Consider the following 188963-nt stretch of genomic DNA (forward strand, 5'->3'; position numbering starts at 1 on the left):
GTGTCCACTCTGGGTTGCTTGGAAAGACCGGGAAATTATTGTAAGGTCTTGGAGTGGGACGCGAGCTTTCCCCCGCGCCCCTTTTCTTAGATGATGAATTGAACCCGGATGACCAGCGTCCAGCTAGTCCGGGTTCTTTTCATTTCTAAGGTAATGTTAAGTGGCAGATACCACATCATTTACCTCCAAGTTTGAGACCAAGGCCATTGCTGTGGTCGGGAGGCCTATCATCCCGATACACCGGCTGGCTCGGTGTTTCCTGCTTCGCCCTCAAAACTTGTTCCGGTTCAACACTTTGCCGGGTTTTTCGAATAGGTCCCCACGAATGCAGGGTTGAAACGACAGCGTGAACTGCTTCGCGTGGTTGTTCCCCTGATTTGATCCATCTCAACAATCAGAGAGAATATTTCCCATGGCACTTCATTGGCCGTGGCGCTGGCGCGCCGCGAATGAACATCCGCGTCTTAACACCAAGGCAGCGCAAGGATTTGTAGCGCTGCAATTTGACCGGGAGGCGCGCTGGTCGCAGAGTGGATATACCGGTCTGTCGCGCCAAGGATTCATGCGCAATCCGATTGTCTACCGGTGTGTGCGTCTTCTGGCGGAAGCTGCCGCTGCAACCCCCTGGCTACTCTACGAAGGGAGGACGGAACATACGCAGCATCCATTGCTTGACCTGTTGTCAGACCCACATCGCGGCGCCGATGGAGCAAGCCTGTTCGAAACGCTGTACGGTCATCTTCTGCTTTCCGGTAACGCCTATATCGAGCGGGTCAGCGCCGGGAACGGTGCAAGCGAATTGCATCTGCTGCGCCCGGATCGTGTGCGCGTCATCACTGGCGATAATGGCTGGCCGGTGGCTTTGGGCTATGGCGTTGGTGCCAGCAAGCGAACCATTGCGCTTGATGACGGTCAGGCGCTGCATCTCAAGCTGTTTCATCCGCTTGATGATCATTATGGCTTTGCACCGCTTGAAGCGGCCCTGATGGCGCTCGACATTCACAATGCATCCGGCGTCTGGAACAAGGCGCTGCTCGATAATTCCGCGCGTCCATCAGGCGCGCTGGTTTATGCGCCTGCAGATACGGCACGTTTGACCGAAGCTCAGTTCGACAGGCTGAAGACGGAACTGGAAGAGGGGTATACCGGCGCAGCCAAGGCGGGACGCCCTTTATTGCTCGAAGGCGGGCTCGACTGGAAATCCATGGGCCTGTCGCCGCGCGATATGGACTTCATTGCTGCCAAAAATGCTGCCAGCCGCGATATCGCTTTGGCCTTCGGTATTCCGCCCATGCTGCTCGGCATTCCCGGTGACAACACCTATGCCAATTATGCCGAAGCCAATCGTGCATTCTATCGTCTGGCGGTGATTCCGCTGATCACGCGTACGGCCAAGGCGATCGGGAATTGGCTCGGCCCTGTTTATGGCGAACGGCTACGGTTGGAACCGGATTTCGATCGCATTGATGGGCTGTCCATGGAGCGTGATGCATTGTGGCAGCGTATGTCTGCTGCGCCATTCCTAAGCGATGACGAGAAGAGAGAGGCTGTGGGATACGCCCGCAAGCCTGATTAAATTTTCGGGAGAAAGATCATGACAAACTGGTCCGATGCCGCCTGGATTCTGGCGGCAAAGGCGGCTGGTGCCATCGCAGGTTCCGCCGTCTCACTTGCCTATATGCTGCCGAAGGACAAGAGCGAGGCAGCCATCCGCTTTATCGTTGGTATAGTCTGCGGGCTCGCCTTTGGCGGGCTGGCCGGCGTGAAGATTGCGTCCGAACTTGATATTGGCGGCCAGCTTGGCGATGGCGAATTGATGCTGATGGGCGCCGCCGCTGCCAGTCTGGCGGCGTGGACGGCACTAGGCATTTTTGCCCGTATCACAGCGCGCATGGGTGAATCAAAATCTCCGCTGGATGGCCCAAGCTCTTCAACAAAAAGGGATATCGCCAATGCTGGAAAATGAGCGAATTGAAAAGAAGTTTGCCGGACTGGCAATAGAACGGGTCGAACTGGACGGAAGTTTCTCCGGCTATGCCAGCCTGTTCGGTGAAGTCGATCTTGGCAAGGATGTGATTGCTCCGGGTGCGTTTGCAGCGTCCATTCGCAAGCGCGGCATCTCCGGTATCCGGATGCTTTGGCAGCACGATGCCAACGAGCCTATCGGCATCTGGACGCGTATCAATGAGGACAGCCGCGGCCTTTATGTCGAGGGGCGTCTGACAACAGGTGTTACGCGCGGTCGCGAGGTACTGGAGTTGATGCGGGCAGGGGCAATCGATGGACTTTCCATTGGCTTTCGCACCGTAAAGGCGAGGGCTGACGGCGCTGGCGTCAGGCGTATTCTCGAGGCTGATCTGTGGGAAATCTCTGTCGTGACATTTCCGATGTTGCCTTCCGCGCGGGTGGGGCAGGTCAAGGCATTACATCCGATTGATGCGGTGCTGGCGGTAAGCCTGCGGGCCGCCGCCCGGCGTATCCGCGCTTGAATCATTCTATTCACTTCACACACAAAGGATTTGAAATGACCGAACAATTTTCGACACCAACACCAACACTGGCACCCGAAACCAAGAGCACAGGCACCCAGAACGTCGCCGAGGCATTCGACGACTTCATGCATGCCTTTGAAGAGTTCCGTCACAGCAATGACGAGCGTATCAAACAAATCGAAAAAAGCGCCAGCGCCGATGTTCTGACGCATGATAAGGTCGAGCGTATCAATCACGCGCTTGATGAGCAGAAACGTGTCATCGATCACATGCTGCTGAAGAAAGCACGTCCGGCTCTGGAAACGGGGTTTAGTCCCTTGCTTGCACTGGAGCACAAGAACGCCTTCGAGGGTTATATCAGGCGCGGCGACGAGCAGGGTGTGCGTTCGATTGAAGCCAAGGCTCTATCCATCGGCTCTTCGCCCGATGGCGGCTACCTTGTGCCGCCAGAGCTGGAACGCGATATCGGAACGCGGCTGGCAGTATTGTCGCCCATTCGTGCGCTGGCAACTGTACGGCAGGTATCAGGCTCCGTGCTGAAGAAGCCATTTGCGGTCAAAGGCCCGGCGGTTGGCTGGGTTGGCGAAACCGATGCCCGGCCACAGACCGAAGCCTCAAAACTGGCGGAACTTCAGTTTCCCACCATGGAGCTGTACGCCATGCCGGCCGCCTCGTCATCATTGCTGGATGATGCGGCAGTTGACGTGGAACAGTGGATTTCCGCCGAGGTAGAGACCGCGTTCGCCGAGCAGGAGGGGCAGGCTTTCATCAATGGCAATGGCACCACCCAGCCTAAGGGGTTTCTAACCTATGAAAGCATCGCCGAAGCGAATTGGAGCTGGGGCAAGCTCGGCAATCTTTCGACTGGCATTGCTGGTGGCTTTTCTGCTTTGGGCGCATCGGACATTCTGTTTGACACGGTCTATACGTTGAAGGCCGGGTATCGGCAGAATGCGAGTTGGGTGATGAACCGCAAGACCCAGGCAGCTGTGCGCAAACTCAAGGACAATGACGGGCATTATCTCTGGTCACCGCCTGCCGCTCCGGGCCAACAGGCATCGCTGCTCGGTTTCCGGTTGAGCGAGGCAGAAGGCATGCCCGCCATGACCACAGGCACGGCAGCCATTGCTTTTGGAGATTTTGCCCGTGGTTATCTAGTGGTCGATCGCACGGGTGTTCGGGTCCTGCGCGATCCCTATTCAGCCAAACCCTATGTGCTGTTCTACACAACCAAGCGTGTGGGTGGCGGTGTTCAGGATTTCGATGCGATCAAGCTGCTGAAATTCGCTGCTTAAACCTTAGCGTTGCATGACCGTTGCATGAACATTGTGCGCCCTTCGACAAGCTCAGGATGAGGGACATGGGTGGCTGCAAAGCCAATTGCAAAGGTTGCAGAACTTGGCTCCCTTTCATCACCCATCTCCTTCATGGTGAGCTTGTTGAACCACGAAGGGCGCACGCTGATCATGCAATCTCTGTCACCTCATTAATTCAGGAAATCCCATGACCATAATTGTAGTGAAGCCACCGGCTGTGGAGCCGGTGGCGCTGGCGGATCTGCGCCAGTTTTTGCGATTGAGCGGGACCGGCGAAGATATGTTGCTCTCCGGTCTGCTAAAGGCGGCACGGGAAACGCTGGAAGCCCAGACGGGGCTTGCGTTGATCAAGCAGACCCAGAGGCTTTATGTCGATCAATGGCCAAAAGATGGTCTGGTCAAAATTGACCGCTATCCGGTGCGGTCAATTGTTTGCGTCACGGCTTACGAGCCGGATGGCGTGCCAGTCATTCTCCCTGTCGCTCACATGCATCTGGAAACAGGTACGCGTCCCGCCCGGCTTCGCCTGCACCGCGAGGACGGTGAGTTGGGCGGACTAGAGATTGATTTCGTCGCAGGGTTTGGGGAAACGGGGCTTGATGTTCCGGATGCGCTCAAGCACGCGCTCATGACGCTGATTGCCCATTGGTATGAGTTTCGCGGTGCCGTTGGCCCTGCCGATCATCCTGTATCCCTGACACCGGCATTCGAGCGCGCTGTAAACCTGTGGCGAAGGATATCCCTGTGATGCTGACGCTGTTTATCGATCCGGGTAAACTGGCGCATGAGCTGCAGCTGGAACGTGCCGTTCTTGTCGATGACGATGTGAATGGCACCGTCGAAGAGTGGCGTGAAATCGCGTCCCTCTGGGCCCATATCGAACCGGCGGGGGCTGCAACGGTTCTCTTTGGTGAGCAGAGCCTGACAGAAGTTACCCATCGCATCACCGTGCGGTCACGCGATGATCTGCAAAGCGGTATGCGCTTGCGCAGGGGTAGCCGCATCTTTCAGCTCATCACCATTCACGATCCCGATGAAACCGGCCGCTATCTCGTCTGCCGGGCACGGGAGGAGGGACTATGAAACTCAGCATGCAGATGACGATCACGGATCTCATCCGGACATTGCGCTGGCGCAAAATAGCGCTGTGTGAAGAGGCAGCAGACGCGTCGCGACCCATCCGGGACGAGCCGAAATCCGGCGGCGAGCGAAAGCCAGAGCCGATGACCAGCGCCGGGCTTCAATTGCAAAAAGCACTGCTCAAGTTACTGAAATCCGATATTGCTCTGAATGAATGGGTACATAGACGCGTCTATGACCATGTGCCGGAGCAGGCTGTGTTTCCCTATATCACCTTAGGGACGACGAGCACCTATGACTGGAGCACATTTACCGAACGCGGCAGCGAGCATTTTCTGACGCTGCACATCTGGAATCGTGGCACCGGCAGGAAAACGGTTTTTGAGATCATGGGCAGACTGGACAGCTTGGCCGTATTGCCCGCGTTCAAGCTGGAAGGGCACAGACTTGTCAGTTTCACTCTCGAACAATCGCAGACTTTTTCCGCCGAAAGCCACGGCGGTTATGCGGGTATCATGCGGTACCGCGCGATGACCGAAGAGCTTTAACCCGGATATATCGATTGAAACAAGGCACCCGTTGAGGTGCTTTTTTGCATGAAAGGAAGTTCAAAAATGGGTGCTCAGAGAGGCAAGGATATCTTGCTCAAAGTGCAGGATTCGGGCGGTAAATTCGTCACCTGTGCGGGGCTGCGGTCCAACCGCATCGCCTTCAACACGGAAACTGTTGACGTTACTGACGCGGATGCAGCGGGACGCTGGCGTGAGTTGCTGGGTGGCAGCGGTGTGCAACGCGCTTCGATCAGCGGTTCTGGGCTGTTCAAGGATGCGCAGTCCGATGCGGTGATCCGGCGAACATTCTTCGCGGGCAATATCCTGACATGGCAGATCATCCTCCCGGATTTTGGTGCCTTGCAAGGGCCGTTCCAGATCACGGCGCTCGAATATTCAGGCAAGCACGATTCCGAAGTCACTTTTGACATCGCGCTGGAGTCAGCCGGTCTGATCAGTTTCACGGAGATTGTCTGATGGCGAACCGGCATCGCGGTGAAATCAATGCGACCTTGGATGGACGCGAATGGACGCTGTGTCTGACGCTTGGCGCACTGGCGGAACTGGAAGACGCTTTTGCCGCAAGTGATATGGGCGCTTTGCTCAAGCGCTTTTCAAGTAGTCCGCTTTCCGCACGGGATGCCGCCAAAATCATTGCGGCAGGGCTGAAAGGTGGCGGCAACAGCCTATCGCTGGAAGAGGTCGCGCAGATGCGAGCCGAGGGTGGTGCGACAGGTTTTGCGCGTATCGTCAGTCAATTGCTGGCGGCGACATTCGGTGAATCAAAACCGGAGCAATCCACCGCAAACCCTTGAATGCCGCAGCAGATTCCCCGGCTGCTTTTCCATGGGCGACCATCATGGCAGCAGGATTTGGGCTGCTGCGGCTTTCCACACGCGATTTCTGGGCAATGACACCACGGGAAATCTGTTCGGCATTCGGGCCGCCCCCAAGGGACGGCGGTCCCACGCGTCCCGTTCTTGAGCTGATGATGCAACAATTTCCTGATGGGCCAACTATGAATGAGGAACAGCAATGACCGAGAAAACGACGGTGCAGATTGATGCCGATACGTCAGGTTTCGAAAAGGCCTTGTCGGACTTGCAGGCCCATTCCGATCAGTTCGGTCGTGCTCTATCCGGATCTCTGAAAAGCGCCGCGCTGAGCGGCAAGGATCTGGGGGATGTACTGCGTCAGCTAGGCAAGAGCATGCTGGACATGGCCTTGACGGAGGGTATGAAACCTCTTCAGGGGTTGGGTTCATCCATGTTCTCAGACCTGCTCGGGGCGCTGGGCGGCGCAAAGCCCTTTGCCAAGGGCGGTGTGGTTTCAGGACCAACCTATTTTGGTGCAGGCGGATCGCTGGGACTGATGGGCGAGGCCGGTGCAGAGGCTGTCATGCCATTGACCCGCGGTGCTGATGGCAGGCTGGGCGTTGCCGCACAAGGCGGTGCCTCGCCCATGCAGGTGGTCATGCATGTGAACACACCGGATGCCAATTCCTTCCGCAAATCCGAAGCGCAACTGACCGGCATGCTGGCACGAGCCGTGCGTCGCGGCGCGCGCACTTTGTAGGATCAATGAGATGCAGGCTTTTCATGATATCCGGTTTCCGCTCGGCGTATCCTTTGGCGCGTCGGGTGGTCCGGAATGGAAGAATGAAATCGTGTCGCTGACCTCAGGGCACGAACAGCGCAATGCGCGCTGGGCCGCCTCGCGCCACCACTACGATGCGGGAACAGGCGTGCGGTCGCTGGCCGATCTGGAAACGGTACTCACATTCTTTGAAGCGCGGCGCGGTTCGCTGCATGCGTTCCGGTTTCGTGATCCGTTTGATCATCAGTCCTGCGCGGCGGGAAAGCCGATTGCCGCTACGGATCAGGCGCTGGGGCAAGGCGATGGAAAGCAAGCGATATTCCAGCTGCGAAAACACTATGGCGATCATATCCGCCTGATCACCAAGCCGCAGGTGGGCTCGGTACGGGTTGCGGTCGCAGGCGTCGAGAAGCGGGAACCCACCGACTTTGTTGTCGATGTCTTGACGGGACGGATCGTGTTTCAGCCGGGACGATTACCGCCTGCCGGGTCTGTTGTGACCGCAGGCTTCGCCTTTGATGTTCCCGTTCGTTTCGATGCGGACAGGCTGACCATCAGCATCAAATCCTTTCAGGCGGGTGAAATCCCGACCATTCCCATCATCGAGGTAAAGGCATGAACCGCCTTCCTGCCGCGCTTGAATCACATCTTTCGGCGGATGTGACAACCCATTGTTTTTGCTGGGTCATCCGCCGGGCGGATGGCATTATCCACGGTTTCACCGATCATGATCAGGTGCTTATGATAGATGGCGTTGCCTGCGAGCCGCAAACCGGCCTTACCGCCAGCGAAGCGACAAGTGCTTTGGGATTGGCCGTGGACAGCGCCGAGGTTGAAGGTGCCCTGTCGTCGCTCAGTATCACCGAGAAAGATGTGGAGGCTGGCGCCTTCGACAATGCAAGCGTTGAAACATTTCTGGTCAATTGGACTGCTCCGGATCAGCGCATATTGTTGCGGCGATCAAGGATAGGCACAGTCACCCGGTCGGGCAGTCATTTTGTTGCAGAACTGAAAAGCAGTGCTGTCGATCTGGACAAGGTGAAGGGGCGGCGGATAACGCGGCTCTGCGGTGCGCAGCTTGGGGATGCACGCTGCGGCTATCGGGGCGGTGCGCAGAAAGGAACCATTGTTCGCGTGATATCGGACAGAGCATTGGTTGTCAGCGGGTTGCACGCACATGATGTGAACTGGTTTTGCAACGGCTTGCTCACCTGGCAATCTGGCCGCTCCACGGTGGTGATCGGACATCAACAGTCAGCGGAAGGCATACGGCTCGACCTGCGCGATGGCCCGGTTCCTGATATGCAAACCGGTGACGCATTCTCACTGTTGCCGGGCTGCGACAAGAGCTTTGCCACCTGCAAGGTCAAGTTTGCCAATGCAGCGAATTTCCGCGGCTTCCCGCATCTCCCCGGCAATGACGCCGCCTACAACTATGCTGACGGTACAGGCAATTTTGACGGCGGAGCGCTGGTGTCATGACCATTGCTGATGAAGTGGTCGCCGAGGCACGGCGCTGGATAGGCACGCCTTACCGGCATGGCGGTTCCACATGGCAGGTGGGCTGCGATTGTCTGGGGTTGGTGCGTGGTATCTGGCGCGCGCTCTATTGCTGCGAGCCGGAACGGGTTCCTGTCTATTCCGCCGACTGGGCGGAGGCCGGGCAGGGTGATCCGCTCATTCAGGCGGCCAGCCGGCATATGCGCATCAAGACTAGTGGTGAGATGGCGGAGGGCGACCTTATCATCTTCCGCTGGCGCGATGGGGTGGCAGCCAAGCACCTCGGCATTGTCACCAGCGAGGATTGTTTCATCCATGCCTATGAGAGGCACCGGGTCATGGAATCCACTCTCGTGCCGCAATGGCGCAACCGCGTTGCGGCAGTGTTCGCCTTTCCCGATCACCAATAGGATTCATCCGAATGGCAACGCTTATTCTTCAGGGGATCGGTGCATATATCGGCGGTGCACTGCTTTCGGCGGGCGGCTATCTGATCGACCGTGCCCTTTCCAGCGCCAAACATGTCGAGGGCGCACGATTATCATCAATGCGGCCTATGACCGCCGAGGAAGGCGCCGCGCTGCCAAAAGTCTATGGCTCCGTGCGGCTGGCAGGCACTCTCATCTGGGCGACGCGTTTTGAAGAGGTGAAATCCAGGCATAGAAGCGGCGCCAAGGGCGGGCCGAAGGTGACGAACTATTCCTATGTTGCCAATTTTGCCATTGCCCTTGCGGAAGGGGAAATCAGCTTTGTCAGGCGTATCTGGGCCGATGGAAAGGAAGTGGACCAGAGCGCGATTAATATGCGTATCTACAAGGGCACGGCATCGCAACTGCCCGATCCGCTCATCGAAGCCAAGCAGGGAACGGGCAATGCGCCCGCCTATCGCAACACCGCCTATGTGGTTTTCGAGCGCTTTCCGCTTGAAGTCCATGGCAACCGTATTCCGCAGTTTCAGTTTGAAGTGGTGCGTGCCGTCGGTGCGCTGGCACAGAACCTGAAGGCAGTCGCGCTTATTCCGGGAGCCACAGAGTTCGGTCTGTCACCTTCACTCGTCACCAACGAGCCAACACATGGTGAAACACACGGTCTGAACCGCAATTGCCTGCAGGGTGCGACTGACTGGCAGGCTTCATTGGATGAACTCCAATCGCTTTGTCCGAACCTTGAGCATGTGGCCATTGTTGTGCCGTGGTTCGGCACGGACCTGCGTGCGGCGCGCTGCACCATCCGGCCGGGTGTGATGGACAGGGAAGGCTATGGCGAGAGCGAGGAATGGCGGGCTGGCGATGTCAAACGCGACGAGGCGCATCTGCTTTCGCGCATAGGTGATAGCGCCGCCTATGGCGGTACGCCGTCGGACCGCAGCGTCGTCGAGGCAATCCGTTCCGCCAAGGCGAAGGGGCTGAAGGTCACGCTTTATCCCTTTGTCATGCTTGACATAAAGGCCGACAATAGCCTGCCCGATCCCTATGGCGGGGCAAGGCAGGCGGCCTATCCGTGGCGGGGCCGCATCACCTGTCATCCTGCGCCCTATCATCAGGGTAGCAGCAACGGCACAGCGGCTGCTGCGCGGGAAGTCGCCGCATTTTTGGGTACAGTCGACACCGGCGCGTTCCGGGTGAAGGGCGAGAATGTCGGCTATCACGGCAAGGCTAATGACTGGGGCTACCGGCGGTTCATCCTGCATCTGGCCCATCTTGCTGTTTGCGCCGGTGGTGTCGACGCTTTTTTGCTGGGCTCAGAGCTGTGTGGCTTGACGATCATCAGGGATGAGGCAGACCACTTTCCTTTTGTCTCAGGGCTTTGTGCCTTGGCTGCTGATATACGCACGGTACTTGGCAGCACCTGCACCCTAACCTATGGCGCTGACTGGAGCGAGTATTTCGGCCACCATCCGCAGGACGGGTCCGGGGATGTCTATTTCCATCTTGATCCGCTCTGGGCACATCCGGCCATCGGGGCTGTTGGCATCGACAATTACATGCCGCTCAGCGACTGGCGCGACGAGGATTACAGTATTCCGGGGCCGGATGGTTTTACGGGTCCCTGTGATCTCGGCGCATTGCGGGGCCAGATCGCGGGCGGCGAGGGTTTTGACTGGTACTACGCGTCGGATGTGGATCGAACGTCGCGCCGCCGCACACCCATCACGGATGGTTCCGGCAAGCCGTGGATCTATCGCTATAAGGACATAGCGGGCTGGTGGAAGAACGCTCATTTCAACCGCAAGGCTGGCATCGAGAGCGCCGAGCCAACCGAATGGCGGCCAATGGGAAAACCATTATGGTTCACCGAGATTGGCTGCCCCGCAGTCGATAAAGGGCCAAACCAGCCCAATGTCTTTCCCGATGCCAAGTCGTCAGAGGGTGCATTTCCCTATTTCTCCGATCGCGGGCGCAGCGACCTTGCGCAGAACCGCTTTTTGCGCGCGCATCTTGAATATTGGCGCAGCCATGGCGGAGCAATGCTGGATACAAGCCGTATCTACGTCTGGGCTTGGGATACAAGGCCGTTTCCCGCCTTTCCGCTCAATCGCAGACTCTGGTCTGATGGCGATCACTGGATGACAGGGCATTGGTTGAATGGCAGGCTGTCGGGTGTCGCACTTGATGAACTGATCGGTGCGGTTCTTGCCGATTTCGGCGTCACACAGGTGGATGCTGAAGGGGCGGATGGTTTTGTCAGCGGTTTCATCGTTGAAGAACCGACCAGCGCACGAGCCGTTCTTGAACCACTGCTGGCGGTTTTCGGTGTCAATGCCTTCGAAGAGGGGGCGACGCTGGTTTTCCAGAGCGCATTGCGGATGCATATGCAAACGCCGTTGATTGATGAATTTGGCGAACCGGAGGATGCGGGACCGGTCAGCCGGAAACTGCACGAAATAATGGAGCAGCCTGCGCGGATCGAAATCAGCTATCGCGATCCGATGCTGGACTATCAGGCGGCAATGGCATCGGCGGAGCGGCTGGACGGCAAGGGAACGGAAAACATGGCCCTTCCCGGTATGCTTGATACGGGCCAAGCGAAAGCTCTTGCGGAAAACTGGATGCAGGCCCGCCGGGCGGCGCGGCGTACCGCGAATTTCGAACTGCCATGGAAATATGCGGCGCTCAAAGCGGGTGACCGTATCCGGCTTGATACCACTGCGCCGGTAAAGGACTACATCATTACATCAATCGAAGACGGGGCAACGCGGCGGATCGAGGCGAAGGGGTTGCCCCGGCATGTCAGCTATCCGAACAAGGCGCCATTGCCAGCTCCAACAGAAGCGGGATCATCGGCGGTGTTTGGGCGTCCCAGCTTCCATCTGTGCGATCTGCCGATGTGGCCGGGCGCAGAAAATCCCGTTGATCAGTTGCGTGTTGCTGCCTTTGCCCGGCCATGGACGGGCGCCAGTGTTTACGCTTCCCCGGAGGATACCGGCTTTGAACCACGGACGGTGGTGGCAGACCGTGCAGTAATGGGCAGACTGGTGGACATTCTGCCGGGTGGTGTCAGTGGTCGCTTACTGAACAATGCCAGCCTTGAGGTCGAACTCCACTTTGGCGAATTGCGATCCACCACATTGCCGCAATTGTTCAACGGAGCAAATTCGGCACTGCTCGCAGCGCCGGATGGACACTGGGAAATCCTGCAATTCCTCAATGTACAGGAAGTTCAGCCGGACAGATGGCGATTGGCCGGGCTCTTGCGCGGGCAATGTGGAACAGAGCGGGAGGCTCTTCAGTCAAGAGAAAAAGGTGCGGTGTTCATTCTCCTGGATGGAGCCGTATTACCAGCCGGATTGAAGGCACGCGAAACCGGTTTGGCTTTGCATTGGCGTATTGGCGCGTCGGGTCAGGATTTGTCAGACCGGTATTTTAACACGGTAACGGCAACCGGTGGCATCAGAGCAGTTGAACCGCTCGAACCCGTCCACATCAGGAGCAGGCTGCGCGACAATGGTGACCTGCATGTTTCATGGATTCGCCGTGGTCGGATTGATGCGGATAGCTGGCTGGCGGTGGATATCCCCTTGGGTGAAGACCGCGAAATTTATCGGATTGAAATACGCAACAGCGGCAAATTGATCCGGTCTGTCGAGGTCAGACGGCCGGAGTGGACCTATCCGGCGGCAGAACGTCTGTCTGATTTTGCCAGTCTTTCTGCGCCTGTCGATTTTCGTGTGGCCATGATGTCCGGCACTGTTGGCACAGGCAGATTCGCCCGGACGATTTTAAGTTTATAGATAAAAACCCTTTAGAATCAAACTGTTTCAGAAAGGAATTGATTATGACCAATGAAAAACCCTGGTATTTGTCGAAGACCATCTGGGCCTCGATTGTCACTGTTGTTTTGTCCTGTTCGAGCTTCTTCAATGTCTCGCTCGACCATGACGTCGAAGCTCATCTTGCCGATACGATCATGCAGTTTCTGACCGCGCTCAGCGGAATCGCCGCATTTTTTGGTCGATTGAGTGCAACGACGCTCATTTCACGTAAAGAAATATGATGTTAAAAGACGTGACCTGTGGCACCAATGGTTCGTGCCACGTCCAACTGTTCATGCATCGTTCAGACAGCAATTGATAATAATGACGCCATGATGAAAAACACACGTTTCTCTTTGCCCCTAGCGGCCCTGATTTCAGCATCCGGCGTGTTCCATGCCGGGGCGGTTCCGATTGCGCCTGATGCATCGCAGAACAGTGCATTGCTTCAGCTGGCTGCGGCTGACTGTTCTGCGGTCGGCCAGCAGGTGGCGGAGTCACAGGGTGGAACCCTTGCCCGCGCCACGTCCCAGACGCAGAATGGTCGCGAGGTTTGCGTGATCGTGGTCCTCATTCCCGGCAAGGACGGTGAACGTCCACGCCGTGTCGAGGTTGCGGTGCCCGCAAACTGAACCGGATGTTGCCTGATCCGTTTTTCAGCTTATCCGGCAGGGGAAAGTGCGCATGAGAATACTCATCGTTGAAGATGATCGTGATCTGAATCGTCAGCTTGTCGAAGCGACGACCGAAGCTGGCTATGTGGTCGATCATGCATTTGATGGCGAAGAGGGGCATTTCCTCGGCGATACGGAACCCTATGATGCGGTGATTCTCGATATTGGCCTGCCGCAGATGGACGGGCTGACGGTGCTCGAAAAATGGCGCCGTGACGGTCGCATCATGCCGGTATTACTGCTCACTGCGCGTGACCGCTGGAGCGATAAGGTTGCCGGGATTGATGCCGGTGCCGATGATTATGTGGCCAAGCCTTTTCATATCGAGGAGGTGCTGGCGCGTCTGCGTGCTTTGATTCGCCGCGCGGCGGGCCATGCGTCATCGGAAATAAGCTGTGGGCCGCTGCGGCTCGACACCAAGACGTCAAAAGCCACGGTCAGCGGCACAACGCTGAAGCTGACCTCACACGAATTCCGCCTCCTGTCCTATCTCATGCACCATATGGACGAGGTTGTTTCACGCACGGAACTGGTGGAGCATCTTTATGATCAGGATTTCGACCGCGATTCGAACACGATCGAAGTCTTTGTTGGACGTTTGCGCAAGAAAATGGGCATTGATCTGATCGAAACGATCCGCGGCATGGGCTACCGCATCAAATCGCAGGACAGCAAAGCCTGAGTGGCGGGAGCAGGGCAAACGCGTGAATATACGATTTACCCGTTATCTTCCCAATTTCCGTTCGCTTTCCCTGCGCGTTATCCTCTTTTCGACGCTCTGGACCATTGTTTCCTTCGTTGCCATCGCCACGATCATCTCGGCACTCTATGGCGAAGCACGCCAGCACAGCTTTCAGCAGCTGCTCTCCGCGCATCTGTTCAGTGTTATCGCCTCGGTGAGTGTCAATGACGGTACGCTGGTCGGGCGACCTGATCCGGGCGAAGTGCGCTATTCCAGCCCATTTTCCGGCTGGTATTGGTCTGTTGACCCCGTTGCGGACAACCTGAAGGGATCGCTGCGCTCGATCTCGCTCGGCGGTAAAACCGTCGATTCGCCATCAACCCTGATGGTTCCTTTCGATACATCGTTCCAGCGCTCCTACACGGAACCGGGCCTCAAGGGCGAAGAACTTTCCATTGTCGAGACGGAAGTTGTGCTGGATGCGGAAAACCGCGTCGCACGGTTTCGCGTCATGGGCAATTTGAGCGAACTGGAAGGGGAGATCGCCGATTTCCGCAACACGCTTTACTTCTATCTCGGCTTTTTCGGTGTGGGTGGAACGCTCATCAATGCGGCGGTTATCCTGTTCGGCCTGCGTCCGCTGGATCGTGTGCGTCAGTCGCTTGCCGATATCCGGGAGGGCAAGGTGTCTCGCCTCGACGAGGATCTGCCCATCGAGATCGCACCGCTGGCGCGGGAAATGAATGCACTGATCGAAAACAACCGCCGTATTATGGATCGTTCGCGCACGCAGGTCGGTAATCTTGCTCATTCCCTGAAAACACCACTGTCGGTTCTTGCCAATGAAAGCCGCACGATTGGTGGGGCAAAGGGCAAGATTGTTGCCGAACAAAGTGCCGCCATGCAGGTGCAGATCCAGCACTATCTGCAACGGGCACGAGTGGCGGCACAACGCGACAGCGTGGTTTTCCGCGCGCCTGTGACGCCTATTCTCGCCCGTTTGGTGCGCGTTACCGCCAAGCTCAATCCGGGTATGGACCTGAGTTTTGTCAATGAGATGCCTGACGCCGTCTTTGCCGGCGAACAGGAAGATCTTGAGGAAATTGTCGGCAATCTCCTGGAAAATGCCGGTAAATGGGGGCGCAGTGCAATTCGGCTCACCCTTTCCGTGGCCAATCCGGAGACGATGGAAAACGCCTTTGACATCAGCGTTGAGGACGATGGTCCGGGTCTGGCGCCGGGGCAGATCAAGGACGCCTTGACACGCGGCAAGCGCCTTGATGAAAGCAAACCGGGAACCGGGCTTGGCCTGTCCATTGTCCACGATACGGTGCGCGAATATGGCGGTGCTTTGCGTCTCGAGCGAAGTGAAGCACTTGGCGGTCTGTGTGCACGCATTGTGCTTCCGGTGGCCGGAGACTGAATCGAGCTTGCAACTATGCGTCCAATCAGGTCATAAGTAATTGCTAGCTATTGCCTATATGACAAGGCCCCGTAAAAACGGACCCATGATGAAATCCCAGATTGCTCTTTCGCTTATTACTGTTCTTCTTCTGTCTGCCTGTTCGACCACGTCAGGTCCCAAGGCTGGCGGTGGCACATTCGCCCGCCTGACCGGCAAATCGTCCGAACCCGCCACATCGGATGTACTGGCCGCGCTGGGCAGAGGATTGATCGGCAACGCGTCGCTTGAACCTGCTGACCGTAAACGCGCATTGCAGGCGGAATATCAGGCGCTGGAATATTCCCCTGCGGGCAAGGCAATCGAGTGGAAAAACAGCGCGGGAAGCCGCAGCGGTGAAGTGGTTGCGGCGCAGCCCTATCAGGTCGGTTCGCAGAACTGCCGGCAATACACTCATACGATCCGCATCGATGGAACGCCGCAGACAGCGCGCGGAACAGCCTGCCGCAATGAGGACGGCAGCTGGACACCCCTCAACTAAGTCGTAGCCTGATCATTCAATCGCTTTGCGGCGAATTGCCCTATCTGCGAAATCCATTTGGATTTTGCAGCGCTTGGAGACTATGTCTCAGCTCATGATTTTCTGGATTTCCGCTGCACTCTTGACCGTTGTCGCAACGCTTGTCGTGCTCTTACCGCTCACGCGACGCGTCAAGACAAGCGTCTCGGACGATACATATGATGTCGAAGTGTACCGCGATCAGTTGCGGGAACTGGAGGCGGACGAAAAGCGCGGCCTCATCGATGCGCTAAGCGCCGAACAGGCGCGTGCAGAAATAAGCCGGCGTTTGTTGAAATCCGCCGCTGCAGCGGAAGCTGACAAATCAGTTTTCCGTCCACAAAAGAGCGCGACCCGCGAGTGGGCAACACTCGCAACAGTATTGGCCATTCCGCTGATTTCCTGGAGTATTTATGCCAAGACGGGTTCACCTGATCTGCCCGCGCAGCCTCTGGCTGAACGTCTCGCACGCCCGGCGGATCAGGCAACACCTGCCGAGCTGATCGCCCGCGCAGAAGCACATCTCACGCTCAATCCTGACGATGGTCAGGGCTGGGAAGTGCTGGCACCCATCTATCTGCGCACCGGCCGTCCGGCTGATGCGGTAACCGCCTATCGCAACGCCATACGGTTGAACGGAGACAGTGGTCCCCGGCAGATTGGTCTTGGCGAAGCCTTGTCTGCGGTTGCCGGGGGCACAATGACGCCGGAAGCCGAAGCCAGTTTCAACCGTGCGCTGGCTATCAATCCCGGCGATATGCGCCCGCAATTCTTCATCATCAATGGCTGGATGCAGCAGGGCAAACTCGTGGAATCCCGTGATTTGATCCGCAAATTGCTGGCTGATGCACCGAGTGATGTGCCGTGGCGTGACGAAGCGCAGGCGGCGTTGACACGTCTCGACAAGGAAATCGCCGGCGACGCACCCGATGTCAGCGATATTGACAGAGCGACCGGCCCGGACGCATCGCAGGTGGAAGCCGCCGCGTCCATGAATGTGCAGGACCGGGCGGCGATGATCGAGGGCATGGTGGCCAGTCTTGCCGAAAAGCTCAAGCAGTCGCCCGATGATGTGGAAGGGTGGGAAAAGCTCGTCCGTTCCTACGTAGTTCTTAACCGGCCCAATGATGCGCTGGAAGCTCTGGCCAATGCTCGCAAAGTGTTGAGCGGTGATAAGCTTGCGCGCCTTGACGCTGTCGCAGATGATCTCGGACTGGCGGAGCAACCGGGTGACTCCGTGCCGGAGAAAAAGCGATGACACGCAAGCAGAAACGGCTTTCGGTGATTGGCGGCGCCCTGGTGGTGCTGGCCTGTGCTGCCGGACTGGTGCTGTTTGCGCTTCAACAACGCATTGCGTTCTTTCGTATGCCATCCGACATTGCCGCTGCCGACCTGCAATCGGAATCGCGCTTCCGGCTGGGTGGACTGGTTGAAAAGGGCAGCGTGGTGCGCGGCGAGGGAACAAAGATCACCTTTGCGGTCACTGACCATATCAAAAGCGTTCCCGTAACCTATGATGGAATTCTGCCCGATCTTTTCCGTGAAGATCAGGGTGTGGTCATTGAAGGCAAGTTTGCGCCCGGTGGGGCTTTTACGGCTGATAGCGTTCTTGCCAAGCACGATGAAAACTATATGCCGAAGGAAGTTGCCGACAGTCTGAAGGCCAAGGGTGTGTGGCAAGGGGAGAACAAGCAGCAATGACGGAACTCGGACATTTCGCTTTGGTTCTGGCGCTTGCCCTGTCCATTATACAGGCTGTCGTGCCGGTCTGGGGCGCACGGCGCAATGACGACCGCATGATGGCCGTTGCGGTACCGGCTGCCTTCACCGTCTTTGCGCTGATTGCGCTGGCCTTTGTGGCCTTGACCTCTGCCTATGTCGCTTCGGACTTTTCGCTGCAGAATGTCTGGGAAAACTCCCATTCGCAAAAACCACTGCTTTATAAAATCACCGGTGTCTGGGGCAACCACGAAGGCTCCATGCTGCTGTGGGTACTGATACTCGCATTCTTCAGCGCGCTGGTTGCCTTCTTCGGCAACAATCTGCCGCCGTCCCTTAAAGCCAATGTGCTTGGCGTGCAGGCATGGATCGGCTCCGCCTTCCTGCTCTTCATCGTTGCCACATCCAATCCATTCACCCGCATCACGCCTGCGCCGATTGAAGGACAGGATCTCAACCCGATCCTGCAGGACATTGGCCTCGCGATCCATCCGCCGCTGCTTTATCTCGGCTATGTCGGCTTTTCAGTGTGTTTCTCCTTTGCCGTTGCAGCGCTTATCGATGGGCGTATTGATGCGGCGTGGGCCCGCTGGGTGCGTCCGTGGACGCTGACTGCATGGATGTTCCTGACTGGCGGCATCGCCATGGGCTCCTACTGGGCTTATTACGAACTTGGCTGGGGTGGCTGGTGGTTCTGGGATCCGGTTGAAAATGCCTCTTTCATGCCATGGCTGGCCGGAACGGCACTGCTGCACTCGGCATTGGTGATGGAAAAGCGCTCGGCGCTGAAAATCTGGACAGTACTGCTGGCTATCCTGACCTTCTCCCTGTCGCTGCTCGGCACATTTCTGGTGCGCTCGGGCGTGCTCACCTCGGTCCATACATTCGCGACCGATCCGGGGCGCGGTCTTTTCATTCTCGCCATTCTCGTGTTCTTCATCGGCGGATCGCTGGCGCTGTTTGCCCGCCGCGCGCAGACGCTGGCACCCGGCGGCCTGTTCCAGCCCATCTCGCGTGAAGGCGCGCTGGTGTTCAACAATCTTTTCCTGACGACGGCGGCTGCGACCGTGCTGATCGGCACGCTCTATCCGCTGTTGCTTGAAACGTTGACTGGCGAAAAGATTTCCGTCGGTGCCCCGTTCTTCAATATGACTTTCGGTCCGTTGATGATCCCGCTCTTGGCCGCCGTGCCGTTTGGACCGCTTTTGGCCTGGAAGCGCGGCGATATACTCGGCGTTGCCCAGCGCCTGATGATGGCGTTCTTCGTTGCGCTGCTTGTCGTGGCCGTGGTTCTCTACAAGACATCAGGCACAGCAATTTTCTCCGCGTTCGGCATTGGGCTCGCCTTCTGGCTGATGCTTGGCGCATTGACCGATCTTTCCCTGAAAGCCGGTATCGGCAAGGCTCCGTTCGCCATCATGCTGCGCCGTCTGACCGGGTTGCCGAAATCCGTATTCGGTACGGCATTCGCGCATTTCGGCCTTGGTGTAACCCTGCTTGGTATTGTCTCTGTCTCGACCTTTGCCACGGAAGACGTGACAGTGATGAAGCCGGGCGAAACATTGCGTGTTGCCAGCTATACCCTGCGCTTTGACCGCATTGATCCGGTCAAGGATTCGAATTTCACCGAAGATCAGGGCAAGTTCACCATTCTCGATGGTGCAGCGCGCGAAGTTGATACGCTGATGTCGTCAAAACGTTTCTATCCCGTGCGCAAGATGCAGACGACGGAAGCGGGTATCAAGACGTTCCTGTTCAGCCAGCTTTACGTGTCGCTCGGTGATGCCACCAAGGATGGCGGCATTGTCGTGCGCGTCTGGTGGAAGCCCTATGTGACACTGATCTGGCTCGGTGCGCTGGTCATGATGGCAGGCGGTGCCATGTCGCTGGCAGACCGGCGGTTGCGGGTCGGTGCGCCGGGCAAGGCCAAAGCCGCAAAGACGGGCCGGGCGAAAGGTGCCATGGCATGAGGCGCGTATCTGCAGTCTTTTTTGTGCTGCTAACCGCCCTTTGTCTCGGCGCAACGGCTGCACAGGCGGTTTCGCCCGACGAAGTACTGCCCAATCCGGCACTGGAGACCCGGGCACGCACTATTTCCACCGAACTGCGCTGCATGGTGTGCCAGAACCAGTCGATTGACGATTCCAATGCTGATCTTGCCAAGGATTTGCGCATTCTTGTGCGCGAACGCCTGACGGCGGGCGATAGCGACGAGCAGGTGCTGGATTTCATTGTTGCCCGTTATGGCGAATTCGTTCTTTTAAAGCCGCGGCTGATGCTGAGCACAATCCTGCTCTGGGGATTTCCCATCGCCGCTCTGGTGGCAGGTGCCATCGTGATTGGCGTTTCAATTGTTCGCCGTCGTCGTTCACCTGTCGAAACCACCCCGCTATCGGATAGCGAAAAGAAGCAGTTGAAGAAGCTTCTGGCCGCTTCCAACGACTAGAACTATTTGCCGGATGCCTTGAGTATCGATTCCACATTCTGCGTGTGGACAGGTTCATATGGCGCGTAATAGGTCAGTATATCCGAACGAAAATCTTCCGCAATGAAGGTAAGCAAATCCTCATTTGCCAGCCCCGGCTCGTCGCGCAGACGCATAAGTTTTCTCACATAGCGTCCCGTTGCGGCAATCAGTTCCGGCCCGTAACCACCGGCAATGATCACATTTTCCGCACCATGATTGGGTAGAATTTTTTCGATGTCCCAGGTCGATATGCGCTTCAGATCAAGCAAATGGTTTTCCAGCCGCTCCGGTTCGGCCACATAGGTTATTGGTTCTTCCAGCGTATCACCTGCAAACAGCAGCTTGAGCTGCGGCAGGATCATCACGGTGCCGTCATGGCTGTGAATATCCACATGACGCAATTGCACCTCGATATCGCCAATCTTCAGATCGCGCCGGTCTTTGAAGATACTGTTTGGCATGACAAGCGGCCGGACAGGTGGTGTGCGATTCTCCAATGTATTCTTGTTATCGCTGAGCGCCTTTGCCGTCAGGTCATTGGCGATGATCTCACAATCGGCAAAAACCGCATTCCCTGCTACGTGATCAACGTGCCAATGACTGAGCACGACGCGGATGTGGCGGACGCCAACCTGATCAAGCCTGTCGCGGATCAGCGCGGCATGAGCGTTGGAAATACTGGTGTCGTAAACAAGCGCTTCCTCGCCAGAAACGATGGCATAGGAGCAGACGCCGAGCGCATAGGCCCCATCGTCAAGCCAATTTGGCTCTGTGGAGTAGGCGCGAACGCCGTCCAATCTGCCATCGTAAAATGCGTAGACACCTTCATAGGGCTGGTGAACCCGCATTGTGGAACCGAGCGGCGGCATGGATGCCATATGAACTATCTCCAGTGAACAACGAATCGTAGCGCCAAAGAATTATCTTACAAATTTGTCATGTTGCGGAAATGGCGGCGTAACGTTCTTATCTGTATCACTGTTGGTTATTAAGCGGTCGGATTTCCGATCGGGCGTCCAAGGAGAAAATTTTATGTCTAACAATCGTACGTCCTCCACTTACCGCAAGGGCATTGCTGCCGCGCTGCTCGCCTCGGCGCTCGCCGGGGGACTGCTGGCAACCGGCCCGCTTGCAGCCATTGCGCCAGCGCAGGCTGAAGCGGTGCGTGTTGATGGTGCGCAGCAGCCCGGCTTTGCCGATGTTGTTGAAAAGGTCAGCCCCGCCGTCGTCAGCGTTCGCGTCAAGAGCGCAGTTCAGCAGACATCCGATGATGGTTCGGGCATTCCGGGCTTTGATCAGCTCCCTGACGATCATCCGCTCAAGCGCTTCTTCCGTGATTTCGGTGGCCCGAACGGGCAGGGCGGAATGCAGCAACGCAAGGGCGGTCCGCGCGACCACCAGAATCGACCAGATCGCGTACGTCCGACAGCCCAGGGTTCCGGCTTCTTCATCTCCGAAGATGGCTATCTCGTCACCAATGATCACGTCGTGGAAGACGGCAGCGCTTATACCGTTGTCCTCAATGATGGCACGGAACTTGATGCCAAGCTGATCGGCAAGGACAAGCGAACCGATCTCGCCGTGCTCAAGGTCGATGACAAGCGCAAGTTCACCTATGTGTCCTTCGGCGATGATAACAAGATGCGTGTCGGCCAGTGGGTCGTTGCCGTCGGCAATCCGTTTGGTCTCGGCGGTACAGTGACTGCCGGTATTATTTCGGCCCGTGGCCGCGATATTGGTGCAGGCCCCTATGACGATTTCCTGCAGATCGATGCAGCCGTCAACAAGGGCAATTCCGGTGGTCCTGCTTTTAACCTGAACGGTGAAGTCGTCGGTATTAATACCGCGATTTACTCGCCATCCGGTGGCAGCGTCGGTATCGCTTTCGCCATTCCGTCAACGACAGCCAAACTTGTCGTCGATCAGTTGATCAAAACAGGTACCGTGTCCCGTGGCTGGATCGGCGTGCAGATACAGCCTGTCAGCAAGGAAATCGCTGAATCGCTCGGCCTTTCCGAGGAAAAGGGTGCGCTGGTTGCCGAACCGCAGTCCGATGGACCCGCCGCGAAGGCCGGTATCCAGTCTGGCGACGTCATCACCGCTGTCAATGGCGAGACGGTTTCCGACCCGCGTGATCTGGCCAAGAAGATCGCTGCGATCAATCCGGGCCAGAGTGCCGAGCTGAGCGTCTGGCGCAAGGGCGAGGCCAAGGCCGTCAAGGTATCGATCAATTCGATGCCGGGCGATGAAAAGCAGGCATCCAAGAGCGACAACAACAGCAAAACACAGGATCAGGCTTCAGTATTGGATGATTATGGCTTGACCGTAGTTCCATCCGATGATGGCAAGGGCGTTGTCGTTACCGATGTTGATCGCTCCGGCGATGCGGCCGACAAGGGCATCACAACCGGTGATATCATCGTCTCGGTCAACAATAAGCCTGTTAAGAGCGGCTCTGATATCGATGCGGCTATCGTTGAAGCATCAAAGAGTGGCCGCAAGGCGGTCCTGTTGCAGGTCCAGACCAACGACCAGTCGCGGTTCGTGGCTCTGCCCATCAATCAGGGCTAAGGCCGACACCAACGAAAACGGGCAGCGGATATTTCCTATCTGCTGCCCGCCTGCCATCCGGAGCATCATTCATATGATGCTTACCTCTGTCTCGAAACCGGCTTAGTATAAACGCCATGAAGATTCTCGTTATTGAAGATGACCGCGAAGCGGCCCGTTATCTGGAGAAGGCTTTTGCCGAGGCTGGCCATTCGGCTGATGTCGCCGGTGATGGCGAAACCGGTTACACGCTGGCGGAGCAGGGCAGCTATGACGCCCTGATCGTCGATCGCATGTTGCCGCGCCGTGACGGTCTTTCCGTTGTCGCCGCACTGCGTGCTCAAGGCATTGATACGCCCGCCCTTATCCTTTCTGCGCTGGGTCAGGTGGATGACCGGGTAACCGGCCTGCGCGCTGGCGGCGATGATTATCTCACCAAACCCTATGCTTTCTCCGAACTTCTGGCGCGGGTTGAAGTCCTGCAACGTCGGTCCAGCCCGAAAGAGGCGGAAACTGTCTACCGGGTCGGTGATCTGGAACTTGACCGCCTGTCACACACCGCCAAGCGGGCTGGGCAGGGCATTATCCTGCAACCGCGCGAATTCCGTTTGCTTGAATATCTGATGCGCCATTCCGGTCAGGTCGTTACCCGCACCATGTTGCTTGAGCATGTCTGGGACTATCACTTCGACCCCCAGACCAATGTGATCGATGTGCATGTCTCGCGCCTGCGCGGCAAGATCGAGAAGGGTTTTGAAACGCCCCTGCTGCACACGGTGCGCGGCGCTGGCTATATGCTCAAGGCTGGCGGAATCGATGCATGAGCCGCTTTCTTGCCATGATGAAAATGACAGCCGTCCGGCTGTCGGCGCTCTACCTGCTTCTTTTTACTGTCTGTGCCATTGTTCTGGTTTTCTATATGACCAGCCTTTCGGTCAATCTTCTTACGTCCCAGACGGAAGCCGCCGTTAACGAGGAAATCGAAAGCGTCGGCCAATCCTATCAGCGCGCCGGTATAGCCGGGCTCGTCCGCTCCATCGACCGTCGCAGCCGACAGCCGGGAGCTTATCTTTATCTCGTTACCGATCCCGCTGGCCGGATCGTCGCTGGCAATGTGCAGAGCATCGAGCCGGGTGTGTTGCAGACGGATGGCTGGATAAAGCGTCCGATTGCCTATGAGCGCTACGGCGAGAACAATGACCCGCAGGCGCATACGGCCATTGCGCGGATCATTGTCATGCCCAATGGTATTCGCGTCATGGTTGGCCGCGATCTGGGCGAACCGGAAAAGATACGGCTTGTGGTCCGCCGCTCGCTGGGTGCGGCGCTTGGGATTATGGGTATCGGCGCATTTCTCATCTGGTTTTTTGTTGGCCGCCGCGCTTTGCACCGGATCGATGAGGTTTCCGTCGCCTCGCAGCGTATCATGGGTGGTGATCTTGCCGGACGTCTGCCGGTCAGCGGCTCCGGCGATGAGTTTGATCGCCTCGCTGCCAATCTGAACGGCATGCTGGCCCGCATTCAGGAACTGAACGAGGGCGTGCGCCACGTCTCTGACAATATCGCCCATGATCTGAAAACGCCGCTAACCCGCATGCACAACCGGGCGGAATCTGCGCTTGCCAATGCCAAGACCACCAAAGCCTACCGCGCAGCGCTGGACGGTATGATTGCCGACTCCGATCAGCTTATCCGCACGTTCAATGCCATTTTGATGATCTCGCGGCTTGAATCAGGATACTCATCGGAGACAATGGAACTCCTGCCGCTATCGACAGTGGTACAGGATGTTTACGAGCTGTATGAGCCGACGGCGGAGGAAGAAGGTATCGCCTTCACGCTTGGGGCCGAGGACGCAACGCCAGTGCGGATCAACCGCGAGCTGGTGGGCCAGACCATCTCCAATCTCGTCGATAATGCCATTAAATATGCCGGTGGCGGTGAAAAGCCGGTGGAAGTTTCCCTTGCTGTGGAAAAGCAGGATCACACGGTCCGCGTCATTGTCACGGACAATGGCCCGGGCATCCCGCCTGATCAGGTGGATCGGGCAACGGAGCGTTTTGTCCGTCTTGAGGAAAGCCGTTCGCAACCGGGGTCAGGACTGGGTCTCAGTCTTGCCAAGGCGGTGATGAAATTGCACGGTGGCACTCTGGAATTGCAAGACAATGCTCCGGGGCTGCGCGCTGTGCTCGCTTTCCCGGTGGGGGAGGAGACTAAATGAATGAAGATGCGGCTTTTTTTGCCCGCGATCTGCGCTCGCTGACACCGCTCGACAAGAAAACAGCAGCTGCCTTTCTCGGCGAACTCATCGAGAGTGCTGTCGAGAAAGAATGTCCTGTTACAGCTGATGTGAAGAACAATGCGAAAGCCGCCGGTTTTCTCTCCGCAGTTCTCGATCTCTCGCCTTATCTGCGCAATGTGCTGATCCGCCGTCCGGCTATTCTGGAGCCCCTGTTTGCCATGCCGCTGGCCAAGCGTCTGGAAGCGTTGATGCGGGATGTGGCGGCGAGTTCGGAAAGCGAGAATATTACTGAAACCGGCATCATGGCCGTTCTGCGCCAGTTGAAGCTGGAAGGGCACGTCCTGATCGCCCTTGGTGATCTCTCCGGCGTGTTCAACACGGCGGACACAACCCGCTGGCTGTCGCAACTGGCAGAAGAAAGTGTCCGCGCGGCGGTGCGGTTCCTGCTGCGTGACGCGCATGAATCCGGGAAGCTCAAACTCCCCGACCCAGAACATCCGGAAAAACAATCCGGCTGGATTATCCTTGCCATGGGGAAGTTCGGCGCATTCGAGTTGAACTATTCCTCCGATATCGATCTCATTGTCTTTATTGACGAACACAGCCCCGCCATTCCCGACCCTTACGAATGTGTCGAGACCTTCTCGCGGCTGACCCGCCGTCTGGTGCGTATCCTGCAGGACCGCACGGCGGACGGTTATGTCTTCCGCACCGATTTGCGCCTGCGCCCGGACCCCGGTTCCACTCCGCTGGCGATCCCGGTTGGTGCCGCCCTTAATTACTATGAGGGGCGCGGCCAGAACTGGGAGCGTGCCGCCATGATCAAGGCGCGGCCCGTCGCCGGTGATATTGTAGCGGGAAAACAGGTGCTGGCCGAACTTGCGCCTTACGTCTGGCGCAAATATCTCGATTATGCGGCGATTGCCGACGTGCATTCGATCAAGCGGCAAATCCATGCCCATAAGGGCCACGGCGAAATTGCCGTGCGCGGTCATAACGTCAAACTCGGGCGCGGTGGCATTCGCGAAATTGAGTTCTTCGTGCAGACACAGCAGTTGATCGCTGGTGGACGGTTTCCGCAACTGCGTGGCTCGCGCACGGTTGACATGCTGGCCGCGCTCACCGGCCTTGGCTGGATCAGCGAAGAGGCGCGCGACACACTGGTCGAAAAATACGGTTTTCTGCGTGATGTGGAACACCGCATCCAGATGATCGCCGACGAACAAACCCACATGCTGCCTGAAGATGACGAGAATTTCCTGCGCGTCGCCCATATGATGGGCTATCGCGACGGCGAGGCCTTTGCCACGGATTTCCGGCAATCGCTGAAAACAGTCGAGACGCATTATGCGGCGCTGTTCGAACAGGGGCAGGATTTGGCAGGTGAGGCCGGAAATCTTGTCTTTACCGGCGATGTGGATGATCCCGATACGCTGGAGACCCTCGCAAAATTCGGTTTCGAGCGGCCAAGCGACATTTGCCGCGTGATCCGTACGTGGCATTTCGGCCGCTATCGCGCAACGCAATCGGCGGAATCGCGTGAACGTCTGACTGAGTTGACGCCGGTGCTGCTCAAAGCCTTCGGAGCGACAAGCCGGGCTGACGAAGCGCTGATGCGTTTTGATGAGATGATCAAGGGCCTGCCTGCGGGCATCCAGCTTTTTAGCCTATTGCAGTCCAATCCGCGCCTGCTCGACCTGCTTGTGTTGATCATGGGCGCCGCGCCGCGTCTTGCTGATATCATCACCCGCAAGCCGCATGTTTTCGATGGCATGCTGGATCCGGCGATTTTCGCCGATATTCCCACCCGTGCCTATCTGGCGGAGCGCTTGGAAAACTTTCTCGGACCAGCCAAGGTCTATGAGGATATTCTCGACCGCCTGCGGATTTTTGCAGCGGAGCATCGTTTTCTCATCGGCATCAGGCTTCTGACCGGCGCTATCGATGGTATCAGGGCGGGCAAGGCTTTTTCCGATCTTGCCGATCTGGTCATCGACCGGGCATTGCAGGCGGTGATCGATGAATTCGCCAGCAAGCACGGCGTGGTATCAGGCGGACGTATTGCCATTCTCGGCATGGGCAAGCTTGGCAGCCGCGAACTAACTGCTGGTTCCGACATTGATCTCATTCTCCTTTATGATCACGAGGCGGATGCGGAAGAATCCGATGGCGAAAAGCAGCTGGCACCCTCGCAATATTACATGCGCTTGACCCAGCGCCTGATTGCGGCGCTCTCTGCACCGACGGCGGAAGGCGTACTCTACGAGGTGGATTTCCGTCTGCGCCCATCGGGTAATAAAGGACCGGTGGCGACCCATATCGACTCTTTCCGTAAGTATCAGCGCACGGAAGCTTGGACCTGGGAACATATGGCTTTGACCCGTGCCCGGCCGGTGGCGGGCGACAACGCTTTCTTCAGTGAAATCGATAGCGAGATCAGCGAGATTTTGGCCCTGCCACGCGATCCGGCGAAGATCGCCAAAGATGTGGCTGAAATGCGTGCCTTGCTGGAAACGGAAAAGCCACCACGCGACAGCTGGGACATGAAGCTGGTTCCCGGCGGCATTATCGATCTGGAATTCATTGCCCAGTTCGCGGTGCTGACAGGCAATGTCGACGGGTCAATCATTGCCCATTCCACGGCGGAAGTTTTGACCAAACTGAAGACAGGTTTTGCAGAGCCCGTTGTGACCGATGAGCTGGTAGCCGCTGCCAATCTGTACACGGAGCTGACCCAGATTATCCGCCTTTGCCTCAACAGCGATACAAGGCGCGAGGATTTTCCGCCCGGCCTTGGCGATTTACTCTGCCGCGCCTGCGATCTGCCAGACCTTGCCCGCGTCGAAACCCATCTGGAAGACACGGCAAAATCCGTTCGCAAGACGTTCAATGCGGTGTTGCGGAATGCGCAGAAGAAAAGCTGATTGAGAAATATCTGCTTGAACTGATATAGGTTGTAACCTATATTCGGCCATGAGTTGGACAGTTCTTGAGCATCCCGAGTTTTCGAGAGAACAGAAAGACCTTGATCCAGACGTTGCAGACAAGCTGGATGAAGTGCTTGTTGCGCTTGGGAAAGTAGGCCCGAATCTGGGTCGTCCGCTTGTTGATACGCTTCATGGTTCGAAACACACGAACATGAAAGAAATCCGTTTTGCACTCAAAGGCGCCTGGCGTTTCGCTTTTGCTTTTGACCCGGAACGGCAGGCGGTGATCCTGATCGGCGGCAATAAAGAAGGCATCAGTCAAAAACGGTTCTACAAACTTCTCATCAAGGAGGCGGATAAGCGCTTTGACGAGTGGCTGGAAGCAGAGGAATAGGGCAATGGCAAAATTCAGGAAATCGGAATTTCGACCGGTAATGGAGCGCATCGCCACTCTTTCGGAAGACCGTCAGAAAAAGATTCAGACGGGTGCATCCGCAATCATCGAGGCGATGCACCTCGCAGAAGTCCGCAAAGCGCTCGATGTGACGCAAAATGATCTTGCGCAGGCGACGGGGTTACAGCAGGGAGAAATCTCCCGTATCGAAAACCATACGGAAAATGTGCAACTGAAAACGCTTGAGAAATATGTGCTTGGACTTGGTGGCACATTTAAGATTGTCGCTGATTTCCCCGATGGCACCCATGCGGAAATACCGCTTCGTTCAGGCAAGCCGGTAAAATCGCGCGTAAAAATCGAAACGCACTGAAATCATCCGGCGCTAAACCCGCCATTCCTCCCGAACCGGACCAATGGTCCGGGTGGGAATGCGCACGGAGACGATGGTGCCGACGCCTTCCGTGGAGCGGATTTTCAGCGCACCGCCATGCAGTTCTGTCAGCGAGCGGGAAATAGCGAGGCCAAGGCCCGAACCCGTATGGGTCTTGGTGAACTGGTTTTCCACTTGCTCAAAGGGTTGGCCGATTTTTTTCAGCGCCGATTTCGGGATGCCGCAGCCGGTGTCCTCAATGGTGAAGACCAGCGCGCCTGACACTTTGCGGGCGCGCACCGAGATGCGCCCGCCGGTATCGGTGAACTTCACCGCATTGGACAGAAGGTTGATCAGGATCTGCTTGATGGCGCGCCGGTCGGCATTGAGCGTGACGCAGTCGGCAATCTTCGTCTCCACCTTCACGTTCTTGTTCAATGCCTGCAACGAGACCACGCGCACGGTCTCATTGATCAGCGGGCAAAGATCGATCTCCTCACGGTCCAGTGAGAAATGCCCGGCTTCGATCTTCGACATGTCGAGAATGTCATTGATGACGTTGAGCAGGTAATTGCCGCTGGTGTGGATGTCCTGCACATATTCCTCATAGCGATCCGAGCCGAGCGGCCCGAACGTGCCGGAATGCATGATTTCCGAGAAGCCGATAATGGCGTTGAGCGGCGTGCGCAACTCGTGCGACATGTTGGCGAGAAATTCGGATTTGGCCCGGTTGGCCGCTTCAGCGCGTTCCTTTTCAACTGCATATTTGCTGTTGAGTTCGGTCAGCTCCAGCGTGCGTTCCACTTCCGATTTACGGGCTAGGCTAAGGTCGTGAATGGTCGCCATCAGGCGGCGCTCGCTGTCGACAAGCCGTTCCTCATGCACCTTGAGCTGGGTAATGTCAGTGCCGACGGATACCAGCCCGCCATCCTGGGTGCGGCGTTCATTGACCTGTAGCCAACGACCATCGGCCAGCTGCCGCTCAAAGGTGAGGGCGCCAGCGCGGCCATGCTCATTGGCCATGCGCTTTTCAAAGGCGACGGCGCGGATGCGTGGCTCCAGTTCCTCGCGGCTGATGCCGGGCAGCAGGCATTCATTGGCAAGGCCGGAATATTGATTGAACTTGCTGTTGGACATGACGAGGCGATTATCCGCATCCCAGAGAACGAAGGTCTCGGAAATGCTTTCAATGGCTTCACGGATGCGCTGGTCAGCCTGCGCGGTCTGCTGGGCAAAGCGGTGCTGTTCGCTGACGTCCACGGCAACGCCGACGAGATGCGTGTCACCGACCGTTGCATCGGCAACCTGGGCGCGCACCCGCATCCAGACCCAATGGCCCTCGGCGTGGCGCATGCGGAACACGCGATCGATCTGGGTGATCTCTCCGGCCGCCACCTGTGCTGCCAGACTGTAAAGCTTGTCGTCATCTTCATGAATGATGGAGGAGATATCGCCAAGCGACAGGATCGCGTCATAGGCCTCATAGCCAAGCATTTCGTACATTGACCGCGACCAGTAAACCCGGCCGCGTGCCATGTCCCAATCCCACAATCCGCAGCGCCCGCGTGCCAGCGCCGTATCCACCCGCGCCTGTGTGTGCTGATAGAGCGCATCCGCATCCTGCGCCCGTGCCGACTGGCTGAAATAGGCGTAAAGAACAACCAGCATGATGGCGGCTGTTCCAGCAAACAGCGTGACATTGACCGAGATCATTCGCCGCCATTCAGCAAAGATCGCATCAACCGGATGCATCACGAATACCGAATAGCCACCGCTGCCGGTCCGGCTGAAAGCCGCAAGACCAGTCGTGCCATTCATGCGCACTTCCATCACCCCGGCGCGCTCGCCGAAGAGGAAAAGCGGCTGACCATTGGTAACAAAGCTTTCGAGGTTCTTGTCGCGCCAGCGATCACCACCCTCCGAAGAGGCGACGATCTTTGATTCACCCGATGCAATGGCGATCCACATGCCCTGAGGGATGAGATCATTGGAACGCATCTCGGCAATGATGTTCTGCAACTCACCGCTGTCGAGTTTCTGACCAGCCTTCATGCGGTTGTCGATAATGCTGGCCATGTGGCTTGCGGCCAACGACAGAGTGGCACGGGCCGTGCGTTCCGTATCGTCGCGCCACGACAGCAGCGACATAGCACGGGCACTGGCCAGGATGATGAGGAAAATAATGATCAACGGGGGGATGGCCCGGCGCAGGTAGGGTTCGGCAGCGAGCAGCTTGCCATAGGCAGGGTCAGCAAGAAGTTTGATATGTCCGGAAAGACGGGTGCGCCCCCGCGCAGTCTCCCGCTTTCCGGCATAAGTCTTCCCCGTCGGCGCGCGATACGCGTCCGCATTTGCCATCGAATGGCCCCCTCAATTGCCTTTATAATCAGTGATTTGCTTCGCCACGCCGCACATCCGAAGCACCCATAGTGAATCAAAACTGATTCGCTGTGTCCAGTCCTTTTGTTAAATATTTAGCAATCATTGTGGCAGCCGTGAATCAGTTCGCGAGCCGATTCCGCTAAGTCTTTGAAAAGACTCCAAGACCGGAAAATCGCCTGCGGGGGTAAAATTATGCCCCAGCCGGTGGATAACCGGTTGGGGCAGTGAAATGCGGAAACGGCAGCCGAATCTTTGCGCAAAGGCGGGCCGTGCCAGGCTCGACGTGGCTCCATGTTGGGGGGATGAGAGGGGCTCTCTATCGCATCTTTTCGCGTCAGGTGTCTGTAGCAGCACGGTGCGTGGTTCGCCGATCGACAAGCTTGGGAAGTTCACCATGCGGGAGACGGGTGCTGCAGCGCCAATGACCAATGGTGTAGGATTTTGGCACCGGCTCCCAATCTCCGTCATCCTCGGGCTTGACCCGAGGACCCACGGATGAAGAGTTCAAACAAACCTGAAGGCTTAGTGCCTTTAAACTATGGGTCCTCGGGTCAAGCCCGAGGATGACGGGAGAGGTGGGATTGCGGGGAGCTTTTTACTGCGCCATTGGTCATTGGCGTTGCAGCACCTCACTCCCTCATGGTGAGCCTGTCGAACCACGCGGTATGGCGTTGCGGGCACCTGAAGCGAAGAGAGGCAAAAGGCACCATGCTTACCCTCCCCGAGGTGAGGAAGGTGCGAGCGTTGGGGGTTTCCCTCAAACCTAGGCAAGCGTCCTTTCGACGATATCGCGCACGTCGGCGGACAAGCCTTCGACCACCGCAATGGAAGCCAGCGCTTCCCGCGCATGCTCCCGCCTGATAGCCTCAAACGAACGCCACGAGCGCATAGCCGTCAGCAGCCGCGCCGCAAGCTGCGGGTTCTTCTTGTCAATGATGAGGATCGTTTCGGCAAAAAAGCGATAGCCCTCGCCATCGGCACGGTTAAAACCAGTCTGGTTGCCGCTGGAGAAGGCGCCGATCAGCGCGCGTGTCCGGTTTGGATTATCCAGCGAGAACAGCTTGTGTGCCATCAAAGCGCGCACGCGTGTCAGGGCATCGGCACCCGGCTGGGTGGCCTGCACAATGAACCACTTGTCCATAACGAGCGGGTCATTGCCGAAACGCTCTTCAAACGCCTTGAGTGCCGCCTTGGTCGCCTCGCTGTCACCAAAACGCTGGACGAGGACACCGAGGGCAGCCACGCGGTCTGTCATATTATCAGCATGGGTGAATTGGGCCGCGGCGCGCTTTGGATTGCCTTCAGCCACACTCAGATAATCAAGCAGCACATTGCGCAATGCGCGCCGTCCGGCACTGGCCGCATCGGGCTTGAACGGGCCGCTATGGTCGAGATCATCATAAAGCTGATCGAACTTGTGCGCGTGCGCTTCGGCAACAGCACGCATAAATGCCTCGCGGCTGCCCAGAATCGCATCGGGGTCGATATTGCTGCCAAGTTCCCGCGCAATATCGCTTTCCGACGGCAGGCTCAGGCAAAGAGCCCGGAACGCTTCGTCGAGGGAACTGTTGAACGCGATCTCGCCAAGCAGCTTGATCGATGAGCTTTCGATTGTCGCCGGTTTGCCGCCGCGCACACGCTTTGAATTGCTGGTGAGCTTTGCAGCCAGAAGCTGTGTCAGCGCCTGCCAGCGATTGACTGCATCGCCATCATGGCGGGCGAGAAAGGCGAGATCAGAACGGGTCAGCTCGCTGGTCAAGGTAACAGGAGCAGAGAAGCCACGCAGCAGCGAGGGCACCGGCCGCTCGGTAATGCCGGAGAAGCTTAGCCGCTCCTTGCGCTTGAACAGATGGATGACATCGCCCTTGACCGTGCCGCCCTTGACCGATTTCGGCTTCAGCTCGCGCCCTTTGGCACCCAGCAGGGCAAACTGCACGGGGATGTGCATCGGCTTCTTCGACGACTGTCCCGGTGTGGCTTTCAGCGACTGCTCGATTTCGATTTCGAATGTCTGCGTTGCCTGATCATAATCATAGGTAATGGCGAGGTTCGGCGTACCGGCCTGTTCATACCATAGCGAAAACTGGCTCAGATCCTCGCCGGAGGCATCCTCGAACACCTTGATGAAGTCTTCGATCGTGGCCGCATCGCCGTCATGGCGCTCGAAATAGAGGTCCATACCCTTGCGGAACAATTCGGCACCCAGAATGGTGCGGATCATACGCACCACTTCCGAGCCTTTTTCATAGACAGTGGCCGTGTAGAAATTGTTGATCTCGCGAAACTGACGCGGCCGCACCGGATGGGCGAGCGGACCTGCATCTTCAGGGAACTGGTGCGCCTTGAGGCCCTTGACCTCGGCAATGCGCTTGACAGCACGCGAGCGCATGTCAGCCGAAAACTCATGATCGCGGTAAACGGTCAGCCCTTCCTTGAGACAAAGCTGGAACCAGTCGCGGCAGGTGATGCGATTGCCGGTCCAGTTGTGGAAATATTCATGGGCGATAACGGCTTCAATGCCAGCATAGTCCGTATCGGTTGCGGTCTCGTGGTCAGCCAGAACATATTTGTCGTTAAAGACGTTGAGGCCCTTGTTCTCCATCGCGCCCATGTTGAAGTCGGAAACGGCGACAATGTTGAAGACGTCGAGATCATATTCGCGGCCAAAGACGTCCTCATCCCATTTCATCGAACGCTTGAGCGCATCCATGGCATAGAGCGCACGGGGCTCCTTGCCGTGCTCAACATAGATGCCGAGATCAACATGGCGGCCAGAGGCCGTGGTGAAACTGTCGGTGATGACACCGAGATCACCAGCAACAAGCGCGAAGAGATAGGCGGGTTTGGGATGCGGATCGTGCCAGACGGCAAAATGCCTGCCATCAGCAAGCGCACCATGCTCGCCCGGATTACCATTGGCCAGAAGCAGCGGCGCTTCCTTGATGCCAGCTTCAACCCGCACCGTATAGACGGACAACAGGTCAGGACGATCATAGAAATAGGTGATGCGGCGGAAACCTTCCGCTTCGCACTGGGTGCAGTAAACACCACTGGAACGGTAAAGCCCCGTCAACTGGCGGTTGGTGGTCGGATTGATTTCCGTGGTGATCTGCAATTTGAACGTGCCGCTCTCGGGCAGGGCGCTGATTTCAAGGCGATCAGGCGTCGCCACATAGGCATTGTCGCCCAGCGCCACGCCATCGATGCTGATATCCACAAGCTTCAGTTCGTCACCATCAAGGACAAGTGATGCACCAGCGGAAACGCCCGGCCGGCGTTCAATGTGCAATGTCGACTTGACGATGGTGCGCTCGGGATGAAGCGAGAATTCGAGATGGGTTTCGGGAATAAGAAAATCTGTTGGCTTGTAATCTTCGAGATGAAAGACCTGGCCGGTATCGGTACGCATCGGGGAACTGTCCTTTTTGTGGTGCCGGACCCTAACCGTGTTTTCTCCCATGCACAACAAAAGCCATTAGTTTTTCGGCGTATGCCGTTGCTTTTGTTCACTTCCATATGTGCTCGATACATGCAACGTGATCGTTCTGCCATCTGGTGCCAAACGGCGAAGCAGCCTATACAGATATATCAATTATCGTTTTCTCCGTCGCTCCCTCAAGGAATACCAGTCGTGGCACCTATTGTTCACCAGAAAGATGGTGGACCACCCCTCGTGGATACCGTGCGCAGCACCAATGTCATGCTCGGAATTGGCCTCAAGGTCGCTTCGGTCTGTGTGTTCGTCTGCATGTCCAGCCTGCTCAAAGCTTCGGACGGAATACCGGCGGGACAGCTGGTGTTTTTCCGCTCCTTCTTCGCCATTTTTCCGGTCATCATCTTTATCGCCTGGCAAGGCCAGCTCAACGTGGCGTTCAAGACAAGCGAGCCTTTCAGCCATTTCTGGCGCGGGTTCGTCGGGGTCAGCGCCATGAGCGCAAGCTTTTATGGCCTTACCAAGCTGCCATTGCCCGAAGCGATTGCCATCAGCTATGCCACGCCGTTGCTGACTGTGCTGTCCAGTGCATTGTTTCTGCGCGAGACTGTACGGCTTTATCGCTGGACTGCGGTTTTCATCGGTTTGGCCGGTGTGCTGATTATCCTATGGCCGCGTATGTCGTTCTTCACGGGGGATAGCGAGTTTGGCGGTGATCAGGCTATTGGCGCACTGGCGACGCTGTGCGGGGCAGGACTTGCCGCAATCGCCATGCTTCTGGTGCGACGGCTGGTGCAAACAGAGCGGACACCGACCATCGTTGTCTATTTCTCTATTGCATCCAGCATCATCGCGCTGGTCAGCCTGCCATTCGGCTGGGTCTGGCCGAGCCCGGCGCAGGCAACATTCCTTATCATGGCGGGGATTGCAGGTGGTGTGGCGCAAATCCTTTTGACGGAAAGCTACCGCCATGCGGATATGTCGACCATCGCACCGTTCGAATATACGTCCATGCTGCTTGGCCTTGCTATCGGCTATCTGCTGTTCGGCGATATCCCGTCAAACGAGATGATGACGGGCGCGGTCATTGTGATCAGCGCAGGCATTTTCATCATCTATCGGGAACATCGTCTGGGTCTTGCCCGGGCGAGGGCGCGCAAAGTCTCGACGCCACAGGGCTGATCAATCTTCTTTCGCCGTGCCGAGCGCCGGATTGAGCTTGAGCGTTTCCGGCGTCTGTGGCCGGTCATGCGGGTGATAGACAAAATCCGGACGCTCCGACGGCACCTGCCGCGCCCGCCGCAAACTGCGCCAGAAGGCGTGGGAAGCATAGGCCGCATAACAACCTGCCATGGTCATGAAGAACCCGGAGGGGCCGCTCACATCCATCAGACGTCCGGCAATCTGCGGGCCGATCATGCTGCCAATGCCATAGACGATCAGCAGCCCGCTTGAGACTTTGACGAACTCGCTCGGCTCGGCAAAATCATTGGCATGGGCAACATTCAGAGAATAGATTGGAAACAGTACCGTGCCGAAGGCAAACATCAGTGAATAGATAACCCACGGCGTGACAGGCTGCACGATGATCATCGTCACCGACAGGAACACGCCGATTATCCCGGCGACCACCATTACATAGCGCCGGTCAACAAAGTCGGAAATGCGCCCGATAGGATACTGGAAGATTGCGCCACCGATCATGGCGCTGGCGATCATCGTGGCAATGTCAAAAGTGGAAAGACCGATTTCGCGGCCATAGATCGCCGAAAGAAAATTCCACGCGCCTGCAATGATACCCGCAATCAGCGAGCCGATCATGGCGGCGGGTGATTTGCGGTAAAGGCCGGGCAGATCAAGCGAAACCTGTGTCAGCGGGCGCGGTGACTGGGCATTGGAAAGCCCGGTTGGAATGAGAGCGGCCGCATAGATCAGCGCGCCGATCATGAACAGCGCCTGCGTCGCCGGATTGCCGAAGGGCAGAATATATTGCCCGACCAGAAGCCCGATCATCGAAACAATCATGTAAATCGAAAACACCATGCCACGCGTCGCATTGGTGACACGCTCGTTGAGCCAGCTTTCAATGACCATGTAGCTGCCTGCCAGCGAGAAACCAGCCAGCGCACGGAACAAGGTCCACGCCCATGGATCAATGATGAGCCCATGCATCAGCATCGACATGGAGAGCAGGGTGAGAAGAACAGCGAAAACACGGACATGACCGACGCGCCGCACAAGACGGGGAACGACAATGCAGCCACCGGTGAAGGCGAGGGCATAGCCAGTGCCGAGCCAACCGACCGTGGTCGGTGACCAGCCTTCAATACCCGCGCGCAGGGGCAGAAGAATTCCTGCCAAACCTCCGGCGGTCAGCATCAGGAAGGTGCTGGTCAATAGCGCCGTGATCGGCAAGAGCTGACGAAACATATGGGTACCCTGCGTTTCCATACCGAAAGTACAGGGTTCACCGGGCTCCAGAGCCGGAAATTACGACACCGTCATTCCAGTTTTGCGCCATGGCATATGGATTATTGCGTCAATGTGCGCAACTGCATTTTGACGGCGATGAAATCACGCCACGCAAAGCGCTTTTGCGCTGCGTTGCGCAGCAGATAGGCCGGGTGCAGGGTCGGCATAACGGGAATGTCGATGCCTGCGGCAGTCCTGTGGGTTTTCCAGTTGCCGCGCAGCCGCAAAATACCCTCAGGCGCATGGGTCAAAGCCTTGGCGGCGGGACCACCAAGGGCAACGAGTAGTTTGGGATTGGCAAGCTCGATCTGCCGTTCAAAGAACGGGCGGCAGATCTCGGTTTCCAGCGGCGTCGGTGTCCGGTTGCCCGGCGGGCGCCATGGAATGGTATTGGCGATATAGACGCCGGTGCGATCAAGGCCGATGGCTGCCAGCATACGATCCAGCAACTGCCCGGAACGTCCGATGAACGGCACACCTTCCAGATCCTCCTCGCGTCCGGGTGCCTCGCCAACAAACATGATGGGCGCATTCGGATTGCCGTCGGAAAAAACCAGATTCTTCGCGGTGAATTTAAGATTGCAACCATCGAACGAGGCGAGCTGCTCGCGCAACTGTTCGAGTGTCGTGGCGCTGGAGGCAAGCTGGCGGGCCAGTGCAATCTTGGTGTCGTCGGGTACGGACGTCTTGTTCAGCGCAGGGGCAGCAGCGGCCTGTGGCTCTGGCCTCGATCGTTCTGGTTGAGGTGCTGTTCGCGCCGGGGGTGCCTGAACAGGCGCGCGCACCGGCTCCACCGCCGCAAAGCGATCAACTGGCACGTCCTCAAGCGGTGTGTCGACACCGGCTTCAGCATAAAAGTGCAAGAGTTCACGCAGGTCAGGCAATGGACAATCCTTTAGCCCGGATTTGAGTGGGCTTGTCTTTCAAGTCGCAAATTGCGCGCGGGATTGCAAGGTCAGGTGGAGGGAATGCGCGGCTCCTGCACCAGATAAAATGTCCGCTTGGGGGTAAAGTCGCCAACGGGAAAATCGAAACTGGCATTGGCGTTGGGATCAACTTTGCCATCCCGGAAGATCATCCGATCATAGGGTTCGAAATTATCGTCATAGGTGGCAAAGAGATTGGAATGGATCATCCCTGTCTTGTCGCCAGGCTGATAAAAGGACAGCCCGTCACCATAGTCGCTCGGTTTGCCGAGAATTTCCTGCAATTCGAAGACGAATTCCACCCATGGATGTCCGCTGCCATTGACTGTTCTGACCTGCAAATGGAACAGAATGCCCCCTTCTTCAGTGGTGGGATTGAGCTGCTCCAGCTTTTCGGTTCGAATGACCAAAGTGACCGGCGCGATAGCATTCAGTTCTTCGGTAATGACAATCGGGTCGTCGGCAGAGCCGGTTCCACTGATCGAGCGGATGGTGAAACCGCCAAGCTCGTCGGAAAAATTATACTGCCCGGCAGTCCAGATCTTTTGCTCCTGCGCAGATGAATGGTTGAAAATCATACTGACGGCCAGAAAACCGCCCAATATCCAGATCATCCGAAGCGATCTCATCCCGTCTCCGCTTGTTGGTTATCCCCAGTCCACCAGCAGTTTATTATTCGAGACATTTCAATTGGCACGAGTATGAACGAAATGTGTAAAGTCGCAACTGGGCATGATTGCCGGTTGCAGTTCTCTTTCTGACGGTTGTGCAACTGCGGTAGATCAGCTGATTTTTGCAGAACCCTCAGCAATCACCCCCCCCTCTGTCCTGTCGGACATCTCCCCCGCAAGGGGGAGATCACATTGACATGAACGCTTTCCCACAACAGGAAATATTGCAGATTGTGCAAAGGCAGTAGTGAAGGCTGATCTCCCCCCTTGTGGGGGAGATGTCCGACAGGACAGAGGGGGGTGAAACTTGGCGAGGCAATCACGCGAGGTTCGTGGTTCGACATAACAACCATGAGGGAGAGGGGGTGGGTTGCGGGGATAGTGGTGGATTGCAGGGTACCCAGGTTCTGCACCCTTGGCGATTATCCTTGCATCCCCACTCTCCCTCATGGTGAGCTTGTCGAACCACGGATAATCTGTCGCACCGCACTCAAGAATATTGACGTTTACGTCAAGGTAACTTAAAAAACCAATGTATGGTCGTAGGATGAGGGCAATTGGCCGCATCTTGAATGGATGCTAGCCTCTGTCATACGGCTATTGTTGCGCTACAACTGGGAAAAACACAGGCGAAGTGTTTGCGGGGCAGAGCATTCAGGAGGGTTTCATGAGCGAGACAACCGAACTTCCAGAGCGGGAGAGCATGGAGTTTGATGTCGTGATTGTCGGCGGCGGTCCATCGGGCCTGTCTGCGGCCATCAGGCTCAAGCAGATCAACCCTGAACTTTCGGTCGTTGTGCTTGAAAAGGGCGGTGAGGTCGGTGCCCATATTCTGTCCGGTGCCGTGGTCGATCCTGTTGGTGTCGACAAGCTGCTGCCCGGCTGGCGCGAAGAGGAGGGGCATCCCTTCAAGACGCCAGTGACTGCGGATCATTTCCTCGTTCTTGGACCCGCAGGCTCGGTTCGCCTGCCGAATTTCGCCATGCCGCCGCTGATGAACAATCACGGCAATTTCATCGTGTCGCTCGGCAATGTCTGCCGCTGGCTCGGCACCAAGGCGGAAGAACTGGGCGTCGAGATTTATCCTGGATTTGCCGGTTCCGAAGTTCTCTATGACGACAATGGCGCGGTGATCGGTGTTGCCACCGGCGATATGGGCATTGAAAAAGATGGATCGCATGGCCCGGCCTATACGCGGGGCATGGCGCTTCTTGGCAAATATACGCTCATTGCCGAAGGCGCACGCGGGTCGCTCGCCAAGCAGTTGATCACCAAGTTCAAGCTCGATGAAGGCAAGGAACCGGCCAAATTCGGTATTGGCCTGAAAGAGCTTTGGCAGATTGATCCGGCGAAGCACAAGCTGGGGCTGGTGCAGCATTCATTCGGTTGGCCGCTTGATCTGAAGACAGGTGGCGGCTCGTTCCTCTATCACCTTGAGGACAATACAGTTGCGGTCGGCTTCGTCATGCACCTCAACTATAAGAACCCCTATCTGTCGCCATTCGAGGAATTCCAGCGTTTCAAGACGCATCCGGCCATTCGCGGCACGTTCGAAGGGGGCAAACGGATTGGCTATGGTGCGCGCGCAATTACCGAAGGCGGCTGGCAGTCGGTGCCAAAACTGTCATTCCCCGGTGGCGTGCTGATTGGTTGCTCTGCCGGTTTCGTCAACGTTCCGCGCATCAAGGGTTCGCACAATGCCATGCTCTCGGGCATGCTGGCTGCCGAACATGCCGCGGAAGCACTGGCCGCTGGCCGCACCAATGACGAGCTTATTTCCTACGAGAATGCCTGGCGTTCAAGCGAGATCGGCAAGGATCTGAAGCGCGTGCGCAACGTCAAGCCGATGTGGTCCAAGCTTGGCACCGTCGGCGGCGTGGTGCTTGGCGGCCTCGACATGTGGCTGAACACGATTTTCGGTGGCTGGTCGCCTTTTGGAACGTGGAAACACGGCAAATCTGACGCGGCAGCACTGGAACCGGCAGCCAAGCACAAGCCGATTGCCTATCCGAAACCTGATGGCGTACTGACCTTTGACCGGCTTTCTTCCGTGTTCCTGTCCAACACGAACCACGAGGAGAACGAACCTGTTCACCTGATCGTCAAGGACGCAGCACTGCAAAAGTCATCCGAGCATGATGTCTATGCGGGGCCATCCACGCGCTATTGCCCGGCAGGTGTGTACGAGTGGGTTGAAGAAAGCACCGGTCCGAAATTCGTGATCAATGCGCAGAACTGTGTTCACTGCAAAACCTGCGATATCAAGGACCCGAACCAGAATATCAACTGGGTGCCACCGCAGGGCGGCGAAGGGCCTGTCTATACCAGCATGTGACCGGGCGTTCAGTTCCCGCGTGAAATCAAAACCGCTTGCATCCATTGCAGGCGGTTTTTTCATGGGAGCGGCAAAGCGTAGGTCTGTTTGACCGTCTGGCTTGGCACATCTGTCTTCACGTTCTGAATACCGTTTTTGCGGGTGAGATGCGCAGACTGAAAGCGCCTGTAGTCATCCAGATCGGCCACGACAACGCGCAGCAGCGCATCGCTTTCACCAAGCATAATGTAACACTCCACCACTTGCGGCAGCTGCTTCATTGCTTCGATAAAGTGGTCGATTGTTTCCGCATCCTGTGCGGTCAGCCACACCCGCGCGAACATCGACAGGCCGAGGTTCACMTTTACCGCATTCAGAACAGCGACATAGCGGTCGATCACACCAGCCTCTTCAAGCAGCTTCACCCGCCGCAGACAGGGGGAAGGCGACAAGCCCACCTCTTTGGCAAGCTCAGTGTTTTGTATCCGGCCATCCCGTTGCAATGCGCGGAGAATGCGTCTGTCTATGTCATCAAGCAGCATTGGCATCCTGCATCAAAATATCTATGTTTTTACGCTTATAGTGCTAATATTATAGAATTATATGGCATCTTAGCAATCTAATTGCTGGCCGTCTGGTCTATGATCTCAGTCATGGAAACCGCCACACTCATTTTCTTTGCAGCCACTGTCCTGCCGCTGATCTGTACACCGGGACCCGATATGCTTTTCGTCGCATCACAATCGCTATCTGGGGGAGCAACCGCTGGCTTAAGGGCAACAGCGGGCATTTGCCTCGGCTATGTCGTGCACTCGGTTCTGGTGGCGCTGGGCGTCGCGGCTGTTATTGCAGCTTCGCCTGTGCTTTTCGAAGCATTGCGATGGCTGGGCGTGGCCTATCTCGTCTATCTGGCGGTCCAACTGATCCGGTCTGCGACGACAATCGGAAAGCTCACCCTGTCGCCGAACCCGGGCCGTGCCATCCTGCAACGTGGCTTTCTCACGGCTGTTCTTAATCCCAAGGGCATGATGATTTACTTCGCCATCCTGCCCCAGTTCATGAGCCATACGGGCAGCGTTGCTTTGCAGGCAGGCGTGCTGTCCGCAATCTTCGTTGTACTGTGCGGGATCGTCTATGTAGTCCTGAGCATGGTCATTGGTGCAGCCGGTCGGCGGGGCAATTTTAGTGATGGCAGCCGTAAGATGGTCGAAGGCGGTGCCGGTGGTCTGTTGATCATTGCCGCCGGTTTTATGGCACTGAAGTGATGGGTTGATCCGTCAGCATAACGGTCTGCAGATCATGGCCGTCCTCGTCAGCGCCATCGACGGTAAACCGCAGAAGCAGTGGCAAATGATCTGATCCAACGGGCCGAAGCGTGTCGACACGCATGCCCGATATGCGATCCGAGACAAGAATGTGATCGAGCGGCATGCCGATCCAGCGCGCCGCCTTTGCCAAAGTACCATTGACGAGCCAGCTTGGACGCAAGCCATCCACCGAGCGGGTCTTGCTCGCTTCCGTAATCTGGCGAACGGTCTGGCTCCATGGCACAGCATTGAAATCCCCGGCAACAATCATCGGCCCTTGCAACCGCTCGAAGTAGGGTCGCAACTCCTCGACATTCTCGGCCTGCGTGAATGGCCACGGCCACTCAAGATGCAATGCTGCGATCAATGCACTGCGCCCACCGAAATCGATACGCGCCATGCCTGCGAGGGCGTTGCCAATGCATTGCGGCGTGGTGCCAAGAGCGAAGGGGCGGCGCGAGAGGATGGCAACGCCGCCAATGCGCTTCGTGCTGGGGCAATAGATATTATAGGGATAACGCGCTTCAATTGCTGCAAACTTCGGTCGCCAGCTGTCCGAGACTTCCTGCAACGTAATCACGTCAGGGGCCTGTTGCGCGATCAATCGGATCACGTCAGTCTGTTCGACATTGTCAAAGCGAAGATTCAGCTGCAACAGCTTGTACTCAGGCCGACCAGATGGTTCCGCCACACGGGATGTTCCGGCAGAAGCCGGTGACGGGGTAGGCGCAAGGACAGTCGACAGGGCCATCACCGCAAGCACAATCGCCATCAGGCCTTCGCGCCACAAGCCCATGAATAGCGCCGGTAAGGCCGTAATGATCATCAGCCCGGCAAGATGCATGCGAAAATGCGCAAAAGCATCGAAAGCGGGATGAACGGAACCGAAGAAACCGAGAACCAAAGGCACCGATAGCAGAACCGGCACCAGCACGGCCGCAAGCTTCATCCAGGACGATTTTGTCGTTGTTACCATGGTCACGCATTAAACGTTCAATTGCGACGCAATCAAGATGGATGAGAAAACAACCCTCAACTGCAGGGCGCGTTGAATATTCAACCCTGCATTCGTTGTCGTTCGCCTGAAATTTGCCAAGACTGGGTCATCTCGCATTTGAGAGCGAAGCAGCACGCACCGAGCCAGCCGGTGTATCGGGGAGATGGGCCTCCCTGACCATGGCAATGGCCTTGCTCTCAAACCTGGAGGTGAAATGATGTGGCGTAAACCACTGAGCATCACCCTCGAAGTAAAAAGAACCCGGACCGGCTGGCAGCTGATGATCCGGGTTCGATTTGCTCTCTGAGGAAACGGGGGCGGGCGTAAGCTCGCCTCCACTCCAAGGACAATATAGCAATTTCTGCCGGTATTTCCAAACAACAATTGGTTGAATTGCAGGGCTAAACGGGAAAAAAGCCCCGTCTTTGCTACTGGAAGGCCATTTCGAAGAAGCTGCGCAACTTGCGCGAGTGGAGTTTTTCCGGTGGCATTTCCGCCAGCTTCTCCAGTGCGCGAATGCCGATCTGCAAATGCTGGGCGACCTGACGCTTGTAGAACTCCGTTGCCATACCCGGCAATTTCAATTCGCCGTGGAGGGGCTTGTCGGAAACGCACAGCAGCGTTCCATAGGGCACCCGGAAGCGGAAGCCGTTGGCGGCGATGGTTGCCGACTCCATGTCGAGTGCTATGGCGCGCGATTGCGACAGGCGCTTTACCGGCCCGCGCTGGTCGCGCAGTTCCCAGTTGCGATTGTCGATTGTGGCGACTGTTCCCGTGCGCATGATGCGTTTCAGATCATAGCCCTCAAGACCGGTAATTTCCGCAACGGCCTGTTCCAGCGCCACCTGTACTTCGGCAAGTGCCGGGATCGGCACCCAGACGGGCAGGTCGTCGTCCAGAACGTGATCCTCACGCACATAGGCGTGGGCAAGCACATAGTCGCCGAGCGCCTGCGTGTTGCGAAGTCCAGCGCAATGGCCAAGCATCAGCCATGCATGTGGACGCAGCACGGCAATATGGTCGGTGATGGTCTTGGCATTGGAAGGGCCGACGCCGATATTGACCATCGTGATGCCGGCATTGTCTTTCTTGGCCAGATGATAGGCAGGCATTTGCGGCAGCCGCCCGATTGGTACACCTGATGTCGGTGCATCATGTCCGGCTTCGGTGATCAGATTGCCGGGCTCGATGAACCGCTCGTAACCGCCACCGCCGTCGGCCATCAACTGCCGGGCAAGGGTACAGAACTCGTCAATATAGAACTGGTAGTTGGTGAAAAGGACATAGTTCTGGAAATGCATCGGACGTGTCGCCGTATAATGCGACAGGCGATGCAGGGAATAGTCAACGCGCTGTGCCGTGAAGGGCGACAGCGGCATGATGCCATCAATATCGTCGCTCTCATATTCGCCATTGACGATCCTGTCGTCAGTGGCATTCAAATCCGGCACATCGAAGAGATCGCGCAGTGGGCGCTGAAACGCATCAGCGACGGAGGATTCCACATAGGTGCCTTCAAGGAAGGCGAAGTGGATAGGAATCGGCGTTGTCGATTCCTGTACCGTGACCGGGCCGCCATGATTGCGGATCAGCAGTCTGATCTGTTCTTCGAGGTAGTTTTCGAAAAGATCGGGCCGGGTGATGTTTGCCGAATATTGTCCGGGTGCCGAGACGTGGCCAAAGGCGAGGCGGGAGTCGATCTGCGCATAGCTTGATGTGGAAAGGCGCACTTCCGGGTAGAAGGCGCGAAAATGCGTATTATTTTCCACTTCACCCTTGGCGACCTTGTCAAAGCCATCCCGCAGAAACTGCGTATTTCGCTCGTAAAGGACGATCAACGCCTGCACGGCGGCTTTCGCGTCGGTGAATTCTTCGGGTTCAACATGGGGTGGCATGCTGATGGCGACGGGTTTTTTTGTTCCGATTCGATTGTTCATACTCCCTAATATAGTCAAATCGGATGTCAGTTGGGAGATGGCAAAAAGCGTGAAATTTCAATTCAGTGTCAGCATAGCGCCGAAGGCGGTTGGAAATCGGATTCCAGCTATTGCGATCAATCGTCAGGAACCTATGTTTGACAGCATGGATTCATTCTCAGGGAGACCGATATGACGACCCAGACGAAGCCGATTGAACTCTATTATTGGCCGACGCCGAATGGCTGGAAAATTTCCATCATGCTGGAGGAGCTTGGTGTTCCCTATGACCTCAAGCTGGTCAATATCGGCAGAGGCGAGCAATTCGAACCGTCCTTCCTCAAGATTGCCCCGAACAACCGCATGCCCGCGATTATCGATCCGGAAGGCCCCGGTGGTGAGCCGATTTCGGTTTTCGAGTCCGGTGCTATCCTGCAATATCTTGGCCGGAAGTTCGGCAAATTCTATTCGCAGGACGAGCGCAAGCGCGTTGCTGTCGAGGAATGGCTGTTCTGGCAGGTGGGCGGTCTCGGGCCAATGGCGGGGCAGGCGCACCATTTCCGCCAATATGCGCCGGAAAAAATCGAGTATGGCATCAATCGCTATACCAATGAGGTGAACCGGCTCTATGGTGTGATGAACCGGCGTCTGGAAGGCCGCGACTATCTTGCTGATGAATATTCCATTGCTGATATGGCATCGTTCGGCTGGGTTATCTCCCACGCAAATCAGGGCCAGGATCTCAATGATTTTCCCAATCTGAAACGCTGGTTTGAAACAGTGGGAGCACGCCCCGCCGTTCAGCGTGGCCGGGAGCTTGGCAAGGAAGCGCGCCGTAATCTGGCAGAGGATAAGGAAGCCCAGAAGATATTGTTTGGCCAAAGGGCACTTTAGCAAGCGTTCTGTTTGAGATTGAGTGCGTGGGTTCGTGGGTTCGTGGTTCGACAGGCTCACCATGAGGGAGAGGGGTGATGAAGGGGAGTCACGTTCTGCAAGCTTATGATTTGCAAACTATGCGATCTACGACATTTGTGATCTGCAATATTTGTGATCCACAATCTCTGCGATTATCGTTGCATCCACACTCTCCCTCATGGTGAGCCTGTCGAACCACGAACCCACGAACCATCAGCGCTCACCCCCTCTGTCCTGTCGGACATCTCCCCCACAAGGGGGGAGATCAGCCTTCACTACTGCCTTTGCACAATCTGCAACGGTTCCTGTTGTGGGAAAGCGTTCATGCCAATGTGATCTCCCCCCTTGTGGGGGAGATGCCCGACAGGGCAGAGGGGGGTGAGCGCTGATGGTTCGTGGTTCGACAAGCTCACCATGAGGGAGAGTGAGGATGCAACGCTAATCGCCAACACTGTAGAACTTCAGTCCCTGCAGACCACCATTCTCCCTCATGGTGAGCCCGTCGAACCACGCGCTATGTTCGTGCAACGCACCACGTACCACGGCATGCAGCTGTCTCCATTCCTACAAATGCCGGATTTCCGTCGGGACCTGTCCCCAGTTATCATGCAGACCATCCTGATATTGCAAAGGGGCTGTAGCCAGTTCTTCCGGTGAGAGATCATCAAGAACCGAGAGATTAAGGCCGTAGAAGACGCCGCCCATTATCTCCAGGTCTCCTCGGCCAAAAAGCTTCACACCGCAGGTCTTGCAGAAGAAATGCGTGATGTTTTTGCCGCCGAACTGGTATTCGGTCAGATTGTCGGCGCCTGCGATCATCCGCAGGGCATCGCCGCCAATAAAGGCTTTCCAATAGCGGGTCTTGGCGCATAAAGAGCAATTGCACTTGCTCGTACCAGCATCCAGATCAACATCACATTCGAAACGCACAGTCTTGCAGTGGCAACTGCCGTGATAGGTCCTTTTCATCGAATCTCTCTTTTATTGGCGATCAATGACAGCGATAATCAGTCGATAAACCTTCGGTCTACCATAGCCGCATCAGTGGGCGTGGCCCAGCGGCTCGACATAGGCTTCCAGACGCTCCATGCATTCGGTCCAGCCATTTTGATGGGAGTCGCGGTCTTCAACTGAATCGAACGGCGCCTGATGGAAAACGAGCTTGGTTTGCTCGCCTTGAGCATTCAAAGTGACGCTCACCAATGTTTGCGGCCCGCGCATGCCATCGGCGTCCTCCCAGGCGAAAGTGAAAACGATCCGCTCCGGCTCGACAATCTCATTGTAATGACCGACCATCCAGGCGTCTTCGCCATCGGGCGAGCGAATTGATGAGCGGTAAGCGCCGCCCTCCCGGAAATCCATCTCGCAACTGGGGCAGGTGAAATCCTTCGGCCCCCACCACCGAACGATATGTTCCGGCTGCGACCATACCTTGAACACAAGCCCTACGGGCGCATCGACAATCCGCTCGATTGTCAGTTCGCGGTCCTTATCCTTGGCTGCCAGCGCTGCGACCATGTTTCTCTTCCTCCACCTTCAGAACGCACAGTATATAATAATTAGGTTAAATAACCTGTTGGTTTAATACACTGTCATTTTATGAACGTCAACATTCCACGCATATCCATTTTGCGTCACAAATTTTCCTTGGAAAGCGCCATATCGGGCATCAGTTTCCGCGCAGCAGGGAATGCCTTGCGATTCATTATGTCGGAGATGGAGATGAGGGATGTCAGGTCATATTACGCGCCGCGCTGCGCTTGTTGGGTCCATGCTGGTTGTTCCGGCGCTGTCACTGTCGTTGAGATCAGCGGGGGCAGACACGGCAACTGGTCCATCTCTCGAAGCCGCGTTCAAAGATCTGGAGAAAGCAACCGGTGCGCGCCTTGGGGTCTCGGCGCACGATACAGGCAGCGGTAAGCGCATCGACTATCGCGAGAAAGAACTGTTTGCCATGTGCAGCACGTTCAAGTTTTTCGCAGCAGCGGCCATTCTCGCGCGCGTTGACCAGAAGAAGGAACAGCTCGACCGGATTGTCACCTATAAAAAGTCCGATCTCGTTGACTATTCGCCGGTCACTGAAAAACACGTGGGTGAGGGGATGTCGCTTGCAGCCATTTGTGAGGCGGCGATCACCTATAGCGACAATTCCGCTGGCAATCTGATGCTCGATGCGCTGGGTGGATCAAAAGGGCTGACCGAATATGCGCGGTCCCTCGGTGACACGATCACCAGATTGGACCGGCGCGAGACCGAACTCAACGAAGCCACACCGGGTGATCCACGCGATACGACCACTCCGGCTGCCATGCGTGAGAATCTGGAAAAGACTGTACTAGGCACCGCTCTATCGGAACAGTCGCGCAAACAGCTCGCCGATTGGCTGATCGGCAACAAGGTCGGTGACAAGCGTTTGCGGGCAGGGCTGCCAAAGGACTGGAAGGTCGGCGACAAAACAGGGACAAGCGATAGCGGCATGGCCAATGATGTGGCGGTGATCTGGCCGCCGGATCGCAAGCCAATCGTGCTGACCGTCTATCTCTATGATCCGAAGGGAACGGCTGACAGCCGCAATGCCATCCATCAGAAAGTGGCAAGCCTCGTCGCTGAACACATCTGATTGAGGCAAACAAAAACCCGCGAGACTCGAATGACCTCGCGGGTTTTATATGCAGTCGGAAAACTATTGGCGCGTCATGCTTTCGCTCTTGCAGATCAGGCCACCCAGAACGCAGCCGGACAAGGACAGCGTGTTGCCACTGACGCTGGCCTTGCCTGTATAGGTCTTGCCTTCGTCAAGCTTGTTGACCTGTCCCTTGTAGGACCCGCCTTTGCCGGACATCTCGCCGATTGACTTGCCCTTGTACTCACCAGTCAGAACCGTGCCGCAATACTTATCCGCACCGCAGGATGCGTACTGGATGAGCGTGCCCGTCGACCGTTTCCATGTACCAACGATTGGTTCCTCGGCAAGGGCTGGTCCTGCCATGAGTACGACGCCGGCGCATGCCAACAAAAATTTGCGATTCATATTTTCCTCCCGATAAGGGTTGTGCGGCAAATGGGGTCTCTCCTCGTCCATTTGCATGTCCCTTACGTAAACGTAATTCAAAAGAATTCCGAAAGAAAGCCTCAAACACTGGCAAATGGAGGGTTTTTTGCTCCAGGGCGTGCAGGGATGGGAAAGGTTCGATTGGCTGATCTTCAACAGCTTGCGGAGAAAGAAGCTGTTCTTTGGTTAGCAAAGACTTGAAATCGAAGAATTGCATTTTAAGCAAATTTGACCCAAATGCCCGCAATTGCTGGGGCAATATATTTAATGAATTCCGAAGTTTACGAGTTGTTTTAGTTTTGTTTGGGTCCAGTTAATCATGCCTTTTAACAGCAATTTGAGAGCTGTGTGGCATTCTCAAAAGCATCGAAAGAGCACGCCAAAACAAACAAATCAGGCGGTTCTCAGAAGTCTAACAGGGCTTATCGGTTTAAAAAGGGACACGGTAAAATGGCACGCTTTGATCTTCAGAATATCGATGCCGGACACGTCGGCGGAACAGCGGAAACGGACATTCTCTTTGAGATGGGCATCATGTACGCCACCGGCCGCGACTGCGAAGTTGATCACGTTGCTGCGCATAAATGGTTCAACATTGCTGCAATCAAGGGCAGCGAACGCGCCGCAGAATTGCGGGCCGAACTGGTGAAGACCATGACCAAGGTGGATCTGGCTACGGCAATGCGCGAAGCCCGCGAATGGATGACCTCGCACTAAAACGCAGACTGATAAGCGCCCCCGGCCGAAGCACTCCCAATATTCCCGCGCCGCTCATCCGTAAATTCGGGGGTACCTGTAAACGGTCCCCGGCGATATTCTGCGACCCGTGACAAAACCGCAAGATCGGTCGAGCGCGTCATGCCTCTATGCGCTTAGTTGGTGCTGCCACGGAGAACAGAACGATGAAGGCGGCGCTTCAAAATTATCATGCCCGGCTGCAGCAGGTCTTGGGCTATATAGACCGGCATCTGGATGATAATCTGGATCTGGACGCGCTGGGCAGTGTCGCGGCCTACTCGAAATATCATTTCCACCGGCAGTTCACGGCGACTTTCGGGTTGTCCGTGCATCGTTATATCCAGCTTGCCCGTATGAAACGCGCTTCATACCGGCTTGCCTACAGGGATGCCCAAAGTGTCACTGATATAGCGATGGATGCTGGTTACGATGCCCCGGATGCCTTCGCCCGTGCCTTTCGGCAACGGTTCGGGCAGTCGCCTTCGTCGTTCCGTAAGTCTCCCGACTGGGAGCTGTGGTTTGCGGCCTTCGGGCCCCTCGACAAAGCAAGGAGCAAACGCATGCAGAAGACTTTTACCAATGACGACGTGATAATTCGCGATGTGCTTGCCACACCCGTGGCGATCATGGAGCACCGGGGCGACCCGGCAGCGCTGGGCGCCACCATTCAGCGGTTCATCGCGTGGCGCAGGGCCGCTGGCCTGCACCCCAAGACAAGCCCGACCTTCAATGTCTGGCGTTCCGAGCGGCGCCCCGCGTCGCCTGCCGATTATAGCATGGACCTTTGTGTCGCGACCAATCAGCCCATCGAAGTGAATGGCGAACAGATCAAAGCCGGTGAGATTCCTGGCGGACGCTGTGCGGTGCTATCAGTCGTTGGCAATACCGATAATCTGGAGCCCGCCGCGCTCTACCTCTATCGCGACTGGCTTCCGGCGAGCGGCGAGGAAGCGCGCGACTTCCCGATTTATTGCCAGCGACTGAGCTTCTTCCCGGAGGTAGCGGAGCATGAGGCGGTCGCGGAACTGTTCCTGCCGCTGAAGTAGCGACAGTCCAAATGCCTGAGGCAGGGACGGCGCTAAAGAACCGCCGTCCCCATGGGCTGGAAAGCATCGCGGATAACTTTCGCCATCCCTTCGATCGCCGGACTTGTCATCCGGGGATTGCGCCTTAGCACCACATTCGATGAATCGATCACCGGAAAGCCTTCCGTCTCGGTCAGTTCGCGGCAGCCCGGTGGAATATTGCTGCGCGCCAGCGGCGCAATCGCAAGGCCCGAAACCGCGGCTATTTTCAAACCGCCGCCCGTATCGCAGCTATAGGCCACGCGATAATTGATCTTGTTTCTGTCCAGCGACCCAATGGCGAATTTCTGGCACCAGTCAGATCGTTGATAAATGGCAATGGGAACAGGCGTAATTTCATGCACGCAATGCACTTCCGACGTGACCCAGACAGTTGGATCGACAAACAGCACTTCGCCTATTGTTGGCGGCTCCCAGTTGAAAATCACAGCCAGATCCAACTCATCCGCCTCAAGGGCGGCCATCTGTTTTGCCGAATAGTCGCATTTGACCGTCACCTGTACCTGCGGGTGCTGGCTGGCAAAGGCCGCAAGCGCGCGAGGCAGTACCGTATAGCCATATTCTTCAGGAAGGCCGATCCGCACCGGTCCACCAAGCGGTTTGGCTCTGATTGACGCCATGGTCTCATCCAGCAGACCGACAATGCGGTTGGCATTGACGAGCAATGTCTGGCCCTGAGGTGTCAGAGTGACGCCGCGTGAACCGCGCTCGAAAACACTTTCGCCCAGCACTTCCTCAAGTCGTTTGATCTGGATACTCACCGCCGATTGCGTCCGCCCGATTTTCTCCGCGGCGCGTGTAACATTGCCTGTGGTGGCCACCGCCAGAAATGTGCGGAGCAGATCACTGTCGAGAGGAGGATTTATGGCTACACCCGTGATCAAAATTTCGAATGACAGGCATAATTTCTATTCGTTTGATATATGTCAACGATTGGATCAAGCATTGTGCCTATTCGTCATGCTGGAAATGCACAATGTCCGTTTTCCCTTTATTTTCAAATCTTTGGAAAGTCTGGAAAGCCGCAGACCGGGACGTTCGCCAATTGCAGACTTTACAGCGCAAACCGGGCGAACACCTGCTGCAGGATGCAGGGGTGACGCGTCAGACCGTGGCAGACATCCTGCGCTGCTACCGTTCGAAGCAAATATTGGCATTTCTGGCACGCTTTTGGACCCGATGATTGGTCTGTAAAGCTATGCGTTTTACGCATCACTTTCTTCGACATCTCCACATTATTGACGCAATCAGGACGAGATTGTCGTACTAATTGCAACCTCTCCGCTAGTTTGGCCAGTGGCGAAGGCGAGTGAGCATGTCGGACGAATGGTAAGTCAGTATGCAGGAATTATTGAATCCAAGTCAGGAGGGAGCTTCCAAAAGCGCTATACGGACGAATTGATACTTTCATTGTTCGTAGTAAATATGATTCATATTTGAATTAATTTAAATAACTTAAAGTTTAAATATGAGTGGCGCTTTTTGTATGAAGATTTCGCATAATGTACTATTCGGTTTTTGAGGCGATGTGACCTTGCTATTCGAAGTATAGCAATTTTTCATGATAAAATTTATCATGAAAAATGTGATCATTGTTTTGAGGTAATATGGTTTTATGTGCAATATTTCACAACTCTGTGGGGTTGCGAAGGCTGAAATATCAGTTAAGTAAACGGTTTGTGGAATTTTCTGATTCTTGAAAATTACGGGGAAGTTATGCAGGACGAGCTTGGAGAGTTATTATCAAAGTTGAGCGATGCTCAAAAAGAGTTGATAGTCTTGACTGCAAAGACCAATGCATTTCCTGACAATAATACATTGAGGAAAATAGCAACTTTGGCTCTGAATATCTCCGCCGTTGAGGGGCTTATTGCCGATACACAAAGCCGTGCCAAGCGTGCAAAAATGACCAAGGCCAATGACTGAGACGGCCTGAACTCCAACTGCTTGACGCGTTGGAGTTCAAACACCCATTCAATAATCAGCCTCCAGGAAAATCAGACTCCCGCCGGTCCGGTACGGGTTGCTTCGAACAGGAACCAATGGCGGCGTTCCGATTCATCGATGTAATTCTCGATGATGCTCGTGGTGGCGCTATCGTGATATTCGTCGCAAAGTTCATGCACCTGCCGGAGATAGCCAATAAAGGTTCTTGTGTCGTCGCGCAGTTCCGCCAGCATATCTTCTGGCGTGACGAAATTCGCGTCATTATCAAGCAGGCGTTGCTGCGCGGAGATTTGCCCGATGGAGCGCAGCGTCGTGCCGCCGATCTTGCGGACCCGTTCCGCCAGAACGTCGGTCATATCGAAGATTTGCGCGGCTTGCTCGTCCAGCATCAGGTGATAATCGCGAAAATGCGGTCCGCTCATGTGCCAATGGAAATTCTTTGTTTTCATATAGAGCGCAAAGGTATCGGCAAGCAGCGCATTGACAGCCGCTGCGATATCGCGTGTTGCCTCTGTGCCCAGATCGCTGGGCGTTGCTGTGGGGGCTCGCTTGATCGTCTGCAGTGATTTGTTAGCCATGGTCGATCTCCTCTACGATAAACGGGATACGCTTCCGTCTTGGGCACGCGAACGGTGCTGGTCACGACATATGACTAGCATGGCTATTTGTCATTTCTGCTTCACTTATTGGTCAACTCGGCAGTTTCAAGTTCTTCAAAGCGAACCAGAGCCGTCTTTTCCTTCACCTGCGCCCCTTCTTTGACGATTTCAGCGATTTTACCGTCATGCGGTGCGGTGATGGTATGCTCCATCTTCATGGCTTCCAGAACCAGAAGTATCTGGCCTTTCTTCACCAGATCGCCCGCCGCTGCACGAACGGATTTTACCAGACCAGGCATTGGCGCGATCAATCGGTCGCCCGCGCCGCCTGCTTCATCGGCCCGCTGGAGTGGATCGATGAGCGCGAACGTTGCCACCACACCCCGCGCAATCACGGCAACCCCTTGCGGTATCGCTGCTGTCTTGGCTGTCAGGTTGATACCCTTGCCCGTGATGTGCCAGCTTTCGCCACTGCGCCGGACGCGCAGTTCAACGGCAGTATCTGGTGTCGCAACTTCAAAGCGATCATCGCTGAGAACCGCAACGCCATAGCGGGTTGTCTGACCGGGTGCATCAGATGTGCCGGGTTCACCCAGCGTCACCGGATAGTGGGAGCGCGCGTGGTGGCTATAACCGCGCAGCGCCGTCCAAGGGTCATCAGATGCAATCTTTGTCAGAAGCCCACTGGCATGCAGGACAGCCAGTTCTTTGGCTCCTGCCGGCATTGCCACGGGAACAACGAGGCTATGAAGATCGCGGTCGATAAGACCCGTATCCACGTCGCCAGCCGCAAAGCCTTCGTGCCGCACCAGTGCTGCCAGAAATGCCGCATTGGTGACTGTACCCGCAATCTCCGTCTGCAACAGTGCATCTTCCATGGCGCGCAGCGCTGCCGGACGATCCTTCGCGTGTACGACAATCTTGGCGATCATCGGATCGTAATAGGGCGAGATCGTATCGTCAGGGCGCACACCGGTTTCGATGCGCACAATGCCTTCCGCAACAGTTGCTGGAAAAGTCAGGTGATGCAGGGTGCCGATGGCAGGCAAAAAGCCCTTGGCCGGGTCTTCCGCATAAAGCCGCGCTTCCACCGCATGGCCGTTGAGCGGGATCTGCTTCTGCGTCAGCGGCAAGGGTTCACCCGCCGCAACCCGCAATTGCCATTCGACCAGATCAAGCCCGGTGATCATTTCCGTTACAGGATGTTCCACCTGCAAGCGTGTATTCATTTCCATGAACCAGAAGCCATCAGCCCGCAGCCCTTGGCTGGCATCAACGATAAACTCGATCGTACCAGCACCGGAATAGTTGATAGCCTTGGCCGCTTTCACCGCAGCCGCAGTCATCGCCGCACGCATTTCCACGGTAATATCAGGGGCAGGGGCTTCTTCGATCACCTTCTGGTGGCGGCGCTGCAACGAGCAGTCACGCTCATAGAGATGAACAGCATTGCCGTGATTGTCGCCAAACACCTGCACTTCGATATGGCGTGGCTTGGAGACGTATTTTTCAACAAGCACACGGTCATCACCAAAGGCGCTCTTGGCTTCGCGCCGCGCACTGCCCAGCGCTTCGGCAAAATCCTCGGGGTTGTCGACCTTGCGCATCCCCTTGCCGCCGCCACCGGCGCGGGCCTTGATCAATACGGGATAGCCGATCTCGCGCGCCTTGGAAGCCAGAACAACCAGTTCCTGCGCTTCGCCATGATAGCCGGGAACAACAGGCACCCCGGCCTTTTCCATCAGTCGTTTGGCTGCATCCTTCAGACCCATGGCCCGAATCGAGTCCGCCGAGGGACCGATAAAGACGAGCCCGGCCTTGACCACCGCATCGACAAATCCCGGGTTTTCCGACAGGAACCCATAGCCCGGATGAATGGCTTCCGCGCCCGTGTCGATGGCTGCCTGAATGATACGGTCGGCGCGCAAATAGCTTTCCGATACGGAGGAGCCGCCAATATGGACAGCCTCGTCCGCCATGGCCACATGCAGCGCATTGGCATCGGCATCGGAATAGACGGCAACCGTGCCAACGCCCATCTTCTGCGCGGTACGGATGACCCGGCAGGCAATTTCACCACGATTGGCGATGAGGATTCTGGAGAACATTCTTGTCATGATTTTTCTCCTTACATCCTGAAGACACCGAATTTGGTGTCCTCCACAGGTGCATTCAGGGCTGCGGAAAGCGAAAGGGCGAGCACTTCGCGGGTTTTCGCCGGGTCGATGATCCCATCATCCCAGAGACGGGCTGACGAATAGAGCGGGTGGCCTTCGCGTTCGTATTTTTCAAGGATCGGCGCGCGGAAGGCTGCTTCCTCTTCAGCAGCCCAGTCGCCGCCTTTGCGTTCGATACCATCGCGCTTGACCAGTGCCAGCACCGTTGCCGCCTGTTCACCGCCCATGACGGAAATGCGGGCGTTGGGCCACATCCACAGGAAGCGCGGCGAGAAGGCGCGCCCGCACATGCCGTAATTGCCAGCACCGAAGGAGCCGCCAAGGATCATCGTCACCTTTGGCACGCGCGCGGTGGCGACCGCTGTGACAAGCTTGGCACCGTCCTTGGCGATACCGCCCGCCTCATAGGAGCGTCCAACCATGAAGCCGGTGATGTTCTGCAAAAACACAAGCGGAATGCCGCGCTGGGTACACAGCTCAATGAAATGCGTACCCTTCAAGGCGCTCTCGGAAAACAGCACGCCATTATTCGCGATGATACCAACTGGCATACCGTAGAGATGGGCAAAACCGGTGATCAGGCTGGTGCCGTAATTCTGTTTGAACTCGTCAAATTCGGAACCATCCACCACACGGGCAATCACCTCGCGCACATCATAGGGCTGGCGCAGATCGGTGGGCACAATGCCATAGAGTTCATGTGGATCGTAAAGAGGTGGAATCGACTTGCGAAGGTCGAGGCCTATCTCCTTCTTTCGATTCAGGTTTCCAACGATGCGCCGCGCAATCGCCAGCGCATGGGCATCATCCATGGCATAGTGATCAGCCACGCCGGATTCGCGCGTGTGGACCTCAGCGCCACCAAGATCTTCTGCGGACACATCCTCGCCCGTTGCCGCCTTTACCAGCGGCGGCCCGGCAAGAAAGATCGTTGCCTGACCCTTCACCATGATCGTTTCTTCCGACATGGCAGGCACATAGGCACCACCAGCCGTGCAGGAACCCATGACCACGGCAATCTGCGGAATACCTGCCGCGGACATATTTGCCTGATTGTAGAAGATACGGCCGAAATGCTCGCGATCCGGAAAAACCTCGTCCTGATTTGGCAGGTTCGCCCCGCCGGAATCGACAAGATAAATGCAAGGGAGATTGTTCTGCATTGCGATTTCCTGCGCGCGCAGATGCTTCTTCACCGTCAAAGGATAATAGGTGCCGCCTTTGACCGTGGCGTCATTGACGACGATCATGACTTCCTTGCCGGAAACGCGCCCGATCCCTGCGATCAGTCCGGCGGAAGCAATATTGTCACCATACATGTCCCATGCCGCAAACTGGCCGATTTCCAGAAAGGGCGAGCCGGGATCAAGCAACTGCGCCAGCCGGTCGCGCGGCAGAAGCTTGTTGCGCGACGTATGGCGCTTGCGTGCCTCATCCGTGCCACCCCGGGTCACCAGATCAGCCTTTGCCTTGATATCATCGACAAGCGCACGCATGCGTTGCGCATTGGCGGCAAAGGTCTCCGATGTGGTGGTGATCTGGGACTGAAGTATGGTCATAGGATTCTCGCCATCTTTCTATGCATCTTTTTGGTTCGGCGTTTGCGCTGCCATTGGCCGGGATAATGCCAGCCTTCACGCGCTCTCGCCGAACATTTCGCGGCCAATCAGCATACGGCGGATTTCGCTGGTGCCCGCGCCAATCTCATAAAGCTTGGCATCGCGCAGCAGACGGCCCGTCGGGTAGTCATTGATGTAGCCATTGCCGCCGAGCGCCTGAATGGCCTCCAGCGCACACCATGTGGCTTTTTCCGCCGCATAGAGAATGCAGCCCGCAGCATCTTTGCGTGTTGTCTCGCCGCGGTCGCAGGCAGCCGCCACCGCATAGACATAAGCGCGCGAGGCGTTCATCGTCGTATACATATCGGCAAGCTTGCCCTGCATCAGCTGGAATTCGCCAATCGGCTGGCCGAACTGCTTGCGTTCATGCACGTAAGGCACCACCACGTCGAGACAGGCAGCCATGATGCCGATTGGTCCACCGGCAAGCACCACGCGCTCATAATCAAGCCCGGACATCAGAATGCGCACGCCCTGACCTTCTTCGCCAAGTACGTTCTCATACGGTATCTCGCAATCCTCAAACACCAGCTCGCAAGTGTTCGAGCCGCGCATGCCCAGCTTGTCGAGTTTTTGCGCCGTGCTGAAACCTTTGAACCCTTTTTCGACGAGAAACGCGGTCATGCCGCGCGAGCCCGCCGCAGGGTCTGTCTTGGCATAGACCACAAGCGTGCTGGCATCGGGACCGTTGGTGATCCACATCTTGTTGCCATTCAGCACATAGCGGTCGTTCTTCTTTTCGGCGCGCAGCTTCATCGACACGACATCGGAACCGGCTCCGGGTTCCGACATGGCCAGCGAACCCACATGCTCGCCCGAACAGAGCTTTGGCAGGTATTTTGCCTTCTGCTCGTCCGTACCCCAGCGGTTGATCTGATTGACGCAAAGGTTGGAGTGCGCGCCATAGGAAAGCCCGACAGAGGCGGAAGCGCGGGAAATCTCTTCCACCGCAATGGCGTGGGCGAGATAGCCAAGGCCTGAGCCGCCGAAATCCGGGTTCGCCGTCATGCCGAGCAGACCAAGTGCGCCCATTTCCTGCCAGAGATGTGCAGGGAACTGGTTGGTCCGGTCTGTTTCAGCGGCGAGCGGCGCAATTCTTTCCTGCGCAAACCGATGCACTGTCTCCCGCAGAGCTTCGAGATCTTCTGAAAGTCCAAATCTCAGACCTGACTGATACATTCCAATCTCCCATGTCCTTTGTCGCGAATTATTTGGCGCCAACAAGGCGCAATCCCATAGTGACGTATTTTTCCGCAATCTGCGTGACAGTAAGCCTGTCGTCAGGGCGAAACCAGACATTCACGCCCGTGGTCATCGCAATGATGGCCCGGGTCGTCAGTGGAATGTCATCAATATCAAATTGACCAGATTGGCTGCCCGAGTCGAGAATCAGCCTCAGTTCGTTTTCATAGATCGCGCGCAGCTCCACCAGAACGGCCAGTTTTTCGCCCTGCAGGCTGCGCAGTTCCATATTGGCGATGTGCACATCATCCCGCCGTTCCACGTGATAGCGGATGTGGAAGCGGATAAAGGCAGCAAGGCGATCGAGCGGCGTGGCGAGGCTCTGGCTTTCGTCCCGCCAGGCAGCCAGCAGCCGGTCCATATGGTCGCGCATCACGGCAAAAAGCAGTTCCTGCTTGGTGGGGTGATAACGATAGAGCGCGGCGGGCTGCACACCAACCTTTTCCGCAAGCTGGCGCATGGACATGGCCTCATAACCCATCCTCGCGATAAGCCGTCGTGCAGCGATGTGAATCGCTGCCTGCGTCTTTTCCCCGTCTGAGCCGATTGTCCTCGCCATGGTCAGTTAATAAAACGAACGTTCAATTCATTCAAGCGGTAAATTCAACTGGCAGTATGGTTTCCACAACTGGGGGACGAGCGGTGTTAAACGAAGTGATGAGACACACCCTGTAGCAATCGAAATCAAAAACAGCTAGATTCAATGTATTGCCAGTTTTCGATATGCATTTGATTAAATGATGTTTTTTACAAAATGAGAGTTGAAACTCATGGGTGGTTCAGAATTCAAAAAACGAGTACCTGCGCTGGTCGCCGCAATTGTTCTGCTGGCATGGGGCATGCCGGCGCAGGCCATTTCCATGAAAGAGTGCAGCCTAAAATATAAAGCCGCGCAGGCGGCGGGAAGTGCGTCAAGCTGGAACGATTTTCGCAAGCAGCAATGTGCGAAGGACATATCCGCTACACCCGCGCCGGAGAGCGACGCGGCTGTCAGCGAGACAAAAGCGGATGCTGCTGCGAAAGATGTCCAAGCTGCGGGTGATACGAAATCACTTGTGTTTCCATCAGCTGTTTCAAGCAAATTTTCTACGGAGAAACCGGCCAAGGCGCGCATGCACACATGTCTGGAGCAATATCACATCAACAAGGACAATAATGCGCTGGGTGGCACCAAATGGATTCAAAAGGGCGGCGGCTATTACAAGCTCTGCAATGACAAGTTGAAGGGCAAGACCTGATCTGCAAGACCTCATTGATCGGATCAGGTCTGGTGTTGGAGCGGGAGCCTGTGGGGGCCCATTGAGGGGACTTACTTCCTGAAATCGAACGCTCGAAATCCCGTTGCGGCAATGATGAGCCAGCCGAGAATAAGGAGCGTGCCGCCGACGGGTGCTGCGCCGGGGAAAAGACGGTCGCCGGTAATATCACGCGAGGCGAGGTCGCCGATGAAAAGCATAAGGCCCAGCAGCAGCACAAGGCCGCCAAAATAAGCCGCACGGTTGATCTTGGCGAGGACTGCGAGTGCGAGAAATGCTGGCGCATGGATGAACAGGATAGGCGCGATGGTGCCAAGATGCGGGCTGGCACTGTGGGCAGCGCCCGCATAGGCGGCAATACCCGCTGCGCCGATCAACCCGCCGAGAGCGGCGAATATCCGGTTGATATCGGGGCGGTAAGTGTCGTGCTGCCGGGTTGCGCGCGGAGTGTTGTCACCATCGATTGCCATATTTGTTTCCATCCTGCGTCAGTATCATCCTGACCTTATGTCGATATAGGCCCGCAGCCTATTTCAATGCGGCCAAAGTCTCGGCGAGCTTCTCTTCAAACAGGTCGAGTTCCTCGTCGAGTCCCACACTGACACGAATGCAGCGGTCAAGCATCGGCGCCATGGGCTTGCGGACGAAAATGTCGCGCTCAATAAGGCCATTGAGGATATTGGCGGCATAGGCGCCATCGCGACCGCAATCAATGGTGACAAAATTGGTGGCGGAGGGAATGGCGGCAAGGCCGTTCTGTGCGGCGATGGCTGCGATACGGTCGCGGCCCGCTATGATGCGCGCCACCACCTCACGGAGGTAATTTTGGTCTTCGAGAGCGGCGAGGGCGGCAATCTGCACCATGCGGTTCATGCCGAAATGATTGCGGATTTTATCAAATGCCGTGATCTGGCTTGCAGCGCCGATGGCATAGCCGCAGCGCATACCCGCCAAACCATAAGCTTTGGAGAATGTCCGCATCCGCAGGACATTGGGCCGCGAGATGTCGATAGCGGGCAGGGCCGAGGCCGGAGCGGTTTCGCCATAGGCCTCGTCGAGAATCAGCATGGTGGTTTCGGGCAAGGCGGCGATAAAGGCTTCGATCTCGGGAGCTTCATGCCATGTCCCCATCGGATTATCCGGGTTGGAGAAATAAACCAGCGGCGCTTTTTCCCGGCGCACCGCGTCGAGCAATGCATCGAGATCTTCATGGTCGTTCCGGTAGGGCACAGTAACAAGCCGCCCGCCAAAGCCCGCCACATGGAAATTGAAGGTCGGATAGGCGCCGAGCGATGTGACAACCGGTGTCCCCTCGCGCACATATTGGCGCACCGTCAGCCCCAGCAACGTATCAACCCCTTCGCCCACCACCACATTGCCAGGTGCTATAGCACCGGGTGCAGCAGCAAGATGCGCGGCGAGCGCTGCCTTCAGATCGAAATTCTCAGGATCGCAGTATTTCCAGACATCAGGCGCGGCATCCCGCATGGCTGAGATGACGGATGGTGCCGGTCCAAAGCCATTCTCATTGGCGCCAAGACGCGCGCGAAATGGCCGGTTGCGTTTGCGCTCCAATGTCTCAGGGCCGACAAACGGCACGGTGGAGGGGAGCGATTCAATCAGGGGAGTAAGCTGCGGTTCCATGGCCACAGCGATATCATTTTTTCCGGCGGTGAAAAGCAAAACCTGTCTCTTATTTCTGCGCCAGAGGATTGAGTTTGCGGCTTTGTGAATGAGTCACTGGTTTTATGCCGACCCATAGGGCTGGAAGCAGTGCCGCCATCAATATCCACCACATGGGACGGATTGAATAGGAGAAGGACAGGTTGGCGAAGAGCACCCGCGTCGGCGGAATTTTCGTTGCAAGTGCGAACCACAGATATTCGGCGAGCGCTGTCCCAACTGCTGCCAACACCGCTACAACCAAAAGGGTCCAGACGGAGGAAAGCGGAAAACCCCGCGCATGGGCGAAGCGATAGAGCAGAAGAGCGATAAGAAACCCCGCCATCAGCGTCGCCTGCGTGACATCTGCTTTGGATTGCATGAAGAAGTGCAGGACACCCAGCGCCGCCAGCGGATAGGCGAGGCTGTGCAGCCGGTTCCAGTTTTTACCCATTCGCCGGATCATGCCGTCTGTGGACGTAATACCGAGCGCAGTCAGCCCAAGCAGGGTGGTGAAGCCGATCAGCAGATAGATGCGCAGCCAAATCTCGCTGGCGACCCTTAGCAGGTTCCAGTTCTGGTCAACGATATAAAGCGAGAAATGCAGGGCGGCATAGGCAAGCGCCGTCAGGCCGAGAATGCGGCGGATCAGAATAAGCCTGTTCCAGCGGGTAATGTGGCGCAGCGGCGTGACCGCAAGTGAAATGAGAAAGAAACGGATAGCCCAGTCGCCGGTCTGGTGGATGGCTTCGGTGATTGGCCGTGGCCCCAGAATATTGGTCTTGTAGCCCGTGGTGATGAACACAAGCGGAATAAAAGCGGCAATCAGGGCCGCAATTTTTAGGACCGACAGTTTGCCTGCCCGGTCGTTCCATGGAAATTTCATCACGCCGTTCATTTTCCCTGATTGTTCAGTTCCTTACATCAGCAGAAACGCGCCGTTGACAAAACAACAAGCTGTGAAATTGGGCCGATTTTTCCGGCCTTCTCTCGCCTGACAGGCCTTTGCCCGGCTCTTTTTACGGAACCAAACTCCGTTTTTTGGGGTTTTCCCTGTGCTGGGGCGAAGAAAAGCAACAGAGAGAGGCAGAACAATGAACAAGGTTCTTATACTCACCGCATCGGCATTTTTAGCCACAAGCGGTTTCGCATTGGCGCAGGACAAGGTTTATGTCGAGGTTCCACAGCCTGCCCGCGACTATGTCATAGCTCACCCGTCTGATCCGGTGGTGATCGATGGTGAACTGTCGCAAGGCTATGTGGTGCCGCAGACTGTTACCGTCAGGCCCATTCCCGACAGTCCGGGCTATGGCTATATCTATGTGGATGGCCGCCCCGTGATCGTTTCGCTGGAGAATCGCGAAGTCGTCTATCTCTCCGATAGCCGCGATGGTCCAGTTCCCGATGATGTCATCACCTATGTCGAGCAGAATCCCGTTGATACTGTCGCCATTGATGACATCACGACAGGCGCCATTGTGCCCGATGATGTTGATCTGGCTCCGGTACCTTCCCAGCCGCGCTATGCCTATATCTATGTGGATGGTGGTCCGGCGCTGGTTGATACGCGCACACGCCGGGTCGTCTGGGTTCGCTAAAGCCTATTCCGCCGGACCCGCAAACAGGATGAGATTGCCGTCGGGGTCAAGCACGATGAAGTTTCGCGCACCCCACGGCTCTTTCTTCAAGGTCTGATGAAACGGCACATCGGCAGCTTGGAAATCGAGGAACAGATGTTTGATCTCGTCGGCGGTATCAACCGCAATGGAGGCGGAAAGCAAATGTTCGCGTTTTCGAATATTGCCGACAAAGACGGGTTCACACACCAGCCGCAGGGCGAGTTGCGCCCGGTCACGGATCACCTGCCCATAGAAGGGCGGTTCACCGTGAACAAAATCGACGGTGAAACCGAGTTTTTCAGTGAAGAAATCGCACGAGGTCTTGATATCGGCGACAAAGAGCTGTGCCGAGGTTGAACTGAGGACCGGGCGTGGTGCGGATTGTTTGCTGTGGCTGCTCATGCTTTGGGCTCCTGATTTGAGCGCCTGCCATCCCTCGAATCCCATCTGCCGTGCGACGAGTTCCTGCGCATCGCTGAGCTTGAAACTTGCGTCCAATATCCCGCTATCATCGAGATGCTGGAAGCGGGGCAGGTTTGCCCGGATTTCAGCGGCGACGGGATAATATCGTTCACGGTGCCAACGCAAATATTGCTTGGCCTGTTTCCTGATGTTCTCGAGATTCGGCATAGGCGCAACCATTGTCATGTGAGACAGGTGGGCATTGCCCTTTCGACCCCAGGAACTTCATCCAGAAAGTTCAAATGTCGATGCGCCCTACGCAGCAGTCGAATAATCCTGCAAACCGCGTTCATTTGTCAATATCAGACAGATAATACAGGCCAGCTCACCCGGCGGGGATGAACTGGTAAACGATAGTATGGATGCAAAAGCGATTTACTGACGCTGGATAGCCAGCCAGCGATCAGCACTGGCGCGGCCAAAAACCCGGGCGCGGCGATTATATTCGGCCGTCAATTGCCGCCTGCTTTCTTCGCGGGCGTAGGAGCGCTTGGCAGGGCGATTTTTTCTAAGCCTTGCGGATGCGGCATCCTGATTGGACACGCGGGGGAGGGTCTGCGAACTGGCATCGGGTGCAACGGTGTTAACAACCGGCGTCTCTTGCGCCTGGCTGTCAGCAGCCATCAGTCCCGCAACCATTGCCACGGCAAAAAACAGGCTTCGCATGAATAGTGTCCCTCATCAGTCGTCTGTGTTTTTTCGGGTGCCGAAATTTTTCACGCACTTCTCGTGAAGTTTCAAAACCCGTCAAGGGACAGCGTTGTCCCCGAATTGCCCTTTACCAGCGATAATGGCGGCCGCCATAGAAAATAATGGGCGGATTGTTAAAACGCATGTCGTCAAACTGGGCCCGGCTGGTGGCACGGCGGTCAAGTTCGAGGTCAAGCAGGCAGCGCGCAAAAGCTTCTGACTTCGGCTTGAAGCCATAGGAAGAGCAGGTTCTGCTATCAATGGCGCGGCGCTCTTCCGGCGTTATCGTCTGGCAGCCGGCAACGAAAAGAACAAGCGCAAGGACAAATCCCGTTGCGAATTTCATTATGACCTCCATGTCGCCACTCTACCCAAAACCGGCTGCGACAAATCACTTCAATGAAGTTGAGATTATCACGAAGCCCAAGCTCGTGTTATCCCAATTGGTTGATAAGAAGAACGATTTGAATGTGGAACAAAAGCGCCGTAGCGCTTGGGAAATAAGGTTGGATCAGGCGATGAGCGCCCCGGCAATCATAAAAATAATAATCAGCCCTGCCAGCAAAGGCAGGATGGAAACATTGGCTTGGGTGGGTTCCGGTTTCAATACCAATTTGGCAAAGTCAGCAGCACTGTTGCCGCAATTTCGGTGACCACGAGAAACACGACGAGCGGAAAAAATCCGTCGCTGATCTTTCGGTTGTCATTGGCTGGTGCAACGCTTGTCAAAGTCTGCTCCTGATTTAAACGACCCCGCAAAATGCGAAACCCGGTCATGCTCGTCAGTGCCGAAATTCGGCTAGTCACAAGACTGTAACAGTTTGAAACTTTTTGTCACCCCAAAAAGTGATTTTCATCCTGTGGACAGCATTTTTAGCGTGTCTTTTGCACTGGAAAGCTGGGGAAAACGATGTGCTTTCAGTGGCTTGATTCGTGTGGTGCGCAGGCAAAAAAACCTGCGCACCACTGTTGTTTTTTATTCCGCTGGCACTGCAGCCGGAACAATCGTGCCCGAATTGTGGCTGGTTTCACCATCGAAATGGCTGCCCTGACTCGCATGCTTGAGCGGGCGGTTGCCTGTCATTGCGCGCACCAGCATGTAAAAGACCGGTGTCATGAACAGGCCGAACAGGGTCACGCCGATCATGCCCGAGAACACCGCCACACCCATGGCACTGCGCATTTCCGAACCCGCTCCCGTCGATGTGACGAGCGGAACAACACCCATGATGAAGGCAAGGGATGTCATCAGGATCGGACGCAGGCGCAGGCGGCTGGCTTCGATCACCGCCTTGAAGGGCGTTGATCCCGCGAACTCCAGCTCTCGTGCAAACTCGACAATCAGGATCGCGTTCTTGGCGGAAAGCCCGACGAGTACTATCAGCCCGATCTGCGTGAACACATTATTGTCACCGGCGGTCAGCCAGACACCGAAGAGGGCGGCCAGCAGCCCGAGCGGAACAATCATGATGATCGACAGCGGCAGGGACAGGCTTTCGTACTGTGCCGACAGCACGAGGAACACCAGCAGGATCGACAGCGGGAAGATCAGATAGGCGGAGTTGCCAGCAATGATCTCCTGATAGGTCAGCTCGGTCCATTCATAGCCGATACCCGCAGGGAACGTCTCGGCGGCGATACGCTCTACGGCAGCGCGAGCCTGACCGGACGAAAAGCCGGGGGCAGCATTGCCGTTCACATCGGCTGCAAGGAAGCCGTTGTAACGCATGGCGCGATCTGGTCCGGCACTGGTCTCCACCTTGAGCAGAGCCGAGAGCGGAATCATATCACCCGAACCTGAGCGTACTTTCAGATCGCCAATGTCTTCCGCCTTGGCCCTGAAGTTGGAATCTGCCTGCATACGGACAGAATAGGTACGGCCAAACTTGTTGAAGTCATTGACATAGACGGAGCCGAGATAAATCTGCAGCGTATTGAAGATCTCCGGCAGCGAAACGTTGAGCTGGCGTGCCTTGGCACGGTCCACATCGGCGTAAAGCTGGGGAACATTGATCTGATAGCTGGAGAACAGGCCTATCAGTTCGGGAGCGGTGGCAGCCTTGGCAAGGAATGCCTTGGTTGCATCATCAAGCGCCTGATAGCCAAGACCGTTGCGGTCCTCAATCTGGAACTTGAAGCCACCAATTGCACCCAGACCCTGAACAGGAGGTGGCGGGAACACGGCGCTAAAGGATTCCTTGATGCCGAACAACTGCATGTTAAGCGCCTTGGCAATCGCACCGGCACTCAAATCAGGTGTCTTGCGCTCCTCAAACGGCTTGAGCGAAACGAAGACGATACCGGCATTGGAGCTATTGGTGAAACCGTTGATCGACAGTCCGGGGAACGCGATGGTGCTTTGAACGCCCGGAATCTTCAGGGCGATATCACCGATACGGCGCACGACTGCCTCGGTCCGGTCAAGCGTTGCACCATCCGGCAGCTGGGTGAAGCCAACCAGATACTGCTTGTCCTGCGGCGGCACGAAACCACCGGGTACACTCTTGAACATGAAGGCGGTGGCACCGATCAGCAGGATATAGATGCCCATCATCACTGTTTTGCGCGAGATGACGGCGGTCACGCCCCGGCTGTAGCCATTGGCACCGCGTGTGAACACGGAATTGAAGCCACGGAACAACCAGCCAAGGGTCTTGTCCATAAACCGCGTCAGCGCGTCCTTTGGCTCGTCGTGACCCTTCAGAAGCAGGGCGGCGAGAGCCGGGGAAAGCGTCAGCGAGTTAAAGGCCGAGATAACCGTGGAGATTGCAATCGTCAGCGCAAACTGGCGATAGAACTGACCGGTGAGGCCGCTGATAAAGGCAAGCGGCACGAACACCGCAACCAGCACCAGCGCAATAGCGATAATGGGACCCGACACTTCGCGCATGGCCTGGATGGTTGCCTGTCGCGGCGCGAGGCCGTTTTCGATGTTGCGTTCAACGTTTTCCACCACCACGATCGCGTCATCCACCACGATACCGATGGCAAGCACGAGGCCGAAGAGGCTCAGCGCATTCACCGAGAAGCCAAAAAGGTGCATGACGGCGAATGTGCCGACGATGGAGATTGGAACCGCAATCAGAGGAATGATCGAGGCGCGCCATGTTTGCAGGAACAGGATGACCACGAGAACGACGAGCACGACAGCTTCAAGCAGTGTGTGCACCACGGCCTCGATGGAAGCGCGGACGAACTGCGTCGTATCATAGACAATCTCGTAGCTGACACCCTCAGGCATGGTCAGCTTCATTTCGTCCATAACAGCACGCACCTGATCGGCGATCTGGATCGCGTTCGAGCCCGGTGCCTGGAAGACGGGAATGGCAACGGCCGGCTTGTTGTCGAGCAGCGAGCGCAGCGAATACTGGGCGGCACCAAGTTCGATACGGGCGATATCACGCAAGTGGGTGATAGCGCCGTTAGCAGCCGTCTTGACGATGATCTGACCGAATTCTTCCTCGGTCTGCAAACGTCCCTGTGCATTCACCGATAATTGCAGGTCAACACCATTGGGACTGGGGGAAGCGCCGATAGTGCCTGCCGCCGCCTGCACGTTCTGGGCGCGGATTTCATTGAGGATATCCGTTGCCGAAAGGCCGAGCTCCGCTGTCTTTTGCGGATCGAGCCAGACGCGCATCGAATAGTCACCCGAACCGAACAGCTGCACATCGCCAACACCATTGATGCGGGCGAGCCGGTCCTTGATGTTGATCAGCGCATAGTTGCGCAGATAGGTGATATCGTAGCGATTGTTCGGCGAGATGAGATTGACCACCAGCATCAGATCAGGCGAGCTTTTCACCGTGGTGATGCCGAGGCTGCGCACCTCCTGCGGCAGGCGGGGTTCCGCCTGCGAAACGCGGTTCTGCACCAGCTGCTGCGCCTTGTCAGGATCAGTGCCGATAGCAAAGGTAACGGTCAAAGTCATCTGACCGTCGGTTGTTGCCTGGCTGCCCATATAGAGCATGCCTTCAACGCCGTTGATCTGTTCCTCGATAGGCGTCGCCACCGTTTCGGCAATAACCTTCGGGTTGGCACCCGGATATTGCGCGCGCACCACGATGGATGGCGGCACAACATCGGGATATTCCGAAACCGGCATGGCCGTCAGGGCGATCAGACCGCCGAGGAAAATCACGAAAGAGAGAACGCCCGCGAAGACCGGGCGGTCGATGAAGAAATTGGAAATATTCATATCACTGTCCGCCTGCCCGTTGCGGGGCTTCTATGCGATTACTGTTGTGCCTTGGCCGGATCGGTCGCCGAAGCCTGCAAATTGTGCGCGGCATCACCCATGGCGACCATTTCAGGAACCACGAGCGAACCGGGACGAATGCGCTGCAAACCATTGACGACAATCTTTTCGTCCGGCTGCAGGCCATTGGTCACAATGCGCAGGCCCTCTGCCGGGCCGCCGAGCGAGATCTCGCGGTATTCAACGATGTTCTTGTCGTTGACCACCATGACAAACTTCTTGTTCTGATCGGTACCCACGGCCTTTTCATCGACAAGCAGTTCCTGCTTCTCGTTGGCCGTACCCATGCGCAGCTTGGCAAACTGGCCCGGCATCAACTTGCCGTCCGTATTGTCAAACACCGCACGCACCTTGACCGTGCCGCTGGCGGTATCCACGGTATTGTTGATCAGCTGCAGCTTGCCCTTCACGTCGCGCTGGCCGTAAACGTCCATCACAACAGGGATGCGATCGGAGAAATCGCGGCTGTTGAGACCCTGCGGAAGGTCCGCAAGCGCCTGTGCAACGACGTTTTCATTGGCTTCAAAACTGCCATAGATCGGGCTGATCGAAACAATCGTGGTCAGAAGTGGGGAGGCTGGACCGGCGGCAATCAGATTGCCCGACGTGATCTCGATGCGGCCAACGCGGCCGCTGATGGGCGCACGAATTTCCGTGTAGCCAAGGTTGAGCATGGCAGTCTTGAGACTGGCCTGCGCCGCTTCAAGATCGGCCATTGCACCGCTCTGGACGTTGATGCGCTGGTCGTAATCGCTCTGGGAGACGGTGCGCGAGTCGATCAGGCGTTTGCCGCGTTCCAGTTCATTCTTGGCAAAAGCCAGCCGCGACTCGGCAGCACTGACCGCAGCCTTGGCGCGCGCCACTTCGGCTTCATAGGGGGCGGGGTCGATCTTGACGAGGAGGTCGCCCTCTTTGACCAGTGCGCCTTCCTTGAACGCGACAGACTGGATGGCACCGGCGACACGCGAGCGCAGTTCAACCTGATCAATCGCTTCAAGCCGTCCGGAGAACTCGCTCCATTGGGTGATGAGTTTGGGCTGGACGACAGCAACGGAAACGGGGGTAGCAGCTGGTGCGGCCTGCTTGGCTGTTTCGGCATGGCTTTTGCCAAGATCGAAGAATTGGGTGGAGCCCGCAGCTGCCAGTGCCACAATAAAGCCGCCGACATAGAGTGATCTTCTATAAGTGCTGATTGACATCGTGGTCATCCTGCTTTGAAAGTTGTCTTGCCATTGGGAGTGGCATAGAGATTCGATCATTGACGATCGATACCGATCGGTATAAAACAGATATAAGGCTGCGATACAGCGGCTGTCAATTGATTTTATACCGTCCGGTATATTTCTTCTAGGGAGTCTTGTCCATGGGACGGCCGAGGGAATTTGATGCCGATGAGGCACTCCAGACTGCGCTCGAACTTTTCTGGCGCAAGGGCTATGAGGGCACATCCATCACTGACCTGACGGATGGCATGGGCATTACCAAGCCAAGTCTCTATGGCGCTTTCGGCAACAAGGAAGAATTGTTTCGCATGGCGCTTGAGCGCTATGAGCAGAATTACATGGCCTTCTTCTGGGCTGCATTGGAAAAGCCCGATGCGCGCACCGTGGCGATGGACATTCTGCACGGCTTTGCCGATGCACAAACCTGCGACTGCAATCCCTCCGGCTGTATGGGCATCAATGCGGCCATGGCTTGCAGCGATGCGGCAGCCGCTATCCAGAAAACCATCATTGAAAAACGCCAGATGGGCCAAAAGGCGCTTGCCCGCCGTTTTGCCCGTGCAAAGCGCGAAGGTGATTTGAAAACCGAGTGCGATCCGGAAGATCTGGCCCGTTTTATTATGACCATATCCCAAGGTACTGCGGTACAGGCATCAAGCGGAACCGAGCGTGACGAGCTTTACAGGCTGATTGATATCGCCATGAGCTCCTGGCCAAGCTGATCAGATTGTTAGAGTTGAGGTTGCAGTAACGGCGGGTCGTGGTTCGACATAACAACCATGAGGGACTTGGGTGGATGCAACGATAATCGTCAACATTGCAGACGGCAAAGCTTGCAGAATCTGGCTCCCCACAACCCACCTCTCTCCGTCATCCTCGGGCTTGACCCGAGGACCCATAATAAAATAGTGCCGAGCTCCAAGTTTGTTTGAGCTTCTTAGCCGTGGTCCTCGGGTCAAGCCCGAGGATGACGGAGATGGGTGGGTTGTGGGGAGCCACATTCTGCACCCCTTGTGCTGCAATCTCTGCGGTTATCGTTGCAGCCTCACTCTCCCTCATGGTTGTTATGTCGAACCACGAACCACGAACCACCAGCCAAAACCCTACGACTTCCCAAATATAAAATCTCAAACCAACCGATGACGGAAGAGCCACGAAGACACCGGCAGCGTCACCGCTGAGATGGCAATAAGCGCCAGCATTTCCGGTAAAAGTTGGCCAACTCCCGCACCTTCCAGATAGACCTGATGCGTGATGCTGATGGCATAGCGCAGTGGATTGATCAGCGTGAAATATTGCAAAACATCCGGCATGTTGCCGATGGGTGCTGTCAGGCCCGATAGCAGCATGAACGGCATCAGCAGAACGAACGAGAAAATCATCGCCTGCTGCATGTTTGCGGCAAGGGAGGAGAGAAACAGCCCAATTCCCACCGCTGCAGCCAGAAACAGGATCAGCCCCATGTAGAGGATGAGATAGGAGCCGGAGAAGGGAATCTGGAACCAGAGCTGCGCCACAAGCAGGATCATTGTTGACTGCGTCAACCCCACCATCATTGAGGGCAGGGCCTTGCCCACCATGATTTCTGACGGGCGGAAGGGTGTGACGAGCAGTTGGTCCAGCGTTCCGGCCTCCCGCTCGCGCGCGACGGACATGGCCGTCAGCATCATCGTCATCATCATGGTGATGGTGCCGATCAGCGAGGGGATCATGTTCCAGCGTGTTTCAAGGCTCGGATTGTACCAGGCGCGGGTTGTTACCTTGACACCTGCATTGGCAGCCTGACCGTTTTCCTCCCGCCAGCGGGTGGTGAAATCGCCGACAATCGAACTCACATAGCCCTGTGCGGTGCCGGCAGTATTGGAATTGCGCCCGTCGGCGATCATCTGCAATTTGGCGGGCATGCCGGCCATCAGGTTCTTTTCGAAATCCTGATCAATGACGAGCACCAGAAGCACCCGCTTATTGTTGATAAAACTGGCAATATCGCTTGTCCGTTGCAGGGTGGCGATGCGGCTAAATGTGCCTGAACCGTCAAGTTTGGCGATGAGCGCAATCGAGGCCGCGCTGTGATCATGATCGAGGATCGCATAGGGCACATTGTTAAGATCATAACTTGCCGCATAGCCGAAGATGAGGCACTGCAAGATCGGCGGCAGCACCAGCGTAATACGGCTTTTGGGATCTTTGAGCATCGCCAGCAATTCCTTGCGGATAAGGGCGATGATACGGAAAAGCGATTGGATCATGGCTGCCTCATCCAAGTTTCTTGCGCGTTGCCCGCACGGACGCGGCCATCAGCACCGTTGCCATTACCGCAAGCACGGCGGCATTGGGCAGGATCACCCCCCAGATGTCGCCAGCCAGAAACAGCGTCTGGAGAACGCTGACAAAGTAACGGCCGGGGAAAATATAGGTGATGAACTGGATGACCACCGGCATGCTGCGGATGTCGAACATGAAGCCGGATAGCATCATCGCGGGAAGAAAGGTTGCGACAAGCGTGATCTGGCTAGCGACAAACTGGCTCTTGGTTACAGATGAGATGAGAAGCCCGATACCAAGCGCCACAGTCAGATAAAGCATCGACACGATGATGAGAATCCACAGCGAACCGCGCAATGGAACGTGGAACAGCAACTGACTGCCCAGCACAGACAAGGCCAGACCGAGCATCCCGAGAATGAAATAGGGAACGACCTTGCCGAGCAGGATTTCCACCGGCCGGACGGGCGTCACAAACAGGGCCTCGAATGTGCCGCGCTCCCATTCACGCGCCATGACAAGGGCGGTCAGCAGCGCGCCGATCAGCGTCATGACCAGAACGATCAGGCCCGGCACAAGAAAATAGCTGCTCTCATTGGCCTCGTTGAACCAGAGCCGCGTCTGCATATCTACCGAGGCAGCGCTTGGCACGATCTTGCCCTCGGCGGCTTCGCGCGCCAGCCAGGTGGCGACGGCTCCTTGCGCATAGGCCAGTGAAATGCGCGCCGTATTGGCATCGGTGCCGTTGACGACGACCTGTATTTCGCCGTCACCAAGCGAGACATCGCGGGCAAATTGCGGCGGGATGCGCACAATGCCGCTGACGGTCTTGTCCATCAATAGCCGGTCGGCTTCTGCCATGGTTTTCACCGGATAGGTCTTGAAGTATTCGGAAAGCTCAAAGCCTGATATCGCGCCGCGCGCCTCGGCTGAATTTTCCTCCATGACGAGAGCGACCGGCAGGTTTTTCAGATCGAATGACAGGCCGTAGCCGAACAGGATCAGCAGCATCATCGGCATGATGATGCCGACAATAATACTGCTGGGATCGCGGATCACCTGCCATGATTCCTTGCGCACCAGCGCAAGAATGCGCCGCAGGCTGCCATAATGCTGGGGAGCGGGCGTACTCATGCGGCCTTGCCCTGTGTTTCAGCGGCACGCCGCGATTCCTCGACAATGGCAATGAACGCGTCTTCCATGGTGGGCTCGCGGCCATCCTTCGGCTTGGCATGGCCGCGAATGTCGGCGGGAGTACCCTCCGCCAGATTGCGCCCGGCATCCATGATCATGATCCGGTCGCAATATTCAGCCTCTTCCATGAAATGGGTGGTGACGATAACAGTCACCCCCTGTTCGGAAAGCGCGGTGATACGGCCCCAGAATTCGCGCCGGGCCAGCGGATCGGCACCGCTGGTTGCCTCGTCGAGAAACAGAATGTCAGGTTCATGCAAGAGCGCGGCGGCCATGGCCAGCCGCTGCTTGAAGCCACCGGGAAGCTGGCCGCTCGGCAGGGTTGCCAGCTCGCCCAATTCGAACTGATCCTTTGACCAGTCGATGCGCTCGCGCTTTTTTGCGCCGCGCAGGCCGTAGGCGCTGGCGAAGAAATCAAGATTTTCATCCACCGAGAGATCACCATAAAGCGAGAATTTCTGTGCGACATAGCCAAGATTCTCGCGTGCTTCAGCCCGCGCCGTGCGCAGATCAGCACCTGCAACCCGCAATGTTCCGCTGGTTGCAGGAATAAGCCCGCACAACATACGGAATGTGGTGCTTTTTCCCGCGCCATTTGGGCCAAGCAACCCGTAAATCTCGCCGCGTTTCACCTGAAAGCTCACATGGTTGACGGCGGCAAAATCCCCGAACATGCGCACGAGATCATGCACTTCGACGGAAATCTCATCTTTGCGGGCGGTATCGGCACGTTTCAACTCAAGGCTGCTGGAATGGCCTTCACCGGCGACCGCGCTGAACAAGACCATGAACCCGTCTTCGAAACGCGGCTGTGTCGCGGTGAGCGCCACAGTCTTGTTGTCAATGCTGAGTTTACCCTTCGAGCCCGGCTGCCGGACAATGCGTACCTTGCCCGCCTCAGGCACCGCATCCACCACGCCTTCATGCCGAAAGAGCCGTGCCTGCAATGAGCGGGCGCTCATACCGTCCTGCGGTGTGGCGATGAATACATTGCCCTTGGCATGATCAGTGATCGCATCGGGCTTGCCCTGCGCCAGCACTTTGCCCAGATGCATGACGACCGCATGGTCGCAAAACTCCGCTTCATCGAGATAGGAGGTGCTGACGATGACAGTCAGCCCGTCCTCATGCACCAGTTTGAGAACAATCTCCCAAAGTTCACGCCGCGACAGGGGATCAACACCGACAGTCGGCTCATCCAGCAGCAAAAGCTCCGGCGAGCGGACAAGGGTGCAGGCAAGGCCAAGTTTTTGCTTCATGCCGCCTGAGAGTTTTCCCGCCAGCCGCTCGGTAAAGCGGCCAAGATTGGTCATCTCCATCAACCGGGGATAAATTTCCTTGCGCTGCTCGGGGGAAATACCGTGCAGGTCCGCATAGAGATCAAGGTTTTGCTGGACGCTCAAATCCTCGTAGAGGCCGAATTTCTGCGGCATATAACCGATGCGATTCTGTACCGCCTGCGGATCGGCAGCGACATCAATGCCAAGCACATCAAGCTCGCCGCTTTCCGCAGCCATCAGCCCGGCGATCAACCGCAGGATGGTGGTCTTGCCCGCGCCGTCAGGCCCGACAAGCGCCGTCACTGTACCATGTGCCGCCTCAAAGGAGACGTCATCCAGCGCCTTGACCGTCTCCCCGGTATCGCGGTGGAACGTCTTGTGGAGGGACCGCGCCGTGACGGGGGAGGCTGGCGCGGTGGCAATCATGGTTTGGCGTCCGCTTCGGGCGTGGCTGCATGGGGGGCTTCACCCGGCAAAAGCTCAACCGTTGCGGGCATGCCCAACCGCAGCACATCCTTGGTGTCCTCAACAAAAATGCGAACCTCATAAACAAGACTGGTGCGCAAATCCGTTGTCTCCACGGTTTTCGGCGTGAACTCGGCGACAGGCGAGATAAAGCCCACCCAACCATCAAGCGGCTTGTCCGGGAAACTGTCCGTGGTGATTTTGGCCCGCATGCCCGAGCGCAAATGGCCAAGATTGGTTTCCGACACGTAGGTGCGCACCCATTTTACGCCGCGCGTGGCCAGCGAAAACACCGGCTTGCTGGTGGCAGCCATTTCGCCGGGTTCCATCAGCCGCGAGCGCACCACGCCGTCGAATGGCGCAAGCAATGCCGCATCGACCAGTTGCTGGTGTACAAGCGCAAGCTGTGCTTGGCTGCCGCGCAATTGCGCCTCACTCTGGCTGATTTCCTCAACACGCGGCCCGGCAATGGCAAGATCAAGCGCACTCTTTGCCACATCCACCTTGGCATCGGCGACCGCCGCTGCAGCCTTCGCCGTATCCAGATCCTGCTTGCTTGAGGTGGCATTGGCGGTCAACACCCGGATGCGCTCAAACTGCGCCTTGGCGTTCAGCGCATCGGCCTGTGCTGACTCCAGATTGGCGCGCGACTGGGCGATTTCCTCGGGGCGACTGCCGTTTTTCAACTGGAGCAGGGCGGCTTGCTGGGCTGCAACCGTCGCTTCCGCCTGCTGTACCTGCGGCGCAAGGCGGCTGGTATCGAGCCGGGCCAGCACCTGACCCTTGCGCACCATGTCGCCTTCCTCAACCAGCACTTCAGCGATACGCTCGGCGCCATTGAAAGCCAGCGAGGCCTGCCGCAGGTCGACATTGCCATAAAGCGTCAAGTCATCCTTGTCAGTAGGGCGATGAAAATACCACCAGGCACCGCCGGCAAGGGCTGCGATAATAATAAGTGGAATGAGGATGCGAAGAATTTTGCTCATGCGCCATCATACAATCACACCCTGCGTTAAGTCAAATTTGAATTTCAATTTTAACTTTCAATCGTTACAAATCTGGGCTAGAGTGCTGTTATGATACGCAAAACACCTCGAAAACTTCCCGGACGCCGTGAAGACGGTGCCTCGACCAAGGCGCAGATATTGGAGGCCGCGGGCGCAATCTTTGCCGAAAAAGGCTTTGACCGCGCCACCGGCAAGGAGATCGCCGAGCGGGCAGGAAGCAATTCCGCGGCGGTGAACTATTATTACGGCGGCGTTGAAGGGCTTTATGCCGAAGTGCTGGTGGAGGCCCACCGGCAGCTTCTGACCTATGACCGGCTGGTGGCGCTGGCCGAAGGGCCGGGGGCTTCCGTCGACAAGCTGAAAATCCTCATCGGGCTGGTTGCCGGAGCGGTCACGGCTCCGGGGCCGTCAAGCTGGGTATTGCGGGTGCTGAGCCGCGAGCTTCTGTCGCCCTCATCGGCATTTCCGGTGCTGCTGCATCAGGAAATTCTACCGAAAAAGCAGGTGGTAACCGGGCTGGTGGCCGATATTCTTGGCGTGCCAGTCGATCATCCGGCAGTGGGGCGTTGCCTGCTCAGCGTCATCTCGCCCATTGCCATGCTGCTGGTCGGCAACCGGCAACTGATTGCGCAGGTCCTGCCGGATCTGGCCTCTCCCGCCCCGGAGGCGCAGGCGGCCATCATCGCCCATTTCCAACGCTTTGCATTGGCAGGGCTGGAGGCAACAGCGGCGGAGATTGGAAGGGGGTAGGGTGGGCCGACTATCTTAGTGGGGAAAGTTTGTATGACTTCATGGGAAGCTCAAACATCGAACCGCCCTTCATGGTGGACGCTGTGGTTTCAATGACAGGCCAAAGCGCGATGAGGCGTTCTGCTTGTTTCAACATCGGTGCTTTGTACAGTCCCTGCGACAGGAACATTCCGATTATACGTGATGATTGGAAAGCTGACTTTTCGGCTTTGTTGCGGGTAATTCTGCGATCTGCGGATATGAGCACCCATCCGCCTTGCGCACTCAACGCCTTTATCAATTCAATATCCTTGATATTTGGCTTAAATCTGTCGCGCAATGCGACGATCTCGTATTGTTCTCCCAACAAAATCTGAAGGCCTCTTGCAAGCCGGGGAGGCAGATTGTGATCAAACAAGACCCTCACGCTGCAAGCGAACCCTCAAAGGCAACGGCGTCTCTCACGACCGCAAGAGGCACTTCATATATGTCTGCCACGGCTTTCTCAGAACCCTCAGCTTGAACAGCTTGGGCGAGTGCAATGGTGGGAACGTTGTAAATTGCCGTTGTAGGCTGCCCAAATACCAATTCAGGATCTACAATAATCGACTGTTTACCCTTGAAAGGACGCCATCTGCGCACAGTATCATCACCGATATCAAGGTCCTTAAACGTACGCTCAATGACAACTTTGATGGTGTATTGTTTTTGTTTGAGATCAAGCAAACTGCCGTCATCAGCCTTATTGGCGCTGTCCAGAAATATCGTCTTCCCATCCGTTTGAAAGCGGCGTGTTGAAAATGGATGCTCATCCCGCACGCATTCTTTTGCGTAGTCCAAACAATGGCGGATTGTCTTCAAACCCAGTCCGGCATCGGTGAAAGCTTTCACAAATCTCAATTCGATAAGATCGCGAAACCCAAGTTCGATATGATCTTCGAATTGAGGCAATTGAGGCTTCCACAATGGCTCCATATGGAAGGTCTCGCCATTATGTGAATAATTGTAACCGCCAAGCCATCGCCGAATGTTTCGTACAGGCATGTTTAGCAACCGCGCGGCATCACTTGCGGTGTAAAAGCCTATGCCGACAGGTGGCGTTACATATTGATCCATTGCTTGGATTCTACTCCTTCCAAAGCATTTCCGGCATTATGGCCTCCCCTATGGTGACGTCAATCGGTAAGGCATGCAGTTTGCTTCATTCTTGGCGCAACCTGACGCCCGGACCACCATCCACCATTTCGCCCTCGGCTTCAAATAGAACGCCCGCTTGTTCCAGAGCGGTCCTGATAATCAATAGGGTGGCAGGTTTCAGCTTCTCGCCACGCTCCAGTGGGGCGATGGTATCTGATGACACTTGAGCGAGTGCTGCGAGGTCCCGCACCCCAAGTCCCAGGGCCACACGGGCCATTTTGCACTGGACACGGATCATCTTCGTAACACCCTTGCGGCTTTTGCGAGCGCGATCATTTGAGCCTCACGCCGGGTCCCCCTTTGGCATTTTGCCCCGGGCTGAGAAAGACAATCGATTTCTCTTCAAGCACCGATTGAATGGAGCGCAATGTGGAAGCCTTGGGGTCGGTTACTCCCCGTTCAATATTGTTCAGGCCAGTCGTGGACAGACCGGCCAACTTTGCTAGCTCTGCTTGCGTCAGGCCCACCATTGCCCACGCTCCGCGTATTTGTTCAGGTGTAATCATGACATACTCGGCTTAAGGTCAATGTTTACGAAAATTCATTTGATTAATCTGACACCCGGGCCGCCGCCCGTTGTCTCGCCGTCCTGTTGGAAGATGACGCCTTCTGCTCTGAGGGCATCCGTTACAGCATACAGAGTGTCGGTGCGCACTTTCACTCTGTTGGCTCCGAAGGCTTCCATATTGCGTATTGTATTGGCGCTGACACCCGCCTTCTCGGCGAGAGCAATTTGCTCCATGCCGATGAGTGAACGTGCCGCTCTGATCTGATTTCCGATAATAGGCATTATGGCCTCATAGTAAATGTTTTTGGTATTATACCTAAGTCTATATGTACAATTAATAAATTAAGCTTGTATGGTTCAATATTCTTGGCTGTGATTACTAAAATGCGATTTTGCTCTTTCTTGTGACAATCGTTCTATTTAAGCCTCACGCCTTGGCCTCCACCGGTCAGTGCGCCATCATCAAGAAAAATAACGCCTTCGGCTGTCAACGCGTCTTTGAGATCATCGAGCGTGCGGTCGTAGGGTAAGCGCTTTCCCGCTTCGAAGGTCGCAATGGTCGCCGGTGCCACTTTTGCTATTTTTGCCAGCTTCGCCTGCGACCATCCAATCAAGGCGCGTGCGGCACGGCATTGAGCCGGTGAGATTATCATATTTCATCAACCTTGAGTATTTTATATTGACTAATCCAGTAATCAGAGATTATATAATCCGCATAAGGTTAAAGCAATTATTAGGTCTTTGAACGCGCGCCCATATGTTCGGGCGACCTTGGAAGCCATGCCTAAAATATAAAGAATCGTTCATTTCATTGAGGCTTATTATGAGCAATGAATCAAGCAAAGTCATTGATGCCTGTAATCTTTTGACCGAAGTCAAATACCTTGTCGAAATGCTGTTTATGGCCGCAACCAATATCAACAACGAGCGGCAGCAATCGGCAATCCAATACATCTGCGACATTGCCGATGAACGGATCGCGTCGGTGGAGGCACTGCTGGATGGGGCGGGTTAATATTACCTGTGCCGAAACTGCATGTATCAAGCTTGGCTTAACAGATATCGCAGAGCTGCCAGCGCCGCATCGAGATCAGTCATTGCGCCTTCTTCGACAAGCAATTCAAAGGCTTGCTGATCCATCGCTATCGGCCGGGCAAGATCCTGCGGCTCGACGACCGGATCGGCAATTTTTATGGCATTACGCATGAGATAGATGTGTTTTCGGGCATTGGAATAGGCCGAAATATAGGTCGAAGCGAGATGCGTTAGATCGCCTGCGTACCCGACTTCTTCCAGAACCTCCCTTCGCGCCGCTTCAGCCGGTTCTTCGCCCGGATCAACACAACCTCCGGGAATTTCCATCAGGAATTGCGCCGGACCGGGCCTGTATTCTTTCAGCAAAATGAAGCGACCATCCGGATCAATCGGTAGACACACCGCAACATCCGGTTCCTCGCGGATATAAAAGGTTGCGTTATGGCCTGCGGGCATGAGTTGAGTAACGCGTTTGATTGTCACAAACGGATTTTGATAGGTCTCTTGTTGGCTAATCACTGTGGGGATCGCCATCGTTTCATCCAGCTGGCTAATCATAACATCGGCTCGATCAAAGAATTTTTCATGGATATCTGAAGTCAATGTCGTCTCCCTGAAACAGACTTGGCCTTGCCAGCCCCAACCATCAACAATCGCGATGGCATCGACTTCAAGAAGATATCGTGGGTTCGACAACGTGGCTAGGTCAGACATTTATTTGCCTTCGATGGAAACGCCGACTTCGCCAATCTTGAGCTCGACGCCCCGTTTGTTCTCCTGCTGATAGGTGTAAATGCCAAAGCCGCTGACAACAGCAAGCAGCGCGCCGATAATGAGCTAAAGACCGTTACGGTTCAAAACACTCTCCTGAATTGGGGGAAGACGGGGTGTAACGGAGCAGATAACATAAAAGTTCCCCGTGGAATTGTTCATACTCTGTTCATCAGTGAAGGCGCACCTATTGCAGGTATGAATCGATAGGAGTGACTCATGAAAAATCTTGTTTCGTTGTTTACCGCAGGATTGTTTGCGGTTCTCGTTGGATTGACTTCGGTCGTTTCTTCGAATGCAGCGCCGGTGTCTTCGCAGACCTCGCCAGTGGTTTCGAATGTGGAAAAGGCGCAGTACATTGAAAAGCGCCGCTACGACAATCGCCGCTGGGATCGTCGTAACGACCGCCGCTGGGATCGCCGCGATGATCGCCGTGGCCCTCGTTTTGACAACCGTCGCGGACGTCCCGGTTACTGGAACGGCCATCGCGGCTACCGTGAATATCGCCGCGGCTATCGCCGTCACAGCGATGGTTACTGGTATCCGCTGGCAATCTTCCGTCTCTGAGACAGAGACACATCAGATATGAAAAAGGCGGCTCGCACGAGCCGCCTTTTTCTTTGAATGTGGGAATAGGGGAAGCGTAGTCAGGCTTTGACGGCCCTTTGATCGGGAATTGCATCATTGTCTGAAAGAAACGAAGCATTGGTTTCGCGGGGGTTTTGCAACAGCGTCCAATTAGGCTGTCAAATGCTCAATCAGTATCGATGAGCCCAGTATAATCAGCGCGAAACCTGCGACAGCTTCCGCGGCGCGGCCAAACCGTTCGCCAATCAACCGGCCTATCAGCATACCACCCGATGACATCAGGAAGGTTGCAATACCGATTGCAAGCGCAATCACCAGTATGTTCACATTGAGGAAGGCGAGAGAGACACCCACCGCCATGGCATCAAGACTGGTTCCGACAGCCGTTGCAAGCAACATATAGGCGGAGTTTCCAACGCGCTCTTCCGTTTGCGCTTTCCGAGACATGGCCGCATACAGCATACGAAAGCCGACTGCTCCCAAAAGTCCAAACGCAATCCAATGATCAATAGCCTGGACAAAGCCGCTGGCAGCAACGCCTGCCGCCCAACCAATCACCGGTGTGATTGCTTCGACGATACCGAACACTGCGCCTGTGCGTAGCGATTCGGAAAAGCGCGGGCGCCCCAATGCGGCCCCGCGGCCCACCGAGACCGCAAACGCATCCACAGACATGCTGATTGCCAAGACAATGATCGCAATTGGGGACATGAGATTAGCGCCGGGCGGAGTATTTTATTCGACGAATCCGCACGTCCGCTGCGCACAAGATCGTCATTGCTTCATCAGTAATTTTTCGCAACTGACAACCCGCAAGTAGGGGTCATCAGGAAAAAAGTCAAGCAAAATCAAATAGTTAAATGCATTTAGTAGTCATTTGCAAGTGGGGAACGATGACGCGCATGGCATGTCCGCCTGTGTCGTTTTGTGTAAACGGAAATGGCACCGTTGACGTCAGATGGTTTTCACAAGAAGTCCGGCGGCCAGAGCATGGAACGCCTCGATGGCTTTTGGCAACACGTCCTGCGGATGGTCACTGGCAGCAATCCAGAGTGCCGCATTGAGCGCAATGCCGTTGAGCAGCCGCGCAGCGGCTTCCGCATCAACAGGTTTGAGGATGCCCTGTGCGGTGAGACGCGCCACTATTTGCTTTGTTGCCTGAAGACAGCCGCTCTGGCTCGGCCATTGCGAAGGATCGCCCAACACGGCGGGACCATCAAGCAGAACAATGCGTTGAACCTCCGGATCAAGCGCCATCTCGATATAAGCAGCGCCTTCGTCAAGCAAACCCTGCCAGTCATCACCGGCACGGGCACCGATCTGCTGCGCGCGGGCCGCCATTTCCGAATCGATCTGATCGACAACTGCCGCAAGAAGCCCCCGTTTATCGCCGAAATTGTGATAGAGCGCGCCTCTGGTAAGGCCGGCATCGGCGGTCAGTTCGTCCATCGAGGCGCCCGCGTAACCTTTTTCGGCAAATGCCTTTCGTGCGGCCGCAATCAGCTTGATGCGGTTCTCCTCCATCGTCTCGGCCCGTCGTTTTACCATTCTTTCCTCAATTTCATATACGCTGCGTATATCAACTTGACACGCAATGCCTGCGCGGTCTATTTCACATACGCATCGTATATCAGATGAAGTGGCCGTGTGTGAAGCTCCGTCGCATCGTGCCCATAGTTTTCCACTCAACAGCGAAGAAGCGAGATCAAGAATGACCCAACGTGAAGCAATCTTTCCTGCAAACCGGCATGCCCTTTATGAGGAACATGGCTATTCGGCAGCGATCCGATCCGGTGATCTCCTGTTTGTATCCGGGCAGGTTGGCAGCCGCGCCGATGGTACACCGGAACCTGATTTTGAACGGCAGGTTCAACTGGCGTTCGAAAATCTCAAAGCGACGCTGGACGCGGCGGGCTGCACGCTTGACGACATCGTTGACGTAACGACATTTCACACGGACCCGGAGAACCAGTTTGGAACCATCATGGCCGTCAAGCAGAAGATTTTCAGCACGCGGCCTTATCCGAACTGGACAGCGATTGGCGTGAACTGGCTTGCTGGCTTTGACTTCGAGATCAAGGTTATCGCCCGCATCCCCGCGAACGTCTGATTTGTTGCCGACCCGCTGGCGCGCGCACATATTCAACGAAATCGCCATGGTCCGATTGCAATAGGCCTTGCCGGGAGCAACGCTGTTCAATCAGACAAAATATAAATGAAATCAGGGTGGTGGCGGAGAGGAAGGGATTCGAACCCTCGAGACCGTTTAACGGGTCTACTCCCTTAGCAGGGGAGCGCCTTCGACCACTCGGCCACCTCTCCAAGGACGCTGACTAAAGATGAAACCCTTTGTTGGCAAGGACTTTATGCAGCTTCCTTGAAAAATCTGTGAATGTGAAGTTGACGCCGGAAAACCTGAGCAAACGCTGGTGACGGATCATTTCCGCAAAGTTTGATCTCTCTTCGTTCTCATCGGTAAAAACCAACCCAAACTTTGCGGCCAATGTCGTTAGGGAAGGCGCGGCAAGTTTCAGATATCTTTGCCGCTGGTCTGATTCTCATGCCCGTCCGCTGTTCGTAAGCCGCTCCGCAATGCGCATCCGGTTTATCTGCATGGCTTCGCCGGTCGGGTCCCAATCAGCGCACCATTCCAATGGAAATCCGACAAGCAATTGATCTGTGTTGGCAAACTGCGGCGAGTATCCGCGAGCAAGCATCTCGGCAATCAAGTGGGACTGTCGTTTGGCAAGATAACCAAGCCGTGGATAGAAAAATCGAACGTGACCGGTGCCAAGTGTGTAGTGCAACGGATTGCGTCTATCACTTGGTGTTTCGCCCCTGACTATTGCAGCTCTGACGAGCGCAAACACCCGGGGAAGCTCCCGATACTCTGCGACCAGATGGGGGCCAGTGAGTTCAGCTGGTGGAATGCAATTGATGCGGGTCAAGCGTCGGCCCTTCTTATCGTTAGAATCCTGATACTATCTGGAGGATCAATGCTCAAGCGTCTTTCAGCCGCTGCACACCGGCCAATGCCACGCGCAACGTTGGTTTCGCCGCCAGTTGTGTGACGTCCCGGCCGCCAACATCAAGCAAGTGGGAACTGGCCACATCGATGCGCGGTGCGCTACATTCCCCGCAAGCACGCAGCGCTGCTGCTGGGTCGATGAATATTGAGCGGGGAAACAGATGTCGATTGTACTTGCATCATTGGGCGCCATATTCATCTTCGCGGGGATCGGCGGGGCGTTCATCCGCATCATTATGTTGATCGTAAAAGCCCGGTCATTTCATCCTGAACTGCCCGATAAGCGCGCGCGATTGGCGCATGATCGATCCGTCATCAGGGCAGGGCTCGGAACAGTCTTCGGACTGCTTGGTCTTGCCATTGCCGGTCTGGTTTTGCTCTTGATCGCTTGATGCATATGACGATCTAATTTGACTGCACGCGTGCGTAGGCGAGCATAGCCCGCCCGTCCTGCAGGTCTTTCTCCAGAGTTTGCAGCATCATGCGAAACGCCTGCGCTTCGATATCCGATGCGCGCACAAATCTGATGGCGCCGATTTTACTGACGGAAACTTTGCCGAGGCGATCGGCCCAGTTTGAAGCCGCAGTCGCTCCTTCGTATTTTACAGCAAGATAAAGGCTGAGGTGATTCTTTTGCAGGGCCAGCCCAAGTATGGGCCACGCGATGGGACGGTCGGATGATTTGACGTTGTAGGCAAAGCGGCCATAGCCAATCATCGACATCCGCATACCCGGCATGCCCGCAGGCGTACCGGCGACGAACCATCTGGTCCAATCAGGCACTGCACTGCGTATCATCTCGTCAACGGCATGAAGATCGTTTTCGCGCGGCGGATCAAACTCAAAATATGCGGCAATGCTTGATGCGTTTACCTCGAACAATTTTGCGTTTCCCCATTTGTGACCGGAGCCATCATAGAGATCTTCAATCCATTCCGTTTGATCGCAATTGCTATAAGTGTCGGTTTGCGGTCCATCCAATCAGAATATCATACCGGGTTTATCGCATATGCTTGCTTGAGAACTCCCCATCGCATCAGATTGCACAACCATACCAGCCGGGATTGCTTAGCTTTGCTCCAGAACCACCACGCATGAATCAAGATCATTCGTCGCCAGATGAGCGTAGCGCATGGTCATCTGCAATGTCTGATGTCCGAGCCACATCTGCACACGCCGGATATCAATCCCGCCGCGCACCAGCCGTGAGGCGCAGGTGTGCCGCAAAATATGCGGGACGACCTGATCATCCGCCCCCAATCCCACCTCTGCCTTGGCCTCATTCCAGATGGCGCGGAAACGCACCTGATTATGCATGGAGAAGGGGCCTTTCAGGCGTCCGCGCGCGATCTGCGTCGCCTCATGCGCGCGTCTCGTCAGTGGAACCGTGCGGCTGCGCCCGGATTTGGTCAGCCAGAATGTCGCGCGGCTCCCCTGCAAATCATTCCAGCATAGCCCAATTGCTTCACCCAGCCGGCAACCCGTATCGACAAGAAAGACGCTGAGGCGATAGCTGTCCTCGCATTTGGCCCTGACGGCTGAAAACAGGCGCAATTCCTCTTCCGCTTCCAGAAAGCGAATGCGGCCTTGCCGCTCTTTCTGGCGACGAAATTCCGGCAGGTTGTAAATATCGCCCATCTTGCACGCTTTCCGGAGCAATTTGCTCAAGGCAGCCATCTTTCGATTGATGGTTGCATTGCTATTGCCGCGTTCGCGTAGCGTGCCGATCACAGAGTCCAGCATTTCCTGCGAAAAGACGCTGAAACGCTCGCCGACCAAAATCTCACTGATCTCTCCCAGGAAGGACTTCACATTGCCTTTGTGCGAACCTTCATCCCAGAGGACACTGATATAATGTGCCGTCAGTTCGCCGAGGGAATGGTCCTTGACCAGCCGTTTGGTTGCGTGATCCGTCGATGCGTAGGTGAGATTATATTGAAACCGCAGCGGGAAATTCACATCCGGCTGCCCGTTACCCATGGGTGACACTGTCATAATGATCGCACTCTAAATCTGAAAAATATGCATAAAGAAAATATACAACGAGTTGTAATCGTCTTTCAGAAAAGCGCAATCGGGTGTCTTATACAACTTTAGGCTAATAAAATCCCGTTTGATGAAGCCTTGCACAACCTCATCAACGACCAATGCCCATCGGTATTGTCCAAACATTTCAATATCTCCTCGGCCTGCGACCGGTTCGGATTCCTTTCTCGGTTAAATGTCTGTGCGCGCGATAACGAACGCTGAAAAAATGATGTTTGAATAAGTGTGTGTTGGGAAAATCCAACGCCGGAAAAACCCGGCGTTGGCTGTTCACGTCTCAGTATTTAGAAGTTGCGCTGGAAGCGGATCATACCGCCGAAGGCATCGTCGCCGCCCTTCTTGGCAATGGAGGTCGCCTTACGGTCCCCATCAAACTTGGTGTAGTTGAGTTCAGGTGTGATCTTGAAACCGGGCACCAGCTCATAACCAACGTTCAAGGCTGCCGCATAGGTGCCTTCGGACTCGTAAGCCAACTGGGCGTTAACCTCTGCTTTATCGGACACCTTGGCAGTCAAGCCACCCCAAACGGCCCAATCGCCGTTCCATGCGCCGTAATAGGAGGCGGTACGCTTCTCTTTGGTGTGATCACCATAACCGGACTGGTAACCACCAAGGACAAAGGCAGAGAGAGTGTCGGTGAGCTTCACATCCAAGCGTACTTTTCCAGCGAACTCTTCAACGACGGAGTCGTAACCGACAACGCCGGAGATACCACCCCAACCCTGCTCGAACTTAGCGCCAGCAACAATATGCGGCGTGTAGTCAGTGATCAGGTGATCCTTGTCGCCCTGTTCCAGACCAATCAAGGCCGAGAAGCCATTGCCACCGGCAAAAGTGTAGCTGACCTGGTTGCTCTGGTCGCCGGCATAGGCAATCACGCCGTCGTTGAACACGTTACCGGCAGAGCCGGTCCAGGTATCATAGAGCGAATCTGTAGTACCGATGCGGAAGCCGCCGAGTTCGATATAGGCGTTAGAAATCTCCGCGCCCTTGTTCTCGCCATTCTCGTAGTTGAAGCGTGTTTCGGCATAGGAGCGCAAAGTGCCAAGTTCGGTGTCCGAGCGCGCGTCAAAGCGAACGGTCGCGCGGGATTTCAACTTCCACGTGTTGAGTTTGCCGCCCTTGGAGACGTCATCGCCACCCTTGGCATCGAACCGCACATAGCCGCTGACCTTCAGGCAGGTTGCGCTGCCCGGGATATAATAGAAGCCTTTGCCGTATGCGTCGCAAACGCGAACGTATTCGACAGCTTCTGGCTCAGCGACAACAACTGCGTCTGCAGCGCGGGCGCCGGTTACTGCAACGAGGGCTGCAGCGGAGCCGAGTAGAAGGCTCTTAATGTTCATTTCTGACCTCCAGTCAAAGTTTGACCGGAAGCCTGGTTGATTACAGGAGATCAGCCTTGCAGTTTGGACGTCAGGTCAGGGTTCAATGCCCGACAGTTCCAGAGAACAAATTGACGATGAGGACGCCCGATATAATGAGAGCGAGGCCAATGATGGCCGGTAGATCCAGCGGTTGCTTGAACCAGAACCAGCCGATGGCTGCGATGAGCACGATCCCGGCGCCGGACCAGATTGCATAAACAATGCCAACGGGCATGGTTTTGACCAGGATCGACAGGAAATAAAAGGCTGCCGCATAGCCCGCCAGACAGATGAGAGACGGCCAAAGCTTTGTAAAACCATCAGCTTGTTTGAGCGCAGACGTCGCGGCCACTTCAAAGACTATGGCTACAACAAGATAGAAATAAGTCATGGCAGACCACCTGTCAGAATCAGCATGCAATCGGTTCGATTCGATTCACACGCAGTAAATATGCTGGTGATGGATGCCCGATTCCTCGCCAAAATGCCGTTCTGTTTCCGCCATCGGTATGGTCGATTTTATGAAAATCCGGTTACCTATATTAATGAGAGGTAAAGATTTCGCTGGCCCCGCGGCGATTTCGTGTCATTTGTGCAACAGGGATAAGGCATAGAGCCCCCTCGAGGTGTGGATGCCGACATTCGTGGTTGAAACCCGGGAGATGGCGAGTATGTTCGGTCGCAGAGGAAGGGCGTTCGCCGCATTTCTTCTTGGACTTAGGGGATGGGGACAAGGTTGTCCTTCAGCCAAATTGGAATGCCCAGACCCATTTTTAACTTTGACTGGAGGTCAGAAATGAACATCAAGAGCCTTCTACTCGGCTCCGCTGCAGCCCTCGTTGCAGTAACCGGCGCCCGCGCTGCAGACGCAGTTGTTGTCGCTGAGCCAGAAGCTGTCGAATACGTTCGCGTTTGCGATGCGTACGGCGCAGGCTTCTTCTACATCCCAGGCACCGAGACTTGCTTGAAAATCGGCGGTTACTTGCGTTACGACGCCAAGGGCGGCGACGAAGTTTATGCCGGTGGTGAACGCGGTACTTGGGGTAAGCAGACACGTGCAACTGTTCGTTTCGACGCTCGTTCGGAAACAGAACTCGGCACACTGCAGTCCTTCATCGAAACACGTTTCAACTACACGAACGGTGAAAACAGCGGCGGTCTGATTCCTCAGGCTTACATCCAGCTCGGCGGCTTCCGTATCGGTGTTGCTGACGAAATCTTCGGTTCGTGGACCGATTATGCTGGTGGCAAGATCATCAACGATGACGTGATCAACTATCAGTCCGGCACTTCCAACCAGGTTAGCTACACCTTCACTGGTGGCAATGGTTTCTCAGCAATCGTTGCTGCTGAACAGGGCCAGCGCGAAGACAACAACTACTACAACTACGACTATCGCATTGACGACTACATGCCACACGTTCTGGCTGGTGCGAAGTTCGAACAGGCTTGGGGCAAGGTCTCCGGCGTTGTTGGCTATGACTCAGTTGTAGAAGAATTCGCTGGCAAGCTGCGTTTGGATGTGAAGTTCACAGACACGGTTTCGGCTTTCGTCATGGGTGGCTACCAGTCCAACTGGGATGATCTGCATGACAAGGGTCAGCGCAACTGGTTCGGCACCTGGGAAGGTGACTGGGCAGCTTGGGGCGGCATCGAAGCCAAGGTTTCCGAGAAGGCCGTTGTTAGCGCACAGGTTGCTTACGAATCCGAAGGCACATGGGCAGCAACTGCAAACGTTGCATACGAACTGGTTCCTGGCTTCACGATCACTCCTGAAGTTAGCTACACCAAGTTCGACGGCGACCGTAAGACGTTCGCTGAAGGCCTGAAGGGCAACAAGGACGACGCAATCGGCGGTATGATCCGTTTCCAGCGTAACTTCTAATCCTTCTTAGGATTAAGTTGATCAAGACCCGGCAGCGCAAGCTGCCGGGTTTTTCTTTGCCGCTGATATAGAGCAAGTCCGGCAGCGCATCATTTGATGCCGGGCACCGTTTGGTGCCGGACACCATGTTGATATTCCTGATCACATGGGGCAAGACAGCATCTTGTCTGATTGCCATAAGGGAACATGCCCCACATGCACATTGTCAAAAGCTGGTTTTGGCCCGGTATCATCACCGTTGCATGTCTGACGACACTCGCCGGCTGGTTTCTCGCTGAACCCGTCGACCGGCAATTGACCGAAACGGTCAGCACGGCGCTGGAAGTCGACAATGGCTGGGCCAGTATCGAGGTCGAGGGGCGGGATCTGACCCTCAAAGGCGTGGCGCCGTCCGACGAAGCGCTCGCATCGGCGCTGAAAATTGCCAATGAAACCAATGGCATTCGTGTGGTTGAAAACGCAGCAACGCTTTTGCCACTGATCGATCCTTTCAGCTTCGTGGTGACAAAGTCCGATCAGGGGATTCTCCTGTCTGGAAATGTTCCCTACGGTGATACGCGCGCCAAACTTCTGGCAGCGGCCGAAAGTGCCATGCCCGGCATTGATATCATTGATGAGATGGCGGTCGCGCGCGGTGCGCCGAAGGGATTTATTGAACTTGCCAACTTCGCTTTGCAGCAGGCATCGCAATTGGTGAGCGGGGAGGTTAGTCTTGCCGGAGAGAGCTACAGCATCGATGGAACAGCCGCAAATGCGGCCGATTATGAGTCGATCACCAACGCATTGAAGACACAACTGCCGGGTAATGGTAAGGTCGGTGACGTAAAACTTGCACCTCCCGCCGTCAGCAATGCCGGATGAGAATCACAGGGCAGCCTACTCAACAGGAGCGTGAACAATGATGTATCTCATCACCAAGCTATGGTTTTTTCTGTTGGTGGCTGTTCTGGTCGGCTTTTATGTTGGCTGGTCGACCGCTGGCGAGAAACACAACTGAACGTCGTTGAAATTGGGGTAAAGAGCTATGGTCATCTTTCTTGTTCAATCCCTTTTGCTCATCGCAGCGGCCTTTATCATCGGCGCCATTTTAGGACGCGTTTTCAAACGGTTCTCTCCAAAAACGGATTCCGTGTCTGAAGAGTCAACCCGTGCTGCCGATGTGCGTCTGGCAGCAGCTGTCACCCCCGCCAATGACGATGTAAGCAAACCGGCAGCCGCGATGATACCCCCGGCGGAGCCGGTTCCTGCACTGGCTTCTTCCGCAGGTACGGCGATCAGTGCAGCTGCGAAAACGAAGACCAGAGCCCCCGGGAAAACCACCGCAAAAAACCTGCAGACGCGTCCGGTCAGGACGACTGAAGATGACAAACATCGTCCGGCAATTTTGAAGAATGCGCGGCGGGGCAAGCCGGACCAGTTGCTGGACATTGACGGTATCGGCAATGTCATCCAGTCCGAACTTTATGCACTCGGCGTGTTTCATTTCGACCAGATTGCCGGTTGGGATGCGGATCAGGCCGCATGGGTCAGCCGTGAGATCGGTTTCCCCGGTCGCGCGCATCGCGAAAACTGGATGAAGCAGGCGGCTGATCTGGCAAAGTCCGTACCCGAGGCGGCGATTAAATTGAAAGCTCCGGCAAAAGCCAAAGCGAAGGCGCCTGTCAAAAAGCCAGCGAAAACCTGATTATTCGCGCAGGTCGACGCCAGCCACAAAGGCCGCGATCAGATCAGGGATACGTCCGGTTTCAAGCAGGGGAGCGTGGCCCTGACCTGAAACATTGAACACCTGCAGCGAATTGTGCCGCCGCTGCATTTCCTCGACGGTTTCCTGTGCAAGCAGCTTTGTATTTTCGCCTCGGATAACCAGCAGCGGCAAATCTTTCATCAGATCGAACTGCGCCCACAGATCAGGCAATTTCTGCGTGTAATCAATGTTTTCCATCGTTTTCAGAAGGTTGGGATCATAGTCCGAGCGGATAACCCCATTGTCTTCACGATAGATCGCGCGGGCAAAACGTTGCCAGTCTTCACTGGTCAGAGCGGGGAAGTATTCACCATGCACCTGACGTTGCAAGTCGGCGGCATCGTTCCAGTTTGTGGGCTGACGCGCGCCGTTGAGGTAGCTGCCAATCTGCTGCAAGCCTTCAACTGATATTTCCGGCCCAATATCATTCAGGATGACACCCGCCAGCAATTGCGGGGCAATAGCTGCCAGAATATGGGTAATCAGACCACCTCTGGAGGTTCCCAGAAAGACAGCCTGATTGATTTGCAGATGAGTAAGACCGGCAATGACATCACCGGCTTCGACGCCGATATTATAATGTGACCAGTCTGGATCATAGGCAGAGCGCCCGCGTCCGCGATAGTCAAAGGTTATGACCGGACGTGGCGTTTGCGGATGCTGCGACAGGAAGAGCGCCAGTTCATGAAAATCACGGCTATTGCGGGTCAGTCCGGGCAAGCAGATGACGGGCAAATTACCGGTTTTCACCTCCGGTTGATACAGCCTGCCATAGAGTTGCAGGCCGTCAGGGGCACTAAAATGAATATCACGAACTGAATCGGCCAATCTGCAATCCTGTTGCTGGGAGCTTATCTTAGCGTTGCAGCCGTCCGGCGGTCAGATCGCTCTCGATCTGAGCCTTGCCGTACAGCCGGGATTTGTACACTTCGTAGTTTTCCATCACGCGTTGCACGTAATTGCGTGTCTCGGTGTAAGGAATGCGCTCGATCCAGTCGACCACCTCGTCGACGGATTTGCCGCGCGGATCGCCATAGCGTGAAACCCATTCATTGGCACGGCTGGGTCCGGCATTGTAACCGGCAAACGTCAGGACATAGGAGCCATCGAATTTGGCGATCTGCTCGCCCAGAAAGCGTGCACCCAGCGTTGCGTTATAGGCTGCATCACCGGTCAGCCGGTCTTTCGAATAGGAGATACCCGCGCGCTTGGCCACCTCTTTTGCGGTGCCCGGCAGCAATTGCAACAGGCCGCGCGCACCAGCGCTGGAAACCGCACCGGCATTGAATTCGCTCTCCTGCCGGGCAATCGCATAGGCGAGGGCGGCACCGGAGCCGGAAATATTGGCATTGGTGGGAATGGCGCCGATAGGGTGCGAGAGGGCGCCGACATCGATACCGCGCTGGGCCGCTGTCTTGCCCACACGCAGTGCAACAAAGTGATTGCTCTTGCGCTCTGCCATGACAGCCAGCAGCGCAAGTTCGCCGGGACTATCGAGTTCCTGGCTGAGGCTGGTGTAGAGCATGGCGGCGCGCTGGTCATAGCCCGTATCTTCCAGCCGCTGGATAGCACGCACCGCTTCGCGCTGGGCAAAGCGGGCGCGGTCGGCATCGGAAGGACGCGGATAGGGAAGTTGCAGGCTCGATTGCCCAAGCTTCGCCGCCGCCAACTGGCCGTAGAATGTGGTGCCATAGCGTGCCGCGCGGCTGTAATAGTCTTTGGCATTGCCGCCAGCGCCAGCTTCGGCGGAGCGGCCAAGCCAGTAATAGGCGCGTGAGGCCGACATGGGGCGCGACGAAATTTCCGCAATACGGGCAAAATGGCGCTGGGCCGTTTGCGGGTCTTTCAGCGCACGCAGGGCGTACCAGCCCGCATGAAACTCGGCTTCGGCCGCGACGGAAGGCGTTTCGGCACTGTGCATGGCTGCGATCGTATAGGCGCGTTTGGCATCGCCAATATCGAGGAGTTCACGCGAAAGCACGCGCCGCTCCACCCACCATGCATCCGGATCAATCAGCGATGCCGCATCGCGCGGTGCGGTGGCCAACACATCAGCGGCTTCCTTGAAACGCTCCTGACGGCGCAGATATTGCGCCTTGGCAAAGATATAGGCCGGGTTGGACTGCATGGAGCCATTGATATCGGCGAGCTTCTTGGCTGCATCAGGCGACTTCTGCAAAACGGCTGCAAAAGCGCTGTAAAGCGGCTCGGCATTGGCAAGCTGGGCAACGCGTCCGGCAGATTTCGCCTTGCCCTCATAAAGCATGGTCAGCATGCGCATCAGATGGTCCTCGCGCGGAATAACCTGCGCGAATTCCTTCAGAATCATCGCTTCCTGTGTGTCGTCGAGCTTCTTGGTACGCCAGAAGGGACCGAGAACCTGCCGGGCGCGGGCTGTGTTTCCAGTCGCGACGAAAGCGCGGGCGAGGATGATTGTGCCCTCTGCCGTTTGCGGCGGTGTGCCGCCAAAGGCGCTGATAACGGTGGCTGGAGCCGGATTCTCCTTATAGAGCGCCCGTTCCGAATTATTGCGGAAGGTCGCCATTCCCGGCCAGCCCGGCAGTTCAGCGGCGGCATGGGCAATTTCGGAGCTGGGAATACCCGGTGCATTCGACAGGCCAATGGCCCATGTCAGAATATGCCGGTCCAGCGCATTGACAGGCAGGCCGTTGCGAATGCCCAGCGCCTGCTGCACATCCCCGCTGGAAAGGGCGTCCAGACCGGTTTTAAGGCTGCCGGCAATGGCTGTGGGACTTGATGGCTGGGCGATCCCTGCGGTTGTGACCGGATCTGGCTTTGCCAGAATCTGTGCCGCCGGGCTGCTGCGCGTCTGTGTTGGTGCAAAGGGATTGAGTGCTGGTACGGGCGGTRTTGAATTTTGCGCAAGCGAAGCCGTCGTCACAAGCAGCGATGACGCAAGAAGAACATGACGCAAAACAGAAGTTCTCAGCATTCAGACAACCAGTTTATTCGAAAGGGGTCGCATCGCAGTCCCGGACCCAGAACTGTTGGATCAGATAATAATGGCGGACGTGTGAAGGCACTCTTAACGAAAGGTTATCACGATCCGTTGCTTTTGACGAAACCATCAATTGCTTTGCTGTTTTTCATCAAGGAAATCATCTTGCCCGGCGAAGGTTGCACGACTATGGTGCGCCACCTTATGGTCAGTACCATATCGGTTCTGCCATGAACCTAATCTTGTTTTCTTGGAGTTCACCATGCTGAAAGGCTCAATCACCGCTCTCGTCACGCCATTCGACCAAAACGGTTCGTTTGACGAGAAAGCCTTTCGTGCATTTCTCGGCTGGCAGATTGCTGAAGGCACCAATGGTTTCGTTCCTGTCGGTACGACGGGCGAATCGCCAACACTGTCCCATGCCGAACATAAGCGCGTGGTTGAGGTTTGCGTCGAGGAAGCCAAGGGCAAGGTTCCTGTTATTGCCGGTGCAGGGTCCAACAACACCCGTGAAGCCATTGAACTGGCTCAGCACGCGGAAAAGGCGGGCGCCGATGCCATTCTGGTTGTGACGCCCTATTACAACAAGCCGAACCAGCGTGGTCTCTATGCCCATTACAAGGCAGTGGCCGAATCTGTCTCGCTGCCGATCATCATTTATAATATTCCGGGCCGCTCTGTTATCGACATGACCCCGGAGACGATGGGCCAGCTGGCGCACGACTTCAAGAATATTGCTGGCGTCAAGGATGCGACCGGCAAGATCGAACGCGTCTCAGAGCAGCGCATCACCTGCGGGCTGGATTTCATTCAACTATCCGGTGAAGACGCGACAGCGCTCGGCTTTAACGCCCATGGCGGCGTTGGCTGCATTTCCGTAACCTCGAATATCGCTCCGCGCCTTTGCGCTGAATTCCAGGCAGCGACCCTTCGGGGTGATTATCCGGCTGCACTGGCCATTCAGGATCGCCTGATGCCGTTGCACAAGGCACTCTTTATCGAGCCAAATCCAACCGGCCCGAAATATGCGCTTGCCAAGCTCGGCAAGATGAACAATTCGCTGCGTTCCCCGCTCGTCCCGATTGAAGCGGCAACCGCCGAACGCATTGATCAGGCGATGAAACATGCGGGGCTGATCAACTGATAATTCAGTTGGAAAGTACTATATAAACCTCATGAATAAGCCCAAAGCTGCCAAAAAACCCATAACGGTTAACAAGATCATTGCTGAGAACCGCAGAGCGCGCTTCAATTTCGAGATTCTCGACACGATGGAGGCTGGCATTGTGCTGCAGGGCACCGAGGTGAAATCCCTGCGCAACAACCAGTCGAATATTGCGGAAAGCTATGCCAGCCTTGAGAATGGCGAATTCTGGCTGATCAATTCCTATATCCCCGAATATCTGCAGGCCAACCGCTTCAACCACGCCCCGCGCCGCCACCGCAAGCTGCTGGTCAGCAAGCGCGAAATGGCGCGGCTGGCACAGTCGGTTGATCGTGAAGGCATGACGGTCGTGCCATTGAAGCTCTATTTCAACGATCAGGGCAGGGCCAAGCTTGAACTCGCGGTCGCACGCGGCAAGAAGCTGCACGACAAGCGCGAGACGGAAAAGCAACGCGACTGGAACCGCGAAAAATCCCGCCTGCTACGCGATCGCGGTTGATTATTCTGGTTGTGAGGTACGTTTGATTTGCAGGGCCGTTGTGGTGGCGCTCACCAACGTTGCAGTTGCGGTTCGTGGTTCGACAAGCTCACCATGAGGGAGATGGGTGATGTAACGCTGATCACCGGCGTTGCAGAACTTGGCTCCCTGCAATCCTCACTCTCCCTCATGGTGAGCCTGTCGAACCACGCACCACGAACCGTCGGCGCTCACCCCCTCTGCCCTGTCGGGCATCTCCCCCACAAGGGGGGAGATCAGCTGTCAGTACCGCCTTTGCACAATTTGAAACGTTTTCGATTGTGCAAAGGCGTTCATGTCAATGTGATCTCCCCCCTTGTGGGGGAGATGTCCGACAGGACAGAGGGGGGTGATACATCCACCAACATTGCAGTTGCGGAACAAGCTTCCCCATCACCACACTCGCTTTTGCGTCTGGCTATTGAAAAGGTGGGAAAGACGGGCGATCCAAAAGGGAACGCGGGTGTCTTTATTGGTAGTGTAGTTGGTGCGTTCCCCGGAGATTTTCCTGTTTGAGCCAAGAAAATAACCGGATCACCCGTCTCGATGACTGGTTTTACCCTTCTGAGATAAAACCGCTTCCCCTGCGGTTGGGTTCTCCCCGCAGACGAAATCACCGATCCTTTCCTGACTTCAGAAAGTTTCCGGAGCATTCCCGCCGGAAAGGACACCATCAGAATAAGCCATGTGGGATGGTGTTGGATAAGTTGGTATGATTTATTTTGAAAAGAGGTGGTTGCAGTAACATGGGTCGTGGTTCGACATAACAACCATGAGGGAGACGGAGGGTTGCAAGGTGCTCTATTCTGCACCGGTTGGCGATTAGCATTGCAGCCAACATTCTCCCTCATCCTGAGCCTGTCGAAGGGCGCGACAATGGTTGTGCAATCCACCCATCTCCCTCATGGTGAGCTTGCCCCTTATTCTACACCACCTCATCCAAATACGTCCGCACCGCGGCAAACACGCTCTTGAACATGGGTTCAGTCAATCGCCCTGTGTTGGTGTTGTAGCGCGAGCAGTGATAGCTGGAAAAAATCCTGATATTGCCGATATCCGACTGCCCGCCATGACTGAACGGAAACTTGGCAACCGGTTGCTTTAGCGCACGCACGGTGGATTGGTGCGCGATGGTGCCGAGAGTGACGATGGCACGCAAATTTTGGAATTGCTGGATCGACGGCGTCAAGAACCGGCGGCAATTGTTGATTTCAGCGCCAACAGGCTTGTTCTCGGGCGGAACACAGCGCACAGCATTGACGATCGATGTATTGAGCAGTTCCAGGCCATCATCCGGGCGCGCGGCAAACGTGCCGCGGGAAAAGCCGAACTCGGACAATGTGCCGTAGAGCAAATCGCCGGCATAGTCTCCGGTAAATGGGCGGCCCGTCCGGTTGGCTCCGCGTAAGCCGGGCGCTAATCCGACAATAAGCAGCTGTACGGATTCAATGCCGCCAGCCGGGAGGAACGCTGGAACCGGGGCATTGTGCCAGGTCGGTTCTTTCACACGCCATCCGGCGATGAAATCATGCAGGCGAGGACAGATCGGGCAATCGGGGGAGGGTTCTACGGTCATAGGGCGCTAGAAAGCACAATGCCGCACGGTTTTCCATGCGGCATCTCCACGTCTTTCAGCAAATATCAATAGTCGACTTGTTCTTCTTCGACACGGCGCGGTGCCCGCTCCGACGGCTCGCGGCCGATTTCCGTGCGCAACGATGTCAGGTCGATGAAATGATCAGCCTGACGGCGCAACTCATCCGATATCATCGGCGGCTGGGTCGAAAGGGTCGAGACAACACTGACCTTGCGGCCCTTGCGCTGCAAGGCTTCCACCAGCGAGCGGAAATCGCCATCGCCGGAGAAGATAACAAAATGGTCGACGGTATCGGTCAACTGCATGGCGTCGACAGCAAGTTCGATGTCCATATTGCCCTTGATCTTACGACGGCCGGCAGAATCAGTGAATTCCTTCGCAGGCTTGGTAACGACCTTGTACCCGTTATAGTCGAGCCAATCGATCAAAGGACGAATGGAGGAGTATTCTTGATCTTCAACAAGCGCAGTGTAGTAATACGCGCGAAGCAAATAACCTCTCTTCTGAAAAGCTGTAAGAAGCTTGCGATAATCAATATCAAATCCCAGTACCTTTGAGGCTGCGTAGAGATTTGCACCATCGATAAACAAGACGATCTTTTCACGTGGATCAAACATAATAATGTTCCATTTCAAAAAGGTGAGCTTCAATTTCAAATCAGCTTGGCAGTAATACAGCTCGATCTGATCTTATACGTAAGTAGCATATTTACTACGTCGGGTTCGGCTAAAAGCCAATACCTCGCCGGAAAATTTGTCCGAAATTTGGACAGATGTGCTCAATATATGGTGATCATTTTTTGGTCGCTCAACAGATGTTATGCAATAGCTCGACGGCTTTTGCTTGTTTTTTCTGCGCAACCGCGTTATGTCCGGCTTAATCCGCTAATTCAGTTAAAAATGAAAGGGGCAGTTCATGGCCCGCGTCACTGTTGAAGATTGCGTTGACAAGGTCGAAAACCGGTTCGAACTGGTTTTGCTCGCCAGTCACCGCGCGCGCCTGATTTCGCAGGGTGCAGCGATCACCATCGATCGCGACAATGATAAGAACCCGGTTGTTGCGCTGCGTGAAATCGCCGACGAAACCTTGTCACCGGGCGATCTGAAGGAAGACCTCATCCACTCGCTGCAGAAGCATGTGGAAGTGGACGAACCGGAAGCCGTTGCCGTTGTTGCGCAGGTCACATCAGGTGACAGCGAAGGGGGCGAGATTATCGAAGCGGATGCAGACGACAATGTTTCCTTCGACAGCATGTCGGAAGAAGAATTGCTGGCCGGTATCGAGGGCTTGGTAGCTCCGGAAAAAAGCGACGATTATTAATCAAATGTCGCGCTTGAAGCGCGACCGATTGCCAGTTCAGGCTATCTTGATGCGTCGCAGTCTTTCTGCGGCGCATTATTTTTGCGTCTTGGTAACGCAATTACCATATATCGCTTGATAATTTAGAGTTTTGAGTTTGGAGGCTACCGTCCATGATGCGTCAGTATGAGCTTGTCGAGCGTGTTCAGCGTTACAAGCCTGACGTCAATGAGGCGCTGCTCAACAAAGCCTATGTTTATGCCATGCAGAAGCATGGGCATCAGAAGCGCGCATCGGGCGATCCTTATTTTTCCCATCCGCTCGAAGTTGCCGCAATCCTCACCGACATGCATCTGGATGAGGCGACGATTGCCATCGCATTGCTGCATGACACAATCGAGGACACGTCAGCGACGCGGCAGGAAATCGATACGCTGTTCGGCCCCGATATCGGCAAGCTGGTCGAGGGGCTGACCAAGCTGAAAAAGCTTGATCTTGTCTCCAAGAAAGCGGTTCAGGCGGAAAATCTGCGCAAACTGCTGCTGGCGATTTCCGACGATGTACGCGTGTTGCTCGTCAAGCTTGCTGACCGCCTGCACAATATGCGCACACTGCATCATGTGCCGCCGGACAAGCGCCTGCGCATCTCGGAAGAAACCATGGATATCTATGCGCCGCTTGCGGGCCGCATGGGTATGCAGGACATGCGCGAAGAGCTGGAACAGCTGGCTTTCCGCTATATCAATCCGGAAGCCTTCAATGCGGTGACCAATCGGCTCGCCGAGTTGATGGAGAAAAACCGTAGCACGCTGGCGCAGATCGAGGCCGATCTTTCCAGCCTGTTCGAAAAGCACGGCATCAAGGCCAGTGTCAAAAGCCGCCAGAAGAAGGCATGGTCGGTCTTCCGCAAGATGGAAAGCAAGGGCCTGTCCTTCGAACAGCTCTCGGACATTTTCGGCTTCCGCGTCGTCGTTGATACGGTTGGCGATTGCTACAATGCGCTTGGGATCATCCATACGACGTGGTCGATGGTTCCGGGGCGCTTCAAGGATTACATCTCGACGCCCAAACAGAACGATTATCGGTCAATCCACACGACCATTGTCGGGCCGTCGCGCCAGCGTGTCGAACTGCAGATCCGCACGCGCGAGATGAATGATATTGCCGAATATGGTGTGGCTGCCCATTCGATCTACAAGGATCGTGGCAGTGCCCAGAATCCGCATGTGATTTCGACTGAGACCAATGCCTATGCATGGCTGCGGCAGACCATCGAGGCGCTGGCGGAAGGCGACAATCCGGAAGAATTTCTCGAACATACCAAGCTCGAACTGTTTCAGGATCAGGTTTTTTGTTTCACGCCGAAGGGCCGTCTTATTGCTTTGCCGCGCGGCGCGACGCCAATTGATTTTGCCTATGCGGTGCACACCAACATCGGCGACAGCTGCGTTGGCGCCAAGGTCAATGGCCGCATCATGCCGCTGATGACCGAGCTGCATAATGGCGATGAAGTGGAAATCATCCGTTCCAAGGCGCAGACGCCGCCAGCCGCATGGGAATCCGTCGTCGTTACGGGCAAGGCGCGGGCTGCTATCAGGCGTGCAACGCGCATTGCCGTGCGCAAACAATATTCCGGCCTTGGCACGCAGATTCTTGAACGGGCGTTTGAACGGGCGGGTAAGGTCTATTCGCGCGATGAGTTGAAGAAGGGCCTGCCGCGTCTGGCACGCAAGGAAATCGATGATGTTCTGGCGGCTGTTGGTCGTGGTGAATTGCCATCCTCCGATGTCATGAAGGCGGTTTATCCTGAATATCAGGATTCAAAGCCCAAGCCGACACCAACCGAGCGCGAGGAAGGCTGGGTCAATTTCCGCAATACATCGGGCATGATTTTCAAGATACCCGAAGGCAGCGAAGGCACGACAGGCTGGGAGCCAGGCGGCCCGCACGCCCTGCCGATCCGTGGTGCCAGCCCTGATATGCCCGTGCATTTCTCGCCTGAGGGTGCGGTGCCCGGCGACCGCATTGTCGGTATTCTGCAGCCGGGCTCGGGCATGACGATCTACCCGATCCAGTCGTCCGCGCTCATGGCCTATGATGATCAGCCGGAACGCTGGATCGATGTGCGCTGGGATATTGACGAGAGCAGGCGGGACCGGTTTCCGGCGCGGATCAATATTTCTGCGATCAATGCACCGGGATCACTGGCGGAGATCGCCGAAATCATTGCGGCGAACGAAACCAATATTCATAATCTCTCCATGGTCCGCACGGCGCCTGACTTTACGCAGATGATCGTAGATCTGGAGGTCTGGGATCTGAAACATCTCAATCGGATTCTGTCGAAACTCAAGGAAAGCAAATGCGTCAGTGATGCGCAGCGCGTGAACGGATAGAGGGTACATATGAACACGGATGAAGTTCTTCAGGTATTTCGCGAAGCAGGGGCAGTGCTCGAAGGGCATTTTATCCTGACATCGGGCTTGCGCAGCCCGACATTCCTGCAAAAGGCCCGCGTGTTCATGCATGCTGACAAGACCGAGCGTGTCTGCCGGGCTCTTGCCGACAAGATCAGGGATGCTGGTCTTGGCCAGATCGATTATGTGGTTGGGCCGGCGATTGGCGGCATTATTCCGGCTTACGAGACGTCACGCCACCTCGGCGTTCCCGCCATCTGGGTCGAACGGGAAAATGGGGTGTTCCGGCTGCGCCGCTTCGAGATCGCCAAGGGTGCCCGCGTTGTGATTGTCGAAGATATTGTCTCGACGGGCTTGTCGATCCGCGAGACTGTCACCACCTTGCAGGAACTGGGGGCCGATGTTCTGGCCGCTGCCTGCATCATCGATCGCTCTGCCGGAAAAACAAATGTCGGCGTGCCGTTGATCGCACTGGCGGAATATGAAGTACCGGCCTATCCTGCGGATCAATTACCACCCGAGCTTGCCGCAATTCCGCCCGTTAAGCCCGGTAGTCGTAATATCTGATTAACCATAAGAAGACAGCGCCTGAGACAGTTGCACACTCGCTGGCTCCGGCACCGAGGAACCTGAATACCAATGCTTTTCAAACGGCGTATCAAACCGGGCTTCCGTGAACGGATGCGTATTGCGCTGTGGCCACGCCGCTCCGTTGGCCGCTCCCTGCGCTATTTTGGCAAGCGCGTGCTGCGGCTGCGGGCGACGCCCCACGCCATTGCGGCAGGTCTTGCAGCGGGTATTTTTTCCTCATTCATTCCCATTCTTGGCGTGCATATTGCTGTGGCGCTGGCCATTGCCTGGATCATTGGCGGCAATATAGCCGCCGCTATTCTCGGCACGACGCTCGGCAATCCGCTCTTTCTGCCTGTCATCTGGGGCGCGACGCTGGAAGTTGGGCGTTTTATCCTGAGTGGCGGTCCGAGCGACGAACCTTTCCCGCATCATCTCGGCCATATGCTGCGGCATCTGGATTTCGTTGAGTTGTGGGGACCAATTGTCAAACCCATGCTGATTGGCGCAGTTCCCTTGGGATTGATTGCCGCCCTCATTGTCTATTTCCCGACCCGCTGGATCGTTGCGAGCTTTCAGAATCGCCGCAAGGCCGGGTTTCGCATGGAAAAGGTCGCTGAACCGTCATGATCATCGGGATCGGCAGTGACCTGATCGATATACGGCGCATCGAAAAGACATTGGAACGGCATGGCGAGCGTTTCATCAACCGGGTGTACACATCCGTCGAGCAGGCCAAATCCGAGCGGCGTAAACAGCGTGCGGCATCCTATGCCAAGCGCTTTGCCGCCAAGGAAGCCTGCGCCAAGGCGCTTGGTACAGGTCTTTCTCATGGCGTTTTCTGGCGTGATATGGGTGTTGTGAACCTGCCCAGCGGTGCGCCGACGATGCGTCTCACCAATGGTGCAGCCAAGCGTCTCGATGCGATTCTCCCCGCTGGCCATACGGCAAAAATCCATGTGACCATCACCGATGATTTTCCTCTTGCACAAGCATTCGTGATTATTGAAGCGTTGAAAATCGAACAATAGCCGTATTCAAACGTCATTGAGCTTGACCAAGCGGCATTGCCCCCTGCCAATTCAGCGGTTAAGAGGGGGCACGTTACAAATTTGGAGATATGACGAGCGTGAGCGACAAATCTGTTGTGAAAAAATCTGGTGGTCTTGGTGAGACGATCAGCGTTATCGTGCAGGCTCTGCTGCTCGCTCTGGTTATCCGGACTGTGCTGATTCAGCCGTTCAACATTCCGTCCGGCTCGATGCGCCCGACTTTGCTTGAGGGCGATTATCTCTTCGTCTCGAAATTCTCCTATGGCTTTTCGAAATATTCAATTCCGCTGTCGCCCAACCTGTTTTCGGGCCGCATCTGGGGCAGCGAACCGCTGCGCGGCGATGTGGCCGTTTTCCGCACGCCTGCTGATACGTCGATTGACTACATCAAGCGCGTGATTGGCTTGCCCGGCGATAAGGTGCAGGTGCGTGAGGGCGTTGTTTATATCAATGGCGTTGCGGTACCGCGTGTCAAAGTTGGCCAGATCAACAATCCTGATGTGACTGAAAAGCCTTTTCCGATTGATGTTTATCGCGAAACACTGCCAAACGGCGTCACCTATGATACGCTTGATCTGATCCCGAACGGTCTTGGCGACAATACCCGGGAGTTCACTGTTCCGGCAGGTCAGTTTTTCATGATGGGCGACAACCGGGACAATTCCGCCGATAGCCGTTTTGAGCTGGGAACCGTGCCGCTGGAGAATTTCATCGGTCGTGCCAACATTATTTTCTTCTCCATTGCTGACAAGGCAAGCCCGCTGGAAATCTGGCGCTGGCCGACGGAAATGCGCTTCGACCGGTTGCTGCGCAGCGTGAATGGAACCTCCTTCACCCCAAAGAGCCAATGAGCCGCCTATGAACCTGTCCGCAGACGCCGTTCGCAGGCTGGAGGAGCAGACGAGCCACACATTTCGCGATCTTAGCCGCCTTGAGCGCGCGCTGACCCATGCCAGCGCCCGCCAATCGGTTGGATCGGATTATGAGCGGCTCGAATTTCTGGGTGATCGCGTCCTTGGGCTAGTCATTGCAGAAATGCTGTTTCGCGCCTATCCGACGGCCAGCGAAGGCGAGCTTTCGCTTCGTTTGAACTCGCTCGTCAACGCCGATACATGTGCAGATGTGGCTGATGAAATCGGCCTGCATGAGTTTATCCGCACCGGTTCCGATGTGAAGGGACTGGCTGACAAAAGGCTGAAAAGCCTGCGTGCCGATGTGGTGGAATCGCTGATTGCAACGATTTATCTGGACGGCGGGCTGGAAGCGGCGCAACCTTTCATCCAGCGTTACTGGGATGCCCGTTCGCGCGAGATCAACTCGGCGCAGCGTGATCCCAAGACAGAACTACAGGAATGGGCGCATCAGCAGGATGGTGCCCAGCCTTTATACAGCGTGGTCGAGCGCACCGGGCCTGACCATGACCCACAATTTACGGTAAAGGTAGAGGTGAAGGGCTTTGCGCCTGCCACCGGCATGGGACGCTCCAAGCGTATTGCCGAGCAGGAAGCCGCCGTTGCCTTGCTTTACCGGGAAGGCGTCCGTCAGAAGACGCAGGAAGAGGGACAAAAATGACCGATCAGGAACTAACACCGGAGGCGGCACAGCCAGAAGGCCCGACACGTTCGGGCTTTATTGCTTTGATTGGCGCCCCCAATGCCGGCAAGTCGACGCTGGTCAATCAGCTGGTCGGCAGCAAGGTTTCGATCGTCACCCACAAGGTGCAGACAACGCGGGCGCTGGTGCGCGGCATTGTCATTCACGACCGCACCCAGATGGTGCTGGTCGACACGCCCGGTATCTTCAAACCAAAACGCCGTCTCGACCGCGCCATGGTGACAACCGCCTGGGGTGGTGCCAAGGACGCGGATATTGTTCTGGTGCTGATCGATGTCGAACAGGGCATCGACGAAGAGGCGGAAGCCATTCTTGCCAGCCTGCATGAGAAGAAGCGCAAGGTCATCCTCGTTCTCAACAAGGTCGACCGTATCGAAGCACCGAAACTTCTCGAACTGGCTCAAAAGGCCAATGAGAAGATCAATTTCGACAAGACATTCATGATTTCGGCGCTCAAAGGCTATGGCTGCAAGGATTTGCTGAAATATCTGGCCGACAATCTGCCAGAAGGCCCATGGTATTACCCGGAAGACCAGATTTCCGACATGCCAATGCGCATGCTGGCGGCGGAAATCACCCGCGAGAAGCTTTTCCTGCGTCTGCATAATGAACTGCCCTATTCATCGACCATCGAGACTGAAAGCTGGGAAGAAAAGCCTGATGGCTCCGTTCGCATCCAGCAGGTGATCTATGTCGAGCGTGACAGCCAGAAGAAGATTGTGCTCGGCCATGAAGGTCAGGCGATCAAGTCCATCGGTCAGGCGGCCCGCAAGGAACTGATGGAAATCCTTGAACAGAAGGTTCACCTGTTCCTGTTCGTCAAGGTTCGTGACAATTGGGGCAATGACCCGGAACGTTACCGCGAAATGGGCCTTGAATTCCCGCACAGTTAGCGCGAGTCTCGCCTGATGGAATGGCGAGACGAGGGAATCATACTCGGGACGAGGCGGCACGGGGAAACCAGTGCGATCCTCGAACTGATGACGCGCGAGCATGGCCGCCATATGGGGTTGGTGCGCGGCGGACGTTCGCGCCGTATGCAACCGCTGCTGCAGGCGGGAAACCGTGTGGATGTGATCTGGCGTGCGCGTATCGACGAACATCTCGGCATGATGCAGATCGAACCCGTATCCTTTGCCGCCGCACGGTTGATTGAGCAGCCCGTCGGGCTTTACGCGCTGCAACTGGCTGCCGCTCATTTGAGACTTTTGCCGGAGCGCGATCCGCATCAGGGCCTGTTTGAAACACTCGCCATTATCCTTGAGCATTGCGACGACCCGCTGATCTCGGGGGAACTTCTCCTGCGCTTTGAGGTGATGATGCTGGAGGAGCTGGGCTTTGGCCTTGATCTGAAACGCTGCGCGTCGACGGGAAGCGCCGAAAACCTTGCCTATGTCTCGCCCAAGTCAGGCCGGGCCGTATCGCGCGATGCGGGCGCACCGTGGGCCGACAAGCTTCTGGTGATGCCGCCGTTTATGATCAGCTCAAAGGTGCGGGTCGCATCGCTGACGGAGCTTGTCGATGCGTTTCGCCTGACGAGTTTCTTCTTTACCCGGCACGTCTGGGAGCCAAGGGCGCTCAAAGCGCCGGAGTCGCGTGACGGGTTTCTGACCGCTGTTTCAAGATCGATATCAAAGGCGGCAGGGCAGGGTCCGGCGGCCGAGGAAAGGTCCGTGCTTCCATGAGTTCAGAGACTATCGCATTTCCCGGCGGCATTGGTACGCTGCCCCTTGCCGATCTGGCCAAACGCAGCGGCCTCGACATCCTGCAGGCCATGCTGCGAGGCGAATATCCCGCACCACCCATAGCCAAAACGCTGACCTTTAATCTGCATGAGGTGGAGCTGAACCGGGTCGTCTTCAAAGGCATTCCAGCGCGCGAACACCTCAATCCAATGGGCGGTATTCATGGTGGCTGGATTGCAACCTTGATGGATTCGGCGCTCGCCTGCTGTGTCATGACCACGCTGAAGCCGGGCGAGGCCTATACGACTGTCGAATTCAAGGTGAACCTCGTGCGCCCTGTCTCACCCGATACGGGTCCGGTGTTCTGCGAGGGCAAGCTCGTGCATCGCGGGCGGACGCTGGCAACATCGGAAGCTTTCCTGCGCGACGCAAATGGCAAGCTGCTGGCCCACGGCACCGAAACCTGCGCAATCTTCCCGCTTGAAAGTTTTATGCGCGGCGGTTGAATCAGCCGACGAGATACAATTCAGATTGTTGATTGTCCCGGTACAGTGACTTATTTGAGGCACGTTGTATGGGCCTATGAGAGCGAGTTCGAGAATGACAATTTCCAATGACGACGATCTGATCAAGCTGCAGGAAATTGGAAGAATTGTTGCCGATATCTTGGCGGCGATGGGTGCGGCACTGGAACCGGGAATGACCACAGCCGAGCTTGATGGGCTTGGACGGGAGCTTCTTGATGCAGCCGGGGCACGATCTGCGCCGGAACTCACCTATGGATTTCCGGGAGCCACATGTATCAGCGTCAACGAAGAAATTGCTCATGGTATTCCAGGCTCGCGCCGCATCGCTGCTGGCGATCTTGTGAACATTGACGTATCCGCTGAGAAGAATGGTTTTTTTGCCGACACCGGAGCGTCGTTTGCCGTGCCGCCTGTTTCGCGTGTTGTGGAACGCCTTTGCCGTGACGGCCGTCGTGCTATGTGGACCGGCTTGCGGCAGGTCGGTGCAAACAAGCCAATCGCAGGGATTGGCAATGCAATTGGTACATTTGCCCGCAAGAATGGCTATACACTCGTGCGCAATTTGGCTAGCCACGGTGTCGGCCATTCTCTGCACGAAGAGCCGACTGAAATTTCGACGTGGCCTGATCATTCCGAACGCCGGTTCATGAACGAGGGATTGGTATTTACCGTCGAACCATTTCTGTCATTGGGTGCAGAATTTGCAGAAGGTGGTGAAGACGCATGGACATTGTACAGCGAACCGCGCGCCTTGACTGTCCAGTATGAGCATACGGTGGTTGCAACCCGTAACGGACCTTTGGTTGTCACATTGCCGGTCGGGGCCCACTGACACCACCGCTGAAACGCCCTAACCGGTTAAAGTGGAACCTCTTCTGCGGACAGTCTTTTGTGCAAACCGGCCTTAACCTTTTCATAAGACCGCTGACGCAATACGTGGACGGCATCGCTATCCGGCGATGCGCGGGGAATGGGATCAGTACATTCACAATAGCGACCGAATTCTGACGCGCAGATAAAAGACGCTAAGTGCGAGAAGGGAAATCCCAACCTTAGGCCACAGCTACGATTACATGTGCCTGAATCTTGGCGGCAACCTCGCCGCTGCCATGTCTATCGGCAATCACGGACGCGACGTAGTCGGTTGCAGATTCCAATTTCCCGGCGTCTCTGGCCTGGATTTCGTTGCGAAGAACAGTTCCCTGACAATAGGCAATGGCGGGAAGGCGCGGCGAGGATGCACGGCTTTGTTCGGCTCTCGTGTCGATCACCACGCGGGAGAAACCTGAGTCCTCCAGCTCGCTACGGATCAATGCCGTATCGTGGTAGCCGTGCGGCGTGCGTGCCAGAAAGCGTGGCGGATCGTTCGGAAACATCTTTGCGAGAGCATTCGTCACATCGTCCGCAAATACGTTCTCCTCGATACGATCCCATACGTTGAACAAAAAATGTCCTCCTGGCTTCAAGACCCGCTTTGCTTCCCGGTAACCAGATGAGCGGTCAGGAAAGAACATCGCGCCGAACTGGCAACAAACGAGATCGAAGGTTGCGTTTTCAAACGGTAGCGCCAGAGCATCCGCTTGGCGCCATTTGATCCGGCTGTCGCGAGGTTGTCGCGATGCGGCGTAGTCGATCATCGGCTGGTTGAGGTCGGTTGCGACATAGCTTGCGCCCGGTGATAGTCTTGGCGCTAATGCGCGTGTGACAACCCCGCTGCCCGCAGCGATTTCCAAAACGGCACTTGGCGACAGGGACGCCGCTCTTTGTGCAATATCCGCCGCATACGGCTCGAAAATCAACGGCACCATGTAGCGGTCGTAATTTTCCGGAATTGAACCGGCGAACACCTTGTCAGTTTCCAACATTGCCTATTGCCGGGCCCCGTTCGATCGCTCGCAAGACTAGCACATAATTGGCTGCATGGGGATCATTCGCGAGCGATCCGATATAACAGACTCGCATCAATCCGCCTTTGGTCGCGCGTGTGCGGGTCCGCGCCCTAACCCGCCCATGAAACGGCAATTTGCACAAAATTGCTGCGCACAAGTGTGAATTCCCGTCAAATAATATGAAAACCCGCTGGTTTTTCCCGCATATCCTGTCAAACATTGGCGCGACGCAGACATAAGCGTTGGGGGAATGCGCGGTCCAATGTGGCTGCTGGGAGGTTGGAATGGATGGTTTTCTGGCGGGCCTGAAGGCTGCCGTCGATACAATGGGACCAACGGTCCTGTTGCCGATTGTGATTTTTATCATTGCTGTGGTGCTCGGTGCCAAGGTGGGGCGCGCGTTCCGTGCGGCTGTTACCATCGGCGTGGCATTTATCGGTATCAATCTTGTGCTCGGTCTGATGCTCACATCGATTGGCGATGTGGCCAAGGCGATTGTGACCAATACCGGCATTCAGCGCGACATTGTTGATGTGGGCTGGCCATCAGCTGCCGCCATCGCTTTTGGTTCCTCGGTGGGCCTGTGGGTCATCCCCATCGGCATCGCTGTCAACATCGTGCTGCTTCTGACGCGCCTGACGCGTACGCTTAATGTCGATGTGTGGAATTTCTGGCACTTTGCCTTCATCGGTTCGCTCGCCGTCGCGGCCACAGACAGTCTTGTTTACGGCCTGATTGTTGCGGCGCTGATGGTGGCGTTGTGTCTGCTGTTTGCCGATTGGTCGGCCAAGGCGGTACAGCAATTCTACGGCATCCCCGGCATTTCCGTGCCGCATCTGGCGTCGGCGCAAATCCTGCCGATTGCCATTGTGCTGAACTGGATCATCGACCGCATTCCCGGCATCAACAAGATCGAAATCAACACCGAGACCTTTGAAAAGCGTTTCGGTGTGTTTGGCGAGCCGGTGATTCTTGGCTTGATCATCGGTCTCGTGCTGGGTGTCATCGCCTATTACAACGCCGGGGATTTCGGTGTGGTTCTGAGCAAGGTCCTGCAAACAGGCATGACACTGGCGGCGGTGATGCTGCTGCTGCCGCGCATGGTCAAGATTTTGATGGAGGGACTGCTGCCGGTTTCCGATGCGGCACAGGCTTTCGTCAAGAAACGGACAGGCGACCGCGAGTTGCTGGTGGGTCTCGATTCGGCAATCCTGATTGGCCATCCCGCCGCGATTTCCTCATCGCTGATCCTCGTGCCCATCGCGATCATCCTGTCGATCATCCTGCCGGGTAATCGCGTCATTCTTTTTGCTGATCTAGCGGTTATTCCTTTCATCGTTGCCATGACAGCGCCCTTGTTGAAGGGAAATGTCTTCCGCATGGTCATTGTCGGCACGTTTACGCTGGCTGTCGGCTTCTACGTTGCCAATGCGCTGGCGCCGCTGTTTACCAGCGCTGCCCAATCATCCGGCTTCAAGATGCCTGCCAATGCGGTGCAGATTACCAGTGTGGTTGATGGGTTCCTGTGGGTTTCCTACGCGGTGATTGCTGCAATCCGCAGCCTTGGCGCGGCAGGTCTCGGGCTTATCGCTATCATTATTGCCGGTGCATTCTGGGCTTATCATCGAAATACCGCCGCGTGGGAACGGGCGGCGGGTGCCGATGAAAACGCAGACAAGACAGCCTGAAATACGCATACTGGAGTGAATTGAATGGCGAAAGCCTTGATGAACTATCTCGATCCGGGGGCAATTATCCTTGGGGTCGAGGCCGGAAATGATCGGGAGATTATCCGGATACTTTCCGATCGTTTGCACAGTCTGGGCTATGTCAAACCAAGCTTTGCCGAGGCGGTGCTTGCCCGTGAGGCGGAACTGCCGACAGGCCTGCCGCTGGGTTCAGACAACAATGTGGCCATTCCGCATACGGACCCCGAACATGTGCTGAAACCCGGCCTCGCCATGGCGACATTGTGCAAGCCGGTGGCTTTTTCCAACATGGAAGATCCGGATGAAAAGCTGCAGGTCAGTGTGGTTTTTCTCATGGCGCTCAGTGATAAGGATCAGCAGATCGAAATGCTGCAGGAGATCGCCATGACCATACAGTCTGCCGATACGATCACCGCCTTGATGCAATCCAACACGGTAGAGGATGTAGCCCGGCTGCTGGCTTAGGCTATTCGGGATGAAGAGGGACCAATGACCAAACAAAAGACTGTACTTTTCGCCTGTGGGACCGGTATCGCCACATCAACCGTCGTCGCCCATGCGGTGGCAGATGCATTGAAGGAACGCGGCATCAGTTTCAACGCGCGGCAATGCAAGGTGGCCGAGGTGGCCCGGCAGATCGATGATGTTGATCTTGTTGTCTCTACGGCGCAATTGCCGAAGGACCTTGGCAAACCGGTTATCACGACGCTCGCGTTTTTGACCGGTATCGGCAAGGCCGAGGCGCTCGACAAGATCGAGGCTGTTTTACGCGGTTGATATTTCTATCGCCGGAACTGAAATTTCCGCCGCTTGCTTCGTCAGGCGGCGGTTTCTGTTGATAGCCATAGATACGCGCCAAACGGAACCCATTCTCGCCGCAGTGCTCCAGCAATTGGTCTGAACATACTGATCCGAAAGAGTTCCCATGCGTATTGCGACGACCCTGTTTCTGTCTTTGACCATGACCTGTGCTGCCAATGCGGCCGATCTCATCAGTTTCTGGGATAAGCCGCAGCATGGCGGCAACAGTTTCAACCGGCTGCCACCTGATCGGGCCTATTTTGATGCGCTGAAAGATTATGGCGCAAGCTGGGTGCGGCTGTCCTACGACAAGTGGAAACCGGCCAAGCGCGATTTTCTGATTGGCGATGCCGATCATTATGATGGCATTCCGGCCTCCGATCTCGCCACGCTCAAAGCCACGCTGGATCGGGCTGACAAGGCGGGTCTCAAAGTGGTCATCACGCCGCTGTCGCTTCCGGCCATGCGCTGGGCCCAGAACAACAATGGCAAGTTTGATGACCGGCTTTGGCAGGACAAGGCAAAGTGGCAGGAGGCCGCGCAGTTCTGGCACGACCTTGCCGCTGCGCTGAAGGATCACCCCGGTATTGCCGCCTATAATCTGATCAACGAGCCCGCACCGGAAAAGATGGGCGGCGTTGCCGAACATGCCTCAGCCGCGGATATGCAAGCCTGGTATGCCAAGCAAAAGGGCGGCTCCCGCGATCTGATTGCCTTCTACAACATGGTGATTGCCGAGATCAGGAAGGTCGATCCGGTAACGCCCATCATGGCCGATGCCGGATGGTATGCGGCAGCCGATGCGTTCAGCTATTGGCCAAAACCGCTTGACGACCAGAAGGTCATCTACAGCTTTCACATGTATGAACCCTATGAAGCGACCAGTGCTCCCAATATCAAGCGCAAGAAGCCCTATGCCTATCCCGGCGAAGTTCCCTATGCGGGATCGAAGGTTATGTGGAATGCGCAGAAAGTGACCGAATATCTTGCCAAGCCTGTGGATTGGGCGAAAGCTCATGGCGTGCCGCTGAACCGTATGGTGGCGGGTGAATATGGCTGTATGCGCCAGCTTCCCGGCTGCAAGCCCTATCTGGAGGACGTGCTGACTGCGCTTGACAGCAACAAGCTGCATTGGGCTTTTTACAGTTTTCGCGAGGATAGCTGGGACGGCATGGACTACGAGCTTGGTTCGGAAAAAGTCAATTGGAAGTACTGGGACGCTATCGACGCCAATGAGCCTGATCCGGTGAAGCGCAAGGCAACGCCGGAATTCGAGCCCATCCGCAAGCGTCTCCAGCCCTGAAGACTATTCGGCCGGTTGCAGGGCAGGGCGATCCGCCTGCCGCTCTTCAATCGGCCAATGCACGACAGCGGCTAAAATGCCAAGCACAACGCTCAGCCACCAGACGGGGTTGTAGCTGCCCAAATGGTCGTAGAGATAACCGCCAAGCCAGACGCCGAGGAATGAACCGACCTGATGCGAGAAGAACACGATGCCGCCAAGCATGGCGAGGTAGCGCGTGCCGAACATGATCGCAACAAGGGCATTTGTCGGCGGTACCGTTGAAAGCCACATCAGTCCCATGACAATTGCGAAAACGACCACCGACGCGCCAGTTTGTGGCAGCAGCAGGAATGCTGCAACCAGCACCGAACGGCCAATGTAGAGATAAGCAAGAAATTTTGGCTTGGAATAACGCTGGCTGATGACACCGGAGGCCAGCGATCCGATCACATTGAAAAAGCCGATAAGCGCCAGCGCCAGCACCGCATATTTGGCATCAATACCGATATCATTGAGATAAGCCGGGAAATGCGCGGTGATGAAGGCAAGCTGAAAGCCGCAAACGAAAAAGCCCGTTGTCAGCAACACATAGCTTCTGTGTCCCAGTGCCTCGCGCAAGGCTTCACCCATGGACTGTTTATATTGCGCTTCACTGATCCGGCCACTGGAGGAGTTGCCCCGGAGTGGAATGGCGAGAAGCGGCACGATTGCCATGGCTATACCGAGATAAACCAGTGCATCCGACCAGCCATAATGCTCGATCAATTCAAGGCTGACAGGCGAAAACACGAACATTCCGGCAGAACCCGCTGCTGTGCCGATGCCGAAAACGAAAGTGCGTTTTTCTGCCGAGACATTGCGCGCAAACGCGGACAGGATTGTTCCGAACGACCCGGAGGCAATACCAAGACCGACAAGCAGGCCGCCCCCGATATAGAGCATTCCGGGCGTGGTCGACCATGCCATCAGCACAAGACCAGATGCATAGAGAATCGCCGACATCAGCAAAACGCGCCATGTGCCGTATTTGTCAGCGATGGCGCCAAAGAATGGCTGGCCGATACCCCAGAAGAGGTTTTGCAAGGCAATAGCCATGCTGAAGGTGGTGCGGTCCCAGCCCTTGTCCTGCAGAAGCGGCAACTGGAAAAGGCCCATGGCTGAACGCGGGCCAAAGGTCATGACGGCAATGAGCGAACCGGCGATGATGATCAGCCAGGGAATACCAGATGGCTTCTCGGTGCTCGATTGAATCGCGGCCATGATCTCTCCCCCTTATATGCGCAAGAGGATTACCCTATTTAAGGTCGCAATCAATTGAATAGATGTGAACTGGCACTTCAGCGTATTTGATGAATAGTGCGCTTTCCGCAAGCCTGCCAATGCAGAAATGAAGGATTTACCTTATGCGATTTCTATTACCACTTCTGGCTTTGAGCACTGTCACCTTAGCCGGATGTGCCAATTCGGGCCGTGTCAGTCCTTTGGTTTTTTGCGACAGGCCGTCAGATTTTGATGCGAAAGTTTTTGACAATTGCTCACCGCGTCTGGGCGGCGACAGCCCGGCCAAACGTGACAGGCAAGCCCGCGATTATTATCGCCACCGGGGCGGTTACAACGGCGCATAACCGTGTGAAATCAATCAAGGAAATAGTCCTGAGCCAGAAAGTGTGATCAAGCTTCGAGCTTTATGTGACAGGAAAAATTGCGCGCCGGAATGTTTTCGGCGCGGCCACCGCCAAGGCAATCTTTAGCCGATTGTTGAAAATATGCCTCTTGAAGCCATCGGAATATTGGCCTATGTATTGCCCGACGGCCTTGCCGTTTTTCTTTTGATCAGAAATATGCTCATATTGAGTATAAATGATCGGCAGCAGGCAACCGGAGGAGGTTGCCTTAGGAGGAAATGACGATGACCAGCATTGCTCGCAACCCGAACGGCCGTATCTCAGGCCCATCCGCAGCGGAACGTTTTGGCGTTCTCAAAATGCCTGATCTGTCTTTCACCCCTGATGTGGCTGAAGAAACCGAACACCTCTATCAGCGTGTTGCCCATCATATTCCCCGGATCGAATGGCCCGTTTATGCGCCCTATGTGGCTGCGATCAACCGGGTGAAGAAGCAGCGCAATGCCGTCATTCTTGCGCATAATTACCAGACGCCGGAGATATTCCACTGTGTGGCCGATATTGTTGGCGACTCGCTGCAATTGGCCCGCGAAGCAACGCGCGTCGACGCCGAGATTATCGTCCAGTGTGGTGTGCACTTCATGGCGGAAACGTCAAAGCTGCTCAATCCGCAGAAAACCGTGCTCATTCCAGATATGCGGGCAGGTTGCTCGCTGGCTGAATCCATTACAGGTGCTGATGTGCGCCTGCTGCGGGAAACCTATCCCGGCGTGCCGATTGTCACCTATGTCAACACGTCAGCGGAAGTGAAGGCGGAAAGCGATATCTGCTGCACATCGGCCAATGCGGTTCAGGTGGTCGAGAGCTTTGGCGTCGACCGTGTCCTGTGCATTCCCGATGAGTTCCTGGCCCAGAACGTTGCGGCGCAGACCGACGTCAAAATCCTGACCTGGAAGGGCCATTGCGAAGTTCATGAGCGTTTCACCGCCGATGAGCTTCTCGCCTACCGGGCGGCTGATCCTGATATTCAGATCATTGCGCATCCGGAATGCCCGCCAGAGGTCGTTGCCATTGCCGATTATACCGGCTCGACCAGCGGCATGATCAACTATGTGAAAGACCGGCGTCCGGCAAAGGTACTTCTCGTCACCGAATGCTCGATGGCGTCGAACATCGAGTCCGAAGTGCCTGATGTGAAGTTCATCAAGCCGTGCAACCTGTGCCCGCACATGAAGCGCATCACGTTGCCGAACATCCTTGAGAGCCTGCTCTATATGCGCGAGGAGATTCACGTTGATCCGCTGGTTGGAGAACGCGCCCGCCTTGCCGTGGAGCGCATGGTGAACCTGAAGAATTAGAGCAAATTTTATCTGGCCTTCAACCCAACTGCCCGGCTGGGCAACAGGGGGTAATATCCGATGAGTGCACTATTTTCCGATGCTTCGACGCAGGTTGAACCTGTCATCATAATCGGCGGCGGCTTGGCCGGCCTCTTCTGCGCGCTGAAACTGGCGCCGCGTCCCGTCACTATTCTGGCTGCAGCACCGATAGGCCGGGGGGCTTCATCCGCCTGGGCACAGGCAGGCATTGCCGCTGCTGTCTCCGAAGGTGATACGATCGAAAAACACGTTGCCGATACGGTTGCGGCGGGTGATGGCATTGTTGACGAGAACATTGCCCGGTTGATGGCAACGGAAGCCGCAGCCCGCGTGCATGATCTGCTCGGTTATGGCGTGCCGTTTGATCGTGATCTGCAGGGGAAGCTTCAGGTATCGCGCGAAGCTGCCCATTCCGAAAGCCGAATTGTCCGCGTGCGCGGTGATATGGCGGGTCGTGCCATCATGCAGGCGCTGGTGCACACCGTCGAAAACACTCCGTCTATCCGCGTGATGGAAGGCTATGTGGTTGAAGACATCACCACGGAAAAGGGCGCTGTGACGGGTGTGATTGCCCGTGCCGATGCGGGACGGGGCGAGAAAGTGCAGCTTGCTTCCCACTCTGTGGTTATTGCTACCGGCGGTATCGGCCATCTCTATGCGGTCACCACCAATCCATCCGAGGCGCGCGGCGAGGGCATTGGCATGGCGGCCCGCGCTGGAGCCATGATGGCGGATATGGAATTCGTGCAGTTTCATCCGACGGCACTCGATGTACACAAGGACCCGGCGCCACTGGCAACCGAAGCCCTGCGCGGCCATGGCGCAACGCTGATCAACCGCGACGGTGAGCGCTTCATGCTGAAAATCGACCCCGAAGGTGAGCTTGCGCCGCGCGATGTGGTGGCGCGCGGTATCTATGCCGAGGTGATGGCAGGGCGAGGCGCCTGGCTCGATTGCACAACGGCTGTTGGTGCGACTTTCCCCGATGAATTCCCGACTGTTTATCGCTATTGCCGCGATGCAGGAATTGACCCGGTCACGCAGCCTATTCCCGTCGTTCCCGCAGCACATTACTTCATGGGTGGTATTCTGACCGACGCAGAAGGGCGCACCTCGATTGATGGCCTGTGGGCTTGCGGTGAATGCACATCAACCGGTGCCCATGGTGCAAACCGGCTTGCATCCAATTCGCTGCTGGAAGCGGTGGTGTTCTCCGCCCGTATCGCCGCCAGAATCGGCAAGGATGGCGCGAAACCAGTCGATAATTGGGCTGCTGGTTCCGTCGACCGGGATGATCTGCAATCGGAAGGTGACACTCCGGCCATGGCGGCGCTGCGCAAGACCATGAGTGCCAGTTTCGGTGTTATCCGCAATCGCGAGGACATGGTTGCCGGATTGAAAGCCATTCTGACATTGGAAAAGAACAATCGCGACCCGGCCTTCCGCAATGTGCTTGCCACCGCCAAGCTGGTGGCCGTCAGTGCGTTGCGGCGTGAGGAAAGCCGTGGCGGCCATTTCCGCACCGATTTCCCGAAAAAGCGTGGGGAATGGCAGCATCGCACGTTCCTGAACCTCGATGACGCGCGGGCCTATGTCGGCGATATGATGGAACTTAGCCTTACGGCGTAGCCGGAAAACGAAATAATGAGCATTGTCGGAAGGAAGATGACATGAACGTTTCCCCGCAAACCACTGTCGCGCAGAAGGCTTTTCCGCCTTCATTGCCGGGCTTGCTCGTTGATGATGCCGTGCGTGGCGCTTTGCTTGAAGATTTCGGCCGGGCAGGTGATCTGACCACCAATGCCACGCTGCCGGAAGAGGCGACGGCAAGAGCGGTTCTGTCCAGCCGCGAGGCCGGTACGATCTGCGGAATGGAATTTGCCCGCAAGGCGTTCACATTGGTCAATTCCGAGGTGGTGTTTACCCCTCTGGTCAAGGATGGCGCTCGGGTCAAACCGGGAGACAGGATTGCCATCATCGAAGGCAATGCTCGCGCCATCCTGTCCGCGGAACGGGTGGCGCTCAACTTCCTGATGCATTTGAGCGGTATTTCCACCTATACGGCGCGGTTCGCCGATCTGATCGCCCATACCAATGCCAGGGTCTGCGATACACGCAAGACCATCCCTGGTATGCGCGGCTTCGCCAAATATGCGGTCAAATGCGGCGGTGGTATCAACCACCGGTTCGGTCTCGATGATGCGATCCTGATCAAGGACAATCATATCGCTGTTGCGGGCGGCGTAGCCAAGGCCATTCTGGCGGCGCGCGCCTATGCGGGAATTCTCGTCAAGATCGAGGTTGAAGTGGATGGTCTTGTGCAATTTGATGAGGCACTGTCTGTCAATGCCGATGTGATTCTGCTTGATAATATGGGGCCGGAACTGCTTGAAAAGGCTGTAAAAATCAATGCCGGACGTGCGAAGCTTGAAGCCTCTGGCAATATTTCACTTGATACGATCAAGGCCATTGCTGAAACCGGCGTCGATTACATCTCTACCTCGAAAATCACCATGGCAGCGCCAACGCTGGATATCGGACTGGATATAGAACTGAAATGAAAGTCATCGCCACCATCGCCGAACTGCGAACTGCCCTGAAAGCCGAACGGCTGAAGGGCAAGAGTATCGGTCTTGTGCCGACCATGGGTTATCTGCACATCGGGCATATGACGCTGGTGCGCCATTCGCGCGCCGCTTGCGACGTGACTGCCGTATCGATCTTTGTCAATCCGACGCAGTTCGGGCCCAATGAGGACCTGTCGAGCTACCCCAGAGACATGGCGGGAGACCTCGCCAAGCTGAAGGCTGAGGGTGTCGATTACGTGTTTACGCCAGAGGTGGCAGAAGTTTACCGGGCTGGTGCCAATATGATTGTCGAAAACCCGGTTCTCTCACGCATTCTGATCGGCAAGATACGGCCCGGGCACTTTCGTGGTGTCAGTACGGTGGTTACGAAGCTGTTCAATATCGTGCAGCCTGATCATGCGTTCTTCGGCGAGAAGGACTATCAGCAATTGACGATCATCCGCCGTATGGTTGCTGATCTCGACATGCCGATTGTGATTACCGGGGTGGCAACCGTGCGCGAGGAAGACGGCGTCGCCTGCTCGTCGCGCAATGCCATGCTGACGAAGGAAGATCGCAGGGCAGCGGTGATCCTGCCGCGATCGCTGGAACTTGCCGATGAGATGGTTGTAAGGGGCCAGCGCTCCGTTGCAGCCATTCGCAATGCCGTTCGCTCGCTGCTGGAGAGCGAGAAGCGGGGCGAGGTCGAAGCTGTTGATATTCGCGATGCCCAGACGCTTGATCCAGTATCAGGTAAATTCAGACAGCCCGTGGTCATTCTGCTCACGGTACGCTTTGGCAAGGTGCGGCTGATCGATCAGCGCGTTATCGGATAGAAGTGCGGGGGACGCAATGAGCCAGGAAATCATCATTCGCCGGGTTACTGCCCCTGAGATACGCGCGCGCAAGGGCGGAGAACCCATCGTTGCACTGACATCCTACCATGCCAATACGGCGCGGATTGTTGATAATCACGCAGATATTCTGCTCGTCGGCGATAGTCTCGGCATGGTGCTCTATGCCATGGATTCCACCCTTGGCGTATCGCTCGACATGATGATCATCCATGGCCGGGCGGTGGTGCGCGGGTCCAAACGCGGTATGGTTGTCGTGGACATGCCTTTCGGCAGCTATGAGGAAAGCCCGGCGGTGGCGTTTCGCAATGCGTCGAGAGTGATGCAGGAAACCGGCTGCGGCGCGGTGAAGATCGAAGGCGGCGTGCGCATGGCCGAGACGATCCGGTTTCTTGCCGAGCGTGGCATTCCCGTCATGGCGCATATCGGCCTGACTCCGCAATCCGTCAACACGCTCGGCGGTTTCAAGACGCAAGGGCGCGATACGGCCCTCTGGCCATTGATCAAGGCGGATGCGAAAGCTATCAGCGATGCCGGAGCCTTTTCCGTGGTACTGGAAGGCATTGTCGAGCCGCTTGCGGCAGAAATCTCGCGGGAAATCCCCATTCCAACCATCGGCATTGGCGGATCGCGGGAATGCGACGGCCAGATCCTCGTTTTGGAGGATATGCTGGGCTACAATCCAAAACCGCCCAAATTCGTCAAAGTATATGGAACAGTCGGCGCCGGCATCGACGCCGCAGTGAAAGCCTATGCCGACGATGTTCGCACACGGACATTCCCCGGCGATGAGCATGTTTATATGCTGAAATAGCTTTCAGGCCGCGCGGATCGTTGGGATGTTGCTGACATCCACGTCCCGCTCCACATGCCAAGCATCATAGGCAGCCTGCATGCGAAGCCACACAGCTGCCCCATCACCGAAAGCCTTGCCAAGCCGTGCAGCAACGGCAGGCGAAACGGGTTTACGCTCCCCGATAATGTCATAAAAGTGCTGTCGGGATATACCAATAAGCTTGGCAATCTCCGCCTTGGTTTTCCCCGTCGCCGGAATAATGTCATCAAGAAGCGCACCCGGATGTGACGGACAACGAAGTTGAATTCTCGTAGCTTTAATCATGCTCGTCGACATCTCGGACATGCCCTTAAACACCTCTGTTACTGAGAAGTCTGCCAATAGCGAGAAGGCCAGTCAATTCGACATTCGTCGTATATGCCGAATCTATTTCTTCTTGTTCGTATCGGCGCCCTGCCAGTATTCCATTGTCGCTGATTTGTCGTAACCTTCGCCTGTGAGCCGCACGCTAACACGCCCGGTTTCCGGGTAGACGATCACATCATGCGGGTTCTTTTCGCCGATAATGAGGAAGCGGCAGGATGCATCGCTGTGATTGTAGAAGGAATGCCCGGCCTTCTGGCCTGCCGGGAAGCAGACATAATCGCCGGTTTTTACGAGATAGGTTTTCTCACCAAGCTTGAGCGTCATTTCGCCCGCGAGGATCAGCGCCTGCTCTTCCTCAAGCATATGGTAGTGGTTGAGGGTGGACTCCATGCCCGGCGCCAACTCTTCCATGGCAACGCCCACATGGCTCGCACCACCAAACCCCGATAGATAGCGGGAGCGTGAGCCGTAGCGGGTGTTCTCCGACCAGTTTTCCCAAGGCACGTTTTCTACGGAAAACGGCTCAAAAATGCCTTCCGCGTTCACGGATGTGGGTTTTGGCTTGTCAGTCATTCTATCTCCTATCTCCTATCCCCGTCCGCCGACGCGCAGGCCGGCGACACTACGCTCTTCCAGCACATTGTGCCTGAAACGGTAAAGCGCGGCGGGTCTGCCGCGTGCCTGTGTCTGTTCAGCGCCTGTTGGTTCAACCAGTTCGGTGCCTTCCACCAGACGGCGGAAATTCTGCTTGTGCAGGTGACGGCCGGATATGGCTTCGACGGTTTCCTGCAAGGCGGTGAGTGTGAATGTTGGTGGCATCAGCTCGAAAACCACCGGGCGGTATTTCAGCTTGGCGCGCAGCCGTGAAATCGCTGTCGCCAGAATGCGCCGGTGGTCGAAACTCATCGGCAGGCCGAGATTGCCCGATAGTGCAGGCGGGTCGGCGCGCCCGTCACGCACAGCCTCCCCAACAAGACCTGCCTCGTAGAGCAACTCATAACGCTCCAGCACCCGCTCTTCATCCCAGACAATGCCTTCATCGCCAAAGGCCAGCCTGATACGGCTCATGCGCGCGTGGGAATTGCCCGGTTCTGCCCATCGGCGTAGTGTTGGACGGATCGTGTCATCAATCATGGTCGGCTTGCCACCGCGCCAGTCTTCCCATGGCAGGAACGAATACCAGCTGCGCCAGCGCGCGCCGGATTTGCGCAAGGCATCCCGGTTTTCGTCGGTGATCCGGGTCAGCGCCAGATAGCCGACAGAAACGATATGCAGGTCGCGATCCTCAGCGGTTTTGTGCCTGCCGCGGTCGCCGAATGTGTAGAGCTGTTCGACATAGCCAAGCCGCAAGGGTGTCTGCTCGGCAACCCATTCGCGCAAGCCGGTCTCGAATGTGCGGTGAGCCAGCGGATTGAATGGGCCAAACGGCAATTCATCCCGCTGCGCATCATCGCTGGCCGGTGTCGTCAGGATAAGCGGATCATTGTCGGCGACTGCAGCAATGGCAGCACTCAGATTGATCTCGACAGCATTGGGCGCAGCTGTTGTCATCGCGGCTGGATCACCACAAGCGGTAAGCTAAAAGGCGTGCCTTCAAAAGCTTCTTCGCCCCGGCCAATGGCCTTGATAGCATCGACCATACGCCCCTTGCGGCCAAGAATATCATCGGCAAGTGCAATCAACCGGCTGTTGGGCGTGGCTGATGGCGCATTCCTGCGCAGGGTTTGCGCCAAAAGTGTTTCATCAAGCTCAGGGTTGAGCGCCAGTGCGGTAATATAGGCGCCAGCCGTGGAGCGCGATATGCCGGCATAGCAGTGGACGAGCAGTGGCGTCTGGCGATCCCATTTTTGGCCAAATGCAATGAGGCTATGCACATGATCAATGCCGGGTGGCGTCATGCCATCTGCCGGTTCGACAATATCGTTGAAACCAAGAAACAGATGCCGCCCTTCGGCAATTTCAACCGGTCGCTCAACCGGCGTGCCCATATTGATCAGCGTCACCATATCGCGCGCACCGGAACGCGTCGCCGTTTCGGCGAGGCGGGAAAGGGGAGTGACGATGATATGCGGCATGGCCTTCACCTTCTGCTGGCGCGTTGTGATTCCAATACAGCAAAACGCTGCAAAAAGGCATTCTGCGCATTCTGGGTTGCCATGGCGGTCAAGTCGAGACCCTGCGGGTCGATTCCGCGTGGACGGCCAAAGAAAAGCACAGCTTCCGTCTCGGCAAAACCCGCAAGCCTGGTAGCCTCGAAATAGGCGGCTATGGCATCCGCCCGCTTGATCAGGCTGCGCAGATTTTGCGTGACCGCAGGCGGCAGGGCAAAGCGCAGATGGATGGCCTGCTGCAAACGCAGCTCCACGCTCTTGTAGTCGCCGCCCACCACAGCCTTGAAGGGTGAAATCATGTCACCGATCACATATTCAGGCGCATCATGCAGAAGGGCTGCAAGGTGGTGCTCGACCGTTGCATCCGGGACGATCATCCCGAAAATCTGCTCAACCAGCAGAGAATGCTGCGCCACCGAATAGGCATGATCACCGACGGTCTGGCCATTCCAGCGGGCAACACGCGCAAGCCCTTGTGCAATGTCTTCGATTTCAATGTCGAGCGGCGAGGGATCAAGCAGGTCCAACCTTCGGCCTGACAACATCCGCTGCCATGCCCGCATGTCATTTCTTGATGTTTTAGGTGTCGCCGCTTTGGGCATGGATTCTCCCGGTCTGATTTGTGCGTGGTAGGTGGCTGGTGGTGCATGGTTCCGTGGTTCGTGGTTCGACAAGCTCACCATGAGGGCCCTTCGACAGGCTCAGGATGAGGGGAGCTTTATTCTGCAATCTTTGCGATTATCGTTGCATCCCCACTCTCCCTCATGGTGAGCTTGTCGAACCACGAACCACGCTCATGCAACCCACAGCAACGCACCATAGATTCTGAGCTTAAGCCTCCTGGGTCGTCACCGGAAATGTAAAACGGTGTTCGGGCGGAATGGCAAGCGTCAGCGTTGTGTCTCCTGACAGGATCGGCGTACCGGCATCCGCAGCATCTTTCACCCGGTCAATGCGCACGAGCGCCAGCCCGGCATTGCCAACCACGCTGCCAACTGTTCCGATATCGCGCCCGTTGGCGGTTATTGCAGTGCCTGTTTCGGGCAGATTGGCATTTCCCGATGCGATCAGGACGCGCCGGCGTGCCGTGCCGCGATGCTGCATGCGCGACACCACTTCCTGCCCGATGAAACAGCCCTTCTTGAAGGAAACGCCCGATATCTGGTCCAGATTCACATCATGCGGGAAAGCATCGCCAAGAGCATAGTCGAAGGGTGCTTCCGCCACGCCGTGCGCGATGCGCAGCGCCATCCATTGTGTCTCATCGGCGGTGGGTGCGGCCTCGGTGCCATAGTGGCGGCGGACATTCAGGGCATCGGGAAAGCGGCGGTCATGCACGCTTGAATCATTTTCTGAAGCGCCTGACTCATTTCCCCATGAAACCCGGATAACCGATTCCGGCCGCACGGTAATTTGCACTTTGGCGCGCAATTTATAGAGGGTCAGCCGCTTGGTTAAATCGCTGACAGAGGTTTCCAGCGTGTCGAGTAACAAACCGTCCGCTGTGCGGGCGACAAGAAACTCAAACAGGATTTTCCCCTGAGGACTAAGCAGCGCGCCGGGTTTCAGATCGCCCTTGTCGAGGTCATCGAGATCGGTTGTAATCAGGTTCTGCAGAAATTTTTCTGCATCGTCCCCGGTAACATCAAGAACCACTCTTCCGCTTAAGTTTGCCGATGGCATCGCTTCACCCTTGCCTTTCCTGTCACCGTTACGTAAGCCGCAAGTGAAGGGTTCGCAAGGCAGGAATGGAAAGCACATGGCTCAGACGTTCGATACGATTTTCAGAAGCGGAATGGTTGTCAATCAGGATGGTATGGCCTTGCGCGATATCGGCATCACCAATGGCCGTATTGCTGCCATCGGCAATCTCGGCGGTGCTTCCGCCGGAGAGATCATTGATGCGACGGGCCTGCATATTCTGCCGGGTGTGGTCGACAGTCAGGTGCATTTCCGCGAGCCCGGTCTTGAGCATAAGGAAGATCTGGAAAGCGGCTCGCGCTCGGCGGTTCTTGGCGGCGTCACCGCTGTCTTTGAAATGCCCAATACCAAGCCGCTGACCACATCGGCTGATACACTTGAGGATAAGGTACGGCGCGGCCATCACCGCATGCATTGCGATTTTGCCTTCTGGGTTGGTGGCACGCGCGACAATGCCAAAGATGTGGCCGAACTTGAACGTCTGCCCGGCGCTGCCGGTATCAAGGTGTTCATGGGTTCATCCACCGGCGACCTGCTGGTTGAGGATGATGAAGGCGTTGCCTCGATCCTGCGCAACACGCGCCGCCGCGCTGCCTTCCATTCGGAAGACGAGTTCCGCCTGCGCGAGCGCGAAAGTTTCCGCATTGCCAATGATCCATCATCGCATCCGGTCTGGCGCGATGAAATCGCCGCGCTTCAATGCACGCAGCGGCTTGTCCGCATCGCCCGGGAAACGGGCGCGCGCATCCACGTCCTGCATATTTCCACGGCAGAAGAGATTGATTTTCTGGCTGATCATAGGGATGTGGCAAGCTGTGAAGCCACGCCGCACCACTTGACCATGGATGCCAGCCAGTACGCCACGCTTGGAACGCTGTTGCAGATGAACCCGCCAGTGCGCGATGCCAGACATCGTGATGGCATCTGGAAGGGCATCGGGCAGGGGATCGTCGATGTGCTCGGCTCCGACCACGCGCCGCACACGCTGGAAGAAAAATCAAAGCCTTATCCGGCATCACCCTCGGGGATGACCGGCGTGCAGACACTGGTGCCGATCATGCTTGACCACGTCAATGCCGGGCGCCTGTCTATCGAGCGCTTTGTCGATCTGAGCTCCCATGGCCCCAACCGCCTGTTCGGCATGGCGCGCAAGGGTCGCATCGCCGTTGGCTATGATGCAGACCTGACCATCGTCGACATGAAGCGGCGTGAGACAATCACCAATGCACAGGTTGGCTCAAAGGCGGGCTGGACACCCTATGACGGCAAGACTGTCACCGGCTGGCCTGTTGGTACGATCATTCGCGGCATCAAGGTAATGTGGGACGGCGAAATCGTTACGCCATCGCAAGGTGAGCCAATCCTGTTCGGCGAAGCATTGGGTCAGGGCAGATAAATCTGCGCTTTCATGAAGGTGACCGCCTGACCTGTGATCAGCACGCGGTCGCCTTTCAATTCGCACAACAAATGTCCGCCGCGGCTGGAGCGCTGGAAGGCTGACAGCTTTGTCTTGGCGAGCTTCTCCGCCCAATAGGGCACCAGTGTCGCGTGGGTGGAGCCGGTGACAGGATCTTCGGGAATCCCGGCGAAAGGCGCAAAGTAGCGCGAAACAAAATCATGTTCGTCGCCTTTGGCCGTCACAACAAGTCCTTGCCCTTGCAGTTTCACGATTTCCGCTAGGTCAGGGATAAAGTCGATGACGGCTTGCTCATTGGCCAACTCGACAAACATATTCTCGAAATTGCGAAACGCCTCAATTGGCCCACTACCAAAATTGGCTCTGAGCGGGGCAGGAATATCTGTCACTGTTTCAGGCGGAAAACTTGGAAAATCAAGCTGATAACCGGTATCTTTGGGGTCAACCCGCAGCGTTCCAACGCGCGTTTCGAATACAAGCTGGCCTTTCGTGCCAAGTTCATGAACGAGAACGTGCGATGTTGCCAGCGTGGCATGACCGCAGAACTCCACCTCATGCACAGGCGTGAACCAGCGCAGGTCAAATCCTCCGCCATTGGGCCGCACAAACGCCGTTTCAGCCAGATTGTTCTCGCTGGCAATGTTTTGCATGGTTGCTACAGGCAGCCAGTCCTCCAGCACCAGCACGGCGGCCGGATTGCCGCGGAAAAGCTCTGAGGTAAAGGCATCGACCTGATACATCGTCAGTTCTGGCATGGGGATTCCGTTCTGTGGGCGACCGCACAATCGGCGTTATGCTTTCCGCTGGTTTTATATAGGTAATACTACGAATTGGCACTTTGAATATGCAAAGCTAGGTTACCGGTACGAATGGCGTCAATCGCCATGCCAAGCGTATCCAACTTTTGACTTATCAGGAGATGCACATGCGTGAATTGACAATGGAAGAAACTCGATTTGTATCCGGTGGTGGCAATCTCGATCGGGATTCGGGCTATTCCAAAGGACAATTATCGGGCGGTACGAGGTCCAGCGCCACGGCAAAAGGAGTCGGTAAGGGAGCGGATGGCGGTGCGATAATGGATCACACCTTAGAAGCGGCGAAAAATCCTGGCAATAATCCGGGGTTTTGGAACTCTTGGACCGGCAAGACACTAACTGCAGTGGGAAATGCCTTTAAAACGAACGGAACGCCTGATTTCAGCCAATACAATGCCATGGGCGACTATTCAGGAAGGTCCAGCGAAAACACCAGTCGCGCAACGGGTCTGCGTACAAGCGACCGGTCTTATAATCGTCCGCACTGATATTGGCGAATGATCTGGTAAGGGAGAGCGGCGGCAGTTCTTGCTTTTCATGGAGTCAGTTTATTGGAGTTCGTGTCAGAGCACATACTAATTTTCGTTCTTGCCGGCGTGGAAGAACTGATAAAAGCCTATTTGGTTGTATTGTTCCGGGATACGAAATTCAAAATAGCTTCCTACTTTGTCACTCCAGTAGGGGAGGGATTGCTAAATCTCTCTGAGATTCATCAACACGCACTCAGCTTGGGCGCTTCTACAGTCGTCGCTTTGCTGACAACAATATCTGTTGTTGTCAGTGTCTCGTCGTTACATGTCTTCACGTCCTTGGCTTACGCCAGATCGCGACGGATCTACGTCACGTTAGCCGCGATGACCTCAATCCATGCGTTGTGGAACGTTACCGTAAATAACCTGCCGACATTCGAACTTGCAGGCTACACGTTCGTACCGTGGCTGTTGGCTGTGGCTGCAGGTCTGCTGATCTACCTCTGGTGTCTTCTGGAAGATAAATGGGTCGAAGGAGAACTGAACCCCAAATGATAATGCGCGGATTCCGCGATCGTAGAGTTGCATTGGACATTCCTGCGATCTTTGTCTACTTGCGTTAGCCACTCTACACCGGCAATTTGCCGGACTATCAAAGAGAAAGAATCATAAATGTTGAATCGGCGGAATGCTATGTTTGTTGGAGCGGCCATGGCGTTCGCAGCGAATTGTACAACGCTTTCAGCAATGGCCGCTGGCGAGGCAATACCTGAACCAGTAGGCAGCGTCGACGTGGCCACGCTCATGCAAACGGGGCCACTCGAAGATATGGTCATGGGGAAGGCCGATGCTCCCGTGACCATCATCGAATATGCCTCGATGGGATGTTCACATTGTGCCGATTTTACAGCGCACACTCTGCCGGCGATCAAGGCGAAATACATACATACCGGCAAGGCAAAGTTGATCTTCCGGGAACTCCCGCTGGAGTCACGCTCAACCGGCATCTTCATGCTGGCGCGCTGCGTGACCAAGGAGCGCTATTATCCCTTTATCGAGACGCTGTTTGGTCATCAGGAACAATGGCTTCAGATCGCCGATATAAAGGGCTATCTGCTGCAGACATCAAAATTGGCGGGTCTCACAGAGGAGCAATTCACCGCCTGTCTGGCCAATCAGGACCTTCTGAACAAGGTGAATGCCGGGCGGGAGCGTGGGCTCAAAGAGTTTGGCATCACCGGCACGCCGACATTCTTCATCAATGGCAAAAAATATGTCGGCGCTCTCTCGCTTGCCCAGATGTCGGCAATTATTGAAAATGAGTTGGCGTCACCCCGGTAATACATCGCCGTTACCGACTTGTATCCTTGGGGGTAATGAACAGGTGAGACGTCGGGGCCGGGGATGATCAGGCCCGGTAGATCAAACCGTATAGGTATGATTACCAATTGGCGTCTTGCCGATGGGCAAATAAGTTGAGCGCATTACTTATGGGCACAGCGCCCATCAAATGCGTCAAGGTAGATCATTCATGGTAAAATCAATACCAATTCTGGCGCTGGCCATATCCGTGCTTTCCGCATCGGCTTTGGCAGCGGACAGCACTCCCGCAGTCAAGGAAGAAGTCATATCCGCCTTCGATACGATTACGGTGCAAGCGGATGGTCGTTTCGTCAGTGAATGGGAAACAAAACGCCGCCTGCTTGATGCAAGCGGACGGGACAAGCTGGCGACAAAGACGTTTCGCTTTAATGATCAACTCTCAACTCTCGATGTGATAGAGGCTGAGACGATCAAGGCCGACGGGCGGCACGTACAGGTGCAGCCGGATCAAATTCGATTGCAGGAAGATCCGGCCGCCACAGGCATGCCATTCTTCAGCACAAGCAAGCAGAAATCCATTATTTTCCCCGACATCGAAGTTGGCGACACCATTCATTATCGTGTTCGCAAAACACAAACAGAATCGGATTTTCCTGGAAACTTTGCCTATTCCGATTCTTTCAGTCCCGATGAACGCGTGCTGGCTTACAAACTCGTGCTCAAAGCACCGCAATCCCTCAATTTACGCAGTGACGTGAATGCGATGAAAGAGGTGCGCGAGACCGATGCAAATGGCGACAAGCTGTGGAGCTGGACTTTTGCACAGCCTGATGTTCGTGCGTTTGATGACGGTAAGACGGATGTTTTATCAACAGTCCGCATGTGACAGTCACGACATTTGCAAATTGGGAGGCGATTGCCCACGCTTATCAGGCCCGGGCCAACGACAAGGTTGCGGTAACGCCGGATATTCAAACGCTTGCAGACAATTTGACGAGGGGAGTTTCAGACCAACGGGAGCAAACCCGCATACTCTATGATTGGGTGAGGGGCAATGTTCGTTACGTCGCATTGTATCTGGCTCAGGGCGGGTATGTTCCTCATGTGGCCGGCGATATTCTGCGAAACAGATATGGAGACTGCAAGGATCATGTTGTTCTGCTGGAGGCTCTTCTTAAGGCGAAGGGCATCGATAGTCATGGTGTTTTGATCGCGTCAGGAAAGCTGTACAAACTGACGCCGGAAGCGATCCCTGACTATTTCGACCACATTATCAATTATGTACCGGCGCTTGATCTTTATCTCGATTCAACGGCGCAATATCTGCCATTTGGTGGGCAGGCCTATTGGCTGGCCGGCAAATCTGTCCTGCATGTTGATGCGTCAACCGGAACCAGAACAACGCCAGCAATGACGGCGACGGATAATAAAATGTCGACGTCTTTGACTGTATCCATTGGGTTGGATGGATCAATCAACGGCAAGGTGAACGAAATATCGCATGGTAGTATTGCATTTGACCGTCGTTCCGCTGTCGCGAGTGTGGACCCCCTCCGGCGTTCCGACGCGATAAAGCAATTGCTGGCGCGCAATGGTTTGAACGGAAAGGGTGAGTTTACGGCCGGTGACCCTTCCAGTGATGATATCGGCTATCCAATCGATATCGGTTTCTCTGCAGAACAGACAGGACTTGATCTTGCCAATCCCGAAGCTTTGCCGATCGAGATGCCTATGGCGCTCGGATATTCGATTGCTGACATGACGAGTTTTGCCAATGATCTTGCTGAGCCGCATTATGGCACTGCTTGTGCTGCAAGCGACCTCACGGAGACCTATGACATTACGCTTCCCAAAGAGGTCGCTATCCAGTTTCTTCCAAAAGACCTGTCCGTTGACGATGGCCCTATTCAATATCGCTCCACATACAAGAAAGACGGTCAGAATATCAGGGTCAACCGCCACTACATTATGTCTATCGATAAGGGCTATTGCACTCCTGACGAAGTCGAGCACATGAAAAAGACGGCGATCATCATACGTCAGGATCTGCAGCGAAAAGTGATGCTTGCTCCTTTGAGCAATTGAACTATGGCACTTGCGCGAGATTTCATGGTTGGTGTTCCGATCATGGAGTCTCGCCGTTCACGTCGGTTTCCGCGTGTGCCCGGTTCACTGTCTGAATGGCCAATCAGGATCTTTTGAACAAGGTGAATGCTGGGCGGGAGGCAGGCCTTTTACGGCATAAATATTACGACTAATTGATAATCGACAAACATGAATTGCCTGTTCATTCTAGATGCCTGCGTGTTTTGTGGCCGACATATTTCAGGGTCGCGGCGCATGGATGTTTTTAAATCTGATTTGATCAAGATCATAATTGTGGAGCGAGAAATATGCGGGAATTGACAGCCGAAGAGTTGTACTGAGCGGTGGCTGCAAGGACTTTTGGTGAATGCAGGTTTCCGCAAGACCGCGCCCTGTCGGGGGATTCCGATAATAACGTGCTTTTCATTTGAGCGAGTGTCCAATGTCCAAGAACAAGTTTTGGAACTACGCTGGTCTTCATTTTGCGCTTCTGAGTTGGGGCGCGGCGGGCATCACGTCCAACCTCATGACGATCCCGCCTGCCGGGATCGTCATCTACCGGGCGTTCATAGCAACCATTGCGCTAAGCATTTTCAACCGGATAACAGATGCGGGGCGGGGGACCTCGATCCGTGACAAAATTTACATGGTGTTGACGGGCATGATGATTGGTCTGCACTGGTGGGGTTTTTTCACGGCGATCAAAGTCTCAACAGTGTCGATTGCGCTTGTTTGCATTTCGTCAGCGCCGATCTTCGTGGCGGTCTTGCAGCCGTTCATTGAGAAAGTTCCGATTAAGCCATCGCAAATCGTGCTCGGCGTGGTGTCGGTTATCGGTATAGGTTCGATGTTCAAGTTCGAAAGCCAGTACCAGCTTGGCATCTTGATCGGTTTGGCGGCTGGCGCGATCGATGCCGTTTATTCGGTCATGACGTCGCGGACACGGGAAGGCATTTCGAATACCTATGTTACGCAAATGCATATGCTCGGAGCATTCTTGATCGTTTTCGCCGTCTACCCTATGTCGGGTGGCTCGTTTCAGTGGCTGGTTCTTGAGACGAATGTCGATTATTTCGGTGTCATCTTTCTTGGCCTGGTCTGCTCAGCGGTCGCGATGTCTTTGTATGTCCAAAGCATTCAAGAACTGTCCGCCTTCACCGCCACACTTTCGCTCAACCTCGAGGCCGTCTATGGGATCGCGCTGGCTCTGATGATCTTTGGTGAGCGTGAGTATCTCTCTCCGGGATTTTATGTTGGCGCTTCATTGCTCGTGGGCAGTGTTGTGACGGACGCTGTTTTGCGCGTCAGGTCACAGCAACCGGTCGTTGATGCCGTATGACTCTAGGATCGCAATGCCCTGCGTAAGAAAAAGCTACTCGCCGCGGATACGCGCCCATCACAAGCAATCAATGCGCGTTCCCAGTGACAACCCACCTCAATTCGCAAATGCGATATGCCCAAGCTTTTCCGGATTGCGGACGATGTAGATTGCCTTGATCTTTCCATCCTCGATTTCAAGCGCCGTGGTTTGCAGCAGACCGTCGGCCTCACGCGTGACATAGCCGGGTAGGCCATCGATCAAACCGCGATGCACAATCGGCGGTTGATGATATTCCTCCCGGCGGGAAACACCGGCGAAGAAGCGTGAAACCTTGTCCAGCGTGTAAACGGGGTTGATCGCCGAGGGACGAATGCCGCCGCCATCGGTGTAGAGCGTCACGTCATCGGCAAGCAGCGCCTGCAGGGTTTGCGTGTCGCCGCTGCGTGAGGCGTTGAAAAAGGCTGAAGCAATGTCCTTACCGTGCTCGTCCGAGACTGGAAAGCGTGGCTTTGCCGTCTGCACATGGGTGCGGGCGCGGCTGGCAAGCTGGCGGCAGGTCGCAGGATCGCGGCCAATGGCTTCCGAAACCTGATTGAAATCCTGACCGAAAACATCGTGCAGCAGAAAGGCGGCGCGTTCCAGCGGCGAGAGGCGCTCCAGTGCCATCATCAGGGTGAGGGTGATGTCGCTGTCAGCCTCTTCTTCGCTTGGATCGAAAATGGGTTCCGGCAGCCAGCTCCCCACATAGGTTTCCCTGCGGACACGCGCGGATTTCAGATGATCGAGACAAAGCCGCGATATGGTGCGCACAAGGAAAGCCTCCTCGCTGCGCACCTGCGACCGGTCGGCCTGGTACCAGCGAATGAAACCTTCCTGCACAATATCCTCAGCCTCCGCGACTGACCCGAGCATGCGATAGGCAATGCGGATCAGCCGAGGGCGCAGACGATTAAACGTTTCCGTAGCGTCAGGCTGGGACACGGGATTTGTCTACCGGATGGACAGAGCGGAACCCGACAGAGATCCGGTTCCATGCATTGATGGTCACGATCAGCATGGTAAGCTTGACAATCTCCTCCTCGGTGAACTGCGGCTTGAGAGCCTCAAAGTCACTATCAGGTGCATTGGTCTGGGCGACAAGCGTCAAGGCTTCGGTCCAGCCGAGAGCAGCGCGCTCGCGGTCACTATAAAGCGGCGATTCCCGCCAGGCATCAAGCAGGAACAGGCGCTGGGTGGTCTCGCCGTTTTTGATTGCATCCTTGGAATGCATGTCGATGCAGAAGGCGCAATGGTTGATCTGGGAAGCCCGCATCTTGACGAGTTCAATCAGGCTGTGTTCCAGCCCGCTCTTCACAACTGTTTCTTCCATGGCAAGCATCGGCTTCATAACGGGATAGTTATAAGGGTTCAATCGGGCTTTCATCATCAGTCTCCTTGTTTGGCATTCAGTTGCCTGCACACAAGACGAGATAGGAAAGCCCGATGTGACATCGTCCCTGAAAATTTTTGAATTCTTTTTCAGCCAAGCGGAAAAGCCTGCGGCACGAGGATGCGCCGCGCAATTTTTCGCGCCGTGTCATCGTCTTTGACAAAGGCAAAGGAAACGCCAAAAGCATTGCCGAATGCCTGTGCCGCCAGTTTGATCGGCTTAGATATGGGCCCGCCATTCTCGATGACGATGGCTCCTGCACACCAGCGTTTGAGCTGGTCGCGGAACCGCTTGAGAACCTGCGCGCGTTGCTTGCGCTGTTCATGCGGTTCTTCCTGATGATGTTCAGGCGAATGATCGGCAATCATGACGAAACGCTCGCCGCGGGCAAACAGCGCCTTGATCTGCGCTTCAGGACTTTCGGTGCTGTCCTGATCGGCACGCATATAGACAAGCGGAAATTCCTTGAGATCAATGAGCATGACGGTCTCCATGATGGAAAAACGGGCGGCAATCCGCCCGTATGGATCAGAGATCCAGGTATGGATCAGAGATGGGTGACGACGAGTTCGCTAAGCTGCGGGTTGCGAATGGACATGAATTCGAACACCCCCAGCGCCTGCAGAGCGGGCAGGGCTTCGATGATGTCTTTTTCGGCTATAGCGCGATCTTCCTGTGAAGCGTTGGGATTGAGCCAGAGCCGGGCGTTGGCGAGGAATGCGCCGACGGTGCCTTTGCGCACGGGTACATCATTGAAGTGAAGCAGATTGATATCATCGGGTAGAATGTCCTGGGCACGCATGCTGGTCTCCTTCTTGGGTGTGGTCAGATCAAACTATCCAAAGGCGATTGGCGCTGCTATCGTATCAGTGCCATTCAATACGGTGTTGAGGCCAAAATGAGCTATTTCATCACGCCTGATCGTGCCGGGTCATCCCAAGGGCCGATCATCATCGCAGGCAAGCAGGAGGAAGACCTTCCGCGTCTGGTTGGTTTTCATAGCCATGCACGCGGGCAATTGCTTGGTGCCAGCACCGGCTTGCTGACGGTTGGAACGGAGCGGGGACAATGGGTCGTGCCCGCCATTCACGCGGTATGGATACCGCCGCATCATGAGCACTCGCTGCGTTCGCACGGTCCTTATTTTGGCTGGAGTGTTTATGTGGCGGAGCCTGAATGTGCCGCGCTGCCCGCATTTCCCTGCACATTACGCAGTTCCGGGCTTCTGCGTGAGGCAGTCAATCGGGCGGCAAGCTGGAAGGGCGAAGAACTCAATCCGGTAGAGGAGCGCATTGCCCGGGTCATACTCGACGAGATTGCCAGCCTGCCGCAGGAGAATCTCGGCCTGCCATTGCCTCAGGATTTAAGGCTCCTGCGCATTGCGCAAGCCTTCGCAGATAATCTGCTTGATGAGCGAAAGGCGGAGGAATGGGCCGAGTGGGCTGGTATCCCCGCCCGCACAATGACGCGAAAATTCGTTGTCGAGACGGGATTTACGTTTACGGAGTGGCGTCAGCGCGCGCGATTGATGCGGGCATTGGAACTGCTGGCGGCCGGAGAGGCGGTCACAACAATTGCACTGGATGTCGGGTACAACAATATAAGCGCGTTTATTGCTATGTTCCGCCGCGTGTTCGGCGTCACCCCCACGCGCTATTTTGAGAAGAGCATTCTCTAGTCGCCATTGACGAAGAAGCGCCAGCGTCCCTTGGGGGTAATGCCCAAGCGGTAGAACACATAGGTGCCGAACTGCTTCATCTCGTCATAATCGCCAGCGGTGACGATCTGGAAGAGTTCCACGCGCTGTTTGGCGTCGAGCTTGTCGAGTGGATAGGCGAAGAAATAAGGCCATACGTAAAGCTCATCGGGCGTGCCTGCGTCGAGATGCACATAGCCTGAATTCAGAATATCGACCGCAATGGCAAGGATTTCCTGACCATCCGTGTCGCCAGCAAGGCTTTTCAGATAGGCAATCGGATCGCCGTCCACATCAGCGAGTGAAAGCTGGGTAACGTCATCGCCCGAGCCGATCAGCGGGCGCAAAGCTTCCAGTGAGCCGGATTTGGCGGCAGTAAGGATCAACTCGCGCATCTTCTGCACGGGGAAGGGCAGCTTGGTGACGTCATATTCCACATGCGGAGGCGCGGAGCCCTCTGGCACATTTGGCAATGCCAGATTGTCCCGGGTTCCCGCTGCATCGCCTTCCTTGGCGGCAGGTGCCTCCGGCGCCTTTTTGTCAGGCGTTGCGGCTGGGGCTGCGGGCTTTTCCGGTGTTGTTGCGGGCTTGGTCTCGGAAGCGGGCGGAGGTGGCGCAGGCGGCGTTGCTCCGGCAGGCGCTTTTTCATCAGGCTTTGCCGGTGCGGTTTCGGCTGCCTTGGGCAGCTCTTCCTTCTTGATCTCGCTCAGTGCCAGCAGGACAGGTTTGTCAAAACCGGCTGCATAGGCAGGAACAGCGCAAGCGCAGAGAGTTGCAGCTAGAAAACCTGTTCTGGCTAGCACAGAGACGGAAGCGAGCTTGTCGAGCATACAGGATCACCCCGAGTTAGAGCATTCGTCACAGGAATGCTCTGAATTATTGCAGAATGCGATTCGATGAGAACTCGCCTGCAGAAATACGTTCACGCAGCACCTCAAGCAAGGCCAATGCGGACACTTCCCCGTTATCACGGATCAATTCGGTCAATGCGGTCGCAAAAGCAGCTTCGGCCATAATCTCGGGCTCGATACCTTCAAGCGTGCCATCTGCCCAGACTTCATTCTGATATTCGATCGCAACCAGCTTTTTTTCTTCTGCAACCAGCTTATCAAGGTCTGCCGATGTCATGTTCATGATTATACCATCCTTGGCCGAAGCCAATTCTTACACTGCCGCTAAACAATACCATAAGTTTTGCTTAAAATGCGGTCCATTGGCTTCAACAGTTAAAGCCTGGTTAATTTCCATAGCCCGATATGATCTCCGAAGAAAGCCTTTCTCCCTCGGTCTGGTAGCGGTCAATCGCCGCAATCGCCTGGCTCGTACACGTCGTATAGGTCTCGGTAAAAGTCCGGTAGCCGCGGTTGAAGCTGGCAATGAGCCGCGCCTTCCGGGTCGGGTCCGGATTCTCCGCCGCCAGCAGCGAATCCATCCGGTCGCGCCATTGACTGCTCTTCTCGCCGCACAGGTTGCGCAGTGAGTGAATCGAGCCCAGCACCTCAGCCAGACGGATCAGTTTTGTTTCATACAAGGGGTCAACCGCATAGGCGGGCACTGCGGTGGCGATTGCCAACAGAAATGCTGATATCAATGCTCTGCAGCGCACGTATTAACCCTATGGTGGTGGATTCCCCACTGATGGTTGTGACTGGAAAGCAAGGCGTCTTCAAGGCGCAATAGGCGGCAACCCTCAATTTTTAAAGTTTCGGGTTAACGTCTCAGCCATTTCAAGCACGCTTGGCGTAACGTCAAAAGCCGCCATTTCCTCGAATTTCAACCAGTGGACGGCGGCGGCATCATCGGCTGCAACCGCTTCACCCACCGGATCGTGCGCCAGAAAGACCGCAAGGTGATAGGCTTTGGGTGCAGGAAATTCGGGCGTTGAATAGTCAAAGACGACAGTATCGAGATAGGAAACCTTGGTCGCGATTATGCCGGTTTCTTCGAACAGTTCCCGAATAGCCGCTGCGTCAGGTGCTTCTCCCTCCTCACGCCGTCCGCCGGGAAAGGCCAGCCAGCCCTTTGACGGTTCACGCCCGCGCTCAACCAGAAGGAACGCTTCGTTGCGGACGCAAACCGCCGAAACACCATCAACAGTCGGGGAAAGTGGAATCTGTGCCATGGGCTAGGGGTATGCCGGGAGAGGGTTTTTGACAAGGGTGGTGGATGGTGGGGTGTGGTGCGTGGTTCGACAAGCTCACCATGAGGGAGAGTGAGGATGCAAAGCTAATCGCAAAGGTTGCATTGCAAAGGTTGCAGAACTTGACTCTCCACCTCCACCTGTTCCCGTCATCACCCTCACCTTTCTCCGTCATCCTCGGGCTTGACCCGAGGACCCATAATTAAAAGCTCCGAGCAACCAAGTTCGTTTGATCTCCTTAGCTGTGGGTCCTCGGGTCAAGCCCGAGGATGACGGGAAGAGGTGGGGGGTGGGAGYCAAGTTCTGTAACTTTGCGACTAGCGTTGCATCCACCCTCTCCCTCATGGTGAGCTTGTCGAACCACGAACCACGCACCTACACACCGCGCACCGCAACCCACAAACCACACATCACACAGATTAATTGTAACCACCTTGACCCGGCATCGAAAAACCGGAAGATCACCATTCCAATTCAAATAGGCTTTTCATTGCATGTGCGGACGTTTTGCCCTCCTCGGAACCCCGGAAGAGATTGAAGCCCTGATGGGCACGATGGATGTGGAGGCATTTCCCGCCCGCTATAATATCGCGCCGACACAGCCGGTGCTGATGATTGTCTCAGGCGAAACACCGCCGCCCGGCAGCAACCGCCCGGATCGCCGGGCACTGCTGGTGCGCTGGGGGTTCATTCCGGGCTGGGTCAAGGACACCGCCAATTATCCGCTGATGATCAATGCCCGTTCGGAAACGGCCACCGACAAGGCGTCGTTTCGCGCCGCCATGCGCCATCGCCGCGCGCTGATCCCAGCCTCGGGCTTCTTTGAATGGCGCCGCGATGGCAACAAGAAATCGCAGGCCTTCTGGATCAGGCCCAAACATGGCGGTGTTATCGCCTTCGCCGGGCTTTATGAGCCATGGGCCAATGCGGAAGGCTCCGAAATGGATACGGGCGCAATCCTGACCACCAGCGCCAATGAAACACTGCGCCCCATCCATGACCGTATGCCTGTTGTCATTGAGTCCAAGGATTTCAGCCGCTGGCTCGATTGCAAGACGCAGGAACCGCGTCATGTCGCGGATCTTATGAAACCTGCGCAGGCCGATTTCTTTGAGGCCATCCCCGTTTCCGATAGAGTGAACAAGGTTGCCAATATGGGGCCGGATATTCTGGAGCGGGTCGTCGAGGGGATGGCAGAAGTCAAAAAACCGGCGCGGCAAAAGCCGCCAGAGTCTGATGATCAGATGAAGCTCTTCTGATCCCGCTGTTTCAAGCTTTCTTCAATTTCAGGATTTTCCCAATGTTTTCCGCCGCTCTGTCCGGTTTCCTTCTTGGTGCCTCATTGATTATCGCCATTGGCGCGCAGAATGCCTTCATTCTGCGTCAGGGGCTTTTGCAACAGCATGTTTTCATTCTTAGCCTGATCTGCGCGCTATCCGATGCGCTGCTGATCACCGCTGGCGTTGCTGGTCTTGGCACGCTGATCGCCCAGTCACCCAAGCTGATTTCGTTTGTCACGCTGGGTGGTGCCGCGTTTCTGTTCTGGTATGCATCCGTGGCGTTTCGCCGTGCGCTCAAGCCCGAGGCCATGCAGGCGGCAAAGGCGGGCGAGGGGTCTTTGAAAACCGCGATAGCCACGGTTCTGGCGCTGACATTCCTCAACCCGCATGTTTATCTCGATACGGTAGTGCTGCTTGGCGGCCTGTCGGCGCGTTTCGAGGGGGTCAATCGCGCGGCCTATGGTGGCGGTGCTGCGGTTACTTCGTTCGTGTGGTTCTTTGGTCTCGGCTATGGTGCGAGACTGTTGCAGCCGGTTTTTGCAAAGCCGGCCGCTTGGCGCGTGCTTGATGTCCTGATCGGCCTTGTGATGGCCGGGATCGCCCTCAGTCTGTTAGTCCGTTTCCTGCACGGTTGAGTTAAGGTTCAACAGTGGCCGCTGGCGTGGCTTGGTCAAAACGGCGGCCTGAACGGCTGCCGGGCCAATCGCACGATATTGTGCGGCCAGATGATCGGCGAATACGGTGTCGCGGGCTTTGGCCGCTACGGAAGTGTTGGTCATGGGTCCGGTCCTGTGTCGCGGGGACAATTCCCCGGTGATCTCAGACGCAGGAATCCCGGTCAATTGGGCCGGAAAAAAGGCACTTTCCGGGAGGATTTTGGGCTTTCCGGTTAATTTGGATTAACCAATTCAAAACTGATAAATTTGTCACAGGTGACTACTGACAGCTTGCGCTTGACGTCGCGCTTCCGCTCAACCATAAATGCAATCATGAAAACGTCGTCCGTAACGATTATTACCTGTCGGATTATTATCAGCTAGCGCTTCGCTGGCCCCGGCCGTTTTCGTCTCAAAATTTGATCCAAAGATGTGAAACGCACCGGTCGCCAGACCAGCGTGATGATATGCGTATTCACCATTGAAACCTTAAATTTGAGATCAGAGACATGCCGCACAGATTGAGCCTTTACAATACGCTCACCCGCACGAAGGAAGACTTCGTGCCGATCGATCCGAAAAACGTGCGCATGTATGTCTGCGGCCCGACCGTCTATGACTATGCCCATATTGGCAATGCCCGCCCGGTCATCGTGTTCGATGTGCTGTTCCGGTTTTTGCGCCATGTCTATGGCGAGGCGCAAGTTACCTATGTGCGCAACATCACTGACGTTGATGACAAGATCAACGCGCGTGCCGCACGGGACTATCCTGATTTGCCCCTGAACGAAGCAATCCGGGTCGTCACCGATAAGACCAATGCGCAATTTCAGGCGGATGTGAAGGCGCTGGGCAATCTGGAGCCATCGGATCAGCCACGGGCGACGGATTACATCAAAGAGATGGTCGCGATGATTGACCGTCTGGTGGAGCGGGACGTTGCCTATGTTGCTGACGGTCACGTGCTGTTTTCGCCATCGGCGATGAATATGCGCAACGGCCCGCGTTATGGCCTGCTTGCCCGTCGTTCATCCGATGACATGTTGGCCGGGGCCCGGGTTGATGTCGCATCCTACAAGCGCGACGAGATGGATTTCGTGCTGTGGAAGCCGTCCAAGGTTGATGAGCCGGGCTGGCCTTCGCCTGCGGGCATTGAAGGGCTGGGACGTCCCGGCTGGCATATCGAGTGCTCCGCCATGGCCATGGCCAAGCTGCTGGAACCATTCGGCGGCGGACTTTATTGCGATGATCCGATGAAGAACATCTTTGACATCCATGCCGGTGGCATTGATCTCGTCTTTCCACACCATGAGAACGAGATCGCCCAGTCATGCTGCGCGCTGGGGACAGAGCGCATGGCCAATATCTGGATGCATAATGGTTTTCTGCAGGTCGAAGGCCAGAAGATGGCCAAGAGCGCCGGTAATTTCTTCACGATCAACGAGCTTTTAGAAACGAAAGTCTTTGGTGACCGCAAATGGCCGGGTGAGGTGCTGCGCCTTGCCATGCTGATGACCAATTACCGCGAGCCGATTGATTTTACCGTCAACCGGCTGGAGGAAGCCGAGAACATTCTGGTCAAGGCACGCGAATATGTGGGCGACGCTCCTGTCGGGACGATTCCGGATGATGCGATCACCATCCTGTCGGATGATCTGGCGACACCAAGCCTGATCAACTGGCTGGCGTCCATCCGCAAATCCGGTTCGGTGAGCCCGGAAGATTATCATGCTGCCTTCGCACTGCTCGGTGTTGATGTAGCGGGGCAAACAGCGGCCAATCTGTCCGATGCTTTCAAGGCTGAACTTGATGCGAAGATCAGGGAACGTCTGGCTCTGCTTGGCGCAAAGAGCTTTGCCGAGGCTGATCGTATTCGTGATGAGCTGCTGGAAAAAGGCATTCAGCTCAAGGACGGCAAGAATCCTGAGACCGGAGAGCGTGTGACAAGCTGGGAGGTGAAAAGGTGAGTTTGGTGCAACACCTCCCTCTGCCCTGTCGGGCATCTCCCCCACAAGGGGGGAGATCAGCCTTCAATACCGTCTTTGCACAATCTGAAACCGTTCCTGTTGTGCAAAGGCGTTCATGCCAATGTGATCTCCCCCCTTGTGGGGGAGATGTCCGACAGGACAGAGGGGGGTGAGCACCATGCCATCCCACACCCCCGTCTCGCCCAAAATCCGCGGTAACGCCAAGTCCATGCGCAAAGCATTGACCGATGCTGAACTAAAACTTTGGAATGCGGTTCGCGCACATCGGCTGATGGGATTGGCCTTTAAAAGGCAAATGCCCATTGCGGGCTATATAGTCGACTTTGCCTGCCCGACGCGTCGGTTGATCGTGGAGTTGGATGGCTCGCAGCATGGTAACGACATCGATCTGAAATACGATCAGAATAGAACCCAACGTTTGGAAGCGGATGGCTGGACCATGCTGCGTTTCTGGAATGATGATGTTTTGCGGGATATTGACGGTGTATGTCAGCACATTATCAGCGCTGCATTGAGCGGGAACGAAAACCATGAGTCTTGATAACAAGCCCGTTTACACCGGCGGCTGTCAGTGTAGCGCTATTCGGTTTCGCATCGAAGGTGCGCTGACGGATACATCCATCTGTCATTGCCGGATGTGCCAAAAGGCATTCGGCAATTTCTATGCGCCGCTGGTTTCGATTGGAACAGCGCACCTGCAATGGACACGCGGCGAGCCAAAGCGCTTTCGTTCGTCCAATCATGTCCAACGCGGTTTCTGCGAAAGCTGCGGCACGCCTTTGACCTATGAGGCACCCGATGGCGTGGCGCTTGCCATCGGTGCCTTTGATCACCCGGAGGAACTGGCACCGATCGTGCAATGGGGCATTGAGGACAAGCTGCCCTATGTCGATGATTTGCATCATCTGCCCGGCCATCGATCTGATGCTGATCTGGAGTCAGCCGGGTTCCTGAAAACAATGATATCCAACCAGCATCCCGATTATGATACGGATGAATGGCCGCTGGGGGAGGCGGGCAAGTGAAAAAAGAACGCGTTTATCTTTTCGACACAACATTGCGTGATGGTCAGCAGACGCCGGGCATCGATTTTTCGGTTGAGGACAAGAAAGTCATTGCCGATCTGCTCGATGAATTTGGTCTTGATTATGTCGAAGGCGGCTATCCCGGCGCCAATCCCACCGACACGGCATTTTTTGCGGAAAAGCGCACCAAACGAGCAAAGTTCGCTGCTTTCGGCATGACCAAACGCGCCGGTGTTTCCGTCTCCAATGATCCGGGCCTTGCGGCGCTGATTGGCTCCTCGGCTGATGTTGTCTGCTTTGTCGGCAAAAGCTGGGACTATCATGTCCGTGTCGCGCTTGGCTGTACCAACGAGGAAAATCTGGAATCCATCGATGCATCCGTGAAAGCAGCCGTTGCGGCAGGCAAGGAAGCCATTGTCGATTGCGAGCATTTTTTTGACGGCTACAAGGCCAACCCTGATTATGCCATGGCCTGCGCCAGAACCGCCTATGAGGCCGGGGCGCGCTGGGTGGTGCTGTGCGACACCAATGGCGGCACGCAGCCCAATGAAGTCAGCGACATTGTTCGTGCTGTAACCAAAGTCATACCGGGCGATCATCTCGGCATTCATGCGCATAATGACACGGAGCAGGCGGTTGCCAACTCGCTGGCGGCTGTGGATGCAGGCGTGCGTCATATTCAAGGCACGCTGAACGGCATTGGTGAGCGCTGCGGCAATGCCAATCTGATCACTATCATTCCGACGCTGGCGCTCAAGCCCGCATGGTCGAGCCGTTTCGAGACTGGCATCAGCCCGGAAAAACTGAAGGATCTAACCCGCCTGTCGCGCAGTTTTGATGAATTGCTCAACCGTGCTCCCAATGCGCAGGGGGCTTTTGTCGGCACCTCGGCTTTTGCGACCAAGGCTGGCATCCATGCCTCGGCGCTGATCAAGGAGCCCGCGACTTACGAACATGTGCCACCGGAAACAGTCGGCAACCGGCGCAAGGTCATGGTGTCGGATCAGGGTGGCAAGTCCAACTTCATCAATGAGCTGGAGCGGCGCGGTATATCCGTTGCCAAGAACGATCCACGGCTCGATACGCTGATTGCACTGGTCAAGGAGCACGAAGCGGAAGGCTATGCCTATGAGGGCGCCGATGCGAGCTTTGAACTTCTCGCCCGCCGTACGCTCGGCACCGTGCCTGAGTTCTTCAAGGTCGAGTCATTCCGCTGCATGGTCGAACGGCGCTTTGATGCCAATGGCAATATCAAGACTGTCTCGGAGGCCGTGGTCCGTGTCGAGGTGGATGGCGAGCAGCGCATGTCCGTGGCGGAAGGCCATGGCCCGGTGAATGCGCTCGATCTGGCGTTGCGCAAAGACATGGGACGCTACCAGAACGAGATCAATGATCTGGTGCTGGCAGACTTCAAGGTGCGTATCCTCAATGGGGGCACGGAAGCCATCACCCGCGTTTTGATCGAATCGACCGACTCCAGCAACGTGCGCTGGTGGACGGTGGGTGTTTCCGACAACATTATCGATGCTTCGTTTCAGGCACTTATGGACTCAGTGGTCTATAAATTGATGAAAAATCGCGATCTTGCGGGCAAAATCGCTGCGGAGTAGATCGCCTGAGAGGCTTATCCTAACGCATTAGGGACATTCCTGCCTTTTCTTCAGAGGTCAACCAGGAATCGTGCAACCATTTTTCGGTTTTACGACGGCCGGGGAAGGTTATCCAGACGATGTCACGTTCAAAGACCATAACCTCGCGGTCAGCGCCTACAATAACCCAGAACCAACGACCATCCGCAGGGTTTCGCATTTTCACTTTCATACCCGTGACTGTGCGCGTTCGTAATTTTCCAGCTTGTGCGAGGCGTAGAACTTCATCATGTGGTCTAATCCAACTGATATCCATCTTGGGAAGGAGGTCTGGTGCCGTCTGTTTCAGAAAGATCATGGCGATCTCTCTCGCTTCGTCGGTCGAAGGCAAGTTGCCTTCGGTTAGAATCAGGTCCATGCGCGCAAAGCCTTTTAGTTTTCCGGTCATGTCGACAATGAAACTGATGTGTTCGCCCCCGAGACCTTTATTGCGACCGTCGAGGCGTTCACAACGGACAAGTTCAGCCGGTTCACCGTCGATGGTGATGTTGCGACGGGTGACTTGTTCATAGTGCGCAGGCATTTCCTTGATGGCTAGCGGCGTTCCAGGGAATGTTATTGCAGTCAAAGAGGGCACGATCTTTCCTTTCAAGTATCGACAAATGTTGAGATAGTCGTTCCGCCATCGGGCTCATGGAGACGGCGATTGCCAGTAGTTGAGGTCTTCGAAACATGGCCTATTTCCTGATTTTTGGCTTACCGGTGACCAAAAGAGCGAATGCAGCCATGCCCAACAACGTTGCAGGTAGAAGCCAAAGCAGAACAATTCCATACGTTGCGAGGATTTGCGCAACCGGTCCAGCGAGGCTCGCACCAACAAACAGGGCAAAGGAATATATGGCGAGCGCTAATCCGCGATTGGAATTGTTTGCAAAGCCAGCAATAGTCGCAATGAGGCCGGGAACGGCGAGCGCTACGCCTGCGGATAGCAATATGCTGGCAATGATGAGCATCGCTGGTAATTCCGTTACGCCAAGTATCAACGATAAGGAAGCGATTCCAAGACCAATGCGCGCCGTCGTCAGAGCCCCACAGCGCCGCGTAAGAGGAGCGGCGGCAAAAGTGAGAGCCAGGGGAGGCAAGCCGACGAGGCGGAGCATCTGAAGTTCAGCGCCAATCGCAGAGGGCCCGAGAATCTGTGCACCTACATGGAAGGTAACGAAGCCGAAGAGCACGGTCGTGGCCGCCATCCAAGCTATAATAATACTCTTTGCATGAAATAACGATGTGAGTTGATTGTTTGGCCCGGCGGTCGGTGCTGACGCTGTTCTTGCACTGTTCTTTGCGACGGCGAACAGTCCGGTGGCGCCTATTACGTAGAGCGGAGCGATCTCCAGCATCAATATGGAAAGGCTTGCGCCGGATTGAGCGGCGATAAACTGCGCCAGGGGCGCAGCACCCAGAAAGGCGAAGCTCATGAGGGAGACGCCGAACGGGCGTTGTTCAGGCGGTAGTGTTTCGGATACCAGAGATAGTGCTGCCGGGGGAAATGTTGACGCCGCCAGACCCTGCAAGATGCGGGTTGTGAGTAAAAAATTAAACGTGGATGCTTGACTCACCAAGAGCGTTGTAACCGCTGTTGCGATCAGTCCAGCAACGAGCACGCGTCCACGACCGTATCGATCGGACAGTGGTCCGAAGATCAGAAATCCCCCGGCATAGGCGAAGCCGAATGCCGAACCTGCCCATGTCGCGCGAGCCGGGGACACACCGTAGGATTTGGCCATGTCGTTGACCAACGGAATGGTCAGATAAAGTTGGCCCACCACGAGAAATCCGCACGTCATGAGAAAACCAAGAAGGAGAGCATGGCGTAATGTCATGTCATCGTTACCTTTATAACAGTTGACGTAAGATAGAGATTTATGATGAGACTTGTTTATGTCGCACCGGTGGCTAAACCTGCCGGGCAAGCTTGATCAATGTTTCCATTCTTTCGATATTGGCTTCCAGGTCACTTTTGAATGCAGCGAGTTCTGACAATTGAGCGTCTGCTTTTGCAAGTTGATCCTGCAAGATCAACAATACCTTTTCCTTGCCTTTCAGGCCCGTTCCATCGGTGAAATACAATTCGATAACGCTGGCGATTTCGTCGAGGCTCAGCCCAAGATGTTTGAGCGCTGCTATCTTCTCCAGCCGCTTGAGTGAAATTTCATCGTAATAACGATAACCGGTACCTTCCCTTTGTGCAGGGGCCAATAAGCCTATTCGCTCGTAATAATGGATCGTGCGATGGCTGACGCCAGCCCGCTCCGCTAGTTCCCCGATTTGCATCTTTGCAGATGTCGTCATTTTCGGTTTCAATCTCTATTTGACGTCGGGTCGACATTTAGTCTCCTGATCTGCCGCGGTCAATCTTTGCCTGATATTCTATCTCGTTCGTGGGCAGACTATTCGACCGATCGATTGGCCACATAGGAGATCGCCACAATGCTGAGAATTAGCAGCGTCATATGTACTTGCTGAATGGCGCCTTGTTTGATCCAGTAACCAAACCAAAACCCTCCGACCATGAAGGTCAACCAAAGTGCTAAGAAACACGTAAGTGCTCGAATTGATGTTGCGCGTGCGGTTTCAACGGAAGAATCAGATTTGCGAATTGCTGCAAGAAGAAATGCGCCAGCCCCTTTCCAAAGATAAGTAGCAATAAGAAATTGAATTGCGACGATAATCCAGAGAAGTGCAGAAGCGACGCCGACGACCGACCACGCACGCCATATCAGACCAATCCCCAACTGATTAGGGTCATCAGAAAGAAGGCGCATTTCCAGCATTGTCTCTAGAAAAAAACGGTTGGTTGCTGGATCGGTTACATTGTTGATGGCCGCAACTGTCATCCAACAGGCTATGCCAACGAGTAATACACTCTTGGAGAAAAGAGTTGGGTTCATGTAATGCGGCCCCTTATTTGACTGTATGCTTTTGAGAGGAAATTATAGGCCATTCGTGACACTTCGCATGACGAATCAATTCATCGTCTTCGCCGACAGCAGTTGGAAATCCGACAAGATTAAGAAGAGGTAAGTCGCTTATATGATCTCCGTAAGCGAAACAGTCGCCCGTTCGGATACATAATTGGCCAGCAAGCGCGGACGCCGCCACAGCCTTCCCATCGCCAATCATAACAGGAGAACTAATATCACCGGTGTAATAGCCATTCTCCTCACAGAGCTGAGTGGCCAATGTGTAATCAGCGCCCAAAATGGATGAGATGGGTTCAAGAAGATCCACACCTGAGCCTGATACGAGCACAATTATGTGTTCTTGGTTCTGATGTTGCCTGAGTCTGTCAATGGTCTGCTGGATGAAAAAATCTTCGCCTGTCTGTATTTGATGCTTGACCCACTCATGTGCAGCTACTCTCACGGTTTGCCTATTCAATCCGCGATAAGCTTGCCAGTATGCTCGATTAATGATGGCACGATTGACACCCATATGGCTGCGTTGACGTAATTCATCGATAATCGCATCGGCATTGATAGATTGAAAAGTCATGTCAAAGAACTTGAGAAATGCAAACATGCTTTTGGTGCGGATCAGTGTTTCGTCAACGTCAAAGAATGCAATAGCCGTTTTTTTATTCATTGTTGTCACTCCGCTATTGTTTCAGTCTTGATGCGTTTCTCAACAATCTGAGAATGGTATTTGACTGCTTCGATGCCTTTGGCAATTTCCTTAGGCTTGAGCAAAGATGGTTCGAACAAGGTATAGTTCACATGAACTTCAGAAGTTTTGACATCATTTTGCCAAACACTGATTTCGGCCGAAATGACATTACGATCTGGCCTCATCTCGTTACGATTGAGTAATTTGTATTCGACAAATGCTGGGAGTGGGAAGGTAAAAGCAAGAAAACGTGCCGAGAACTCATTGAATACAACATACGTTTTTCGACTGCCCACGCCGTCCATATGACCGAGTTCACTCACGGCGATAAACATCTGTCTGCATGCTTCAACAATGATCATGCCTTGTATCTGCTGGCCGGTGACGTGATCTAGAAGAAATTCGTTCTGATCGGAAATGATAAGGTGCGAACGATACACATCTTTATCGGCAACCACGGGTACCGAGATCAAGGTATTTCTCTGTTGGCGCTTATGTGTAATCGCCTCATGCGCTTGAGTCGGACTACCTTCGTCGCGCCAGAGCGTAAGTGATTTTGTTGTTCCTCTGAGATGTGCAACAGTTTCAAGGGAAACTCTGTCATTTTCAGACAGGCCTTGGCCTTCGATGAGAAAAAATTCAGCATGATCGCTGTTCTTTAAGCGTTCGTATGCCTCTGAGAATGTTAGAGCTCCGCAAGCACCAGAAAATTCGGAAAAACGGTCTGAGACGACCATAAAAATTGTCATCCTTGCCTCTTAAAATTTGGCATGTTTCAGCGCGCCACATTTTCTCGAAATGTATGTTTTTAAGTTCGTGATCAATAGGGTAAGCTTTTCAAAAATGTAATCTTACGTCAAGTAGAGATTTATCGAGTGGTCCAATTTTTGTTAGGATCGCTTTCATTGATGAGATAAAGTCTCAAAGGTTGCTCCGAGTAGGCTGATTTTCCCGATTTTTCATTGAATATAGCTCAAAACATCAAGAGCCTTGATGCATTGATCAGCCGAATTCAATAGACGTTTTAGGGCTATGGTCGTAGATCAGCGCCCATGAGCGAACAGATCAATCAAAGCAGCCTTGGCGCTGGTGCAATGGTAACCGAAGCACAACCGGGAATGTCCGATGGCAGGAAGGGCTTTATCTTTGCGCTGTCTGCCTATCTGCTTTGGGGCATCCTGCCGTTTTATCTGAAGGCCGTCGATTACATGCCGACCCTTGAGGTTGTCTCGCACCGCATTGTCTGGTCGGTGCCGATTGCCGGCGTCGTTCTTTGGTGGCTTGGCCGCTTCGATGATCTGAAAACCGCGTTCAAGACACCGCGCATGTTGGCCATGGCGACGTTGACGGCAACGCTCATTACGATCAATTGGGGCACTTATGTCTGGGCCATCGGTGCGGGTCACGCGGTTGATACGGCGCTCGGCTATTACATCAATCCGCTGGTGAATGTCGTGCTCGGCAGTGTTTTCCTGTCGGAAAAGCTGACACGCCCGCAGATGGTTGCCATTGCTCTGGCGGCCGGCGCTGTCCTGTTACTGACGATTTCATCCGGTGGCTTGCCGTGGATCTCGCTGGTTCTGGCTTTCAGCTTTGGTTTTTACGGCTTCTTCCGCAAGACGCTGCCTATCGGGCCGACGCAGGGTTTCATGCTGGAAGTGCTGATCCTGTCCGTTCCGTCACTCGGCTTCATTTTCTGGACGATAGCACAGGGAACAAGCCATTTCGTCAATGGCAGCAGCCATGACATCGGCCTTTTGCTGTTTGCCGGTCCCGCCACGGCCATTCCGCTTATTCTTTATGCTTTTGGTGCCAAGCTTCTGCGCTACACCACCATCGGCCTGATGCAATATCTTGCGCCGACCATCGTGTTCCTCTGCGCCATCTTTGTCTTTGGCGAGCCATTCTCGCATGAACAATTCATTGCCTTCGCGATGATCTGGGCAGCGCTGGTGATCTACACCTGGTCCATGCTGCGTGAATCGCGCAAGGTGAAGGCGCTCGCCGTTTAATCAGCATCACCATGGGTGAGTGTTGTAGTGCGTGGTTCGTGGTTCGTGGTTCGACAAGCTCACCATGAGGGACAGGGGTGATGCAACGATAATCGCAAACGTTGCAAATCAAAAAGGTTGCAGATCACAAAGGTTGTAGAACTTGACTCTCCCCCCTCAACACTCACCTCCGTCATCCTCGGGCTTGACCCGAGGACCCACAATTTAGGGTGAGCTTGTCGAAGGGCGGATATCGGGTGGTGCAGCCAGCAAAGGTCTACCCAGCTTAACGCCCCGAGCCACCAATCTTGCGCACAAGCAGATAAACCATCCCCGAGATTATGAGCGCAAGCAGCGCGACGACCCAGAAGCCATGCGGGTTGTTGGCAAAGGGCAAGCCCAGTGTGTTCATGCCGAACAGGCCAGTTATGACAGTGCTTGGCAAGAGAACCGCCGTCATCACGGACAAGACGTAGAGAAACCGGTTGGACTGATCCGTCAACTTGGCCAGAAGCTCGTCTTGCAACAGTCTCGCGCGTTGTTGCAGCTGTTCGCCTTCCGCGTGCAGCGTGGCGGCGCGGATTGACAGTCCCTCAATCAGATCATCAAGATCTTCAGGCAGTGCACGCCGGTCCGCATGGTCAATATGGCGGAACAGGCTGGTGGCGGCGGTGAGATAGCGATGGAAAACCACAATCTGGCGGCGCACCGGTACCAGCCGCTCGCGCTCGCCCTGCCAGTTCTCGCCAACAATATGATCTTCGATGGAATCGAGCGTTTCCGAAAGTTTTGTGATTTCTGCTTTGAGCAGATCAAGAAAGCGCCGGAAGATGGCACTGAACAGCGCTATCGGCGAGGCGGGCTTGGTCTTGCCGCGATTGATGGACTGGCGCACATCATCAACGGATTGCAGCGGATGGCGGCGGCCACTGATGAAAAGGCTCTTGTTGAAGGCAAAGCGGAAATAACCAAGTTCACGCGGATCGCCGTAATGCTCGTGTTGCAAATCGGGCAATTCACCGAAGAGCCAGCCATCCTCATAACTGATCTGGCATTGGTCGCCGGAGGACAGGAACGCCTCGCGCACGCTTTCCGGCAGAGCTTTGTCCGTTTCGAGGCTGCGGCGCGCCCGCGCGTCGGCTAATGCATAACTCTTCCAGGCCCACGCCCTGTCAGCCGTAGCGACTGGTTCAGCGAGCAGTGAACCTGCCGTGTCAAAACTGAAGGCAATGACAAAATCATCGTTGTTGAGACGCTTTGCGTCAGGTTGGGGATCTAAGCTCAATGTTTGAACCATGAAATCCCCATTCCTTCCAGCTACAGCCGTTCGATGATTGCTTCGTCGCCGTCCCGGTCACCCTTTGCTGCCGCATCAAGGATAGCCTGAACAATGTCTTCCGGGCGTTCTACCACAAGCGGATTGACCAAATGTGACGTATGGACAAAACCTTCGGCCTTCATGTGATCGATGAGTGCCAGCATCGGATTCCAGAAACCGTTAATGTTGGCAAAAACCATCGGCTTGCGATGCCGTCCAAGCTGCGCCCAGGTCATGACCTCGACAATCTCTTCCACCGTGCCGATGCCGCCGGGCAGGGTGACGAAAGCATCGGAGCGCTCAAACATCCTGTGTTTGCGCTCATGCATATCCTCGGTGATGATCAGCTCTGACAATTGGCCAAGCGCATGTTCGGTGGCTTCCTTGTTCATCAGGAACTTCGGAATGATCCCGGTGACCTTGCCGCCTGCGGACATGACGCCATCTGCCACGGCACCCATAATGCCTTTAGTGCCGCCGCCATAGACCAGTTCAAGCCCGTTTTCAGCGATGGACTTGCCCAGTATCTTGCCGCTCTGTTTGTAAATCGGATCACGGCCCGGAGAGGAGCCGCAGTAAACACAAATGGATCGAATCTTGCTCATTTGGAAAGTGGTGCCTCCTGCCTTGCGAAACGTCAAGCTTCCGAAGATGCGACAAAAGTTTCGAATTGCCATTTTAGTCTAATAATCACAGGGAATAAGGCTGAATTTAAAGGGTTTTCTTGTAGCAGGGTGGAAAAGGCGCTAGACCAAAAACATCAAGAGGGTCGGGGAATAATGATCAAGAACAAGTTTGCACTGCTGGGATTTGGAGTTGTTGTCGCTTTGGGTCTGGTTGCCGCCTATCTGGGGTTTGTTCCGGGTAAGCCCACTCCCGGTGCGCCCGTTGTAACAGCGGATGGAACTGCGCCTGCGCCGACTGCTCCAAAGCCAGCGGAAACGGCACAAAAACCAGCAGAACAGCCGCAAATTGCTGCGCCTGCCCCGGCGACATCTGCTGATGCGACAACGCCCGCCGCCGGAACGGCACCAGCACCCGCGGATGCATCTCCCGCAAAGCCCGGTGTGCCCGCTTTTGACGTTCTGCGTGTTGATCCCAAAGGGACGATCGTTATTGCCGGTAAGGCAGCAAATGACGGCAAAGTCGATCTTCTGGCACGCGGGCAAGTGATCGGCAGCACCAAAGCCTCACCGTCAGGTGAATTCGTTATCGTTCTCGATGATCCGTTGAAGCCCGGCGATTATCAGCTTGTGCTGCGCTCAACGGCCCCGGATGGCAGTGCAATGACCTCGCTTGAGACGGCGATTGTATCCATTCCGGAAACCAAATCCGGGCAGGTTCTGGCGTTGGTCGAACAATCGGGCCAACCGAGCCGTATGATCACCAAGCCTGAGGTGCCTGCACAGGCAGCTTTGAATGCGCCAGCCACAACGGCGGCACCCACTGGCGATAAGCCGGTCAAACAGTCAACTGGCAAGGCCCGCATTGTCGTCGAAGCTGTTGAAATTGAAGGCAGCAAGCTCTTCATCGCTGGCATTGCCGATGCGGGTTCAACGGTCAAGGTCTATGCCAATGACGATCTCATTGGCTCGACCAAGACAGGTGCTGACGGGCATTTCCTTGTACAGACCACGCGCGATTTGCCAGTGGGTGACTATATCATCCGCGCCGATATGGTTGAAAAGGATGGGGTAACAGTGATTGCGCGGGCCGCCGTGCCGTTCAAGCGCGAGGCTGGTGAACGTGTATCGGCCATTGCGCCTGCATCAGCCACCGAAGCTCCGGCGACAGCGCCGCAGGCTTCAACCGAGACAGCGCCAGCAGCCGGAGCCGAACAGGCTCAGAGCAATGACACCGGTGCGGCGCTCAAGAATGTTGACGGTTCCGTCATCATCCGGCGCGGCGACAATCTCTGGACGATATCCCGCCGTACCTACGGTGAGGGGACCCGCTACACGACGATCTATCTTGCCAACAAGGAGCAGATCCAGAACCCGGATGTGATTTTCCCCGGTCAGGTTTTTGCCCTGCCTGAAAAGGACAAGACGGCGCCGCAATAGAATTATCTGCTCGAGGAAGGTCGTCTTTGCGCAAAGGCGGCCTTTCTTTTGTCCTTGCATTAGAAAGTTATATCGTTTATCGCCGATGAACGATGAAATGCAGCAATCGATTTCAACAGGCAATGTCGGATGTGGAGACGGCGCGCACACTCACTGCGCTTGCCCATCCGGCCCGCTTGCGCATTATCAGGCAGCTTGCCGGGATGAATACCTCCTGCTGCAAGGATATTGTCGCCACGCTTGATCTGGCGCAGTCGACCGTATCGCAACATCTGAAAATACTGGTTGATGCCGGGCTGGTGAATTACCGGCAATCAGGTCAGAGTTCCCATTACAGCATCAATCCGGACGCGTTTGCCGATGTCGCCGCCCTTGTCAGCGATATGGCCAATCTTTGCTGTCCACCCGATATCATTGTGCCGGCAGCGCGGGTAAACGCTGCGGCCATCAAGGAATAGCCGTGGCTGAAAAAACTGTCTCTTCCGAGTCTGGCAAAACACTCCAGACCATTCGCAATCTTTGGGACTATATGTGGCCCGATGAGCGCCCTGATCTGAAAATGCGGGTTGTCTGGGCCTCGTTCTACCTGCTGATTTCCAAGATCGTGCTCATTCTGGTGCCCTACTTCTTCAAATGGGCGACCAATGCTTTGAACGGCAAGTTCGTGGCATCGGATCTGGTGCCGCTCATTCTGGTTGGCCCGCTCATGCTGGTTGCTGCCTACAACGCGGCGCGGATCATTCAGGCTGGCTTGAACCAGTTGCGCGATGCATTGTTTGCCAGCGTCGGGCAATATGCGGTGCGAAAACTTGCCTATAAGACCTTCGTCCATATGCACAATCTGTCCCTGCGCTTCCATGTTGAGCGGCGCACGGGCGGCCTGTCGCGCATTATCGAGCGTGGCACCAAGGGCATTGAAACCATCGTCCGTTTCACCATCCTCAATACGGCACCGACGATTATCGAGTTTTTGATGACCGCCGTGATTTTCGCCTTTGCCTATGGCCTGTCCTATCTGGCCGTGGTTGTGGCAACGGTCTGGCTCTATACGTGGTTTACGATCCGCGCCAGCGACTGGCGCATCAACATCCGCCGCGACATGAACGACTCCGATACGGATGCCAACACCAAGGCAATTGACTCGCTGCTGAACTTCGAGACGGTCAAATATTTCGGTAATGAGCAGATGGAGGCAAGCCGCTTCGATGCGGCCATGGCGCGCTATGAAATCTCGGCAACCCGCATCTGGACATCGCTTGGCTGGCTGAATTTTGGTCAGTCAGTTATTTTCGGTATCGGCATGGCTGTCATGATGATCATGTCGGGCAGGGAGGTTCTGGCTGGCACGCAGACTCTCGGCGATTTCGTTTTCATCAACGCCATGCTGATGCAGCTATCGATCCCGCTCAACTTCATCGGCTTTATCTATCGCGAAGTCCGGCAGGGCCTGACGGATATTGAGCAGATGTTCGACCTTCTCGATGTCGAACAGGAAGTCACTGACAAGCCTAATGCCAAGCCGCTGGTGATCGAGCGGGGTGCGGTGCGCTTTGACAATGTGATGTTCGCCTATGATCCAAAGCGTCCAATCCTCAAGGGAGTGAGCTTCGAGGTTCCGGCTGGTAAAACCGTTGCTATTGTCGGCCCATCCGGCGCTGGCAAATCGACATTGTCGCGTTTGCTCTACCGCTTCTACGATATTCAGGGCGGATCGATCAGCATTGATGGTCAGGATATCCGTGATGTGACACAGGAGAGTTTGCGTGCGGTGATCGGCATGGTGCCGCAGGATACAGTCCTGTTCAATGATACCATCGCCTATAATGTCCGTTACGGCCGCATCACGGCGAGCGAAGAAGAAGTGCGCAATGCGGCGGATCTTGCCCAGATCGGCAGTTTTATCAAAAGCCTGCCCGAGGGCTATGACGCCATGGTCGGCGAGCGCGGGCTAAAACTCTCGGGCGGCGAGAAGCAGCGCGTTGCCATTGCCCGCACCATTCTCAAAGCGCCGCCCATCCTCATCCTCGATGAGGCGACATCGGCGCTCGACAGTGCCACGGAACATGAAATTCAGGCGGCGCTTGATCTTGTCAGCCGTGATCGCACGACGCTGGTCATCGCCCATCGGCTCTCAACCATTATCGGCGCTGATGAAATCATTGTGCTCAAGGACGGCGTAATCGCCGAGCGGGGAAGGCATACGGCACTTCTGGCAGAGAATGGCCTCTATGCATCCATGTGGAACCGCCAGCGCGAGGCAAGCGAGGCTGAGGAGCGTCTGCGCAAGGTGCGCGAGGAGGACGATCTTGGCGTGGTCGTGCGCGGCAAGCCAGCTTTGGATGTCGCCGTCGAACCTTAAAACGTCGCGCCCAGCAAAACCCGGCCAATGAATAATTCTGCTGATGAATTGTCCCGGCCGGGTTGAAAGGTTTGCTCCCGCTGCCAATCTCCGATAAGTAACGCGCAATTCCGGTGGCTTATATATGCTGCCGGGCGAGTATTTGGCGCTGTCAGGAACAAACCAATGAGCCTTGTCGATTCCATCCGCAACACGCTGGTACCCATCCACCGGGAGGGTTATCCGTTCATCGCCGGTTTTGCCGGGGTGACCGTGGTTCTCGGCTATTTCTGGGAGCCCCTGTTCTGGATCGGCCTCATCCTCACGGCCTGGTGCATCTATTTCTATCGCGATCCGCAGCGCGTGACACCCACGGACGATAAACTGGCGATCAGCCCCGCTGATGGCCTTGTTTCGGCCGTTGGCCCCGCTGTTCCACCGCGTGAGCTTAATCTTGGCGACCGGGAAATGACCCGCATTTCCGTGTTCATGAATGTGTTTTCGTGCCATATCAACCGCGCGCCGGTGCGCGGCCGCATCACGACCATCGTCCACAAACCCGGCAAATTCCTCAATGCCGACCTCGACAAGGCCAGCGCCGAGAACGAGCGCAACGGCCTTGTGATCGACAGTCCGAACGGGCAGGTGGCAGTGGTGCAGATCGCCGGTCTTATTGCCCGCCGCATCGTCTGCTGGGCCGATGAAAACAATTCCATTTCGATTGGCGAACGCTTTGGCCTGATCCGTTTTGGCTCACGCGTTGATGTCTATCTGCCTGAAGGTTTTGCCCCACGCGTTGCCGTCGGCCAGACGGCGGTTGGCGGCGAGAGCGTGCTTGCGGAATTCGGCGGCGAGCCCAGCGCTCCGCTGGTCCGTATCAGCTGAGGCGCGCGGCATGAGCGAGCCCGACAACGATCCGCTGTTCGATGACAAGCCTGAGGTGAAGGAGCCGACAGGCTCGCGCATTCCCATGCGCTATCTCATTCCCAACGTGATTACGGTTCTGGCCATCTGTGCCGGTCTTACCGGTATCCGGCTGGCCTTTGAGAACCGGTTTGAGCTGGCAGTTTCGATGGTGCTGCTCGCCGCTTTCCTCGATGGTATTGACGGGCGCATTGCCCGCATGATGAAGGGCTCGACAAAATTTGGCGCGCAGATGGATTCGCTTGCCGATATCGTCAATTTCGGTGTCGCACCGGCGCTGGTTCTCTATGCCTATATGCTGGATCAGGCCCGCTCCTTCGGCTGGATTGCCGCACTGCTCTATTGCATCGCCTGCTGCCTGCGCCTTGCCCGTTTCAACGTGATGCTTGATGTGGTCGGCAAGCCGCTGTGGCAGAACAATTTTTTCACCGGCGTTCCGGCCCCCGCGGGCGCGATGCTGGTGATGCTGCCTGTCTATCTAGGCTTTTTGGGGCTCGCGCCCACGCGCCCGCTGGCCTTTGCCGGCGCAGCCTATACGGTGGGTGTGGCCATCCTGATGATCAGCCGCCTGCCTGTTTTCAGCGGCAAATCTGCCGGAACAAAGCTGCGCTCTGACTGGGTCATGCCGAGCTTTCTGGCCATCGTTGTCTATGTTGCTTTCCTGATGAGCTATACGTGGGAAACACTGACGCTGACGACCATCGGCTTCTTCCTCACCCTGCCATTCAGCGCCCGGGCGTGGAAATGCCACGAGGCAGCTGATGCCGCCGCCGTTGCTGTGTCAGAGACGCCAACAGCTTCTTAAGAGTGGACTGCAAGGTTCTGTGGTTCGCTGGGGTGCGTGGTGAGTGGTTCGTGGTTCGACAAGCTCACCATGAGGGAGAGGGGTGATGAAAGGGAGCTTTATTCTGCTCCCTTCGTGATCTCCAATCTCTCCGATGATCGTTGCATCCTCACTCTCCCTCATGGTGAGCTTGTCGAACCACGAACCACATCGCAGCAGCACTATACTCAGTTGGGCTTGAGCGTTCGATTGAACGCCTCTGTAATTATCTCGACCAGTTGTGCATKAATTGCACTGCGTGAGCGACCACTGCCGTCGGTGCAAAACGGCTCGTCTATGCCTTGAGCTTTGAGGACTGCAGGTGCATCGGGCTTGCATTCAGCAAGCAATGTAAAATGGCCTGCATCTTCAATCGCCGTATATCGTGCATCGGGAATTATCTTGGCGATTGCCGAAGCTCGCACCGTCAGTGGAATGTCCTCCGGTCGTCCCAGATTGATCAAATCAACTGGTATCGTGATGCTTGCAACGCTTTCGGGTTCAAATGTGTCAGTTGGACCGGGATCAATTACGACTGCTGAGCGGATACGTTTGTCCGAGTTGTCGCGGGCTGCTGGCTGCAAATCCATCTTGTGCAGATCAAGGCCGCTTTGTCTGACCCAACCGCACAGGGAGGGGTTGATCAAATCCGTATCGCAATAGGCTGCCAGAAGTTTTGGATCTATCCGAACGCCCGCAATCGCCAGAGCGGTGTACCCACCCATGGAAACACCTAGCGCGCCAATTTTCTGATTATCCATATGATCCTGAAAGAATGCCTCCTTTTCCAATACATTCAAAGTATCAGTGAAATCAGCAGGCCGCCGCCAAAGCTTCATATTCTCAAGCGCCGATTTGTTTCCGCTCAGGCTTCCGGGATGAGTGGGTGCTGCAACGATAAATCCCTGTTCGGCCAGTGGTACGGCCAGCCAACTCAGAGCCGGCGCATTACCGCCAATGCCAGCGCCATGGGAAAGCAAAATGAGTGGGAATTTTCCTTCAGATATGGGAGCGTCCCGTTGAGCAGGCGTGCCAAGGAAAAACGGCGTATCTCCAAGGACGACCTGTTTACCGCCCGGTTGCGCGGGATACCATACAATTGCATCGAGATTGATGGCTCGCTCTTTTGAAGGAACCACGATTTGCCGAACACCGACAGCACCGTCGGCATGGGCGATTTGTGCGGTGCTCAGGGCAAAATAGACGGACGCGATTGCAAGCTTGAGCATTTTCATGATGGTGTTCCTTATTTGATGATTGATAGGATCAACGGATCGTCACGCGGGCATAGTTGCTTTTGATGGTGATCGATGGTTTGGCGCCGGGCGTGCTATCCCGTTTGCTGTCGATGAAGGACGCCTTGGCATCCACGGTGTAATTGATCGGCACATCACCGCCGAAGGTGAAGGAGGCATCGAGCGCATGGGAATCAAGCCGGATCGTCTCGGTGTTGCTGATGTGGGCGAAGCGCAAGTCGCTACGCACTGCATCGCCTGAGATATCGACATTGGAGGCATGGCCATCCAGTGAGAAATCAGCCGCATGGCCTTTTACAAACACATTGCCGTATTCACCGGTAAGCCGGGCGGATAGCGCGGCTTGCTCAATGTTGATGCTGGCATTTGCTGGCAGGTTCGCGCGGATCGAGACTTCGCAATCGGAAAGGCTGAGAAACGGCGCATTCACCACATGGATGAGCAAGGTCTGATCCTTGATCTCCATCGTCGTACGGGTGGCGCATTCATTGGAAAACCAGCTTGAATACCAACCGGAAAACCAGCCGGAGCGGGTGCTCATAATACGCGCCTGATAAGGATCGGTGTTGCTCGTTGCAAACTCTATACGGCTCGCTTCACCTGATATGGCGACCCTGTTGATCTGCCCGATATCAAGTGGTGAACCGGCTTGTGCTGCACTTGGCGTTATCGTTCCGAAGAGAAGCAGAATGGCGGTGAGAAGGTTTAGCATGATGCGGTCCTTATGGTTGGCGTTGAAGCCAGAGGAGGGCCTTTTCACTGTTATCTCGACCTTGATCACAATTCAGGTCGTCCGGGATCGCGTTTCAGGACATAGTGCGGGCAGTCAACTCATGCCGGACATCTTCATGCTGTTTGTTCCATTGCCCTTTGTGGTTGCTGTCCTGCTCGTCGTTCTCCTGATCCAGATGATCAGGCGCAATGATGGCAGCGGTACAAATCCATTCTTTCTGGCTTTGATTTCGGTCTATGCCTTGCAATCGATCGTAATCGGTATCCGCTGGGGTTATAATGTGCTGGAGATATTGCCGCTTCAGGCGGTTCTTGCGGTCATCATTGCAACGCTCGCATGGCTGAGCTTTGAAGCACTGCGCACCGAACGCCCTCCAATACAGCGTCCGCTTCTTCTGTTGCACATCTTGCCGGCACTGCTGATCATTGGCCTGATCGCTTTCTGGCCCGCGCCGATATCTCTGACGATCATTGTCATTTTTGCAGGCTATGGAATTGCGCTTTGCCGTCTGGCATGGCGCGGACCCGATGCGCTGGGCTCATCCCGGTTGGATGGCGTTATCAACTCCTACAGGGCGTTGCAGATCACTGCCTTTGCCATCGCCAGTTCTGCAATCATCGATGTTGTCATCAGCTGGGATTTTGCCGAGTCAGGCGGCACGCATTCAGGCCGCATCGTTGCTATTGGCAATGTATTAGCCATGCTGGTTCTGGGTGCGGCGGCGACGGTTGCCGGGACCAGCCGCCCGGAGGAGCGCGCTGATACTACGTCGGAAGAGGGCGCTTTGCCGGTGGCTCCAAGCGGTGAGGATACGGATATTGCCACCTCGCTCGATAGCCTGATGCAGTCGCGTGAACTCTACCGCGATGTTGACCTCAATCTGAACCGTCTTGCCCGCAAGATGGGCCTGTCAGCCCGGCAGGTTTCCATCGCGGTTAACCGGGTCAAGACGATGAGCGTCTCGCAATATGTGAATGACTTCAGAGTGAAGGAAGCCTGCCGTCTGCTGGCTGATACGGAATTGTCGGTCACCAACGTCATGTTTGATGCCGGGTTTCAGACCAAATCCAACTTCAACCGTGAGTTTCTGCGCGTTACCGGTATGAGCCCGAAGGCATGGAGATCCAATGCTCTGGCCAAAAATAATTCAGGTGGTACGGTTATCCGCCTCGCCGGGTGATTGCAGTTTGCTGGGGCGTAAGTTTGTCGCTGCATTTCCCGCTGTGCCCCTTCGACAAGCTCCGGATGAGGGAGAGTGTGGATGCAAGATAATCGTCATGGGTGCAAAATTTAGCTCCGCGCAATCCTCCCATCTCCGTCATCCTCGGGCTTGACCCGAGGATGACGGAGATGGGTGGGGTATGAGGAGTCAAGTTCTGCATTCATGACGATTATCTTGCATCCACACTCTCCCTCATGGTGAGCTTGTCGAACCACACACCACACCCCTCACAACCACCCCTTAACTCGGGTTATTGTAGCCCAGCAGCTTACCGGCACGCACATCATACAGCTTGCCCGTATCATCAATCTTCGGATCGAGAATGAGGGCGATTTTGGCGGCAACTTCGGCTGGTGTTGGCAAGGTTTCAGGATCTTCGCCCGGAACGGCTTGAGCGCGCATGGCGGTGCGGGTTGCGCCGGGGTTGACCGAATTGACGCGCAGCTTGGTCTGGCGGGCTTCATCGGCCCAGCTGCGGCCCATCACCTCAACAGCGGCCTTGGAAGCCGCATAGGGGCCCCAGTAGGCGCGGGCGGAATGCGCAGCGCCCGATGACAGCAAAAGCGCGCGACCCGCGTCAGAGAGCTTCAGCAGCGGGTCTGTGGTGCGGATCAGGCGCCAGACACTGGAAACATTGATATTCATCAGCTTGTCGAAGACTTTTGCTTCCACATGGCCAATCGGTGAAATCGTGCCGAGAACACCGGCATTGGCGACGAGAATGTCGAGTTTGCCCCAGCGCTCATAGATGGAGCCGCCAAGCCGGTCGATGGCTGGCATATCGGTCAGATCAAGCGGCACCAGCGTGGCCGAGCCGCCAGCGGCGGTGATTTCGTCGTCGAGTTCTTCAAGCCCGCCCACCGTGCGGGCAACGGCGATCACATGCGCACCACGCGCTGCAAGTTCTTTGGAAAGGAAATAGCCAATGCCGCGGGATGCGCCGGTTACAAGCGCAAGCTTGCCGTCCAGCCGAAAACTGCCGTCAGAAATCATGAATGGAAACTCAACCGTTAGCCGTTATTTGCGAGAAGCGCGAACTGGCGCACATTGCTGATACCGTCCCGGTCAACAAGCCGGGTGGGGTAATCGCCAGTGAAGTAATGATCGGTGAACAACGGCGAACTTGCATCGCGCGGCGCTCCGCTGACTGCCCGGTAAAGCCCGTCAATCGACAGGAACTCAAGCGAATCCGCACCAATATATTTGCACATGGAGGCGAGCGTCGCGTGCTGATTTGCCAGCAGCTTGTCCGCATCCGGGGTGTCGATGCCATAGAAGTCAGGATGATAGATCATCGGGCTGGCAACGCGGATATGCACTTCGCGTGCGCCCGCATCGCGGATCATCTGCACGATCTTGACCGAAGTGGTGCCGCGCACGATGGAATCATCCACCAGCACAACGCGCTTGCCTTCGATCACTGCGCGATTGGCCGAATGCTTCAGCTTGACGCCGAAAGCACGGATCGACTGGGTCGGTTCGATAAAGGTACGGCCGACATAATGGTTGCGGATGATGCCGAGTTCGAACGGAATGCCGCTCGCCTGCGCAAAGCCGATTGCAGCAGGGGTACCGCCATCGGGAACCGGAACCACCACGTCGGCTTCAAGCGGTGCTTCCTTGGCGAGATTAACGCCCATATTCTTGCGCGCCGTATAGACATTGCGACCGCCAACAACGGAGTCGGGACGGGCGAAATAGACATATTCGAACAGGCACATACGCTCGGGCTTTGGATTTTGCGGCTTGAAGGCCTCAATGCTGATCGAACCGTCAGCCTGAATTTCGCAGACAACCACTTCGCCGTTTTCAATATCGCGGACAAACTTCGCGCCGATAATATCAAGCGCACAGGTTTCGGAGGCAAAGATTGGTTTGCCGTCGAGATCGCCCATGACGAGCGGACGGATGCCAATGGGGTCACGCGCAGCAATCAGCTTGGTGCGGGTGAGGGCGAGCATCGCGTAGCCGCCTTCCATCTGACGGATCGCATCGATGAAGCGGTCTGACGATGTGGTGCTGCGCGAGCGGGCGATGAGGTGCAGGACAACTTCCGTATCGGAATTGGACTGGCAGATAGCGCCATCGGCGATGAGCTTGCGCCGCATCGTCAGGCCATTGGTGAAATTGCCGTTATGGGCAATGGCAATACCGCCGATTTCCAGTTCGGCAAACAGCGGCTGGACATTGCGAAGCGCAGGATCGCCGGTTGTGGAATAGCGCACATGGCCGATGGCCCGATCACCCGGCAATTGAGCCAGTGTCGCAGGATTGGTGTAATGGTCGCCGACGAGGCCCATCCGGCGTTCCGAGCAGAACTGCTTGCCATCATAGGAGACGATACCTGCCGCTTCCTGTCCGCGATGCTGCAGGGCATGCAACCCCAGCGCCGTCAGCGTTGCGGCATCCGGATGCCCCAAAATGCCAAACACACCGCACTCTTCATGCAGTGTGTCGTCGTCAAGGGACATGAGAGGGGTCTCATCACGAAAAATGTCGGTCATTACCGCAAGCCTTTCGCCGCAGATTCAACTGTAAGATCTGTCATTCCATTATGCCACACTATGTGGGGTATTACCACGCAAACGCCAAGTTAACCCATTGTCGCACCCAAAAAGCTGTTAAGGCTTGGGTGTTGTACCCTCAGGCGGGATATCTTCCTTGGGTTCCGGCGCTGTTGTTGCGTCCGGAGCCGTCATTGATCCGGGCTTCAAACGCTTCAGAGTTGCTTCCGGGTCCTCAGGCAGCAGGCTCATCAGCTTTGCGCCAAGTGAGTCGATCATTGGCTTGGATTTTGCCTGTGAAACCCATGCGGGCTGGTTCTCGGTTACGAGCCAATTGAAAAACAGCATCGCGACAACCACAAGGAGAACACCGCGGGCGGCGCCGAAGAGGAAACCGAGTGTGCGATCCAGTGCGCCGATACGGCTGTCGATGATGAAATCGGCAATCTTCATGGTGATGACCGAGACAATAATCAGCGTAACGATGAAGACGATACCGGCCGCTGCAATCTGGGCAATGGTTTCATTGCTGATATAGGGCGCAAGGAAAGGCACGACGGGCTTGTAGAAGAGATAGGCCGCTGCCGCTGCCGCTGCCCATGAGACGACCGACAGCACTTCGCGCGAAAAGCCGCGCACCATGGCCAGTATCGCCGAAACGAGAGTGATGCCCAAAAGAATTCCGTCAAGCAACGTAATAGGCATTTACATGTATCCCCAATCCAATTCCAACTTATACAGCCTTCGGATAATGGCGGTATCAGGTCAGTCGTCGCGTTTCCCTTTACCGGGTCCCGACGCCGCAATCCGGGCCACAAGGTCCGGCAGCGAGGCCGTCTCGGTCAGATGGGCGTTGCGTCCTTTCGGCACGTCGTTGCTTCCCTTGGGAAGAACTGCCTGCTTGAACCCAAGCTTCTCTGCTTCCTTCAGCCGCTGCACCGCATGCGCCACTGGGCGAACGGCGCCAGACAAGCTGACTTCGCCGAAATAGACGCAATCGGCCGGAAGGGCAATACCAGCAATGGATGAAACCAGTGCAGATGCAACCGCAAGATCAGCTGCCGGCTCGGAAATCCGGTATCCGCCCGCTACATTGAGGTAAACATCGTGCTGGCCGAAGCGCACGCCGCAATGGGCCTCGAGCACCGCCAGAATCATGGAAAGGCGGTTGCCGTCCCAGCCAACGACCGCACGGCGCGGCGTACCGAGCGTGGAGGGTGCGACCAGCGCCTGAATTTCCACGAGTACCGGGCGTGTGCCTTCCATCCCGGCAAAAACAGCGGCTCCCGGCGATTTGTCATTGCGTTCGCCGAGAAAAAGCTCGGAAGGATTGGCAACTTCGCGCAAACCGCGATCCGACATTTCAAACACGCCGATCTCATCCGTGGGGCCGAAGCGGTTTTTGACCGTGCGCAGGATGCGGTAGTGATGACCGCCTTCGCCTTCGAAATAAAGCACCGCATCGACCATATGCTCGACCACGCGCGGTCCGGCGATCTGGCCATCCTTGGTCACATGGCCGACCAGAACGACAGCGGCACCGGTCTGTTTGGCAAAACGGATCATCGCCTGCGCACCGGCTCGCACCTGCGTGACCGTACCGGGGGCCGAATCGGCAGCGTCGGTCCATAGCGTCTGGATCGAATCTATGATGATCAGATCAGGGCGTTTGGAATCGGAAATGGTGGCGAGAATATCCTCGACATTGGTTTCAGCGGCCAGAAGCACATCCGTGTCGGCGGCATGCAGGCGCTGTGCCCGCAGCCGGATCTGCGCCACGGCCTCTTCACCCGAGACATAGATGACCTTGTGGCCCTGCCGCGCCAGTGCAGCAGCGGCCTGGGTGAGCAGGGTTGATTTGCCGATACCGGGATCACCGCCGACCAGAATGGCCGAGCCGCGCACGAAACCGCCACCGGTTACACGGTCAAGCTCGCTGATGCCGGACTGGATGCGCGGTGCATCCTCGATCTCGCCAGAAAGAGAGGTGAGGGCGACTGCACGGCCCTTGCGGCCTGACAATTTGCCGGGTCCGCTGCCGATGCCGCCAGCCGTGCCTTCTTCAACGAGCGTGTTCCACTCGCCGCAGGCATCGCACTTACCGGCCCAGCGCGTGTGCACGGCTCCACAGTTCTGACAGATGAATTGAATTCTTGCCTTGGCCATCAATCGCCTTTTCCGGAGTAGAGGTAGCGACGATGATAACGGTTTCCAAGCCCGGTCAATAATTCAAAACCGATGGAGCCTGCAGCCCGCGCGGCTTCATCAAGCAGAATATTATGGCCGAAAAGCTCGATGTAATCACCGGGTTTGACCGCAGCTTCAGGCAGGTCTGTGATGTCGAAGGATGTCATGTCCATCGTCACGCGGCCGATAACAGGCACTTTGTGACCGGCAACAAAACCTTCGCCGCCCTTGCGCACAGCAATGCGCAGCGGTGTGCCGCTGCCCGAGGCCGAGCGCAGATAGCCATCCGCATAGCCGGTTGAACAAATGGCAATGCGCGTGTCGCGCTCAAGCAGCGCCGTTGCACCATAACCTGACGTCTCGCCTTTGAGGCCGGTGCGGATTTGCACAACCCGCGCTTCGACTGTCACAACAGGGCGCATCGGATTGGACTCACCCGCAAGCGGTTCGCCGCCATACATGGCAATGCCGGGACGGCTCAAATCGGAACCGATGCCAACCGGGTGGAAAATGCCTGACGAGTTGGACACGCTTGATTCAATGCCTGCAAAAGCGGCGCGAAGCTGTTGAAATGACTCAATCTGCCGCTGGGTGAGAAGGTGTCCCGGCTCATCGGCGGTTGCCAGATGGGTCATGACCAGAACAGGCATGTCTTTGGCTTGCGTGGCAAAATCAATTGCTTCTGCAACAGTCAGCCCCAGCCGGTTCATGCCCGTATCCACATGCAGTGCGTAGGGCAGGTTCAATCCGCTGCTGGCATTGGCATTGACCCAGAGGTCGATTTCGTAGTGCGAGCCCAGCACAGGAATGAGCCCAGACGTTTCAAAGAAGGGACGTGCCTCGGCAAACAGGCCATTGAGAACAAAAACCCGCGCTTCCGGTGCAATCGCCTTGACCCGCAACCCTTCCTCGACAAGCGCCACAAAGAAAGTGCGGCACCCGGCATCCCACAAGACGGGCACGACATACTCAATGCCAAGCCCATAGGCGTTGGCCTTGACGACAGCGCTTGCCTTCGCCGGCTTGGATTTTTCGGAGAGAAGCTTCCAGTTCGCGGCAAGTGCATCAAGGTCGATCGTAAGCCGCCCGCCCGCAAGACGGGGGTCAGCGCCTGTGGTGGTGATGTGAGGCTGCATGTTGGTCAAATGATCAAGGTCCGGACTGATTAAACTGGTCAAAATGGTATGAGGCTTTTTATTCGGATGCTAGGTGGAAGGTTTTGGTTGCATGTGGTGGTGCGCGATTGGTGGTTCGTGGTTCGACAAGCTCACCATGAGGGAGAGGGGTGATGAAAGGGAGTCAAGTTCTGCAACCTTAGTGATCTGCAACCTTTGTGCTCGGCAATTTTTTGATCTGCAACGTTGACGATTATCGTTGCATCCCCCATGTCCCTCATGGTGAGCTTGTCGAACCACGAACCACGAACCACGAACCACGAACCACGAACCACGAACCACGAACCACGAACCACGAACCACGAACCACGCAGAAAATCTCAACTCTACTCAAACCGCTCCGGCAGATGTGATTCTTCTGCAAGATCCGTGAAGCGGGTGAATTCCGCCTGGAATGCGAGCTTCACCGTGCCTGTAGGACCGTGACGCTGCTTGGCAATGATAACTTCCGCCTTGCCGATGGCTTCCTTGAGATCAGCCTGCCACTTGAAATGCTCTTCGGTGCCTTCCTTCGGCTCCTTGTTCTTGATGTAGTATTCGTCGCGATAAACGAAGATCACCACGTCGGCGTCCTGCTCGATCGATCCTGATTCACGCAAGTCGGAGAGCTGCGGGCGCTTGTCTTCGCGGCTTTCCACCTGACGGGAGAGCTGTGACAGCGCGATGATCGGCGTATTGAGTTCCTTGCCGAGCGCTTTCAGACCGGTGGTGATTTCGGTGATTTCCTGCACGCGATTTTCAGAGGCCTTCTTGGATGAACCCTGCATCAGCTGAATATAGTCGATGACCAGAACGTCGAGGCCGCGTTGACGCTTGAGGCGCCGGGCACGGGCGGCGAGCTGCGCAATGGAAATACCACCCGTCTGATCGATATAGAGCGGTACTTTCTGCATATGCTGCGAGCAGGCGACCAGCTTTTCGAACTCGGCTTCGTTGATTTCACCGCGCCGGATTTTCGATGAACTGATTTCCGACTGCTCGGAAATAATACGGGTTGCCAGCTGCTCCGACGACATTTCGAGGGAGAAGAAGCCGACAACACCGCCATTCTTGGCCTTGATCGTGCCATCAGCCAACTGCTCGGACTCATAAGCCGCAGCGATATTGAAGGCGATGTTGGTGGCAAGCGAGGTCTTGCCCATACCGGGACGACCTGCAAGGACGATCAAATCCGATGGCTGCAAGCCGCCCATGCGATTATCAAGCGCATGGATGCCAGTGGATACGCCCGAAAGATGGCCGTCACGCATGAAGGCGGCATTGGCCATATCCACGGCAGTTTTGACTGCATCGGTAAAAGTCTGGAAGCCGCCATCATAGCGGCCCGTTTCTGCCAGTTCGAACAGCCGACGTTCCGCATCCTCGATCTGGCCCTGCGGCATCACATCAACGGGCGCGTCATAGGCGATATTGACCATGTCCTCGCCAATGGTGATCAGCGCGCGGCGGGTAGCAAGATCATAGATGGCGCGGCCATAATCTTCCGCATTGATGACCGTAACCGCTTCCGTGACGAGGCGGACGAGATATTGCATCACCGTCATTTCGCCGACTTTTTCGTCCGTCGGCAGGAAGGTTTTCAGCGTGACGGGGTTCGCCATCTTGCCCATKCGGATCATGTCCGAGGACACATCGAAAATCTTGYGATGCAGCGGCTCGTAAAAATGCACGGCCTTCAGGAAGTCGGAAACACGGTAAAACGCATCATTGTTGATGAGAATGGCACCCAGCAGCGCCTGCTCGGCTTCGATATTGTTCGGGGCCTCGCGGTAGAGCTTGTCTCCACTGTCGCGTACCTCAAGGAATTTGCGTGCTGCCTCAGCCATATTAATTTTCGCCCCGATTCCAATACCTGTTCCGCAGTAAGCAGTTAAAAATGGCGTGTAAAGCTGCTCTGGACAACCAATGACGGTCCGAACGAAACGGTACCATGATTCCCGTTATTAACAGCCTTGGGGGATAAAACTTTTATTCCTTGGTCTGGTACTATTGACACATCAGCACTTCCGTCGGCGATACCTCACCAAGCACTTCCCTCACTGTTATCGTTAGGCAACACTCTCTCCGTCATCCGTGCGCTTCCCCTCCGTCATCCTCGGGCTTGACCCGAGGACCCATTGCTGCGCAGCGCCATGATTACGGAAAAGTCCCCTCTGCCGTGGGTCCTCGGGTCAAGCCCGAGGATGACGGAGGGAGAAGTGGGGGCAGCCGCATCGGAGGCTTGAAGGTTAATGCAACTGGCCCGCCGCGATCATCGCGATCATGGCGGGCCAATTTTATTCAAGTGCGCGAACGTTAACGTCCTGCGACCGATTCCCGGTTATCGACCTGCGTATTGGCGCAGCTGCGCTCGCTTTCCAGCCGCTTGAGACGTTTTTCTTCTTTCTCGATATAGCTGCGCGTCAGCGGCACAGCTTCCTGCCGGTGCGCCAGCTGTATCTGGAACACCATCAGGTTCTGCCAGCGGAATGCTGATTCTGATGCGGCGAGATAGAATTCCCACATGCGGCAGAAGCGTTCATCATAGATCGCCTTTGCCTTGTCGCGGTTGGCCATGAAGCGTTCACGCCAGATGCGCAACGTATCGGCATAGTGCAGACGCAGGATTTCGATATCGGTGATAACGAGGCCAGCCTTTTCAATATGCGGAAGCACTTCCGAAAGGGCAGGGATATAACCTCCCGGAAAAATGTACTTCTGGATAAAGGCATTGGTATAGGACGGACCATCGGAACGGCCAATCGAATGGAGAAGGAAAACGCCATCCTTCTTCAAAAGCCGGGCCGTATGCTGAAAGTATTCGGCAAAATGCCCGACGCCGACATGTTCGAACATGCCGACCGAAACAATTCGGTCAAAACTGTCATCAATGGTGCGGTAATCGCGCAGGTCAAAGCGGGCCTGTGCCGATAAACCCTCGTCAACTGCCCGCTTATTGGCGATGCCATGCTGTTCGTGTGACAGGGTAACACCCTCCACATTGGCATCGAGGTGGCGGGCGAGGTAAAGACCCAGACCGCCCCAGCCGCAGCCGATATCGAGCGTCTTGTGCCCTTTTTCAACCAGCAGCTTGGCGGCAATATGCCGTTTCTTCGCCATCTGGGCTTCTTCGAGCGTTGCATCGGGGTGCTCGAAATAGGCGCAGGAATACTGCATGTCCGTATCGAGAAACAGCCGGTACAGGTCTTCAGACAGGTCGTAATGCCTGTGTACATTGCTTGATGAACGGGCAAGCGTGTTCATCTGATGCAGGCGGCGGGTGGCACGGCGAATGCCCTCCAGCGCCAGCATCCATGGCTCGCGGGCAACGGTTGCCCCGGTATTTTCGAAGATGATCTTCAGGACGTCATAGATATCGCCGTCGAGAACATCGAGTTCGCCGTTCATATAGGCTTCGGCAAAATGCAGAGAAGGATCAAAGGCAATCCGCCGTTCGGCTGCAGCCGTATTGATGCGGAAATGGATCGGTTCTCCGGTTCCATCACCAAAGGTGCGGTTTTGGCCGGAGGAGTCAGTGATAACAAGTGTACCAGTGTGAACAAGCCGCGAGAGAGCGGCCTTAAGGATGGCATTCATGAACAATCTCCATCATTGACGATAGAGCTCGGCCATTATGAGGCTCGGGAGCGAGCCAAGGTCGGGCGTGGGTAGGATAAATAAATCTACCTGTTTTTTTGATTCTGAAAAGCAAAAAAACACCCGACATCTCTGCCGGGTGTTTTATGGTAAAGCAAATATCACTCCTCAGAGCAGTTTCTGCTTTAAAATCAGGCGTTTTCTTCGCCTTCTTCGTCTTCATCGAAGAATTCGTCAGAAAGCGGTGCTTCTTCAATGCCGTAGATGGCTTCGGCAGAGGTGAGGTCTTCACCCTTTACCTGACGCTCGGCTTCATCGGCAGTACGAGCAATGTTGATCGTAACAGTTGCTTCGACTTCTGCATGCAGAGCCAGAACGATCTTGTGCAGGCCAATCGTCTTGATTGGTGTGTTCAGCTCAACCTGATTGCGGTTGATCGAGAAACCTTCTGCAGTGATCAGGTCAGCAATGTCGCGGGTCGTTACTGAACCGTAGAGCTGACCGGTTTCACCGGCGGAGCGAACAGCAACGAATGTCTTGCCGTTGAGCTTGTCAGCGATTGTCTGAGCTTCGGTCTTGCGCTCAAGGTTGCGTGCTTCAAGCTGGGCGCGCTGGCCTTCGAACTTCTTCTTGTTGGCTTCGTTGGCACGAAGAGCCTTGCCCTGCGGCAGAAGGAAGTTACGGGCAAAGCCGTCCTTTACCTTGACTGTTTCACCCATCTGGCCGAGGCGGCTGATGCGTTCGAGAAGAATGACTTCCATTTGAGTTTTCCTTTCAAGTTCAATTGGTCGTTAATTGTCGTTATTGGGTGGTGTTTTAATTTCAGCCTTTGAAACCGGCGCGTTGCGCGATGTGTCAAACAGACCGGCCAGAAGGAAGACGATGAGCGTAAAGCTGAAGATAAATGCGCAGGCATAGGCGAACCACAGGGCGAACGGCCGCCACGTCGCGCCGCGTGAGCGGGCATGCAGCATGGCAAAGCCTGCCATCGAGAACCCGGCTCCAACAGCGCCAGCAATGGTACTTCCCACATATCCGGGGGCGCCCGGCAGGAAAGCCATCGCGCAGGCAATGGCAAAAATTACCAGTGCAGGGCGAGGCAACCGCAGTGCGCGGGGCCAATCATCCCGGGGGCGTTGCAGTTTGCCGGCAGCAGCAGTGATACGCAGGGCCACATAAAGGTTGGCGACGATAGACATCACAAACGCTGCGGAAGCGATAATGGGCATCAGGCGCAGCATAATCCGTACAAGCAACTGACCGACTTCCGGATTTGCGGCCAATTGGGGATTGGTTTCGTTCATCTGTTTGGTCACGGCCTGTACGAGCGCAGTCATCTGTGCTTCGCCGATCATTGCACCGATAATGATCACACCGACAGCTACGACCAGGCAGAGGCGCAACAATGTGTCGGCCAGGGGATACCAGACAAAGACGTCTTTGGGGCCGCCGATTTCAGCTGCCGGTCGTGCCAAACCAATGAAATATGCGCCTGTAGCGGCTGGAACAGCCATCAACAGTATGTCGGCCACTGCATCCAGAGACGGCGAAATGACAGAAACTGCGATTGTCATCGTGGCCGCGGCGATGAAGCCGGTTACCGTGCCCCAGCCGAGCGCTGCAATGAAAATCGGTAGTGGGGTGAACAGGACAAGGAGAAAGCCAATAATCGACTGATTGGCAAGGCCGATCGAGAGCAGCGCAGCCGCAAGGCCCGCCAACACTCCAACGCCAATATCTGTTCCAGTCAGTTTCATTTCGCTCGCTGTCCTGCTTTGCGCATAACCCCAAAAATCTTCTTTGATTTTTGGATAAGGATTATACGCCATTCATGCAGTTAGAGGTGGTTTTTAAACCGATCCCTCAACTTGGGTTTTTAGATTTGCCTGACCGCGCCCATCGCGGAAGGCTTATATTTTGCCCGAAGGCTGAAGGCGGCGGGATGAAATCCTGCCGCCTTCGGTAGTCTTACTTCACAACGTAAGGCAGCAGGCCGAGGAAACGGGCACGCTTGATCGCCTGGGCGAGTTCGCGCTGCTTCTTCTGGCTGACAGCTGTAATACGGGAAGGAACGATCTTGCCACGCTCGGAAATGTAGCGCGACAGGAGCTTGACGTCCTTGTAGTCGATCTTCGGCGCATTGGCACCCGAGAATGGGCAGGTCTTGCGGCGGCGATGGAACGGACGACGGGTCGGGATCTGATTGATATCAACCATTATTCTGCTCCTTCACCGGCTTCGTTGTCACGCGGGCGGCGTGGACGGCGCGGACGATCGTCATCACGGCCACCGAACTTGTCGTCGCGTTCGCGGCGATCGTCACGGCGTGCAAGCATGGCCGACTGGCCTTCTTCGTGCTCTTCAACGCGAACGGTCATGAAGCGCAGAACGTCTTCATTGATGCGCTGCTGGCGCTCAACTTCTGCAACGGCAGCTGCCGGAGCATCGATGTTGAGAAGCGAGTAGTACGCCTTGCGGTTCTTGTTGATGCGATATGTCAGGGCGCGCAGGCCCCAGCTTTCAATACGCCCGACTTTGCCGCCATTGGCCTCGATGATACCCTTGTACTGTTCTACAAGCGCATCGACCTGCTGCTGCGAAATGTCCTGTCGAGCAAGGAACACATGTTCATAAAGAGCCATTGTCTTTGCCTTTCTTCGTTAATATTGCCCGGAATCAACGGTAAACCTCTGCGAATCTCTCTGCCGGAAACCGGCGAAGAAAGGACGCTGATGGAGACGATCGAGAGCGGAGACACGGGAGGCTGAAGCTTTTACGCTTCCACGGATAAGAATCCGGCCCTCCGTTCAGCCCCCAGCTGACGCCGAGCAATGAACGGGCGGCTTATACGGGCAAATCTGAAAAGAAGCAACCCGCATGGACAGTTTTATATTGCAACGCAAAAGATGGGGTGGTGGTGGCATTGTAGTGGTTCGTGGTTCGACAAGCTCACCATGAGGGAGAAGGGTGGATGCAACGCTTATCGCATAGGTTGCAGAATAAAGCTCCTTTTCATCATCCCTCTCCCTCATGGTGAGCTTGTCGAACCACGAACCACAAATCTGCAGCCACCTCACTGCAATCATCCATCGATAATGTGCATGAAAGCTTGACTCTGGGCTTGCTGATAGGCACATCGCGCGGCACATTATCGAAAATAAAGCAAAAATCTGGAGGCGCCCCGCATGTCCATAGCATTTACCTTCCCGGGTCAGGGCAGTCAGACGGTTGGTATGGGCAAGGCTTTGGCCGACAATTTCGCCGAGGCCAAGGCTGTTTTCGACGAGGTGGATGATGCGCTGGGGGAAAAGCTCTCTTCTGTTATTTGGGACGGACCGGAAGAAACCCTGACACTGACCGCCAATGCGCAGCCCGCCCTCATGGCTGTTTCCATTGCAGTTATCCGGGTTCTGGAAGCGCGCGGCATTTCGATCAAGGACAAAGTGGCCTATGTGGCTGGCCATTCGCTCGGTGAATACTCGGCGCTGTGTGCTGCCGGGACATTCTCGCTGGCCGATACGGCGCGGCTTTTGCGCATTCGCGGCAATGCCATGCAGCAGGCGGTTCCCGCAGGAGCGGGCGCCATGGCTGCTATCATCGGTCTTGAACATGATGTGGTGCAGGCTGTCTGTGCGGATGCTTCTCTGGAAGGTCCGGTGCAGATAGCCAATGATAATGGCGGTGGCCAGATCGTTATTTCGGGCTCAAAAGCTCCTGTTGAGGCGGCCGCAGCACTTGCGACCGAAAAAGGTGCCAAGCGCGCCATCATGCTGCCAGTCTCCGCACCCTTCCATTCTACCCTGATGGCGCCAGCCGCTGAAGCCATGCGCGCGGCGCTGGCCAGTGTATCCAAGCAGGACCCGATTGTTCCACTGATCGCCAATGTGCGGGCAACCCCGGTCACATCGGCTGATGAGATCGCAGCTTTGCTGGTCGAGCAGGTGACGGGTCAGGTCCGCTGGCGCGAAACGGTCGAGTGGTTTGGTGCCAATGGCGTGACAACGCTCTACGAGATTGGCGCTGGCAAAGTGCTGACCGGCCTTGCGCGCCGTATTAATAAAGACATATCAGGTGTCGCGGTTGGCACGCCTGACGATATTGAAGCGGCTGTTGCCGCGCTGAACGTTTGAACGGAAGGGATTGAGCAATGTTTGACCTGACAGGCCGCAAGGCTCTCATAACCGGTGCCAGCGGTGGTATTGGCGAATCCATTGCCCGTGCACTGCATGCACAGGGCGCGATTGTTGGCTTGCATGGCACACGCGTTGAAAAACTTGAGGCGCTGGCGAGCGAGCTTGGTGATCGGGTCAAGATTTTCCCGGCAAACCTGTCGAACCGCGACGAAGTGAAGGCGCTGGGCGAAAAGGCGGAGAGCGAACTGGAAGGTGTTGAAATTCTCGTCAACAATGCCGGTATCACCAAGGATGGGCTGTTTGTCCGCATGGCCGATGCTGACTGGGATAGCGTGCTTGAGGTTAATCTGACCGCCGTGTTCCGCCTGACGCGCGAATTGACCCACCCTATGATGCGCCGCCGTTATGGCCGTATCATCAACATCACCTCTGTTGTTGGTGTAACGGGTAATCCTGGCCAGACGAATTATGTGGCATCGAAGGCCGGTCTGATCGGCTTTTCGAAGTCGCTGGCACAGGAAATCGCCAGCCGCAATGTCACGGTCAACTGTGTTGCGCCGGGTTTCATCGAATCGGCGATGACTGACAAGCTGAACGACAAGCAGAAAGAAACTATTATGTCCGCCATTCCCATGCGCCGCATGGGGACGGGCGCGGAAGTGGCGTCGTCTGTAATCTACCTTGCCAGCAACGAAGCATCCTACGTCACCGGCCAGACGATCCACGTCAATGGCGGCATGGCAATGATCTGATAAAGTGCACCCGGACAATACAATTCAGCCGGGTGTAAAGGGTGCAATCACATTTATGAGATTGAGGCCGTCAATAAAGCGTGATAAGTCGCGCACCAAGTCAGGACATCAAATCGATTTGATGCCCTTTCCTTTCCGCAAGGAATAAGCCGCGAGGATGTGCGTTTTAGCTGTTAAACAGGGCTGAAGTGCCATCTTATTGCTTGATTAGAGTCATCCGTGCCGCTAACCAAGGCATAGGGAAAAACAAACAGGTTGAGGTTTCCACATGAGTGATACTGCAGAACGCGTCAAGAAAATCGTTATTGAACATCTGGGCGTTGATGCCGAGAAAGTCACCGATGGTGCGAGCTTCATCGACGATCTGGGCGCAGACAGCCTTGATACTGTCGAGCTCGTGATGGCTTTCGAAGAAGAATTCGGCGTTGAAATTCCTGATGATGCTGCCGAGACGATTCTGACAGTCGGCGATGCCGTCAAGTTCATCGACAAAGCATCTGCCTGATTTTCATTCGGCCTGGCAGCGCAGGAATCATGACAGGAGGCGAGAAGCCCCTGTCGGAACCTGCGCGGGGCCGTTGGAAAAGATCATGCTGAATATGACATTGAAGGATCGGCCATGAGGCGCGTTGTCATAACCGGCCTTGGGCTGGTTTCTCCTCTTGCATCCGGTGTTGAGCTTACTTGGTCCCGCCTTTTGGCTGGTAAGAGTGCTGCCCGACTGGTGACAGAGTTTGAAGTTGAAGATTTGCCTTGCAAAATTGCCTGCCGGATTCCGGTTGGTGATGGCACCGATGGTACATTCAATCCTGATGATTGGATGGAGCCAAAGGAACAGCGCAAGGTTGATCCCTTTATCATTTACGCCATGGGTGCTGCCGATCAGGCGCTTGCCGATGCCAAGTGGGCGCCGGAAAGCGACGAGGATCAGATTCGCACCGGTGTGCTGATCGGTTCGGGTATTGGCGGCCTCGAAGGCATTGTCGAAGCGGGTTATACGCTGCGTGACAAAGGCCCCCGGCGCATTTCGCCTTTCTTTATTCCCGGTCGTCTGATCAATCTGGCTTCGGGCCAGGTATCTATCAAGCATAAGTTGCGCGGCCCGAACCATTCGGTTGTCACAGCTTGCTCGACCGGAGCGCACGCCATTGGTGATGCATCGCGTCTGATCGCCTTTGGTGATGCTGACGTTATGGTTGCCGGTGGTACGGAATCGCCCGTCAGCCGTATTTCGCTGGCTGGTTTTGCCGCTTGCAAGGCATTATCTACCGCACGCAACGATGATCCGACTGCGGCTTCCCGCCCTTACGATGATGACCGTGATGGTTTCGTCATGGGTGAGGGTGCCGGTATTGTCGTGCTTGAAGAGCTGGAACATGCTTTGGCACGCGGCGCAAAGATTTATGCCGAAGTCATCGGCTATGGTCTTTCCGGCGACGCTTATCACATCACGGCTCCGTCCGAGAGCGGTGAGGGTGCGCAGCGCTCCATGGAAATGGCTCTGAAGCGTGCGGGCATCACGCCCGATCAGATCGATTACATCAACTCTCATGGTACATCGACCATGGCTGATACGATTGAGCTTGGTGCTGTTGAGCGCGTTCTGGGCGATGCTGCTCCGAAAGTCTCGATGTCGTCCACCAAGTCATCCATTGGCCACCTTCTCGGTGCTGCCGGTTCGACCGAAGCCATTTTCTGTGCGCTTGCCATTCGTGACAATGTCGCCCCGGCGACGCTCAATCTGGACAAGCCATCGGTAGAAACCAAGATTGATCTTGTGCCGCACAAGGTACGGCATCGTAAGATTGATGTGGCGCTTTCCAACTCCTTTGGATTTGGTGGTACCAACGCTTCGCTCGTTTTGCGGCGTTTTCAACAGTGATTGCAGCAATGGCGGAAGCGTTTTCGCGCTTTCGCCATAATCACAATCAAATTTACCGGCATTCTTGCCGGAAAAACTTGCTCGAGGTGTTTGCGTGAGCTCAGATCAGCAGTCTGAAGAGACGAACGGTTCGCCCGCCGCCAACGCGCCGGAGCGTAAACCGATTGTTCCGCAGTCGGCATCTGAAGCCTTGCGGCCTGAGCCGGGGACACCCCCGCCAGCACCCGTGCGCCGGTCGCGCCGTGCCCGCAGCCAGATCGTTGTCTTTGCCAATTTCATGCTGTCGCTGGTTGTGCTGGTGGTTCTTGCTGCCGCTGCCGCCGTTTATTTCGGCAAGGTTTCGTTCAACGAGCCCGGTCCGACAGATGTTACGACGGATTATGTCGTCAAGAATGGCACCGGGATTGTTGAAATTGCCGATGGTCTGGAGCGTCGCGGCATCATCACCGATGCGCGTGTTTTCAAATATGGCGTTCAGGCCTATGGCTATCAGCGCGATATGAAGGCGGGTGAGTACGAGATCAAGGCGCACGCCTCAATGCGCGATATCATGGATTTGCTGCGCAGCGGCAAGTCAGTCCTGCATTCGCTGACTGTTCCGGAAGGGCTTACCGTCGATCAGATTCTACAGCGCGTGAGCGAGGATGACGTGCTGACCGGCGCGTTGCCAGCGGTTGTGCCTGACGAAGGTTCGCTGTTTGCCAATACACAGCGCTTCTCCCGCGGCACAACGCGTGAGGAAATCGTCAAGAAGATGCAGGCTGACCAGAAGAAGCTGGTTGACGAGATTTGGGCGCGCCGCGATCCGAGCGTTCCGCTCAAGACCATTGAAGAATTTGTCACGCTTGCCTCGATCGTCGAGAAAGAGACAGGGAAGGCCGATGAGCGCCCGCGCGTTGCTGCCGTGTTCATCAACCGTTTGAACAAGCGCATGCGCCTTCAGTCTGATCCTACGATCATTTATGGCCTGTTTGGCGGCAAGGGCAAACCATCTGACCGCCCAATCCTGAAATCCGATCTGGAAAAGCCGACGCCGTACAACACCTATACGATCAATGGTCTGCCACCGGGGCCAATTGCCAATCCCGGCCGCGATGCGCTGGAAGCCGTTGCGCATCCCTCGCAGACCAAGGATCTCTACTTTGTTGCCGACGGTACTGGCGGTCACGTATTTGCCGAAACGCTTGATGACCACAATGACAATGTGAAGCGCTGGCGCACGGTGGAGAAGAACCGCATTGACGAGGCAGCAAAGGCGGCAACCGGCGACAAGAATGCCGATCCGTCTGATGCTGGGGATAACAGCGAGCCAACACAACAATAATTCTGCAGGGGCCTGATTGCGATCAGGCCTTCGTTCTTGGGGGGAATAATGTCATTGCAAAGCATGACGGGTTTTGCCCGTCACCTCCGGAACGATGCCGGGGTGCAGATTTCATGGGAAATCAAATCGGTCAATGGCAAGGGCCTTGATGTCAGGTTTCGCCTGCCCACTGGCTTTGAAGCTGTGGAGCAAAAGGCGCGAGCATTGTTTGGCCAGCGTTTCAAGCGCGGCAATTTTCAGGCTGCATTGACTGTGACCCGCAATGCGGGTGATGCGAAGGCGCTCATCAACGAGCCTTTGCTGAAGGAACTGGCACGGATTGCCGCACAGCTGCGCGAGGACTTCAAACTGGCTCCTTCAACGCCGGAAGGCCTGATGGCTCTGCGCGGCGTTCTGGAGGCGCCACAGGACGTGTTATCGCCGGAAGATCAGGCTGAGGTGGAGGAAGCCGTTCTGGCTGTTCTTGACGAAACGCTTTTGCAGCTCGAACACAATCGCCAGATTGAAGGCAAGGCGCTGGGTGACATATTGAGCGCACAGGTCGATGCGGTGGAGCTGCTCACCCAGCAGGCGCGGCGTGATCCAAGCCGCACACTCGATGCAGTTCGCGCGCGGCTTGCTGCGCAGGTGGCGCTGCTGCTGGATGCGTCTCCGGCACTTGATGAAGCCCGCCTGCATATGGAAGCGGCATTTCTGGCGACAAAGGCCGATATTCAGGAAGAACTTGATCGCCTTGATATGCATGTGGCCGCCGCGCGCACGCTTCTGCGCGATGGAAACGGGGTCGGGCGTAAGCTGGATTTTCTGACACAGGAATTTAACCGCGAGGCAAATACACTCTGCTCCAAGGCCAATGCGGCCTCGATCACGTCGATTGGACTTGACCTGAAGGCGGTTGTGGATCAATTGCGCGAGCAAATACAGAATCTGGAGTAATCATGCTCAACGCATCCAACAGCATCAAACGACGTGGCCTCATGCTGGTGCTGTCCTCGCCATCGGGCGCAGGAAAGTCAACGATCGCCCGGCTGTTGCTCAATGATAAAGAGAAGCTCGAACTGGCATTGTCGGTCAGTGTGACCACGCGTCCGCGCCGCGCCAGCGAGATTGAAGGCGTCCACTATCATTTCATTTCCGTGCGTGAGTTCGAGCGCCTGCGCGACAGCGATGAACTGATTGAATGGGCTGAGGTGCATGGCAATTTCTATGGCACACCCCGGGAAGCCGCGGAAAATGCCCTTGCCGATGGCCAGGACATGCTTTTTGACATTGATTGGCAGGGCGCGCTGCAATTACAGGAAAAAATGAAGGGCGACGTCGTTAGCATCTTCATTCTGCCGCCGTCGATGACTGCTCTGAAACACCGCTTGCATCGCCGCGCCGAAGACACGGAGGAAGTGATCGATGTGCGCCTGCGCAATGCACGCAATGAGATCGAGCGTTGGCGATCCTACGACTATGTTATCGTCAACGAGGATCTCGACCGCGCCTATCATCAGGTCCAGTCAATCGTGACTGCCGAACGCCTGCGCCGCGACCGTTGCCCCGGCCTGTTTGATTTCGTCAGCACCCTGCTGGATGAAAAGATCGACTAGAGCGCGTTGGCGTGACGCTGAACGCCACCCCTACACACTTGCTGTCGTATCCATCCGTGTTTCTTTTTCATCGTCGGCTGACACAAATGGGGTGAAGACACCGATCACGACACATCCAATGAGCACAACCATGCTCAATAATATTACCATCGACATGTCTCCGGCTTGTGCTGCCAGAATGTACCCGCCAAGCGTAGCGGCCAAAGGAACTGGCACGTAGCTGATCGTTCTGGTGATTGCGACCACGCGGCTTAGATATTGAGTTGGGACCACGCGTTGCCGTTCTGTGAACATCGTCACAACGATAACGGCTTCAGCAGCCATGGTGATTGATCGCGCGCAGACAACACCCCAAAAGCCAAGGTGTTCCGCCAGCAAAAGGGTTGCCGTTCCGATCGCGGACACGAACACACATGCCAGCATAAGCCGACCCGGATGAACGCGCTGCATCAATTTCGGCGCCATCAGAGACCCAATGATTGCGCCGATGGCGGAAAGACCCAAGGCAAGACCTGCCAGTTCAGGACCAAGTCCGATGTCCCGCGTGAGAAAATAAATGATGTTTCCGAGGATGAGGTGGGAAGAAAAATTGACCAGAATGAACAGCAATGTGCCCCACTTGATGATCGGGTAATGCATGGCCGTTTTCAGACCCTGACCCAAGCCATGGAATATCGAGGAAACAGATAGTGCCAGAGCGCCGTCACCGACAGGGTTTTGGGCACGAATGACCAAGATGAGTGCCATGGAAAGGAAAAACGATGCGGCATTCAGCCAAAGCACGTTGTATGCACCGAGTAAGGCTACAAGCGAGCCTCCAATCGCTGGCGCCACAAGGTTGAGAACACTATCACTTGTCGTGATCAATGAGTTTGCACGTGAAAGATGTTGCGCGGGCACGGTGCTGGGCAGAAATCCCTGAAAGGCCGGGTGAGAAATACTTGATATGGCGCCCAGAACTGCCAGCCCCGGCATGAGCCAATAGGCGTTTGCGCCGGGGAGCGATAGGTAAAGACAGATCGCAAGGGCAATACATCCCGAGATAAAATCCGCAATCCATAACAGGCGTTTACGGTCTACTGCATCGGCCAGCACGCCGCCGAAAGGCATGACAATGATGAATGGTGCAAAGGTTGCAGCGTAGGATAGCGACATTAAAAAAGGTGATCGAGTGAGATCATAGACCACCAACGGTATTGCGAGGCGATAGGCCCAATCTCCCACGATTGAGATCGTGTATGCTGCCCAAAGGGCGCGAAAATCGCGTCCGGGGATCATCTGACCGTCGGCTGCGCGGCACTGCGCGTAAAGCGTGGAATGGCTATTTTCAGCTCCTGACAAAGTACGCTCACCATGAAGCGCCAGCACATCAGTGCATGCCACGGTTTCGCGGACAATTCGTAGAACTACTGACCGTTGGGGTGAGTTGATTCTCTCTGGCCGATATTTGCTTTACTTGAGCCGCCGCTCAAAGCGCGTTGGCAAGGGCCACAAACTCTTCAATCGACAGGGTTTCCGCGCGGCGGGTGCCGTCTATGCCTGCCTTGGCCAGCAGCGTTTCGCCGCCAAGCGGCTTGATGCTCTGGCGCAGCATCTTGCGGCGTTGGCCGAAAGCCGCCTGTGTCACTCGTCCAAGTATCGTCGCGTCGCATGGGAGCGGTGCTGCGCGCGGAACGAGATGGACCACCGATGATGTCACCTTTGGTGGCGGTGTGAACGCCTGCGGCGGCACGTCGAAAGTGATCTTTGCTTCCGTACGCCAGCCCGCCAGCACGCCGAGGCGGCCATAGGGATCGGAAGTCGGTTTTGCTACGATACGCTCGGCAACTTCACGCTGGAACATCAGCGTCAGCGAGGCATAAAAAGGCGGCCATGGCTCGCTCAGCAGCCAACCGATCAGCAGTTGCGTGCCGATATTATAGGGCAGATTGGCAATGATTTTGACTTTCTCGCCGCCCGCCAGCGCCCTGAAGTCCGTCTCCATTGCATCACCAGAGATGACCCTGAGACGACCCGGGTAATGATCGGCGATCTCCTGCAGGGCCGACAGGCAGCGCTCGTCACGTTCAATAGCGATGACATTGGCACCCTGAGCCAGCAAGGCGCGTGTCAGGCCGCCCGGGCCGGGTCCAACCTCAATGACGGTCTGTCCCTGCAGATCACCCGCCTGCCGCGCAACTTTGGCGGTCAGGTTGAGATCAAGCAGAAAATTCTGGCCAAGCGATTTCTTCGCCATCAGTTCATGGCGGTCAATCACATCACGCAGAGGAGGGAGGTCGTCAATACTCATGCGGTAGCGCGTTTCTGGCTGGAGCGATGGGAGGCAAGTTCATCGGCAAGACGCAAGGCTGCAATCAGGCTGTCCGGCTTGGCCTTGCCAGACCCTGCAATGTCAAAGGCGGTGCCGTGATCCGGCGAAGTGCGCACAAAGGGCAGACCCAGCGTCACATTTACACTGTCATCAAATCCGAGTGTCTTGGCCGGAATGAGGGCTTGATCATGATACATGCAAACAGCGGCATCATAGGTGGCGCGCGCAGCGGCGTGGAACATGGTGTCCGCTGGAAGAGGGCCACGAGCGTCTATGCCTTCACTTCGAAGGATTTCGACGGCGGGACGCACGATTTCCTCATCTTCCAAACCCATTGAGCCGCCTTCACCCGCATGCGGGTTAAGACCCGCAACCGCAAGGCGCGGTTTGGCAATGCCAAACTGGTTTCTGAGCGCCTCAGCGGTAATGCGGGAAATAGCGAGAATCTTGGCAGTATCAAGCACTTCAGGGACGCGGCTAAGCGCAATGTGAATGGTTACGGGTACAGCGCGCAGCAATGGCCCCGCCAGCATCATGACGGGCGTTACCTCGTGGCCGAGATGCTCACCGGCCAGATGCGCCAGAAACTCCGTATGGCCGGGAAAGCGAAAACCGGCCTCATAGAGCGGCTTCTTGGCGATGGGACAGGTAACAACGGCGCTCGCCTGACCGGACAGGGTGTATTCAACAGCCCGTTCAATGGCTTCGATTGTTCCGGCGCCATTGTCTGCCAATGGCGTGCCGGGGCGGTCGATTTGCGGATTTCGCAATGGAACAACCGGCAGCGCGCGATCGAAAACGTGGCGGGCATTGTCCGGTGTGGTGATTTCGATGGGGCATTCGAGGCCCAATCGCACCGCGCGCGCAGCAATAAGCGTCGCGTCGCCAAGCAGAAAAAAGGCAGGCAGATGGGCCGATCTGCGCAAAGTCCAGGCTGTAAGCGCGATATCAGGCCCTATGCCGGACGGATCACCAGAACTGACAGCAAGGACGTTGTTCATGAAAGGGCAATACCATCATCGATTGACGATGGATGCCTTTTTCCGGAGATCGTCGAGATACTGCTTGTTGACGGCATCTGCTGTGGCATCAGGCTTCTGGTTGGCTGCTGCCGCTTCCTGCGAGAAGACCAGACGCGCAACGCGGTCGTCGGAAATCTGGCGGGTTGCGCAGACACCGAGGAACTCCACGCCCTTGTCAGTATCCTGCGTCACGGTGGCATGGCCAACGGATGTAGCTGTCACCTGCTTTGACCATTCCGGCGGCAGTTCCTGCTCGACGAAACGGCCAAGGTCACGCACTGTGACATCAAGTGTACCCTTGGCGATATCGCGTGTTGAATCACACCCGCTGAACTTTGCGCGCAGGGCATTGGCCTCATTGCGCCGCTTTGCCAGATTACCGCGATCAGCGGCAGGCACGACAAAAATCACCTGCTGTAATGTGTATTCGGTCGATACAGGCTTCTTGCCGCCATCTTTCAACATGCGCTGTACGGCATCCTGTTCGGAAACGCGGCTACCACCCTGCGTGCGGCCGCGGGTGCCAAGGGCACGGCCCCAGCCCATCTGCATGCGGATATATTCTTTGAAGTGATCAGCCGTAACGCCCGATTTGTCGAGGACACCATTGAGCTGGGCGAGCGTCATCTTGTTGTTGGTGGCAAAGCGTTCAAAAGCCTGGTTCACGTCCGTATCTGAAATAACGATGTTCAGCCGCCGCATTTCCTGGCGCTTGAGCATGTCGTCGGTCAGTTCTTCACGCGCCATCTGCACGAGGTTGCCCTTCTTGCGCTGCAGCTTCAAAAAGGCCGCGCGACGGGCAATGTCATAATCGGTAATTGGTGATCCATTGACAATGACCTTGACGTCACTTGCCTGCGCAGGCAGCGAAAACCCTGCCGTCAGACCAGAACCCAAAGCGGTCACTATCGCCGCCGCAAGAATGTGCTTCCTCACCATCATCTTCCACGTTATCCGATCATTTATGAATCTCTTTTGGCCATTTTGACAAAAATGATCAGCAAAATCCATTCCTGTGAGTTTATTTCTGTTCCCTAGTGCAATTTTACTAAGGCAAAAGCATGACTGGCCGCAAGTGCGGCCAGTTGAAAAGAAATGATTAAATACCGCCAATATTCACCGGCTTGCCAAATTCCCACAGGGTGCGGAACGAAATGTTGAAGCCGAACGTCGTTGTCTTGTCACCTGCCGCGCCGGTGCTGTCGATTGGCCGCTGCTCGGTATAGGACATCTGGTAGGTAAAGCACTCGTCATCATAGGCCAATGCCGCTACCTGCTTCACGAGTGTATCGTGAACGATATCATAGGTGCCGGAACCCAGAACGCGCCAGTTTGGTGTGATTTTGAGGGAACCACCAAGCGTGACTTCCTGTCTGTCCGTCGGAAAACCGTAAGTTGGCTGAGCATCGATAAACGCATATTTGGCAAAAAGCGTGCCGTGTGTGCCCGCTGCAGTGGCTGCAACTTCAGCGCGGCGCATTTCGAATGTATCCTTGTCGAAGCGGCCGCCTGTCGTCAGATTATAGGCACCGTAATTGGCACCGATCATGGCAACATAGTCGGAGCGCGCCGATTCAAGTCCGGACTCCGCACCTGCATTGACAAAATCAGATGTCGCAAAGGAGTTCAACCCGCCAAGCTGGAATGATTGACCGGCAATACCATTGAGTGACAGGCCATTGTTGAATGTGCCGGAATAACGAATGCCGAGATTGGCACGCGTACCGCCTTCAACCCGGTCGTAACCGGAGAATTTGTCTCGCTCAAACAGGCTTGAAGCGTCAAAGACAAAGCTCTGCGCATCCTCGTTCGGCATCTGACCCGCATAGGGTTCATTGTTGCGAACAAAAATCTGGGCTGTTGGCTCAAGAACATGGGTCGAATTGGCTGCCGTAAACAGGATTGGATATTTGGCTTCAAGTCCGGCCGTTGCCAAGCCGCGGAAGGCCTGATCACGATTAACGCCAGCTGAATCCGAATCCACATACATGCCATCACCGCGCAACGCGAGGATGGGTGTCAGAACAAGGCCGCTATCCGTAATAAACGTACGCTTCCACTCAACTTCGCCAGTGATGCGGCCGTCATTGCCCTTGATGCCAGAGAGATACCCGGTGCGCGGCAGACCTGTGTATCCCGCCGTAGCATCCAGCTTGTCACGGCTGAGTGCCTGCACGTTGAGGTTAAAATTCAACTCGCCGCCCGCAAGAGGCTGTGTCGGGATATAGGCATAATCGAGACTTGGCAGAACCCAGGGCTGCTTGGGTTCGGATGAGGAGGGATTGGAGTCGCTCCAACCTTCCTGAATATGGAATTTATACAGACGCACATCGAAATAATTGCGGTCATGCAATCCGGTCAGATAAATCTGGTCGGTCTTGTTATAATCCGCATAGTTCTCGAGACCATAACGATAGGCGAAAGCCTTGTCGGACTGCACCATAACGTCCCAGCCGAATGACCAGCGTGGATTGATCTGGAAATGCCCCTTCGATCCAACCATACCGCGACCGGTATTGTTGTAATCTTCCTGATCGTTATCGCGATTGAATTCGTGCGGCTTGTTCTGGCTGATTCCAGCAAGATTGATGCTGTATTCACCATTGGCCAAACGATGGCGCCATTCCGCTTCAGCAAGGAAACCCTGCTTTGTATAACCGGTGCCGGTCAGCGTCAGGTCATAATTGGGGGCAAGCGCCCAGAAGTAGGGAACACTGACACCGTAACCGAGATCCGTCTCATATTTGTAGCTCGGCATCAGGAAGCCGCTCTTGCGCTTCACTGTCGGGTCGGCAATTTCGAAGGCTGGCATGAATGCCAGGGGCATACCGAACAGCTCAAACCGGCCGCGCTCGAAGCGGATGGTCTTCTTCTTGCCGTTCCAGATGATTTTCTGGGCACGCACCTGCCAAAGCGGAGCTTTGCCGGGTTTATCACGGCAGGGCTCGCACGCGGTGTAAATGCCGTTGTTGAACTTTGTAATCTCGCCGCCAACACGCTCGGCGCTTTCAGCAGCAAAGCGCGTATTATCGGCTGATTCAACCCGCAACGTGTTGATGAAGCCTTCCTTGAAATCATCGGTCACATCGAGATTTTCCGCATAGATGCGGTTGCCGTCTTTTTCGACAATCTCGACCTTACCCATGGCCTTCAGGCGACCGGTCTTTTGATCATAGGTAACCTGCCGGGCAACCAGTCGGTTGCCGTCATAATCGATCTGTACACCACCGACGGCCGAAATCGTCTTGGCGTTGATGTCATACACAAGCTCATCCGATTCCAGCAGCATTTGCGCGTTTGGATTCGTCTTGAAATTACCTGCTAGGGCATCATTGGTCTGGGCCACGGCTGGGAACGAAATCCCGCCTGCAAGGCATAGCACGGCCGTCCCGCACATAAGCCGTGCGAGCCACGTCGGCAACACCGAGCGCGTTACATTCAATCCCACTCTAACCATCCTCCTTGTGCAGTAGAAAGGAGACCCCAAAAAAAGTCGCAATCAGGACTGGAGTCCAAGCGGCAACAAAAGGCGGGACAAATCCCGCATTTCCGAATGCCTTGACCACGACTGTGACGACATAAAGCACGAAGCCCGCAAGGACGCCACCCAGAATCATTGTCCCGGATTGTCCAAAGCGCACAAATTTTAGCGAAACTGTCGCAGCGATTAGGGTCATCGCCATTAAAAGTGCAGGCAAAGCCAGCAAAGACTGGAAATGCATGTCAAAAGCATTGGCTGGATAGCCAAAAGAACGAGCTGCGGCAATTTTGTTACGCAGCTCAAAAAAAGGAATTGTCTCAGGCCGCGCGAGGCTTTCTTCAACAAATTCAGGGCGAAGATGGGTTGGAATCTGCACATCGCCCGGTGAAACAGGGGTTTCGCCAAGCACAAATTTCGTCACATCGGTCAGCTGCCAGTAACCTTCTTGAAGGTCGGCAGTTTTGGCATCGAGTCGCTCGATAATGTCCTTGTTTTTGTCCAGACGGACAAAAGTTGCATCGACAAGTCGCAGGCCACGATTGACGATACTCTTGGCACCAATGATCGTCTCGCCTTCATCGGTCTTCTGGCGAAGCCAGGGCACACGATCGTCGGTCGTATCGTTGGTTTTTCCGCTCCGCCAGTTCGCTTGCACCGCTTCGCTTTTCTCAAAGCCGTAGGCGGCGAGGGGATTGACCACGAGCACCGCCAGAAGGCCGAACAGAAATGCGCCGGTGCAGGCAGGCAGCAGAAACTGCCAGGCCGACACGCCGACCGAACGGGCCACAACAAGTTCATATTTCCGGTTAAGGGAAATCAACGTGGTCATGGCCGAGAACAGGGCAATGAACGGGAACACCTGCTGCATGATGTAAGGAATACGCATCAGCGACAGGCCGAAAGCCTGAATCGATGAATATTGCGGCAGGGCGGCAAGCTTGCTCGACAGTTCTGTGAAATCCAGAATCAGGGCGAGCGCAAAGCTTCCCAGAAGGAAATAGCAGGTGATCGTCACGTAGCGGAGAAAGAAATAACGCCCGAGTGTCCAGCCTATCATTCTTCATTCGCTCCGCGATTGGAGCGGGGATTTAGCAGCTTTGTCCTGACACCCGCAAGCGCTGCCTGTGGTGTAACAGGTCCGTTCTTGAAGAGATTGCTCAGGAACGCCGGGACACCGATCTGACGGTTTGTCGCCAGTGCATAGATTGCCAGCAATGAAACCACAATCGGGAAGGCAAAGAGGAATGGAATAACGTCCTCGTTCTTTTCCGCCGTCTGGCCGCTGGAATAGCTGATCCAGAACACGATGAGACTCAAGGTGATCGCCGTGAAAGAAGCCGAAATGCGGGCTTCCCGGTGCGAGCGCGAGTCAGCCGCCGCCGCCAGTGAAATCAAAGCGAAGACGATAGGATACATCCAGTCGGTCAGCCGCTTGGCCAGTTCTGCCGTATAGCGCAAAGGTTTCTGTTGATAAACAGGATCGTTCGGGTCCGGGTTCATCAGATAATCCAGCGGCCTGTCCTTGGCGAAAATCGTTGGATCTTTATCGTCATTCGGCAAAAACTCAGCCAGATCAAGGGCATAGGTATTGAACTTGATAATGGATACATTGCCGGTCTTTACATCGCGGCGGTCGATCTCGCCGTCTTTCATCACCAGCAGGCTCTGGTCGCCCTTGTCAACGACAAGACCATCCTTGGAATAATACAGCAGATCCGTCACCGGATCGCGCGAATCGGAGACGAACAGACCTTTGATCGAGCCGTTTGAATCGCGGCTTTCAATCTGCAGATAGAGATTTTCGTCCAGCCGCTGAAACGATCCCTGCTGCACGACAAGATTGATGACGTCGGAGCGGGCATCGGCAATCATCTGCCGCATGCTCATCTGCGAATAGGGAGCAATGTAGTTGGCAATGATAAAGGAAAGGGCTGCAACGACAATCGCGAAGAGGATAACCGGACGAATGACCGTGGAACGCGGTGCGCCCGAGGCATTGATGACAACGAGTTCCGAATCCTGGTTCATCGTTGAAAGCGTCTGCGTCACGGCAATAACCAGCGCGAACGGCATGACAACGGGAAATGCTGACGGAAGAAGGTTGGAACTGAACTTGAGGATATAGAAGAAGCTCTGGCCGCTGGTGGTCAGGAAATTGATGCGACCGAGCACCTGAACAATCCATGTAATACCGACTGCCGACAGCAGGACAGCCAGGAACATGACGACAATGCGTCGTAAGATATATATCTCGATCAGGCGCATGTCATGTTTCGCAAAAGAGTTCCGCCACCTTGTTTGTCGACTTGCCGTTCACGAATGACCGACCATTTCATCTATGCCATACAACTTATGGCATTATTTTGCCGCACTATGGGACGAACCCGGTATATGTTCAATCTAGTCAGGCTTGGCTAAAAATAGGCGAAGAAAGCTGGTTAACAAGGTGTTAGCGCGCGATCCTTATCGTCACCCACTTCATTCATCAACTGTGATGAATAAGGAAGTCACAATTTGTTCAATCTGGAGATATCATGTCCAAACGACCATCCATCAGTTTTGCAAAGTTTGCTGCCGTTGAAAACGGAACCGCAGTTTTGCTTCTGGCCAGCGAAGGTAAGGTAGCTGGCGAAGCCGAATCTGTCGTCGGGCAGGCGTTGCTGTCGCGTATCATTGATGTCTCGGATTTCAAGGGAAAACTTGCCGCAAGCCTGAGCACGCTTGCGCCTGCGGGGACTGAACTGGACCGTCTGGTGCTGGTTGGAATGGGTGATCCGGCCGAGTTGAAAGCCGATGACTGGCTGAAACTGGGCGGTTCCGCATTCGCAAAGATCGGCAAGGCCAAACACGTTTCCGTGGTTCTTGCTCTGCCTGAAGCAGAGGTCTCGGGCGAAAATGCCGCAGACTTTGCGCTGGGTATTCTGCTGCGCGCCTACAGCTTCGATAAATATAAAACCAAGAAGGGCAAAAGCGACGATGAGGGGAAGGAAGAGAAATCTTCCGCCAAGATCACCATTCTTGTGGCCGACCCTCACGCCGCAAAGAAAGCTTTTGCCAATGCCGAAGCCGTGGCCGAGGGCGTTAACCTTGCACGCGATCTCGTCAATGAACCCGCCAACATTCTGGGGCCGGTCGAATTTGCTGAACGAATCGAGGAACTCAAAAAACTCGATGTGAAGGTCGAAATCCTTGATCCGAAGGACATGAAGAAGCTTGGCATGGGCTCGCTTCTTGGCGTTGCGCAGGGTTCAGTCCGTCCGGCGCGCCTCGCAATCATGGAATGGCAGGGTGGCAAGGGCAAGGAAGCGCCGATCGCCTTTGTCGGCAAGGGCGTCACATTCGATTCCGGCGGTGTCTCGATCAAACCGGCCGCTGGCATGGAAGAGATGAAGGGGGACATGGGCGGCGCAGCTGCCGTGACAGGTCTTCTGCATACGCTCGCCACCCGTAAAGCCAAGGTGAATGTGGTCGGTATTGTCGGCCTTGTGGAAAACATGGTTGACGGCAATGCCCAGCGTCCCGGTGATATCGTCACGTCCATGTCCGGCCAGACCATCGAAGTGCTCAATACCGACGCGGAGGGCCGTCTGGTTCTTGCGGATGCTCTTTACTATTGCAATGAGCGTTTCCAGCCGAAATTCATGGTCAATCTTGCCACGTTGACCGGTGCCATCATGGTTGCACTTGGTGTGTCACGCGCCGGGCTTTTCTCCAATGATGACACGCTCGCAGCGCAATTGTTCGATGCAGGGCAGGCAACGGGCGAGAAATTGTGGCGTATGCCGCTCGGTCCTGATTATGACAAGCTGATCGATACGAAAAATGCCGATATGAAGAACATCGGCACCCGTTTTGGTGGCGCCATCATTGCAGCACAGTTCCTCAAGCGCTTTGTCGGTGATACGGCCTGGGCACATCTGGATATTGCGGGCACCGCCATGGGCGCTCCGGCAACGGAATACAGCCAGTCCTGGGCCTCCGGCTTTGGCGTGCGCCTTTTGGACCGATTGGTGCACGATAATTTCGAAGGCTGATAAAGCCAGAAAGTGATAATGCGGTTCGTGGTTCGACATAACAACCATGAGGGAGAGGGGTGATGCAATGCTAATCGCCGAGGG

196 protein-coding genes, 1 tRNA gene and 1 pseudogene are annotated in these 188963 nt (G+C 55.7%); 103 read left to right on the plus strand and 95 right to left on the minus strand.

What is annotated here, in order from left to right; genetic code table 11:
* The first annotated feature begins 412 nt into the window (after positions 1-412).
* The 24 genes from AB4Y96_RS10575 to AB4Y96_RS10690 all read left to right on the plus strand — a co-directional run bounded on the left by AB4Y96_RS10575 (position 413) and on the right by AB4Y96_RS10690 (position 20269).
* The gene (locus AB4Y96_RS10575) at positions 413-1576 is read left to right on the plus strand and encodes a phage portal protein (RefSeq protein ID WP_441917208.1); all 1164 of its coding nucleotides are present in this window, start codon (positions 413-415) and stop codon (positions 1574-1576) included.
* An 18-nt stretch (positions 1577-1594) separates the two neighbouring features.
* Entirely contained in the window at positions 1595-1966 is a 372-nt protein-coding gene (locus AB4Y96_RS10580) for a DUF6107 family protein (protein ID WP_091880578.1), read from the plus strand.
* On the plus strand, positions 1953-2489 hold the full coding sequence (locus AB4Y96_RS10585; RefSeq protein WP_091880576.1) for an HK97 family phage prohead protease: 537 nt from the start codon (positions 1953-1955) through the stop codon (positions 2487-2489). The genes AB4Y96_RS10580 and AB4Y96_RS10585 overlap by 14 nt, the downstream gene beginning before the upstream one ends.
* 35 nt (positions 2490-2524) lie before the next feature.
* Complete coding sequence (locus AB4Y96_RS10590) at positions 2525-3787, plus strand: phage major capsid protein (protein WP_441917210.1); 1263 nt, start codon at positions 2525-2527, stop codon at positions 3785-3787.
* Between the two features lie 208 nt (positions 3788-3995).
* Positions 3996-4556, plus strand: a complete 561-nt coding sequence (locus tag AB4Y96_RS10595) for a head-tail connector protein (protein ID WP_441917211.1) — start codon at positions 3996-3998, stop codon at positions 4554-4556.
* Complete coding sequence (locus AB4Y96_RS10600) at positions 4556-4891, plus strand: phage head closure protein (RefSeq protein WP_441917213.1); 336 nt, start codon at positions 4556-4558, stop codon at positions 4889-4891. Before AB4Y96_RS10595 ends, AB4Y96_RS10600 begins: the two co-directional genes overlap by 1 nt.
* The gene (locus AB4Y96_RS10605) at positions 4888-5436 is read left to right on the plus strand and encodes a DUF3168 domain-containing protein (protein WP_441917215.1); all 549 of its coding nucleotides are present in this window, start codon (positions 4888-4890) and stop codon (positions 5434-5436) included. Before AB4Y96_RS10600 ends, AB4Y96_RS10605 begins: the two co-directional genes overlap by 4 nt.
* 66 nt (positions 5437-5502) lie before the next feature.
* Positions 5503-5916: a phage major tail protein, TP901-1 family gene (locus AB4Y96_RS10610; RefSeq protein WP_091880568.1), complete on the plus strand. Its 414-nt coding sequence runs from the start codon at positions 5503-5505 to the stop codon at positions 5914-5916.
* Positions 5916-6254: a gene transfer agent family protein gene (locus tag AB4Y96_RS10615; RefSeq protein ID WP_441917217.1), complete on the plus strand. Its 339-nt coding sequence runs from the start codon at positions 5916-5918 to the stop codon at positions 6252-6254. Before AB4Y96_RS10610 ends, AB4Y96_RS10615 begins: the two co-directional genes overlap by 1 nt.
* A complete protein-coding gene (locus AB4Y96_RS10620; RefSeq protein ID WP_441917219.1) occupies positions 6251-6478 on the plus strand; it encodes a phage tail assembly chaperone in 228 nt (75 codons plus the stop codon). The genes AB4Y96_RS10615 and AB4Y96_RS10620 overlap by 4 nt, the downstream gene beginning before the upstream one ends.
* Positions 6475-7014 (plus strand): phage tail tape measure protein, encoded by a 540-nt coding sequence (locus AB4Y96_RS10625; protein WP_441917221.1) that lies wholly within the window; start codon positions 6475-6477, stop codon positions 7012-7014. Before AB4Y96_RS10620 ends, AB4Y96_RS10625 begins: the two co-directional genes overlap by 4 nt.
* A gap of 10 nt (positions 7015-7024) precedes the next feature.
* A complete protein-coding gene (locus AB4Y96_RS10630) occupies positions 7025-7654 on the plus strand; it encodes a phage distal tail protein, Rcc01695 family (RefSeq protein ID WP_441917223.1) in 630 nt (209 codons plus the stop codon).
* A complete protein-coding gene (locus AB4Y96_RS10635) occupies positions 7651-8517 on the plus strand; it encodes a DUF2163 domain-containing protein (protein ID WP_441917224.1) in 867 nt (288 codons plus the stop codon). Before AB4Y96_RS10630 ends, AB4Y96_RS10635 begins: the two co-directional genes overlap by 4 nt.
* Positions 8514-8945: an NlpC/P60 family protein gene (locus AB4Y96_RS10640; protein WP_441917226.1), complete on the plus strand. Its 432-nt coding sequence runs from the start codon at positions 8514-8516 to the stop codon at positions 8943-8945. The genes AB4Y96_RS10635 and AB4Y96_RS10640 overlap by 4 nt, the downstream gene beginning before the upstream one ends.
* Before the next feature lie 11 nt (positions 8946-8956).
* Positions 8957-12766: a baseplate multidomain protein megatron gene (locus AB4Y96_RS10645; RefSeq protein ID WP_441917228.1), complete on the plus strand. Its 3810-nt coding sequence runs from the start codon at positions 8957-8959 to the stop codon at positions 12764-12766.
* Positions 12767-12810: 44 nt separating this feature from the next.
* Entirely contained in the window at positions 12811-13029 is a 219-nt protein-coding gene (locus AB4Y96_RS10650; RefSeq protein WP_091880556.1) for a hypothetical protein, read from the plus strand.
* Between the two features lie 93 nt (positions 13030-13122).
* A complete protein-coding gene (locus AB4Y96_RS10655) occupies positions 13123-13419 on the plus strand; it encodes a hypothetical protein (RefSeq protein ID WP_370647988.1) in 297 nt (98 codons plus the stop codon).
* A 52-nt stretch (positions 13420-13471) separates the two neighbouring features.
* Positions 13472-14143 (plus strand): response regulator transcription factor, encoded by a 672-nt coding sequence (locus AB4Y96_RS10660; protein ID WP_091880553.1) that lies wholly within the window; start codon positions 13472-13474, stop codon positions 14141-14143.
* A 79-nt stretch (positions 14144-14222) separates the two neighbouring features.
* The gene (locus AB4Y96_RS10665; protein ID WP_441917444.1) at positions 14223-15566 is read left to right on the plus strand and encodes an ATP-binding protein; all 1344 of its coding nucleotides are present in this window, start codon (positions 14223-14225) and stop codon (positions 15564-15566) included.
* A gap of 88 nt (positions 15567-15654) precedes the next feature.
* Positions 15655-16086 (plus strand): hypothetical protein, encoded by a 432-nt coding sequence (locus AB4Y96_RS10670; protein WP_091881143.1) that lies wholly within the window; start codon positions 15655-15657, stop codon positions 16084-16086.
* A gap of 94 nt (positions 16087-16180) precedes the next feature.
* Positions 16181-17362 carry a c-type cytochrome biogenesis protein CcmI gene (gene ccmI, locus AB4Y96_RS10675; RefSeq protein WP_441917446.1) on the plus strand — a complete coding sequence of 394 codons (1182 nt, stop codon included), beginning with the start codon at positions 16181-16183 and terminating at the stop codon, positions 17360-17362.
* On the plus strand, positions 17359-17805 hold the full coding sequence (gene ccmE / locus AB4Y96_RS10680) for a cytochrome c maturation protein CcmE (RefSeq protein WP_112523271.1): 447 nt from the start codon (positions 17359-17361) through the stop codon (positions 17803-17805). Before ccmI ends, ccmE begins: the two co-directional genes overlap by 4 nt.
* The gene (locus tag AB4Y96_RS10685; protein WP_441917231.1) at positions 17802-19793 is read left to right on the plus strand and encodes a heme lyase CcmF/NrfE family subunit; all 1992 of its coding nucleotides are present in this window, start codon (positions 17802-17804) and stop codon (positions 19791-19793) included. The genes ccmE and AB4Y96_RS10685 overlap by 4 nt, the downstream gene beginning before the upstream one ends.
* Positions 19790-20269, plus strand: coding sequence for a cytochrome c-type biogenesis protein (locus AB4Y96_RS10690; protein WP_441917233.1), 480 nt, complete (start codon positions 19790-19792; stop codon positions 20267-20269). The genes AB4Y96_RS10685 and AB4Y96_RS10690 overlap by 4 nt, the downstream gene beginning before the upstream one ends.
* 2 nt (positions 20270-20271) lie before the next feature.
* On the opposite strand, the gene AB4Y96_RS10695 is transcribed toward AB4Y96_RS10690, so the two are convergent.
* Positions 20272-21168: an MBL fold metallo-hydrolase gene (locus AB4Y96_RS10695; RefSeq protein ID WP_441917235.1), complete on the minus strand. Its 897-nt coding sequence runs from the start codon at positions 21166-21168 to the stop codon at positions 20272-20274.
* A 154-nt stretch (positions 21169-21322) separates the two neighbouring features.
* On the opposite strand from AB4Y96_RS10695, the gene AB4Y96_RS10700 reads away from it, so the two are divergent.
* From AB4Y96_RS10700 to AB4Y96_RS10725, 6 genes are all read left to right on the plus strand, one after another.
* Positions 21323-22861 (plus strand): Do family serine endopeptidase, encoded by a 1539-nt coding sequence (locus AB4Y96_RS10700; protein WP_441917237.1) that lies wholly within the window; start codon positions 21323-21325, stop codon positions 22859-22861.
* A gap of 116 nt (positions 22862-22977) precedes the next feature.
* Positions 22978-23664, plus strand: coding sequence for a response regulator transcription factor (locus tag AB4Y96_RS10705; RefSeq protein WP_091880542.1), 687 nt, complete (start codon positions 22978-22980; stop codon positions 23662-23664).
* Positions 23661-25061: a sensor histidine kinase gene (locus AB4Y96_RS10710; RefSeq protein WP_091880541.1), complete on the plus strand. Its 1401-nt coding sequence runs from the start codon at positions 23661-23663 to the stop codon at positions 25059-25061. Before AB4Y96_RS10705 ends, AB4Y96_RS10710 begins: the two co-directional genes overlap by 4 nt.
* Positions 25058-28006, plus strand: a complete 2949-nt coding sequence (locus tag AB4Y96_RS10715; protein ID WP_441917240.1) for a bifunctional [glutamine synthetase] adenylyltransferase/[glutamine synthetase]-adenylyl-L-tyrosine phosphorylase — start codon at positions 25058-25060, stop codon at positions 28004-28006. The genes AB4Y96_RS10710 and AB4Y96_RS10715 overlap by 4 nt, the downstream gene beginning before the upstream one ends.
* A gap of 49 nt (positions 28007-28055) precedes the next feature.
* Complete coding sequence (locus tag AB4Y96_RS10720; RefSeq protein ID WP_091880537.1) at positions 28056-28403, plus strand: type II toxin-antitoxin system RelE/ParE family toxin; 348 nt, start codon at positions 28056-28058, stop codon at positions 28401-28403.
* 4 nt (positions 28404-28407) lie between these two features.
* Positions 28408-28776, plus strand: coding sequence for a helix-turn-helix domain-containing protein (locus AB4Y96_RS10725; protein ID WP_441917242.1), 369 nt, complete (start codon positions 28408-28410; stop codon positions 28774-28776).
* Positions 28777-28788: 12 nt separating this feature from the next.
* On the opposite strand, the gene AB4Y96_RS10730 is transcribed toward AB4Y96_RS10725, so the two are convergent.
* Together AB4Y96_RS10730 and pepN are read right to left on the minus strand one after the other, a co-directional pair.
* Positions 28789-31134 (minus strand): PAS domain-containing sensor histidine kinase, encoded by a 2346-nt coding sequence (locus AB4Y96_RS10730; protein WP_441917244.1) that lies wholly within the window; start codon positions 31132-31134, stop codon positions 28789-28791.
* A gap of 787 nt (positions 31135-31921) precedes the next feature.
* The gene (gene pepN / locus AB4Y96_RS10735; RefSeq protein ID WP_441917246.1) at positions 31922-34567 is read right to left on the minus strand and encodes an aminopeptidase N; all 2646 of its coding nucleotides are present in this window, start codon (positions 34565-34567) and stop codon (positions 31922-31924) included.
* Positions 34568-34858: 291 nt separating this feature from the next.
* Here pepN and AB4Y96_RS10740 point away from each other — a divergent pair, with 291 nt between their 5' ends.
* Positions 34859-35773, plus strand: a complete 915-nt coding sequence (locus tag AB4Y96_RS10740) for a DMT family transporter (RefSeq protein WP_441917448.1) — start codon at positions 34859-34861, stop codon at positions 35771-35773.
* On the opposite strand, the gene AB4Y96_RS10745 is transcribed toward AB4Y96_RS10740, so the two are convergent.
* From AB4Y96_RS10745 to AB4Y96_RS10755, 3 genes are all read right to left on the minus strand, one after another.
* Positions 35774-37021, minus strand: a complete 1248-nt coding sequence (locus AB4Y96_RS10745) for an MFS transporter (protein ID WP_091881139.1) — start codon at positions 37019-37021, stop codon at positions 35774-35776. It abuts the gene before it with no gap.
* 101 nt (positions 37022-37122) lie between these two features.
* Positions 37123-37947, minus strand: coding sequence for a uracil-DNA glycosylase (locus AB4Y96_RS10750; protein ID WP_441917248.1), 825 nt, complete (start codon positions 37945-37947; stop codon positions 37123-37125).
* A gap of 71 nt (positions 37948-38018) precedes the next feature.
* Positions 38019-38618 carry a hypothetical protein gene (locus tag AB4Y96_RS10755; RefSeq protein ID WP_441917250.1) on the minus strand — a complete coding sequence of 200 codons (600 nt, stop codon included), beginning with the start codon at positions 38616-38618 and terminating at the stop codon, positions 38019-38021.
* A gap of 709 nt (positions 38619-39327) precedes the next feature.
* Between AB4Y96_RS10755 and AB4Y96_RS10760 the strand changes: the two genes are divergently transcribed.
* Positions 39328-40995: an electron transfer flavoprotein-ubiquinone oxidoreductase gene (locus tag AB4Y96_RS10760; protein WP_091880527.1), complete on the plus strand. Its 1668-nt coding sequence runs from the start codon at positions 39328-39330 to the stop codon at positions 40993-40995.
* Positions 40996-41054: 59 nt separating this feature from the next.
* On the opposite strand, the gene AB4Y96_RS10765 is transcribed toward AB4Y96_RS10760, so the two are convergent.
* Positions 41055-41522, minus strand: coding sequence for an Lrp/AsnC family transcriptional regulator (locus tag AB4Y96_RS10765; RefSeq protein WP_441917252.1), 468 nt, complete (start codon positions 41520-41522; stop codon positions 41055-41057).
* A gap of 105 nt (positions 41523-41627) precedes the next feature.
* Here AB4Y96_RS10765 and AB4Y96_RS10770 point away from each other — a divergent pair, with 105 nt between their 5' ends.
* Complete coding sequence (locus AB4Y96_RS10770; protein ID WP_441917254.1) at positions 41628-42239, plus strand: LysE family translocator; 612 nt, start codon at positions 41628-41630, stop codon at positions 42237-42239.
* Here AB4Y96_RS10770 and AB4Y96_RS10775 read toward each other — a convergent pair.
* Positions 42223-43257 carry an endonuclease/exonuclease/phosphatase family protein gene (locus AB4Y96_RS10775; protein ID WP_441917255.1) on the minus strand — a complete coding sequence of 345 codons (1035 nt, stop codon included), beginning with the start codon at positions 43255-43257 and terminating at the stop codon, positions 42223-42225. The two genes, AB4Y96_RS10770 and AB4Y96_RS10775, sit on opposite strands and share 17 nt — an antisense overlap.
* A gap of 449 nt (positions 43258-43706) precedes the next feature.
* Positions 43707-45215 (minus strand): AMP nucleosidase, encoded by a 1509-nt coding sequence (locus tag AB4Y96_RS10780; protein ID WP_441917257.1) that lies wholly within the window; start codon positions 45213-45215, stop codon positions 43707-43709.
* 171 nt (positions 45216-45386) lie between these two features.
* On the opposite strand from AB4Y96_RS10780, the gene AB4Y96_RS10785 reads away from it, so the two are divergent.
* Positions 45387-46088 carry a glutathione S-transferase N-terminal domain-containing protein gene (locus AB4Y96_RS10785; protein ID WP_112523323.1) on the plus strand — a complete coding sequence of 234 codons (702 nt, stop codon included), beginning with the start codon at positions 45387-45389 and terminating at the stop codon, positions 46086-46088.
* 585 nt (positions 46089-46673) lie between these two features.
* Here AB4Y96_RS10785 and AB4Y96_RS10790 read toward each other — a convergent pair.
* Both AB4Y96_RS10790 and AB4Y96_RS10795 read right to left on the minus strand, forming a co-directional pair.
* Entirely contained in the window at positions 46674-47078 is a 405-nt protein-coding gene (locus AB4Y96_RS10790; protein ID WP_441917258.1) for a GFA family protein, read from the minus strand.
* A gap of 72 nt (positions 47079-47150) precedes the next feature.
* Complete coding sequence (locus AB4Y96_RS10795) at positions 47151-47627, minus strand: SRPBCC domain-containing protein (protein ID WP_441917259.1); 477 nt, start codon at positions 47625-47627, stop codon at positions 47151-47153.
* A gap of 211 nt (positions 47628-47838) precedes the next feature.
* On the opposite strand from AB4Y96_RS10795, the gene bla reads away from it, so the two are divergent.
* The gene (gene bla, locus AB4Y96_RS10800) at positions 47839-48729 is read left to right on the plus strand and encodes a class A beta-lactamase (protein WP_441917261.1); all 891 of its coding nucleotides are present in this window, start codon (positions 47839-47841) and stop codon (positions 48727-48729) included.
* 63 nt (positions 48730-48792) lie between these two features.
* On the opposite strand, the gene AB4Y96_RS10805 is transcribed toward bla, so the two are convergent.
* A complete protein-coding gene (locus AB4Y96_RS10805; protein ID WP_441917262.1) occupies positions 48793-49140 on the minus strand; it encodes a DUF2147 domain-containing protein in 348 nt (115 codons plus the stop codon).
* A gap of 471 nt (positions 49141-49611) precedes the next feature.
* Between AB4Y96_RS10805 and AB4Y96_RS10810 the strand changes: the two genes are divergently transcribed.
* Both AB4Y96_RS10810 and AB4Y96_RS10815 read left to right on the plus strand, forming a co-directional pair.
* Positions 49612-49878, plus strand: a complete 267-nt coding sequence (locus AB4Y96_RS10810; RefSeq protein ID WP_112523229.1) for a sel1 repeat family protein — start codon at positions 49612-49614, stop codon at positions 49876-49878.
* 185 nt (positions 49879-50063) lie between these two features.
* Positions 50064-50945, plus strand: a complete 882-nt coding sequence (locus tag AB4Y96_RS10815; RefSeq protein WP_441917264.1) for an AraC family transcriptional regulator — start codon at positions 50064-50066, stop codon at positions 50943-50945.
* 32 nt (positions 50946-50977) lie between these two features.
* On the opposite strand, the gene AB4Y96_RS10820 is transcribed toward AB4Y96_RS10815, so the two are convergent.
* A complete protein-coding gene (locus AB4Y96_RS10820; RefSeq protein ID WP_441917450.1) occupies positions 50978-51850 on the minus strand; it encodes a LysR family transcriptional regulator in 873 nt (290 codons plus the stop codon).
* A gap of 850 nt (positions 51851-52700) precedes the next feature.
* On the opposite strand from AB4Y96_RS10820, the gene AB4Y96_RS10825 reads away from it, so the two are divergent.
* Positions 52701-52910 (plus strand): hypothetical protein, encoded by a 210-nt coding sequence (locus tag AB4Y96_RS10825; RefSeq protein WP_091880505.1) that lies wholly within the window; start codon positions 52701-52703, stop codon positions 52908-52910.
* A gap of 71 nt (positions 52911-52981) precedes the next feature.
* Here the strand turns inward: AB4Y96_RS10825 and AB4Y96_RS10830 are convergent, their stop codons facing one another.
* The 5 genes from AB4Y96_RS10830 to AB4Y96_RS10850 form a co-directional block, all read right to left on the minus strand.
* Positions 52982-53509, minus strand: a complete 528-nt coding sequence (locus AB4Y96_RS10830; protein WP_091880504.1) for a Dps family protein — start codon at positions 53507-53509, stop codon at positions 52982-52984.
* Between the two features lie 101 nt (positions 53510-53610).
* The gene (locus AB4Y96_RS10835; protein WP_441917452.1) at positions 53611-55638 is read right to left on the minus strand and encodes an ATP-binding protein; all 2028 of its coding nucleotides are present in this window, start codon (positions 55636-55638) and stop codon (positions 53611-53613) included.
* Between the two features lie 20 nt (positions 55639-55658).
* Entirely contained in the window at positions 55659-57266 is a 1608-nt protein-coding gene (locus tag AB4Y96_RS10840) for a carboxyl transferase domain-containing protein (RefSeq protein WP_441917266.1), read from the minus strand.
* A gap of 75 nt (positions 57267-57341) precedes the next feature.
* The gene (locus AB4Y96_RS10845; RefSeq protein WP_441917268.1) at positions 57342-58505 is read right to left on the minus strand and encodes an isovaleryl-CoA dehydrogenase; all 1164 of its coding nucleotides are present in this window, start codon (positions 58503-58505) and stop codon (positions 57342-57344) included.
* Between the two features lie 28 nt (positions 58506-58533).
* A complete protein-coding gene (locus AB4Y96_RS10850; protein ID WP_091880498.1) occupies positions 58534-59127 on the minus strand; it encodes a TetR/AcrR family transcriptional regulator in 594 nt (197 codons plus the stop codon).
* Between the two features lie 211 nt (positions 59128-59338).
* Between AB4Y96_RS10850 and AB4Y96_RS10855 the strand changes: the two genes are divergently transcribed.
* Positions 59339-59806, plus strand: a complete 468-nt coding sequence (locus AB4Y96_RS10855; protein WP_441917270.1) for a hypothetical protein — start codon at positions 59339-59341, stop codon at positions 59804-59806.
* A 71-nt stretch (positions 59807-59877) separates the two neighbouring features.
* Here the strand turns inward: AB4Y96_RS10855 and AB4Y96_RS10860 are convergent, their stop codons facing one another.
* The 3 genes from AB4Y96_RS10860 to AB4Y96_RS10870 are packed head-to-tail and all read right to left on the minus strand — an operon-like array spanning position 59878 to position 62372.
* Positions 59878-60294, minus strand: coding sequence for a DUF423 domain-containing protein (locus tag AB4Y96_RS10860; RefSeq protein ID WP_441917271.1), 417 nt, complete (start codon positions 60292-60294; stop codon positions 59878-59880).
* 58 nt (positions 60295-60352) lie between these two features.
* Complete coding sequence (locus tag AB4Y96_RS10865; RefSeq protein WP_441917454.1) at positions 60353-61474, minus strand: pyridoxal phosphate-dependent aminotransferase; 1122 nt, start codon at positions 61472-61474, stop codon at positions 60353-60355.
* Between the two features lie 43 nt (positions 61475-61517).
* Positions 61518-62372 carry a sulfite oxidase heme-binding subunit YedZ gene (locus AB4Y96_RS10870; protein WP_441917455.1) on the minus strand — a complete coding sequence of 285 codons (855 nt, stop codon included), beginning with the start codon at positions 62370-62372 and terminating at the stop codon, positions 61518-61520.
* Between the two features lie 208 nt (positions 62373-62580).
* On the opposite strand from AB4Y96_RS10870, the gene AB4Y96_RS10875 reads away from it, so the two are divergent.
* A complete protein-coding gene (locus AB4Y96_RS10875; RefSeq protein WP_441917273.1) occupies positions 62581-63084 on the plus strand; it encodes a DUF1236 domain-containing protein in 504 nt (167 codons plus the stop codon).
* A 3-nt stretch (positions 63085-63087) separates the two neighbouring features.
* Here AB4Y96_RS10875 and AB4Y96_RS10880 read toward each other — a convergent pair whose 3' ends face one another.
* The 3 genes from AB4Y96_RS10880 to AB4Y96_RS10890 form a co-directional block, all read right to left on the minus strand.
* On the minus strand, positions 63088-63735 hold the full coding sequence (locus tag AB4Y96_RS10880) for a VOC family protein (protein WP_441917274.1): 648 nt from the start codon (positions 63733-63735) through the stop codon (positions 63088-63090).
* A 207-nt stretch (positions 63736-63942) separates the two neighbouring features.
* Positions 63943-64233, minus strand: a complete 291-nt coding sequence (locus AB4Y96_RS10885; RefSeq protein ID WP_091880492.1) for a hypothetical protein — start codon at positions 64231-64233, stop codon at positions 63943-63945.
* 112 nt (positions 64234-64345) lie between these two features.
* The gene (locus tag AB4Y96_RS10890; RefSeq protein WP_441917276.1) at positions 64346-64603 is read right to left on the minus strand and encodes a hypothetical protein; all 258 of its coding nucleotides are present in this window, start codon (positions 64601-64603) and stop codon (positions 64346-64348) included.
* A 1-nt stretch (position 64604) separates the two neighbouring features.
* On the opposite strand from AB4Y96_RS10890, the gene AB4Y96_RS10895 reads away from it, so the two are divergent.
* Positions 64605-64910: a hypothetical protein gene (locus tag AB4Y96_RS10895; RefSeq protein WP_441917278.1), complete on the plus strand. Its 306-nt coding sequence runs from the start codon at positions 64605-64607 to the stop codon at positions 64908-64910.
* A 323-nt stretch (positions 64911-65233) separates the two neighbouring features.
* Here the strand turns inward: AB4Y96_RS10895 and AB4Y96_RS10900 are convergent, their stop codons facing one another.
* Both AB4Y96_RS10900 and AB4Y96_RS10905 read right to left on the minus strand, forming a co-directional pair.
* Entirely contained in the window at positions 65234-68455 is a 3222-nt protein-coding gene (locus AB4Y96_RS10900) for an efflux RND transporter permease subunit (RefSeq protein ID WP_441917279.1), read from the minus strand.
* Between the two features lie 38 nt (positions 68456-68493).
* The gene (locus AB4Y96_RS10905) at positions 68494-69714 is read right to left on the minus strand and encodes an efflux RND transporter periplasmic adaptor subunit (protein WP_441917281.1); all 1221 of its coding nucleotides are present in this window, start codon (positions 69712-69714) and stop codon (positions 68494-68496) included.
* A 164-nt stretch (positions 69715-69878) separates the two neighbouring features.
* On the opposite strand from AB4Y96_RS10905, the gene AB4Y96_RS10910 reads away from it, so the two are divergent.
* Positions 69879-70460: a TetR/AcrR family transcriptional regulator gene (locus AB4Y96_RS10910; RefSeq protein ID WP_091880486.1), complete on the plus strand. Its 582-nt coding sequence runs from the start codon at positions 69879-69881 to the stop codon at positions 70458-70460.
* A gap of 405 nt (positions 70461-70865) precedes the next feature.
* On the opposite strand, the gene AB4Y96_RS10915 is transcribed toward AB4Y96_RS10910, so the two are convergent.
* The 4 genes from AB4Y96_RS10915 to AB4Y96_RS10930 are packed head-to-tail and all read right to left on the minus strand — an operon-like array spanning position 70866 to position 75928.
* Entirely contained in the window at positions 70866-71987 is a 1122-nt protein-coding gene (locus AB4Y96_RS10915) for an ABC transporter permease (RefSeq protein WP_112523317.1), read from the minus strand.
* Between the two features lie 7 nt (positions 71988-71994).
* Positions 71995-73137: an ABC transporter permease gene (locus AB4Y96_RS10920; RefSeq protein WP_441917283.1), complete on the minus strand. Its 1143-nt coding sequence runs from the start codon at positions 73135-73137 to the stop codon at positions 71995-71997.
* Positions 73134-74903 carry an ATP-binding cassette domain-containing protein gene (locus AB4Y96_RS10925; RefSeq protein WP_441917285.1) on the minus strand — a complete coding sequence of 590 codons (1770 nt, stop codon included), beginning with the start codon at positions 74901-74903 and terminating at the stop codon, positions 73134-73136. The genes AB4Y96_RS10920 and AB4Y96_RS10925 overlap by 4 nt, the downstream gene beginning before the upstream one ends.
* Positions 74900-75928 carry an HlyD family efflux transporter periplasmic adaptor subunit gene (locus AB4Y96_RS10930; RefSeq protein ID WP_441917287.1) on the minus strand — a complete coding sequence of 343 codons (1029 nt, stop codon included), beginning with the start codon at positions 75926-75928 and terminating at the stop codon, positions 74900-74902. Before AB4Y96_RS10930 ends, AB4Y96_RS10925 begins: the two co-directional genes overlap by 4 nt.
* A 90-nt stretch (positions 75929-76018) precedes the next feature.
* Here AB4Y96_RS10930 and AB4Y96_RS10935 point away from each other — a divergent pair, with 90 nt between their 5' ends.
* The gene (locus AB4Y96_RS10935; protein WP_441917289.1) at positions 76019-76699 is read left to right on the plus strand and encodes a CerR family C-terminal domain-containing protein; all 681 of its coding nucleotides are present in this window, start codon (positions 76019-76021) and stop codon (positions 76697-76699) included.
* Positions 76700-76709: 10 nt separating this feature from the next.
* Here the strand turns inward: AB4Y96_RS10935 and AB4Y96_RS10940 are convergent, their stop codons facing one another.
* The 6 genes from AB4Y96_RS10940 to AB4Y96_RS10965 all read right to left on the minus strand — a co-directional run bounded on the left by AB4Y96_RS10940 (position 76710) and on the right by AB4Y96_RS10965 (position 79036).
* Complete coding sequence (locus tag AB4Y96_RS10940) at positions 76710-77105, minus strand: hypothetical protein (RefSeq protein ID WP_441917290.1); 396 nt, start codon at positions 77103-77105, stop codon at positions 76710-76712.
* The gene (locus AB4Y96_RS10945; protein ID WP_441917291.1) at positions 77102-77794 is read right to left on the minus strand and encodes a hypothetical protein; all 693 of its coding nucleotides are present in this window, start codon (positions 77792-77794) and stop codon (positions 77102-77104) included. Before AB4Y96_RS10945 ends, AB4Y96_RS10940 begins: the two co-directional genes overlap by 4 nt.
* Before the next feature lie 85 nt (positions 77795-77879).
* The gene (locus tag AB4Y96_RS10950; protein ID WP_441917293.1) at positions 77880-78092 is read right to left on the minus strand and encodes a transcriptional regulator; all 213 of its coding nucleotides are present in this window, start codon (positions 78090-78092) and stop codon (positions 77880-77882) included.
* Positions 78093-78147: 55 nt separating this feature from the next.
* Positions 78148-78345 carry a helix-turn-helix transcriptional regulator gene (locus tag AB4Y96_RS10955; RefSeq protein ID WP_441917294.1) on the minus strand — a complete coding sequence of 66 codons (198 nt, stop codon included), beginning with the start codon at positions 78343-78345 and terminating at the stop codon, positions 78148-78150.
* 71 nt (positions 78346-78416) lie between these two features.
* A complete protein-coding gene (locus AB4Y96_RS10960; RefSeq protein ID WP_441917296.1) occupies positions 78417-78665 on the minus strand; it encodes a helix-turn-helix domain-containing protein in 249 nt (82 codons plus the stop codon).
* A gap of 134 nt (positions 78666-78799) precedes the next feature.
* Positions 78800-79036 carry a helix-turn-helix domain-containing protein gene (locus AB4Y96_RS10965; protein WP_441917297.1) on the minus strand — a complete coding sequence of 79 codons (237 nt, stop codon included), beginning with the start codon at positions 79034-79036 and terminating at the stop codon, positions 78800-78802.
* A 170-nt stretch (positions 79037-79206) separates the two neighbouring features.
* Here AB4Y96_RS10965 and AB4Y96_RS10970 point away from each other — a divergent pair, with 170 nt between their 5' ends.
* Entirely contained in the window at positions 79207-79398 is a 192-nt protein-coding gene (locus AB4Y96_RS10970; protein ID WP_441917298.1) for a hypothetical protein, read from the plus strand.
* Positions 79399-79424: 26 nt separating this feature from the next.
* Here the strand turns inward: AB4Y96_RS10970 and AB4Y96_RS10975 are convergent, their stop codons facing one another.
* Complete coding sequence (locus AB4Y96_RS10975) at positions 79425-80132, minus strand: NUDIX hydrolase (RefSeq protein ID WP_441917300.1); 708 nt, start codon at positions 80130-80132, stop codon at positions 79425-79427.
* A gap of 507 nt (positions 80133-80639) precedes the next feature.
* On the opposite strand from AB4Y96_RS10975, the pseudogene AB4Y96_RS10980 reads away from it, so the two are divergent.
* Positions 80640-80747 (plus strand): annotated as a pseudogene (locus AB4Y96_RS10980) (BA14K family protein); the annotation flags it as partial.
* 180 nt (positions 80748-80927) lie between these two features.
* On the opposite strand, the gene AB4Y96_RS10985 reads toward AB4Y96_RS10980, so the two are convergent.
* Both AB4Y96_RS10985 and AB4Y96_RS10990 read right to left on the minus strand, forming a co-directional pair.
* On the minus strand, positions 80928-81488 hold the full coding sequence (locus AB4Y96_RS10985) for a manganese efflux pump MntP (protein WP_441917302.1): 561 nt from the start codon (positions 81486-81488) through the stop codon (positions 80928-80930).
* 243 nt (positions 81489-81731) lie between these two features.
* On the minus strand, positions 81732-82325 hold the full coding sequence (locus AB4Y96_RS10990; protein WP_441917304.1) for a TetR/AcrR family transcriptional regulator: 594 nt from the start codon (positions 82323-82325) through the stop codon (positions 81732-81734).
* 163 nt (positions 82326-82488) lie between these two features.
* On the opposite strand from AB4Y96_RS10990, the gene AB4Y96_RS10995 reads away from it, so the two are divergent.
* On the plus strand, positions 82489-82887 hold the full coding sequence (locus AB4Y96_RS10995; protein WP_441917306.1) for a RidA family protein: 399 nt from the start codon (positions 82489-82491) through the stop codon (positions 82885-82887).
* A gap of 120 nt (positions 82888-83007) precedes the next feature.
* Here AB4Y96_RS10995 and AB4Y96_RS11000 read toward each other — a convergent pair.
* Both AB4Y96_RS11000 and AB4Y96_RS11005 read right to left on the minus strand, forming a co-directional pair.
* Positions 83008-83099 (minus strand) — tRNA-Ser (locus AB4Y96_RS11000).
* Positions 83100-83335: 236 nt separating this feature from the next.
* On the minus strand, positions 83336-83725 hold the full coding sequence (locus AB4Y96_RS11005) for a pyrimidine dimer DNA glycosylase/endonuclease V (RefSeq protein ID WP_091880459.1): 390 nt from the start codon (positions 83723-83725) through the stop codon (positions 83336-83338).
* A 241-nt stretch (positions 83726-83966) separates the two neighbouring features.
* On the opposite strand from AB4Y96_RS11005, the gene AB4Y96_RS11010 reads away from it, so the two are divergent.
* Complete coding sequence (locus tag AB4Y96_RS11010) at positions 83967-84197, plus strand: hypothetical protein (protein WP_091880457.1); 231 nt, start codon at positions 83967-83969, stop codon at positions 84195-84197.
* Positions 84198-84210: 13 nt separating this feature from the next.
* Here the strand turns inward: AB4Y96_RS11010 and AB4Y96_RS11015 are convergent, their stop codons facing one another.
* The 4 genes from AB4Y96_RS11015 to AB4Y96_RS11030 all read right to left on the minus strand — a co-directional run bounded on the left by AB4Y96_RS11015 (position 84211) and on the right by AB4Y96_RS11030 (position 87609).
* Positions 84211-84687, minus strand: coding sequence for a hypothetical protein (locus tag AB4Y96_RS11015; protein ID WP_441917309.1), 477 nt, complete (start codon positions 84685-84687; stop codon positions 84211-84213).
* 186 nt (positions 84688-84873) lie between these two features.
* Positions 84874-85800 carry a tyrosine-type recombinase/integrase gene (locus AB4Y96_RS11020; RefSeq protein WP_091880454.1) on the minus strand — a complete coding sequence of 309 codons (927 nt, stop codon included), beginning with the start codon at positions 85798-85800 and terminating at the stop codon, positions 84874-84876.
* A gap of 335 nt (positions 85801-86135) precedes the next feature.
* Entirely contained in the window at positions 86136-87197 is a 1062-nt protein-coding gene (locus AB4Y96_RS11025; RefSeq protein ID WP_441917311.1) for a porin, read from the minus strand.
* A gap of 82 nt (positions 87198-87279) precedes the next feature.
* Entirely contained in the window at positions 87280-87609 is a 330-nt protein-coding gene (locus AB4Y96_RS11030; protein ID WP_091880451.1) for a DMT family transporter, read from the minus strand.
* 405 nt (positions 87610-88014) lie between these two features.
* On the opposite strand from AB4Y96_RS11030, the gene AB4Y96_RS11035 reads away from it, so the two are divergent.
* The 3 genes from AB4Y96_RS11035 to AB4Y96_RS11045 all read left to right on the plus strand — a co-directional run bounded on the left by AB4Y96_RS11035 (position 88015) and on the right by AB4Y96_RS11045 (position 90787).
* Positions 88015-89103 carry a porin gene (locus AB4Y96_RS11035; protein WP_091880450.1) on the plus strand — a complete coding sequence of 363 codons (1089 nt, stop codon included), beginning with the start codon at positions 88015-88017 and terminating at the stop codon, positions 89101-89103.
* Between the two features lie 195 nt (positions 89104-89298).
* Entirely contained in the window at positions 89299-89964 is a 666-nt protein-coding gene (locus tag AB4Y96_RS11040; protein ID WP_441917314.1) for a BON domain-containing protein, read from the plus strand.
* Between the two features lie 268 nt (positions 89965-90232).
* On the plus strand, positions 90233-90787 hold the full coding sequence (locus tag AB4Y96_RS11045) for an endonuclease (protein ID WP_441917316.1): 555 nt from the start codon (positions 90233-90235) through the stop codon (positions 90785-90787).
* Here AB4Y96_RS11045 and AB4Y96_RS11050 read toward each other — a convergent pair whose 3' ends face one another.
* Entirely contained in the window at positions 90788-91675 is an 888-nt protein-coding gene (locus AB4Y96_RS11050; RefSeq protein WP_441917318.1) for an alpha/beta fold hydrolase, read from the minus strand. It lies immediately after the preceding gene.
* 28 nt (positions 91676-91703) lie between these two features.
* A complete protein-coding gene (locus tag AB4Y96_RS11055; RefSeq protein WP_441917320.1) occupies positions 91704-93800 on the minus strand; it encodes a transglycosylase SLT domain-containing protein in 2097 nt (698 codons plus the stop codon).
* A gap of 268 nt (positions 93801-94068) precedes the next feature.
* Here AB4Y96_RS11055 and dapA point away from each other — a divergent pair, with 268 nt between their 5' ends.
* From dapA to AB4Y96_RS11070, 3 genes are all read left to right on the plus strand, one after another.
* Positions 94069-94950: a 4-hydroxy-tetrahydrodipicolinate synthase gene (dapA, locus tag AB4Y96_RS11060; RefSeq protein ID WP_091880442.1), complete on the plus strand. Its 882-nt coding sequence runs from the start codon at positions 94069-94071 to the stop codon at positions 94948-94950.
* Between the two features lie 31 nt (positions 94951-94981).
* Positions 94982-95470 (plus strand): SsrA-binding protein SmpB, encoded by a 489-nt coding sequence (smpB, locus tag AB4Y96_RS11065; protein ID WP_091880441.1) that lies wholly within the window; start codon positions 94982-94984, stop codon positions 95468-95470.
* A 102-nt stretch (positions 95471-95572) separates the two neighbouring features.
* Entirely contained in the window at positions 95573-96004 is a 432-nt protein-coding gene (locus AB4Y96_RS11070) for a hypothetical protein (RefSeq protein WP_441917322.1), read from the plus strand.
* Positions 96005-96413: 409 nt separating this feature from the next.
* On the opposite strand, the gene AB4Y96_RS11075 is transcribed toward AB4Y96_RS11070, so the two are convergent.
* Positions 96414-97064, minus strand: a complete 651-nt coding sequence (locus tag AB4Y96_RS11075) for a uracil-DNA glycosylase (protein ID WP_091880439.1) — start codon at positions 97062-97064, stop codon at positions 96414-96416.
* 65 nt (positions 97065-97129) lie between these two features.
* On the minus strand, positions 97130-97702 hold the full coding sequence (locus AB4Y96_RS11080) for a LabA-like NYN domain-containing protein (RefSeq protein ID WP_091880438.1): 573 nt from the start codon (positions 97700-97702) through the stop codon (positions 97130-97132).
* Positions 97703-98000: 298 nt separating this feature from the next.
* Between AB4Y96_RS11080 and rpoZ the strand changes: the two genes are divergently transcribed.
* The 11 genes from rpoZ (at position 98001) to map (ending at position 107081) form a co-directional block, all read left to right on the plus strand.
* Positions 98001-98405 (plus strand): DNA-directed RNA polymerase subunit omega, encoded by a 405-nt coding sequence (rpoZ, locus tag AB4Y96_RS11085; protein ID WP_091880436.1) that lies wholly within the window; start codon positions 98001-98003, stop codon positions 98403-98405.
* 152 nt (positions 98406-98557) lie between these two features.
* Positions 98558-100780, plus strand: a complete 2223-nt coding sequence (locus AB4Y96_RS11090) for a RelA/SpoT family protein (RefSeq protein ID WP_091880435.1) — start codon at positions 98558-98560, stop codon at positions 100778-100780.
* Positions 100781-100789: 9 nt separating this feature from the next.
* On the plus strand, positions 100790-101368 hold the full coding sequence (gene pyrE / locus AB4Y96_RS11095) for an orotate phosphoribosyltransferase (RefSeq protein ID WP_441917325.1): 579 nt from the start codon (positions 100790-100792) through the stop codon (positions 101366-101368).
* Between the two features lie 72 nt (positions 101369-101440).
* Positions 101441-102001, plus strand: a complete 561-nt coding sequence (locus tag AB4Y96_RS11100) for a DUF2062 domain-containing protein (protein ID WP_091880432.1) — start codon at positions 101441-101443, stop codon at positions 101999-102001.
* Positions 101998-102402, plus strand: coding sequence for a holo-ACP synthase (gene acpS, locus AB4Y96_RS11105; protein WP_441917327.1), 405 nt, complete (start codon positions 101998-102000; stop codon positions 102400-102402). Before AB4Y96_RS11100 ends, acpS begins: the two co-directional genes overlap by 4 nt.
* A gap of 89 nt (positions 102403-102491) precedes the next feature.
* Positions 102492-103274 (plus strand): signal peptidase I, encoded by a 783-nt coding sequence (lepB, locus tag AB4Y96_RS11110; protein WP_091880429.1) that lies wholly within the window; start codon positions 102492-102494, stop codon positions 103272-103274.
* 7 nt (positions 103275-103281) lie between these two features.
* Positions 103282-103995 carry a ribonuclease III gene (rnc, locus tag AB4Y96_RS11115; RefSeq protein ID WP_091880427.1) on the plus strand — a complete coding sequence of 238 codons (714 nt, stop codon included), beginning with the start codon at positions 103282-103284 and terminating at the stop codon, positions 103993-103995.
* A complete protein-coding gene (era, locus tag AB4Y96_RS11120; protein WP_441917330.1) occupies positions 103992-104930 on the plus strand; it encodes a GTPase Era in 939 nt (312 codons plus the stop codon). The genes rnc and era overlap by 4 nt, the downstream gene beginning before the upstream one ends.
* A gap of 15 nt (positions 104931-104945) precedes the next feature.
* Positions 104946-105722, plus strand: a complete 777-nt coding sequence (recO, locus tag AB4Y96_RS11125; RefSeq protein ID WP_441917332.1) for a DNA repair protein RecO — start codon at positions 104946-104948, stop codon at positions 105720-105722.
* Positions 105719-106228 (plus strand): PaaI family thioesterase, encoded by a 510-nt coding sequence (locus AB4Y96_RS11130; protein WP_441917334.1) that lies wholly within the window; start codon positions 105719-105721, stop codon positions 106226-106228. Before recO ends, AB4Y96_RS11130 begins: the two co-directional genes overlap by 4 nt.
* 94 nt (positions 106229-106322) lie before the next feature.
* Positions 106323-107081, plus strand: a complete 759-nt coding sequence (gene map / locus AB4Y96_RS11135) for a type I methionyl aminopeptidase (protein ID WP_441917336.1) — start codon at positions 106323-106325, stop codon at positions 107079-107081.
* Positions 107082-107301: 220 nt separating this feature from the next.
* Here the strand turns inward: map and AB4Y96_RS11140 are convergent, their stop codons facing one another.
* Positions 107302-108114 carry a class I SAM-dependent methyltransferase gene (locus AB4Y96_RS11140; protein ID WP_441917338.1) on the minus strand — a complete coding sequence of 271 codons (813 nt, stop codon included), beginning with the start codon at positions 108112-108114 and terminating at the stop codon, positions 107302-107304.
* Positions 108115-108422: 308 nt separating this feature from the next.
* On the opposite strand from AB4Y96_RS11140, the gene AB4Y96_RS11145 reads away from it, so the two are divergent.
* The 4 genes from AB4Y96_RS11145 (at position 108423) to AB4Y96_RS11160 (ending at position 111951) form a co-directional block, all read left to right on the plus strand.
* Complete coding sequence (locus AB4Y96_RS11145) at positions 108423-109826, plus strand: PTS galactitol transporter subunit IIC (RefSeq protein WP_441917339.1); 1404 nt, start codon at positions 108423-108425, stop codon at positions 109824-109826.
* Positions 109827-109850: 24 nt separating this feature from the next.
* On the plus strand, positions 109851-110312 hold the full coding sequence (locus tag AB4Y96_RS11150; RefSeq protein WP_441917341.1) for a PTS sugar transporter subunit IIA: 462 nt from the start codon (positions 109851-109853) through the stop codon (positions 110310-110312).
* Between the two features lie 24 nt (positions 110313-110336).
* Positions 110337-110624 (plus strand): PTS sugar transporter subunit IIB, encoded by a 288-nt coding sequence (locus AB4Y96_RS11155; RefSeq protein WP_441917342.1) that lies wholly within the window; start codon positions 110337-110339, stop codon positions 110622-110624.
* 148 nt (positions 110625-110772) lie between these two features.
* Positions 110773-111951, plus strand: coding sequence for a glycoside hydrolase family 5 protein (locus tag AB4Y96_RS11160; protein ID WP_441917344.1), 1179 nt, complete (start codon positions 110773-110775; stop codon positions 111949-111951).
* A gap of 3 nt (positions 111952-111954) precedes the next feature.
* On the opposite strand, the gene AB4Y96_RS11165 is transcribed toward AB4Y96_RS11160, so the two are convergent.
* Positions 111955-113193, minus strand: coding sequence for an MFS transporter (locus AB4Y96_RS11165; protein ID WP_441917346.1), 1239 nt, complete (start codon positions 113191-113193; stop codon positions 111955-111957).
* A 143-nt stretch (positions 113194-113336) separates the two neighbouring features.
* On the opposite strand from AB4Y96_RS11165, the gene AB4Y96_RS11170 reads away from it, so the two are divergent.
* The 6 genes from AB4Y96_RS11170 to panB all read left to right on the plus strand — a co-directional run bounded on the left by AB4Y96_RS11170 (position 113337) and on the right by panB (position 119172).
* A complete protein-coding gene (locus AB4Y96_RS11170) occupies positions 113337-113558 on the plus strand; it encodes a hypothetical protein (RefSeq protein ID WP_441917347.1) in 222 nt (73 codons plus the stop codon).
* A gap of 284 nt (positions 113559-113842) precedes the next feature.
* The gene (gene nadA, locus AB4Y96_RS11175; RefSeq protein ID WP_441917349.1) at positions 113843-114916 is read left to right on the plus strand and encodes a quinolinate synthase NadA; all 1074 of its coding nucleotides are present in this window, start codon (positions 113843-113845) and stop codon (positions 114914-114916) included.
* A 60-nt stretch (positions 114917-114976) separates the two neighbouring features.
* Positions 114977-116566, plus strand: coding sequence for an L-aspartate oxidase (locus AB4Y96_RS11180; RefSeq protein WP_441917351.1), 1590 nt, complete (start codon positions 114977-114979; stop codon positions 116564-116566).
* A gap of 41 nt (positions 116567-116607) precedes the next feature.
* Complete coding sequence (gene nadC / locus AB4Y96_RS11185; RefSeq protein ID WP_441917353.1) at positions 116608-117498, plus strand: carboxylating nicotinate-nucleotide diphosphorylase; 891 nt, start codon at positions 116608-116610, stop codon at positions 117496-117498.
* Positions 117495-118340 carry a pantoate--beta-alanine ligase gene (panC, locus tag AB4Y96_RS11190; protein ID WP_441917355.1) on the plus strand — a complete coding sequence of 282 codons (846 nt, stop codon included), beginning with the start codon at positions 117495-117497 and terminating at the stop codon, positions 118338-118340. The genes nadC and panC overlap by 4 nt, the downstream gene beginning before the upstream one ends.
* Before the next feature lie 16 nt (positions 118341-118356).
* Positions 118357-119172: a 3-methyl-2-oxobutanoate hydroxymethyltransferase gene (gene panB / locus AB4Y96_RS11195; RefSeq protein WP_441917357.1), complete on the plus strand. Its 816-nt coding sequence runs from the start codon at positions 118357-118359 to the stop codon at positions 119170-119172.
* A 3-nt stretch (positions 119173-119175) separates the two neighbouring features.
* Here the strand turns inward: panB and AB4Y96_RS11200 are convergent, their stop codons facing one another.
* The 6 genes from AB4Y96_RS11200 to ygfZ all read right to left on the minus strand — a co-directional run bounded on the left by AB4Y96_RS11200 (position 119176) and on the right by ygfZ (position 123314).
* Positions 119176-119499, minus strand: coding sequence for a HigA family addiction module antitoxin (locus AB4Y96_RS11200; protein WP_441917359.1), 324 nt, complete (start codon positions 119497-119499; stop codon positions 119176-119178).
* 81 nt (positions 119500-119580) lie between these two features.
* On the minus strand, positions 119581-120093 hold the full coding sequence (locus tag AB4Y96_RS11205; RefSeq protein ID WP_441917361.1) for a cupin domain-containing protein: 513 nt from the start codon (positions 120091-120093) through the stop codon (positions 119581-119583).
* 15 nt (positions 120094-120108) lie between these two features.
* Entirely contained in the window at positions 120109-121071 is a 963-nt protein-coding gene (locus AB4Y96_RS11210) for an NUDIX hydrolase (protein WP_441917363.1), read from the minus strand.
* Positions 121068-121595, minus strand: coding sequence for a tyrosine phosphatase family protein (locus AB4Y96_RS11215; RefSeq protein ID WP_441917365.1), 528 nt, complete (start codon positions 121593-121595; stop codon positions 121068-121070). The genes AB4Y96_RS11210 and AB4Y96_RS11215 overlap by 4 nt, the downstream gene beginning before the upstream one ends.
* A gap of 5 nt (positions 121596-121600) precedes the next feature.
* Positions 121601-122233, minus strand: coding sequence for a YfbR-like 5'-deoxynucleotidase (locus AB4Y96_RS11220; protein ID WP_441917367.1), 633 nt, complete (start codon positions 122231-122233; stop codon positions 121601-121603).
* Positions 122234-122462: 229 nt separating this feature from the next.
* Positions 122463-123314, minus strand: a complete 852-nt coding sequence (gene ygfZ, locus AB4Y96_RS11225; RefSeq protein WP_441917369.1) for a CAF17-like 4Fe-4S cluster assembly/insertion protein YgfZ — start codon at positions 123312-123314, stop codon at positions 122463-122465.
* 76 nt (positions 123315-123390) lie between these two features.
* On the opposite strand from ygfZ, the gene AB4Y96_RS11230 reads away from it, so the two are divergent.
* Complete coding sequence (locus AB4Y96_RS11230; RefSeq protein WP_441917371.1) at positions 123391-124728, plus strand: dihydroorotase; 1338 nt, start codon at positions 123391-123393, stop codon at positions 124726-124728.
* Here AB4Y96_RS11230 and AB4Y96_RS11235 read toward each other — a convergent pair.
* Entirely contained in the window at positions 124716-125504 is a 789-nt protein-coding gene (locus tag AB4Y96_RS11235) for a PhzF family phenazine biosynthesis protein (RefSeq protein WP_441917372.1), read from the minus strand. The two genes, AB4Y96_RS11230 and AB4Y96_RS11235, sit on opposite strands and share 13 nt — an antisense overlap.
* 170 nt (positions 125505-125674) lie before the next feature.
* On the opposite strand from AB4Y96_RS11235, the gene AB4Y96_RS11240 reads away from it, so the two are divergent.
* From AB4Y96_RS11240 to AB4Y96_RS11265, 6 genes are all read left to right on the plus strand, one after another.
* Positions 125675-126055: a hypothetical protein gene (locus AB4Y96_RS11240; RefSeq protein WP_441917373.1), complete on the plus strand. Its 381-nt coding sequence runs from the start codon at positions 125675-125677 to the stop codon at positions 126053-126055.
* Between the two features lie 72 nt (positions 126056-126127).
* The gene (locus tag AB4Y96_RS11245; RefSeq protein ID WP_441917375.1) at positions 126128-126592 is read left to right on the plus strand and encodes a hypothetical protein; all 465 of its coding nucleotides are present in this window, start codon (positions 126128-126130) and stop codon (positions 126590-126592) included.
* A gap of 117 nt (positions 126593-126709) precedes the next feature.
* Entirely contained in the window at positions 126710-127378 is a 669-nt protein-coding gene (locus AB4Y96_RS11250; protein ID WP_441917376.1) for a DsbA family protein, read from the plus strand.
* 190 nt (positions 127379-127568) lie between these two features.
* Positions 127569-128246: a DUF3857 domain-containing protein gene (locus AB4Y96_RS11255; RefSeq protein ID WP_441917378.1), complete on the plus strand. Its 678-nt coding sequence runs from the start codon at positions 127569-127571 to the stop codon at positions 128244-128246.
* Positions 128243-129445 (plus strand): transglutaminase-like domain-containing protein, encoded by a 1203-nt coding sequence (locus AB4Y96_RS11260; protein WP_441917380.1) that lies wholly within the window; start codon positions 128243-128245, stop codon positions 129443-129445. The genes AB4Y96_RS11255 and AB4Y96_RS11260 overlap by 4 nt, the downstream gene beginning before the upstream one ends.
* A gap of 442 nt (positions 129446-129887) precedes the next feature.
* Entirely contained in the window at positions 129888-130784 is an 897-nt protein-coding gene (locus AB4Y96_RS11265; RefSeq protein ID WP_441917382.1) for a DMT family transporter, read from the plus strand.
* 96 nt (positions 130785-130880) lie between these two features.
* On the opposite strand, the gene AB4Y96_RS11270 is transcribed toward AB4Y96_RS11265, so the two are convergent.
* The 4 genes from AB4Y96_RS11270 to AB4Y96_RS11285 form a co-directional block, all read right to left on the minus strand.
* The gene (locus tag AB4Y96_RS11270) at positions 130881-131747 is read right to left on the minus strand and encodes a sigma-70 family RNA polymerase sigma factor (protein WP_441917384.1); all 867 of its coding nucleotides are present in this window, start codon (positions 131745-131747) and stop codon (positions 130881-130883) included.
* On the minus strand, positions 131734-132189 hold the full coding sequence (locus AB4Y96_RS11275) for a carboxymuconolactone decarboxylase family protein (protein ID WP_091880391.1): 456 nt from the start codon (positions 132187-132189) through the stop codon (positions 131734-131736). Before AB4Y96_RS11275 ends, AB4Y96_RS11270 begins: the two co-directional genes overlap by 14 nt.
* A gap of 95 nt (positions 132190-132284) precedes the next feature.
* Positions 132285-132677, minus strand: a complete 393-nt coding sequence (locus AB4Y96_RS11280) for a hypothetical protein (protein WP_091880389.1) — start codon at positions 132675-132677, stop codon at positions 132285-132287.
* Between the two features lie 65 nt (positions 132678-132742).
* Positions 132743-132997 (minus strand): hypothetical protein, encoded by a 255-nt coding sequence (locus AB4Y96_RS11285; RefSeq protein WP_091880388.1) that lies wholly within the window; start codon positions 132995-132997, stop codon positions 132743-132745.
* A gap of 96 nt (positions 132998-133093) precedes the next feature.
* On the opposite strand from AB4Y96_RS11285, the gene AB4Y96_RS11290 reads away from it, so the two are divergent.
* Complete coding sequence (locus tag AB4Y96_RS11290) at positions 133094-133873, plus strand: AraC family transcriptional regulator (RefSeq protein WP_441917386.1); 780 nt, start codon at positions 133094-133096, stop codon at positions 133871-133873.
* On the opposite strand, the gene AB4Y96_RS11295 is transcribed toward AB4Y96_RS11290, so the two are convergent.
* The 4 genes from AB4Y96_RS11295 to AB4Y96_RS11310 form a co-directional block, all read right to left on the minus strand.
* Positions 133870-134721 carry a hypothetical protein gene (locus AB4Y96_RS11295; RefSeq protein ID WP_441917388.1) on the minus strand — a complete coding sequence of 284 codons (852 nt, stop codon included), beginning with the start codon at positions 134719-134721 and terminating at the stop codon, positions 133870-133872. The genes AB4Y96_RS11290 and AB4Y96_RS11295 overlap by 4 nt on opposite strands.
* Positions 134722-134767: 46 nt before the next feature.
* Positions 134768-135025, minus strand: a complete 258-nt coding sequence (locus tag AB4Y96_RS11300; RefSeq protein WP_091881120.1) for a hypothetical protein — start codon at positions 135023-135025, stop codon at positions 134768-134770.
* Positions 135026-135128: 103 nt separating this feature from the next.
* The gene (locus AB4Y96_RS11305) at positions 135129-135464 is read right to left on the minus strand and encodes a TIGR02301 family protein (protein ID WP_234528013.1); all 336 of its coding nucleotides are present in this window, start codon (positions 135462-135464) and stop codon (positions 135129-135131) included.
* 117 nt (positions 135465-135581) lie between these two features.
* Positions 135582-136013 (minus strand): NUDIX hydrolase, encoded by a 432-nt coding sequence (locus AB4Y96_RS11310; protein ID WP_441917390.1) that lies wholly within the window; start codon positions 136011-136013, stop codon positions 135582-135584.
* Between the two features lie 512 nt (positions 136014-136525).
* Between AB4Y96_RS11310 and AB4Y96_RS11315 the strand changes: the two genes are divergently transcribed.
* Together AB4Y96_RS11315 and AB4Y96_RS11320 are read left to right on the plus strand one after the other, a co-directional pair.
* Positions 136526-137290 (plus strand): SOS response-associated peptidase, encoded by a 765-nt coding sequence (locus AB4Y96_RS11315; RefSeq protein WP_441917392.1) that lies wholly within the window; start codon positions 136526-136528, stop codon positions 137288-137290.
* Between the two features lie 41 nt (positions 137291-137331).
* Positions 137332-137946, plus strand: coding sequence for a LysE/ArgO family amino acid transporter (locus AB4Y96_RS11320; protein WP_441917394.1), 615 nt, complete (start codon positions 137332-137334; stop codon positions 137944-137946).
* On the opposite strand, the gene AB4Y96_RS11325 is transcribed toward AB4Y96_RS11320, so the two are convergent.
* On the minus strand, positions 137923-138090 hold the full coding sequence (locus AB4Y96_RS11325; RefSeq protein ID WP_175540585.1) for a hypothetical protein: 168 nt from the start codon (positions 138088-138090) through the stop codon (positions 137923-137925). The genes AB4Y96_RS11320 and AB4Y96_RS11325 overlap by 24 nt on opposite strands.
* Positions 138091-138476: 386 nt before the next feature.
* On the opposite strand from AB4Y96_RS11325, the gene cysS reads away from it, so the two are divergent.
* From cysS to cimA, 4 genes are all read left to right on the plus strand, one after another.
* On the plus strand, positions 138477-139934 hold the full coding sequence (gene cysS / locus AB4Y96_RS11330; protein ID WP_441917396.1) for a cysteine--tRNA ligase: 1458 nt from the start codon (positions 138477-138479) through the stop codon (positions 139932-139934).
* Positions 139935-140112: 178 nt separating this feature from the next.
* Positions 140113-140496, plus strand: coding sequence for an endonuclease domain-containing protein (locus AB4Y96_RS11335; RefSeq protein WP_441917457.1), 384 nt, complete (start codon positions 140113-140115; stop codon positions 140494-140496).
* Entirely contained in the window at positions 140486-140980 is a 495-nt protein-coding gene (locus AB4Y96_RS11340) for a GFA family protein (protein ID WP_441917397.1), read from the plus strand. Before AB4Y96_RS11335 ends, AB4Y96_RS11340 begins: the two co-directional genes overlap by 11 nt.
* Entirely contained in the window at positions 140953-142590 is a 1638-nt protein-coding gene (gene cimA, locus AB4Y96_RS11345; RefSeq protein ID WP_441917399.1) for a citramalate synthase, read from the plus strand. The genes AB4Y96_RS11340 and cimA overlap by 28 nt, the downstream gene beginning before the upstream one ends.
* A 19-nt stretch (positions 142591-142609) precedes the next feature.
* Here cimA and AB4Y96_RS11350 read toward each other — a convergent pair whose 3' ends face one another.
* From AB4Y96_RS11350 to AB4Y96_RS11375, 6 genes are all read right to left on the minus strand, one after another.
* The gene (locus tag AB4Y96_RS11350) at positions 142610-143206 is read right to left on the minus strand and encodes a hypothetical protein (RefSeq protein WP_441917400.1); all 597 of its coding nucleotides are present in this window, start codon (positions 143204-143206) and stop codon (positions 142610-142612) included.
* Positions 143207-143306: 100 nt separating this feature from the next.
* The gene (locus tag AB4Y96_RS11355) at positions 143307-144452 is read right to left on the minus strand and encodes an MFS transporter (protein WP_441917402.1); all 1146 of its coding nucleotides are present in this window, start codon (positions 144450-144452) and stop codon (positions 143307-143309) included.
* Between the two features lie 73 nt (positions 144453-144525).
* Positions 144526-144921 (minus strand): MerR family transcriptional regulator, encoded by a 396-nt coding sequence (locus tag AB4Y96_RS11360; protein ID WP_441917403.1) that lies wholly within the window; start codon positions 144919-144921, stop codon positions 144526-144528.
* Between the two features lie 98 nt (positions 144922-145019).
* Complete coding sequence (locus tag AB4Y96_RS11365; protein WP_441917405.1) at positions 145020-145520, minus strand: DUF2165 family protein; 501 nt, start codon at positions 145518-145520, stop codon at positions 145020-145022.
* A 13-nt stretch (positions 145521-145533) separates the two neighbouring features.
* Positions 145534-146214, minus strand: coding sequence for an HAD family hydrolase (locus AB4Y96_RS11370; protein ID WP_441917407.1), 681 nt, complete (start codon positions 146212-146214; stop codon positions 145534-145536).
* A gap of 5 nt (positions 146215-146219) precedes the next feature.
* Entirely contained in the window at positions 146220-146984 is a 765-nt protein-coding gene (locus AB4Y96_RS11375) for an AfsA-related hotdog domain-containing protein (protein WP_441917409.1), read from the minus strand.
* Between the two features lie 345 nt (positions 146985-147329).
* On the opposite strand from AB4Y96_RS11375, the gene rarD reads away from it, so the two are divergent.
* Entirely contained in the window at positions 147330-148247 is a 918-nt protein-coding gene (gene rarD / locus AB4Y96_RS11380) for an EamA family transporter RarD (protein ID WP_175540612.1), read from the plus strand.
* A 265-nt stretch (positions 148248-148512) separates the two neighbouring features.
* On the opposite strand, the gene AB4Y96_RS11385 is transcribed toward rarD, so the two are convergent.
* On the minus strand, positions 148513-149511 hold the full coding sequence (locus AB4Y96_RS11385; protein WP_441917411.1) for a CorA family divalent cation transporter: 999 nt from the start codon (positions 149509-149511) through the stop codon (positions 148513-148515).
* A gap of 32 nt (positions 149512-149543) precedes the next feature.
* On the minus strand, positions 149544-150149 hold the full coding sequence (locus AB4Y96_RS11390; RefSeq protein WP_441917413.1) for a TIGR00730 family Rossman fold protein: 606 nt from the start codon (positions 150147-150149) through the stop codon (positions 149544-149546).
* 174 nt (positions 150150-150323) lie between these two features.
* Here AB4Y96_RS11390 and AB4Y96_RS11395 point away from each other — a divergent pair, with 174 nt between their 5' ends.
* From AB4Y96_RS11395 to pssA, 5 genes are all read left to right on the plus strand, one after another.
* Positions 150324-151607, plus strand: coding sequence for a LysM peptidoglycan-binding domain-containing protein (locus AB4Y96_RS11395; protein ID WP_441917415.1), 1284 nt, complete (start codon positions 150324-150326; stop codon positions 151605-151607).
* A gap of 92 nt (positions 151608-151699) precedes the next feature.
* On the plus strand, positions 151700-152065 hold the full coding sequence (locus AB4Y96_RS11400) for an ArsR/SmtB family transcription factor (protein ID WP_091880365.1): 366 nt from the start codon (positions 151700-151702) through the stop codon (positions 152063-152065).
* 71 nt (positions 152066-152136) lie between these two features.
* Complete coding sequence (locus tag AB4Y96_RS11405; RefSeq protein WP_441917460.1) at positions 152137-153966, plus strand: ABCB family ABC transporter ATP-binding protein/permease; 1830 nt, start codon at positions 152137-152139, stop codon at positions 153964-153966.
* Positions 153967-154131: 165 nt separating this feature from the next.
* A complete protein-coding gene (locus tag AB4Y96_RS11410; RefSeq protein ID WP_441917417.1) occupies positions 154132-154830 on the plus strand; it encodes a phosphatidylserine decarboxylase in 699 nt (232 codons plus the stop codon).
* 10 nt (positions 154831-154840) lie between these two features.
* The gene (gene pssA, locus AB4Y96_RS11415) at positions 154841-155674 is read left to right on the plus strand and encodes a CDP-diacylglycerol--serine O-phosphatidyltransferase (protein WP_441917419.1); all 834 of its coding nucleotides are present in this window, start codon (positions 154841-154843) and stop codon (positions 155672-155674) included.
* Positions 155675-155880: 206 nt separating this feature from the next.
* On the opposite strand, the gene AB4Y96_RS11420 is transcribed toward pssA, so the two are convergent.
* A complete protein-coding gene (locus AB4Y96_RS11420; RefSeq protein WP_441917420.1) occupies positions 155881-156927 on the minus strand; it encodes an alpha/beta hydrolase family protein in 1047 nt (348 codons plus the stop codon).
* A 31-nt stretch (positions 156928-156958) separates the two neighbouring features.
* The gene (locus tag AB4Y96_RS11425; protein ID WP_441917422.1) at positions 156959-157660 is read right to left on the minus strand and encodes a hypothetical protein; all 702 of its coding nucleotides are present in this window, start codon (positions 157658-157660) and stop codon (positions 156959-156961) included.
* Between AB4Y96_RS11425 and AB4Y96_RS11430 the strand changes: the two genes are divergently transcribed.
* On the plus strand, positions 157659-158861 hold the full coding sequence (locus AB4Y96_RS11430) for a helix-turn-helix domain-containing protein (protein ID WP_441917424.1): 1203 nt from the start codon (positions 157659-157661) through the stop codon (positions 158859-158861). The genes AB4Y96_RS11425 and AB4Y96_RS11430 overlap by 2 nt on opposite strands.
* Before the next feature lie 282 nt (positions 158862-159143).
* On the opposite strand, the gene AB4Y96_RS11435 is transcribed toward AB4Y96_RS11430, so the two are convergent.
* The 11 genes from AB4Y96_RS11435 to rpsF form a co-directional block, all read right to left on the minus strand.
* On the minus strand, positions 159144-159896 hold the full coding sequence (locus AB4Y96_RS11435; protein ID WP_091880358.1) for an SDR family NAD(P)-dependent oxidoreductase: 753 nt from the start codon (positions 159894-159896) through the stop codon (positions 159144-159146).
* Positions 159897-159913: 17 nt separating this feature from the next.
* On the minus strand, positions 159914-161407 hold the full coding sequence (gene purF / locus AB4Y96_RS11440) for an amidophosphoribosyltransferase (protein ID WP_370647969.1): 1494 nt from the start codon (positions 161405-161407) through the stop codon (positions 159914-159916).
* 117 nt (positions 161408-161524) lie between these two features.
* On the minus strand, positions 161525-162112 hold the full coding sequence (locus AB4Y96_RS11445; RefSeq protein WP_091880356.1) for a CvpA family protein: 588 nt from the start codon (positions 162110-162112) through the stop codon (positions 161525-161527).
* Positions 162113-162172: 60 nt separating this feature from the next.
* Complete coding sequence (gene radA / locus AB4Y96_RS11450) at positions 162173-163573, minus strand: DNA repair protein RadA (protein ID WP_441917427.1); 1401 nt, start codon at positions 163571-163573, stop codon at positions 162173-162175.
* Positions 163573-164730 carry an alanine racemase gene (gene alr, locus AB4Y96_RS11455; RefSeq protein ID WP_441917461.1) on the minus strand — a complete coding sequence of 386 codons (1158 nt, stop codon included), beginning with the start codon at positions 164728-164730 and terminating at the stop codon, positions 163573-163575. Before alr ends, radA begins: the two co-directional genes overlap by 1 nt.
* Before the next feature lie 365 nt (positions 164731-165095).
* Positions 165096-166595 carry a replicative DNA helicase gene (locus AB4Y96_RS11460; protein ID WP_441917428.1) on the minus strand — a complete coding sequence of 500 codons (1500 nt, stop codon included), beginning with the start codon at positions 166593-166595 and terminating at the stop codon, positions 165096-165098.
* A gap of 469 nt (positions 166596-167064) precedes the next feature.
* Entirely contained in the window at positions 167065-168345 is a 1281-nt protein-coding gene (locus tag AB4Y96_RS11465; RefSeq protein ID WP_091880352.1) for an SAM-dependent methyltransferase, read from the minus strand.
* Between the two features lie 191 nt (positions 168346-168536).
* Positions 168537-169106, minus strand: a complete 570-nt coding sequence (gene rplI, locus AB4Y96_RS11470; RefSeq protein WP_091880351.1) for a 50S ribosomal protein L9 — start codon at positions 169104-169106, stop codon at positions 168537-168539.
* A gap of 30 nt (positions 169107-169136) precedes the next feature.
* A complete protein-coding gene (locus AB4Y96_RS11475; protein ID WP_091881112.1) occupies positions 169137-170102 on the minus strand; it encodes a DUF2232 domain-containing protein in 966 nt (321 codons plus the stop codon).
* Between the two features lie 211 nt (positions 170103-170313).
* Complete coding sequence (rpsR, locus tag AB4Y96_RS11480) at positions 170314-170562, minus strand: 30S ribosomal protein S18 (protein WP_008128538.1); 249 nt, start codon at positions 170560-170562, stop codon at positions 170314-170316.
* Positions 170562-170987, minus strand: coding sequence for a 30S ribosomal protein S6 (gene rpsF, locus AB4Y96_RS11485; RefSeq protein WP_091880349.1), 426 nt, complete (start codon positions 170985-170987; stop codon positions 170562-170564). The genes rpsR and rpsF overlap by 1 nt, the downstream gene beginning before the upstream one ends.
* A 543-nt stretch (positions 170988-171530) precedes the next feature.
* On the opposite strand from rpsF, the gene fabD reads away from it, so the two are divergent.
* The 7 genes from fabD (at position 171531) to gmk (ending at position 178031) form a co-directional block, all read left to right on the plus strand.
* The gene (fabD, locus tag AB4Y96_RS11490; protein ID WP_441917431.1) at positions 171531-172475 is read left to right on the plus strand and encodes an ACP S-malonyltransferase; all 945 of its coding nucleotides are present in this window, start codon (positions 171531-171533) and stop codon (positions 172473-172475) included.
* 17 nt (positions 172476-172492) lie between these two features.
* Positions 172493-173230, plus strand: a complete 738-nt coding sequence (fabG, locus tag AB4Y96_RS11495; protein ID WP_091880346.1) for a 3-oxoacyl-[acyl-carrier-protein] reductase — start codon at positions 172493-172495, stop codon at positions 173228-173230.
* A gap of 268 nt (positions 173231-173498) precedes the next feature.
* Positions 173499-173735 carry an acyl carrier protein gene (locus tag AB4Y96_RS11500; RefSeq protein ID WP_091880344.1) on the plus strand — a complete coding sequence of 79 codons (237 nt, stop codon included), beginning with the start codon at positions 173499-173501 and terminating at the stop codon, positions 173733-173735.
* Between the two features lie 114 nt (positions 173736-173849).
* Positions 173850-175112 (plus strand): beta-ketoacyl-ACP synthase II, encoded by a 1263-nt coding sequence (gene fabF / locus AB4Y96_RS11505; protein ID WP_091880343.1) that lies wholly within the window; start codon positions 173850-173852, stop codon positions 175110-175112.
* A gap of 94 nt (positions 175113-175206) precedes the next feature.
* Positions 175207-176436 carry an endolytic transglycosylase MltG gene (gene mltG / locus AB4Y96_RS11510; RefSeq protein WP_441917434.1) on the plus strand — a complete coding sequence of 410 codons (1230 nt, stop codon included), beginning with the start codon at positions 175207-175209 and terminating at the stop codon, positions 176434-176436.
* 48 nt (positions 176437-176484) lie between these two features.
* Positions 176485-177372 carry a YicC/YloC family endoribonuclease gene (locus AB4Y96_RS11515; RefSeq protein WP_091880340.1) on the plus strand — a complete coding sequence of 296 codons (888 nt, stop codon included), beginning with the start codon at positions 176485-176487 and terminating at the stop codon, positions 177370-177372.
* 2 nt (positions 177373-177374) lie between these two features.
* Positions 177375-178031 carry a guanylate kinase gene (gmk, locus tag AB4Y96_RS11520; RefSeq protein WP_091880339.1) on the plus strand — a complete coding sequence of 219 codons (657 nt, stop codon included), beginning with the start codon at positions 177375-177377 and terminating at the stop codon, positions 178029-178031.
* Positions 178032-178061: 30 nt separating this feature from the next.
* On the opposite strand, the gene AB4Y96_RS11525 is transcribed toward gmk, so the two are convergent.
* From AB4Y96_RS11525 to AB4Y96_RS11555, 7 genes are all read right to left on the minus strand, one after another.
* A complete protein-coding gene (locus tag AB4Y96_RS11525; RefSeq protein ID WP_441917436.1) occupies positions 178062-179372 on the minus strand; it encodes an MFS transporter in 1311 nt (436 codons plus the stop codon).
* 127 nt (positions 179373-179499) lie between these two features.
* Positions 179500-180321, minus strand: coding sequence for a 16S rRNA (adenine(1518)-N(6)/adenine(1519)-N(6))-dimethyltransferase RsmA (rsmA, locus tag AB4Y96_RS11530; protein WP_091880336.1), 822 nt, complete (start codon positions 180319-180321; stop codon positions 179500-179502).
* Positions 180318-181343, minus strand: a complete 1026-nt coding sequence (pdxA, locus tag AB4Y96_RS11535; RefSeq protein ID WP_441917438.1) for a 4-hydroxythreonine-4-phosphate dehydrogenase PdxA — start codon at positions 181341-181343, stop codon at positions 180318-180320. The genes rsmA and pdxA overlap by 4 nt, the downstream gene beginning before the upstream one ends.
* Before the next feature lie 15 nt (positions 181344-181358).
* Positions 181359-182306, minus strand: coding sequence for a SurA N-terminal domain-containing protein (locus AB4Y96_RS11540; RefSeq protein WP_091880333.1), 948 nt, complete (start codon positions 182304-182306; stop codon positions 181359-181361).
* A gap of 157 nt (positions 182307-182463) precedes the next feature.
* Positions 182464-184812 (minus strand): LPS-assembly protein LptD, encoded by a 2349-nt coding sequence (locus AB4Y96_RS11545; RefSeq protein WP_441917440.1) that lies wholly within the window; start codon positions 184810-184812, stop codon positions 182464-182466.
* Between the two features lies 1 nt (position 184813).
* A complete protein-coding gene (gene lptG / locus AB4Y96_RS11550) occupies positions 184814-185902 on the minus strand; it encodes an LPS export ABC transporter permease LptG (protein WP_091880330.1) in 1089 nt (362 codons plus the stop codon).
* Positions 185899-187068 (minus strand): LptF/LptG family permease, encoded by a 1170-nt coding sequence (locus tag AB4Y96_RS11555; RefSeq protein WP_244518323.1) that lies wholly within the window; start codon positions 187066-187068, stop codon positions 185899-185901. The genes lptG and AB4Y96_RS11555 overlap by 4 nt, the downstream gene beginning before the upstream one ends.
* Positions 187069-187379: 311 nt before the next feature.
* Here AB4Y96_RS11555 and AB4Y96_RS11560 point away from each other — a divergent pair, with 311 nt between their 5' ends.
* Complete coding sequence (locus AB4Y96_RS11560; RefSeq protein ID WP_441917443.1) at positions 187380-188879, plus strand: leucyl aminopeptidase; 1500 nt, start codon at positions 187380-187382, stop codon at positions 188877-188879.
* Positions 188880-188963: the final 84 nt, after the last annotated feature.

The organism is Phyllobacterium sp. TAF24 (assembly GCF_052113785.1).
Classification (GTDB): domain Bacteria; phylum Pseudomonadota; class Alphaproteobacteria; order Rhizobiales; family Rhizobiaceae; genus Phyllobacterium.

Bases quoted from the DNA above. Each gene is read 5' to 3' on its own strand.
- AB4Y96_RS10575 (WP_441917208.1), top strand. From the start codon at position 413: ATGGCACTTCATTGGCCGTGGCGCTGGCGCGCCGCGAATGAACATCCG.
- AB4Y96_RS10580 (WP_091880578.1), top strand. From the start codon at position 1,595: ATGACAAACTGGTCCGATGCCGCCTGGATTCTGGCGGCAAAGGCGGCT.
- AB4Y96_RS10585 (WP_091880576.1), top strand. From the start codon at position 1,953: ATGCTGGAAAATGAGCGAATTGAAAAGAAGTTTGCCGGACTGGCAATA.
- AB4Y96_RS10590 (WP_441917210.1), top strand. From the start codon at position 2,525: ATGACCGAACAATTTTCGACACCAACACCAACACTGGCACCCGAAACC.
- AB4Y96_RS10595 (WP_441917211.1), top strand. From the start codon at position 3,996: ATGACCATAATTGTAGTGAAGCCACCGGCTGTGGAGCCGGTGGCGCTG.
- AB4Y96_RS10600 (WP_441917213.1), top strand. From the start codon at position 4,556: ATGCTGACGCTGTTTATCGATCCGGGTAAACTGGCGCATGAGCTGCAG.
- AB4Y96_RS10605 (WP_441917215.1), top strand. From the start codon at position 4,888: ATGAAACTCAGCATGCAGATGACGATCACGGATCTCATCCGGACATTG.
- AB4Y96_RS10610 (WP_091880568.1), top strand. From the start codon at position 5,503: ATGGGTGCTCAGAGAGGCAAGGATATCTTGCTCAAAGTGCAGGATTCG.
- AB4Y96_RS10615 (WP_441917217.1), top strand. From the start codon at position 5,916: ATGGCGAACCGGCATCGCGGTGAAATCAATGCGACCTTGGATGGACGC.
- AB4Y96_RS10625 (WP_441917221.1), top strand. From the start codon at position 6,475: ATGACCGAGAAAACGACGGTGCAGATTGATGCCGATACGTCAGGTTTC.
- AB4Y96_RS10630 (WP_441917223.1), top strand. From the start codon at position 7,025: ATGCAGGCTTTTCATGATATCCGGTTTCCGCTCGGCGTATCCTTTGGC.
- AB4Y96_RS10635 (WP_441917224.1), top strand. From the start codon at position 7,651: ATGAACCGCCTTCCTGCCGCGCTTGAATCACATCTTTCGGCGGATGTG.
- AB4Y96_RS10640 (WP_441917226.1), top strand. From the start codon at position 8,514: ATGACCATTGCTGATGAAGTGGTCGCCGAGGCACGGCGCTGGATAGGC.
- AB4Y96_RS10645 (WP_441917228.1), top strand. From the start codon at position 8,957: ATGGCAACGCTTATTCTTCAGGGGATCGGTGCATATATCGGCGGTGCA.
- AB4Y96_RS10650 (WP_091880556.1), top strand. From the start codon at position 12,811: ATGACCAATGAAAAACCCTGGTATTTGTCGAAGACCATCTGGGCCTCG.
- AB4Y96_RS10655 (WP_370647988.1), top strand. From the start codon at position 13,123: ATGAAAAACACACGTTTCTCTTTGCCCCTAGCGGCCCTGATTTCAGCA.
- AB4Y96_RS10660 (WP_091880553.1), top strand. From the start codon at position 13,472: ATGAGAATACTCATCGTTGAAGATGATCGTGATCTGAATCGTCAGCTT.
- AB4Y96_RS10670 (WP_091881143.1), top strand. From the start codon at position 15,655: ATGAAATCCCAGATTGCTCTTTCGCTTATTACTGTTCTTCTTCTGTCT.
- ccmI (WP_441917446.1), top strand. From the start codon at position 16,181: ATGATTTTCTGGATTTCCGCTGCACTCTTGACCGTTGTCGCAACGCTT.
- ccmE (WP_112523271.1), top strand. From the start codon at position 17,359: ATGACACGCAAGCAGAAACGGCTTTCGGTGATTGGCGGCGCCCTGGTG.
- AB4Y96_RS10685 (WP_441917231.1), top strand. From the start codon at position 17,802: ATGACGGAACTCGGACATTTCGCTTTGGTTCTGGCGCTTGCCCTGTCC.
- AB4Y96_RS10690 (WP_441917233.1), top strand. From the start codon at position 19,790: ATGAGGCGCGTATCTGCAGTCTTTTTTGTGCTGCTAACCGCCCTTTGT.
- AB4Y96_RS10695 (WP_441917235.1), bottom strand. From the start codon at position 21,168: ATGGCATCCATGCCGCCGCTCGGTTCCACAATGCGGGTTCACCAGCCC.
- AB4Y96_RS10700 (WP_441917237.1), top strand. From the start codon at position 21,323: ATGTCTAACAATCGTACGTCCTCCACTTACCGCAAGGGCATTGCTGCC.
- AB4Y96_RS10705 (WP_091880542.1), top strand. From the start codon at position 22,978: ATGAAGATTCTCGTTATTGAAGATGACCGCGAAGCGGCCCGTTATCTG.
- AB4Y96_RS10710 (WP_091880541.1), top strand. From the start codon at position 23,661: ATGAGCCGCTTTCTTGCCATGATGAAAATGACAGCCGTCCGGCTGTCG.
- AB4Y96_RS10715 (WP_441917240.1), top strand. From the start codon at position 25,058: ATGAATGAAGATGCGGCTTTTTTTGCCCGCGATCTGCGCTCGCTGACA.
- AB4Y96_RS10720 (WP_091880537.1), top strand. From the start codon at position 28,056: ATGAGTTGGACAGTTCTTGAGCATCCCGAGTTTTCGAGAGAACAGAAA.
- AB4Y96_RS10725 (WP_441917242.1), top strand. From the start codon at position 28,408: ATGGCAAAATTCAGGAAATCGGAATTTCGACCGGTAATGGAGCGCATC.
- AB4Y96_RS10730 (WP_441917244.1), bottom strand. From the start codon at position 31,134: ATGGCAAATGCGGACGCGTATCGCGCGCCGACGGGGAAGACTTATGCC.
- pepN (WP_441917246.1), bottom strand. From the start codon at position 34,567: ATGCGTACCGATACCGGCCAGGTCTTTCATCTCGAAGATTACAAGCCA.
- AB4Y96_RS10740 (WP_441917448.1), top strand. From the start codon at position 34,859: ATGCTCGGAATTGGCCTCAAGGTCGCTTCGGTCTGTGTGTTCGTCTGC.
- AB4Y96_RS10745 (WP_091881139.1), bottom strand. From the start codon at position 37,021: ATGTTTCGTCAGCTCTTGCCGATCACGGCGCTATTGACCAGCACCTTC.
- AB4Y96_RS10755 (WP_441917250.1), bottom strand. From the start codon at position 38,618: ATGAGATCGCTTCGGATGATCTGGATATTGGGCGGTTTTCTGGCCGTC.
- AB4Y96_RS10760 (WP_091880527.1), top strand. From the start codon at position 39,328: ATGAGCGAGACAACCGAACTTCCAGAGCGGGAGAGCATGGAGTTTGAT.
- AB4Y96_RS10770 (WP_441917254.1), top strand. From the start codon at position 41,628: ATGGAAACCGCCACACTCATTTTCTTTGCAGCCACTGTCCTGCCGCTG.
- AB4Y96_RS10775 (WP_441917255.1), bottom strand. From the start codon at position 43,257: ATGGTAACAACGACAAAATCGTCCTGGATGAAGCTTGCGGCCGTGCTG.
- AB4Y96_RS10780 (WP_441917257.1), bottom strand. From the start codon at position 45,215: ATGAACAATCGAATCGGAACAAAAAAACCCGTCGCCATCAGCATGCCA.
- AB4Y96_RS10785 (WP_112523323.1), top strand. From the start codon at position 45,387: ATGACGACCCAGACGAAGCCGATTGAACTCTATTATTGGCCGACGCCG.
- AB4Y96_RS10790 (WP_441917258.1), bottom strand. From the start codon at position 47,078: ATGAAAAGGACCTATCACGGCAGTTGCCACTGCAAGACTGTGCGTTTC.
- AB4Y96_RS10795 (WP_441917259.1), bottom strand. From the start codon at position 47,627: ATGGTCGCAGCGCTGGCAGCCAAGGATAAGGACCGCGAACTGACAATC.
- bla (WP_441917261.1), top strand. From the start codon at position 47,839: ATGTCAGGTCATATTACGCGCCGCGCTGCGCTTGTTGGGTCCATGCTG.
- AB4Y96_RS10805 (WP_441917262.1), bottom strand. From the start codon at position 49,140: ATGAATCGCAAATTTTTGTTGGCATGCGCCGGCGTCGTACTCATGGCA.
- AB4Y96_RS10810 (WP_112523229.1), top strand. From the start codon at position 49,612: ATGGCACGCTTTGATCTTCAGAATATCGATGCCGGACACGTCGGCGGA.
- AB4Y96_RS10815 (WP_441917264.1), top strand. From the start codon at position 50,064: ATGAAGGCGGCGCTTCAAAATTATCATGCCCGGCTGCAGCAGGTCTTG.
- AB4Y96_RS10825 (WP_091880505.1), top strand. From the start codon at position 52,701: ATGCAGGACGAGCTTGGAGAGTTATTATCAAAGTTGAGCGATGCTCAA.
- AB4Y96_RS10830 (WP_091880504.1), bottom strand. From the start codon at position 53,509: ATGGCTAACAAATCACTGCAGACGATCAAGCGAGCCCCCACAGCAACG.
- AB4Y96_RS10835 (WP_441917452.1), bottom strand. From the start codon at position 55,638: ATGTTCTCCAGAATCCTCATCGCCAATCGTGGTGAAATTGCCTGCCGG.
- AB4Y96_RS10840 (WP_441917266.1), bottom strand. From the start codon at position 57,266: ATGACCATACTTCAGTCCCAGATCACCACCACATCGGAGACCTTTGCC.
- AB4Y96_RS10845 (WP_441917268.1), bottom strand. From the start codon at position 58,505: ATGTATCAGTCAGGTCTGAGATTTGGACTTTCAGAAGATCTCGAAGCT.
- AB4Y96_RS10850 (WP_091880498.1), bottom strand. From the start codon at position 59,127: ATGGCGAGGACAATCGGCTCAGACGGGGAAAAGACGCAGGCAGCGATT.
- AB4Y96_RS10855 (WP_441917270.1), top strand. From the start codon at position 59,339: ATGGGTGGTTCAGAATTCAAAAAACGAGTACCTGCGCTGGTCGCCGCA.
- AB4Y96_RS10860 (WP_441917271.1), bottom strand. From the start codon at position 60,294: ATGGCAATCGATGGTGACAACACTCCGCGCGCAACCCGGCAGCACGAC.
- AB4Y96_RS10870 (WP_441917455.1), bottom strand. From the start codon at position 62,372: ATGAAATTTCCATGGAACGACCGGGCAGGCAAACTGTCGGTCCTAAAA.
- AB4Y96_RS10875 (WP_441917273.1), top strand. From the start codon at position 62,581: ATGAACAAGGTTCTTATACTCACCGCATCGGCATTTTTAGCCACAAGC.
- AB4Y96_RS10880 (WP_441917274.1), bottom strand. From the start codon at position 63,735: ATGCCGAATCTCGAGAACATCAGGAAACAGGCCAAGCAATATTTGCGT.
- AB4Y96_RS10885 (WP_091880492.1), bottom strand. From the start codon at position 64,233: ATGCGAAGCCTGTTTTTTGCCGTGGCAATGGTTGCGGGACTGATGGCT.
- AB4Y96_RS10890 (WP_441917276.1), bottom strand. From the start codon at position 64,603: ATGAAATTCGCAACGGGATTTGTCCTTGCGCTTGTTCTTTTCGTTGCC.
- AB4Y96_RS10895 (WP_441917278.1), top strand. From the start codon at position 64,605: ATGACCTCCATGTCGCCACTCTACCCAAAACCGGCTGCGACAAATCAC.
- AB4Y96_RS10900 (WP_441917279.1), bottom strand. From the start codon at position 68,455: ATGAATATTTCCAATTTCTTCATCGACCGCCCGGTCTTCGCGGGCGTT.
- AB4Y96_RS10905 (WP_441917281.1), bottom strand. From the start codon at position 69,714: ATGTCAATCAGCACTTATAGAAGATCACTCTATGTCGGCGGCTTTATT.
- AB4Y96_RS10910 (WP_091880486.1), top strand. From the start codon at position 69,879: ATGGGACGGCCGAGGGAATTTGATGCCGATGAGGCACTCCAGACTGCG.
- AB4Y96_RS10915 (WP_112523317.1), bottom strand. From the start codon at position 71,987: ATGATCCAATCGCTTTTCCGTATCATCGCCCTTATCCGCAAGGAATTG.
- AB4Y96_RS10920 (WP_441917283.1), bottom strand. From the start codon at position 73,137: ATGAGTACGCCCGCTCCCCAGCATTATGGCAGCCTGCGGCGCATTCTT.
- AB4Y96_RS10925 (WP_441917285.1), bottom strand. From the start codon at position 74,903: ATGATTGCCACCGCGCCAGCCTCCCCCGTCACGGCGCGGTCCCTCCAC.
- AB4Y96_RS10930 (WP_441917287.1), bottom strand. From the start codon at position 75,928: ATGAGCAAAATTCTTCGCATCCTCATTCCACTTATTATTATCGCAGCC.
- AB4Y96_RS10935 (WP_441917289.1), top strand. From the start codon at position 76,019: ATGATACGCAAAACACCTCGAAAACTTCCCGGACGCCGTGAAGACGGT.
- AB4Y96_RS10945 (WP_441917291.1), bottom strand. From the start codon at position 77,794: ATGGATCAATATGTAACGCCACCTGTCGGCATAGGCTTTTACACCGCA.
- AB4Y96_RS10950 (WP_441917293.1), bottom strand. From the start codon at position 78,092: ATGGCCCGTGTGGCCCTGGGACTTGGGGTGCGGGACCTCGCAGCACTC.
- AB4Y96_RS10955 (WP_441917294.1), bottom strand. From the start codon at position 78,345: ATGGTGGGCCTGACGCAAGCAGAGCTAGCAAAGTTGGCCGGTCTGTCC.
- AB4Y96_RS10960 (WP_441917296.1), bottom strand. From the start codon at position 78,665: ATGCCTATTATCGGAAATCAGATCAGAGCGGCACGTTCACTCATCGGC.
- AB4Y96_RS10965 (WP_441917297.1), bottom strand. From the start codon at position 79,036: ATGATAATCTCACCGGCTCAATGCCGTGCCGCACGCGCCTTGATTGGA.
- AB4Y96_RS10970 (WP_441917298.1), top strand. From the start codon at position 79,207: ATGAGCAATGAATCAAGCAAAGTCATTGATGCCTGTAATCTTTTGACC.
- AB4Y96_RS10975 (WP_441917300.1), bottom strand. From the start codon at position 80,132: ATGTCTGACCTAGCCACGTTGTCGAACCCACGATATCTTCTTGAAGTC.
- AB4Y96_RS10985 (WP_441917302.1), bottom strand. From the start codon at position 81,488: ATGTCCCCAATTGCGATCATTGTCTTGGCAATCAGCATGTCTGTGGAT.
- AB4Y96_RS10990 (WP_441917304.1), bottom strand. From the start codon at position 82,325: ATGGTAAAACGACGGGCCGAGACGATGGAGGAGAACCGCATCAAGCTG.
- AB4Y96_RS10995 (WP_441917306.1), top strand. From the start codon at position 82,489: ATGACCCAACGTGAAGCAATCTTTCCTGCAAACCGGCATGCCCTTTAT.
- AB4Y96_RS11010 (WP_091880457.1), top strand. From the start codon at position 83,967: ATGTCGATTGTACTTGCATCATTGGGCGCCATATTCATCTTCGCGGGG.
- AB4Y96_RS11020 (WP_091880454.1), bottom strand. From the start codon at position 85,800: ATGACAGTGTCACCCATGGGTAACGGGCAGCCGGATGTGAATTTCCCG.
- AB4Y96_RS11025 (WP_441917311.1), bottom strand. From the start codon at position 87,197: ATGAACATTAAGAGCCTTCTACTCGGCTCCGCTGCAGCCCTCGTTGCA.
- AB4Y96_RS11030 (WP_091880451.1), bottom strand. From the start codon at position 87,609: ATGACTTATTTCTATCTTGTTGTAGCCATAGTCTTTGAAGTGGCCGCG.
- AB4Y96_RS11035 (WP_091880450.1), top strand. From the start codon at position 88,015: ATGAACATCAAGAGCCTTCTACTCGGCTCCGCTGCAGCCCTCGTTGCA.
- AB4Y96_RS11040 (WP_441917314.1), top strand. From the start codon at position 89,299: ATGCACATTGTCAAAAGCTGGTTTTGGCCCGGTATCATCACCGTTGCA.
- dapA (WP_091880442.1), top strand. From the start codon at position 94,069: ATGCTGAAAGGCTCAATCACCGCTCTCGTCACGCCATTCGACCAAAAC.
- smpB (WP_091880441.1), top strand. From the start codon at position 94,982: ATGAATAAGCCCAAAGCTGCCAAAAAACCCATAACGGTTAACAAGATC.
- AB4Y96_RS11070 (WP_441917322.1), top strand. From the start codon at position 95,573: ATGGGTGATGTAACGCTGATCACCGGCGTTGCAGAACTTGGCTCCCTG.
- AB4Y96_RS11075 (WP_091880439.1), bottom strand. From the start codon at position 97,064: ATGACCGTAGAACCCTCCCCCGATTGCCCGATCTGTCCTCGCCTGCAT.
- AB4Y96_RS11080 (WP_091880438.1), bottom strand. From the start codon at position 97,702: ATGTTTGATCCACGTGAAAAGATCGTCTTGTTTATCGATGGTGCAAAT.
- rpoZ (WP_091880436.1), top strand. From the start codon at position 98,001: ATGGCCCGCGTCACTGTTGAAGATTGCGTTGACAAGGTCGAAAACCGG.
- AB4Y96_RS11090 (WP_091880435.1), top strand. From the start codon at position 98,558: ATGATGCGTCAGTATGAGCTTGTCGAGCGTGTTCAGCGTTACAAGCCT.
- pyrE (WP_441917325.1), top strand. From the start codon at position 100,790: ATGAACACGGATGAAGTTCTTCAGGTATTTCGCGAAGCAGGGGCAGTG.
- AB4Y96_RS11100 (WP_091880432.1), top strand. From the start codon at position 101,441: ATGCTTTTCAAACGGCGTATCAAACCGGGCTTCCGTGAACGGATGCGT.
- acpS (WP_441917327.1), top strand. From the start codon at position 101,998: ATGATCATCGGGATCGGCAGTGACCTGATCGATATACGGCGCATCGAA.
- lepB (WP_091880429.1), top strand. From the start codon at position 102,492: ATGACGAGCGTGAGCGACAAATCTGTTGTGAAAAAATCTGGTGGTCTT.
- rnc (WP_091880427.1), top strand. From the start codon at position 103,282: ATGAACCTGTCCGCAGACGCCGTTCGCAGGCTGGAGGAGCAGACGAGC.
- era (WP_441917330.1), top strand. From the start codon at position 103,992: ATGACCGATCAGGAACTAACACCGGAGGCGGCACAGCCAGAAGGCCCG.
- recO (WP_441917332.1), top strand. From the start codon at position 104,946: ATGGAATGGCGAGACGAGGGAATCATACTCGGGACGAGGCGGCACGGG.
- AB4Y96_RS11130 (WP_441917334.1), top strand. From the start codon at position 105,719: ATGAGTTCAGAGACTATCGCATTTCCCGGCGGCATTGGTACGCTGCCC.
- map (WP_441917336.1), top strand. From the start codon at position 106,323: ATGACAATTTCCAATGACGACGATCTGATCAAGCTGCAGGAAATTGGA.
- AB4Y96_RS11140 (WP_441917338.1), bottom strand. From the start codon at position 108,114: ATGTTGGAAACTGACAAGGTGTTCGCCGGTTCAATTCCGGAAAATTAC.
- AB4Y96_RS11145 (WP_441917339.1), top strand. From the start codon at position 108,423: ATGGATGGTTTTCTGGCGGGCCTGAAGGCTGCCGTCGATACAATGGGA.
- AB4Y96_RS11150 (WP_441917341.1), top strand. From the start codon at position 109,851: ATGGCGAAAGCCTTGATGAACTATCTCGATCCGGGGGCAATTATCCTT.
- AB4Y96_RS11155 (WP_441917342.1), top strand. From the start codon at position 110,337: ATGACCAAACAAAAGACTGTACTTTTCGCCTGTGGGACCGGTATCGCC.
- AB4Y96_RS11160 (WP_441917344.1), top strand. From the start codon at position 110,773: ATGCGTATTGCGACGACCCTGTTTCTGTCTTTGACCATGACCTGTGCT.
- AB4Y96_RS11165 (WP_441917346.1), bottom strand. From the start codon at position 113,193: ATGGCCGCGATTCAATCGAGCACCGAGAAGCCATCTGGTATTCCCTGG.
- AB4Y96_RS11170 (WP_441917347.1), top strand. From the start codon at position 113,337: ATGCGATTTCTATTACCACTTCTGGCTTTGAGCACTGTCACCTTAGCC.
- nadA (WP_441917349.1), top strand. From the start codon at position 113,843: ATGACCAGCATTGCTCGCAACCCGAACGGCCGTATCTCAGGCCCATCC.
- AB4Y96_RS11180 (WP_441917351.1), top strand. From the start codon at position 114,977: ATGAGTGCACTATTTTCCGATGCTTCGACGCAGGTTGAACCTGTCATC.
- nadC (WP_441917353.1), top strand. From the start codon at position 116,608: ATGAACGTTTCCCCGCAAACCACTGTCGCGCAGAAGGCTTTTCCGCCT.
- panC (WP_441917355.1), top strand. From the start codon at position 117,495: ATGAAAGTCATCGCCACCATCGCCGAACTGCGAACTGCCCTGAAAGCC.
- panB (WP_441917357.1), top strand. From the start codon at position 118,357: ATGAGCCAGGAAATCATCATTCGCCGGGTTACTGCCCCTGAGATACGC.
- AB4Y96_RS11200 (WP_441917359.1), bottom strand. From the start codon at position 119,499: ATGTCCGAGATGTCGACGAGCATGATTAAAGCTACGAGAATTCAACTT.
- AB4Y96_RS11205 (WP_441917361.1), bottom strand. From the start codon at position 120,093: ATGACTGACAAGCCAAAACCCACATCCGTGAACGCGGAAGGCATTTTT.
- AB4Y96_RS11210 (WP_441917363.1), bottom strand. From the start codon at position 121,071: ATGACAACAGCTGCGCCCAATGCTGTCGAGATCAATCTGAGTGCTGCC.
- AB4Y96_RS11215 (WP_441917365.1), bottom strand. From the start codon at position 121,595: ATGCCGCATATCATCGTCACTCCCCTTTCCCGCCTCGCCGAAACGGCG.
- AB4Y96_RS11220 (WP_441917367.1), bottom strand. From the start codon at position 122,233: ATGCCCAAAGCGGCGACACCTAAAACATCAAGAAATGACATGCGGGCA.
- ygfZ (WP_441917369.1), bottom strand. From the start codon at position 123,314: ATGCCATCGGCAAACTTAAGCGGAAGAGTGGTTCTTGATGTTACCGGG.
- AB4Y96_RS11230 (WP_441917371.1), top strand. From the start codon at position 123,391: ATGGCTCAGACGTTCGATACGATTTTCAGAAGCGGAATGGTTGTCAAT.
- AB4Y96_RS11235 (WP_441917372.1), bottom strand. From the start codon at position 125,504: ATGCCAGAACTGACGATGTATCAGGTCGATGCCTTTACCTCAGAGCTT.
- AB4Y96_RS11240 (WP_441917373.1), top strand. From the start codon at position 125,675: ATGCGTGAATTGACAATGGAAGAAACTCGATTTGTATCCGGTGGTGGC.
- AB4Y96_RS11250 (WP_441917376.1), top strand. From the start codon at position 126,710: ATGTTGAATCGGCGGAATGCTATGTTTGTTGGAGCGGCCATGGCGTTC.
- AB4Y96_RS11255 (WP_441917378.1), top strand. From the start codon at position 127,569: ATGGTAAAATCAATACCAATTCTGGCGCTGGCCATATCCGTGCTTTCC.
- AB4Y96_RS11265 (WP_441917382.1), top strand. From the start codon at position 129,888: ATGTCCAAGAACAAGTTTTGGAACTACGCTGGTCTTCATTTTGCGCTT.
- AB4Y96_RS11275 (WP_091880391.1), bottom strand. From the start codon at position 132,189: ATGAAAGCCCGATTGAACCCTTATAACTATCCCGTTATGAAGCCGATG.
- AB4Y96_RS11280 (WP_091880389.1), bottom strand. From the start codon at position 132,677: ATGCTCATTGATCTCAAGGAATTTCCGCTTGTCTATATGCGTGCCGAT.
- AB4Y96_RS11285 (WP_091880388.1), bottom strand. From the start codon at position 132,997: ATGCGTGCCCAGGACATTCTACCCGATGATATCAATCTGCTTCACTTC.
- AB4Y96_RS11290 (WP_441917386.1), top strand. From the start codon at position 133,094: ATGAGCTATTTCATCACGCCTGATCGTGCCGGGTCATCCCAAGGGCCG.
- AB4Y96_RS11295 (WP_441917388.1), bottom strand. From the start codon at position 134,721: ATGCTCGACAAGCTCGCTTCCGTCTCTGTGCTAGCCAGAACAGGTTTT.
- AB4Y96_RS11300 (WP_091881120.1), bottom strand. From the start codon at position 135,025: ATGAACATGACATCGGCAGACCTTGATAAGCTGGTTGCAGAAGAAAAA.
- AB4Y96_RS11310 (WP_441917390.1), bottom strand. From the start codon at position 136,013: ATGGCACAGATTCCACTTTCCCCGACTGTTGATGGTGTTTCGGCGGTT.
- AB4Y96_RS11315 (WP_441917392.1), top strand. From the start codon at position 136,526: ATGTGCGGACGTTTTGCCCTCCTCGGAACCCCGGAAGAGATTGAAGCC.
- AB4Y96_RS11320 (WP_441917394.1), top strand. From the start codon at position 137,332: ATGTTTTCCGCCGCTCTGTCCGGTTTCCTTCTTGGTGCCTCATTGATT.
- AB4Y96_RS11325 (WP_175540585.1), bottom strand. From the start codon at position 138,090: ATGACCAACACTTCCGTAGCGGCCAAAGCCCGCGACACCGTATTCGCC.
- cysS (WP_441917396.1), top strand. From the start codon at position 138,477: ATGCCGCACAGATTGAGCCTTTACAATACGCTCACCCGCACGAAGGAA.
- AB4Y96_RS11335 (WP_441917457.1), top strand. From the start codon at position 140,113: ATGCCATCCCACACCCCCGTCTCGCCCAAAATCCGCGGTAACGCCAAG.
- AB4Y96_RS11340 (WP_441917397.1), top strand. From the start codon at position 140,486: ATGAGTCTTGATAACAAGCCCGTTTACACCGGCGGCTGTCAGTGTAGC.
- cimA (WP_441917399.1), top strand. From the start codon at position 140,953: ATGGCCGCTGGGGGAGGCGGGCAAGTGAAAAAAGAACGCGTTTATCTT.
- AB4Y96_RS11355 (WP_441917402.1), bottom strand. From the start codon at position 144,452: ATGACATTACGCCATGCTCTCCTTCTTGGTTTTCTCATGACGTGCGGA.
- AB4Y96_RS11360 (WP_441917403.1), bottom strand. From the start codon at position 144,921: ATGACGACATCTGCAAAGATGCAAATCGGGGAACTAGCGGAGCGGGCT.
- AB4Y96_RS11365 (WP_441917405.1), bottom strand. From the start codon at position 145,520: ATGAACCCAACTCTTTTCTCCAAGAGTGTATTACTCGTTGGCATAGCC.
- AB4Y96_RS11370 (WP_441917407.1), bottom strand. From the start codon at position 146,214: ATGAATAAAAAAACGGCTATTGCATTCTTTGACGTTGACGAAACACTG.
- AB4Y96_RS11375 (WP_441917409.1), bottom strand. From the start codon at position 146,984: ATGACAATTTTTATGGTCGTCTCAGACCGTTTTTCCGAATTTTCTGGT.
- rarD (WP_175540612.1), top strand. From the start codon at position 147,330: ATGGTAACCGAAGCACAACCGGGAATGTCCGATGGCAGGAAGGGCTTT.
- AB4Y96_RS11390 (WP_441917413.1), bottom strand. From the start codon at position 150,149: ATGAGCAAGATTCGATCCATTTGTGTTTACTGCGGCTCCTCTCCGGGC.
- AB4Y96_RS11395 (WP_441917415.1), top strand. From the start codon at position 150,324: ATGATCAAGAACAAGTTTGCACTGCTGGGATTTGGAGTTGTTGTCGCT.
- AB4Y96_RS11400 (WP_091880365.1), top strand. From the start codon at position 151,700: ATGAAATGCAGCAATCGATTTCAACAGGCAATGTCGGATGTGGAGACG.
- AB4Y96_RS11405 (WP_441917460.1), top strand. From the start codon at position 152,137: ATGTGGCCCGATGAGCGCCCTGATCTGAAAATGCGGGTTGTCTGGGCC.
- AB4Y96_RS11410 (WP_441917417.1), top strand. From the start codon at position 154,132: ATGAGCCTTGTCGATTCCATCCGCAACACGCTGGTACCCATCCACCGG.
- pssA (WP_441917419.1), top strand. From the start codon at position 154,841: ATGAGCGAGCCCGACAACGATCCGCTGTTCGATGACAAGCCTGAGGTG.
- AB4Y96_RS11430 (WP_441917424.1), top strand. From the start codon at position 157,659: ATGATGCGGTCCTTATGGTTGGCGTTGAAGCCAGAGGAGGGCCTTTTC.
- AB4Y96_RS11425 (WP_441917422.1), bottom strand. From the start codon at position 157,660: ATGCTAAACCTTCTCACCGCCATTCTGCTTCTCTTCGGAACGATAACG.
- AB4Y96_RS11435 (WP_091880358.1), bottom strand. From the start codon at position 159,896: ATGATTTCTGACGGCAGTTTTCGGCTGGACGGCAAGCTTGCGCTTGTA.
- purF (WP_370647969.1), bottom strand. From the start codon at position 161,407: ATGACCGACATTTTTCGTGATGAGACCCCTCTCATGTCCCTTGACGAC.
- AB4Y96_RS11445 (WP_091880356.1), bottom strand. From the start codon at position 162,112: ATGCCTATTACGTTGCTTGACGGAATTCTTTTGGGCATCACTCTCGTT.
- radA (WP_441917427.1), bottom strand. From the start codon at position 163,573: ATGGCCAAGGCAAGAATTCAATTCATCTGTCAGAACTGTGGAGCCGTG.
- alr (WP_441917461.1), bottom strand. From the start codon at position 164,730: ATGCAGCCTCACATCACCACCACAGGCGCTGACCCCCGTCTTGCGGGC.
- AB4Y96_RS11465 (WP_091880352.1), bottom strand. From the start codon at position 168,345: ATGAATGCCATCCTTAAGGCCGCTCTCTCGCGGCTTGTTCACACTGGT.
- rplI (WP_091880351.1), bottom strand. From the start codon at position 169,106: ATGGAAGTCATTCTTCTCGAACGCATCAGCCGCCTCGGCCAGATGGGT.
- AB4Y96_RS11475 (WP_091881112.1), bottom strand. From the start codon at position 170,102: ATGAAACTGACTGGAACAGATATTGGCGTTGGAGTGTTGGCGGGCCTT.
- rpsR (WP_008128538.1), bottom strand. From the start codon at position 170,562: ATGGTTGATATCAATCAGATCCCGACCCGTCGTCCGTTCCATCGCCGC.
- rpsF (WP_091880349.1), bottom strand. From the start codon at position 170,987: ATGGCTCTTTATGAACATGTGTTCCTTGCTCGACAGGACATTTCGCAG.
- fabD (WP_441917431.1), top strand. From the start codon at position 171,531: ATGTCCATAGCATTTACCTTCCCGGGTCAGGGCAGTCAGACGGTTGGT.
- fabG (WP_091880346.1), top strand. From the start codon at position 172,493: ATGTTTGACCTGACAGGCCGCAAGGCTCTCATAACCGGTGCCAGCGGT.
- AB4Y96_RS11500 (WP_091880344.1), top strand. From the start codon at position 173,499: ATGAGTGATACTGCAGAACGCGTCAAGAAAATCGTTATTGAACATCTG.
- fabF (WP_091880343.1), top strand. From the start codon at position 173,850: ATGAGGCGCGTTGTCATAACCGGCCTTGGGCTGGTTTCTCCTCTTGCA.
- AB4Y96_RS11515 (WP_091880340.1), top strand. From the start codon at position 176,485: ATGTCATTGCAAAGCATGACGGGTTTTGCCCGTCACCTCCGGAACGAT.
- gmk (WP_091880339.1), top strand. From the start codon at position 177,375: ATGCTCAACGCATCCAACAGCATCAAACGACGTGGCCTCATGCTGGTG.
- rsmA (WP_091880336.1), bottom strand. From the start codon at position 180,321: ATGAGTATTGACGACCTCCCTCCTCTGCGTGATGTGATTGACCGCCAT.
- pdxA (WP_441917438.1), bottom strand. From the start codon at position 181,343: ATGAACAACGTCCTTGCTGTCAGTTCTGGTGATCCGTCCGGCATAGGG.
- AB4Y96_RS11540 (WP_091880333.1), bottom strand. From the start codon at position 182,306: ATGATGGTGAGGAAGCACATTCTTGCGGCGGCGATAGTGACCGCTTTG.
- lptG (WP_091880330.1), bottom strand. From the start codon at position 185,902: ATGATAGGCTGGACACTCGGGCGTTATTTCTTTCTCCGCTACGTGACG.
- AB4Y96_RS11555 (WP_244518323.1), bottom strand. From the start codon at position 187,068: ATGTTCCTGGCTGTCCTGCTGTCGGCAGTCGGTATTACATGGATTGTT.
- AB4Y96_RS11560 (WP_441917443.1), top strand. From the start codon at position 187,380: ATGTCCAAACGACCATCCATCAGTTTTGCAAAGTTTGCTGCCGTTGAA.